168 protein-coding genes, 1 tRNA gene and 16 pseudogenes (2 of these 185 cut by a window edge) are annotated in these 230,686 nt (G+C 42.0%); 102 read left to right on the top strand and 83 right to left on the bottom strand.

Annotation, left to right across the window (positions count from 1 at the left end; all coding sequences use genetic code 11):
* A protein-coding gene (locus AC6IZ0_RS03045; RefSeq protein WP_497725041.1) for a heavy metal translocating P-type ATPase crosses the window boundary here: on the bottom strand, positions 1 to 727 show its start. It extends 1,550 nt beyond the left edge of the window; only the first 727 of its 2,277 coding nucleotides appear in the window; its start codon is at positions 725 to 727; the stop codon falls past the left edge of the window.
* A 152-nt stretch (positions 728 to 879) separates the two neighbouring features.
* Positions 880 to 1,074 (bottom strand): heavy-metal-associated domain-containing protein, encoded by a 195-nt coding sequence (locus tag AC6IZ0_RS03040; RefSeq protein WP_271732155.1) that lies wholly within the window; start codon positions 1,072 to 1,074, stop codon positions 880 to 882.
* Between the two features lie 1,832 nt (positions 1,075 to 2,906).
* Here AC6IZ0_RS03040 and AC6IZ0_RS03035 point away from each other — a divergent pair.
* Positions 2,907 to 2,980 (top strand) — tRNA-Val (locus tag AC6IZ0_RS03035).
* An 88-nt stretch (positions 2,981 to 3,068) separates the two neighbouring features.
* Here AC6IZ0_RS03035 and AC6IZ0_RS03030 read toward each other — a convergent pair.
* From AC6IZ0_RS03030 to AC6IZ0_RS03015, 4 genes are all read right to left on the bottom strand, one after another.
* A complete protein-coding gene (locus tag AC6IZ0_RS03030; protein WP_497725040.1) occupies positions 3,069 to 3,422 on the bottom strand; it encodes a type I restriction enzyme subunit R domain-containing protein in 354 nt (117 codons plus the stop codon).
* 228 nt (positions 3,423 to 3,650) lie between these two features.
* Entirely contained in the window at positions 3,651 to 4,073 is a 423-nt protein-coding gene (locus AC6IZ0_RS03025; RefSeq protein ID WP_497725038.1) for a type II toxin-antitoxin system VapC family toxin, read from the bottom strand.
* Entirely contained in the window at positions 4,070 to 4,321 is a 252-nt protein-coding gene (locus AC6IZ0_RS03020) for a DUF2281 domain-containing protein (protein WP_271763442.1), read from the bottom strand. The genes AC6IZ0_RS03025 and AC6IZ0_RS03020 overlap by 4 nt, the downstream gene beginning before the upstream one ends.
* A 39-nt stretch (positions 4,322 to 4,360) precedes the next feature.
* On the bottom strand, positions 4,361 to 4,945 hold the full coding sequence (locus tag AC6IZ0_RS03015) for a Uma2 family endonuclease (protein ID WP_497725036.1): 585 nt from the start codon (positions 4,943 to 4,945) through the stop codon (positions 4,361 to 4,363).
* A 403-nt stretch (positions 4,946 to 5,348) separates the two neighbouring features.
* On the opposite strand from AC6IZ0_RS03015, the gene AC6IZ0_RS03010 reads away from it, so the two are divergent.
* The 5 genes and pseudogenes from AC6IZ0_RS03010 to AC6IZ0_RS02990 all read left to right on the top strand — a co-directional run bounded on the left by AC6IZ0_RS03010 (position 5,349) and on the right by AC6IZ0_RS02990 (position 12,327).
* Positions 5,349 to 7,193: a protein kinase domain-containing protein gene (locus AC6IZ0_RS03010; protein WP_497725035.1), complete on the top strand. Its 1,845-nt coding sequence runs from the start codon at positions 5,349 to 5,351 to the stop codon at positions 7,191 to 7,193.
* Positions 7,194 to 7,461: 268 nt separating this feature from the next.
* Entirely contained in the window at positions 7,462 to 9,270 is a 1,809-nt protein-coding gene (locus AC6IZ0_RS03005; protein ID WP_497725034.1) for a WD40 domain-containing protein, read from the top strand.
* A gap of 102 nt (positions 9,271 to 9,372) precedes the next feature.
* Positions 9,373 to 11,529, top strand: coding sequence for a Tex family protein (locus AC6IZ0_RS03000; RefSeq protein WP_497725033.1), 2,157 nt, complete (start codon positions 9,373 to 9,375; stop codon positions 11,527 to 11,529).
* Between the two features lie 158 nt (positions 11,530 to 11,687).
* Positions 11,688 to 12,085 (top strand): annotated as a pseudogene (locus AC6IZ0_RS02995) (phage holin family protein).
* A 50-nt stretch (positions 12,086 to 12,135) separates the two neighbouring features.
* A complete protein-coding gene (locus tag AC6IZ0_RS02990; RefSeq protein WP_497725032.1) occupies positions 12,136 to 12,327 on the top strand; it encodes a YqaE/Pmp3 family membrane protein in 192 nt (63 codons plus the stop codon).
* Between the two features lie 87 nt (positions 12,328 to 12,414).
* On the opposite strand, the gene AC6IZ0_RS02985 is transcribed toward AC6IZ0_RS02990, so the two are convergent.
* A complete protein-coding gene (locus tag AC6IZ0_RS02985; protein WP_497725031.1) occupies positions 12,415 to 13,218 on the bottom strand; it encodes a histidine kinase in 804 nt (267 codons plus the stop codon).
* 364 nt (positions 13,219 to 13,582) lie between these two features.
* Here AC6IZ0_RS02985 and AC6IZ0_RS02980 point away from each other — a divergent pair, with 364 nt between their 5' ends.
* The 3 genes from AC6IZ0_RS02980 to AC6IZ0_RS02970 all read left to right on the top strand — a co-directional run bounded on the left by AC6IZ0_RS02980 (position 13,583) and on the right by AC6IZ0_RS02970 (position 18,756).
* Positions 13,583 to 13,807 carry a hypothetical protein gene (locus tag AC6IZ0_RS02980; RefSeq protein WP_271732156.1) on the top strand — a complete coding sequence of 75 codons (225 nt, stop codon included), beginning with the start codon at positions 13,583 to 13,585 and terminating at the stop codon, positions 13,805 to 13,807.
* A 60-nt stretch (positions 13,808 to 13,867) separates the two neighbouring features.
* Positions 13,868 to 16,489 (top strand): leucine--tRNA ligase, encoded by a 2,622-nt coding sequence (gene leuS / locus AC6IZ0_RS02975; protein WP_497725030.1) that lies wholly within the window; start codon positions 13,868 to 13,870, stop codon positions 16,487 to 16,489.
* Between the two features lie 614 nt (positions 16,490 to 17,103).
* Positions 17,104 to 18,756 carry a GMC oxidoreductase gene (locus AC6IZ0_RS02970; RefSeq protein ID WP_497725028.1) on the top strand — a complete coding sequence of 551 codons (1,653 nt, stop codon included), beginning with the start codon at positions 17,104 to 17,106 and terminating at the stop codon, positions 18,754 to 18,756.
* A gap of 71 nt (positions 18,757 to 18,827) precedes the next feature.
* Here the strand turns inward: AC6IZ0_RS02970 and AC6IZ0_RS02965 are convergent, their stop codons facing one another.
* The 3 genes from AC6IZ0_RS02965 to uvrB form a co-directional block, all read right to left on the bottom strand.
* Positions 18,828 to 19,034 (bottom strand): type II toxin-antitoxin system HicA family toxin, encoded by a 207-nt coding sequence (locus tag AC6IZ0_RS02965; RefSeq protein ID WP_271732149.1) that lies wholly within the window; start codon positions 19,032 to 19,034, stop codon positions 18,828 to 18,830.
* Positions 19,031 to 19,231 (bottom strand): type II toxin-antitoxin system HicB family antitoxin, encoded by a 201-nt coding sequence (locus AC6IZ0_RS02960; protein WP_271732150.1) that lies wholly within the window; start codon positions 19,229 to 19,231, stop codon positions 19,031 to 19,033. Before AC6IZ0_RS02960 ends, AC6IZ0_RS02965 begins: the two co-directional genes overlap by 4 nt.
* 112 nt (positions 19,232 to 19,343) lie before the next feature.
* Positions 19,344 to 21,341, bottom strand: coding sequence for an excinuclease ABC subunit UvrB (gene uvrB / locus AC6IZ0_RS02955; protein WP_497725026.1), 1,998 nt, complete (start codon positions 21,339 to 21,341; stop codon positions 19,344 to 19,346).
* Positions 21,342 to 21,589: 248 nt separating this feature from the next.
* Between uvrB and AC6IZ0_RS02950 the strand changes: the two genes are divergently transcribed.
* The 3 genes from AC6IZ0_RS02950 (at position 21,590) to AC6IZ0_RS02940 (ending at position 23,393) form a co-directional block, all read left to right on the top strand.
* The gene (locus AC6IZ0_RS02950) at positions 21,590 to 22,057 is read left to right on the top strand and encodes a hypothetical protein (RefSeq protein ID WP_497725024.1); all 468 of its coding nucleotides are present in this window, start codon (positions 21,590 to 21,592) and stop codon (positions 22,055 to 22,057) included.
* A 366-nt stretch (positions 22,058 to 22,423) separates the two neighbouring features.
* Positions 22,424 to 22,861: a hypothetical protein gene (locus AC6IZ0_RS02945; RefSeq protein ID WP_271733421.1), complete on the top strand. Its 438-nt coding sequence runs from the start codon at positions 22,424 to 22,426 to the stop codon at positions 22,859 to 22,861.
* A 28-nt stretch (positions 22,862 to 22,889) separates the two neighbouring features.
* Positions 22,890 to 23,393 carry a hypothetical protein gene (locus AC6IZ0_RS02940; RefSeq protein WP_271733422.1) on the top strand — a complete coding sequence of 168 codons (504 nt, stop codon included), beginning with the start codon at positions 22,890 to 22,892 and terminating at the stop codon, positions 23,391 to 23,393.
* Positions 23,394 to 23,582: 189 nt separating this feature from the next.
* Here AC6IZ0_RS02940 and rpe read toward each other — a convergent pair whose 3' ends face one another.
* Positions 23,583 to 24,290 (bottom strand): ribulose-phosphate 3-epimerase, encoded by a 708-nt coding sequence (rpe, locus tag AC6IZ0_RS02935; protein ID WP_271733423.1) that lies wholly within the window; start codon positions 24,288 to 24,290, stop codon positions 23,583 to 23,585.
* 204 nt (positions 24,291 to 24,494) lie between these two features.
* Between rpe and AC6IZ0_RS02930 the strand changes: the two genes are divergently transcribed.
* Both AC6IZ0_RS02930 and tmk read left to right on the top strand, forming a co-directional pair.
* On the top strand, positions 24,495 to 26,105 hold the full coding sequence (locus tag AC6IZ0_RS02930) for a S8 family serine peptidase (protein ID WP_497725022.1): 1,611 nt from the start codon (positions 24,495 to 24,497) through the stop codon (positions 26,103 to 26,105).
* Positions 26,106 to 26,859: 754 nt separating this feature from the next.
* Positions 26,860 to 27,500: pseudogene (gene tmk, locus AC6IZ0_RS02925) on the top strand (dTMP kinase).
* Here tmk and dacB read toward each other — a convergent pair.
* Positions 27,497 to 28,960, bottom strand: a complete 1,464-nt coding sequence (dacB, locus tag AC6IZ0_RS02920) for a D-alanyl-D-alanine carboxypeptidase/D-alanyl-D-alanine endopeptidase (RefSeq protein WP_497725020.1) — start codon at positions 28,958 to 28,960, stop codon at positions 27,497 to 27,499. The pseudogene tmk and the gene dacB sit on opposite strands and share 4 nt — an antisense overlap.
* Positions 28,961 to 29,100: 140 nt before the next feature.
* Positions 29,101 to 30,995, bottom strand: a pseudogene (gene ilvB, locus AC6IZ0_RS02915) (biosynthetic-type acetolactate synthase large subunit).
* Positions 30,996 to 31,189: 194 nt separating this feature from the next.
* On the opposite strand from ilvB, the gene AC6IZ0_RS02910 reads away from it, so the two are divergent.
* The 9 genes from AC6IZ0_RS02910 to AC6IZ0_RS02870 all read left to right on the top strand — a co-directional run bounded on the left by AC6IZ0_RS02910 (position 31,190) and on the right by AC6IZ0_RS02870 (position 63,645).
* Positions 31,190 to 32,026, top strand: coding sequence for an Rpn family recombination-promoting nuclease/putative transposase (locus AC6IZ0_RS02910; RefSeq protein WP_497725018.1), 837 nt, complete (start codon positions 31,190 to 31,192; stop codon positions 32,024 to 32,026).
* Positions 32,027 to 32,109: 83 nt separating this feature from the next.
* On the top strand, positions 32,110 to 32,991 hold the full coding sequence (locus tag AC6IZ0_RS02905; protein ID WP_497725017.1) for an Rpn family recombination-promoting nuclease/putative transposase: 882 nt from the start codon (positions 32,110 to 32,112) through the stop codon (positions 32,989 to 32,991).
* Between the two features lie 83 nt (positions 32,992 to 33,074).
* The gene (locus tag AC6IZ0_RS02900; RefSeq protein WP_497725015.1) at positions 33,075 to 33,920 is read left to right on the top strand and encodes an Rpn family recombination-promoting nuclease/putative transposase; all 846 of its coding nucleotides are present in this window, start codon (positions 33,075 to 33,077) and stop codon (positions 33,918 to 33,920) included.
* Between the two features lie 83 nt (positions 33,921 to 34,003).
* Complete coding sequence (locus AC6IZ0_RS02895) at positions 34,004 to 34,822, top strand: Rpn family recombination-promoting nuclease/putative transposase (RefSeq protein WP_497725014.1); 819 nt, start codon at positions 34,004 to 34,006, stop codon at positions 34,820 to 34,822.
* Between the two features lie 83 nt (positions 34,823 to 34,905).
* Positions 34,906 to 35,742: an Rpn family recombination-promoting nuclease/putative transposase gene (locus tag AC6IZ0_RS02890; protein ID WP_497725013.1), complete on the top strand. Its 837-nt coding sequence runs from the start codon at positions 34,906 to 34,908 to the stop codon at positions 35,740 to 35,742.
* Positions 35,743 to 36,392: 650 nt separating this feature from the next.
* The gene (locus AC6IZ0_RS02885) at positions 36,393 to 38,984 is read left to right on the top strand and encodes a DUF4347 domain-containing protein (RefSeq protein WP_497725011.1); all 2,592 of its coding nucleotides are present in this window, start codon (positions 36,393 to 36,395) and stop codon (positions 38,982 to 38,984) included.
* Positions 38,947 to 57,285, top strand: coding sequence for a LamG-like jellyroll fold domain-containing protein (locus AC6IZ0_RS02880; protein WP_497725009.1), 18,339 nt, complete (start codon positions 38,947 to 38,949; stop codon positions 57,283 to 57,285). Before AC6IZ0_RS02885 ends, AC6IZ0_RS02880 begins: the two co-directional genes overlap by 38 nt.
* A complete protein-coding gene (locus tag AC6IZ0_RS02875) occupies positions 57,269 to 61,927 on the top strand; it encodes a PKD domain-containing protein (protein ID WP_497725008.1) in 4,659 nt (1,552 codons plus the stop codon). Before AC6IZ0_RS02880 ends, AC6IZ0_RS02875 begins: the two co-directional genes overlap by 17 nt.
* A complete protein-coding gene (locus AC6IZ0_RS02870) occupies positions 61,903 to 63,645 on the top strand; it encodes a beta strand repeat-containing protein (protein WP_497725006.1) in 1,743 nt (580 codons plus the stop codon). The genes AC6IZ0_RS02875 and AC6IZ0_RS02870 overlap by 25 nt, the downstream gene beginning before the upstream one ends.
* A gap of 307 nt (positions 63,646 to 63,952) precedes the next feature.
* Here the strand turns inward: AC6IZ0_RS02870 and AC6IZ0_RS02865 are convergent, their stop codons facing one another.
* Positions 63,953 to 65,221: an MFS transporter gene (locus AC6IZ0_RS02865; protein ID WP_271733525.1), complete on the bottom strand. Its 1,269-nt coding sequence runs from the start codon at positions 65,219 to 65,221 to the stop codon at positions 63,953 to 63,955.
* 145 nt (positions 65,222 to 65,366) lie between these two features.
* Positions 65,367 to 65,936 carry a hypothetical protein gene (locus tag AC6IZ0_RS02860; protein WP_497725004.1) on the bottom strand — a complete coding sequence of 190 codons (570 nt, stop codon included), beginning with the start codon at positions 65,934 to 65,936 and terminating at the stop codon, positions 65,367 to 65,369.
* A gap of 376 nt (positions 65,937 to 66,312) precedes the next feature.
* On the opposite strand from AC6IZ0_RS02860, the gene AC6IZ0_RS02855 reads away from it, so the two are divergent.
* Together AC6IZ0_RS02855 and AC6IZ0_RS02850 are read left to right on the top strand one after the other, a co-directional pair.
* Entirely contained in the window at positions 66,313 to 67,431 is a 1,119-nt protein-coding gene (locus AC6IZ0_RS02855; RefSeq protein ID WP_497725002.1) for a ferrochelatase, read from the top strand.
* Between the two features lie 363 nt (positions 67,432 to 67,794).
* On the top strand, positions 67,795 to 68,397 hold the full coding sequence (locus AC6IZ0_RS02850) for a Uma2 family endonuclease (protein ID WP_497725984.1): 603 nt from the start codon (positions 67,795 to 67,797) through the stop codon (positions 68,395 to 68,397).
* Positions 68,398 to 68,581: 184 nt separating this feature from the next.
* On the opposite strand, the gene AC6IZ0_RS02845 is transcribed toward AC6IZ0_RS02850, so the two are convergent.
* The 6 genes from AC6IZ0_RS02845 to AC6IZ0_RS02820 all read right to left on the bottom strand — a co-directional run bounded on the left by AC6IZ0_RS02845 (position 68,582) and on the right by AC6IZ0_RS02820 (position 71,656).
* Positions 68,582 to 68,926, bottom strand: a complete 345-nt coding sequence (locus tag AC6IZ0_RS02845) for a hypothetical protein (protein ID WP_497725001.1) — start codon at positions 68,924 to 68,926, stop codon at positions 68,582 to 68,584.
* A complete protein-coding gene (locus AC6IZ0_RS02840) occupies positions 68,878 to 69,738 on the bottom strand; it encodes a cysteine desulfurase family protein (RefSeq protein WP_497725000.1) in 861 nt (286 codons plus the stop codon). Before AC6IZ0_RS02840 ends, AC6IZ0_RS02845 begins: the two co-directional genes overlap by 49 nt.
* Entirely contained in the window at positions 69,735 to 70,055 is a 321-nt protein-coding gene (locus AC6IZ0_RS02835) for a hypothetical protein (RefSeq protein WP_497724999.1), read from the bottom strand. The genes AC6IZ0_RS02840 and AC6IZ0_RS02835 overlap by 4 nt, the downstream gene beginning before the upstream one ends.
* A complete protein-coding gene (locus AC6IZ0_RS02830) occupies positions 70,055 to 70,672 on the bottom strand; it encodes an HNH endonuclease domain-containing protein (protein ID WP_497724998.1) in 618 nt (205 codons plus the stop codon). The genes AC6IZ0_RS02835 and AC6IZ0_RS02830 overlap by 1 nt, the downstream gene beginning before the upstream one ends.
* Positions 70,673 to 70,727: 55 nt before the next feature.
* The gene (locus AC6IZ0_RS02825) at positions 70,728 to 70,901 is read right to left on the bottom strand and encodes a DUF4007 family protein (RefSeq protein WP_497725983.1); all 174 of its coding nucleotides are present in this window, start codon (positions 70,899 to 70,901) and stop codon (positions 70,728 to 70,730) included.
* Positions 70,902 to 71,110: 209 nt separating this feature from the next.
* Positions 71,111 to 71,656 (bottom strand): NADPH-dependent FMN reductase, encoded by a 546-nt coding sequence (locus AC6IZ0_RS02820; RefSeq protein ID WP_497724997.1) that lies wholly within the window; start codon positions 71,654 to 71,656, stop codon positions 71,111 to 71,113.
* 362 nt (positions 71,657 to 72,018) lie between these two features.
* Between AC6IZ0_RS02820 and ftsH the strand changes: the two genes are divergently transcribed.
* Positions 72,019 to 73,887: an ATP-dependent zinc metalloprotease FtsH gene (ftsH, locus tag AC6IZ0_RS02815; protein ID WP_497724996.1), complete on the top strand. Its 1,869-nt coding sequence runs from the start codon at positions 72,019 to 72,021 to the stop codon at positions 73,885 to 73,887.
* 188 nt (positions 73,888 to 74,075) lie between these two features.
* Positions 74,076 to 74,774, top strand: coding sequence for a BON domain-containing protein (locus tag AC6IZ0_RS02810; RefSeq protein ID WP_271733515.1), 699 nt, complete (start codon positions 74,076 to 74,078; stop codon positions 74,772 to 74,774).
* Between the two features lie 24 nt (positions 74,775 to 74,798).
* On the opposite strand, the gene AC6IZ0_RS02805 is transcribed toward AC6IZ0_RS02810, so the two are convergent.
* Positions 74,799 to 75,209, bottom strand: a complete 411-nt coding sequence (locus tag AC6IZ0_RS02805; protein WP_497724995.1) for a heavy metal-responsive transcriptional regulator — start codon at positions 75,207 to 75,209, stop codon at positions 74,799 to 74,801.
* 263 nt (positions 75,210 to 75,472) lie between these two features.
* On the opposite strand from AC6IZ0_RS02805, the pseudogene AC6IZ0_RS02800 reads away from it, so the two are divergent.
* Positions 75,473 to 76,551: pseudogene (locus tag AC6IZ0_RS02800) on the top strand (aromatic ring-hydroxylating dioxygenase subunit alpha).
* Positions 76,552 to 76,706: 155 nt separating this feature from the next.
* On the opposite strand, the gene AC6IZ0_RS02795 reads toward AC6IZ0_RS02800, so the two are convergent.
* The gene (locus tag AC6IZ0_RS02795; protein WP_497724993.1) at positions 76,707 to 82,268 is read right to left on the bottom strand and encodes a translocation/assembly module TamB domain-containing protein; all 5,562 of its coding nucleotides are present in this window, start codon (positions 82,266 to 82,268) and stop codon (positions 76,707 to 76,709) included.
* 261 nt (positions 82,269 to 82,529) lie between these two features.
* On the opposite strand from AC6IZ0_RS02795, the gene AC6IZ0_RS02790 reads away from it, so the two are divergent.
* From AC6IZ0_RS02790 to AC6IZ0_RS02775, 4 genes are all read left to right on the top strand, one after another.
* Positions 82,530 to 82,967 carry a DUF3110 domain-containing protein gene (locus tag AC6IZ0_RS02790; protein ID WP_271733508.1) on the top strand — a complete coding sequence of 146 codons (438 nt, stop codon included), beginning with the start codon at positions 82,530 to 82,532 and terminating at the stop codon, positions 82,965 to 82,967.
* A 150-nt stretch (positions 82,968 to 83,117) separates the two neighbouring features.
* Positions 83,118 to 84,044, top strand: a complete 927-nt coding sequence (gene murQ, locus AC6IZ0_RS02785) for an N-acetylmuramic acid 6-phosphate etherase (RefSeq protein WP_271733507.1) — start codon at positions 83,118 to 83,120, stop codon at positions 84,042 to 84,044.
* Positions 84,045 to 84,123: 79 nt separating this feature from the next.
* A complete protein-coding gene (locus AC6IZ0_RS02780) occupies positions 84,124 to 84,747 on the top strand; it encodes an exopolysaccharide biosynthesis protein (protein ID WP_497724992.1) in 624 nt (207 codons plus the stop codon).
* 1,397 nt (positions 84,748 to 86,144) lie between these two features.
* Complete coding sequence (locus AC6IZ0_RS02775) at positions 86,145 to 87,122, top strand: ferredoxin family protein (RefSeq protein ID WP_497724990.1); 978 nt, start codon at positions 86,145 to 86,147, stop codon at positions 87,120 to 87,122.
* Positions 87,123 to 87,254: 132 nt separating this feature from the next.
* Here AC6IZ0_RS02775 and AC6IZ0_RS02770 read toward each other — a convergent pair whose 3' ends face one another.
* The 4 genes from AC6IZ0_RS02770 to AC6IZ0_RS02755 form a co-directional block, all read right to left on the bottom strand.
* Positions 87,255 to 89,135 carry an ABC transporter ATP-binding protein gene (locus AC6IZ0_RS02770; protein ID WP_497724989.1) on the bottom strand — a complete coding sequence of 627 codons (1,881 nt, stop codon included), beginning with the start codon at positions 89,133 to 89,135 and terminating at the stop codon, positions 87,255 to 87,257.
* A 195-nt stretch (positions 89,136 to 89,330) separates the two neighbouring features.
* The gene (locus AC6IZ0_RS02765; RefSeq protein WP_497724988.1) at positions 89,331 to 89,582 is read right to left on the bottom strand and encodes a hypothetical protein; all 252 of its coding nucleotides are present in this window, start codon (positions 89,580 to 89,582) and stop codon (positions 89,331 to 89,333) included.
* 71 nt (positions 89,583 to 89,653) lie between these two features.
* Entirely contained in the window at positions 89,654 to 92,794 is a 3,141-nt protein-coding gene (ppc, locus tag AC6IZ0_RS02760; protein WP_497724987.1) for a phosphoenolpyruvate carboxylase, read from the bottom strand.
* Between the two features lie 113 nt (positions 92,795 to 92,907).
* Entirely contained in the window at positions 92,908 to 93,165 is a 258-nt protein-coding gene (locus tag AC6IZ0_RS02755) for a hypothetical protein (RefSeq protein ID WP_271730978.1), read from the bottom strand.
* A gap of 551 nt (positions 93,166 to 93,716) precedes the next feature.
* On the opposite strand from AC6IZ0_RS02755, the gene psbA reads away from it, so the two are divergent.
* A complete protein-coding gene (gene psbA / locus AC6IZ0_RS02750) occupies positions 93,717 to 94,799 on the top strand; it encodes a photosystem II q(b) protein (RefSeq protein WP_497724445.1) in 1,083 nt (360 codons plus the stop codon).
* Between the two features lie 51 nt (positions 94,800 to 94,850).
* Here the strand turns inward: psbA and AC6IZ0_RS02745 are convergent.
* From AC6IZ0_RS02745 to AC6IZ0_RS02730, 4 genes and pseudogenes are all read right to left on the bottom strand, one after another.
* Positions 94,851 to 95,607 (bottom strand): annotated as a pseudogene (locus AC6IZ0_RS02745) (cobalt-precorrin-6A reductase).
* Between the two features lie 52 nt (positions 95,608 to 95,659).
* On the bottom strand, positions 95,660 to 96,667 hold the full coding sequence (gene hemB, locus AC6IZ0_RS02740) for a porphobilinogen synthase (RefSeq protein WP_497724985.1): 1,008 nt from the start codon (positions 96,665 to 96,667) through the stop codon (positions 95,660 to 95,662).
* A 303-nt stretch (positions 96,668 to 96,970) separates the two neighbouring features.
* Positions 96,971 to 99,125 (bottom strand): annotated as a pseudogene (locus tag AC6IZ0_RS02735) (pentapeptide repeat-containing protein).
* A gap of 61 nt (positions 99,126 to 99,186) precedes the next feature.
* A complete protein-coding gene (locus AC6IZ0_RS02730) occupies positions 99,187 to 99,525 on the bottom strand; it encodes a hypothetical protein (RefSeq protein WP_271732062.1) in 339 nt (112 codons plus the stop codon).
* A 246-nt stretch (positions 99,526 to 99,771) separates the two neighbouring features.
* Between AC6IZ0_RS02730 and AC6IZ0_RS02725 the strand changes: the two genes are divergently transcribed.
* The gene (locus tag AC6IZ0_RS02725) at positions 99,772 to 100,209 is read left to right on the top strand and encodes a hypothetical protein (protein WP_497724983.1); all 438 of its coding nucleotides are present in this window, start codon (positions 99,772 to 99,774) and stop codon (positions 100,207 to 100,209) included.
* 30 nt (positions 100,210 to 100,239) lie between these two features.
* On the opposite strand, the gene AC6IZ0_RS02720 is transcribed toward AC6IZ0_RS02725, so the two are convergent.
* On the bottom strand, positions 100,240 to 102,837 hold the full coding sequence (locus AC6IZ0_RS02720) for a PAS domain-containing hybrid sensor histidine kinase/response regulator (RefSeq protein ID WP_497724981.1): 2,598 nt from the start codon (positions 102,835 to 102,837) through the stop codon (positions 100,240 to 100,242).
* Positions 102,838 to 104,142: 1,305 nt separating this feature from the next.
* Between AC6IZ0_RS02720 and AC6IZ0_RS02715 the strand changes: the two genes are divergently transcribed.
* Positions 104,143 to 104,754 carry a GNAT family N-acetyltransferase gene (locus AC6IZ0_RS02715; RefSeq protein ID WP_334310749.1) on the top strand — a complete coding sequence of 204 codons (612 nt, stop codon included), beginning with the start codon at positions 104,143 to 104,145 and terminating at the stop codon, positions 104,752 to 104,754.
* A gap of 726 nt (positions 104,755 to 105,480) precedes the next feature.
* The gene (locus AC6IZ0_RS02710; protein ID WP_271732068.1) at positions 105,481 to 106,032 is read left to right on the top strand and encodes a hypothetical protein; all 552 of its coding nucleotides are present in this window, start codon (positions 105,481 to 105,483) and stop codon (positions 106,030 to 106,032) included.
* Here the strand turns inward: AC6IZ0_RS02710 and AC6IZ0_RS02705 are convergent.
* Positions 106,024 to 107,169 (bottom strand): histidinol-phosphate transaminase, encoded by a 1,146-nt coding sequence (locus AC6IZ0_RS02705; protein WP_497725982.1) that lies wholly within the window; start codon positions 107,167 to 107,169, stop codon positions 106,024 to 106,026. The genes AC6IZ0_RS02710 and AC6IZ0_RS02705 overlap by 9 nt on opposite strands.
* A 44-nt stretch (positions 107,170 to 107,213) precedes the next feature.
* Positions 107,214 to 107,852: a YqiA/YcfP family alpha/beta fold hydrolase gene (locus AC6IZ0_RS02700; RefSeq protein ID WP_497724980.1), complete on the bottom strand. Its 639-nt coding sequence runs from the start codon at positions 107,850 to 107,852 to the stop codon at positions 107,214 to 107,216.
* Positions 107,853 to 107,982: 130 nt separating this feature from the next.
* Between AC6IZ0_RS02700 and AC6IZ0_RS02695 the strand changes: the two genes are divergently transcribed.
* Positions 107,983 to 108,183: a hypothetical protein gene (locus AC6IZ0_RS02695; RefSeq protein WP_497724978.1), complete on the top strand. Its 201-nt coding sequence runs from the start codon at positions 107,983 to 107,985 to the stop codon at positions 108,181 to 108,183.
* A 38-nt stretch (positions 108,184 to 108,221) separates the two neighbouring features.
* On the opposite strand, the gene AC6IZ0_RS02690 is transcribed toward AC6IZ0_RS02695, so the two are convergent.
* The 4 genes from AC6IZ0_RS02690 to AC6IZ0_RS02675 all read right to left on the bottom strand — a co-directional run bounded on the left by AC6IZ0_RS02690 (position 108,222) and on the right by AC6IZ0_RS02675 (position 111,404).
* Positions 108,222 to 108,449, bottom strand: a complete 228-nt coding sequence (locus tag AC6IZ0_RS02690; protein WP_271732055.1) for a hypothetical protein — start codon at positions 108,447 to 108,449, stop codon at positions 108,222 to 108,224.
* Between the two features lie 276 nt (positions 108,450 to 108,725).
* On the bottom strand, positions 108,726 to 109,751 hold the full coding sequence (locus AC6IZ0_RS02685; RefSeq protein WP_497724976.1) for a methyltransferase: 1,026 nt from the start codon (positions 109,749 to 109,751) through the stop codon (positions 108,726 to 108,728).
* A gap of 140 nt (positions 109,752 to 109,891) precedes the next feature.
* Positions 109,892 to 110,809 (bottom strand): polyphosphate kinase 2, encoded by a 918-nt coding sequence (locus tag AC6IZ0_RS02680; RefSeq protein WP_497724975.1) that lies wholly within the window; start codon positions 110,807 to 110,809, stop codon positions 109,892 to 109,894.
* A gap of 25 nt (positions 110,810 to 110,834) precedes the next feature.
* Complete coding sequence (locus AC6IZ0_RS02675) at positions 110,835 to 111,404, bottom strand: hypothetical protein (RefSeq protein ID WP_497724974.1); 570 nt, start codon at positions 111,402 to 111,404, stop codon at positions 110,835 to 110,837.
* Between the two features lie 195 nt (positions 111,405 to 111,599).
* Here AC6IZ0_RS02675 and AC6IZ0_RS02670 point away from each other — a divergent pair, with 195 nt between their 5' ends.
* Positions 111,600 to 112,373, top strand: a complete 774-nt coding sequence (locus AC6IZ0_RS02670; RefSeq protein ID WP_497724973.1) for a GUN4 domain-containing protein — start codon at positions 111,600 to 111,602, stop codon at positions 112,371 to 112,373.
* 183 nt (positions 112,374 to 112,556) lie between these two features.
* Here the strand turns inward: AC6IZ0_RS02670 and mnmG are convergent, their stop codons facing one another.
* Complete coding sequence (gene mnmG / locus AC6IZ0_RS02665) at positions 112,557 to 114,479, bottom strand: tRNA uridine-5-carboxymethylaminomethyl(34) synthesis enzyme MnmG (protein WP_497724972.1); 1,923 nt, start codon at positions 114,477 to 114,479, stop codon at positions 112,557 to 112,559.
* A gap of 237 nt (positions 114,480 to 114,716) precedes the next feature.
* Positions 114,717 to 115,646 (bottom strand): Rpn family recombination-promoting nuclease/putative transposase, encoded by a 930-nt coding sequence (locus AC6IZ0_RS02660; protein ID WP_497724970.1) that lies wholly within the window; start codon positions 115,644 to 115,646, stop codon positions 114,717 to 114,719.
* A gap of 2 nt (positions 115,647 to 115,648) precedes the next feature.
* Here AC6IZ0_RS02660 and AC6IZ0_RS02655 point away from each other — a divergent pair, with 2 nt between their 5' ends.
* The 8 genes from AC6IZ0_RS02655 (at position 115,649) to AC6IZ0_RS02620 (ending at position 126,983) form a co-directional block, all read left to right on the top strand.
* Positions 115,649 to 115,780 (top strand): hypothetical protein, encoded by a 132-nt coding sequence (locus tag AC6IZ0_RS02655; protein ID WP_497724969.1) that lies wholly within the window; start codon positions 115,649 to 115,651, stop codon positions 115,778 to 115,780.
* A gap of 72 nt (positions 115,781 to 115,852) precedes the next feature.
* Positions 115,853 to 116,074 carry a hypothetical protein gene (locus AC6IZ0_RS02650; RefSeq protein WP_497724968.1) on the top strand — a complete coding sequence of 74 codons (222 nt, stop codon included), beginning with the start codon at positions 115,853 to 115,855 and terminating at the stop codon, positions 116,072 to 116,074.
* 112 nt (positions 116,075 to 116,186) lie between these two features.
* Complete coding sequence (locus AC6IZ0_RS02645; RefSeq protein WP_271732046.1) at positions 116,187 to 116,741, top strand: COP23 domain-containing protein; 555 nt, start codon at positions 116,187 to 116,189, stop codon at positions 116,739 to 116,741.
* Between the two features lie 388 nt (positions 116,742 to 117,129).
* Positions 117,130 to 120,642 carry a tetratricopeptide repeat protein gene (locus AC6IZ0_RS02640; RefSeq protein ID WP_497724967.1) on the top strand — a complete coding sequence of 1,171 codons (3,513 nt, stop codon included), beginning with the start codon at positions 117,130 to 117,132 and terminating at the stop codon, positions 120,640 to 120,642.
* A 140-nt stretch (positions 120,643 to 120,782) separates the two neighbouring features.
* Positions 120,783 to 122,234, top strand: coding sequence for a S1 family peptidase (locus AC6IZ0_RS02635; protein WP_497724966.1), 1,452 nt, complete (start codon positions 120,783 to 120,785; stop codon positions 122,232 to 122,234).
* Between the two features lie 26 nt (positions 122,235 to 122,260).
* Positions 122,261 to 125,350 carry a tetratricopeptide repeat protein gene (locus AC6IZ0_RS02630; protein ID WP_497724964.1) on the top strand — a complete coding sequence of 1,030 codons (3,090 nt, stop codon included), beginning with the start codon at positions 122,261 to 122,263 and terminating at the stop codon, positions 125,348 to 125,350.
* Positions 125,351 to 125,950: 600 nt separating this feature from the next.
* Entirely contained in the window at positions 125,951 to 126,376 is a 426-nt protein-coding gene (locus AC6IZ0_RS02625; protein WP_271731171.1) for a hypothetical protein, read from the top strand.
* Positions 126,377 to 126,410: 34 nt separating this feature from the next.
* Positions 126,411 to 126,983, top strand: a complete 573-nt coding sequence (locus tag AC6IZ0_RS02620) for a TIGR04376 family protein (protein WP_497724963.1) — start codon at positions 126,411 to 126,413, stop codon at positions 126,981 to 126,983.
* Between the two features lie 230 nt (positions 126,984 to 127,213).
* Here the strand turns inward: AC6IZ0_RS02620 and acsF are convergent, their stop codons facing one another.
* On the bottom strand, positions 127,214 to 128,290 hold the full coding sequence (acsF, locus tag AC6IZ0_RS02615; RefSeq protein WP_497724962.1) for a magnesium-protoporphyrin IX monomethyl ester (oxidative) cyclase: 1,077 nt from the start codon (positions 128,288 to 128,290) through the stop codon (positions 127,214 to 127,216).
* A 532-nt stretch (positions 128,291 to 128,822) separates the two neighbouring features.
* Here acsF and AC6IZ0_RS02610 point away from each other — a divergent pair.
* Positions 128,823 to 129,320 (top strand): TM2 domain-containing protein, encoded by a 498-nt coding sequence (locus AC6IZ0_RS02610; protein ID WP_497724960.1) that lies wholly within the window; start codon positions 128,823 to 128,825, stop codon positions 129,318 to 129,320.
* Here AC6IZ0_RS02610 and AC6IZ0_RS02605 read toward each other — a convergent pair.
* The 3 genes from AC6IZ0_RS02605 to thrC all read right to left on the bottom strand — a co-directional run bounded on the left by AC6IZ0_RS02605 (position 129,317) and on the right by thrC (position 131,589).
* The gene (locus tag AC6IZ0_RS02605) at positions 129,317 to 129,865 is read right to left on the bottom strand and encodes a DUF2996 domain-containing protein (protein WP_497725981.1); all 549 of its coding nucleotides are present in this window, start codon (positions 129,863 to 129,865) and stop codon (positions 129,317 to 129,319) included. The two genes, AC6IZ0_RS02610 and AC6IZ0_RS02605, sit on opposite strands and share 4 nt — an antisense overlap.
* Before the next feature lie 55 nt (positions 129,866 to 129,920).
* Positions 129,921 to 130,196, bottom strand: a complete 276-nt coding sequence (locus tag AC6IZ0_RS02600; RefSeq protein WP_271731166.1) for a MoaD/ThiS family protein — start codon at positions 130,194 to 130,196, stop codon at positions 129,921 to 129,923.
* Positions 130,197 to 130,284: 88 nt separating this feature from the next.
* The gene (gene thrC, locus AC6IZ0_RS02595) at positions 130,285 to 131,589 is read right to left on the bottom strand and encodes a threonine synthase (RefSeq protein WP_497724958.1); all 1,305 of its coding nucleotides are present in this window, start codon (positions 131,587 to 131,589) and stop codon (positions 130,285 to 130,287) included.
* Between the two features lie 315 nt (positions 131,590 to 131,904).
* On the opposite strand from thrC, the gene AC6IZ0_RS02590 reads away from it, so the two are divergent.
* The 4 genes from AC6IZ0_RS02590 (at position 131,905) to AC6IZ0_RS02575 (ending at position 134,807) form a co-directional block, all read left to right on the top strand.
* Positions 131,905 to 132,348, top strand: coding sequence for a DUF2267 domain-containing protein (locus AC6IZ0_RS02590; protein WP_497724957.1), 444 nt, complete (start codon positions 131,905 to 131,907; stop codon positions 132,346 to 132,348).
* 44 nt (positions 132,349 to 132,392) lie between these two features.
* Positions 132,393 to 132,770, top strand: coding sequence for a DUF2267 domain-containing protein (locus AC6IZ0_RS02585; RefSeq protein WP_271731163.1), 378 nt, complete (start codon positions 132,393 to 132,395; stop codon positions 132,768 to 132,770).
* A 391-nt stretch (positions 132,771 to 133,161) separates the two neighbouring features.
* A complete protein-coding gene (locus tag AC6IZ0_RS02580; protein ID WP_497724955.1) occupies positions 133,162 to 134,070 on the top strand; it encodes a thiamine pyrophosphate-binding protein in 909 nt (302 codons plus the stop codon).
* A 281-nt stretch (positions 134,071 to 134,351) separates the two neighbouring features.
* The gene (locus AC6IZ0_RS02575; protein ID WP_497724953.1) at positions 134,352 to 134,807 is read left to right on the top strand and encodes a thiamine pyrophosphate-dependent enzyme; all 456 of its coding nucleotides are present in this window, start codon (positions 134,352 to 134,354) and stop codon (positions 134,805 to 134,807) included.
* 63 nt (positions 134,808 to 134,870) lie between these two features.
* On the opposite strand, the gene AC6IZ0_RS02570 is transcribed toward AC6IZ0_RS02575, so the two are convergent.
* On the bottom strand, positions 134,871 to 135,497 hold the full coding sequence (locus AC6IZ0_RS02570; RefSeq protein ID WP_497724951.1) for a J domain-containing protein: 627 nt from the start codon (positions 135,495 to 135,497) through the stop codon (positions 134,871 to 134,873).
* 378 nt (positions 135,498 to 135,875) lie between these two features.
* On the opposite strand from AC6IZ0_RS02570, the gene psbP reads away from it, so the two are divergent.
* From psbP to AC6IZ0_RS02530, 8 genes are all read left to right on the top strand, one after another.
* Positions 135,876 to 136,421, top strand: coding sequence for a photosystem II reaction center PsbP (gene psbP / locus AC6IZ0_RS02565; RefSeq protein WP_271731158.1), 546 nt, complete (start codon positions 135,876 to 135,878; stop codon positions 136,419 to 136,421).
* Between the two features lie 133 nt (positions 136,422 to 136,554).
* Complete coding sequence (locus AC6IZ0_RS02560; RefSeq protein WP_497724949.1) at positions 136,555 to 137,148, top strand: Maf family protein; 594 nt, start codon at positions 136,555 to 136,557, stop codon at positions 137,146 to 137,148.
* Between the two features lie 147 nt (positions 137,149 to 137,295).
* Positions 137,296 to 138,033, top strand: coding sequence for a phycocyanobilin:ferredoxin oxidoreductase (locus tag AC6IZ0_RS02555; RefSeq protein ID WP_271731156.1), 738 nt, complete (start codon positions 137,296 to 137,298; stop codon positions 138,031 to 138,033).
* 1,031 nt (positions 138,034 to 139,064) lie between these two features.
* Complete coding sequence (locus tag AC6IZ0_RS02550; RefSeq protein WP_271731155.1) at positions 139,065 to 140,504, top strand: HlyD family efflux transporter periplasmic adaptor subunit; 1,440 nt, start codon at positions 139,065 to 139,067, stop codon at positions 140,502 to 140,504.
* A gap of 107 nt (positions 140,505 to 140,611) precedes the next feature.
* Positions 140,612 to 141,766 carry an ABC transporter permease DevC gene (gene devC, locus AC6IZ0_RS02545; protein ID WP_271731154.1) on the top strand — a complete coding sequence of 385 codons (1,155 nt, stop codon included), beginning with the start codon at positions 140,612 to 140,614 and terminating at the stop codon, positions 141,764 to 141,766.
* 132 nt (positions 141,767 to 141,898) lie between these two features.
* Positions 141,899 to 142,612 carry a DevA family ABC transporter ATP-binding protein gene (locus AC6IZ0_RS02540; protein ID WP_497724947.1) on the top strand — a complete coding sequence of 238 codons (714 nt, stop codon included), beginning with the start codon at positions 141,899 to 141,901 and terminating at the stop codon, positions 142,610 to 142,612.
* Between the two features lie 56 nt (positions 142,613 to 142,668).
* Complete coding sequence (locus AC6IZ0_RS02535) at positions 142,669 to 143,445, top strand: HAD family hydrolase (RefSeq protein WP_497724946.1); 777 nt, start codon at positions 142,669 to 142,671, stop codon at positions 143,443 to 143,445.
* 253 nt (positions 143,446 to 143,698) lie between these two features.
* Positions 143,699 to 144,190 (top strand): hypothetical protein, encoded by a 492-nt coding sequence (locus AC6IZ0_RS02530; RefSeq protein WP_271731150.1) that lies wholly within the window; start codon positions 143,699 to 143,701, stop codon positions 144,188 to 144,190.
* A gap of 26 nt (positions 144,191 to 144,216) precedes the next feature.
* Here AC6IZ0_RS02530 and AC6IZ0_RS02525 read toward each other — a convergent pair whose 3' ends face one another.
* The 3 genes from AC6IZ0_RS02525 to AC6IZ0_RS02515 all read right to left on the bottom strand — a co-directional run bounded on the left by AC6IZ0_RS02525 (position 144,217) and on the right by AC6IZ0_RS02515 (position 145,387).
* The gene (locus AC6IZ0_RS02525; protein ID WP_271731149.1) at positions 144,217 to 144,507 is read right to left on the bottom strand and encodes a TMEM165/GDT1 family protein; all 291 of its coding nucleotides are present in this window, start codon (positions 144,505 to 144,507) and stop codon (positions 144,217 to 144,219) included.
* A 38-nt stretch (positions 144,508 to 144,545) separates the two neighbouring features.
* Positions 144,546 to 144,944 (bottom strand): TMEM165/GDT1 family protein, encoded by a 399-nt coding sequence (locus AC6IZ0_RS02520; RefSeq protein ID WP_271731148.1) that lies wholly within the window; start codon positions 144,942 to 144,944, stop codon positions 144,546 to 144,548.
* Positions 144,945 to 145,036: 92 nt separating this feature from the next.
* Entirely contained in the window at positions 145,037 to 145,387 is a 351-nt protein-coding gene (locus AC6IZ0_RS02515) for a YkgJ family cysteine cluster protein (protein WP_271731147.1), read from the bottom strand.
* Between the two features lie 125 nt (positions 145,388 to 145,512).
* Between AC6IZ0_RS02515 and psb30 the strand changes: the two genes are divergently transcribed.
* A complete protein-coding gene (gene psb30, locus AC6IZ0_RS02510) occupies positions 145,513 to 145,635 on the top strand; it encodes a photosystem II reaction center protein Ycf12/Psb30 (protein ID WP_200987685.1) in 123 nt (40 codons plus the stop codon).
* Positions 145,636 to 145,745: 110 nt separating this feature from the next.
* Here psb30 and recJ read toward each other — a convergent pair whose 3' ends face one another.
* The 4 genes and pseudogenes from recJ to AC6IZ0_RS02490 all read right to left on the bottom strand — a co-directional run bounded on the left by recJ (position 145,746) and on the right by AC6IZ0_RS02490 (position 149,999).
* Positions 145,746 to 147,557 (bottom strand): single-stranded-DNA-specific exonuclease RecJ, encoded by a 1,812-nt coding sequence (gene recJ / locus AC6IZ0_RS02505; RefSeq protein WP_497724943.1) that lies wholly within the window; start codon positions 147,555 to 147,557, stop codon positions 145,746 to 145,748.
* Positions 147,558 to 147,611: 54 nt separating this feature from the next.
* Positions 147,612 to 148,845: pseudogene (gene sbcD / locus AC6IZ0_RS02500) on the bottom strand (exonuclease subunit SbcD).
* Positions 148,846 to 149,151: 306 nt separating this feature from the next.
* A complete protein-coding gene (locus AC6IZ0_RS02495) occupies positions 149,152 to 149,760 on the bottom strand; it encodes a tetratricopeptide repeat protein (protein WP_271731143.1) in 609 nt (202 codons plus the stop codon).
* Between the two features lie 11 nt (positions 149,761 to 149,771).
* The gene (locus tag AC6IZ0_RS02490) at positions 149,772 to 149,999 is read right to left on the bottom strand and encodes a hypothetical protein (protein ID WP_497724941.1); all 228 of its coding nucleotides are present in this window, start codon (positions 149,997 to 149,999) and stop codon (positions 149,772 to 149,774) included.
* 645 nt (positions 150,000 to 150,644) lie between these two features.
* Here AC6IZ0_RS02490 and AC6IZ0_RS02485 point away from each other — a divergent pair.
* The 5 genes and pseudogenes from AC6IZ0_RS02485 to AC6IZ0_RS02465 all read left to right on the top strand — a co-directional run bounded on the left by AC6IZ0_RS02485 (position 150,645) and on the right by AC6IZ0_RS02465 (position 160,583).
* A pseudogene (locus AC6IZ0_RS02485) lies at positions 150,645 to 153,205 on the top strand (proteasome protein).
* A gap of 131 nt (positions 153,206 to 153,336) precedes the next feature.
* Positions 153,337 to 156,722 (top strand): annotated as a pseudogene (locus AC6IZ0_RS02480) (molecular chaperone).
* Between the two features lie 135 nt (positions 156,723 to 156,857).
* Positions 156,858 to 157,966, top strand: a pseudogene (locus tag AC6IZ0_RS02475) (hypothetical protein).
* A gap of 721 nt (positions 157,967 to 158,687) precedes the next feature.
* Positions 158,688 to 159,923: a hypothetical protein gene (locus tag AC6IZ0_RS02470; RefSeq protein ID WP_497724940.1), complete on the top strand. Its 1,236-nt coding sequence runs from the start codon at positions 158,688 to 158,690 to the stop codon at positions 159,921 to 159,923.
* 24 nt (positions 159,924 to 159,947) lie between these two features.
* Positions 159,948 to 160,583 carry a hypothetical protein gene (locus AC6IZ0_RS02465; RefSeq protein WP_497724939.1) on the top strand — a complete coding sequence of 212 codons (636 nt, stop codon included), beginning with the start codon at positions 159,948 to 159,950 and terminating at the stop codon, positions 160,581 to 160,583.
* A 94-nt stretch (positions 160,584 to 160,677) separates the two neighbouring features.
* Here AC6IZ0_RS02465 and AC6IZ0_RS02460 read toward each other — a convergent pair whose 3' ends face one another.
* The gene (locus AC6IZ0_RS02460) at positions 160,678 to 161,403 is read right to left on the bottom strand and encodes a cytochrome b/b6 domain-containing protein (RefSeq protein WP_497724938.1); all 726 of its coding nucleotides are present in this window, start codon (positions 161,401 to 161,403) and stop codon (positions 160,678 to 160,680) included.
* 157 nt (positions 161,404 to 161,560) lie between these two features.
* Between AC6IZ0_RS02460 and der the strand changes: the two genes are divergently transcribed.
* The 9 genes from der to AC6IZ0_RS02415 all read left to right on the top strand — a co-directional run bounded on the left by der (position 161,561) and on the right by AC6IZ0_RS02415 (position 172,733).
* Entirely contained in the window at positions 161,561 to 162,925 is a 1,365-nt protein-coding gene (der, locus tag AC6IZ0_RS02455) for a ribosome biogenesis GTPase Der (RefSeq protein WP_271731136.1), read from the top strand.
* Between the two features lie 89 nt (positions 162,926 to 163,014).
* Positions 163,015 to 163,944, top strand: a complete 930-nt coding sequence (locus AC6IZ0_RS02450) for an energy-coupling factor transporter transmembrane component T family protein (protein WP_271731135.1) — start codon at positions 163,015 to 163,017, stop codon at positions 163,942 to 163,944.
* A gap of 284 nt (positions 163,945 to 164,228) precedes the next feature.
* Positions 164,229 to 164,507 (top strand): transcriptional coactivator PipX, encoded by a 279-nt coding sequence (pipX, locus tag AC6IZ0_RS02445; protein WP_497724937.1) that lies wholly within the window; start codon positions 164,229 to 164,231, stop codon positions 164,505 to 164,507.
* Positions 164,504 to 165,172, top strand: a complete 669-nt coding sequence (locus tag AC6IZ0_RS02440; RefSeq protein WP_497724935.1) for a YggS family pyridoxal phosphate-dependent enzyme — start codon at positions 164,504 to 164,506, stop codon at positions 165,170 to 165,172. The genes pipX and AC6IZ0_RS02440 overlap by 4 nt, the downstream gene beginning before the upstream one ends.
* Before the next feature lie 359 nt (positions 165,173 to 165,531).
* Positions 165,532 to 166,134, top strand: coding sequence for a cell division protein SepF (locus AC6IZ0_RS02435; RefSeq protein ID WP_497724934.1), 603 nt, complete (start codon positions 165,532 to 165,534; stop codon positions 166,132 to 166,134).
* A gap of 112 nt (positions 166,135 to 166,246) precedes the next feature.
* Positions 166,247 to 167,059 carry a pyrroline-5-carboxylate reductase gene (proC, locus tag AC6IZ0_RS02430; protein WP_497724932.1) on the top strand — a complete coding sequence of 271 codons (813 nt, stop codon included), beginning with the start codon at positions 166,247 to 166,249 and terminating at the stop codon, positions 167,057 to 167,059.
* 73 nt (positions 167,060 to 167,132) lie between these two features.
* Positions 167,133 to 169,808, top strand: coding sequence for a DEAD/DEAH box helicase (locus AC6IZ0_RS02425; RefSeq protein ID WP_497724931.1), 2,676 nt, complete (start codon positions 167,133 to 167,135; stop codon positions 169,806 to 169,808).
* 172 nt (positions 169,809 to 169,980) lie between these two features.
* Complete coding sequence (locus AC6IZ0_RS02420; RefSeq protein ID WP_497724930.1) at positions 169,981 to 171,789, top strand: proline--tRNA ligase; 1,809 nt, start codon at positions 169,981 to 169,983, stop codon at positions 171,787 to 171,789.
* A 356-nt stretch (positions 171,790 to 172,145) separates the two neighbouring features.
* Positions 172,146 to 172,733 carry a GerMN domain-containing protein gene (locus AC6IZ0_RS02415; RefSeq protein WP_280792229.1) on the top strand — a complete coding sequence of 196 codons (588 nt, stop codon included), beginning with the start codon at positions 172,146 to 172,148 and terminating at the stop codon, positions 172,731 to 172,733.
* Between the two features lie 429 nt (positions 172,734 to 173,162).
* Here the strand turns inward: AC6IZ0_RS02415 and accB are convergent, their stop codons facing one another.
* Together accB and efp are read right to left on the bottom strand one after the other, a co-directional pair.
* The gene (gene accB / locus AC6IZ0_RS02410; protein ID WP_271731126.1) at positions 173,163 to 173,642 is read right to left on the bottom strand and encodes an acetyl-CoA carboxylase biotin carboxyl carrier protein; all 480 of its coding nucleotides are present in this window, start codon (positions 173,640 to 173,642) and stop codon (positions 173,163 to 173,165) included.
* Positions 173,643 to 173,752: 110 nt separating this feature from the next.
* A complete protein-coding gene (gene efp / locus AC6IZ0_RS02405) occupies positions 173,753 to 174,310 on the bottom strand; it encodes an elongation factor P (protein ID WP_271731125.1) in 558 nt (185 codons plus the stop codon).
* Positions 174,311 to 174,600: 290 nt separating this feature from the next.
* Here efp and AC6IZ0_RS02400 point away from each other — a divergent pair, with 290 nt between their 5' ends.
* On the top strand, positions 174,601 to 175,707 hold the full coding sequence (locus tag AC6IZ0_RS02400) for a peptidylprolyl isomerase (RefSeq protein WP_497724928.1): 1,107 nt from the start codon (positions 174,601 to 174,603) through the stop codon (positions 175,705 to 175,707).
* 78 nt (positions 175,708 to 175,785) lie between these two features.
* A complete protein-coding gene (gene thiL, locus AC6IZ0_RS02395; protein WP_497724927.1) occupies positions 175,786 to 176,796 on the top strand; it encodes a thiamine-phosphate kinase in 1,011 nt (336 codons plus the stop codon).
* A gap of 245 nt (positions 176,797 to 177,041) precedes the next feature.
* Here thiL and AC6IZ0_RS02390 read toward each other — a convergent pair whose 3' ends face one another.
* Entirely contained in the window at positions 177,042 to 178,055 is a 1,014-nt protein-coding gene (locus AC6IZ0_RS02390) for a type I glyceraldehyde-3-phosphate dehydrogenase (RefSeq protein WP_271731122.1), read from the bottom strand.
* 116 nt (positions 178,056 to 178,171) lie between these two features.
* A complete protein-coding gene (gene nadD / locus AC6IZ0_RS02385; RefSeq protein WP_497724925.1) occupies positions 178,172 to 178,798 on the bottom strand; it encodes a nicotinate (nicotinamide) nucleotide adenylyltransferase in 627 nt (208 codons plus the stop codon).
* A gap of 411 nt (positions 178,799 to 179,209) precedes the next feature.
* Between nadD and murC the strand changes: the two genes are divergently transcribed.
* From murC to AC6IZ0_RS02365, 4 genes are all read left to right on the top strand, one after another.
* Positions 179,210 to 180,673 carry a UDP-N-acetylmuramate--L-alanine ligase gene (murC, locus tag AC6IZ0_RS02380; protein WP_497724923.1) on the top strand — a complete coding sequence of 488 codons (1,464 nt, stop codon included), beginning with the start codon at positions 179,210 to 179,212 and terminating at the stop codon, positions 180,671 to 180,673.
* A 119-nt stretch (positions 180,674 to 180,792) separates the two neighbouring features.
* The gene (gene murB / locus AC6IZ0_RS02375) at positions 180,793 to 181,815 is read left to right on the top strand and encodes a UDP-N-acetylmuramate dehydrogenase (RefSeq protein WP_271731118.1); all 1,023 of its coding nucleotides are present in this window, start codon (positions 180,793 to 180,795) and stop codon (positions 181,813 to 181,815) included.
* 93 nt (positions 181,816 to 181,908) lie between these two features.
* Positions 181,909 to 182,259 carry a YbaB/EbfC family nucleoid-associated protein gene (locus tag AC6IZ0_RS02370; RefSeq protein ID WP_271731116.1) on the top strand — a complete coding sequence of 117 codons (351 nt, stop codon included), beginning with the start codon at positions 181,909 to 181,911 and terminating at the stop codon, positions 182,257 to 182,259.
* A 103-nt stretch (positions 182,260 to 182,362) separates the two neighbouring features.
* Complete coding sequence (locus AC6IZ0_RS02365) at positions 182,363 to 182,848, top strand: low molecular weight protein-tyrosine-phosphatase (protein ID WP_271731115.1); 486 nt, start codon at positions 182,363 to 182,365, stop codon at positions 182,846 to 182,848.
* 2 nt (positions 182,849 to 182,850) lie between these two features.
* Here the strand turns inward: AC6IZ0_RS02365 and AC6IZ0_RS02360 are convergent.
* Positions 182,851 to 183,533 (bottom strand): annotated as a pseudogene (locus AC6IZ0_RS02360) (response regulator transcription factor).
* Positions 183,534 to 183,954: 421 nt separating this feature from the next.
* Between AC6IZ0_RS02360 and smpB the strand changes: the two are divergent.
* Positions 183,955 to 184,422 carry an SsrA-binding protein SmpB gene (smpB, locus tag AC6IZ0_RS02355; RefSeq protein ID WP_271731112.1) on the top strand — a complete coding sequence of 156 codons (468 nt, stop codon included), beginning with the start codon at positions 183,955 to 183,957 and terminating at the stop codon, positions 184,420 to 184,422.
* A 133-nt stretch (positions 184,423 to 184,555) separates the two neighbouring features.
* The gene (locus tag AC6IZ0_RS02350) at positions 184,556 to 184,831 is read left to right on the top strand and encodes a WGxxGxxG family protein (protein WP_271731110.1); all 276 of its coding nucleotides are present in this window, start codon (positions 184,556 to 184,558) and stop codon (positions 184,829 to 184,831) included.
* Positions 184,832 to 185,029: 198 nt separating this feature from the next.
* Here AC6IZ0_RS02350 and AC6IZ0_RS02345 read toward each other — a convergent pair whose 3' ends face one another.
* The 3 genes from AC6IZ0_RS02345 to AC6IZ0_RS02335 all read right to left on the bottom strand — a co-directional run bounded on the left by AC6IZ0_RS02345 (position 185,030) and on the right by AC6IZ0_RS02335 (position 188,074).
* On the bottom strand, positions 185,030 to 185,533 hold the full coding sequence (locus tag AC6IZ0_RS02345; RefSeq protein ID WP_497724920.1) for an RNA-guided endonuclease InsQ/TnpB family protein: 504 nt from the start codon (positions 185,531 to 185,533) through the stop codon (positions 185,030 to 185,032).
* Positions 185,534 to 185,904: 371 nt separating this feature from the next.
* Positions 185,905 to 187,332: an IctB family putative bicarbonate transporter gene (locus tag AC6IZ0_RS02340; RefSeq protein ID WP_271731106.1), complete on the bottom strand. Its 1,428-nt coding sequence runs from the start codon at positions 187,330 to 187,332 to the stop codon at positions 185,905 to 185,907.
* A gap of 55 nt (positions 187,333 to 187,387) precedes the next feature.
* Positions 187,388 to 188,074 carry a rhomboid family intramembrane serine protease gene (locus AC6IZ0_RS02335; RefSeq protein ID WP_271731104.1) on the bottom strand — a complete coding sequence of 229 codons (687 nt, stop codon included), beginning with the start codon at positions 188,072 to 188,074 and terminating at the stop codon, positions 187,388 to 187,390.
* Between the two features lie 280 nt (positions 188,075 to 188,354).
* On the opposite strand from AC6IZ0_RS02335, the gene AC6IZ0_RS02330 reads away from it, so the two are divergent.
* Entirely contained in the window at positions 188,355 to 188,714 is a 360-nt protein-coding gene (locus AC6IZ0_RS02330; protein WP_271731102.1) for a VOC family protein, read from the top strand.
* Positions 188,711 to 190,004: pseudogene (locus AC6IZ0_RS02325) on the top strand (recombinase family protein). Before AC6IZ0_RS02330 ends, AC6IZ0_RS02325 begins: the two are co-directional and overlap by 4 nt.
* Here the strand turns inward: AC6IZ0_RS02325 and AC6IZ0_RS02320 are convergent.
* Complete coding sequence (locus AC6IZ0_RS02320; RefSeq protein ID WP_497724918.1) at positions 189,994 to 191,145, bottom strand: hypothetical protein; 1,152 nt, start codon at positions 191,143 to 191,145, stop codon at positions 189,994 to 189,996. The pseudogene AC6IZ0_RS02325 and the gene AC6IZ0_RS02320 overlap by 11 nt on opposite strands.
* A 20-nt stretch (positions 191,146 to 191,165) precedes the next feature.
* Positions 191,166 to 191,570, bottom strand: coding sequence for a hypothetical protein (locus tag AC6IZ0_RS02315; protein ID WP_497724917.1), 405 nt, complete (start codon positions 191,568 to 191,570; stop codon positions 191,166 to 191,168).
* Positions 191,571 to 191,827: 257 nt separating this feature from the next.
* Between AC6IZ0_RS02315 and AC6IZ0_RS02310 the strand changes: the two are divergent.
* Positions 191,828 to 193,150: pseudogene (locus AC6IZ0_RS02310) on the top strand (ArnT family glycosyltransferase); the annotation flags it as partial.
* Positions 193,151 to 193,165: 15 nt separating this feature from the next.
* Here the strand turns inward: AC6IZ0_RS02310 and AC6IZ0_RS02305 are convergent.
* Positions 193,166 to 193,537, bottom strand: a complete 372-nt coding sequence (locus AC6IZ0_RS02305; protein ID WP_271731096.1) for a hypothetical protein — start codon at positions 193,535 to 193,537, stop codon at positions 193,166 to 193,168.
* A gap of 207 nt (positions 193,538 to 193,744) precedes the next feature.
* Positions 193,745 to 194,157: pseudogene (locus AC6IZ0_RS02300) on the bottom strand (AbrB family transcriptional regulator).
* A gap of 393 nt (positions 194,158 to 194,550) precedes the next feature.
* Between AC6IZ0_RS02300 and AC6IZ0_RS02295 the strand changes: the two are divergent.
* The 3 genes from AC6IZ0_RS02295 (at position 194,551) to pyrR (ending at position 196,621) form a co-directional block, all read left to right on the top strand.
* Positions 194,551 to 194,994, top strand: a complete 444-nt coding sequence (locus tag AC6IZ0_RS02295) for an Rrf2 family transcriptional regulator (RefSeq protein WP_271731091.1) — start codon at positions 194,551 to 194,553, stop codon at positions 194,992 to 194,994.
* Between the two features lie 26 nt (positions 194,995 to 195,020).
* Positions 195,021 to 195,992, top strand: coding sequence for an adenosylcobinamide-phosphate synthase CbiB (gene cbiB / locus AC6IZ0_RS02290; RefSeq protein WP_280792220.1), 972 nt, complete (start codon positions 195,021 to 195,023; stop codon positions 195,990 to 195,992).
* A gap of 86 nt (positions 195,993 to 196,078) precedes the next feature.
* The gene (gene pyrR, locus AC6IZ0_RS02285) at positions 196,079 to 196,621 is read left to right on the top strand and encodes a bifunctional pyr operon transcriptional regulator/uracil phosphoribosyltransferase PyrR (protein WP_200987724.1); all 543 of its coding nucleotides are present in this window, start codon (positions 196,079 to 196,081) and stop codon (positions 196,619 to 196,621) included.
* A gap of 49 nt (positions 196,622 to 196,670) precedes the next feature.
* Here the strand turns inward: pyrR and AC6IZ0_RS02280 are convergent.
* The 7 genes and pseudogenes from AC6IZ0_RS02280 to lysA form a co-directional block, all read right to left on the bottom strand.
* Positions 196,671 to 197,823, bottom strand: a pseudogene (locus tag AC6IZ0_RS02280) (alanine--glyoxylate aminotransferase family protein).
* 138 nt (positions 197,824 to 197,961) lie between these two features.
* Positions 197,962 to 198,834: a sulfate ABC transporter permease subunit CysW gene (gene cysW, locus AC6IZ0_RS02275; protein ID WP_280792218.1), complete on the bottom strand. Its 873-nt coding sequence runs from the start codon at positions 198,832 to 198,834 to the stop codon at positions 197,962 to 197,964.
* Entirely contained in the window at positions 198,824 to 199,672 is an 849-nt protein-coding gene (cysT, locus tag AC6IZ0_RS02270; RefSeq protein WP_497724916.1) for a sulfate ABC transporter permease subunit CysT, read from the bottom strand. The genes cysW and cysT overlap by 11 nt, the downstream gene beginning before the upstream one ends.
* 22 nt (positions 199,673 to 199,694) lie before the next feature.
* Positions 199,695 to 200,759, bottom strand: a complete 1,065-nt coding sequence (locus tag AC6IZ0_RS02265; RefSeq protein ID WP_497724914.1) for a sulfate ABC transporter substrate-binding protein — start codon at positions 200,757 to 200,759, stop codon at positions 199,695 to 199,697.
* A 357-nt stretch (positions 200,760 to 201,116) separates the two neighbouring features.
* Entirely contained in the window at positions 201,117 to 201,866 is a 750-nt protein-coding gene (gene uppS / locus AC6IZ0_RS02260) for an undecaprenyl pyrophosphate synthase (protein ID WP_271731080.1), read from the bottom strand.
* A complete protein-coding gene (gene cdaA / locus AC6IZ0_RS02255; protein WP_271731079.1) occupies positions 201,863 to 202,786 on the bottom strand; it encodes a diadenylate cyclase CdaA in 924 nt (307 codons plus the stop codon). The genes uppS and cdaA overlap by 4 nt, the downstream gene beginning before the upstream one ends.
* Positions 202,787 to 202,913: 127 nt before the next feature.
* The gene (lysA, locus tag AC6IZ0_RS02250) at positions 202,914 to 204,356 is read right to left on the bottom strand and encodes a diaminopimelate decarboxylase (RefSeq protein ID WP_497724913.1); all 1,443 of its coding nucleotides are present in this window, start codon (positions 204,354 to 204,356) and stop codon (positions 202,914 to 202,916) included.
* Between the two features lie 186 nt (positions 204,357 to 204,542).
* Here lysA and rimI point away from each other — a divergent pair, with 186 nt between their 5' ends.
* From rimI to yhdJ, 5 genes are all read left to right on the top strand, one after another.
* Positions 204,543 to 205,085 carry a ribosomal protein S18-alanine N-acetyltransferase gene (rimI, locus tag AC6IZ0_RS02245; protein ID WP_271731076.1) on the top strand — a complete coding sequence of 181 codons (543 nt, stop codon included), beginning with the start codon at positions 204,543 to 204,545 and terminating at the stop codon, positions 205,083 to 205,085.
* Between the two features lie 422 nt (positions 205,086 to 205,507).
* The gene (locus tag AC6IZ0_RS02240; RefSeq protein WP_497725980.1) at positions 205,508 to 208,000 is read left to right on the top strand and encodes an ATP-dependent Clp protease ATP-binding subunit; all 2,493 of its coding nucleotides are present in this window, start codon (positions 205,508 to 205,510) and stop codon (positions 207,998 to 208,000) included.
* 200 nt (positions 208,001 to 208,200) lie between these two features.
* A complete protein-coding gene (locus tag AC6IZ0_RS02235) occupies positions 208,201 to 208,458 on the top strand; it encodes a type II toxin-antitoxin system HicA family toxin (protein ID WP_200987732.1) in 258 nt (85 codons plus the stop codon).
* Positions 208,455 to 208,808 (top strand): type II toxin-antitoxin system HicB family antitoxin, encoded by a 354-nt coding sequence (locus AC6IZ0_RS02230; protein WP_271731073.1) that lies wholly within the window; start codon positions 208,455 to 208,457, stop codon positions 208,806 to 208,808. The genes AC6IZ0_RS02235 and AC6IZ0_RS02230 overlap by 4 nt, the downstream gene beginning before the upstream one ends.
* A 177-nt stretch (positions 208,809 to 208,985) precedes the next feature.
* Positions 208,986 to 209,879: an adenine-specific DNA-methyltransferase gene (gene yhdJ, locus AC6IZ0_RS02225; RefSeq protein WP_497724911.1), complete on the top strand. Its 894-nt coding sequence runs from the start codon at positions 208,986 to 208,988 to the stop codon at positions 209,877 to 209,879.
* Positions 209,880 to 210,361: 482 nt separating this feature from the next.
* On the opposite strand, the gene AC6IZ0_RS02220 is transcribed toward yhdJ, so the two are convergent.
* Entirely contained in the window at positions 210,362 to 211,111 is a 750-nt protein-coding gene (locus tag AC6IZ0_RS02220; RefSeq protein ID WP_271731068.1) for a TspO/MBR family protein, read from the bottom strand.
* 406 nt (positions 211,112 to 211,517) lie between these two features.
* Between AC6IZ0_RS02220 and AC6IZ0_RS02215 the strand changes: the two genes are divergently transcribed.
* From AC6IZ0_RS02215 to AC6IZ0_RS02185, 7 genes and pseudogenes are all read left to right on the top strand, one after another.
* Positions 211,518 to 214,871, top strand: coding sequence for a type ISP restriction/modification enzyme (locus AC6IZ0_RS02215; protein ID WP_497724910.1), 3,354 nt, complete (start codon positions 211,518 to 211,520; stop codon positions 214,869 to 214,871).
* Between the two features lie 274 nt (positions 214,872 to 215,145).
* Complete coding sequence (locus tag AC6IZ0_RS02210) at positions 215,146 to 215,409, top strand: ParB N-terminal domain-containing protein (RefSeq protein WP_271731064.1); 264 nt, start codon at positions 215,146 to 215,148, stop codon at positions 215,407 to 215,409.
* A 28-nt stretch (positions 215,410 to 215,437) separates the two neighbouring features.
* Positions 215,438 to 215,929 carry a Dps family protein gene (locus AC6IZ0_RS02205; RefSeq protein ID WP_271731062.1) on the top strand — a complete coding sequence of 164 codons (492 nt, stop codon included), beginning with the start codon at positions 215,438 to 215,440 and terminating at the stop codon, positions 215,927 to 215,929.
* Between the two features lie 86 nt (positions 215,930 to 216,015).
* Positions 216,016 to 216,696 carry a nucleotide exchange factor GrpE gene (gene grpE, locus AC6IZ0_RS02200; protein ID WP_497724908.1) on the top strand — a complete coding sequence of 227 codons (681 nt, stop codon included), beginning with the start codon at positions 216,016 to 216,018 and terminating at the stop codon, positions 216,694 to 216,696.
* A gap of 69 nt (positions 216,697 to 216,765) precedes the next feature.
* Positions 216,766 to 217,071 (top strand): hypothetical protein, encoded by a 306-nt coding sequence (locus AC6IZ0_RS02195; protein ID WP_497724907.1) that lies wholly within the window; start codon positions 216,766 to 216,768, stop codon positions 217,069 to 217,071.
* Positions 217,071 to 217,451: a type II toxin-antitoxin system VapC family toxin gene (locus tag AC6IZ0_RS02190; protein WP_271731055.1), complete on the top strand. Its 381-nt coding sequence runs from the start codon at positions 217,071 to 217,073 to the stop codon at positions 217,449 to 217,451. Before AC6IZ0_RS02195 ends, AC6IZ0_RS02190 begins: the two co-directional genes overlap by 1 nt.
* Positions 217,452 to 217,454: 3 nt before the next feature.
* Positions 217,455 to 217,725 (top strand): annotated as a pseudogene (locus AC6IZ0_RS02185) (IS701 family transposase); the annotation flags it as partial.
* A 169-nt stretch (positions 217,726 to 217,894) separates the two neighbouring features.
* Here AC6IZ0_RS02185 and AC6IZ0_RS02180 read toward each other — a convergent pair.
* The 3 genes from AC6IZ0_RS02180 to lepB all read right to left on the bottom strand — a co-directional run bounded on the left by AC6IZ0_RS02180 (position 217,895) and on the right by lepB (position 221,695).
* Positions 217,895 to 219,631, bottom strand: coding sequence for a R3H domain-containing nucleic acid-binding protein (locus AC6IZ0_RS02180; protein WP_497724905.1), 1,737 nt, complete (start codon positions 219,629 to 219,631; stop codon positions 217,895 to 217,897).
* A 76-nt stretch (positions 219,632 to 219,707) separates the two neighbouring features.
* Positions 219,708 to 220,793 carry a circadian clock protein LdpA gene (ldpA, locus tag AC6IZ0_RS02175; protein WP_497724903.1) on the bottom strand — a complete coding sequence of 362 codons (1,086 nt, stop codon included), beginning with the start codon at positions 220,791 to 220,793 and terminating at the stop codon, positions 219,708 to 219,710.
* 278 nt (positions 220,794 to 221,071) lie between these two features.
* Complete coding sequence (lepB, locus tag AC6IZ0_RS02170) at positions 221,072 to 221,695, bottom strand: signal peptidase I (RefSeq protein ID WP_497724901.1); 624 nt, start codon at positions 221,693 to 221,695, stop codon at positions 221,072 to 221,074.
* Between the two features lie 262 nt (positions 221,696 to 221,957).
* Between lepB and AC6IZ0_RS02165 the strand changes: the two genes are divergently transcribed.
* Positions 221,958 to 223,277 (top strand): dihydroorotase, encoded by a 1,320-nt coding sequence (locus AC6IZ0_RS02165; RefSeq protein ID WP_497724900.1) that lies wholly within the window; start codon positions 221,958 to 221,960, stop codon positions 223,275 to 223,277.
* 107 nt (positions 223,278 to 223,384) lie between these two features.
* On the opposite strand, the gene AC6IZ0_RS02160 is transcribed toward AC6IZ0_RS02165, so the two are convergent.
* The 7 genes from AC6IZ0_RS02160 to AC6IZ0_RS02130 all read right to left on the bottom strand — a co-directional run bounded on the left by AC6IZ0_RS02160 (position 223,385) and on the right by AC6IZ0_RS02130 (position 229,360).
* On the bottom strand, positions 223,385 to 223,540 hold the full coding sequence (locus AC6IZ0_RS02160) for a hypothetical protein (RefSeq protein ID WP_497724898.1): 156 nt from the start codon (positions 223,538 to 223,540) through the stop codon (positions 223,385 to 223,387).
* Between the two features lie 1,350 nt (positions 223,541 to 224,890).
* A complete protein-coding gene (locus AC6IZ0_RS02155) occupies positions 224,891 to 225,142 on the bottom strand; it encodes an acyl carrier protein (RefSeq protein WP_271731046.1) in 252 nt (83 codons plus the stop codon).
* Between the two features lie 50 nt (positions 225,143 to 225,192).
* Positions 225,193 to 226,113, bottom strand: a complete 921-nt coding sequence (locus tag AC6IZ0_RS02150; protein ID WP_497724897.1) for a ketoacyl-ACP synthase III — start codon at positions 226,111 to 226,113, stop codon at positions 225,193 to 225,195.
* A 16-nt stretch (positions 226,114 to 226,129) separates the two neighbouring features.
* Positions 226,130 to 226,759 (bottom strand): hypothetical protein, encoded by a 630-nt coding sequence (locus tag AC6IZ0_RS02145; protein WP_497724896.1) that lies wholly within the window; start codon positions 226,757 to 226,759, stop codon positions 226,130 to 226,132.
* Positions 226,756 to 227,463, bottom strand: coding sequence for an LbetaH domain-containing protein (locus AC6IZ0_RS02140; RefSeq protein ID WP_497724895.1), 708 nt, complete (start codon positions 227,461 to 227,463; stop codon positions 226,756 to 226,758). The genes AC6IZ0_RS02145 and AC6IZ0_RS02140 overlap by 4 nt, the downstream gene beginning before the upstream one ends.
* Positions 227,464 to 227,779: 316 nt before the next feature.
* Positions 227,780 to 228,139, bottom strand: coding sequence for an ATP-grasp domain-containing protein (locus AC6IZ0_RS02135; protein ID WP_271731040.1), 360 nt, complete (start codon positions 228,137 to 228,139; stop codon positions 227,780 to 227,782).
* A gap of 48 nt (positions 228,140 to 228,187) precedes the next feature.
* Positions 228,188 to 229,360 carry a DegT/DnrJ/EryC1/StrS family aminotransferase gene (locus tag AC6IZ0_RS02130; RefSeq protein ID WP_497724893.1) on the bottom strand — a complete coding sequence of 391 codons (1,173 nt, stop codon included), beginning with the start codon at positions 229,358 to 229,360 and terminating at the stop codon, positions 228,188 to 228,190.
* Positions 229,361 to 229,615: 255 nt separating this feature from the next.
* On the opposite strand from AC6IZ0_RS02130, the gene AC6IZ0_RS02125 reads away from it, so the two are divergent.
* On the top strand, positions 229,616 to 230,686 hold the 5' portion of the coding sequence (locus tag AC6IZ0_RS02125; RefSeq protein ID WP_497724892.1) for a hypothetical protein. It continues 684 nt past the right edge of the window; the window shows 1,071 of its 1,755 coding nt (coding positions 1-1,071); the start codon lies at positions 229,616 to 229,618; the stop codon falls past the right edge of the window.

Raw genomic sequence — 230,686 nt, 5'->3', positions numbered from 1 at the left:
CACGGATAACCCTAGCATTTCTGGGTTGTAGTCCCATCAGTTTATGAATAGCTTCCGAGGTTTTTCCCCTAGCGCGATGCTCTAACAACCGTCCCAGCAAAATTAAAGCAATTACGGTTACCGAAACCTCATAATATACATGAGGGATTATACCCTGAGCCGTAAAAAATCCCGAAAACAGAGTCACAAACAAAGAATATAGATATGCAGCACTTGTACCCACTGCCATCAGGGTATCCATTGTTGCTGTATGGTGCTTGAGGGCTTTCCAGCCATTCACATAAAAACCCCAACCACACCAAAACTGTACTGGGGTAGTCAACAGTAACTGTACCCAATAATTATGCAGAAATTCGGGAATAAACCAGAAATTTAACCCTGTCATCATGGGTATGGAACCCACAAAAATGATTATAGCGATCACACCCGCCACAATCACCTTGCGGCTAATTTCCTGTTCCGCGGCTAACTTAATTGCTGTCTGAGTATCATCTTCTCCAGTCAGTATGTCTTCTGAAACCTGGTAAGAAGAGTATCCCGCAGCATCGATAGCGCTTTGGATAATCTTTAAATTAGTACGTGTTCGATCATAATTGATTGTAGCCTGTTCAGCAGCAAAGTTAACATTGCAGTCAATCACCCCTGGAATCAAGCGAATTGCTTGGTCAATGTTGTTTGCGCAGGAAGCGCAACTCATACCCCGGAGTTTAAGCGTGAGAGTATCCATGCTCAGTCAATCACTTTTGCTAGTGTAGCCTATCCAGTCAAAGTTGCATCCAATTGATGAATGCAACTTCATCCGCTCAAACACATTTAGTTTAGATGTGGAAATTACATCAAACGCTTATACCCTAGGCATCTGAGCCGGTATAATCAGTTTTAAGCAGCTGGATAGCCTGCAGCAGCTAAAGCATTCTTAATTGATGCTTCCGATGCTTGAGTTTCTACGCTCACAAATTTGGTTTGGGGGTCAGCCTCAATCGTAGCATTGGCATCAACTGCTTTTACTGCATTAGTAATATTGTTGGCACAAGCAGAACAAGCCATATTGGGAACTGTCAGTTTGAGTGTCATAGGTTTACAGTATGGAATCAAAGAACTATCAAGATTTAGCTTGTATCTGCTGAATATCAGTCGTAAAGCTAATTCAGCCATTGCTAATTTGTGGGGAATCCTCTTTTCATGGCTTTAGGGATGCTTTTGACTGTCATCAGCTATTAAGTTTGGCTTTTATCTTATATCCATCCTAAACTCTCCAGCCAGCTAGAGAGTCTATCATAGTTTACAACTCTTTAAATTCTTTTCCGTCCCCATGTCATGGTATCAATATAATAATGCCATATAATAATGCCATATATTTATTTAGTATTTAATTATACTCAAAATTTCACCGCCAAAATTTCATCTTCCGGCTGATATAAGCTGATATAAATTCTCAGGAAAAAAGGCTTGGACAAGCCAAGCCCTTATGTATACCAAGCATTTACTACACCAATAATAATTTAATAGTTCTATACCTTTAGTTCATCCTCCTAAAGGATGTGTTCAAATAGTCTCAAAGCTGATAAATAAGCAATTATTAATCATAAAAAAAGGTTTGGCTGTGAACCAAACCTTGATTATTGCTGTGCTTAACAACGTACTAACTTACAATTTAAGAAAACTTTTTCTCAACTTCATCTTCCTGCGGCCAGTAGAATATTAGGTTCAATTTATATTTGGCATTTCATTCATATATTAAAAGCACGAAAAAGGCCTGAACTAGAGCCAGACCTTTATATATACCAGGTGTTTACCATATTTAGCCAATTTATATATAAACTGATTATAATTCATCTGCCTTCAAGCAGTATACAAATTATATTAAATATGCTAAATATCATATCTATAAACATGGTATCATTATCCACAATAGATAGGCAGTCATCAAAAAATTACTCATACCCTGGTGAGATGTCATCTATCCCCAACCAACATCTCAAAAGAAAACCCTGGCCTTAACTCCAGGGTAGTTATATGTTTTTCAGGCATTAACGAACTGAATAATAACAGCATAAATAAATTATTTATAATACCTATCGATATATACAAAAAACCGACATTTATGATATAATGCTAAAATCGTTTTTCAATGCACTAAAGCATAAACCCAGAGCTAAATTGAAAACACACAAAAGAGGCTTGAGCATTAGCCAAGCCCACATTCAGCAAGAGTTTACCATGTATTATCACTGTAAATGTACTTTTGTGTAAATTTCATCTATCTATAGGTTAGATATAAGCAATACCATAACTGAAATATATCAGCATAAAAAAGGTTTAGCACTCGGCTAAACCTCCATAGAAAGCAGTTAATCGACACACTAATTTTAATTTAAACCTGCTAATTATTCAGGTCATCTTACTAGGGAATGTGTGCAAATATTTTTTAATATGATATGGGATTACTGCGACAAACATAATGGAGAATTAAAGGTAAATTTTACAGTGGGTCGGTTACCCCTAATTTCTATCCTTTTAAAGCCTCAAATCCTTATATTTACTGTATAAATAGGCTCTAAATTCTAGCCTATGTTGAGAATCTGGTACTTTATTGTAAACTTAGTATATTTATTTACTGTTTAACCAGGAGGATAAATTCAAATATTAGTATAAAAAATCACTTGTAGCATATAAAGCCTTTTTCAGGCTAATGAAGTACACACCAATTCCCTATTACCTATTCCCTGTTCCCTGAAACTAAAAAACTTTGTACCTCACGAGCGTGGGAAATGCTATATCTTGGGAAAAGCCTCCCCGGTTTTAGAGACTGACTAGTGAGCAAAATAAATAAAATAAATAAAATAAATAAAATAATAGTTGCTTTCCTGTAAGATATGTGCTAAGTTAAGTAATCGTGTGGTTAAGGACGTATAGCTCAGTTGGTTAGAGCGCTACGTTGACATCGTAGAGGTCACTGGTTCGAATCCAGTTACGTCCATAGTTAATGAAAATATCCCGGAGATCATATGAGCGTAGCTCATAGCCGGGTTAAATTCTCAAAGGCGCATATTCAGAAGATATTACCCTCAGCAATACCGTGTGATTACTGGTATTTCCCAGGGGCGATCGCCTGTTTTGAGAACTGTTTTACTCTTCCTCGTCAATCTCACCAATAGCGTCATCAAACTTGTTGATAATTTCCAATAATTCCGTTTAGAAATATCTTTGTAGTAGGCATAGAAAGCCTGACTATCTCTAGCGGAATGCTGGGTTTTATACATCTGGTTATAGTCCGCAATAAATTCGTTTAATTTGTTGCAGCTATGACTGCGGTTACTGGTATCGGTTTGGTTGGTAACTTGACATTGATTTTGACACCAATGCTCAATGTTGATAAATTCTAGGTAAAAGGTTGTACCATCCTCGCGGTTGAGTTCCATTTTATCCCGGAGGCGTTTAGCGCGATCGAATACGTTACCTTTATCTAGGTGGTTGAGGATGGTTTTAAATTCGGTGTCGCTGAGTTGGATACCGTTATATTATTCCAGTTGGGTTTTCAGGTTGGCTTTGAGGTCTTCAGCGTTGCCAATGGTGACAGGTTCATAGCCTAATGTGGTTAGGCGTTCAATTAACTGTTGTTCTAATTCAGCTTCAGATTGAGTTATAGCTTAATTCTCGTTAGGCATAATGACGGAAATTGGTTGGTTGCGCTGCTTTCGATAAATGGTAAAGTCACTATCTAGGGTTAGAATTTGGCTATCTTCGTACATTTCGCTCATTCTGACTAAACAGGCATCAGCTAGAGAAATTGGTACTGAAGCATAGCGTTTCATTAGGTTTTCTATGGCTTCAATTTCTTGGTTGAGGATAAAAGGGATAATGATATGACCTTGTTGAATCAGTTTTAGAATAGTTTCTTGTCCATTATGAATCCTTTGGGCGAGGAAACAGGCTTCTGTAATTACGGCCTCATTAGTTAAGATAGGGGTGCTGATTTGAGCGAGTTGGGAAACTGCCCAAGGGTGAAATTTATCTTTGGGCATCAGGTAAGCAATTAAAACTCCTGTATCTAAAATTGTGGTTCTAGTCATGATTGGCCAAATTTTTCTAGATACTGAGGATTATGGGAAAGGTCTTCAAGATTGCTGTCAAGACAACCGATAAATTCTTTAGTCGCTGCTGCGAAGGATGTTTTGGGGGTTTCTGTTGCAGTGGGTGTTTGCTGATCAGGGGTTTGACTTGATTGAAATTCCAGAAATTCTACAAATTCAATCACTTTTTTTTGTTGTTCGGGGGGGAGTTGTTGGATTTTTTGAATGGCTATTTCTAGGGTGAGCATATTGGTTAATGGATAGTAGGTAATTTGGTAATACTTCTATTATTCCCCATTCTCTGATTCAAGATTTAAACCGCGATAGATTTGTTCAAGGGGAAAGTTAAGATTAATGCTTTTAAGTTGGATGGTGTCACCTGGTTTGTAGTTGATAATTAACCAGTCTCCAGCCTCGTTTTTATGATAAAGGTCAATTTCCATGCTGGTGGAACTGACTAGCAGATAATCTATTAAGGCTGGATTATTTTTATACATTCTAAATTTACCACCTCTGTCATAAGCTTCGGTAGTTTTTGATAAAACTTCAACTATTAAGCAGGGGTAGGTAATATATTGGGTATTGGTTTTGTCCCGTTCGTCGCAGGTGACGCTAACATCTGGGTAGGTGTAGTTATTAGTACCTAAAATATTAACTTTGAGGTCTGAGTTACCTGTTATGCAACTACTAGCGTCTAAATGGGTATCAAACATAGTCGTAAATCTAATAGCAATGCGGCTATGATTGACGCTACCGCCACTCATGGCGTAAACTTGGCCGTTGATATATTCGTGTTTTTCTAGTTGCTGTTCTTCCCATGCAAAGTATTCTTCGGGGGTGAGGTGGGGGGTGTTTTCTTTAGCTGCAATCATTTTTTTGATAATTGGTAATGGGTAATACTTTTATTTTATTTGTTCTATCTATGCCCTTATAGCATTTCCCATGCTCGTGAGGTACAATTTTTTTTAGTTTGAGGGAACAGGGAACAGGGAACAGGGAATAGGGAATAGGGAATTGGTGTGTACTTCATGAGCCTGAAAAAGGCTATATAATAAATAATATCAATTTAATTTTTGTAGGTTGGGTTGAGGAACGAAACCCAACATTTACCAGCATTTGTTAGGTTTCACTTCGTTCAACCCAACTACTCAATACTATGTATCATCTGTGTAAACATGGGTAACCGCACTCAAAACAGCAAAGATGTATAATTATTTATATATTTTCTTGTATAATTTTTCTTAGCCATAAATAACCAGCCCATGGTGTGAATCTATGCGTCAATGTCTTAACCCGGAGTGTCTCCACCTTAACCTGGATACTTGCCAATATTGCCAAAAGTGTGGTAACAAGTTACTCCTACGAGAAAGGTATAGCCCCCAGTCAATTTTAGGACAAGGGGGTTTTGGTCGGACATTTCTAGCCATTGACGAAGATAAACCCTCAAAACCCTATTGTGTCATTAAGCAATTCCTCCCCCAAGCCCAAGGAACAGACAGTATAGAAAAGGCTTCCCAATTATTTGCACAAGAAGCAGAACGTTTAGAACAACTGGGTAAACATCCCCAAATTCCCGAATTAATGGCTTATTTCACCGCCGATAATCGTCAATATTTGGTTCAGGAGTTTGTCAAAGGGGAAACCCTACAAGCGGAATTAGATCAAACCGGGGTGTTTGCAGAACAGCAAATACGAGGATTATTAATAGAACTGTTGCAGATATTAAAGTTTGTCCACAGTCAGCAGGTAATTCACAGAGATATTAAACCAGAGAATATCATTCGCCGCAGTAGTGACAACAAGTTATTTTTAGTAGACTTTGGCGCTGCGAAGGTGGTACAAACCAAACAACGCACAGCTACAGGGACAATTATCGGGTCAGCGGAATATTGCGCCCCTGAGCAGTCTATGGGGAGAGCCTTATTTATCAGTGATTTATATAGTTTAGGTGTCACCTGTCTGCATTTATTAACAGGAGTTAGCCCCTTTAATTTATATGATCCGATGAATGCAGAATGGGTATGGCGAGATTTCTTGAATGGGAATGTTGTTAGCGATGAGTTGGGTAAGATTTTAGAAAAGTTAGCAAATCCTGTACCCAAGCTGCGTTATCAGTCTGTGGAAGAGGTGATGAATGTTTTGAGTCCTGTTTTTTCCCCTGTCCCTTCCAGGAAAAGGGAAAACCCACCACCTCATACCCCCTGTCTACACACAACCCTCACCGGACATTCTGGCTCGGTTTATAGTGTAGCATTTAGCCCCGATGGTCAAACCCTAGCTAGTGGGAGTCATGACAAGACTATCAAACTCTGGGATGTCAAGACAGGTAAGCTCCGTTACACCCTCACCGGACATTCTGGCTCGGTTAGGTCTGTAGGATTTAGCCCGGATGGTCAAACCCTAGCTAGTGGGAGTCATGACAAGACTATCAAACTCTGGGATGTCAAGACGGGTAACCTCCGCGACACCCTCAGTGGACATTCTGGCTCGGTTTATAGTGTAGGATTTAGCCCGGATGGTCAAACCCTAGCTAGTGGGAGTTATGACAAGACTATCAAACTCTGGGATATGAATACAGCTAACCTCCTCATCTACTTTATGGGTCGCAACCTACACACCCTCACCGGACATTTTAACTGGGTTTATTCTGTAGCATTCAACCCAGATGGTCAAACCTTGGCTAGTGGGGGTGATGACAAGACTATCGAACTGTGGGATGTGAGGACAGGTAAGGTTCGCCACACCCTCACTGGACATTCTGACTGGGTTTCTTCTGTAGCATTTAGCCCGGATGGTCAAACCCTAGCTAGTGGGGGTGATGACAAGACTATCAAACTCTGGGATGTGACCACAGGTAAGGTTCGCCGCACCCTCAGCGGACATTCTGACTGGGTGAGGTCTGTAGCATTTAGCCCGGATGGTCAAACCCTAGCTAGTGGGAGTTATGACAAGACTATCAAACTGTGGGATGTGAATACAGGTAACCTCCGCCGCACTCTCAGCGGACATTCTGACTGGGTGAGGTCTGTAGGATTCAGCCCGGATGGTCAAACCCTAGCTAGTGGGAGTTATGACAAGACTATCAAACTGTGGCGGTTACAGCGCATTTTATCTGAGTGAGGTACACAAGGGCGGGCAGGATGCCCACCCCACAAGATTTATGATATTAAGGTATGTACTTTATTTACTTGAAAAGTGCTGTAAGGTAGCAGTGAATCAAAGTTCACCCACGAATTCACAACCACGACTTTTGTGTTTGCTGTCAAACTATGTATCATCTGTGTAAACATGGGTAACCGCACTCAAAACAGCAAAGATGTATAATTATTTATATATTTTTTTGTATAATTTTTCTTAGCCATAAATAACCAGCCCATGGTGTGAATCTATGCGTCAATGTCTTAACCCGGAGTGTCTCCACCTTAACCTGGATACTTGCCAATATTGCCAAAAGTGTGGTAACAAGTTACTCCTACGAGAAAGGTATAGCCCCCAGTCAATTTTAGGACAAGGGGGTTTTGGTCGGACATTTCTAGCCATTGACGAAGATAAACCCTCAAAACCCTATTGTGTCATTAAGCAATTCCTCCCCCAAGCCCAGGGGACAGACAGTATAGAAAAGGCTTCCCAATTATTTGCACAAGAAGCAGAACGTTTAGAACAACTGGGTAAACATCCCCAAATTCCCGAATTAATGGCTTATTTCACCGCCGATCATCGTCAATATTTGGTTCAGGAGTTTGTCAAAGGGGAAACCCTACAAGGTGAATTAGATCAAACCGGGGTGTTTGCAGAACAGCAAATAGGAGGACTATTAATAGAACTGTTGCAGATATTAAAGTTTGTCCACAGTCAGCAGGTAATTCACAGAGATATTAAACCAGAGAATATCATTCGCCGCAGTAGTGACAACAAGTTATTTTTAGTAGACTTTGGCGCTGCGAAGGTGGTACAAACCAAACAACGCACAGCTACAGGGACAATTATCGGGTCAGCGGAATATTGCGCCCCTGAGCAGTCTATGGGGAAAGCCATATTTATCAGTGATTTATATAGTTTAGGTGTCACCTGTCTGCATTTATTAACAGGAGTTAGCCCCTTTAATTTATATGATCCGATGAATGCAGAATGGGTATGGCGAGATTTCTTGAATGGGAATGTTGTTAGTGATGAGTTGGGTAAGATTTTAGAAAAGTTAGCAAATCCTGTACCCAAGCTGCGTTATCAGTCTGTGGAAGAGGTGATGACTGTTTTGAGTCCTGTTTTTTACCCTAACTCTGGAAGGGGAGAGGGAAGAACCCCACCACCTCATACCCCCTGTCTACACACAACCCTCACCGGTCATTCTCACTGGGTTTTGTCTGTAGGATTCAGCCCCGATGGTCAAACCCTAGCTAGTGGGAGTCATGACAACACTATCAAACTCTGGGATGTGAAGACAGGTAAGCTCCGTTACAACATCAGAGGACATTCTGGCTCGGTTAGGTCTGTAGGATTTAGCCCGGATGGTCAAACCCTAGCTAGTGGGAGTGGGGACAGGACTATTAAACTGTGGGATGTAAAGACGGGTAAGCTCCGCGACACCCTCAGTGGTCATTCTAACGGGGTTTTGTCTGTAGGATTCAGCCCGGATGGTCAAACCCTAGCTAGTGGGAGTTATGACAAAACTATCAAACTGTGGGATGTGCAGACAGGTAAGGTTCGCCACACCCTCACCGGTCATTCTGGCTCGGTTTTGTCTGTAGCATTCAACCCAGATGGTCAAACCCTAGCTAGTGGGAGTTATGACAACACTATCAAACTGTGGGATGTGCAGACAGGTAAGGTTCGCCACACCCTCACCGGTCATTCTGGCTCGGTTTCTTCTGTAGCATTTAGCCCGGATGGTCAAACCCTAGCTAGTGGGAGTTATGACAAAACTATCAAACTGTGGGATGTGCAGACAGGTAAGGTTCGCCACACCCTCACCGGTCATTCTAACTCGGTTAGGTCTGTAGGATTTAGCCCGGATGGTCAAACCCTAGCTAGTGGGAGTTATGACAAGACTATCAAACTGTGGGATGTGAGGACAGGTAAGCTGTCTCACACCCTCACTGGACATTCTGACTGGGTGAGGTCTGTAGGATTTAGCCCGGATGGTCAAACCCTAGCTAGTGGGAGTTATGACAAGACTATGAAAATTTGGCCGTTAAGGTAATATTAACATCTCCAAAAAATAAATATGCGTTGTCAAACATTGTTGCGCGCAGATATCTATTACATTTTTAGGAGGAGCAACATTTCTTAAGTTAAACACCTTATGCTGAATATTCCTCAACTACTGGCGACTGAATTAAACCTCAAACCTGAACAAATCGAAAACGCCTTGGAACTGTTAGCAGAAGGTGCTACTGTTCCTTTTATCGCACGTTACCGCAAGGAGCGCACTGGGGAAATGAACGAGGTGCAACTGCGGGACTTGTTTGATCGCTATGCTTATTTAACAGAGTTAGCAGAACGCAAGGGGGTAATTCTCAATGCGATCGCCCAACAAGGTAAACTCACAGAAGAACTCAAAGCCAAAATTACATCCTGCTTACAAAAAACCGAATTAGAGGATTTATACCTACCCTATCGACCAAAAAGGCGCACCCGTGCTACCATTGCCAGGGAAAGGGGTTTAGAACCTTTAGCCCAGTTGATTAAATCTCTCAATGTCCCTCAAAGTCCCACAGCACCACTAGAAACAGCAGCTATGCAGTATGTTTCTCAGACTCAGGAAGTAAACACACCACAGGAAGCACTCAAGGGCGCAGCTGACATTTTAGCGGAAGAGGTGGCAGAAAAAGCGGAGTTAAGGGCATATCTGCGTGATTATTTTCTGGAGAAAGGGGTATTTATCTCTCAGATCAAGAAAGATTATCCCGAAGGTACAACCAAGTTTGAGATGTACCGCAACTATCAGATGGGGGTAAAAAATATTGCCCCCCATAACCTCCTGGCTTTGTGTCGCGGTGAAGCGGAGGGAATCTTAAATTATGAAATTGCTTTTGATGAAGATATTGTACTCAAGTATCTAGAAGCAAGGGAAATTAAAACCAAAAATCCCACAATTCGGGAATTTTATCAAGCCATGGTCAAAGACGCATTTAATCGGCTGATGAAAACCTCCATTATGGGTGAGGTGATTTCCCAGAAAAAAACCTACGCAGATATAGAATCAATTCAAACCTTTGAAGCCAACCTGCGAGAGTTACTGTTATCAGCACCCGCAGGAATGAAACCCACACTGGCGATTGACCCAGGTTTTAGAACCGGGTGTAAAGTTGTGGTACTTGACGAAACAGGAAAATTTTTAGCCTATCAAGCGGTGTTTCCTCACCAAGGGTCAGCACAACGGGACAAAGCAGCACAAACTCTCAAAAATTTAATTACACAATATCAAATCAGGTTAATTGCGATCGGTAACGGTACAGCTTCCCGGGAAACCGATGAGTTTGTGAACCAGGTTTTACAACATATAGACCCCAAACCCATTAAAGTCATCGTCAATGAATCGGGAGCATCAATATATTCTGCCAGTAAAGTGGCATTAGAAGAGTTTCCCGATTTAGATATTACCGTGCGCGGTGCTATTAGTATCGGTCGCCGATTACAGGACCCCCTGGCGGAACTAGTAAAAATTGACCCTAAATCTATCGGTGTGGGACAATATCAACATGATGTTGATCAAAAGTTGCTGAAAAAGAAACTTGATGAGACTGTGGAAAGTTGCGTTAATTATGTGGGGGTAGACCTAAACACCGCGTCTAAGGAATTGTTAACTTTTGTTTCGGGAATTACAGCCACAGTAGCCAATAACATCGTCACCTATCGCAACGAGCATGGAGCCTTTAAGAACCGCAGACAATTGTTAAAGGTGGCGAAGTTGGGACCCAAGGCGTTTGAACAAGCTGCGGGTTTTCTGCGGATTCGTGGCGGTGATAACCCTTTAGATAATACCGCAGTCCATCCCGAAAGTTACTCTGTGGTGCTGGCGATCGCCGCTGATTTGGATATATCCTTAAATCAGATTACAGAAATTGCAGCCAAGCTGAAAAAAACCAACCTCAAGAAATACGTCACCGACGGCATTGGGGAACCTACACTCAGGGATATAATCAGGGAACTAGAGAAACCAGGTAGAGACCCCCGCGCCGAATTTAAATACGCCACCTTTAGAGAAGGAATTACAGAAATTAGTCATTTACAGGTAGGGATGGAATTAGAAGGAATAGTTACCAATGTGGCTAACTTTGGCGCTTTTGTGGATATTGGCGTACATCAAGATGGTTTAGTGCATATTTCCCAACTAGCTGATAGATTTGTCGATGATATCCAGAAAGTTGTTAAAGTGGGACAAGTTGTGAAGGTGCGGGTATTGGAAGTTAACGAAAAGTTGCACCGTATTAGTTTATCGATGAAAGCTGTTAAGTAATAAAGCCATTATTTTAGTGTCTTTGTAGACTACAAAGACACTCTCACCCTAATGGTATAAACATAATCCCTCTTATTCAAGATGGAAAATATAAGTATTGATCTGAAAATAAAACCAGGAATCGTCAAGAATCCATCTGTTATTTTTAGGTAAAAACAATGTGGGGAACACTTTTAACGGTCATAGCCACAGCCTTGAGCTTGTTAATTGTCGATTTAGTTGTACCGGGTGTAAATCTTGCTAATTTTCCAGCAGCTATGATTGCTGGTTTAGTCATTGGTTTGATCAACAGTTCCATTAAACCAGTCCTTGCTGCTTTATCTTTACCCCTTAACTTCCTCACCTTCGGAGCATTTTCCCTAGTAGTTAACGGTTTTTGTTTCTTGTTAGCTGCGGTGGTGGTTCCGGGGTTCGCAGTCCGGGGAGTTCTCGCCTTTTTTCTGGTCCGGTAATTTTATCTTTTGCTAATACCTTCATTAACAAGTATTTGGCTGAAAGATATCCTGTTTTAAGCAGTAGTGATGTTAATAGCCAAGGCGAATTACCCTCCAGATAAGCATCCTACACAATTTGCACAAAAACCTCATTAAATAAAATCGCCAAATCATGAAAATCGGTCGCTTACTTTTAGGTTTATTCCTTCCTCCTTTAGGTGTGTTTCTCACAGTTGGCGTTGGTCCAACTTTGTTAATTAACATTTTACTCACACTTTTAGGCTGGCTTCCCGGTAGCATCCATGCAGTTTGGGTAATTGCTAAACATGAAGAACAAATAAACGAACAAGGACGTAGTTATTAAATTAAAATGAGCGTCTCCATTTAAAGAGGGTGGTAATTAACCACCCTGATTTCTTGGCTGATGAATTTCTCTCAACATTTGTCAAGACTACTTACGAGTTAGTTCCTCCTGTTTATTATCAGTAGGTGTCTCATCTTTAAAAATCTCAGCAGTAGATAGTAACAACTCCCGTAAAGTTTGTTTAATTTGACGCTCCTTTCTGGCCATAGCAGCGCCAGCTTCCCCTAGTTTATCTTCTAGGTGCGATCGCTGTTCCTCCACTTGTGTCGCCATAGCCTCAGCTTGGGGACGAGCCTGATCATACCAATGTTTTGCCTCATCTAGATAATCCTTAACCTCACCATCCCGGCCGCCATAACGCGCAGCCAAATTCGCCCGGACAATAGCTAATTGAGCTTGCAATTGCGCATAACGTTTCTTAAGTAAAGCTACCTCCTCACTATCTTTAATGGTATTAATAGCAGAAGCGATCGCATTTTTAGTATCCTCAGTTTTATCCTTGCTAGTCTCTGCAATTTCCGTTAAAATGTCATCAACTTCTTGCTGAATTTGTTCCTCTTCACTATCCAATTGTGCTTGTAGCTTCTTAACTTCTCCCTGAGTTTTTACAATCGCCTCATGTCGTTTGCTATTAACCCCTTCCAAAGCCCCCTCAATGCAAGCTGTGACATCTTCCTTAATTTCTTCCCCCCTGTGTTGAAAGTTTTCCACCACAGCAGAAACCGCATCTTTTACCAGATAACGAATATCACTAGAACCAGCTTTCAGTTCCGAACTAAGCTGAGAAACAGCAGATTTAACAATTTCCCGAATCCGCTGAGTTCTTAACTGTCCAGTTTCTTTCACCTGTTGCAAATCGATAGTAATTTGCTCCTTAACATTCTTCGACATTTTTAACCTTTCCTATTTAAATAACAAAGATGAAAGACACAAACAACATCCTCTATGTGCATTATGGTAGATAGTTATAAAAATAAACACATCCCAAAGATAGAAAATCCTGATAATTTACGACTAAAGCATCTCATACCTAATAGATAAGTAAGTGGGCATTAAAATTTGTCGTTATGACAAGGGAACAGGGAACGGGGAACAGAGAAGAGGTTTTGCGACACTTTACTCTTCGTTACATACTGCGGTTTTTTTCTGTTCACCTACTTACCCCCAGAATCAAATCTGCGTAACGGTAAACCTCAAAAATATGTACCACCCATGTGAGATAATAAGTATTAATAGCTAGTAAATGAGAGAAATTATGTGGCGGGTAAATGTAACTTGTTCCGGTGACGCTTGGAAACAACACGGCGCTAACTTCAAAAGCATATCAGACAAATATCAAGGCGAATGTATTTCTTCTAAAAAAATGCCAGATGGTACAAGAATCATGGCATATAAAATAGAAGATGTCAGCGATGCAGAAGCTTTTCAAGAAGAGTGTACCAACTTTGCCGGGTTTACAGCTGACTTTGAAGCCCTGTAACATTCCCCAGCATCTATAATATTGAAGCAAACACGATTATAGTCCCGTAGGAGAATTTTGGTGGATTCCCGATATAACCCAGCAGACATTGAGGAAAAATGGCAACAAACATGGGCAGAACTTGGCCTAGATAAGACATCTGCAAATACTAAAGTGCCAAAATTCTACGCCCTTTCCATGTTCCCCTATCCATCGGGCAGCCTCCACATGGGTCATGTCCGTAATTATACTATTACCGATGTAATTGCACGCCTCAAGGGAATGCAAGGATATAGGGTACTCCACCCCATGGGTTGGGACGCTTTTGGTTTACCAGCAGAAAACGCCGCCATTGACCGGGGAGTACCACCAGCCCAGTGGACTTATCAAAACATTGCCCAAATGCGGCAGCAATTAAAGCGTCTGGGTTTGTCTATCGACTGGGACAGCGAAGTTGCTACTTGTTCACCAGACTATTATAAGTGGACACAGTGGATTTTCTTGCAGTTCTGGCAAGCCGGGTTAGCATATCAAAAAGAAGCAGCAGTAAACTGGGACCCCGTAGACCAAACTGTGGTAGCTAACGAGCAAGTAGATAACGAAGGTCGTTCTTGGCGCAGTGGGGCAAAAGTTGAGCGAAAACTATTACGCCAGTGGTTTTTAAAGATTACCGACTACGCCGAAGAATTACTCAACGATTTAGATAAATTAACCGGTTGGCCCGAACGGGTCAAGTTAATGCAAGCTAATTGGATTGGTAAGTCTACAGGCGCTTATTTAGAATTTCCCGTAGTGGGAAAGGATGAAAAGGTGGCTGTCTACACCACACGCCCAGATACAGTTTATGGTGTCAGCTATGTAGTATTAGCTCCCGAACACCCTTTAACCCGTGTGGTCACCACCCCAGAGCAAAAACCAGCTGTAGAAGCATTTATTCAAGAAGTTTCCCAGCAAAGCGAGTTAGAACGCACCGCTGAAGACAAACCCAAGCGCGGTATCCCCACTGGTGGCCAAGTCATCAACCCTTTTACCGGGGAACAAGTACCCATTTGGATCGCCGATTATGTACTGTATGAATATGGTACCGGGGCAGTTATGGGTGTACCTGCTCATGATGTGCGAGATTTTAAATTTGCCCGTGTTTATAATTTACCCATTGAGTTTGTCATTGCTTCCCCCGATGATGTGGCAGATTTTGACTTAACGCCCACATCACCCACAGATGAAATCACCAAAGTTATTAATATTGAATACAATCAGGCATATACTGAGCCAGGAATTTTAATTAATTCCGGGTCTTTCACCGGTATGAATTCCACAGATGCCAAAGAGGCAATCATTAAATATGCTGAGTCAGAAAATTTTGGTAAACTGCGAATACAATACCGCCTGCGAGATTGGTTAATTTCCCGACAACGCTACTGGGGCGCACCTATACCAGTGATTCACTGTCCCAATTGTGGCATAGTACCAGTCCCCGATGAGGATTTGCCCGTCAGGTTACCAGAAGAGGTGGAATTAACCGGGCGTGGGGGTTCACCTTTGACTCAGTTGGAAAGCTGGGTCAATGTTCCCTGTCCTAGTTGCGGTACTCCCGCTCGCCGAGAAACCGATACCATGGATACCTTTATTGATTCTTCTTGGTATTTCCTACGCTATCCCGATGCTCAGAATACAGAACAAGTTTTTGACCCCGCTAAAACTAATGACTGGATGCCTGTAGACCAGTATGTTGGTGGTATTGAACACGCTATTTTACACTTGTTATATTCCCGGTTCTTTACTAAGGTGCTGCGGGATAGAGGTTTACTTAACTTTGATGAACCCTTCGCCCGGTTGTTGACTCAGGGTATGGTACAGGGTTTAACTTATATGAACCCCAATAAGAGCGGTAAAGATAAATGGGTTCCCTCTCATTTAGTCAACCCAGCAGACCCCCGCGACCCCCAAACAGGTGAACCATTACAACGCCTCTATGCCACTATGTCTAAGTCTAAGGGTAATGGTGTAGCACCGGAAGATGTGATTAGTAAGTATGGTGTGGATACGGCGCGGATGTTTATCCTGTTCAAAGCACCCCCAGAAAAAGATTTGGAGTGGGACGAAGCAGATGTAGAAGGACAATTTCGCTTTTTAAATCGGGTCTGGCGCTTGGTCACAGATTATGCTACCGCTGGGGTATGCAGGAAAAAGCCAGAACTTTCTGATTTAACTAAGCCAGAAAAGGAATTACGTCGCGCTATTCACACCGCTATTCAAGAGGTGACGGAAGATTTACAAGATGAATATCAATTCAATACCGCTGTTTCGGAACTGATGAAGTTAAGTAATGCTCTCACTGATGCTGAGTGCAAAAATTCCCCTATTTATGCTGAGGGAGTTCAAACTTTAGTGCTCATGTTAGCTCCTTTTGCCCCCCACATTGCTGAGGAATTGTGGCAGTCCTTGGGTAATACTGGTTCTATCCACACTCAAACTTGGCCATCTTTTGACCCCGGAGCTTTGGTAGCTGAGGAAATTACTTTGGTAATTCAGATTAACGGTAAAAAACGGGCTGATATTCCCGTCCCCGCACAAGCTGATAAAGCGGAGTTGGAAAAATACGCCCGTGAGTCGGAAGTTGTGCAGCGTTACACTGAGGGTAAGGAAATTAAAAAGGTGATTGTGGTTCCTGGAAAGTTGGTGAATTTTGTAGTTGTTTAATAATCTAGTCTGTTAGGTGGGTTAGGGTTGACTTAACCCACTATTTATCTCTTTATCCCTGAAATTGTATCAGTTGCTCGTTAGTCTCCCGCTAGTCACCACCACATCGGGATAAAAGTATTTTTTCCATGGTTATATCTGTAGCTTGATATCTACAATATACACTTCACAAGAGCCACCAGTTAGAGCATCCTCTAAGGGTTTCGAAGAAGTTGAGAAATGTGATTATGGTTGCGTGTACCATCACTTATGTAACTTTCTCACCCTAATATTATTAGCGTTTATAGCCTTTTTCAGGCTCATCAAGTACACACCAATTCCCTATTCCCTATTCCCTATTCCCTATTCCCTATTCCCTATTCCCTGTTCCCTGTTCCCTGTTCCCTGTTCCCTGTTCCCTCAAACTAAAAAAAATGTACCTCACGAGCATGGGAAATGCTATATATTGACAGGGTTACCCAATTTTAACCGGAAAAATTAATAATATTTAAACGTTGCACATTCTCTAAAGTTGTGCCATATTCAATCTGATTCAATAAAGGAAACAATGAAAAAAATCCTTCAGATGACCTTTTTGAAAAAGACATATTTTGATTAGAGATACTTATCTAAAAATGTTAATCGACGCACGCAAATTACCCCAAGATGAAACTCTGGAAACTGAAGTTTGTATTGTTGGAGCTGAACCAGCAGGTATTACTTTAGCGCGTGAATTAGCCCGAACAGATTTTCGGGTGATTTTATTAGAAACTGGTGGATTAAATTTTGATCGTCATGCTCAATCACTGACTTTAGGTGAAAGTGTTAATAATCATTTTGACACCTTAGAAAGTCAGCGTTGTTTTCAGTTCGGAGGTACGGCTAACTTTTGGAAAATTCGCCTAGGTAATAATGTCATTGGTGTTAGGTATGCACCATTAGATAAAATAGACTTTGAAAAGCGCGATTGGCTACCTTACAGTGGTTGGCCTTTTGATAAATCTCATCTTGATCCTTTTTATAAACGCGCTCATCAACTTTGCCAACTGGGAACTTTTAGTTATGATGCTCAGGACTGGGAAGAAGCTCAAACTCCTTGTTTGCCATTTTCTGGGAATGTAACTACTAATATGTTTCAGTTTGGCCCTCGTGCTGTATTTACCCATGATTCCCGTGAAGTAATTCAGCAAGCCAGAAATATTACCACATATCTCAATGCTAGCCTAGTGGAAATTGAGACAGATGAAACAGCCACAAATGTAACTCGTTTAAGGGTGGCTTGTTTATCTGGCAAAGAATTTTGGGTACGTGCCAAATTTACTATACTAGCAACAGGTGGTATAGAAGCGGCACGTTTATTATTACTATCAAATAAAGTGCAAACAACTGGGTTAGGTAATCAAAATGATCTAGTAGGGAGATTCTTTATGGATCATTCTTTAGTTCATGGTGGTAAATTAATTCCTAATAATCCACAGATTTTTCACAAAACAGCTTTATATGATTTACGGCGGGTTAATAACATTCCAGTCATGGGTAAGTTAACTTTGACAGAAGAATGTATGCACCATCAACAATTACTAAATGTTAGTACATTAATGTTTCCTATTCCCAAACTACATCAGTTAAAAGCTGCAAATTCCCTGAAAACATTGCTGTTATCAATACATAAACCACAAGTACGTCAAGATATTCTCAAACACTTAAAAAATATTGTTTTTGGTCTTGACTATATTTTACCTGCTGCTTACGGAGCAATTATCAAGCAGGAACCTTTTATTCCTAGTTTGGCTTGGAGTGGTTGGTCTTATATTCCAGATAAAGAAAGACGATTTGCCGGTTTTACCCTTCTACAAATAGCTGAACAAGTCCCCGACCCTGACAATCGTATAACACTGACTGGCGATCGCGATCGCCTCGGTCGTCAACGAGTCAAGTTACACTGGCGTTGGAATGAAATTGATATTGAACACATCAATAGAACCCAAGATATTTTACAACAAGAAATTGCTCTGGCTGGCATTGGTGAGTTACAAATTGAACGAGATGGCAATTTACCAAAATTAATCCATCCTGGTTTACATCATCACATGGGAACAACAAGGATGCATGATGACCCCAAACAGGGTGTTGTTGATAGAAATTGCCAAGTCCATGGTATTTCTAACCTATTCATCGCCAGTAGCTCTGTGTTTCCTACAGGAGGTTTTGCTAATCCTACACTTACCATTGTTGCTTTAGCCATGAGGTTAGCTGACCATATCAAGAATATTATGGCAGTAAATTAATTGCTTCCCAGCATTTTATCCCGTAAATGTTTAATGCGATACCTAAAATTTATTCTTTGTGATTATTGCTACTACAAATCTTTCTCACTAATTCCAGCATCCTTCAAAATGCTTTTTAAAGTTCCTTTTGGCAAATCACGATTACTATGAACTGGAATGGAAAGGATGACTTCAAGATCCTTTTTTCCATAAATGTAATGGCTACCAGTAATTCGTTTTAGCTCCCAGCCATATCGTTCCACAACCTTGCAAAGTTCCTTACCTGAAACAGATTTCATAGAGATAGCTCAACCAATTGCTTTTCTGCTTCACTCGCCTCTCGGTCACTAGCAACATCTAACCAACCTTGAACAGCATCTTCAAGCATTTCTAGTAGATGTTCGTAGCTGTCTCCCCAAGTGTGACAACCAGGTAAAGCAGGTACAGAACCGCACCAAACACCATCTTCCTGCCAAATTAATACTTTAATTTTCATAACCAGTACTCAAAATATTGTCATGCCTACATTTTAGTATTACGGGCGGGTTTACTAGTATGTTGACTTCCCCCCTTGTCTTCGGGGTCTTGCCTTCACCCATAAGTAAAACTTAACTTCCCAGCATTTTATCCCGTAAATGTTTAATGCGATCGCGCAATTTTGCCGCCTGTTCAAATTCCAATTTCTTGGCTGCTGCTTTCATCTGTTCTTCTAACTTCCCAATCAACTCTGGAATCTGTTCTAGTGGTAATTCATCTATATGTTCATCTACCACTTTTAAATCATTACCATTCAACCGCCGAGAAACTTCTAAAAATGATAAAATGGCATTACTTGACCTTTTAACAATAGATTGGGGTGTAATACCGTGCATCTGGTTATATGCAATTTGAATACCCCGCCTCCTGTCTGTTTCATCAATGGCTTTAACCATACTATCTGTGAGACGGTCAGCGTATAAAATCGCCTGTCCCCGGACGTGACGCGCTGCTCTACCAATAGTTTGAATTAAAGAACGTTCAGCCCGTAAAAAGCCCTCTTTATCAGCATCCATAATTGCAACTAAGGAAACCTCCGGTAAATCCAAACCTTCCCGCAGCAAGTTTACCCCCACCAAAACATCAAAATTACCCCCGCGCAAATCTTGTAAAATCTCTATCCGCTCAATAGAATTAATCTCTGAATGCAAATAGCGCACCCGGATACTTTGCTCCTGGAGATACTCGGTCAAATCCTCCGCCATTTTTTTAGTTAAGGTGGTAATTAACACCCTTTCTTGGCGTTCTACCCTCTCTTTAATTTCCCCTAATAAATCATCAACTTGTCCTGCTGTGGGGCGTACAAAAATTTCCGGATCAACTACCCCAGTCGGTCTAATTACTTGTTCAGCAATATGACCCTGAGATACTTCTAACTCCCAATTTCCTGGGGTGGCGGAAACAAAAATACATTGATTCACTTTTTGCCAAAATTCTTCCGCTTGTAACGGTCGGTTATCAGCAGCACTAGGAAGACGAAACCCATGGTCAATTAACACTTTTTTCCTAGCTTGGTCACCGTTATACATACCCCGAAGTTGTGGTACTGTAACGTGTGATTCATCTATGACTAATAACCAATCTTTAGGAAAATAATCAATTAAACATTCTGGGGGTTCCCCCGCCTTTCTTCCCGCTAAGTGACGCGAATAGTTCTCAACCCCGTTACAATAACCTACTTGTTGCAACATTTCCAGGTCATAGCGTGTACGCTGGTCTATGCGTTGTGCTTCTAAGAGTTTCCCCCCCTGTTCTAATTCGGCTTTGTGCTGCTTTAACTCCGCCGCAATATCATCACAAGCTGCTTCTAGGCGTTCTTCTGGGGTGACAAAGTGACGCGCTGGGTAAATATTCACAGTCTCTAAACTGCGGATAATTTCACCGGTCACCGGGTCAATATATCTAATAGCGTCGATTTCATCCCCAAAGAATTCTACCCGAATAATTCTATCTTCATAGGCTGGGCCAATTTCTAAGACATCCCCCCGGACGCGAAAACGTCCCCGACTCATTTCTACATCGTTACGACTATACTGTACTGATGCTAAATCGCGTAAAATTTGCCGCTGGTTTACTTCCATACCTATGCGCAAGGGAATGGCAGCTTTCAGATATTCTGCGGGAATACCTAAACCGTAGATACAGCTAATGGAAGCCACTACAATTACATCACGCCTTTCAAAGAGCGATCGCGTGGCGGAGTGGCGCAACATATCGATTTCATCATTAATCGAAGATGTTTTTTCAATATAGGTATCTGTAACGGGAATATAGGCCTCTGGTTGGTAATAATCGTAGTAGCTGACAAAATACTCCACCGCGTTATTAGGAAAAAATTCCCGCAATTCGTTACACAGTTGTGCTGCCAGGGTTTTATTATGGGCTAGTAGTAAGGTGGGCTTACCCACTTTTTCAATCACTGCGGCTATGGAAAAGGTCTTACCTGTACCTGTAGCCCCTAGTAAAGTTTGGTAACGGTTACCAGCTGCAATACTGGCGCTCAGTTGGGCGATCGCCCGTGGTTGATCTCCTGTGGGAATAAATGGAGCTTGAAGACAAAATCCTGTCATAAAATACCATATCTGATGTTAACCGCACTGTTTATGCCCTGCTGAACTGAGAACATAAAAGTAATAAATAGCAATACTATTTTACAAAAATTTACAATTTAATCACAATTTAAATTTACTTATGTATCACTTTAAAAGATACTAATATCATTACTAGGTTATTTCAGGTTACACTCTTGATGAGTAGGGAAAAATCATTTTTCCTTAATTATTGTAAAATCCAGTTAATAAACTAGAGGTATCCGTTTATGAGTATTAGTAGCACTGGGGAAGAAACCGATGCTCAACAACAGGATACCAAGCTTAAGGGAGAAAAGACAGTGGCAGTTGAAAACAAGCAGGATAATAATTTGAATACGGATAACGTCGAAAAAGGCTCCGATGTACCAGCACACAAAGACGAAGGTAAACTGGCTATTGCGGGAGTACGCCCCATAGGAAGCAGTGAGCTACAAATTGCTGGAACAGTTAAAATTTCTGGAATCCGTCCTATTGGCATCAGTACATTGGCTATAGCTGATACAGTGAATATTATGGGTATTCGTCCCATCGCTGCTCAGACATTTCAAGTTGTTGACACCATCAACCTGTCTGGTATTCGTCCCATTGCTGCAAGTACATTAGTAATTGCCAATAATTACACTTCTTTTGGTAATCGTCCAACAGCATCAAATCTGATTGATGACGCCCCTGTGCTCATGGGTTTCCTAGATTAGTTCTCAAACTAATTGCAATTAACACCACTTTCCGGTTATTGGAGATAACCGGTTTTTTTGTTTTTTTAATCTAGAAAAATCTTAAGGGATAAACTTACTTTTGTCCTCAATCTTTTTATACATATATCTAATATAACCTATGGCAGAAGATGGTAGTCGAAACCTGCAACTAGATTATAAAGATAATTAAAAATACTTGGCAGTGTCATGGCGAATCCCAATGATTTTTAGTTGATTTTTTTAGTGTAATTTCAGTGGAATTTAAATAGAACCTAGAGCAATTTTTATGAGGGAGAATTATACCAGGGAGTTAATTAATCACTAATCACGGCTGCTTTGTCAATATTTGACTATTAGAGGTAAACAATGAATCTGCTGGAGCAGGGTCGCAAAATTGCGATCGCTTTCATATTAGTTTTAGTGTTAACAATAACTACCGCTTGCGGTGGCCCTACTGTCACAGAAACTGACCGCACTGCTACCCCACCTATTGGTAGTAACCAAACTTATGCACAGTTAGAAAGAGGTAATACCCCAACTGGACAAAGTTTTGGTGACTGGGTTGTACAAACATCTCAGGGATTAATTCAGGATGCTTATGTCAGAGATAATAATCAGCTTGGTGTAGTTATTTCCCCTCAAGTCAAACCCCAGGAAGTGCAACCTTTAGCAAAATCTTTAGTTCAAGGTTTTCGGAAAAACTTCCCCGATCAAAACTTAACTGTTTTTGTCTATGGCCCAGATAAGCGTTTAATTTTGACCACACAGTATAACAGGGCGACCAATCAAATTCAGTATAGCTAATTAAATCATTAAATCAGGAGTAAGTCAGGTGACAAGTAGCGAAGATTACAGAAAACAAATTCTCAAAGATTTGTCTGAAGGAAATGTAGAATCTCTTGATGATGTTTCCTATGATAACTTTGATGATTTTGCCCAGCGGACTACACCTAACCAACGTCGTCAGCTGTTTGGTAAGTCTATCAATACCCAAACAATCCCTTCTAGCCAAATGGAGCCAGAATTACAACAGGCGATCGCCCAAATCAAACCCAATGAACGGGATGATGTCGCTAGAGAGTTTTTTAAAGAATTTAAATCTAGAGGTTTAGACGACAAACGGTTAGAACAACAGTTAAATCTTTCCACTCGTAACCCCAACCGCATGACTGCTGATGATGTGAGTAAAATTGCATCCTTCGCCTATCACAACCACCCTGATATTTTCCGCGACGTGTTAGCCGAACAACCGGCTATTATGAAGTTTCTTAGTAATCCCATTGTCGCCGGACTCATTGGTATTGCTGCGGCTAAGTGGTTGGGTGGTCGCAAATAATATAGCATTTACCATGCTCGTGAGGTACAATTTTTTTTAGTTTGAGGGAACAGGGAACAGGGAACACCGGAACAGGGAACAGGGAATAGGGAATAGGGAATAGGGAATTGGTGTGTACTTCATGAGCCTGAAAAAGGCAATAAAATCTCCCAAATTCAATTCGGGAGATGTAATTCACATCACGTAAAGTTAAACCTTTGCCAATTGTGGCTCAGGACGCTTACTGTTACGAATAGATGACACAGCTTCGGCGTAATCACTGGCTTTAAATACAGCTGAACCAGCCACAATAGCATTGGCTCCCGCTTCCAAAACTTGCCAAGTATTATTAGCCTTCAGTCCCCCATCTACCTCAATCCAGGGGTCAAGACCACGTTCATCACAAATTTGGCGCAATTTGCGAATTTTAGGTAATACAGTGGGGATAAAGCTTTGACCACCAAAGCCGGGGTTAACGCTCATGATTAGTACCAAATCACACAGGTCTAGAACATTTTCAATTAGCTCTAGAGGCGTTCCTGGGTTCAGTACAACTCCTGCTTGCTTCCCTAGTTCTCTGATTTGTCCCAAAGTCCGGTGCAGGTGGGGTGAAGCATTATGCTCACAATGGACAGAAATAATATCAGCCCCTGCTTTGGCAAAATCTTCCACATATTTCTCCGGTTCCACAATCATCAAGTGGACATCCAGGGGTTTGGTTGTTACCGGGCGAATCGCCTCCACAACCAGAGGACCTATGGTAATGTTAGGTACAAAGCGACCGTCCATGACATCAACATGAATCCAATCGGCGCCAGCAGCATCTACAGCCCTAATTTCGTCGCCCAGACGACTAAAATCGGCTGATAAGATGGATGGAGATATCACAATGGGCTTTTGAGATGGTTTTTGGGTCATGGTTCGTGGGTTTTAAAGCGTTCTCTTCTGTAAGCATTTTAACAAAATTTGACCAAACGCTTATAGATTAATTTCGTTCCACGCTGTGAATTCTGGACTATAAATAATATATTCGACAATTACTAAACAGGGACGCTCAGAAAAGTTTATTGGGTTCAATAGTCACAAAGAGTTAATCAGCATTAAGTTAATCAGTATTAAACAATGGGCAGAAAACTAAGGTGGATGATTTGGGGACTGAGTGCTTCTTTTGTGAGTGCGCCTGTACTGGCTTCAGCTTTACAAAGCACTTTAAGCTCTCATGGCATTGATGCCCTGAAATTACATAAACCTCCTTATAATCTACTTGGGCGCAAAATTGCTATTGGTCAGGTTGAAATTGGACGTCCTGGTATATTTGGCTGGGATAAAGCCGTGTCTGAAAATTCTGCCGTATCATTAGCAGGAGTATTTTTACGCGATTCCCCAGCGAAGTCTAACACTGGTGTTGACTCCCACGCCTACAATGTTGCGGGGGTAATGGTTAGTCAAGACAAAGCTCTACCAGGAGTAGCGCCACAGGCGCAATTATATTCTTCTGGGGTGGGTTCCACTAGAAATATGGGACAGCCAGAACAGTGCTTAACAGCACAACACATCGCCCAGCAAAATGGCCAGGATGTCCGCGCTATTAATTTTAGTTTTGGTGAACCTCTAGCCCGTGATCCCCGTCCTGATGCTGTTTTAGATGGTAACGCCTTACTAACTTTATGTCTTGACTGGTCTAGTCGTGTTCATAATGTTTTGTATGCCATCGCCGGTAATCAAGGCAGAGGAGGAATTTCTATTCCTACAGATAACTTTAATGGGATTAACGTTGCCTTTTCATCTGCCAGGAGGGGTATTTTTAATAAGGTTGATGTTTCCAATCTGGTAGCTGGTAACCAGGGATCTAGCAATCGGTTAGCTGGTAAGGAGTTTAATATTGATGGTCGTGCTTCTATCGGTTTGGTAGCTCCGGGAAGCAATATTCCCATCTTGAATCCAGATGGTAGGTTAAATAAGGTTACAGGTACAAGTTTTGCGGCTCCCCAGGTAACAGCTAGTGTAGCTTTGTTGCAGGAATTGGGTGACCGACAAATACGCGCAAAAAAATCTAATTGGACTATTGATGCTCGCCGTCACGAGGTTATGAAAGCTGTATTATTAAATTCAGCCGATAAAATTCAAGATCAGGGTAATGGCTTACATCTGGGTATGACTCGGACTCTGATTGATAAACAAAATCAAAATTGGCTGGATTCCGACGCTTATGATGATCCTCAAATTCCTTTAGATCCTCAAATGGGAACCGGTCATTTAAATACTTTTCGCGCTTATCAGCAATTTAGCGCCGGTCAATGGCCACCATCAAGTACAGTACCTGCTGTTGGTTGGGATTATGGCTCTGTGGATGGGGGAGATACTGTTGATTACCCACTGGGAAGACCTTTAAGACAAAGCAGCTTTGTGAGTATTACTCTGAGTTGGAATCGCTTGGTGGAACTCAATGATACTAATAAAAACAATAAATATGATGTGGGTGAAAGTTTTCGCGATCGCGGTTTGAATAATCTTGACCTCTATTTAATCCCAGGGGATGGTGAAAAAAATCTCAATGCTGGTGTTATTTGCGCCTCAGTCAGTGAAATTGACAGTGTAGAGCATATTTTTTGCCCAGTCCCCACTACTGGTAATTATAAAATCCGTGTCCACTTTCGTGAACGGTTCCATCAAGCCACCCAACCCTATGCTTTAGCTTGGTGGACTGTTCCCACATCTCACCCCCGCAGATAGGGAACCCTGTAATTTTAGTAATTTTATGCGATCGCGGGTAAGATCCCCGACTTCTTACATAATTGGCATAATCTCATATAACTTATCCAGAAGTCGGGGATCTGTGTGACTCAATAAGCTCTCGGACTTCTTAAATAATTGGCATAATCTTGTATAACTTATCCAGAAGTCGGGGATCTGTGTAACTCAATAATCTCCCGGTTAATTTTATGCGATCGCGAGTAAGATCCCCGACTTCTTAGATAATTGGCATAATCTTGTATAACTTGTCCAGAAGTCGGGGATATGTGTAAATCAAGTACACACCTTAATATCATAAATCTTGTGGGGTGGGCATCTTGCCCGCCCTACTGTACCTCACTTATATGAAATCTGCTGTATCTAGTGCTCTACGGGGCGGGTAGACTCAGTTATACCCCCCACCACACTTCTAATTGACAGGGGTGTGGGTGATGAGGTTAACAAAGTTTTATCAACAAAATGTTGCATTTTATCCTAGAAGAGTTACTATTAATATAGTGCAAGGAGTGGTACCAATTCGCTCAAGGTTTGTTCCAAGTAATCCTGGAAATGCTCGGCTTACAGTAGCATTGCAGTCTTTTAGTTAGGTATCAAACAAGTCGAATGGTATTAACTTTGACAAAAAGGCAACTGCTAGCAGTTGCCTTTTTGTGTGTAAAAAATTTAGGCAAAACTTTCCTGGTCCCTTGTCAGTTAGCCTTGGTCTCCAGTATTTTAAACTGATATAAAAACTATGACTGGTAAATTAATTATATTTGAAGGAGTAGAAGGCTGCGGCAAAACTAGCCAGATGCAGCTTTGCGCCCAATGGTTGGAGAGTCTGGGTATTCCTGTACTCATGACTCGTGAACCGGGGGAACCGAGTTAGGCCTACATCTGCGCCGGATTTTACTCAAAAACCCAGAAAATCTACCCATCTCTCAGGTAACTGAATTATTATTATATGCCGCCGATCGCTCCCAACACGTTGCACAAGAACTTAAACCACATCTAGCAGCAGGAAAATATATACTGTGCGATCGCTACACCCACTCTACCACCACCTACCAAGGTTATGGTCGGGGTTTAAACATCAACTTAATTAATCAACTCAACCATATTGCCACAGATGGTTTAGTAAGTGACTTAACCATCTGGCTAGATGTTGATGTGGAAGTGGGACTAGCTCGTAAACAAGCAGCAACGGGGGGACTAGACCGCATTGAGCAAGAAACAATAGCCTTTCATCAGCGTGTTCAGCAAGGATACGCAGATTTAGCCGCACTCTATCCCTCTGAAATTGTCCGGGTAGATGGTAGTTTAACTCCACAAGCAGTGCAACAAGTAATTCAGAAAATATTACGCCAAAGGCTGCAACTGTTAAATTGCACTTAACAAGGCTGTAACTGTGTTAATAAAAGGACAATTTCATCTATGGATTGGCGGACAACTCTAGCCGGTTGTTCATAATGATTGACAATAATACTAAAAGCCAAAGGCTGATAATTCGGACTATTCACATATCCTGATAGAGACACCACCCCAGTCATTGTACCTGTTTTTGCCTGGACAATTCCCACAGCGGGAGTGTCCCGCAGGCGATTTCTTAAAGTACCGCTCACCCCCGCTACAGGTAGGGAAGCGCGAAATATTCCTGCTAGTGGTGATTTGTCCATGGCCTGTAAAGTCTGTACCAAGGCTTGGGGACTAATTAAGTTTTTGCGCGATAATCCAGAAGCATCTACTAGTATATAACTACTAGGGTCTACTCCTAACTGAGTTAAACTATTCTTGACAACTGTTAAACCTGCATCGGCCGTAGTTTGATGATTTTCTCCCGGTTGTTTAATTGCTAAAGACCTGAGTAACGCTTCAGCATACAAGTTATTACTATTGACATTTGTCTCTATTAATAGTTCAGACAAGGGGGGAGACTCCACTGCTGCTAGTTCCTTTTGGTTTTGACTACCAGTACCGTGAGATATATCTTGTACAAAAATTCCTTCCTTAACCAAAGTCTGGCGGAAGTGACGCAGGAAATGCTCAACGGGATTAAAAACTGCGATCGCCCTGATGTTAGGGGTGGAATTTACAGCCATCTGTCCTTGAATGTGCAATACTGGACCGTGTAAGCTGCGGTTGACTCTGAGAAATCCCGATTCATTTTTTTGAGTAGTCACAGAATTATTTTCTACTCGCCACATAAATGCATCCGCTGGTTCATTCCACTTGAGTTGTAATGGTTTACCGACGGTTTGGGGCGAAACTTGAAATACAGAAGCATTTTGATTGAGAATTAAACTGCTGACTGGTGCGCCATAATCAGCTGCTAAGTCTTCCCATTCCCAACTGGGATTGACAATATCCCCTTGAAAATAACTATCATCAGCAATCAACTGGTTGACTTGAGTAATACCCTGCTGGCGTAACTGCTGGGCTAATTTCTGCAACTGGGGAATCTTTAAACTGGGGTCTCCCCTACCGAAGACACGCAAAACACCCTCCCCATCTTCATAAACGGAGGTACGAATACGAAAATTACCACCTAACTCTTGTAATGCGGCCGCTGTTATCAGTAATTTGGTGTTGGAGGCCGGGGTAAAGTATTTCTCACCATCTCGCTGATAAAGTGTTTGTTGATCAGCCATATTTTTCACGATAATTCCCCACCGCACCCGGCTAAATTCAGGCCTGTTGGTTATGGTTTCTACCTCTGACTGGAGTTGGGTAGAACAAATTGTTTTCCCGGTGGGTGTGGTTGGTGCTTGTATCTGTGCTGTCGCTGTTTGGGGGGTGATGGCAATTTGGCTACTCAGAAATAACAGCAGCAAGCCAATGGTAATTTTTTTAGACATAAATGTAATTTGTAATTCTTAAGTTTCTGTGACAAAAAAGCAGAGGATTGGTTCCTCTGCGTATAAATACCGTTAATTTTCCCTTTCCCCTAATATTAGGTTATGTGGATGGTCAAACCTCTGTAGTGCAGTCCTGCTCCTTATAATTTGGTTCCACATTCAGAGCAGAATTTATGAGCGGCGTGATTTGTTGTCCCGCAATTGCTACAAGTAATTGGTTCTACTCTGGCTTTGGCTGGTTGCATAGGTAAACCAATCATTTGAGCGTTGCTTTTCCCAGGGGCTACCATGGGGTAGCAGTTTTCATCTTTGGTGACTTGGACATCAACCACCACCGGGCCATCATGTGCCAGCATTTCGGCGATCGCATCTTTTAATTGATCACGACTACGAATTACCATGCCCTTAATCCCATAGGCTTTGGTCAAATACTCAATATCCGGCATTCCTACTTCCATATTAGAGCATGAGTAGCGCTCACCATAAAAGGCTTGTTGCCACTGGCGCACCATTCCCTGCCCAACCGTTATTTAAAATAACTGTCTTGACATTAATCCCATATTGTGCTAGCGTCCCCAGTTCTTGTAAACACATCTGGAAACTAGCATCACCACTAATACAGATAACTTCTTCATCGGGAAATGCGACCTTTGCACCCATAGCCGCCGGGACCCCAAAACCCATGGTTCCCAAACCCGCGCTAGAAATCCAGCGTCTGGGTCCATTCTTGAGGAATTGCGCCGCCCACATTTGATGTTGACCTACATCTGTAGTGTAAAAAGCGTTGGGGGCTTGGCGACCAACTTCTACAATTACCTCTTGAGGAGAAAGGCTGTCGGGATACTGAGGTACTTGTAAGGGGTAGTCTTGTCGCCAACGGTTAATTAAATTTAACCATTCTTGGTTTTTATGTGGTATGTGCTTGATTCCCCCTTCCTGACAGCGACGCAACAGGTCTACCAAAACATGGCGCACATCCCCCACGATTGGCACTTCCGGGACTCTATTTTTACCTACTTCTGCCGGGTCGATGTCGATGTGAATTACTTTGGCATGGGAAGCAAATTCATCCAACTTACCTGTAACACGGTCGTCAAATCTAGCACCAACGCAGATTAATAAATCGCAATCTGTCACTGCAAAGTTAGCGTAAGCTGTACCGTGCATCCCTAACATTCCCACAGACAGGGGATGATGTTCATCGAATGCACCGATACCCATTAAGGTTGTAGTCACCGGGATATTAAATAGTTCGGCTAGTTCCTTAACTTCTGCGTGTGCGTTAGATGCGATCGCCCCACCACCCACATATAATAAAGGGCGGTGACTGTTACGAATTAACTGAATTGCGGCGTTGATTTGTCTGGGATTCCCCTTAACCGTAGGACGATAGCCGCGTAATTTCAGACTTCCCGGTTCCACTGGTACATAGTCACATTCTTCTAAAGCCACATCTTTAGGCACATCAATCAAAACAGGACCCGGTCGTCCCGTGCTAGCGATGTGGAACGCTTCCGCCACAATTCGCGCCATGTTTTTCGGGTCACGCACTACATAGGAGTGTTTGACTATTGGTAGGGTAATTCCATAAATATCGGTTTCTTGAAATGCATCCGTACCAATAGCAGCCCGTGGCACTTGTCCTGTAACTACAATCATGGGAATCGAGTCCATATAGGCTGTAGCAATGCCTGTGACTAAATTCGTTGCCCCAGGTCCAGAAGTGCCAAAGCATACTCCCACCTTTCCAGTAGCACGGGCATAGCCGTCGGCAGCGTGGGCGGCACCTTGTTCGTGTCGTACTAAAATGTGCTTAATAGCACCGGTGGATTCTACTTTGTAAAGGTCATCGTAAATTGGGAGGATTGCCCCACCAGGATAACCAAAAATGTATTCAACTTCATGGCGCAAAAGACTGTCAAGCAGTGCAAAACCACCAGTTACACGCTTGGACGCGTACGACTGGCGATTGACCAGACTGATTGTGATTTTCGGTTTGTGGGAGACTAGTTAAGGATGGCAAGCGCACGGTCACGGTCAAACCTCAGACGATAGCTAAGTTAACGCGTAAATTCTGTATTTAGTATTCCATTTTAATGTAAAACTTGAATTTAAACTGTCCAGAAAAAGATAAAGTTTGACATATAGCAAGAATTCCTGACATTAAACCACCGGTGAACACCACTTTTAACTAAAAATATCATAAAATATCATAGCCATATATTACCCATGTCCTTTGACAATCTCTGCAAGCTACTATCAGAAAAACACCCCCAAAGGTTCGCCAGTTGGGTATTAGGGACACCGCAAGGGGATGTCACAATTCTCAAAACCGAATTAAGCATAGAACCCATCCGCGCCGATTATGTCACCTTTTTACAACTGCAAGGCAGGATTCTACATTTAGAATTTCAAACCAAATTAGAATCCACACCACCCCTACCACTACGAATGTTAGACTATTGGGTAAGGTTGTATCGCTTGTATCGTTTACCAGTGACACAAGTGGTAGTATTACTACTTCCTCCCCTGGATGAGGGAGAAATCACTACAGCCTTTAACGTGGAAACTACCCGTCATGAATATCGTCTAATTCGGATGTGGGAACAAAACCCAGAAATCTTTCTCCAAGACCCTGCATTGTTACCACTAGCACCATTAACAGCGACCAACCAACCCCAAACCTTGCTGACGGAAATTGTCTCACGAATTAACGCACTGGAGACAACTCAGCGCCCTGAAATTTCGGCTTACACCCAAATTTTAGCCGGGTTAAAATTTAAGAAGGATTTAATTAGAAGACTATTTCGGGAGGGTATGATGCGCGAGTCAGTAATTTACCAAGAAATTCTCGAAGAAGGGGAACAAATAGGGGAACTGCGAGGAGAACAGCGAGGAGAACGACGTTTAGTTATACGTCTACTCACTCGCAGGGTGGGAGAATTACCCCCAGATATAGGCGCACAATTGGCAAATTTATCATTGGAAGAATTAGAAAATCTCGGTGAGGCTTTATTAGACTTTACCAGTTTGTTAGATTTGCAGTCCTGGTTAGGTAATAAGTAGAAACTAAACCCCAGAATACCTGGTATTTTGGGGTATCATCACTTATGTATCCTCATGGTTAATCAAACAACCATTTATTACCCATGTCCTTTGACAATCTCTGCAAGCTACTATCAGAAAAACACCCCCAAAGGTTCGCCAGTTGGGTATTAGGGACACCGCAAGGGGATGTCACAATTCTCAAAACCGAATTAAGCATAGAACCCATCCGCGCCGATTATGTCACCTTTTTACAACTGCAAGGCAGGATTCTACATTTAGAATTTCAAACCAAATTAGAATCCACACCACCCCTACCACTGCGAATGTTAGACTATTGGGTAAGGTTGTATCGCTTGTATCGTTTACCAGTGACACAAGTAGTAGTATTACTGCTTCCTCCCCTGGATGAGGGAGAAATCACTACAGCCTTTAACGTGGAAACTACCCGTCATGAATATCGTCTAATTCGGATGTGGGAACAAAACCCAGAAATCTTTCTCCAAGACCCTGCATTGTTACCACTAGCACCATTAACAGCGACCAACCAACCCCAAACCTTGCTGACGGAAATTGTCTCACGGATTAACGCACTGGAGACAACTCAGCGCCCTGAAATTTCGGCTTACACCCAAATTTTAGCCGGGTTAAAATTTAAGAAGGATTTAATTAGAAGACTATTTCGGGAGGGTATGATGCGGGAGTCAGTAATTTACCAAGAAATTCTCGAACAAGGAGAACAAATAGGCGAACTGCGAGGGAAACAAATAGGAGAACAAATAGGGGAACTGCGAGGGAAACAGCAAGGGGAACTGCGAGAACGACGTTTACTTGTACGTCAACTCACTCGCAGGGTGGGAGAATTACCCCCAGATATAGGCGCACAATTAGCAAATTTATCATTGGAAGAATTAGAAAATCTCGGTGAGGCTTTATTAGACTTTACCAGTTTGTTAGATTTGCAGTCCTGGTTAGGTAATAAGTAGAAAATAAACCCCAAAATAACCGGTATTTTGGGGTATCATCACTTATGTATCCTCATGGTTAATCAAACAACCATATATTACCCATGTCCTTTGACAATCTCTGCAAGCTACTATCAGAAAAACACCCCCAAAGGTTCGCCAGTTGGGTATTAGGGACACCGCAAGGGGATGTCACAATTCTCAAAACCGAATTAAGCATAGAACCCATCCGCGCCGATTATGTCACCTTTTTACAACTGCAAGGCAGGATTCTACATTTAGAATTTCAAACCAAATTAGAATCCACACCACCCCTACCACTACGAATGTTAGACTATTGGGTAAGGTTGTATCGCTTGTATCGTTTACCAGTGACACAAGTGGTAGTATTACTGCTTCCTCCCCTGGATGAGGGAGAAATCACTACAGCCTTTAACGTGGAAACTACCCGTCATGAATATCGTCTAATTCGGATGTGGGAACAAAACCCAGAAATCTTTCTCCAAGACCCTGCATTGTTACCACTAGCACCATTAACAGCGACCACCCAACCCCAAACCTTGCTGACAGAAATTGTCTCACGAATTAACGCACTGGAGACAACCCAGCGCCCTGAAATTTCTGCTTACACCCAAATTTTAGCCGGGTTAAAATTTAAGAAGGATTTAATTAGAAGACTATTTCGGGAGGGTATGATGCGGGAGTCAGTAATTTACCAAGAAATTCTCGAAGAAGGAGAACAAATAGGGGAACAGCGAGGGAAACAGCAAGGAGAACAAAGGGAAAGACGTTTACTTATACGTCAACTTACACGCAGGGTGGGAGAATTACCCCCGGATATAGGCGCACAATTGGCAAATTTATCATTGGAAGAATTAGAAAATCTCGGTGAGGCTTTATTAGACTTTACCAGTTTGTTAGATTTGCAGTCCTGGTTAGGTAATAAGTAGAAAATAAACCCCAAAATAACCGGTATTTTGGGGTATCATCACTTATGTATCCTCATGGTTAATCAAACAACCATATATTACCCATGTCCTTTGACAATCTCTGCAAGCTACTATCAGAAAAACACCCCCAAAGGTTCGCCAGTTGGGTATTAGGGACACCGCAAGGGGATGTCACAATTCTCAAAACCGAATTAAGCATAGAACCCATCCGCGCCGATTATGTCACCTTTTTACAACTGCAAGGCAGGATTCTACATTTAGAATTTCAAACCTTAGAATCCACACCACCCCTACCACTACGAATGTTAGACTATTGGGTAAGGTTGTATCGCTTGTATCGTTTACCAGTGACACAAGTGGTAGTATTACTACTTCCTCCCCTGGATGAGGGGGAAATCACTACAGCCTTTAACGTGGAAACTACCCGTCATGAATATCGTCTAATTCGGATGTGGGAACAAAACCCAGAAATCTTCCTCCAAGACCCTGCATTGTTACCAATAGCACCATTAACAGCGACCACCCAACCCCAAACCTTGCTGACAGAAATTGTCTCACGAATTAACGCACTGGAGACAACCCAGCGCCCTGAAATTTCGGCTTACACCCAAATTTTAGCCGGGTTAAAATTTAAGAAGGATTTAATTAGAAGACTATTTCGGGAGGGTATGATGCGGGAGTCAGTAATTTACCAAGAAATTCTCGAAGAAGGAGAACAAATAGGCGAACAGCGAGAACGAAGTTTAGTTGTACGTCAACTTACACGCAGGGTGGGAGAACTACCCCCAGATATAGGCGCACAATTGGCAAATTTATCATTGGAAGAATTAGAAAATCTCGGTGAGGCTTTATTAGACTTTACCAGTTTGTTAGATTTGCAGTCCTGGTTAGGTAATAAGTAGAAAATAAACCCCAAAATAACCGGTATTTTGGGGTATCATCACTTATGTATCCTCATGGTTAATCAAACAACCATATATTACCCATGTCCTTTGACAATCTCTGCAAGCTACTATCAGAAAAACACCCCCAAAGGTTCGCCAGTTGGGTATTAGGGACACCGCAAGGGGATGTCACAATTCTCAAAACCGAATTAAGCATAGAACCCATCCGCGCCGATTATGTCACCTTTTTACAACTGCAAGGCAGGATTCTACATTTAGAATTTCAAACCAAATTAGAATCCACACCACCCCTACCACTACGAATGTTAGACTATTGGGTAAGGTTGTATCGCTTGTATCGTTTACCAGTGACACAAGTAGTAGTATTACTGCTTCCTCCCCAAGATGAGGGCGAAATTACTACAGCCTTTAACGTGGAAACTACCCGTCATGAATATCGTCTGATTCGGATGTGGGAACAAAACCCAGAAATCTTTCTCCAAGACCCAGCATTGTTACCACTAGCACCATTAACAGCGACCAACCAACCCCAAACCTTGCTGACGGAAATTGTCTCACGAATTAACGCACTGGAGACAACTCAGCGCCCTGAAATTTCGGCTTACACCCAAATTTTAGCCGGGTTAAAATTTAAGAAGGATTTAATTAGAAGACTATTTCGGGAGGGTATGATGCGGGAGTCAGTAATTTACCAAGAAATTCTCGAAGAAGGGGAACAAATAGGGGAACTGCGAGGAGAACAGCGAGGAGAACGACGTTTAGTTATACGTCAACTTACACGCAGGGTGGGAGAACTACCCCCAGATATAGGCGCACAATTGGCAAATTTATCATTGGAAGAATTAGAAAATCTCGGTGAGGCTTTATTAGACTTTACCAGTTTGTTAGATTTGCAGTCCTGGTTAGGTAATAAGTAGAAAATAAACCCCAGAATACGAGGTATTTTGGGGTTTCATCATTTATGTATTCTCACGGTTAATCAAAAGGCCATCTATTACCCATGTCCTTTGATAATCGGACATTTGGCATACTCACCGACCTAGAAGGTTGGTGATTTTTGAGGGTTCACTGCAACTTGCTACCGAAGTAGGGTTACAGTCGCTCCTCGCCCATTTAAAGTCGTGCCGATGCCCTATGCCGACTATTTTACATTCTACTGTACTGCACGCTAAATAGCAAGAGCTATGACAGACGAAAGCCGTCTTTCTAGGATGTTACTCTGTATCCCACTCCTTTGGTCACGGTTGTCAAAACCGAATTAACGTGAGTTGGATGGAACTAAAAAATGGTACGGGGTAGAGCAGGCAAATCTTTTGGGTAGATGTCAAATGGACTACGGTAACAATTTAGCATTTTTATGTGTTTTTTTTGACATTGCTTTAATTAATCGTAATGATCGGTTTTCTGATGCCCAGTGAAGCAAATTCATGTATAGCTAGCTTTTTGCGCTTTCCTATCCGTCCAACTCACGTTAACAATTAAGTTATACATTAAGTTTTATAACGTATAGTAATTAGCTCCTAATTTGGTGATATTTCCAAAATATACAAACTTCTTGGGTAAAACCATGAATAATCAGTCTTTTAATTCCGACTTCCCGCACAGTGCCGATGTTTTCCCTGGTTCTGACGTTATTGGTGCAGATTATTCGCCACAGCAGGATAATTTCCCAGGACAACTCAGCCCCATGGGGTCAGAATTGCAGTGGATGGATGAAGTTAAGTTAGTAGAAACTAGTGATTTTCAGTTCCCCGACTGGGATGCTTTTCCGTCTCAAGAGGATGGCAGAGATTTACTCACAGGATTGGTGCCTCAAGAGGGTGTGGGCGGGGATAGTTTGACTGGGTTGCCCAAAACAGAGATTATCTTTGTGGATCAGGCAGTGCCGGATTATCAAAGTTTCTTGACTGGATTAGGTCATCATGTAGAAACTGTTGTCCTTGACGGTTCCCAAGATGGTATCTCCCAAATGAGTGCGGTTTTGGCTCAACGTCAAGGCATTGAGGCGGTTCATGTTGTTTCCCATGGTGCTGAGGGTTCCATCAGTTTGGGTAATACTGTCTTAACACAGGCTACTTTGGCACAGTATCAGTCTCAGTTGCAGGATTGGAGTCTCTCCTTAACACCAACAGCAGATATACTGCTTTATGGGTGTGATGTGGCTGCGGGGATTGGCATTGAGTTAGTGGCGGAGTTAGCTCACTTGACGGGGGCTGATGTTGCGGCTTCTGATGATTTCACTGGTAATGCCCTGTTGGGTGGTGATTGGCATCTGGAAGTACAGACAGGAGCCATAGAGTCTAGTTTGCCCTGGCAGGAGAGTATTAATGATTATCAGTATTTATTACAATTACAAACCATCGAAGACAAGGATAAAGCATGGGATAATAACGATTTGATACGACCATCACAAGTCACTTTTGCACCAGTTGAGGGGAAATTAACTGTATCTTATTTTCAACAACTCCTTACAGTGGATAATAAAAACCGGGGATTGAGTATTAGTACTGAACAGTTAACCAATTTAACTGGAAATAATGATCTAAGCTCAGAGATAATATTTCGATCAACTGCGGGGGATCAGACTTTTAGCATAAATGCACAGGGTATTGAAGTAGTCAACAATAAACATAGATTTGCGGTTGCAGATATCTACAATTTCATCGGTGAATCTCAAAATAACAACACCCTGAATATACCTCCGGATGGTACGGTTCTGATTAGTGGAATAAATGAAGTTAAAGTCGAATTGAACGATAAACAATTTACTTTTAAAAATATTAAGAACCTCACTGGTAGCAATGGCGATGATACATTCATTTTTTCACAAACAGGAAAGTTAGATGGTGTTTTAAATGGTGGTGGTGGTAACAACACAATTCAATATGCTGGAAATCAGCCACAAACTATTACTTTTACAGGTGATAAACAAGGGACTGCTAGTAACCTAGTGGGTAACGGCGTGGGTAAAGGCTTTCAGAATATCAGCAACATAACTGGGGGAAGTCGAAGTGAGACTATAAGTTTTAAATTAGATCCAGATTCTGTGTTTGATTCTAATATTCAATATACTTTTAACGGTAATTCTGGTAATGACACTTTAAATGGTAATTCTGGTAATGACACTTTAAATGGTAATTCTGGTAATGACACTTTAAATGGTAATTCTGGTAATGACACTTTAACTGGTGGTGTTGGTAATGACACTCTAAATGGTGGTGATGGTAATGACACTCTAAATGGTGGTGCTGAAAATGACACATATATTTTTAAGAATAATTGGGGTCAAGATACGGTTGTAGAAGAACCTAATCAAGGCCAGGATACCCTGGACTTTACGGGAGTAAATCAAAATTTAAATTTTGATATCAATAATAATAACATCTTAGGTTTTACAGTTACATCTGGTAACAATACAGTTACATCTGGTAACAATCAAGTAAACGGTCAAAATCAACCTGTTACTAATGTTGAAATAATAAGAGGTGGACAAGGTACTAATACGTATACTATACGTAATATTCTAAGTAATAGTAATAGAGATGCCATTACGCTGAGGATAAAAAATCCAGAAATCCAAAATAGAGAACAAAATCAATCAATACTTGATTTAAGCAATATTAATACAGAGATAAATATTGCTATTCAGAATGGGAGCAGCAATAATGCGAATAGCAATAAGGTCATACTTTGGAACACGGAAATTACGGGAATTAGAGCAATAACTGCTGAGAACATTACCAGAATTATTGGTGGGAGGATAACAAATAATTATTACTTCGAGCCACAAGGTAATAATCAATATTTACCTGTAATTATTGAAAATCCTCCAAATCTACCAAATCCTACAAACAATTTTGATTATGACAAATATCCAACGGGTGTTCAGGTTAATTTAGGAGACCAGCCAGCACCCATAATATCCTCAGTCAAAACAGAACCCTTACTATCTGAAAGTCCGTATTTTATTCTTGATGTCTCACTACCAGATGGCGTAGACCAATTTACTTTAAAATCCAAAGACCAAGTAGAGTTTAGACGTGGTCAAACAATGGATAGATATAAAGCAACAATAGCCGGAGCATTCGGAATAAGCGGTAATTTTAGCGAGATAAAGACCAGTGGCAACGAGACCATGGAGGATCACGATTCCCCGTAACGCCTCCGCTAATGAATTCATACCTGACTATGAATTGAAATTTCTAAGTACCATCAATATAACTCCACTTGATAACGGATCCCAAGAAGTATCCCATAACGGGACTGCCGGTAAGTTTAAATTAACCTATAGGAACAATAATGGATCAACCTCTGACACCGCAGAGATAGACTACAATGTTAATCAATCATCTTTACAAGCAGAACTGAGAAAGATTGAGGGATTGGAGCGAGTAGCAGTACAGGAACATGGTGACAACGGTTACGCCTGGATAATCTCCAATATACCCGAAGGTGGTAGCTTTTCAATTACTGCCTTCAAGATAACTGAACCTGATAACAGATCCCAAACAGTATCCTATAACGGGAATTCCGGTAAGTTTAAATTAACCTATAGGAACAATGATGGATTACGCTCTGACACCGCAGAGATAGACTACAATGTTAATCAATCATCTTTACAAGCAGAACTGAGAAAGATTAACGGATTGGCGGGAGTAGCAGTACAGACACATGGTGACAACGGTTACGCCTGGACAATCTCCAATATACCCGAAGGTGGTAGCTTTTCAATTGTTGATAATGATAATAATGTCTTCTCTACAGAGCTAAAAAGTCCTATTCAACATGCTCTTCCCTCCCAATGGCGGGTTACTCGTCCCGAATCTGTAGAGGGTCAAAATGCGAGGATAGTATTAACTAGGAATAATCATAATCCTACTATTGCTCAACTCGGTCAAAATCCTAATTATAATAATGAAATAACAAATCAAATTCTAACCAGCCTAGGCAATAATCAATATCAGGTCAGCGTTACGGGGTTAGGAAGTATAACTAAGCCGTGGATCATCACAATTAGTCCTCTTGCTCAGGATGGTGCACAGATAACAGACGTTAAATTTGAGGTTGTCGATCAGCAAGGCAATGTTATCTCTATCCCTGCCAGTTCTGCGACGGGAACCACCAGTCCTATTCCTAGTATTCAAAAAATTATTGGCAGTCCAAATAATGACATTCTAGATGGTGGTGCTGGTAATGACATTCTAGATGGTGGTGATGGTATTGACATTCTAGATGGTGGTGCTGCTAATGACACTTTAAATGGTGGTGATGGTAATGACATTCTAAATGGTGGTGCTAATAATGACACTTTAAATGGTGGTGCTAATAATGACACTCTAGATGGTGGTGCTAATAATGACACTCTAGATGGTGGTGCTGATAATGACACTTTAAATGGTGGTGCTGGTAATGACACTTTAAATGGTGGTGATGGTAAAGACAAATATGTCTTTACCAGTGGTTGGGGTCATGATCAGGTAACTGAACAAAAGAGAGACGTAAACACTTTAAATTTCTCTGGTGTCGTTGATGACAATAAATTCGCCTATATTCTCAGTGATGGCAAATTAATAGCTGGTGATTATGATAGCAACAGAAATATAGACGAATACTTAAAAACTGCTCAGGCCAGCCTCAAGGGTTGGAAGAGTTCTTCAGGTAGTGTTAGTCTTAAAGTCGAACCCAAAGGGGGAGCACCACAAGAGGAACAACAACCAGACAACTTGTTGTTTAAAAACTCAGTGTCCGTCGGTTCAGACAGCTTCAAAAATATCTCCGGCATTGTTGCTGCTGATGTAGATAGTCATTTCCTATTTGGTAATAACTGGGGAGTGCAGGGGAATAGGTATTTAGGGGTCTTGGACAGATTCCTCCCATTCGGAAATGACCTGGTGACAGCGCGTGTGAATCGTAACCAAAGGTTAGAGATTGATACTAGGCATATGTTCGCCAACCGTGAGTTGGTAATTGATTTTCGGCAAGTAACCAAAGAATTGCAGTTTGTTTTTGAATATGTTGATGGTCATGTGCAACTCACTGTTAAACGCACTGCCAATGCAGAAATTCCAGTTTACGGACCTAGCTTCCTAACTATTGATTTCAGTGAAATTGTCTTTACCCATGTGGGAGAAAGAACCACTATTTATGGTGGACGTAATGCCAATACTTTTACCATGGATGCTAGTGTTCAAAAAAGTGGTCAAGAGTTTAAGGGTAAATTAATAGGTGGTGAAGGCAATCGTTTAGGTGGTGAAAATCGTTTAGGTGGTGCAGGCAGTGGTGGTTTTGTAAATTCCATAGCAAGTATAGTCTTTGACGGGGAGATTACACTTACAAATCTTTTGAAGCGAGCGGACTCTTTGGCTAGTTTAGACTTTTTGCCTAACCTCAGTGTAGTTAATACAATTGATATCAGTGGAGTTAATACAATTGATATCAGTGGAGTTAAGAATTTTGGGAGGGCGTTGGGTTCAATAGGCTCTTTAGGCACTATTGGTCCAGGTACGATCGCGGGATTAGGATTGCTGGCGGGGTATGGGATAGGTCAGACAACAGGTGGAATTAATTCTGGAACTGGTGGTGGTGTTGGTGTTGGTGTTGGTGTTGGTGTTGGTGCTGGTATTGGTATTGGTGCTCTTGCCAGTAAAATAAATATACTGGAGAAACTAGAGGTACTAACTACTCTAACTAATCCTCGATTACCAGGATTATCAGTTGGCAAATTTCAAAATATTGACAATATCAACTTTGGCAGGGGTGTAAATATTTTAGTTGGAACTGATATTATGAACCCCCTAGCCGGTGACGATTGGAACTCTAGGACGTGGACTTTTATTGATGGTCTTTTGAAGGGGTGGGGTGGTAATCAGTTTTCAATTGGTAATCCTATTAGTTTGTCTTGGCCCAAGTCCAAAACAGATATTGTCAAAAGCATTGTTTCCTCCATAAGTTCACAATTGAATTTTGGCGTTCATGCTTTAATCGGACTGACAGGTGGAGATACATATAAATTTAAAGGGCCGTGGGGAGGTGCTGCCATTCTTGAAATTCCCGATCCTTATAAAGTTCTGGGAGGAGATACCCTTGATTTCTCGGCTCTTAGGGGGAATGTTAACATTCAGGTTACAAATGGTGGAGGCATCACTAATACAGTAATAGTTGAGGCAGAGAATTTTATCCCAGGTCTGACTGGAACATTGGGAACAAACTTAGGACCAATAACCAATAGTTATCTTTTTGCCAATGACATTGAAAACATTATTGGTAGCAGAGGGACAACTACGATTAAATTTATAGGCAGTCCAGAAGGACTACTAGGGGAAAATCTGTTAGGTGGATATGTCAATGCCGGACCTGGTGGCAGTATAGTTTTAGACTATTCAGAATTTGATGGGGATGGAGTCAAGGCCGATATTGGTGCTGGACCTAATATCCAAACTTTCCCAGGATTGCCCGCGGCAGGCTTACCGGTTTTAGCTTATCAGTATGGTACAGCTCAATCTGTTTCTGGCAGTGGACGGTCCGAGTTCATTGACATAATTAATAACCTGGCTACAGCTTTTGGCGGGTCTAGTCCTATTAGCTCTACTGATCCGTTGTTGTGGTTTCAAACTGCTGTCGCCGCCGTCAGTACAATTGTTGGTAGTAAAGGAAATGATAACCTTATAGGGAAAGACTCAACAGATTTGATCTCTATATGGCAGTCGGATGAAAAAGATGACGATGACATTATTCAAAAACAAATTAAGGAATTGGCAGCTGACACGTTTATTTTGGGTCAAGGGGGCTATGACACCGTTGACGGGTTGGGTGGAGAAGATACTGTTATCTTTAGGGATGATACTCAGGGCTTGGTGATTGATTTATCTCAAGGGATAGCAAAGGATATAAATGCTACCGGTACTGAAGATAAGCATACATTAAGAAATATTGAAAATATTGGTGGTGGACAGGGCAACGATATTTTAATTGGTGATATTAAACCAAATAAATTCATTTTCAATGATGATAATTGGGGCGGCAATGATATAGTATATGCCGGCGAGAAGGATATCATAGATTTTAGTGGCTTTAGTGGCAAAATAACAGTAAAAGGTACTCAAGAAAAATCCGAGTACACAGCAACAGTAAACGTAAATGGAGAAGATAAAACAGTAAAATTAACTGTCTACGGTAAGTTTGAAAAAGTCCAAGGAAACCCGGAGAACTTCACAAACAATGCGGGCGTGACTATTAAGGACAAGGAAAGTAATTTTAAACTTACCACAGCGTTGGTAGCAGGCGGTCAGCTTCTGGTGGCGGGAAATACTTCATCTGATAGCGGTAACGTGGGGTTATCCATAGGGAAGGAAACAAATGCCATTACCTACAATCAGCTGAACCCCATTATTGAGGAGGCTATCCAGCGCTGGAACGCATCACCCCTGGCTCAAAATAATCCCCTGAATTTAAACAAGGATGTCACCTTTATTTTGACGGACTTACCGGAAGGTGTCCTGGGGAGAACCACGGGTAATATAGTGTATATAGATACCAATGCATCGGGTATAGGTTGGTTCCTAGATTCTACCCCTACAGAAGACAGTGAATTTAGTGGTAATAGTAGTAATAATTTATTAAGGGCAAATCTGGATAGTCCAGCCTACGGCAGTTTTGACCTCCTAACAGTGGTGATGCACGAAATCGGTCATGTTTTGGGATTACCAGATATTGAAGGGGATACCACACAGTTAATGAATATTTACCTCAGCACTGGGATGAGGGGAACAATTCCTGAGTGGGAAGTGAGTAACCCCATAGGGCTGAGTTCAGTAAATGGTAATGTGCAAGGAGCCCAACAGTCCGATGAGGAAAAACTGTTAAGCGGTTTAAATAGCTTTGCTGATTGGGCTGCCAACTATGGTGATATCCTACAGGAAAAAATAGTTGGACCAGTGGGACAAATTCCCTTCATAGACTCAGTGCTAGATAGTCTGTGGTCTGCTACAGGAGAAACATTTACTGATAAAATCAGCATCGCAGTGAGGGATGAAATTGCTGATATCTTTAACAGCAAGGAAGAAGTCAGCACCGCAGACTTATACGCCTTAGATGTCATCAGTCCCACGGTTTCCAACGAACTGAAAGAATTTAAAGCCAGTTTGGCAATAGCGGATTTTGAGCAAGATGTAAAGCTGGATTTCTCCAATTCCTTCTTAAAGGATTTAGGCTTTGACCTGCCTATTAATGTGCAACAGTCAACACCCATTATCTTAAGCGGAGACTTAAACTTTGAATTTGTCTTTGGTTTAGATAGTAGTGGTAAATTCTACATTCAAGATCCCACCCTGCGGGGAGATTTGCAACTGGATCATGATGAACTGTTTGATTTATCCCTAAATATTGGACCATTCGGTATTGGCATTGACGATGGCAATATTTCATTTAATACTGGCATTTCCCTAGGGGCGGAAGGTCGTCACTATGTAGAAGACTTGAACGGGTTAGTCTTAGGCTCTCCTAAACTAAACCCCGATAGTACCTACGCAATTGATTTACCCATTAAACTCATGGGAGCTTTAGCCGGGTTAAACAACGAAGAAAATCCAGCCCGCATCCGCGCTTCCTTTAATACAGAGGCTAATCCCTTACCCCCTGGTGATGATGTTACCCTGGGCGGCTTCTTTAGTACTATTCCCATGTTCAGTAGCGTGGAAAATCTCACAGAACTGGTGTCAATGAAGGAGATTTCCTTAGATGCCTTACTGGAAGGATTGAAGTCCACCTTGTTACAAATTGGGGGCGGGACAGAAACTGAGATTAAGAATGATCAGGGGGAAGTGATTGGGTATGAATACACCTACTCAGAGGATGCAATCCTACATGAAAAAATCCCAGTAATTGACAAGAGCGCCGCTCAAATACTCGGTTCTGGCTCCACGGATATCATTACCACCATTGTTCAAGCGGTGAATACGGTTCAACAAGGTTTGAGTGATGTCCAAAACCTAGAAATAGACTTGAATCAAAAAATTAGTGAGGCTCTAAATCTAGGATTATCCTTCAACCCTGCGGAGGTAAGTGCTGCCTATAAGAGCCTGACTGCCGTTGACTTTGACCTAGATGGCCAATCCACTGATGGGGATTTAGCCATTGCCTTAGCACGCAGAGACTCTGCTGATGACTTTCAAACCATCAGTGATGACCGAAATGTGGTGGCAGCCTATGATCGATTAGCTGAGTATGGTCTAGATCGCAATGCCACCGATAATGATATTAATGCTGTAGGTGTCAACCCCGATGAATTGGCATCCTTCAAGAGCGATCGCGATTTTGTCGCCAGTGATGAAACCTTATCTTCAGCCCTCGCCTGGTTACAGCAGGCGGGTTTAAGCAGTACTGCCACAGATGCAGAAATCGAAGCTTCATTTGATTTATCTGTAGAGAGTGATATGTACTCCATGGTGTTAGACTTCGTAAAAGGCAACCTGGAGGGAATGGAGGAACTCCAAACAGAACTGGGAGAACTGTATGATATTGCCCTGAAGGCAGCAGAAGGGGTGTTGAGTCAGTTAGGGTTAAGTGCAGACTCTACTGAGGAGGATGTGTCGGGCGCACTAGATCAGAGCAGTTTAATTGAAGAGGCTAAAGCCCATCGGGATGCATTATTAGGGGCAAGTCAAGAGTGGAAAGATGCCCTCAGTCGCCTAGAAGCTAAAGGTATCAGTGCCAATGCCACTGATGACAGTTTATTGGCTGCCCTGAGTGATGCAGAACTAACAACTGGACTACGACAAGATCGGGATTTACTGCAAATTAACTTTGTCTTGACTGAGGAAGAAGCCAGTGTTGCCGTTGAGCGTCTGAGAGCGAAAAATTTAACAGCCGACTCCACTGATGCAGATATCGCCCTGACTTTAATTGATCAGGTAAACCTAGAGGAATTAATTAGCGATCGCAACATTCTCGCCCAGTTTGACAGCGAAAAAATCATCGGTATAGCCTACAGAAACTCCTCCTTCACATTTGAATTAAATATTCAAGGCATAGATGTAGAAACCCAGCAAGCCTTTAACCTGAATCTCCAAGATTTAGTCAACTATGAAGGAGTGCCGGAAGCTGTCAAATCTTTAGTAGGGAGCGCCACCAATTTAGGCTTTGATGCCGGAGCCTCCGGGGAAGTGTATATTGATGCCGTGGGTTCCCTGTACCTAGGCTTAGATTTTGACCTCACGGATATTCTAGATCCAGAACTGTATGTCCACGACACCACTAACTTTAACTTTGACATTGTAGTTAAAACCCTACAACCCTTAGACTTTAACGTTGCCCTAGATATCGGCTTACAGGAGCCTGTGGGCTTCTGGGTCAAAGATGGCCTAGTTAATATTGATTTAGTGGCAGACTTAAAACTAGCTGACAGTCCAGAGGATCGCTACCTACTCAAAGACCTCAACTCCTCTAATACCGACTTTGAAGCAGACGGTTTTGTAGATATCCAATTGCCATTATACTTCCCCACTGCTAACTACCCCATGGGAGGAACCACAGACGACACTGATTTTGATGGCATTGCGGATAACGTACTGGCATTAGATGCCGTCTTTGAACCCGGCGGTATGTCCCAAATCAAAACCTCCGTACCCGACCTAGTTTCCACCGCCGATTTATTTGCCCTACTCAACGATCCAGAAAACATTATCAAGGGGCTAGAATTCCTATTTGATACTCTACACGACGGAGTACAAGCCGCCGCCAACGTACCTATTCCCCTGATTGGTGATAAATTAGGTAGTAATATTACCTTCTTCCAAGATGTTAAAAACGACCTCTTAGGCACTGCCCAAGCCCCCACCAGTTTCCGTCGCCAGTTACAGTCACCAAAATTAACCATTGAAACCCTGACAGAGGGTGATGATCAGACTAAAGAAGTACAGACAATCTACAGAGATGACATTAGTGGCACCTTCCAACTGGCATGGAATAACAAATCTACAATACTAATTAACACTAGTGCCACTGCCCGTGACCTAGAAAACATACTTGATCAGATCACCAACGTTACTGTTACTGGGGCAGGAACCGCACAAAACCCATGGCAAGTTACCTTTGAGCAATTGGGTAATCAAGCCCCCATCAAACAAGACAAAACAACCACAGTAGAAATCATCCAAGAGGGACTCTACGGTGTTTTAGGGGATTATTTAAAGGATGATTTAACCGATATCAATAAGGATGGGGTAATCAACGCCCTAGATGTGCCCTTATCCTTAAATAAAGACACCATTACCTTTAACCTACCCCTATCGGGAAGTCTGGGGAAATTTAGCCTACCCATTGACTTTGATGCCTCCATTCCCGGCTTAGGACTACAAATTGATCCAGGTTCTAAAATCAACATTGATTTGTTGTATACAGCTAACTTTGGCTTTGGTTTTAGTACCAAGGATGGGTTCTTTGTGGATACCACTGGCGCGGTAGAAAAGGGTCCCACTGGCGCATTAGTAAACACCGGGGAAGAATTTGCCATCCAACTCAATGCTACCCTGAGCAATGAATTTAGTGCCGTAGCCACCCTGGGATTCCTGCAGGTGAAAATTGAGGAAATTGATGAGGGTTCATCTCAAGATAATGATACGCGTAACAGTGGTTTCTATGGAAGTCTGGGGCTGGATATCAGAGATACCGATGGTAACGATAACGGTAGATTGAAAATTACCCAGATTGGTAAAATCAGAGAGACTTTAGTGGGAACATTACGGGCAGAGGCAGACATTGACCTAGCCGCCACTGTCATGGTTCCCACCAGTAACACCGTCAGCCTACCGAGGATTACCACCAACATCCGTTATGATCAGGTGTTTGTCAATGCCAGTACTGCTGCCACAGATACTAACACCTTTGGCGGCTCCCCCATTGTAGTATTTGAAGATGTCAAACTAGATTTAGGTACTTTCCTCGCAGGGTTAGCAGGGCCAATTGTGGATAATATCACACCCTTCATTAACCCAGTGGTGGATGTGGCTAAATTCCTCACCAAGCCCATCAATTTAGGCATCGATGATTTAAGGATTTTAGATTTAGCCCGCATCAAACTCCCTTCCGCTAAGTTCCAGGCTGTGGAGAAAGCCCTAAATGCCATCATCCAGTTTGGAGACTTTGTAAATACAGTCAATGCGGCAAAAACCGAAAGTATCATCATTGATTTTGGTGACTTTACCCTGAGTAACTCTCTACTCAAAGATAAGCAAAGTACAGTAGATAGTAGTGTAGCAGGGAAGCAAGCACCCAACTTACAAGACCAAACCAAAACATCAACTAAAGCCTCCAACTTTACTAAGCAAATCGGCACTACTAAAGGCTCCATTGAGTTCCCACTCCTCACTAATCCCGCTTCCATACTAGGGTTGTTAACCGGTAGAGATGCGACCCTATTCCGCTATCAAATGCCGAATTTAGACCTGAACTTTGGGTATACTCAATCTTTCCCGGTATTCCCTGGTTTAAATGCCTTCCTTAGTGGTAGTGTTTCAGCCGCAACAGATTTTAGCTTCGGTTTTGATTCTTCCGGCATCAGAAAATGGGCCGAAGAGGAAGAGTTTTCTCTATCAGGGGTTCCCCGCATCCTGGAAGGGTTCTATGTTGAAGATTGGGATAGTAATAATTTTGATAAACCTGAGGTTACATTAGGTCTAACAATTCAGGCGGGGACATCCCTGGGGCTGAGTGGATTGGTGGAAGCAGGAATATCGGGAGGTGTGTCGGCAGCCATTAACTTCAACCTCAATGATATCAAGGAGCAGAACAGGAATAGCCCCAACTTTGGACTTGAAGATGGCAAATTATTCATTGATGAAATTTATGAGCGCCTCTCCCAAAGTCCATTAGCCTTGTTTGATTCTGAAGGAGAACTGCGGGTATTCTTAGAAGCCTTCCTATGGGTAGGAATTAGGATTTTTGGGTGGGAAAAAACACTGTATGAAAAACGCCAACGTTTTGTTGATCAGGTATTAGCTTCCTATAACTATAGTTTCCCCGATCCTATTCCTGCCACTGCCGGTGATTTACAAAACGGCGTGCTGACACTGCGTTATTTACCTTCGGGTGCCACCAGTCAGCCCACGGATACCCCAGTGGTATATGATGTGTCCCTGCTCCAGCGAGATGTGGATATCTATAAAGCTGGTGAGTGGATTAGAGTTAGGGGTAATAATATTACCGAATACTTTAAACTGGCAGATGTCAGTCAAATTCGGGCGATCGGTACTAGTCAAAATGACACCTATACAGTCAGTGGGTTAAAAGATAAAAACATCACCATTGATATTGATGCTGGCAGTGGTGATGACAAGATTATGATCACTGACATCACTGGCAATGTCACTATTAGGGGTCAACAGGGTAATGACCTGATCTTAGGGGATAATATTGACGGCAATATCACCATTGAAGCCGGGGATGGTAATGACACTGTTGATATCCTTTATAAAAATCTTACTTACAAGAGTGCAAATCCCTCTATCTCCGTCAAGGGCGGTGCCGGCAATGATAGAATTACAGTTACTGGACCAGAAACACGGGCAACTATCACCCCCACTATCACCCTAGAGGGAGAAAGTGGCAATGATATCATCATCGGTAGCACTGGCGATGACAATATTAAAGGTGGAGATGGTAACGATATCCTCATCGGCAATCAAGGTAATGACACCATTGATGGCGGTGCAGGTGATGATAATATCCAGGGCAATGAGGATAATGACATCCTGACCGGCGGTGATGGGAAGGACTGGATCGACGGTGGTGCGGGTAATGATGAGATTAATGGTGGCGAAGGTAATGATATTTTGCTGGGCGGAACTGGTGATGATGTAATTCGCGCCGGTGGCGGTGATGATTACCTAGCAGGAGGTGTGGGTAATGATCAACTGTATGGAGAAGCAGGCAGAGATACCTTAGAATGGGTTGAGGGTACTGATGTTTTAGATGGCGGTGATGGTCAGGAAGATACCATTAATTTCTCAGGCTTCACCCGGGATGAACAGAACAATATCGTGGACACTAGCACACCCGATATGGTCACCCTCAGCGCCTCCGGTGTAGATATAGCAGTTAATTGGAATCGCAATAATTTGATTGTCACCAATTTGATTGTCACCGGTGTGGAAGGGGTCAACATCGACACTGGCAAAGGGGCAGATGAGATTATAATTAATAATCTCAGTGGTACATCTGTGAGAAATGTAGATTTGTCCAGTGGCATTAGTCAACAGGTAGTTACACAACGCCGTGCTGTCTGGGTTGATACAGATAACGATAATCTTCTGGATACACTAGATAAATATAAAGAAGATACCATTGTCACCTTCAAAGAATGGATGGAAATCAAGGTAGATAACCAAGGCAGAAAATATACTTTGGTTCCCTTCCAAAAATGGGTTGATTTAGAAGCTGAAAATAATCCTTGGACTGTCCTAGAGGAAACAGAGGATATCCTCAAAGTTCTCACATCTGAGGGTAAAGAAGAAATTTGGCAGATTTTATACAAAGAACCAGAGGGAACACCAGGCAGTCGTCGTTTAGTTCTCCAGGATGCAAGTTATGAAATCATCGAGGAAACAGAAGAAACTCTTCAAGTTCGTAATTCTCAAGACACCGAAGAAACTTGGTTAATTTTAGATCAGGATGCCAGTGGTCGCCGTTTGGTGTTGCGCGATGTCCAGTACCGGGAAGGTGATGTTAAGGAAGAGTTATTTAATGTTTTTGTCAAGGAACCTGATAACTCATCAGATAAAATCACCATCTTAGGTGGTGAAAATGGGGATGTCTTCAGACTCTCCACCCCAAGAGAAAAAGATGCGGATACAGACAAAACTATCAATATTCTCCGCATTGAACAGGAGGCTGGGTTAAACTTTAATATCACTTACCTGGGTAGTCCTAATGTTAATAAAGCCCCGGATACAGTAATTGTGGACGGCGCAGGTGGTAACGATACCATTAATGCCAGTGAAATCACTACCTTATTAACCACAGACTTACGTTTGTTGGGTGGTGAAGGTGATGATATTCTCATAGGTTCCCAGTTTGCAGAAACTATCATTGGTGGACTCGGAGCAGATACCATTACCGGTGGTGAAGGTGTGGATAGATTCCAACATAGAGACCACTCAGTAAATGAAGATCGTAAGATAGATACCCTGAAGGAGGAGCGTAATACTGATTTCTTCTTGAATGCTGACCAACTGCACATTGGTATAGTCAATGCTAATGGTACTTTAGGTGTCGGTGAAACGGAAAATATCCAGGATATCTTTGAAAGAATAGAACTGACCGGTGGTGATCGTCAAAACACTTTCTGGGTGGGCAACCACTTGCCACAAGTAGTATTAGATGGTAAGAATGTAGGCGATCGCTATAATATCCAGTTATCCGATACTACCTCTGGTGTTGATAGTCAAATCTGGATTCAAGATACTGGCAATGACGGCACTACAGATAGTGTTGTGATTCAAGGGACATTTGCCAGCGAGCTATTTGGATTTAGAACCGATGCCCAAGGCGCGTTTATTGAATATATCGTTGGGGGTGACAGCAATGGGGATAAAATCTATTACGATTTTGAATCACAATCGAAATTATCCATTGTTGGTGGACCTGGGGATGATGTCTTCCTCTCAGAATTTGTGGCTGGTAATCGGAATTTTGGTTTAGCTAATGGTGGGTTTACCCAGGTGACACTCACCGGCGGTATGGGAGAAGATAGCCTCAGACTAGACATTAAAGAAAACCCAAGGGATATAGACACCAGTAGCTTGTTAGATGATGATCAGCTAATTCTAGAAAGTGTCGAAAAACTCAGCGCAGATATCAGCAACTACAGTGATCCTGTGGAGTGGAAATTGCAGGAAGACCAATTAATAGGTAATGGTCAGGAATTATTATTCATTAATAATTTCACACACATCGATTTTCTGGGCGGGAAAGATGATCAGGATGAACTGATTATTGAGGAATTAGCCCTACGCTCTGCCATAACTATTGATGGTAATCATGTCACCGTCGCCTCAGGGGAAAACATTCTCAGTCAGGCGCAATTCAACAATTCCGCTTCTAACGATGACTTTGCCAATAGTATTACCGTCAATGGCTCCAGTGTTGCTTTGAACGGCATTAATATAGAATTTACGGGGGAAACAGGAGAACCTACACATACCTCAGGCGGCACGATTAATTCTGCTTGGTGGCGTTGGACAGCACCATCTGCCGATACAGTCACTATAGACACCCATGGCAGTGACTTTGATACTCTTCTGGCAGTGTTTACTGGTGATGCCGTGAATGCCCTGAGTTTAGTGGCTGCAAATGATAATCTGAGAAACTCTAAAACCAGTGAAGTTACCTTTACTCCCATACCTGGAACTACTTACCACATAGCAGTTGATGGCTCAGGGGATGCCACAGGCAATATCAACTTGAATCTTGTGCAAATACCATCTCCCATTATTGGTAATTCCTATAATTCTATTACCGCCCATGATGTGGAGATACAAGGGGACTATGCATATATAGCTAATGATGTCGGACTGCAGATCATTAATATTAGTGACCCATCCCAACCTACTCTGACAGTTAATTATTATACTTTCAATGCCCGTGATGTGGAAGTATCCGGTAACTATGCCTACCTCATTGATCAAGGTGGGAATAATGGACAAATAGGACTACAAATCATTGACATTAGAAATCCTTCTCAGCCCATACTTACAGGTACAGGTAATTTTAGTTTCACTAGTTTTACAGATGTGGAAGTGGTGGGCAACTATGCTTATATACTTTCTGATTCCGGAGTGGAAATTCTGGATATTACCCGTCCCTATAACGTCAAAGAAATAGGAGAAATAGGTTGGTACGATTCTGGGAGTATTTACGATTCTGGGAGTATTCAGGATATACAAGTAGTAGATAATTATGCTTATCTGATTAATGATGCCGGATTGCAGGTCATCGACATCAGCAATCCGGCTGAACCTACCCGGGTCGGGGGTTATAATACCACTGCATCCCGTGTACAAGTAGTGGGTGACTACGCATACATAAGTAATGATGCGAGATTACAAGTCATTAATATTAGTGATCCCACTGATTTGCAAGTTAAGGCGACCTATGAAACTGCTTTTCCCATCAATGTTGTCAAAGTAATGGGGGACTACGCCTATATAAGGGGTGATTTACAACTGGAAGTTATTAATATTAGGGATCTTGACAACCTCCAGTTGATCGCTGTTTATGAAACTCCCACATCGGCAGCAGGTGATATAGAAGTCGTGGGTAACTACGGTTATATTGTTGGTGATTTGGGATTACAAATCCTCGATGTGACTAACACCTCTAACCCAGTCCTGTTGAGCAGTCACTATACCCCAGTTACAGCCTATGATGTCAAGGTAAGAGACAATTACACATACATCGTCAGTGATTTGGGACTACAAATCGTTGATGTAAATAATCCCTCTCAACCCTCCTTCGCAGGCAGTCATAGAACCTTTAGTAGGGAGTCTTTAGAAGTATCAGCCGGAAATTACGCAAATTATTATACCGACGTTAAGGTACTAAACGGTTATGCTTATGTAGGTTATGATGCCGGACTACAAATTATCCAGATTGATGATTCTATTCCCTCACAGCCCAAAATTAAGGTGGATTATCAGACTTCCAGTCAGGTGTATGATGTGGAAGTAGTGGGAAGTGACTTTGGATTTTCTGCTTATGCTTATCTAGTTTCTGAGTCCGGACTGGAAATCATCGATATTAGTACTCCCACTAAGCCTATTTCCCTCAGCCAACTTACTTATGACCCGAGTGATCGAAATAATCAAAATAATATTTATTATTTCGGCGCTAGAGATGTGGAAGTATCCGGTAACTATGCCTATCTGCTTACTAGTTCGGGACTAAACGTGATCGATATTAGCAATCCCTCTAATCCTCTACGAGTCGGAGGTTATGATACTTTCGGATCTAGTTCTGGTAGTCTGGAAATAGTAGATACTTACGCCTACATCAGTGATAATGCTGTCATCCAAAAATTTGATATTAGTAATCCGTCCAATCCTTGGTTGGTAATGTCTTATCCCACTATGTCTGCCACTGAATTGGAAGTGGTAGGGGATTATGCTTATCATGTGAATAATTTTGGTTCACAATTATCAGTTGTGAATCTAGCTAATACAGACCCATATCTACCTCCAACGGATCCATACCCGCCTCTATTCCCCCCAACGGATCCATACCAAAATCCAGATTCAGATTTTGATTATAGTTTCTATCATGATGTGGAAGTAGCGGGTACATATGCCTATATGGCCGGTTCATCAGGACTCAAAATTGTCGATATCAGTGATCCTAACCGACCCAAAACTATCGGTAAATATAATACCAATGGACTGGAGGCGCGTGATGTTTATGTGGCTAACGATATAACGACCAACTATGCTTATTTAGCCGTCGGTGCAGAACTCCAGATTATAGACATCAGCGATCGCTCTAATCCCTATCGTGTCACAGAATTTACATCTGCACCTGATGCCACTCCTAATTATGCCTACTATGATGTGGAGTTTGTAGATAACTATGCTTACCTGGTCGGTGACGCTGGACTGCAAATCATAGACATCAGCGATCGCTCTGCTCCCCAGTTGATGGGAAGTTATTCCAGTGATTCTCGTTCGGCGAATAACCTAGAAATAGTAGGTAATTCCGGCTATCTTTCTAACACTTCTTATTGGGGGCCAGAACTAGAGGTAATAGGTATAGAAAATGTTTCTAACATTGTACGTACAGGTTCAGTTTCTACCCCAGTTACCAAAGACTTAGATGTATTAAATAATTATGCTTATTTAGCTACTGATACAAGACTGGAAATTAGAAGTATCTCTAACCTGAACAATATTTCAGGTGATCGCAATGTGCCCGGCGGATTTGACCATGTACAGGTGGTGGGAGACTACGCTTATGTGGCTGATGATGCCACACTGGAGATTATCAACATCAGCAATCCCTCTAATCCCACATTAACAGGAACCTATAGTACATCTAGCAAGATTTCTAACATTAACGTAGCGGGAGATTACGTATATATAAGTACTGAGGCGGGATTGGAAAGCATCTATGTTGCTGACCGAAGCAAACCCACTTTCACGGGAGCTTATTCTACTTCTGGTGAAGCCATGAGCTTAGAAATAATTGATGACTATGCTTATGTGGCTGTTTCTTGGGGATTGGAAATTATTGATGTACATCAATCAACCGTAGCGATCGCTGCTACCGACTCTGTACAAGGGGAAGGTAATTCAGGTAACAAAGCCTTTACCTTCACCGTGGCTCGTTCCGGTAGCACTAAAGGTAGAAGTACAGTTGACTGGACTGTTACCCGCACAGGAGCCAACCCTGCTGATGCCTCAGACTTTGGCGGGGAATTCCCATCGGGAATACTTACCTTTATCCCTGGGGAAACCTCCAAGGTAATTACAGTTAACATCACGGGTGATACTCATTTTGAACCTGATGAAAATTTTGCCGTCACCCTATCCAATCCCAGTCATGGTGTAGCCATCACCACCGATATTGCCATAGGCACAATCATCAATGACGATCTACCAAGAATTACCTTAACACCTACCGCTTCCCAAGAAATACGTTTCAATACTGATACTCTCCAAATTAGCGGACTCTCAGAAACAGTACCATATACCACTTCGTTAATTAGTAATAACACCATTGCCCAGTTCCAATTTACCGGAGATTTAGTAATTCCCGATGGGGTGAAAGTCACAGCCCAAGGTAGTCGTCCCCTGTCCATCTTTGTCACCAATAATGTCGAGATTGGTGCAAATGTCACCTTTGATGTGTCCGCTAATGGTGTAACAGCAGGGGCTGCTGGTGGTGCGGGCACTGCTGGTGGTGCGGGCACTGCTGGTGGTGCGGGCACTGCTGGTGGTGCTGGTGGTAACGGCGGCGGTGGTGGTGCGGGCGGTGCTCCTACTACTAGTGGAAATAGTGGCGATGCTGGTAGTGCTGGTAGTGGTGGTGCTGGCGGTGGTAACGGCGGCGGTGCGGGCAGTTATAGGAATGATGGTGGCAATGGTGGCAATGGTACTAATGGTAACAATGGCGCTAATGGTGGCAATGGCGCTAATGGTAACAATGGAATTGGTGGAACAAATAACAAATTTGATTTGACCATATCTGGTGGTGCTGGTGGTACTGGTGGTACTGGTGGTATTGGTGGTGGCGGCGGTGCTGGTGGTGCCGGCGGTGGTGGTGGCGGCGGCGGCGGCGGCGCCGGCGGTACTGCTGCATCGTGGTTTTGGTATGGTGGTAATGGCGGTGCTGGTGGTAAGGGAGGTAATGGTGGTGCTGGTGGTACTGGCGGTGCCGGTGGTGCTGGTGGTGCTGGTGGTGCCGGTGGTGGAGCTTTTGAAATTGTCGCTCAAGGCAAAATCTCTGCAAAGGATGGCACACAACTCAAATCCCTAGGAGGTGATGGTAATAGGGGTAATAATGGCTCCGCTGGCACCAGTGGTAGTAGTGGTGCTGGTGGTGCTGGTGGTGCTGGTGGTGACAATAACAATGGAAACGGCTACCTGGGAGGTACTGGAGGCTCTGGAGGTGCTGGAGGTACTGGAGGTACCGGTGGTACCGGTGGTACTGGTGGTGCCGGTGGTGGCGGCGCTGGGGGCACAGTCAAGCTCATGGCATCGGTTCTGGACGTTGACAACGCCTCCGTCAACATATATGGCGGTTTTAGCCCTGGAGGAAATCACGGTGGACCCGGACGACTGATTTTAGGAGGTAACACCGTTGACAATAATGGTCAATTAGTAGGTACTCCCGATACCAGAGGACTGTTGTTTGATGGTGGGGATTATGTTCAAATTAACCTAAATGAACCGGAAACAGAAATTACCCATGAGTTGTGGTTCAAAACTACCTCGGCTAACGGTGGATTATTTTCCGTGGTCTCTGGTAATCTTTCAGGTGGTCATGATCGCCATATATATCTTAAGGACGGCAACATCTTTGTTCGTGTTTGGAACAACGAAGTTATCGGAACTACAGGGTTAACTTTGGCAGATGGACGATGGCACCATGTGGCTCATGTTATTGGTTCCTCGGGACAAAAAGTTTATATTGATGGTGAGTTAAAGGTTTCCGGTTCTAAAGTTAGGTCAGATTTTAATTGGCAAGATCAGGTGATTATCGGTTATTCCGCCGATTCTACCGATTCTACTTACTTTAATGGTAGTATTGACGAGGTGCGCCTGTGGAGCGTTGCCCGTACCGGGGCACAAATCAAAGCCGACTATCAAGCGCAATTGAATGCTGGAAATTTAGGTAATCAGACAGGTTTAATTGCCCATCTTGATTTTGATCAAATTACAGGATTGACGGCAACAGATATTAGTGGGCAAGGGAAATAATGGTCAGATTGTAGGAGCTATACAACCTGTAGGAGCTATACAACCTGTTTACATTACCAGTGAAAAACTGCAAGCCAATCTGTATACCACAGGTGGTGCCATCACAACCTTCCCTAACTTCAGTTCCTTAACTCCCATAGCTTCTCAAACCACAGGGGTAGTTCAACAAAGTAATACAACTCAACCCTTTTCAGGGTTTAACCTCCAAAATCCCCCCGTAGATAACTTTGCTGTATTGTGGACGGGTAAAATTGAACTCATTAACACTGGCAATAACCAGAATGAGACAGTTACTTTCTTCCTGAGCAGTGATGACGGCTCTAGGCTGTATATCAACAACCAATTGGTAGTTGATCATGGGGGGTTACATGGATTTTCAGAAAAATCAGGACAAATAGCTTTAAGTCCTGGTATTCATGATATTCGCGTGGAGCTATTTGAACATACTGGTTCCGCTGGTATTCAGCTTGACTATCAAATTCCCGGTCAACCACGTCAACTACTGAGTACTGCTCCCATCCAAAAATTCGACGGCGTCCGGGCTAGTAATCCCTTCATTACGGATAATACCGTAGCAACTCCCTTCATAGCTGATCTCATTGGCGGTGCCAATGTCCATGGGTTACTGGATTTAAGCATCGCAGATTTAGGCATAGCCGGGGATATTCCCGATGATGCCTTAGCCGCTATTTACCGTGTGGATATAGCTCCCGGTAAGTACAACGTCAACTACTTTGATGTAGACAGTAATGTGGACTTTGATATGCTGCTGTTTATCAATGTCTCCGGGGAGAATATCTTTAACCCGCAATTGGGCATAGATTTAAATCAAACCAATCAAGACTTCTTAAAACCCTTATTAGCCGGAGGCACACCCCTCACCCGACTAGGTGATGGACAAATTTGGGCGACTCTGATTCCCGATGATGATAGTATTTTGATTAATGCTGCCTTGAATTACCCCAGGTTAGTGAATACCATATCTGGTCAAAACCTCAAGGATGGTGAAGCTGTATATATTCGCCCCACAGGACTAACTGATATTACCATCAGTCCCGACGGCAAACATCTCTACGGTGTCAACCAACTCAATGCCCTTGTGGTCGTCAATACCAGCAATATAACTCAAGAACAAATCTTCCAAGATGGCACTGTGCAAATAGAGGGCTTGGATGAGTCAACAGCAGTGACAATTAGCGCCGATGGTAATTATGTTTATCTAGCAGGAGCCACCGAGGAAGCCATCAGCGTATTTAACCGTGATGCCAACACTGGTAAACTCACCATCAACCCAGAAGCTTCCTGGAGAGGCACCGGTACCCAAACCATTACCACCCTAACTACAGGTGTCAATCACCAGGTATTTGCAGGGGTTTCCCCCATTAATAATTCTGATAATTCAGGACAAGCAGGGGTATTGCTCTTCCACCATGACCCAGTAACTGGTAAACTAACTCTTCAACAGCCTGCCTTCCTCACTGACAGCCTCAAAGAAGTCACAGCCATTGAATTAAGTCCAGACGGTAGCAAAGTATATGCCATCAGTCGTCAAGATAATCAATTAGTAGTTCTCAATGCCACGGATCTCCAGGAAGTGCAACGGCTAACCAGGGCAGATGTCACAGTTCGGAACGTCATGAGGGGAATTAGTGATCTTGCAGTCACTGATAAGTTCATCTATACCTTGAGCGCCCACACTGGTACTCTGGCTGTATTTCCACTGGATGCTGAAGGCAAACTTGTCATAGATACCACAACGCAGACTTACCAACCCATCCAAATCCTGCGGGATGGCACATCAGGCATCAGGGGCTTTAAGGGAGCAGCAGATTTAACCATTACTAGCACTGATAATCGACAATTCCTATATGTCACCAGCGGCGAGATCAATACCCTACCCGGACTGGAGATTGACAAGAATACTGGTAGACTGCAACTACTGCAAATAGTTCGTAACAGAAGTTTAACCGCCGCCACTGATATTGTGGCTAATGATGGGGATGCCTATGTTTCTGCTGTTGTATCCACAAACCCCCTGGCTCCACCCCTAGCTAATGACTTTGGTATTACCAAGTTTAATTTTGTCCCAGATGCACAACCGCAAAAATTCATTGTCACCTTTGACAAACTGCAAACCCTCACCATTAATACTGGTAGTCAGGGTGACTTGGTTGAACAGAAAAATGCCCCTACAGTCCAGAATTTAAACATTAACACCGGAGAAGGTTTCAATACTATTGATTTAGTCGAACCTAAGGGTAATGTATCTATCTCCTCTCTGGGTGATGGCGATTTCATTAATGTACGTAATGGTGAAAATGTCACTAACCTGACTATTAATAGTGGTGCGGGGGCGGATAACATCAAAATTTCAGGTGTTATTGCCAAAGGTGGTAACATTGATGCAGGGATAGGGGAAAACCAACTGACAATTGTTAATACCAAAGGTATTGAAACTATCACCGCTGGTTTTAACCAAAATGCCATCACCCTGGCTGGAGTCGATGGAACCACAGTTAACCTAGGGGATGGAGGGAATAGGATCAACCTCATCGCCAGTACTATCAAATCTCATGTAGCTGTTAATACTGGCTCAGGAGATAACGAAATATTCCTCGACAGTGCCAATGACAATGATACCTTTACGGTTAACACAGGAAGTGGTAGCGATAAGTTCCGAGTCAACGGCGAAAATATCAAAGCCGGAGCCAATGTAATTTTAAACGGCGATAGCGGAGACAATCTACTGGAATTTAGAGCAGATGGTAATGAGATTGATAATCTGATTAATAATCTGATTGGTAGCATCAAAGTCAGAGGGGAAAACTATGGCGCAGTTAGTTATGAAAAGATTCGGTTAGGCTTAGGCATACCACAATTAAACACCCAAACCGGGGCTAGGAGCCTCACAGCCAGTAGTACACCATCAGTCAACGTGATGATTGACAGAGTAGAACCCATTTCTGAAGGTGATCCTTTGAAGTTAGAAGCTAATATTAAGGGAGATATCACCCAAATCAGGTTTGTGGAATTACTCTTGGACGATGTTCTGATTACCACCATTGATATCAGCCAACTCCCCGCAGCAAATAATGGACAACAAGAAATTGATGGTGTCACCGTAACTCTGCTAGAGGAGGGAGCTAATTCCTATAATTTGATTGCGGAGGTCAAAGACTGGTTTACCCTGTATGATTTGGGTTTTGGTGACAATGGCTTTTATAATTTGACCGTGAGAGCCACTGATACTAATGAAGAGACTATCCTGGAAGATATCATTCTGTTAACTATCAACAATAGTGCTCCCAAAAACTTAGTCATTAATGCCAGTCAACTAGAAATTAATCAGGGAGATACCATAGAGTTTCAAGGTGACTTTATCGATTTTGGCGATGATGCCCACACTTATATTTGGGACTTTGGCGATGGTACAAGAATTGAGAATATATTCAAGATTAACCACACCTACACCAAAAATGGTATCTATCCAGTGACTTTTACTGTCACTGATGATGATGGAGGGCGAGCATCCTTAAGTACTGAGGTGACTGTGAATAATCTTCCTCCGCAGATATCCATAGAAAATAACACCATCATCACAAAAGAAGGTGATGCAGTAGTTAACAGTGGCACTTGGAGTGATATAGATAATGATATAGTCACTCTAAGTGCTTCTGTGGGTACAGTGACTGTTAATGAAGATGGTACCTGGATTTGGAATTTTAACAGCACTGATGGACCTGATGAAAGTCAAACCGTCACCATCACTGCTACTGATAGCGATAACGCCACCACCGAAACTACCTTTAACCTCACGGTGGAAAATGTCGCCCCACAAATAGGCGTGAATAATAACACTATTACTGTTTCCGAAGGGGTAATAGCAGTTAACAGCGGTACTTGGAGTGACGCTGGTAATGATGCAGTCACCCTAACTGCTTCTGTGGGTACTGTCACAACCAATGATGGTACTTGGAGTTGGAATTTTAACAGCACTGATGGACCTGATGAAAGTCAAACCGTCACCATCACTGCTACTGATAGCGATCGCGCCACTTCTGTGACTACCTTTAACCTCACGGTGGAAAATGTCGCCCCACAAATAAGCGTGAATAATAACAGTATCACTGTTTCCGAAGGTGACACACCGGTTAACGGTGGTACTTGGATTGATGCGGGTAAAGATATAGTCACCCTAACTGCTTCTGTGGGTACTGTCACAGTTAATGAAGATGGCACTTGGAGTTGGAATTTTGACAGCACTGATGGACAAAATGGGACTCAAACCGTCACCATCACTGCTACTGATAGCGATCGCGCCACCTCCGAGAGTAGATTTAACCTCACGGTGGAAAATGTGGCACCCAATATTGTCAATCTGACAGTTCCCACCAGCTTAAATGAGGGAGAGGAAGCCAGTTTTAGCGCCTTAGCCACTGATGTAGATAACGAATTAGATTATGTTTGGGATTTTGCTGCTGGTAATAATACAAGTTCTAATCAGAAGTTAAAGGGTGCCGATGTCAAATATACTTACCCCAATAATGGCATTTATCAGGCATCCCTAACCGTAACAGATAGTGATGGGACATCCTTACCGAGCAATTCAATATTGTGGTGTCCAATGTCGCCCCACAAATAGGCGTGAATAATAACAGTATCACTGTTTACAAAGGTGACACGGCGGTTAACAGCGGTACTTGGAGTGATGCGGGTAATGATGCAGTCACCCTAACTGCTTCTGTGGGTACTGTCACAGCTAATCAAGATGGTACTTGGAGTTGGAATTTTGACAGTACTGATGGACCTGATGAAAGTCAAACCGTCACCATCACTGCTACTGACAGCGATCGCGCCAGTTCTGTAACTACCTTTAACCTCACGGTGGAAAATGTCGCCCCAGAAATAAGCGTGAATAATAACAGTATTACTGTTTCCGAAGGGGTAACAGCAGTTAACAGCGGTATTTGGAGTGATAGAGGCAATGATACCGTCACCCTAACTGCTTCTCTAGGTACAGTGACTGTTAATCAAGATGGTACTTGGAGTTGGAATTTTAACAGTATTGATAGTCCAAATGAAAGTCAAACCGTCACCATCACTGCTACTGACAGCGATAACGCCACTTCTGTGACTACCTTTAACCTCACGGTGGAAAATGTCGCCCCAGAAATAAGCGTGAATAATAACAGGATTACTGTTTCCGAAGGGGTAACAGCAGTTAACAGCGGTATTTGGAGTGATAGAGGTAATGATATAGTCACCCTAACTGCTTCTGTGGGTGCAATCACAGCTAATCAAGATGGTACTTGGAGTTGGAATTTTAACAGCACTAATGGACCTGATGAAAGTCAAACCGTCACCATCACTGCTACTGACAGCGATAACGCCACTTCTGTGACTACCTTTAACCTCACGGTGGAAAATGTCGCCCCAGAAATAAGCGTGAATAATAACAGTATTACTGTTTCCGAAGGGGTAACAGCAGTTAACAGCGGTATTTGGAGTGATAGAGGTAATGATACCGTCACTCTAACTGCTTCTGTGGGTGCAATCACAGCTAATCAAGATGGTACTTGGAGTTGGAATTTTAACAGCACTAATGGACCTGATGAAAGTCAAACCGTTACCATCACTGCTACGGATAGCGATCGCGCCACTTCTGTGACTACCTTTAACCTCACGGTGGAAAATGTCGCCCCAGAAATAAGCGTGAATAATAACAGTATTACTGTTTCCAAAGGTGAGACAGCAGTTAACAGTGGTACTTGGAGTGATAGAGGTAATGATACCGTCACTCTAACTGCTTCTGTGGGTGCAATCACAACCAATCAAGATGGTACTTGGAGTTGGAATTTTAACAGCACTAATGGACCTGATGAAAGTCAAACCGTTACCATCACTGCTACGGATAGCGATCGCGCCAGTTCTGTGACTACCTTTGTAACAACAGTAAGTGGACTCGCCGCCGATATTGATGGTAATGGTAAGGTGACCGGTGCTGATTTATTGTTGATCGACCAATATCTGCTGTTACGGAATAATCCTAACGTCGATGCGATTCTGCAAAGTTCCTTTAATCTGTTTAGCACTGAAACTGTGGGAGCCACAAACACCACAGGTACAGCTTTGAGAAGTGCGATCGCGAATGGGGTCAACAAATTAGCCTTTGACGTTGATGGTAATGGTCAAGTGACAGGAGGGGATATTTTCTTAATTCGTCAAGCATTGTTACTCAAGAATAATCCTAACGTCAATGCCATTCTAGAAACTACCTTTAATCTGTTTACCAGTGAACTCACAGGACCGAGAAACACGGGAGCCAAAATTAATGCTTTTATCTCTAGTTTGCTGGGGTGAATAAGTAACTGTTGACGGTTGACGGTTGACGGTTGACCGTTGACCGTTGACAGCGGCTAAATTTATTGGTTGATTTATTTATCATTTTGGCGATCGCCTATTTGTTGACCCTTGACCGTTGACGGTGGGTAATTTTTTGGGTGGGTTCAATTAACGTGACGTGAGTTCGATGGAACTAAAAAATGGTATGAGGTACAGCAGGTAAATCTTTTGGGTAGATATCAATGGCAGGTTTTTTAGGCAGATAAAAGTTAAGCAAATTCATATATAGCCAGCTTTTTGCGCTTTCTTATCCCTCAAACTCACGTTAAATTACATCTTGTAGCACTCCGCGGGTGTTTTTCCATGCCCAAATACCAACACCTGCAACTATAATACTCATTGCCACCAAAACAATTCTTAAGCCGAGCATATCTGTTAAAGGGCCAGTAATTGCCAGGGGTGCAGATAAGGCAATATTAACGATATGATTTTGAAAGCCAAATACTTTTCCGTGCATGGGGGGTGGTGTGCGCTGTTGAATTAAAGTTTGCATCGGTACGCCAATTAATGCAGCACCTACACCCAAAAAGGCACTTAGTCCTAGAGCGAGAATGAGATTATGGGTGAAAGTGAACACCCCTAAAACCAGGGACATCATTAAAAATCCCATTAGGGGTAAGGGTTTGTGATGCAATTTATCGCCCCAATGACCTAAAATTGCTGCACCAAATACCATACCTACACCCGCAGCAGCTAAGAAAAAGCCAAATTGTTTATCCTTTAAACCAAAGTCGGCGGCTAATCTAATGGTTAATACCATTAATGCGGCAAAGACACAATATAAAGTTGTGAGTTGCAGCATGGCGTTTAATATTAAAGGATTTTTTGTGAGATAGCCTAAACCTGCTTTGAAGTCAGCCCAAGGATTAATTACACTGGTGCTTTCATTACCCGATAATCTGCTTTCGGCTCCGAAGTTAATCAGCTGTACGGCTAATCCTGATAATAGGTATAGTACACCGACGACAATTTCTTGACCATACCTGGCTCCTAACCAATCTTTGGCTAAAGTTAATATTGGCTCTCCAATAGCAAAACCCACAATTAAAGATCCCATCATGGTGGTGCTGTACACCGCATTGGCCGCCATAAAATTCTCTCTTCGCACTAAAACCGGGATAGCAGCTTGTTGAGCGGGAGTGAAAAATTGGGCTAAGGTGGAAACACCAAAAGTCAGCAACAATAACATGAAAAAGTCTCTTGGTAAAAATGCAATGAATAGCATTAATACAGTTTGAATATAATTAGAGACGGTTAAAACCAGCTTTTTAGAGAAGCGGTCAACAAAGATACCACCCGCAGAACCGAACAAAATCGCCGGTAATGTAAAGGCTAGCATCAAAATTGAGTACATGGAGTTTTGGGCTAACCCGGTCGGCGGTTGGTAATTCTCCAGCAGCGCCACCATTAACACAAAAAATATTTTATCTCCTAACTGGGAGAACAGCTGCCCAATCCACAGGAGCATAAAACCACGATTTTTTAGCAGGGCGCTAAATCCGTTATTGACAGCAGCTGGTTCAGTGGGAAACATTATAAATACTGGGAATTTACTACTGGAACTGAGATGGGGGAATAAGCTATATTTTCTTTGCTTCTCCTCATTTCCTGGTGTTGATATTTATTATTTGGGAATTTTCAATTTTGAGTTGTTTAGTTTTCACTCATGTTGATTGATTCTATTGTTCATAGCGTTTGATTAGTAAATGTAAAAATTCCGCTGGAGTCAGGGGAACTGGGGGTTGAGAGGCTTTTACAGATGAATGTATCCACCAACCTTTTACTGTTTGAGGCGCGCGCCACATCGATAAATGGTTTACTGCTGGATCTGCGTAAAAGTTATCATGTCTACCACCCGATAATGAAGAACTCCAATGGGTAAAATAATCATGACTCATGCGATGTATCGGAAAGTTACCCCATAGTGGGACTCCCCAGCCATCTATAGCAATAAAGGCCTTAATATTACCACCTAACAATTGCCAGGAACAGGCCGCCCCTATGGCTCCCACCACACCGGCACTAAAGCTAATGAATGTTACTGGTGATTTTAAATCATTCCGTAAGCGATCGCCTAAAAATTGCAGAATGTGAACTGATGATAAAACTAATAACCCATCACCGGGAAAAACCAGGATTTTACCGCTGTTTTGTGGTTTGCAGCTATCAGGGGCTGAAAACAAGCATTCTGATATAAAGTTTTCTGTCAATCCCGGCTCATGGATTCCAGGGCAAATAATTATACTCATTTCTCTTCAGTCATAATTGGCTGTCCATGATTTCTCATAGATTTTTGTACTTTATCACACTCTTGACTAAGTAACAGCAACTAGACAACTCCCCACATGAATTTACTAAGTTAGTTGATGTTACCTTGATGATATCTGAAAACAGCCCTCTAAACTAAATTCTCATGTGGAATCCAGCTTGATCAAACAACTATTTTTACTACTCAGTAAATAGTAATAACCCTTATATGCCTTTTGATATATTATTGTTAACTCCATGATCAACCTATCCCCCTGGATGGGATAATAAACTACTAATTAGCGGATCAATAGAGTTATTCCCTAAGTGAATGGCTCTCAAACCGAGTTTATATAGATTTATATTGAGGAACTGATTATGGTGGCCACACCAGAAAAACAGCAACACACTCACGAGGAATTACCAAGAAAAGACCGGGTAGCCGTCTTACTTATGGGCTACGGTGAGGTAGAAAGCTATGAAGATTTTGCTAACTATAACGAACAAGCCTTAAATCTACTAACTGCAAAATTTGCACCAGTACCAACCTGGATTTATCCGCCCTTAGCAAAGCTATTGGCCTTATTTGACGGCCACGAGTGGGGACACACCCACCATGATTTTATTTCCCCACACAATGCCATTTTTGAACAGCAACGGGCTGGAATTGAAAAGAATTTGCAGGCTAAGTGGGGGGATAGTATCCAAGTTTTCAAGGCTTTTAACTTTTGCGCCCCCTTCTTACCTCACCAAGTTTTAGCAGAAATTCACAATCAAGGTTTTGAGAAACTCCTCATTTACCCTTTATTAGTTGTTGATTCCATCTTTACTAGTGGTATTGCAGTTGAGCAGGTTAACAATGCTTTGTCCACTGTTGCTCAGTCAGAAGAACACTGGGTGAAAGGACTGCGCTACATCCCCTCATTTTATAATGAAGCGGACTATATTGATTTGATGGCTAAACTGGTTGAGGAAAAGATTTCCTCTGACTTGGGTACAGCTTATTTACCTTCTCAAATTGGTATAGTGTTAATGAATCATGGCTGTCCCCACAAGGCTAAAGGGTTCACTTCTGGAATTACTGAAAGTCAAGCCCTATATGATTTAGTGCGGGATAAGTTAATTAACCGTTATCCTTTGATTTCTGTGGGTTGGCTAAACCACGATACGCCTTTAATTGAATGGACTTTACCTAATGCGGAGCAAGCTGCTAGTAATTTGATTCAATTGGGCGCAAAAGCAGTTATCTTTATGCCTATTGGTTTTGCCACAGAAAACCATGAGACTCTCTTAGATGTACATCACATTATTCACGCATTGGCGAAAAAGTATGCTAATGTGAGTTATGTGCAGATGGCTTGTGTTAACGATAATCCAGAGTTTTTGGCAATGGCGGCGGAATGGGCGAATGATCATATTGCTGAGTTAATGAATCAGGAAGCTATGGCGGTTAATCCCCAGTTGGCGGGAAGTCACCATCATCATCATCATCATTAGACTGGGAAACTTAATCCCCCCCTCCTGTGCAAGCTACGATATACACACAAGTAAAAAATTGTAGGTTGGGTTGAGGTTTTGGGAAACCCAACATCATTAGAAGTAGGTTGGGTTGCGCTGCGCTTAACCCAACCTACTTCTAATGAACTTTTTTAAGCTTGTCAGTCCAGTACGTTGCGCTACGCGACAACACACCCTACATAAATGGAGTAATTCAATCATTTGTGTGTACACCGTAGTTCCTTGCGGAAGAGAGGTTTTCCAGATACCTGAACCCATAGCTCAAGTTTCGTTGTTATTCTGAAGGTAACTAGAAAATTTGAATGCAACCGTCTTCGTAAGCAACAGTTTCAGGATGGAATGATGACACAACCTAACTTAACCCCGTCCATTGCTGTCAATATCCCAAATACACTCACACTTCAAGTTTCTTATGAGCAATTCGTTGATTTGGCACTCGCTAACCGAGATTTACAATTAGAAAGAACTGCTACGGGGGAGTTAATTATTATGCCACCTACCGGCAGTGATACTGGCAACAAAAACCTAGATATAGAAGGGCAGCTTTGGCTGTGGAACCGTCAAAATAAACTGGGTAAAGTTTTTGATTCTTCCACAGGTTTTCGTCTTCCCAATGGTGCTAATCGCTCTCCTGATGCAGCTTGGGTAGATAAACAAAGATGGGATGATCTGACTTTAGAACAGCAAGAAACTTTTGCGCCAATTTGTCCTGATTTTGTGCTGGAATTACGTTCTAAAACTGACTCTCTAGAAAAGTTGCAAGCTAAGATGAGAGAATATATAGAAAATGGTGCTGGTTTGGGTTGGTTGATTGACCGCAAAAATCAACGAGTGGAAATTTATCGTCGTGGTAAAAATGTGGAAGTTTTAGATCATCCTGTTAGTTTATCAGGGGAAGATGTTTTACCTGGATTTGTGTTGGATTTAACTGAGGTTTGGAGTTAAAATTACATGAAGACTTTCACGGCAATAATTTAGAGAGATTCACAGAAAAATCTTTATGTCGGTTATGTACATGGATTTCCTGGGGCGCATTCTCAAGGTGAAACTTTGGATGAATTACAGCAAAATTTACGTGAAGTAATTGAGATGCTGCTTGAAGATACTGAACTGATTTTTGAGAGAGAGTTTAAAGAAGTTGCTGAATTTTATTGACTGCGTTGATAATCAGAGAGGATGTTTTTTCTATTTCGGCTTTGGTGGTAAATTTACCAATACCAATTCTTAACGCTCCTTCAATCAGATTTTCTGCAAAATTCATCGCTTGTAAAACGTGAGATGGTGCAACAACACCCGATGAACAAACCGCACCTGTAGAAATGGCTAATTGATGGCTAACTCTCGCAATAATCGCACTATTAGGAATATTCGGGATAGAAATATGTAAGTTACCTGATAAACGGTGGTTTAAGTCTCCGTTAATTACTAAATCAGATATTTGTGATTGTAGCAAGTTTTGGAGTTGGTTTCGCAAAAGTGCGATCGCAATAAATCTTTTTCCATCTCCAAGCGTCTCCAGTGACAAGCTTCACCTAAACCAACGATTCCGGGGACGTTGAGCGTACCTGATCTGATTCCTTGTTGATGTCCACCACCATATATAATAGGTTGCAGGTGTTCACCTTTTTTGACGACTAATGCACCAACTCCTTTGGGCGCATAAAGTTTGTGTCCAGAAATCGCTAGATAGGTAATACCCCAGTCTTGAAAGTTGATGGGAATTTTACCCACTGCTTGGGAAGCATCACAGAGAAAAGGAATATTGTAGGAAGATGCGATCGCCCCAATTTTTGCAGTAGGATAAATTGTACCCACTTCATTATTAGCAGCCATCACACAGAGTAGTGAAGCACCATCAGCGCAGACTTTTTCCAGATGTTCTAAATCAATTTGAGCTTGTTGATTGACTTTTAACCAAACTATTTCAACTAACTTTTTTTTACCTAATGCAGCACAAGTATCTAAAACCGCCTTGTGTTCCACAGGGGAAACAATGATTTTGCATGGGTGATTTTGTTGGGAAACATATCCTTGAATGGCTAAATTAATGCTTTCTGTTGCACCAGAAGTAAAAATAATCTCCTTGGGGGAAGCATTGATTAATTCGGCTATTTGTTGACGGGTTTGTTTAACAACTTGTGCTGCTTCATCTCCATATATATGATCTACACTATTAGCATTACCAAAGGCATTAGTCATATAATACATGACTTTTTCGGCTACTCTCAAATCAACGGGAGTAGTTGCATGATAATCAAGGTAAATTATCTTTTCTTGTGTAGTCATTTTTTGAGGATTTTAAACGCAAAGGTACGCAAAGGTAACGCGGAGGTACGCAGAGTTTTTTTTGAAATAAAGCCAATACTCTTTTGAGCGGCGTTGTTGTATACTTTGGCTAATCCTGCTACTATTAAATCATCTTCAGCCTGTTCTAAATCTAAATCATGGCTACCCAAGAAGCGGTAAGTTGAGATGGTGCGATCGCCTATACAGTCCCATGCTTTTTGAAATTCTGTAACCGCTTGTTGACAAAGTTCTTCACTATATGCAAACCAAATTACTAGAGTCGGTTCATTATTTCTCAGCGTAAACCCAATTAGCACTAAAACCCTGAATAGTTGCTAAAGAACTTAATGGTTGGATAGTTTTTTTCGTAAGCATTAGTTAGAATTTCCAAATTTAATAAATCATTGGCTTGATTAACTTTCAATTCTGCAACAAAAGATTCAACATCATTTAACCATTTACTCTGAGAAACTTTTTGATGATAAATATCTAAGCCTAAATATTGCAACTTAACAAAATTAGAAAAATATTTTTCAGATGGTATATTATTAGATTTAGAAGAATTAACAGATTTTGTAGTTGGAATTAAATTCCATAGTTGATCATGAGCAACAAATGACCAAGGCAAATAATGATCTAATGAGATTTCATCCTTATTTAATTGAACTTGAGAATAAATACATTTAATATCCTGATGATCTAAAATAGTTTTCCAATATTTAGTTTGATTTGCTAAAGAATCTCTTTGTTGTGGCATAAATAATTTATTAACCACATTGGGAATACTAGGGTTTTGTTGCTGCATATAATTTAACCATTCCCAAGATACCCAACCCCTAACTATTGTGTAATTTTCTTCTAAATATTCTACCCAATCTGGATGTAAAATAATGGCGTTACAATCTTGCTGGTCTTCAGCGTTAAAGCAATACAAAGGCTTTTTTATATCAAATTGATTCTTAGCTAAATTAATAATAGCTGGGTTAACATCATAATCTTTTAATCCTCACGTTTTTTGTCAGTTTAAAAGCCATACCTGGACTACCTTCATTATAAAGTAAACTAGAAATATTAATGGTATTGCCGCCGTAATTTACCCGACTCGCATACTCCAAACAAGCAGCAACTATAATTTCTGCTGGTAAATTTGTTTTATTACCAATTTTAAACTGATAATTTTTACCAAAAGTACGAATTAAACCAAGTTCATTTAATTTATTTAGTAAAAAGTTTATTTAAATTTAAATGCTATTAAATAGCTAATTTTCTAGATATTTGCTTAAATTCAGTGAAAATCACGAACCCAAATAATATAAAAACCCCCGACTTCTCAAAGAAATCGGGGATCTGAGCCTCTCGGTGTTGACGATATCTAATCAACTCCTCGTAACTTACGAGTATTATCAACTAAACTCTGGGCAAATTGGTCAAATCTTTCCGAGAGCTTTTCATCTAATAGCTTACCTTCGGGACTAAAAGCACCCCAGGCTTTGCCAATAGCAATTTGTTCTGGTATCACCCAGCCATGTACCCCTCGGATAATCAAGCGTAGGTCATTAAGTGCATTGCTATTAGCCTGACCTCCCAAGACGCTAATCATCCCGGTCACTTTACCAGAGAGTTCATCAAAACTCATCAAATCCAGAGTATTTTTTAAAACACCACTCAGACCGCCATGATATTCCGGTGTGGCTAAAATCAAGCCATCAGCCCCAGTTACAGTATCACGTAACCTTTGCACGTCGGGATATTGGGAATAATCTTTTCCCCCATGACAAAATGGTAAATTTAACTGGCGCAAATCTAAAACTTCCACCTCAGCGCCCAAGGCTTCTGCCCGTTGTGCTGCTACTTGTAAAGCCTTCTGGGTGTAGGAATCAGGTCTTAAACTACCACCAATACCAACTATACTTACCATAATTCACCCATAAAGTCAAGATATTAATATAACACCACCATATAGTAAAGGCGGAGTCATTACGATTATGTTTATTTTATATATTACATATTTATATTTCTCTCGTCAAATGCCACAGAATCGGCCTGAACCACCATAGGAGTATATCTGAGGAATTAATACCCATCTGTCTGGGCTGCTAGGCGGGGAATTATGGGCAAATATTCCATACCCGGGCAAAGAAACTAGAGTTAGTGGGTTAAGCTTAGTCTAGAAGTTAGACTAGATAATAAAATAATAATTTCTGGTTAGAGTAATTTTTGCCGAAAACATAGGCATAAATTCAGGGCGCAGCTAATGCCACTAGACAAAGGGTAATTATTATGGAAAATGTCGGGAAAAAGTCATTGAGAAAACAGCGTACAGCTGCCTTAGTCGCCAGTTTACTGATGTTACCAGGTATTTTTATGGGTACTCCCGCCTGGGGGCAAAAAGCCGAGGGCGACTCCCTGACTTATGGTCAGTTAATTAATAAGTCTAAACAAGGGGAAGTAAAAAAAGTAGAGCTGGACGAAACCGAACAGATAGCCAAGGTTTATCTCAAGGGACAAGCTCCTGATGCACCACCAATAAGAGTCAGGCTGTTAGCAAAAAACACTGAGTTAATTAACACACTCATAGAACAAGACGTAGATTTTGGTCAGGTTTCCTCTGCTAACAGCAGGTTAGCTGTGGGACTGTTAATTAACCTCATGTGGATTTTACCACTGGTGGCTTTAATGTTATTATTCCTCCGACGCTCCGCCAATGCTTCTAATCAAGCCATGAATTTTGGCAAGTCTCGCGCTCGCTTTCAAATGGAAGCAAAAACTGGTGTCAAGTTTGATGATGTGGCTGGGGTGGAAGAAGCCAAGGAAGAACTAGCAGAAGTGGTGACCTTCCTCAAGCAACCAGAAAGATTTACTGCTGTAGGTGCGCGCATTCCCAAAGGAGTTTTATTAGTCGGCCCTCCGGGTACTGGTAAAACTTTGCTAGCAAAAGCGATCGCCGGGGAAGCTAGTGTACCTTTCTTTAGTATTTCCGGGTCAGAATTTGTAGAGATGTTTGTGGGGGTAGGTGCGTCCCGCGTCCGGGACTTATTTAAAAAAGCTAAGGAAAACGCCCCCTGCTTAATATTTATCGATGAAATCGATGCAGTGGGACGACAGCGGGGGACAGGTATCGGTGGCGGTAACGACGAGAGGGAACAAACTCTCAACCAACTGCTCACCGAAATGGATGGTTTTGAAGGTAACACAGGTATTATTATTATTGCTGCGACTAACCGCCCTGATGTCTTAGATGCAGCATTGCTCAGACCCGGACGCTTTGACCGACAAGTGATGGTTGACGCTCCAGACCTCAAAGGACGTGCGGAAATTTTGCAAGTCCACTCACGCAATAAAAAGATTGACTCTAGTGTATCCTTAGATGCGATCGCGCGGCGAACTCCTGGTTTTACTGGTGCAGATTTAGCCAACTTACTCAATGAAGCAGCCATTCTCACTGCTAGAAGACGCAAAGAAGCGATTACCATTCTAGAAATAGATAATGCCATAGATAGAGTCGTAGCAGGTATGGAAGGTACGGCCTTAGTCGATAGCAAAAACAAGCGCCTCATAGCCTACCATGAAGTGGGACACGCCCTAATCGGCACACTACTTAAAGACCATGACCCAGTCCAGAAAGTCACACTCATTCCCCGGGGTCAAGCACTAGGACTAACTTGGTTTACACCCAACGAAGAACAGGGGTTAATTTCCCGCTCTCAAATCAAAGCCAAAATTACCGCTACATTGGGGGGTGGCGCAGCCGAAGAAATTGTTTTCGGTCAGCCAGAAGTAACAACAGGTGCAAGTAATGATTTGCAACAAGTTACAACAATGGCCAGACAAATGGTAACACGGTTTGGGATGTCTGATTTAGGATTATTGTCCTTAGAAAATCAAAGCAGTGAAGTCTTCTTGGGGCGCGACTGGATGAGTAAATCAGAGTATTCTGAAAAAATTGCCGCCAAAATTGATTCTCAAGTCCGGGAAATTGTCAACAGTTCCTACCTACAAGCAAAACAACTATTACAAGATCACCGCGAAGTTTTGGAATATTTAGTTGATTTATTGTTAGACCAGGAAACTATTGAGGGTCAATTCTTCCGAGAAATCGTCACCCAATATACCAAAGTCACCGATGAAACACTAGTTGTATCTTACTAAGTACACATTCAGCTCGCCCACGCGGGCTGAATATTGTTTCACCCCCCCCATAAATTCCGCATCCTACCTAGGTATATAAATCAAAATTTTCAATACATCTCCCAGGAGAGAGGAAAAGCAAATCTAATTAATATTAGAGTCAGTTAAGGTTGCTGCGCTGAGAAAACAGCAATTAAAGGGGTGTAATTATGACTATAGCCATAGATGAAGAACTCCAAGCTAAAGTTGTAGAAAAACTGCATTGGGACGACCGTGTAAATGCGGCAGATGTCGGTGTAACTGTTGATCATACCAAAGTCACCCTACGGGGAACAGTACCTAGTTATCGAGCCAAAAGCATAGCAGAACAAGATACAAAAGAAATACCGGGAATATCGGAGGTAATTAATCATTTACAAGTGCAGTATCCTAGTACAATTCCTGTTCCCATAGATGAAGAAATCGCATCCAATGTAGCCAACGCTCTTAGTTGGGATCCAGATATTGATGCTAACAAAATTGATGTGAGCGTTATCGGTGGGTTACTAACTTTGCGGGGGACAGTAGACGCTTATTGGAAAAAATTTCAGGCGCAAGACATAGCATACGCCATTACCGGAGTAATTGATATTATCAATGAACTAGCTGTTGTCCCCACTAAGAGACCAGAAGATGAAGAAATTGCCAGAACTATTGAGAATGCTTTAGAACGCAACACCTTTGTTGAAGCTGAAGATGTCAATGTCGTAGTCGAAAATGGTAGAGTTACCCTCACCGGCTTTGTTCCCAATTGGGGAGCGTGGAGAGCAGCACACAACGCAGCTACCTATACTAAAGGAGTAGTGAAGGTGGTTGATGGTTTGGCTATTCGTTACCTAGAAGATCAAGAATTTTTGGGTGAAGATTAACCTGTACATCTACTTCCCATACTGTTATTGGATAATTGGGCAAATTTTATCCTCTTGCTGATCTGGTTTATGGTGCCATCCAGCCAGTAACTCCCCAATTTGTCCACGTAAAGTCAATAACTGAGCAATTTGGCTATCAATCCGGGACAGTTTTTCTACTAACTTTTCTTGAATTTCGCCACAGGGGGGTTCTCCTTGGTCATAAACAGCTAGAATATCGCCAATTTCTTCCAGACTTAGACCTAAACTTTGGGCTCTTTTAATGAAAGCTAACCGGTTGAGCACATCTAGGGAAAATTGGCGAAAACCTCCCTCTGTGCGTCCTGATGATTTGATTAAGCCTAAACTTTCGTAATAGCGAATTGTTCTGATGGCAATTCCACTCAGACTTGTTACCTGACCAATTAAAAACAGTTTTTTATCCTGATGTAACACGGTAGAGTTTACCCATTCTCCTGCTAACTATAACATCCTTCAGGACTAGGTACAAGATTCGGGTATCTATCTAGTAATTATTTTATATTTAATTAACAAAAAAATAACAATTTTATTCCCTCGCTTCAATGTGATATCAACAGAAGACTTATCTTGATTAATTTACTGGTACAACTATGTTTCTCGGTACTGAAATTAACCGTTTTTCCCAGATGCTCATGTTATTTCTAGATTAACCGCTTCACTTCAAGCGAAACTAGAACATGAATGTTAAGCAGAACCTGATTTCAACCCATAAACCGAGAATTTTTAATCATCCTGAACGTTTTGTTGAGGGATGGTACTGGGTGATACCATCAAAAAAACTGCGGGTCAAAGAGGTAAAGCCTGTCAAAGTTTTGGGTAGAGAATTGGCGATTTACCGTGGTAAAGATAAAAGAGCAGTAATCGTTGATGCTTACTGTCCCCACATGGGCGCTCACCTGGCTCAAGGGAAGGTTGAGGGTAATGAACTGCGCTGTTTTTTCCATCATTGGCAGTTTGATGAACAAGGATTCTGTGTTAATATTCCCTGTTTAGATCAGCCTATTGCCGTCAGGTTAAAAACTGGCCAACCGCTGAGAAATATGGCATGATTTGGGTTTGGACTGGAGACATACCCAAACAACCTTTACCCTTTGTTCCAGAGTTAGAAAACAAGGAATGTGATGTGGCTTTTGGTAATGATTTCTTGGTTAACTCTCACCCTAACGCGGTGATGATTAATCCTATTGATGCCCAACATTTTAATACAGTTCACAAACTAGCATCAAAAATTAATTTTGACAACCAAGAAATTAATCAAAATGCTATTATCTTCAGCAATACAATATCTATCGCTAAAAGTTCAATTTTATTCCGGCTGATTCGTCCTTTGTGTAAAAATATTGTCCAGAATATCTGCTATTGGTATGGTAGCACTAACATTGTGACAGTGCGGACGAATTTATTCCAAGTTCACATTATGGTGGCTCTACGCCTCTTGGAAGGGAGCAAATCTGAAGGTAAAGTTATACTGATTAGTCAGAAACGTGGGGATATTTCCGGTTGGTTATATAATCGCGTCTTGCTGTGGCTGACTAAAATTGCAGCTAGATATTGGATTAAAGATTATCTAAAAATTTTTCAAACCATTAATTTTGATTTGAAAACTCCCATCAAAGCAGACCATTCAATTATACAATTTGTTAACCATCTGGAACAACAAAAACCCCTGATGTTAAAGACTTGGCAATTAGCGCGATCGCACCGTGAGATCAGAGAACCCCCTGCAACGTGGCGCGATAGCAAATCTAATGATTAGTATAGGCAAATTTCTATAAAAATGAAGTGGCAGAGCCACTTCAATAATTCCCAGGTAGAACCTAAATATGAGTATAACAACTATCCCCAGGAGAAATCGTATAAATTAACACTAAATTTTTCACAATTTTTTCTTTTTTTCCCCTTGGAGTCAGTTCAAAATCGCGTTTGAAACTCCACTACAGCACGACTGTCATCCTCTAAATTAGTGGAAGCACGTAGACGAAATTGGTTACTAATTCGATAGTTTATACCCCACTGTGAAGGATCTTTGGCGGTCAAAATTTTAATATTGGAAACAGAAACCTTAGGAGAAATGTCAATACCAGCCTCTGCTGCCAATTCCAAGGTAGAATTGTTTCTTCCGGCTTCGGGATTCTGAGAAAGAATAGTCGGAAATATACGCAGTTCACTTAAGCCAAAAGCACTACCAAGCTCGTTAAAAGCTGACTGCAAATTGCTAAATACCGCAGATCCGGCAATATTAATCAGGCCTAAAGTAGTATCTCTACCTCCCTGACCACTGATCGACCCACCCCCCAACAAAGCGACAATTTCAGTTTGCGATCGCGATGGGCTGCTTGTCAGTTCCAGGACTTCATTTAATTGACTGGCAAAACCTTGGACATTGGCCTCAACTTGAACACTCTCTAAAGCTGCTAACCCCAAACCATTAGGGCGTGTGAAATCACTACTCTGAACTAGGTCTAGTACCTTAGTGACTAACCTCACATCTAATTCTGGGTCAAGGGGTTGACTACCTCTAAAGGTGGCTGTATGTTGGTAACCACGAGCCAGGTTAAACTGTGTAGTAAACAAATTCACCTGACCTTCTTCTAACCTAATAGTCCCATCGGGTATTGGTTTAGTAAAGGAACCGTTCACCGTTAAGTCACCTGAAGCCGTAAAGCTCAGAAGAGGTGGATTAATAATTGCGACATTTTTACCGAGTTCCAGAGCTAAATTATTAAATATAACCCCTGGACTGAGAGTAGGTTCTTGGAGAGAGGATGACCATTTCCGGGTAGAAGCTTTTGCAGCTTTACTATTTTTAGCATCTGGTGGGTTAGCAGCAGCTAATAAAACCTCACCGTTGAATAGATTCACTTGACCGCCAATTTCCGGGTTGAGAGCCGAACCAGTAATCTGTAAATTGCCACTAGCACCTCCTTGGTACAAGCCATCCAGATTCAAAACTAACTCACCAATATTAACAGTCAGGGGATTCTCCAAATTCGGTTGTGCATTGTTGAAAATGGGAATTTCTCCGGATGCTACGACTTTACCTCGGCTGAACTGACCTTCGAGGTTTTCTACTAAAATGCGGTCAAAATCAAACAGTACTTTTCCGGTAACACCTTTGACTTTTTCCGGTAGTAAATCAGAGGCAAAAGTAGCATTCTTTACCGAAGCAATACCATTTACTATTGGCTTTTCAAGAGTACCGCGCACTGCAATATCTACGTCTCCCTCGCCCCCTTCAAACACCGCCTGATTAGTCAACAGGTTTAATATTGCTAATCCCTCATTTCTCACCTGAACATCCAGACTAATTTGATTGTTATCTGGTAAGACTGAGGCAAAAGGTAACTGATAGGGGATACTGGCAGTAATATTAATTGGCTGGCTTTCCACAATAGAAACAGTGCTGCCAAAGTTGAAGCGTCCATCAGCATAACTGAAACTGGCTCTAGCTGACTCCACCGAAACCCCATTTAATGTTCCTTCTGTAACTTCCAAATCCCCTTTGGTTTGCGGATTAGCAATGCTCCCGGCTAACGCAGCACTACCATTGAGATTACCTGAAACACCAATTATTGGGAGCTTGAGGAAATTATTTACTAACTGTACCGGAAAATTCCTTACCCGTAATTGACCTGATTGATCATCACCGCCAATATTACCTGTAAAAGACAAAAGGCTATTGTCTACAGAAATTCGTAATGGTCTTAATTGCAAAATACCATTTTGGAAATTACCTTGGGCAATGATGTTGTCAAAACTATAAAAACGACTGGTTGCTTTTTTACCCCAGGTAAAATTTTCACCCTTCAAATTAAATTCTACTGATAAACCCCCGGGGTTGGTAGTATCTAAAGCCATCTCCCCCTCAAAAATTCCTTTTAAATCAGCCAAATCTGGTATAGGACTAGATTTGAGGCGTTCTTCAGCTTGTGCTGTCAACTCGGAATCGATTTTATCAAAGTGTTCCAGTTGGTTTAATAAAGGAGTCGTTTGACTTAATCCCCTGTGTTGAGTTGTCAAATCTCTAGCCGTACCATAGGTAGAGGGGATAACAGCACCCCCTTGTAAATCTGGTAATTCCAATATTTTCGCTACCGTGAGCACATCTTGAATATCACCCTGGGTGACATTCAACTTACCTTGGAGTTGGGGACCTTGGGGAGTTTGAGCAAAATTGCCCTGCATAGCATAACGACTCTGGCCTTTGACCAGTTCGCTGCTGATCACTGTAGCCTCACCATCACTATAGCGGAATTCCAACCCTAGTCGATCGCCCTTAATCCAGCCAACTTGTGGAGATACCACTGCTAAATTCCCTCTAGCTGTCAAAGTCTGTTGATTCAGAAGTAAATCCCCAGTCAACACCCCCCTCACCGTACCAGGACCTAGGCGCAGATTTGGCGATGGTCTCAAATTTAAAATGTCTAAAGGAAAGTTAGCCACCTTAACAGCCAAATCATCTCCTTGTGCTTCACCTGTAGCTAAGGACTGTTCCCGCTTAACTAAAAACCGTTGGGGGCGATTTTGAGCATCTAAGCTTAAGGCAATCCTATCTCTATTTCCCGTCAAATCTAAACTCAAACCTCCACCCCTAGCTGACTGAATATTTCCAGTTAACAAAGGTTCAAAAGCGACATTTTGTACAACCAAATCTCGTAAACCCACCTTTCCTGTCACATTAGGTAAAGGTAAATTCCCAGTGATTTGTCCTTGAAAATCCAGATTTCCCGCCACAGCCAATTGATTAGGCAGACTCATGGGTAAATCTTCTAGGTGATAATTTTCCGCCTGTACTTGGAGATTTAACTCAGTAATTTTCGGTATACCAGGCATTTGAGCATTAGTAAATATATCACCACTGATATTTAACCCAGTAGCAGTAGCTTGTTGAATAGCCAGCTTTTCACCAGTCCAAGTTACTGCCGCACTCAAAGGTCTTTCAATAGCAGGGAGACCGCGAGACAATTCCACCTGTCCCGACCCGCGCACATCAGCTAAAGTTGTAGACCCCAAGATACCGGACACCTCGAACTTACCAGCCAAATCACCGCGTAACTGGTCATTGAACCGATTTAATTCCACCCCAGCCGCATCAAATTGCACCTGATAGCCACCGTTAGCTACTTGGATATTAGCAGCCCTAATCTTACCCCCTGCAACATTTAACTGTCCTTCACCCTGTGCCTGAATGGTTGCTAGTCCAAAGGAATAAACAGACCCGGCTACATTTAATTGACCAGTTAATTCTCCCTGGAATTGAGGTGGTACTGCTAGCAACTGTTGCAAAGGCAGATTAGTAGTTTGCAGTTTTGCTCGATATAAACCATTAGCTAATTGAATCTTAGAAGCTGTTATAGTGGCACCGGGGAGACTCAGCCGCCCCTGACCAGTGCCACGTAAAGTGTTGAGTGCAAAGTTCTCTGTGTTACCTACTATTTGAAACTTACCCGCCAAGGAGCCATCCAAGGACGGGGGAGATTCTTTGAAGATGTCCGCTAGTCTCACACCATTAGCAACTAGTTGAGCGGAAAACTCTTGGTTTTGCAACTGGACATCGGAAACTGCAATTGTGCCCCCAGCAATGTTAATTCTGGCATCCTCGGTGCGAATAGTGGCAATTTGAAATGGTTCTACACTGCCTTTGAGGATCACACGACCATTAAACGCTGCGCCGGTCAAAGAGATATTTTGCAGTTGATTTTCATCTACAAAAGGTTTCAAGCCGACACTGGCCGCTTGCATATCCCCTCGCCAAAGCCCATTGGCAAAATTACCAGAACCTCGCACCATACCACCTGCCACATTTAAGAGTACATTGCGAAAGACGACAGTACCATCTGGGGCGAGAATGGTTTCACCGCTCGCAGGATAGGTGGCTTCATTGGCTCGCCATTTCACTAGAGTTTGCAAATTATCAGCAGCACCACTCAATTGGGCTGTGGCGGAAACAGTACCAAGAAATAATGTTTTCTTGGAGGGTAGTATTGTTTGATAAAGTTGTGCCATTACCTCCGGTGCAGCGCGAAGCGCAATCGCATCCCCGGAAATATTCTCAGCTGCAAAATTAAAATCTAATTGGGGTGTTGTTCCTAATGTAATTTCGCCAAATCCCTTTATTTTTCCACCAACTGCGGGTTCTGCCTGAATATTTCTCAAGCTAACTAAATTATTATGTGGAATAAATTCAAATTTAGTAGTAATATAATTAAAATCTATTTTATCAAGGGCGGTTTTGGCAGTGGATACTGACCCTGAGAGGACTGGTTTAGTTATGGGGCCAACTAGTTGCAAGTCAGCTTGTAACTGTCCCCTTACATCTACTGGCACTTTGATGTTGAGACTTTCTTGAGCATGGGACACACTGACAGTATTGACACGCCCTGTTAATTTAAAGCCTGTATCCAGGTCAATGATTCCTGTAGCTACTAGAGGAATTTTGCTGTAGTTACCAGCAACATTATCTAGTTTTATCTGCCTCCCTTGGAAGCGGATCAGCCCTTGGGTATTGAGAAAAGGTTGCGGTGTCTTGGGAATTTGCATTGTTACCCCTTGCAAGTGGGCAGAGCCGTCTAACACTAGCTTCCCTGGAATGCCACGCTGGGGCTGGTCTGGGGTGAGTTGAATCTGCAAGTTGCCATTAACTTTACCTGTTTGTAAGTCAAAAGGTAATTTGATCAGGTCGGTAATTTGATCTGCAGATAAATCTTGCGATCGCAGTTGTAATTTAGATGCTAATGTTTGGGGAATCACCTCTCCTTGAATAGCAACACTCCCCCCACTATCCGCTTCACCCCTAAGTTGAAACTTAATCAGTTGGTTTTTTTCTAAGAGTTGGGCAGTGCCATTAATTTGTGAAAATCCTACAGGAGTAATAGAAAATTTCTCAGTCTGATCTTGGACTTGATCATCTGCCGGTTGGGGTTTCAATACCAACTGGCCATTGCGAAACCGGAGTTTGTCTAAATCAGTTTTAATCAAACCTGCTTGACGAGGCGGCGAAATTTTAGTAGTAATCCAGCGCCCTTGATCATCTTGTTCAATGTAAATATTGGGGTTAACTAGGGTGACATCTAGCTGAAGTTGACGCTGAAAAATTAATTGCCACGGGTTAAAACCCACTTCCACAGCATCCACTACAGCTTGGTCTGGGTCTGTGGGTGTAGGAGGGATGCTAGATGCACCAAATTGTAACCCTGTCAAGGAAAAACCTGTAACTTCTCCCAAGTTGACTGGACGGTTGAGTGTGTTGGTGATGCTGGTTGCGGCTAAGGGTGTTAATTCTTTGTGGAGGAAATGCTGCAACCGCCATATACCACCCCCTGTTAACAAGGTCATTGGCACTAGCAACAGTCCGCTCAGGACAATGCTACCGCGACTCCAAGCGCCCAACCACAAACGCCTGGGGTGAGTCTTGTGGCGTTTCTTGTGAGGGGATGAATGGGAATGATCATTTTGATGGGGAGATTTACTCATTATGGTTTTGCTGATAGGGGAGCATGGCCTTAGCCATTGGCTGGATGTACCCGGTGACTAATGAAATAAATTCTTATCATTGGGGGCGTGGTGTTAGCCATCGCCTCTTCCAGGATACAAAACCTATTTTTCATTTGGGGAATGGGATTGGCACCCCCCCATATCAACAATCTGAATAAATTTAATCTTATAGCTGTCTGTTTTTCAGATGCACCGCTGAAACCTTTAATAATATTAGGTAGATTCCTAAACACAAGATAGATGATTACGCCCATGCGTGTTTTTGTATTAATTTTCAATGTTAACACCGAAAATGAAGGCATTCACTCAATTCGGGTGGCTGATGCTTCCGCGTCCCATTCCCGAGGTGTACGCAATAAAATTTTGATGTTTGAGTCAGAAGATGATGCTCTGCGCTTTGCTTTATTACTGGAAGCTCAGGATTTCCCTACCCCGACGGTGGAAATGCTCGATGCTGAGGAAATTAAGGATTTTTGTGAAAGTGCTGGTTATGAATGGGAAATTATTCCGGCTAACAGTGATTTAATCATACCCCCAGAAATTAACTTGGATCATACTGACTGGCAACTGTCGGATGCTAGTGAGGACTACCGTTCTCAGCAAGTCCCACCAGCAGCACCAGAAATGTCTGATTCTGAACTAGAAAAAATCCGTCGTCAATTAGAAGGATTATTGTGAGTTAATTGGGGAATGGGGGAAGAAAGGTTTCAATATAGCATTTCCCATGCTCGTGAGGTACAATTTTTTTTAGTTTGAGGGAACAGGGAATTGGTGTGTACTTCATGAGACTGAAAAAGGCTTTAATACAATTTATACAAGATGTCGGCCATGTCAAATTTACAGGAACGCAGCTATCTATTAACTGAGCAGGTAAATCCTCATAGTCTTAACTTAGACCAGCTTAATTCTATTGAGTTGGTGGATTTGTTTAATCGGGAAGATGAAAAGGCCCTGGCGGCAGTGGCGGCTGCTCAAGTTCAATTGGCTCAAGCCATTGATTTAACCGCAGAACGTTTGAGTCAGGGAGGACGTTTATTTTATGTGGGGGCAGGAACTAGTGGCAGGTTAGGTGTGTTAGATGCTGCTGAATGTCCACCTACTTTTTGTACCCCCCCAGAGTTGGTACAGGGTATTATTGCCGGTGGTGCTGGTGCATTGGTGCGCAGTTCTGAAGATTTAGAAGACCGTAGCGAAGATGGTGAGGCGGCTATTGCTCAACGACAGGTGACTCAACTAGATGTAGTAGTGGGTATTACTGCCGGGGGAACTACTCCTTTTGTTCATGGAGCGCTCAATGCAGCCCGTCAACGTGGTTCTCGCACTATTTTCATGGCTTGTGTACCTACAGAACAGGTGCGCATTGATGCTGATGTTGATATTCGCTTATTAACTGGTCCGGAAATCCTGGCTGGTTCAACTCGTTTAAAGGCTGGTACCGCGACAAAGTTAGCCTTAAATATCCTATCTACTGGGGTGATGGTGAAGCTGGGTAAAGTTTATGGTAATCGCATGGTGGATGTGGCAGTAACTAACCACAAGTTACGCGATCGCGCTCTACGAATGTTACAAGACTTAACAGGTTTAAGTCGCGAAGCTGCCGGTTTTTTACTCGAACGTAGTGGGAAGTGGGTTAAGCTAGCGTTACTCATGCACTGGACTGGTTTGGAAAAGGAGGCTGGCGATCGCTTACTCGCACAACACCAAGGTAATCTCAGGCTGGCTGTTACTAGTTACAACAATCACAAACAACATTGAGAGATTCTCACTGTTTTTGCCGAAAGTACCTCCATCTATTTGATTTATTTGATTCAAATTCACTCAGATTTGCTCATCTATGGCTAGACTATCCCAAGAGTTACAACGCTATTTTTTTGATGATCACCAATCCCCTGAAGTGACCTTGGCAGAAATTCTGCTCCTAGCCAAAGAGCGAGTTTTTGGGTTTTTACTGGTGATTCTGTCCCTTCCTTCGGCTTTACCTGTTCCTGCGCCTGGTTACTCCATTCCTTTCGGTATCCTGATTTTTTTGCTGGCTGTACAGCTAATTATAGGGGCGAAAATCCCCTGGTTACCCCCCAAAATGATGAATTATCCCATAAAACTAACAACAGTCCAGAAATTTTTACAAGCAGGAAATCCTTGGCTCCAAAGGATTGAATCCATCTCCCGTCCGCGTTTGACTTATATTTGTACCACTCTACCAGGTAAAATCACTATTGGTAGTGCGATCGCCTTGATGGCAATTTCCATGATGATTCCGGTTCCGGGAACCAATACTCTCCCCGCGATGGGAGTTTTTGTCACTAGCTTTGGTTTGCTCGAAGATGACGGAGCAATTACCTTAGGTGGTTTAATCATGTGTCTTTTCGGCGCAATTTTGACTATTTCAATTTTGAGCGCTCTAATTTGGGGTGGTTCTAGTCTTCTGGACTTAGTTAAAACTTGGCTGGGCCGTTAAAACAGGAAAAATATTACTAAAGTCCTATGAGATCGGACGAATGAATGTATATAATACTGCCATAACTTCCTTCTGCATTAACGGTTAAATTGGTCAAAAAAATGGCTCTACCGTACTTGTTATGCTAATTTAACAACTGGTTCGAGGGAACAGGGAACAGGGAACACACCGAACAGAGATTAAGAAGGAATATTCAGGCATTTTCTTCAATAACCAACATTATTTCCCTTATACGGTAAGCCTTTTCGGATTTTATCAAAACAATTTAGCATATTAGGTACTGAAGAACCAAAAAAATTAACTATTGTAGGGTGCGTTACGGATTTCATAGTAACGCATCATCATTGCGCCTTTGGTGGTTGAATAGCTACCAACATTGTTTACCTGGGAATTGAAACAAAATTGCGACATTAGCTTGAACTAACTGTCAAAAACTCCCTCATATATAGCTTTTCCCATGCTCGTGAGGTACAATTTTTTTTAGTTTGAGGGAATAGGGAATAGGGAATTGGTGTGTACTTCATGAGACTGAAAAAGGCTTTATAACTATCTGATAATTTATGTACTGATTGAATATTAGAATAATCTATGTATAAGATTGAAAGTTCCGATAGTTATAATGTTTGGTTTGGCTTGAATTACAACTCGATCAGGTATAATTGGATTAATGAATAAAAAATCAAGAATCAAACAAGATTGCCAACAGCAAAAAATACGGGCTTTTTGCCGTTATTACACTTAAAATCAGGTCTTTAGTTGAAAAAAAATGTGAATATATCTCAAGGATAAAGAAAATCAAACCCATGTATCACAAATCATCCTGATATTGGTTTTGAATGCAACCAACGCTGATATTTTATCTTTTTTTAGAAAATTATTGAGAATATTTAGCAATATAGGTTAAGATTTTGATATATTAAAAGCAAGTAGTCTCATGGAATCCGGGAATAGGTGGGTATTTTTTCTGGATAAAAACAGGCAAACAACAGGCAAACAACAGGATTTTTATGGCTACGCCACGCCAGCTATGGGTTTCAAGCCTTTTCCAGCCTTGATATATATCAAGTATTGCGCTGGGAGTCAGTATGGCTAGGCTACGCAAGCTACCAGGTAAACTCAGCAAGTAGAATCTTTTGAACCAGCTAATAAAAAACAATACAAAATGAATTTGAAGGTTGCTGTAATATCTCTCCGGGGGTGAGTGAACTTTAATCTAGAGACTTTGTTAACCAGAAAGAAGTTTATTAAAAATGATGCTATAAAGTGCCTACCTGCTTGTTACTAGTAAATGCAGATTATTCTCGTTTATTGCTCAGGGTTGAAGCATCGTAGCCAAAATTACATGAGTTTTTTCTCATAATCTTCTGTTCATACAATTCACTAATGAGTAAATTTCGATGAATACTTTTTTTTGTTCTGATCATGCACGAGAAGTCGGAGAAGATATTATTGGTAGTGCTACAAATTATCAAACATATATTTTAGTTGAATGTCCTCAACCCTGGACTTATGAGGCTTTTCAATCTAAATGGGTACCAAATAATTTACAGGTTCTAGTAGAGGAAGTCCGCTGTGCTAGATTACCCGTAAGGTTTCTTTTAATTGCGAATAATTATTCCCATAAAGTGGACTACACCACCCTTTTGATTTATCAAAAACAAGAGGGTATGAGTCATGGATACCAAAAATACGAGTTTAAACTACCACATATTGAACAAGTAGCGGGGGTGGTAAAACAATATTTATGGGGAAAAATATCCGACTATGAAATAGATACAGGTATAACTAGAGATATTTTAGTCTGTACCCACGGTAGCCATGATCAATGTTGCGCTAGATATGGTAGTCCTTTTTATTTCCAAGCTAAGGCGACTGTTACGGATTTGGAATTGGATCATGTCAGGATTTGGAAATCTAGCCATTTTGGTGGACATCGATTTGCACCAACAGCAATAGATTTACCAGATGGTAGATATTATGGTGTTCTCAATCAGGAATCCCTGAGGTCAATTTTAACTCGTACAGGTGATATAGAATCTCTCAGGAAGGTATATAGAGGCTGGGGAGTTCTACCTAGTGCGCTACAAATCTTAGAAAGAGAACTGATGTTATATCACGGGTGGGATTGGTTTAATTATCAAGTAGGGGGGAAAATTATTCAGCAGAGTTTAGATAACAATACAATTTTAGCCGAGTTAAGTTTTGAGGACTCACATGGTTCTCTATTTATTTACGAGGCGAAACTTGTCAAAGACAAAACAAGAACACTGGAAATCAAGGGTTCTTGTAATGCCAAAGAAAATTCTGTATTTGTCAAATATGCTGTAGATAGTATGAGAATTGTATGTAATAAAGTTGCAACTTTGAGTAATTAAGGCTTGCTGATTTACAAAAATCATGAGGTTGTTATCTACCAAACAGCTAGTAAAAATAAGCTCTCAATCATGGCAAATTTTCAACAACAAAACTCAGGGTTTAACAAACCACACTTTTATAGGAAACACCAGTTAAGAACCGAGCATTTGCAAATTATGTAACGTAGCATATAGTCCACCAGCTTGTAACAATTCCTCATGGCTTCCTGCTTCGACTAATTCACCTCGCTGCAACACAAAAATTCGATTTACATTGCGAATTGTGGACAGTCGGTGAGCGATAATAATTGCGGTACGCCTCACTAAAAGTTGGTTTAATGCCTCTTGGACTAAGGTTTCTGTATTCACGTCTAAACTAGCGGTGATTTCATCCAAAACTAGAATTTGTGGGTTACGAATTGCGGCACGTGCGAAGGCTAAAAGTTGCTTTTGACCACTAGAAATATTTGTGCCTCGTTGCCGCAGTTTAGTATCATACCCTTGGGGTAATTGTTCAATAAACTCAGCAATATTGGTTTTACTGGCGGCTTGTTTAATTTCTTCAAGGGGATAATAGTCGCCTAAAGTGATGTTACTTTTAACGTCACCAGCAAACAAAAAGCCTTCTTGCAAAATTACTGCCATATAGCGTCGCAAGTCCGCCTGTGCTAGCTCCCGAATATCTACGCCATCTAGTAAAATGCGCCCTTGGGTTGGTTCATAAAGACGGCACAATAGCCGAATAACTGAAGTTTTTCCCGCACCTGTCGGACCGACTAATGCGACTTTTTCGCCGGGATGAATTACGAAACTTAAGTTTTTAATTACATAATCATCGTCTTTGTAAGCAAACCAGACATTTTCAAAACGAATTTCTCCCAATTGTACAGGAGTTTCAAAATCTTGGTGTTCTATCTTACCAACTATTTCATCTATATAACCAAAAGTTGAATCAAATATAGAAAAGCGAGGATGACTAGTATCGCGGATTTCTATGGGTTCATCTAAAATGTTGATAATGCGTTCAATGGCGGTAAAACCAGCTTGGATGACGGTAAATTTTTCGGCAAAATCTCTTAAAGGGTCAAATAGTCGCTGGGCATATAAGATAAATGCTGCTAAAATTCCGAAGGTGAGGAAGTCACCTAAGAGCAACCAACCACCTAACAACAGAACCCCAGCGATCGCCATTAGTGCTATCCATTCTAAAGTTGCTGAAACAGCGGAATCATAAAAAATGGTTTTATCTATTTCCTGGATGTAACGTTGATTTGTGTGGCGAAATAATTCGGCATTAAATTTTTCTCGTCGGAACAACTGAACTACATTAATACCAACTATATTTTCTTGTAACTGAGAATTTAAACTAGAAAGTTCTTCCCTTACCTTATAATTGGCTTGGCGGTACTTTTGCTGAAAGTAAATAATTAACCAAGTAATGGGTAGGAGTATCAGCAACAGCAAGCAAGCAAGTTTCCACTCAATGGAAAACATAATAGCGATGATCACCAGCATACTGAATACATTGGAGACAATACCGATGGCACCGGTGGAAAAGACATCCCCTAATACTTCCACATCGCTGGTGAGTCGAGTAATTAATTTACCTACGGGTGTACGGTCAAAAAAACGTACTGCTAAAGATGTGACATGGTGAAATAAATCCTGGCGTATTGCGGCTGTGATGTTTTGTCCCAGCTTTTGTAGTATATAACCCTGAATGCCAATTAATACCAGTCGGATGGCGATCGCTATAAGTATTAATATTAGTAGAATATTTAACCCTTCCCTCAAGGGGAGATTCCTGAGTAACTCATAGGTACTTGGTTCATTGCGAATCAGAGAAATCACCTGTCCAATCAACAGTGGTTGCACTGCGTTGGCTAATGCAATGGGTACAAGTAGGACTATTGCCAGTGTCAGCAGTTTTCCATGGCGACGAGCATAGGGCAATAGACGTAAAAATAACCGCCAGTCATTGTTATTTGAGCGGTTGTTCCCGTGGGATTTGTTTACAGATTGGTAATTGCTCATATTCACACTCCCACGGCTAAAAGCACATGGGATTCTTGCTTCATCTAGCCAACTTACTTAGAGGAGTTTCTTCCCATTCGCAGAGTCCACAAGCTTGATATTCCCTATGCCCCACATTACTATTTTATTTTACAATAATGTTTAGATAAAATCAATACTAAGTTGATCTTTGTCATCCTATTTCGGGTAGAAAGTCTAACTTTCTGTGCGTGTCATCGAACCGGCGATGAAGGCTCCCAAAACCGTACCCATCCATAATCCAGTTGTACTACCTTGCCATGTTGCTCCTGGTGTTACCCAAACATTACACATGACTTTTAAGCCCCAAGACTGGTTTTGACAGTTCTGGTTATGTAGCATTGATGTCATGTGTCCACCGATGTAAGCACCCAAAAGACCTAGTGTCACAGCTAAGAATGTGCAAGTTAAAAATCTATTTTTCATCATGATTAATGCTAGTTCTAGCAATGGTGGGTTACGCTACCCTAACCCACCCTACAGTTTTTGGTGTTCTTTGATCAACCTGTATTTCTCATCCCGGCGGCAATACCATTAATAGTTAACAGTGCGCCTCTGAGTAACTCACCTTTGCTGTACCTAGAATTAATCACACCAGATGTACTAGTTAGATTACGTGATTCACGCAAGCGTTTGAGTAGGGAAACTTGGATGAAACCTAAAGGTAAAATCGTACCATTACGTAACTGTACTGAACGCTGCAAGACAGGATCGCCATCCAAGAGCCGAGTATGTCCAGTGATTTTCAGCACTAAATCTCTAGTGAGATAGAATTCGTTGGCAATTTGCTCGAATACTTTTTCTAGTCTGGCTTTATCTTCAGGATTAGCTAATTCTTCCACGTAGTGATGGGCCATTTGCATATCTACTTTGGCCAGGGTCATTTCTGCTTTGGAAATCACCATTTTGAAGAAAGGCCACTTGAGATAAAAGTAGCGTAGTAATTTCAGATGTTCTTCGGGTTCTTCATTGAGGAATCCCTGTAAAGCTGTACCAATACCATACCAAGAAGGCAATAAGAAACGGGTTTGTGTCCAGCTAAATACCCAGGGAATGGCGCGTAAACTGCTGAGGTCTTTTTTTCCTGATGGTCGCCGCGCTGGACGGGAGCTAATTTGTAACTGGCTAATTTCTTCAATGGGGGTAACTTGGTGGAAAAAGTCGATAAAATCCGGTTGCTCGTAAATCAACTGGCGGTAATGTTGACGCGATCGCCCGGCTAATTCTTCCATAATCTCATTCCAAGGTTCGATATCATCAAACCCTGTTCGTAGTAAACTAGCTTCAATTACCGCAGTGGTAATAGTTTCCAAGTTGTACATAGCTAAGTCTAGCAAGGAGTATTTAGAAGCTAATACTTCCCCCTGTTCAGTAATCTTAATGCGCCCATTGATACTGAGTCCCGGTTGAGCCAAAATCGCCTCGTAAGCTGGTCCCCCTCCCCTTCCCACGGAACCACCCCGCCCGTGGAAAATTCGCAAATTTACACCGTATCCTTCAGCAATTTTCTGGAGTGATTTTTGAGCTTTATGAATTTCCCAATTACTACTTAAAAAACCAGAATCTTTATTGCTGTCAGAATACCCCAGCATGACTTCCTGTAAATTGGGAGTCAGGGGGGAAGCTGTGGTGGGGATGGGTAATGATGAGCCGTTTTCTTGACTAGCTTTAACTGCTTCATAGCCACCGGCTAATAAAGCTCGATATAATGGCAATTCAAATAACTGTCGCATGACGCTTCTGGAGCGTTGTAAGTCTTCGACTGTCTCGAATAAGGGGACAACTTGAATGGTTCCCACGGCGATGGCGGGGTCAAACAGTCGGGATTCTTTGGCTAATAGTAACACTTCCAAGACATCGCTCACTTGCCGACACATACTGATAATGTATGTTTGGCAGATGTTGACACCAAACTCTTGCTGTAGCGATCGCAATATCCGGAAAGTTTCAATGACATCGTTAGTTTTTGCCGAAAATGGCAATTCTGACGGAATTAGCGGCCTGCGGGTTTGTAGTTCCCCTGTGAGCCAAGCAACTCGCTGTTCTTCGGATAGTTCGTTATAGGGTTGGGGTAGTATTTGCAGATATTCCAGAATCTCATTTAAAGCATCAGAATGTCTGGTGGATTCTTGGCGGATATCCAACTGAGTTAAGTTAAAGTCAAAAATTTCTACTTGACAGATGAGAGTTTCTAATTCCCCACAGCTTAAACCAGTTTCGGTTAAATTACGTGCAATTAACCGCAATTCTGCTAAAAACTCTGACCCGGAACGATACATGGGGGCTTCTTCTCCTAGGACTCCCCCACTCAGGTTATGGTCAAGTTTCACGCCTATACTGGGTGATATTTCTCGGTTATACAAAGATAAATTGCGATCGCGAGTATTTTCCAACCGTCTGAGCACATAAGCCAGCTTTAACCGATAAGGTTCTTGGCGATATCGCAAAGCCAGTGCATCGTACACATCACTTAACTGGGACTGGTCTATCTCCAAAGATTCGAGCAAGTCTGGTAAGACATCGCTCCAGTGCATTGACACACTCAATAATTCAATCAGCTGTTTCACTGATTTAATATATCTTTCCAAAACCATTTGGCGCTGATAACAAGCTGTTTGCCAAGTGATTTCTGGTGTTACCGATGGGTTACCATCTCGATCTGAACCCACCCAAGAACCAAAAGAGCAGAAGTTTTTATGGGGCGGTTCTAGCCAATTAAAAGTCTTACCCAATGCATATTTTAACCGCTTATACAGTTGAGGAATGCCATCAAATAACACCTCTTGGAAGTAGTGTAAGGCATAATCTACTTCATCGAGTACCGTCGGTTTAAACTGGTGCAGTTCATCTGTGCGCCACCACAGGCGAATTTCTTCGAGTAATTGTTCTCGCAAATCCGCCCCTTCCCACGGATATCCGCCTACTGTCCCTTCATTGCGATTTTCTACCGCATCTAGTTTTTGCAGCAGGTTGACTACCCGCCTTTGCTTATCGCGGATGGTGTGACGAACTATTTCAGTTGGGTGGGCCGTGAACACTAAACGCACATCCAACTGTGAAATCAGGCGTTGAATTTGCTGGGGTGGCACATTTAGCCTAAATAAATGGGGAAACAAAGTAGCAAATGTACCTTTTTGTTTATCGGTTGATTTATTTACCCAAGTTGTTGTAGAGAATAGACTAATTGTCTGTGTACAAATTTCTTTTTCTTGGTTAATAATCAAGGCATCATCTTCTTGATGGTTAGAAGAATAGGCAGTGTTGGATAAAGTCCCTTCCTGAACTGTTTCTCCTTCCCCTGGTGAATAGCGAGTTAATTGCTGCCGCTGTTCATATTCCTGCTCTATGATGTTAATCAACTGGAAATACAACGCAAAAGCCCGAGCGGCTCGAATCGCCTCATTGATATTCAGTTGTTCAATCAACTTCACAGCAGATGCGGCCTGGTCATTTGTGGCTTGTCCTTCCGGCGAACATAAGCCCCGCAATTGTCGCAATAGTTCCACCATTGTTTGACCACATTCCTGTCGGAGTACTGATTCCCACAATTCTTCTACCACTTGCAACCGATGGCGCAAAAATAACTCTGAGGTAGGGTAAAAATTTACCCCTTGAGACAAACTGTATAAAATAGAACTCATAATTACTGCTCTTGTCAAGCTGATTACTGTTTACATCCTATAGACTTACATCCCATAGACGAAATTAATTCTCAGGGAAAAACCTTGAGGATTTTAGCTTCTAAATATATTTTTTAATCTGTTTGTCTACCTCTGGTGCTTGTATCCCAACTGTTGTTAACTGGAAAAGGGAGAATTGGCAGGCGATCGCCGCGAAACAATTCTTCACTAGCTTCGCCTATAGATTCTAGGGCTTTCACTGTGGCTTTTTCTGCGGTGAGGAGCAGTAGTACAGACGCTGTACCTATTTGTAAAAGAAAAGATGGGGGAATGCTCAACAAAGGCAGATTAAATCCGATATTCTCTGAAGATTTTTGGTTAGTAGAAGTCATTGCTAATTCTTAGTTGTTGGCTGATTGACACTCCCCTACCTCTAATGGTAGGTCTAGTTGCACCACGTGAGTAGGATTCAAGATTAATTAAATAGTCCCTGTCCTCCCTCGGTTTTGATGCTTTCGATTTTTCCATTCTCGGCGTAGTTTCTGAAGGTCTTTAGGTCTAATCCTAATCTATTCTACTGCTTCTCTTAGTGGTATCTGAGCATTTGTGGTGATATAGCATTTCCCATGCTCGTGAAATACAAAGTTTTTTAGTTTTTTGCAAACAGGTATTAAGGAACAAATTTTTGTGTACTTCATTAAGCATGAAAAAGACTTGATCATATGTGTGTGTATGTTATCGGATTTGGGCAGCCCACAAAGTAACAAAAATGTTAGGGAGGGGGTTGATTGATCAAGGTATTGATAAGTAAATCTAATACTTGCAGCTAATTAAATCAGAAAATTTATATTTCACTAAAAGTAAATACATGTTAAGTTTATTAGAACGGACGGATAAAAAAACCGTCTAATTGGTTACAAAAATACATTGCAATCATAAACAAATGACCACAACCTTACAACAGCGCCAAAGCGCCAACGTATGGGATCGCTTCTGCGAGTGGATCACCAGCACCGATAACCGGATTTACATCGGTTGGTTCGGCGTACTCATGATCCCCACCCTCCTAGCTGCTACCACCTGCTTCATCATCGCCTTCATCGCTGCTCCTCCTGTAGACATCGATGGGATCCGCGAACCAGTAGCTGGCTCCTTAATCTACGGAAACAACATCATCTCTGGTGCTGTTGTTCCTTCCTCCAACGCCATCGGCTTACACTTCTACCCAATCTGGGAAGCAGCTTCCTTAGATGAGTGGTTGTACAACGGTCGTCCTTACCAGTTGGTAATTTTCCACTTCCTGATTGGTTGCGCTTGCTACCTAGGTCGTCAGTGGGAACTATCTTACCGCTTGGGTATGCGTCCTTGGATCTGTGTAGCTTACTCTGCGCCTTTGGCATCTGCTACCGCAGTATTCTTGATCTACCCCATCGGTCAAGGTTCTTTCTCTGATGGTATGCCTTTAGGTATTTCTGGAACCTTCAACTTCATGATCGTGTTCCAAGCAGAACACAACATCTTGATGCACCCCTTCCATATGTTGGGTGTAGCTGGTGTATTTGGTGGTTCTTTGTTCTCTGCAATGCACGGTTCTTTGGTAACTTCCTCCTTGGTACGTGAAACAACCGAAACCGAATCTCAAAACTACGGTTACAAGTTCGGTCAAGAAGAAGAAACCTACAACATTGTAGCTGCTCACGGTTACTTCGGTCGCTTAATCTTCCAATACGCTTCCTTCAACAACAGCCGTTCACTACACTTCTTCTTAGCTGCTTGGCCTGTAATCGGTATCTGGTTCACCGCTTTGGGTGTAAGCACCATGGCGTTCAACTTGAACGGTTTCAACTTCAACCAATCAGTAATTGATTCTCAAGGTCGCGTTATCGCTACCTGGGCTGATGTGATCAACCGCGCTAACCTGGGTATGGAAGTAATGCACGAGCGTAACGCTCACAACTTCCCCTTAGACTTGGCTGCTGGTGAAGTTGCTCCTGTTGCTTTGACTGCTCCTGCAATCAACGGCTAATCATAAAGTTTAGCTGAATCATAAACGCCTCTCAGAAATGAGGGGCGTTTTTTATTGGGAATGTGGGCGTTTTCCCAATAAAGAATATAGCCACAACAAAGCTTGCTCTATATCTGTAACTTGCTCCCCTGGGGGTGGAGGGGGACGCTTGACCATTATCACAGGGAGGTTTAACTCCCTTGCTGCGACAAGTTTGGCATAAGTGGCCTCACCACCACTATTTTTACTGACAATGGTATCAATTTGATGGTGAATTAGCATTTCTCTTTCATTATGCAGGTGAAAAGGTCCGCGATCGCACAACAGTTTTCCCGGAGGTACTAAAGCATTGGCTTCTGGAGGGTCAATCATCCGCATGAGAAACCAAAGCTGCAAATGGGCAAAAGCTCCGATTTCTTGCCTCCCAATGCTTAAAAAAACCCGTTTTGATTGATTTTCTACTACTGTAGCCGCAGCTTTTATACTATCAACTTCAATCCAGCGATCGCCATTAACTTGTTGCCAAGGTGGGCGGATTAACTTTAAACGGGGTATATTGACTGCAATGGCTGCTTCAGAGGCATTTGAGGCAATTTGAGTCGCAAAGGGATGAGTAGCATCAATCAATACATCAATTTTCATCTGATGCAGATAATTAACTAGTCCAGTCACACCACCAAAACCCCCAATGCGCAAATCCCCCAATGGTAATGAGGGTTGACGGGTGCGACCGGACTAGAGATGTGATAGCCTCAATTCCCTGGATATTGGCAACTTTCGCCGCCAATTCTGCTGCTTCTCCGGTTCCACCAAGAATCAAAACTCTCATTATTTAAACGAACCACAAAGACACAGAGACACCAAGAACTTGTAGGAGGTAGTTAAGACAACATTAAGGCTACTTCTTTGGCAAAATAAGTCAAGATTAAATCAGCACCGGCTCGTTTCATGCTGGTTAAAGTTTCCAAAATGATTTTTTTCTCATCAATCCAACCCATACGCGCCGCCGCTTTAATCATGGCGTATTCACCACTGACGTTATATGCTGCTACAGGTAGATGTGTGGCGTTGCGGACTTGATGGATGATATCCAGATAAGCCAGGGCTGGTTTCACCATCACCATATCTGCTCCCTCGGCGATGTCTAATTCTATTTCCTTCAAAGCTTCCCTGGTGTTAGCTGGGTCCATTTGATAAGTTTTTTTATCACCAAATTTCGGTGCAGAATCTAAAGCATCCCGGAAAGGTCCATAATAGGCAGAAGCATACTTAGCTGAGTATGCCAAAATGCCCACATCAATGTAACCTGCTGCATCTAAAGCCTGACGAATCGCGCCGACTCTACCATCCATCATGTCTGAAGGTGCGACAAAACTGGCCCCGGCTACTGCTTGGGAAACTGCCATTTTTACCAAGACTTCCACAGTGGGGTCATTTAAGATGTTACCCTCTTCATCAATTAAACCATCATGGCCATGACTGGTGAAGGGGTCTAAGGCCACATCAGTCATGATAATAATGTCTGGAACTGCTTGTTTGATAGCTTTGACAGTTCTCTGTACTAGTCCATTTGAATTATAGCTTTCAGTACCAAGATTATCTTTTTTATCTTCGGGAATTACGGGAAAAAGAGCGATGGCATTGATTCCCAAATCATAAACTTGCTGTACTTCTTTTAACAATAAATCTAAGGAATAGCGATAACAATCAGGCATAGAAGCAATTTCTACTTTTTGCCCTTCTCCCTCGGTGACAAACATGGGATAGATTAAGTCATTAACACTCAGAGTAGTTTCCCTGACCATTCGTCGTAAAGATTCAGTCCGGCGCAGACGACGAGGACGGTAACGAAGTAAATCCGTGGGATGAGAAGAATTGATTGATGGCATAATCAGCAAATAGATAATAATCAAGAAGACAGACTGAAAACCCTGGAGACAGGGTCTAGGGATGAAAGCCGTATGAGGTGTTTACCCCTGATTCATTTAGTGTTACATTAATTATACCAGGTGGGGGTAATCAACCTGTGACAATCGATGTCGCCTCAGTTGAGCGGCATATTAACCTTACAGTAAAGTGATAGTATTGCCGGGAAGTGTGTATCCCCAAAGTTAGCCCTTGTGGAAACAGCCACATCCGGCTGAGATACCGCCAAGAGTTTAATTGTAGAGGCGGGTATGGTTACCGAAATCCTACGGACAACTGGAATGGAAACCGCCTTGGCCACAAATGTAAGCTATTTGGTTACGATCTAAATTTTTGGCTTGAGAGAAATCAACACCTTTGACCACAGCAGAAATTGAGCCTAAATCTGGCGTTTGGACAAATGTATCTGTGGGATTTTGTTTGACGGGAGCCAGAACTGTTCCTAGAAAATCAGCACCGGTGACATTTGCTCCCCGTAAATCCACAAAACTCAGGTCAGCATTTTGCAAGTTAGCATTTTCTAACCTAGCTTTGCGTAATACCGCACCAGTAAGGCGAGTGGCGCTGAGGTTAGCATTACTGAGATTAGCGTTATCTAAATAGGCTCCCGATAAATCTGCTCCTCGCCAATCAGTATTAGTTAGGTTAGCATGGGATAAATTAGTACCCATGGCAATCACCCGACTTAAACGAGCTCCATATAAATTAGCTCCGTGAAATTTGGCATCACCGATGTCAGCACCAGTTAAGCTGGCTTTCTCTAGTAATGCACCCTGCAAATTCGCTCCTACTAGCTGGGTGCTACTAAGATCAGCACCTATTAAACGTGCATGAGATAAATTAGCCTTATTGAGAATAGCACCGCTTAAATCACTCCGATTCATAATCACCCGACTGAGATTAGCATCGGTGAAATTAGCTTGTTTCATTTGAGCCAGGCTTAAATTCGCGATCGCATCGTCGTAAGTGTCCCAGTGTCCATCCTCACCCCGTCCCCTAAAGATACTACCTTTAAAACTGGCTTGGTTCAGATTTGCAGACTTCCAATTGATTCCCGACAAATCAACCTGATCTAAGACTAACTGGAAAATTGAACTTTCCCTAGCACCCCTTGAACCCAATTCGGCCTTGCTGAGATCAACATTTGCGGTTTTAGCGCTATTGACCCTGAGAATTTTGTTGATTGTCTCCTGGTTAATATGTAACTGCTGTTGTCGCAATTCCCACCCTGGGGATATGCTACCCATAGACTTTAATTCAGCTGCTAAAAACTGATTTTTGTTTTTTAATTCCGGGATAGCCTGGAGTCCAACACTGACTAAAGCTTCTTGAATTTTATTTAGGAGGATGGGGTTGGTTTCTTCAACCAGCATATCTGTGAGAAATTGCCTCGCCTGGTGGTTATTAAGGCTACCCATTGCTAGAATTAGACTTTGGCGATCTTCCGTGGTCGCACCAGAATCAGGACCGAATTTTTGTACAATTGCCAGGAACTTTTCGCTATTGATTTGCTGAGTCTCCCGCCAATTTTGTTGGCTTTGGAGATAAACTTGGGTAGAGACTAAAATTCCTAGCACCGCTATCATACTGCCCAGGGCTGCGCCAAATAAAATCAGGTTGGGGTTTTGTCGCATCCTTTGCCAGAGGTTAGCGATATTTGTAGTTTCCCCAGTGAGGGTTGACATGGATACAGGAGCTAGTTCCTGTTCTGATTGGGCTACCTGGGGTTGCTCCCCTTGCTCCCAAGAGTGCAAAGGATGAGTAGTATCTGTAGTATCTATTGTATATGTCCCTGCTAACCAGTCATGAAATGCCCGACGACCTCGACGTGATGATAAGGCCATCCCTTCACCGAGCACCATCAAGACAGCCAAAAATGTGAACAATCCTAAATTGGGAAAGGCAAAACTGTAACGCCACAGAATATAGGCAATAGAAACAGGTATGGCTCGACCGACCAACTCCTTCGCGCGCCACAGCTGTTGCTAAACCCACCGGTTTACCTACCTCGTTGACAACACGCACACCAAATTTGCGCTTGGGAATAGTACTACCTGTTTTTCCCAGTAAATATAATTGCCACCATGAAAGGGTTATAGGAGATAATAAGGCTATGATCCACAAAAAATTACTGGGGGCGGCGACATTGGGAATACCATAGCTCACAGGTAGAGCCAAAGGTCGAGCGATCGCTCTTTGAGTGACTACCAATACTGGGTGGAGTGGTACTCGGTTAAAGTCATTTCTAGAATTGGCATAGACACCCAGCCCAAAGGGAACTAGTCCACTCGTAAGTACCAGAGTGATTTCCGTAGCCCATGCAGCCAAACGCCTGGCTGTGAATGGCAAGAAATGGGGTTTTTCAAATTGGTTTGACTCTTTAGATTGACTAGTATTTTTCCTCACAATTGGGGTCACCATTGCGTAATTCCTTTGAATTTATGTTGAAAATATGGATCGGGGCAGTTGAATGAGACTATTGCTATTTTTGGGAGTTACCAGATACAAAAAATTTGTATCCAAGATACACCAAGAAACCCAATAGTGCCACACTGATCACTGATGCAACTAGTCTGAGCAATGCTTGTAGTATTGCCAATCCCAATAGCACCGCCAGACCCCCAACTATTACCTTGGTTATCCCGTTCAAATTCTTAAACCAAAGCTGTAATTTTGCTAAACGAGATTTCCAGTTAACAAATGCTGGCGGGAATGTTTCTGTATTTTTTGCTCGCTGTCCAATATCTACAGATGTAGAATTGATTTGTGCCTCTAGATTTTCGAGGCGACGCTGCAAGTCTTCTTCAGGTTGGTGATTCATCTGGAGTTCTCAGCTGCAATCTAGTCACTAGTTTCACATCAAACTTAGCAAATCCTGGAAATGATCAAATCAAACAGGAACATAGACGGACTCACAGCGTCACTTAGGGTAGGTGTTGATTGTTGCTACCTGATGACTTAAAACCCAGCAAACCCTCATGTGGTAAGAAACTCTCGCTACCAGTGCAGTTTTAGCGGTGAGATGATCAATATGTCAAATCAGAAATAGTCGGGAGGATTAATCATTATGAATAATTTGAGGCTATTGATAGTTGTTTTGGTAGCTTTGGTCACGAGTTTGTCCTTGACTCAGGCTCGGGGTGAAGTACCACGGTTGCAAATTCAAACCAATATCGGGTCAGTACCGCTGATTTTAAATGGCATTTCTGGGGGAGTAATTAGCACTAATTGCGGCAACATTGCTCAAAAGCCCAATCAAATTCTCCAGTTAACAGAACCACTTCCTTACTTACGGGTAACCGTTGACAGTCCTGGACAGCCAACAATACTGATTGACGAACCTGGCGGCCGTTTTTGTGTGATGCCAGATAATTACTCAGAAACTAAGCCAGAAATTACTGGTTATTGGCAGGCAGGAGAATACTCCCTATACGTAGGTGACATATCCCAAAATCAGTATAAATATACAATCTCAATTTCTCAAGATAAAAAGTCGAATAAGTAGTTGATATCAGCCACAAAAGTTGATTTTCAGCTAGCTTTTATGGAGTAGATGGTGGAGGCTATTTAATAAATCTTTGGCTGTGTAGGGCTTAGAAACAACTAAATCCACATCAGTATGAGCTGGATGTGCCAAGGGGACTGTGGTGTCAAGTCCGCTACAAGCAATAATTTTTACCCGTGGGTTAATTTTTCGCAAAGTGCGGATGGCCGTATTTCCATCCATTTCTGGCATCATGATATCCATTAAAACGGCGCTGATGTCCTGTGTGTACTGAGCATAAAGTGCGATCGCCTCAATGCCATTAGTAGCGGTGAGAGTTCTATAATTGTATTTCTCCAGAACAATTTTAGCAATCTCCCGAATTTGTGCCTCATCATCCACAAATAAAATTAGTTCTCCCTGACCGGGAAATATATCTAAATTATTTAGATCAAGAGATTGGGCTACTTCCACCGCCGGCAAAAACAGATGAAATTCACTGCCTTGAGCAACCTTGCTACATACATTGATAAACCCACGGTGGTTTTTGATAATTCCCAGGACTGTTGAAAGCCCCAAACCTGTACCTTTGCCGATATCTTTGGTGGTGAAAAATGGATCAAAAATTCTCTCTAAAATTTCCGGTGCTATCCCCATTCCCGTATCGGCAACCGTAACTACCACATAATTGCCTACTTTGGCATCAAGATTCATTTGGGCATAGGCTTGATCAATAAACATATTTTTTGTAGAGATGGTGAGGGTACCACCTGCTGGCATAGCATCACGGGCATTAACCACGAGATTCATTAGCACCTGATGCAGTTGAGTGGCGTCTCCGCAGACAGCCCACAGATCTTCTGGTATAGTGACGGCAAATTCAATAGATTTGGGAAATGTTTGTTTGGCTATGTAGCTAATTTCCGAAATCAGATGCTTGAGTTGAACTATCGTGCGCTCTCCCTTAAATCCTCGCGCAAATGACAAGACTTGTTTGACTAAGGCAGCACCGCGTTTGCTGTTGCTTTCAATAATAGGTAGTAGCTGTTGGTAATGCTCCTTGTCTTGAGAGCATCTGACCTGTAGCAGTTGTGATGCTGCCAAAATTGGCGTTAAAATGTTATTCAGGTCGTGAGCAATTCCACTGGCTAAAGTACCAAGGCTTTCCAAACGTTGAGCACGGAAAAACTGCTCTTCGAGTTGTTTCTTTTCTGTGATGTCAGTGTCAACACAAAGAATAGATTTCGGTTGTCCTGCTGCATCATACATCAGCGTCCAGCGGCTAGCTACGACAATTTTTTGCCCTGATTTCGTCAATTTAGTCATTTCCCCCTGCCATGAACCAGATGCAATCACAGCCGTGAGTGATGTTTCCAGTGCCAGGTAATTTTTGTTGTTAAACAGATCCTGGAGGTCTTTACCTAAAACCTCTTGTGCGTCCCAACCATATATATGTTCTGCACCTTGATTCCAGAATAATACTTTACGGTGCAAATCTATGACTAAAATTGCATCCGTGGCAATATCAAGTAAGGCTGCCTGCTCCCTAATTTTCTCTTCGGCTCGTTTACGCCCTGTAATATCTCTGCCAACCCCCTGCAGTTCCAAGACCTCTCCCCCTTGATTGCGAATTGCGACAATATTCCATTGCAGCCAGCGCATACTATTAACTGTCAACAGACGACACTCACTGGTGATTGAGTCATGGGGTGAAGATATCAAACTGCTGATATTTTCTCTGATTTGAGGGAAGTCGTCGGGATGGAAAAACTCACATACCGATTGACCAAGTAATTCCTGCAACTGCTTACCCAATGCTTGGTAAGCTACTTTGTTAGCAAAGCTGACCCTTCCCTGTAAATCTATACGGATAATCAGGTCGGTTTGAGTTTCCACCAGCTGGCGATACAGTTTCTCGCTTTGCCGCAATGACTCTTCGGCGCGTTGACGTTGAGTAACTTCCTGTTGTAAAAGCTGGTTAAATACGAGAAGTTGGTTAGTGCGTTCCACTACCAGATGTTCTAAGTCTTTGCTTTCCTCATATAATGCCGCTTCTGCTTGTTTGCGATCGCTAATGTCAAAAAGCAACCAGCGCCAACCGACAGGATTACCCTGTAGGTCATAGATTGCACTATATGTAACAGTAGCCGGAAAAGATAGACCCCCCTGTGGCTGAAGGTAAATTTCCCAGTTTTTTCGCTGTTGCAAGGTCTGTAGTTCTGTGATCAGTTTCTCTGGTTCTTGTTCAGCAATAAACAAAACTAATGGTTTGCCCATCAAATAATTTTGTTCCACAGACAGCAAGGTGGCGGCTGCTTGGTTAGCTTCTTGAATCACACCTGTGACATCGGTGACTAAATATGGGTGGGGAGCGCAGTCAAATAAATCTTGATAACGTTGACGCTCTAATTCGGTGATTTCAAGAGCAATTGCCATTTCTTGATTTTGTTGACGCAGCCCTTGTACAACTACTTGGAGTTGTTCTAGGGTTTGCCGAAGTTCTTTATTCCCTTCCATGACTTCGGCTGTTTGTAAGTCCGACCATTTTTTAAAGTGATTGTCAGTTTGGCTGCGCATTACTTCTGGTAGCTGATTTACTTTCTGTATCTTTGGCAGTGAGACTTCCACAAAGATCACCATTTCGTTCATAGGTCTTACTAATTGCCTCTGTTCACCTCAAAACAGGAGATGGCTAATTTACTGCTGGGGCAATATTCACAAGTCTCTTCTGATTGGGATTCGGAACCACTATCACCAACCAAGGAAATATTGGGAAACTTGTTTGTCGCTAGAGGTTATGGAGTTGAACCGGCTATAAATCAGATAATTGAATAGGAAAATGCTTGGATAAAAAAAGTCTGTACTTGCTATAGCCTAAATGATATACAACTTGGGATGTTGAACAATTTTTTTGTAGTTCTCAAGTCTATTGTATTCTTGAATTCGCCATAGATGATCTTTTTTTAAAAGAGATTACACTCAAGAGATTACACCAATTGATGGTATGACCATGGAGGGGTGACACCACCCAAGTCAAAGATTTAAGGTATGGTAATCATAAAAAATGTATTCATTACTACTATTATTTTGGAGCAGGATAATTGCCGTAATGTCTGTATGGAGAGAATTTTTAGCTGAATTGTGTAATTAAAGATTGATTGCCAAAGGTTTAATTGATACTTTTATGTTTTTTTTTAATTAGCCATGCTATGTAATTACCAAATCCTAATTTCATATTGTCCCCATTCCCTCTACCCAAAGCACTACCACCTTGAGGAGATTTCCTGTACTTTTCTCACCTAACTTCTACACTTGGCAATATCACAAATAAGTAATGGCAGGTATAGCAAAATTCAAATGATTTTGGCAGTTTGTTATCTCCTAAACGCCCTGCTTGTTGCTATAATCGGCAAACATCGCCCAGATGCATATCTGCATTACCATTTTATCTTTTAAAGCTAGACTTTATTCATTTTTTCCTTGGCTATAGCCAAGGGCTGCTGCAAGCAGAGCGCTAAAAAATGCCGGTTTTGCTGCATAATGCGATCGCACTCAACAAGTTAGGTAGTTTATGCATCTTCACCAGAAACCCTGACTACAAAACAAAAAATATAATTTTGTTTGAGACCTGGCTCAGTCCCATGATCAAAAAATCCCGTTACCAAAATTGTTACGAGTGTTCTGCCACTTTGGCATTACTTTATGATGGTACTTAGTTAAGCTCCTCACACTACACCACAAGCCGTACAACATCATGTTGTATGGCTTTTTATTTAAATAAGCGATATTAAGTTACAATTTCAATGCTAAATCACTTATTGAGGTTAGTATTGAAATCTAACACAGCTTGCCGAGTATTTTAGCCAGAAGCCTACAGTGTCCACTAGGTCAGTGTAGGAGTATGTCACTATATTCGAGAATATTTCGTTTAATTAAATCCATACTAAACTTGCCTTGACATCCTGGTTTTTTGATCCTTACCACCAAGAGCCGGTCATATCTCCTGCGGAACAAGCTTCCTGGCAGTTCCAAATCCGTGTGGCCACAGCTGATGATTTGACTAGTATTGCTCACATCATTGCCGAAAGCTTTCACGGACATGATGGTTTCTGGGGATGGGCTTTTCCCCTGGTACGTTTGGGTATTTACGAAGACCTCAAACATCGCTTATCATCTCCTGCACCCCATCATGTTTGTTTGGTTGCTATTGAGACTACTAATACCGCCTGTCATCACTTAGTAGGGACTGTGGAATTGGGTGTGCGTTTGAGTGATTCTTGGGTAAGGACAGGTAGAAGTTTTCCTTATCTGTCAAATTTAGCGGTTCACCCCAAATATCGTAGACATGGTATTGCTTCAGGACTTCTGATTAAGTGTGAAAAATTCGCTCACGAGTGGGGATTTGATGACTTATACCTCCATGTCTTGGAAAATAACCATCAAGCACAGCAACTTTATTTCAAACTGGGATATAAGCTGCATAAATCAGAATCTAATTGGAATAGATTTCCCATCAGGCGTTCCCGGCAAATACTTTTACACAAACATCTGAGGATTGAATGTTGATTAAACTATCCGAATCAATTTACATATTGAGTAGTATATATAGCATTTACCATGCTCGTGAGGTACATTTTTTTTTAGTTTGAGGGAACAAAGGAATAGGGAATAGGGAATAGGTGTGTACTTCATTAGCCTGAAAAAGGCTATAATACTAGTAAATTGAGAAATGTAATCTCTGGTATTAGCTTTTATTTAATACTGAATTGGTGATATGGTTAATATTGAAGCTATTCCGCCAAGAATAAAATAATACTCATTTGCTCAACTAATCTCTGGGTAATTGCATAAAATTTAGGTAAGCAACTTTGGTCTGATTAGTATTTACATTTAAGGGTCAAAACTGCCAACAAGGCATAATTATATGTCATCTAAATTTGAGGGCATAGGTAAATAGGTGGTTAGTAAATATCAAAGATAGATTGTGATGGAAAAGTCTTACAATCAGACTTAACAGACATTTTCAAAGATTATAATAACTTTGTATTTAGTAATTTACCTTTACCAAAACTTTAATAAAAATAGCTTGGTTGACGCGACAAATGCGAGTAAATCTCATAGAATATCATTAACTATCTAATAATCAAATTACCCGTTGAGTTCTACTTACATGAACCAGGAAACTTTTTTGATGAAAAATTTTTCCTCAACTATTAAAAATCTGATTTGATTTTACCCAAGTTAGGGGTGGAAGTGCATAATACTACCAAATTATCTGCAAGTTCGAGAAAAATGGATAGCGAGAGTCACCGACGCTATCAAGCTGCTATGGTATCAAGTTACTACCCTAATACTATTCTCTTAGACCATCCTGTGATGACAGATGGAGCTAAGGAGTCATATGGAGCGGATATCCTGACACTGCTGCACAGTGAGAAGATTTTTGTTGTTAATAGTCGTAGGCGTAATGGTTTAATACTGTTTAAAGGCTATCATGCAGAATTTGCGGGGCCGGGTGCGGCTGTTGGGGGAAATTATGATCATGATTGTGAAATGGTATTACTCGTAGGTAATTTGTCCTTAGTAACTCCTGAATCTTATGAGGAGCGTCAGAAGGCTTATTTAATTAGGCGACAATGGACTAGGTTAATCAAGCAAATTACAGAGACCCCGCGTCCAGAGCAGCGAGTTCGGAAAATTATCGATCAATTTGAACAATATTTTTCACCATCAATTGTGGCGGAAATGCCTGATATTGTCTTTGCGCTTTTAGTAGGGGTGTTGCCAAGAACGGTAGGAATAGTACGCCGTTTCGGCAACGAGTTGGATGAGGCTTTAATGTAGAATTGCCAAAGCAGCTTGTATTCTCTCTAAGGTACGGGTGTTTTCTGCGGGTGAGCCGATAGTAATGCGCAGTCCTCCGTTAATTTCGCGGACAAGGGTACCGGAAGTTTTGAGTTTTTGGTGAAGAGTTGTTAAAGTCAGGTTTTGATTTTCAGGGTTATTTCCTTGAAGACGGAGGAAGATAAAGTTAGCTGCACTTTTGATTATTTGTAATCTGGGATGTTGAGATAAAACTTCTATAAGTTTGTCTCGTTCATGCAAAGTTGGGGAAATTGACTCTAGCAAAAGTTGTTTATTTTCCATAGCAGCTAATGCGCCAGCAATTGAGAAGCTAGGAAGATTATAGGGTAAGCGGACTTTTTCTAAGATAGCGATCGCCTGTGGATGACCCACACAATAACCCACACGCAGGGCTGCTAACCGAAAGGCTTTGGAAAAAGTACGTAAAATTACCCAGTTAGGATGTTGTGGTAATTCACTAACTAGGGTAGTTTGGCTAAATTCAAAATAAGCTTCATCAATGACTACCAGAATCTGCTCATCTAAACTTCTTAACCATGACAACTCTGCCCCAGTCAAACAGTTACCGGTGGGAGAATTGGGATGTACCACAAAAACCACGCGAATGGGGGGAGCTTGAGTTTCTTCTAGGGCAGATTGGGCAGCTTTTAAGTCAATTTCAAAATTATCGGGGTTTCTGTCTACTGTCACCACGGGAATGCCTAAAGTTTTGGCTAAAATTCCATACATGGAGAAAGTGGGATGAGGGACTAAAATTGAGCCTTCGCCCCCCAGACAGGTGGCGATTAATAATGAGCGAATTAGTTCGTCGGAACCGTTACCTAGAGAAATATTAGCAGCAGTAAATATAGAAGGGGACAGGGAAGCAGATTCATTAACGTATTGCGCGATCGCCTGTTTGAGGTTCTCATGTCCACCGTCAGGATAACGATTTGTTTCAATTACTTGCTCATAGGTCAAAGCCAGCTTTTGTTTTAACTGGGGGGGTAAATCATAGGGGCTTTCGTTGGTATCCAGCCGATCCAACTGGGGGGCTACTCCGGCGGCGGTATCACTGCTGGGGTGAGGTTTATAGGCGGTGAATTGGGCTAAATCTGACCGGATAAAACTCAGCATAATTTTAGTCATTAATAATTAGTCAGGACTTCATATTTTACACCTCAAGGGAACTGGCAGAATTGGTAGATTGCTGCCCAAATTTTTGCCATGACATTACCTAGGGCGTGGTCGCTGTCTAGTTCTATTAATTCTACCCAAGGACGCGATCGCGCAAATTCCCGACTGGCTGTGATGGGAATCACTTCATCTTGTTGACCATGGAAGATCAGGGTTGGTACAGGGCGATGTAATATTGTTTCTTTGTACCGGGCTGCATCTATGACAAAATTATAACTTAAGGGGAGCGATCGCCCTTCCCCATAGTGGTGAATCATCAGATATTGTTCTTGTTCCCAGCGCTGTACTTCTTGATTCCCCAGTTGAGGTAACCAATGGGATAAAAACCCAAAAGCTGGTGCTAACAAAACTAGGCGTTGCACTTGTGAATATTGCTGTGCTAGATGAGCACTGGTCAGACCGCCCAAACTAGAACCAATTAAAGTTACCGGGGTAGAATCATCAGGGAATTGGGCTGCAACTTGGGTAATCCGGCGGGTGATAGTTAATTGGGAAAAATCCCCCGCATTCAAATCGGGGATTTTCAGCTTGATGTCAATTTCTGCAAAGCGATCGCTCATATCCTGGGCTTTAGCAGATTTGGGGCTAGAAGCAAAACCGTGTAGGTATATGTAGTTATTCACAACGGTTAACTCATATAAAGGTAAGCCCTCCGATAGAGGAATAAATCAATCATCATCACATTTTAGATAGAGCAATTACTAGTTGTGAATTGCCTAGAATCGGCTTATGTTAAATCAGCAGGATGTAATTATGTCCGAACAACAAAAACAAAAATCTGATCATCAAGAAACCACTCCCAGTGCTTCTGGTGGCTACCAAACCCCCATTCAAGCAGATATTCGCAAAACCGGAACTGCGGCTAAAAGTGAGGCTAAACCCACAGCTGAACCTGAAGCACCGGGAGAGGATAGTGTTGCTGGTAGTCCCAATCAAGGGACTGAATCGCGCTAACTGCTGGGAATTGTTGTATTTCGATTCCCACAGGGATATTAAATTACAGCTGCTTCGCGTTGACAGTCAAAAACCACCATAAACGCAGCATTAGGTGTTGTCTGGGTCAAGTGCTGCATATAACCTTCTGCATCGGAACGACTGCGGAAGCGAGCCACAATTTCCCTTTGTGTATCAGGAGCTAAACGAGCGATCGCCCAAGAATTGAGACGTGCTTTGTAGCCAGTTGCTGGAGTTGCTGCTTTTTCTTCAGTATTGTGGGGCATAGTTTATTTTAATTGCGTGAATTGTTGTGAGGAAATTGACTGAGATCGTGCCAGGGGTGGGCTAATAGATTTTTTTATGTTCTGCCACCTTATTATTACATTATTCCGAGATTGTCAAGAGTGCTGGCTGCCTTTTAGACCTAATTAGGTAGAATTTTATTTTATACCGGACTACCAATATAAAATACTGTCAGTGGTATATCTTGTATCCATTCCTACGAACCCCCGACAGTCAAGGTAAATATAATAATCTGCGACCATCTAAATACTAAATCTTTATTTACACCCTTCAATCACACAAATATCCTCAGCAGTGCGGATAACCTGAGTTAATTTCAAACCCGCTTGAGCAAATAATTGGTGAAATTCACTTTGGGTTCTTTCTTTTCCTCCAGGACACATCACCAACATATTTAAATCTAACATTTTGGCTGCTCCTGGAATATTACCAGGTTCAACAATCATTTCTAAAACCAAGATTTTACTATGCTCATCCATAGCATTTCTACAGTTTTGGAGAATTGTCAATGCTCGTTCATCATCCCAGTCATGAAGAATGTGTTTTAAAAGATACGCGTCTCCTCCCTGTGGAACCGATGTAAAAAAATCGCCACTGAGCATTTGACAACGTTCAAGAATACCATGTTTTACCAAAGTAGGTTCAGCATGGGAAATGACATATTCTTCATCAAACAAAATACCTTGTAGATGGGGGTATTTTTGTAAAAATGTTCCCAACATTTCCCCATATCCTCCCCCTATGTCAACTAGGGTTTTAAATTGGGAAAAATCATATACATCTAATATGGCTTTTTCTTCCACAAAAGAGAAAGAGTTCATGCACTGCTCAAATATCTCTGCATCTTGGGGATGGGATTTAAAGTAATCAAATACTCCCATACCAAAAGCATGATCAAATGCTGGTTTCCCGGTTTTGACACTATAGAGGAAATTTCCCCAAGGTTGATAATGAGGTGGTTCCCCGAACATCACAGCTGTAGCTTTAAGTGATTGAGGATGATCACTACATAAATATTCTGCTAAGGGAGTGAGGATAAATTGTTCAGGTTCTGTTTCCTGGAAAATACCGATACTGGCTAAAGCTCTCATCATGCGGTACAATGAGTCAGGATTACTATCAGTATTTTCCGCCAGTTGTTGACAGGATTGAGAACCTGGTTTCAGGAGATCCGCAATCCCCAATTTAGCGGCGGTGTAGATAGCTTGAGATACCCAATAACCGGAAATCATTTGTGATAATTGGGTATGGGGAGAAATTTGAGGTATCACAGGTTCGCTCATTGTTTTATCTAAATTGTTTAAGTAGATTTTCGGATCCTATCATGGATGATTAACCAAACATATATAAAATATAAAATCTTAGGTAAAAAGTAGTAATGGCTTTTATACTGGTATAGGCTAAATCATCAGGGTGCTAGATGTTAGCTTTTACTGTGGTGACGGCGCTTTAATTCTGTCTCAATAGCTTGGACTACAGTTTCAATTACCTTGACGCGGGCATAATATTTGTCATTAGCAGCGACAATTGTCCAAGGAGCGTTGGGGGTGCTGGTGCGGTGAATGGCTTGATTTACTGCTACATAGTAATCATTCCACTTTTCCCGATTCCGCCAGTCTTCATCGGTAAGCTTGTACTGCTTAAAAGGGTCATTTTTACGAGATGTAAACCGCTCAAGTTGTTCTTCTGGGCTAATGTGTAGCCATAACTTAACTAAAACATAGCCAGCAGTGGTTAACTGAGCCTCAAACTCATTAATTTCGCGGTAGGCTCTGCGCCACTCGATTTCCGAAGCAAAACCTTCTACGCGCTCCACTAATACCCGACCATACCAAGAGCGGTCAAAAATGCCAATTATCCCAGATGTGGGTAATCGTCGCCAAAATCGCCAGAGGTAATGATGAACTTTCTCGTCATCTGTGGGCGCTGGGAAGGGATGAACAAAGTAACTACGCGGATCGAGAATATCTGTGAGGCGTTTAATTGCGCCGCCTTTACCTGCTGCATCCCAACCTTCAAATATTACCAGTACAGGAATTTGATGTTTATAGATGCTTAATTGTAACTTGCGTAGTTTTACTTGCTCCTGGAGTAATTTTTCTTGGTATTCTGGTTCGGGAAGACTTAAGCTTAAATCGACTTGTGCGAGTAAGTCTAACTCGGTGGGTTCTAACTGGGTTTGTGGTGGTAAAGTGGGGGTGGGAAGCTGAATTTTTAGCCTATCCAATGCAGATGTTAAAGTTGCCGCTAGCTGGGTAAGTACTTTCACCTGCGCCCAGCGCTCAGAGTCTGCTTCTACCAGAGTCCAAGGGGCAAAACCTGTACTAGTTTGTACTAGCATCTCTTCTGCATAGCTGGTGTAGCGGTCATAGTATTTTTCCTGCTTCCAGTCTTCTTTGCGGACTGCGCCAAGCAGTTAATTCATCTTTAGCATATTCTTTTAAACGACTTTTCAATTCTTTACGGCTTAGATGTAACCAAAATTTAGCGATCGCAGTCCCATCATCCACCATTTGGCGCTCAAAGGCGTTAATTTGTGCCATCAGGGTAGGTACTGTGGGAACTTGATTAATTCCGACCCGCTCTAACAGACGTTCTTCGAGAACATGAGTATACCAACTGTGATAGAAAAAGCTAATTTTACCTTGGGCGGGTATTTTTTCCCAAAATCGCCAGAGGAAGGGATATTTACGTTCTTCTACAGTGGGTGGCCAGATAGGATGTACCTGAAATCCCCGTGGATCCATGTAAGAAACCATTTGCTTTACTAGTCTACCCTTACCAGAAGCAGCCCACCCCTCCAATACCACAATTACAGGTAACTTTTTATTCCAACAGGCATTTTGCAACTCTCGCAGTTGATACATTAGCCTGTCAATTTCTGACCTATAGATGGTTTTGTCTAAGGAAACTGTTAAATCTAGTGTATCTAGCATAGCATTGGTTTATCTATGTATTAGCATATTATGGCATACAGTAGATATTAGTAGTTGTAAATAAAATTTTACCCTCCCCGCAGCCGGAGACTGAAAAGATCAAAAAATTCCCCAACCATAGATAAAAATCACACTTGTTCTTTTTACCCCAAGAACATTCATAATTATGACTAGATGTAAGTCCCAATATTCACTATGAACAATCAACCCGGAGAATATGATGCTGTCCTTGGTGGTCACAGTCCCAGTCCTGAGTTTGCAGTAGTTTTAGGTGGTCTTGAAGGGGTGATATTCCGGTATAGTGACCCTGACCCCCTGGTGAGAATTGCCGCACTTGCACAAGCTTTGAATTATAGTGAAGCAGGTTTAGATATATTAGTTCAGGCTTTAAATGATCAGTCGCCACAAGTACAAAATGCTGCTTATTCCTTGTTGCAGTCTCGCACAGAAGCCAAGGTAAAACAAGCCCTGAGTATATTTGAAGATGGATCATTAAAGTCAGCTATCGGGGTGGACTATAAGAATCTGCGTGACCTACTTCTGCATAAAAGGTGGAGAGACGCAGATGATGAGACTAGACGCTTAATGTTAGGGGTGGCGAAACGGGAAAAAGAAGGTTGGTTAAACCATGAGAGTATTGATAATTTTCCCTGTGAAGACTTGGGTATGATAGACCAATTATGGGTGAAATACAGTCATGGACGCTTTGGGTTTTCTGTACAGAAACGCATTTATCAAAGCATTTATCAAAGTTTGGGAGGAAAGAAACAATGGGATTATGATATTTGGAGAGCCTTCGGGGAAGAAATAGGATGGAGGAAAGGAGGAAGTTGGTTATACTACATTGATATTATTTTTGACCTCACAGCAGTAGAAGGCCATCTTCCAGTTTACGAGTGTTGGTTTGGGGAGAAAGAACTGGTTTGGGGGGTGAATTTCTTTTCTCACGTTGGTAGTTGTCAACTTTAAAGCCAACATTGTATCAAAGTCTGTTGAATTAAACGACGTTGAAACCCATCACAGAGTCCTATAACTCTGCCATGATGGGGTTATCATTCCTCAACCCCACCTAGTATTATTACAAGTATTTACCCTCAAGTTATCTGGTTTATAAGTTACTTTAATTACCGATCGCACTAGAATCACCTGGAATTAAGCTGAAGCGGTCAACTCTGACTGAGTTTTAGTTTTACGTAACTCCAAATATATTAACAAGGCGTTAATATCTGCGGGATTTACGCCCCCTGTCCGTGCTGCTTGACCGATGGTTAGGGGTTTGACACGGGTAAGTTTTTCCCGCGCTTCTTTAGAAAGGGTATCAATTGTGTTATAATCTAAGTCTGCGGGTAGCTGACGGTTAGCCTGACGGGTAATCTGTTCAATTTGATGTTGTTGTCTAGCCAGATAACCAGAATACTTGATATCAATCTCTGCGCCTTCTTTTTCCCCTTGGTTGAGGGTGGGGTTTCCCAGTCCGTAACGTTCCAGGTCAATGTAATGAAATCCTGGACGACGGAGTAAATCAGCTAGGGTGATAGAACCTTTAATAGCTTGTTGGGATGCGGAGGCGATCGCCTGACCGATGGGGTCATGTTCCTTAATTCTGGTATTATATAAACGGTCTTTTTCTTGACTAATCTGCGTTTGTTTACTGGTGAACAACTCCCAACGGCGATCGTCAATTAAACCGATTTCCCTTCCTAAAGGTGTTAAACGTTGGTCAGCATTATCGGACCGCAACAATAACCGATACTCAGAGCGACTAGTGAGCATCCGGTAAGGTTCCCGTAAATCTTTAGTACACAAATCATCAAGCAAAGTACCAAGGTAACTATGTTCACGGGGGAAAACAATCATCTGTTTACCCTGAACCAACCGTGCTGCATTAATACCCGCTACAATTCCTTGAGCTGCGGCCTCTTCATAACCCGTAGTACCGTTAATTTGTCCCGCGCAGAATAAACCATTAATTTTCTTAGTCATCAGTGTAGGATAACACTGAGTAGCGGGTAAATAGTCATACTCCACAGCATAAGCCGGACGCAACATAGTACAATTTTCCAACCCCGGCAGAGTGCGTAACATTTGCAACTGCAGATTTTCCGGTAACCCCGTAGAAAACCCTTGAATATATAATTCTGGGATGTCCCGACCTTCCGGTTCAATAAAGATTTGGTGGCTTTCCTTATCAGCAAAGCGGACTATTTTATCTTCAATACTGGGACAGTAGCGAGGTCCCTTAGCTTCCACCCAACCACCATAAACCGGTGATAGATGTAAATTTTCCCGAATTAAACGATGAGTATCTGCATTAGTCCGGGTGATGTAACAGGGAACTTGTTCCCGTTCCACCCACACATCCGGGTCAAAACTAAACCAGCGTACCTCCTCATCTCCTGGTTGGATAGTCATCTTAGTATAGTCCACCGATCGCTTATCTACCCGTGCGGGCGTACCCGTTTTCAGCCTACCGGTTTCAAAACCCAAGCGGTTGAGAGTTTGGGTCAAACCCTCAGCGGCAAACTCGCCAGCTCGTCCAGCGGCCATAGACCTATTACCTACCCAGATTTTACCACCCAAAAACGTCCCAGTTGTCAAAATCACCGCTTGACATTGAAACCCCACACCAAAATAAGTTTCAACCCCAATCACCTCATCATTAGCACCCAAAACCAAATCCGTAACCATCCCCTCCCGGATAGTCAGATTTTCTTGGTTTTCCACAACACCCTTCATCACCGCCGCATATTCCCGCTTATCACTTTGAGCGCGTAAAGCCCACACCGCCGGACCCCGTGAAGAATTGAGGATGCGCTTTTGTAAATAAGTACGGTCTGCAACCTTGCCAATTTCCCCCCCCAAAGCATCCACCTCATGGGTCAACTGAGACTTAGCCGGGCCACCCACCGCCGGGTTACAGGGTTGCCAAGCTATTTTATCTAAATTGAGTGTCAGTAGCAAAGTCCGACAACCCAGACGAGCCGCAGCCAGAGCCGCTTCACAACCGGAGTGACCCGCACCCACCACAATAACATCAAAAGCATCTTGGAATTCAACGGAATTGTGCATGGTCATACTTACACAGATTAGCAGATTAACAGTTACTACAACTGATTGTAACCCAACCACAACACCCTCAAACACAAATCACAAACAAACCTCTGCGTACCTTTGCGCCCACCTTTGCGCCCCTTTGCGTTTAACAACAGATGAGGCGATCGCTATTCCATATACCCCATTCCTTTGTCAGGGTGGGGGTGGAAACCCAATCAGAACACCTACGCCGGGCGATCGCCCTGCTAGAGTCAACCGTCAAGAAAGCTGTTCTAACCAAGTTTGTAACTGTTGCACATCTCTAAGGTCTAGTAACTCTTCTGCTAAACTCTCTAGTTGCTCTACTGGTAGCATTTGAATTTGCTGTTTTACTGTATCATCCAAGGTTCCTAAGCGACGCTGTAACTGACGTAGAACCAATTGGGTTTCCCCTTCCAGTCGTCCTTCCAGTCGTCCTTCCAGTCGTCCCTGTTGTAATCCCTGTTGTAATCCCTGTTGTAATCCTTGTTTTTCCCCCTGCTGTAATCCCTCTTTGAGTATTTCCTGATACCATGGTGATTCTCTTAATACCGTCATATCCCACCTCATGATTTGTTGAACTAAGGGAATATCTAATACAAAACTAGCAAAAAATGATAATAGCGGTTCTAGGTCTTGCAGTTGCTCATCCTGTCTGAGTTCTCTCACCGCTTGGCGTAATTTATCCTCCCTGTTTCCACCCTGCAAAATCGGTACAAATGGCAATAGGGTTGATATTTTCTGCTCAAATACTAGATTAACATCCACTTCCCACAAGTTAATCACCTGGTAATCTTGATGAGCAGTTATCCCTAATATCTCTGATTCGTAACGTTGGGGGATGGTTTGTTTACTACTTGGGGGGAGAATGTTGATTAGGACTGGATAGACCCTTAACCCATAACGTTCTTCTGCCAAAGCTGTATAAGCCCGTATCCTTTGGGGCATTTTCTGATTGTATCGTAACTGTAATTCGTTGAGGAGTAAAAATTCCCCTATTTCTGGCGATAAAACTTTCAATAAAACATCACTTTCCCGCTCTATCCACTGAAATTCTGTGTTGAGGATGTCTTGTACTTGTAAGTCACTGCGCTGGGTAATCCATTCTACCCAAGTGTTGGGTGCAAGACTGATTAATCTTTTCCCCCCTATATCTGCTTTTTTCGCCACTGTTGGTTATCATTTATGGGTTATATGTAAGTATATTTGTTTTGTGTCAATGGCGATCGCTGCGCAGCGGTGTTAAAGGCGATAGCGAAGCGCTGCTGCAAGCAGATCGCTCTGGGGTTAAAAACCCAGTTTGATGCTACACGGGGAGCCTGGGGTTAGAAACCCCCGTCTCAAAGCTAAAGTCAGATAAATCTGACTAGAAGATTATGTATTTAATTATCTTGACAAGATGCGATAGCGAAGCGCTGCTGCAAGCAGTTCGCTATTCCATATACCCCATCCCTTGGTCAGGTTGGGCGTGGGGTCAAACCCAATCAGAACACCTACACAGGGCGATCTGCAGTCAACAGTCAACCGTCAACAGTCAACCGTCAACCCTCAACAACAATCATATTACTGCCAAAACCCAGAGATATTTTCTTAATTAGTGGTAATTTAACCAAAAACCTTGGGAACAATGTAAAATATACATACGTCACAGGTTTATGTATTTCCACCTGGACGGTTAAGTAATCTCCCCATCTATTTAAACTTAAAACCATGCATCTACCAAAACTAACTAGCGCTGTAGCCTTAACAGCACTGACATTTACCCTCAGTACTACCCCTGCTTCGAGTCAAAATATACCCAATCAAATCAGCTTTGTTTGTCGCTCAATTGCTAGCCGCAGCGGCGGACTGCGGACAGTTCCCGCCACCGTGGCGTTTATACCTGAAGCAAAACAACACCGGAGAATCATTGCTTGGGAATCGGACTCGTTCCCCAACACCGGGTGGACACCCAGAAAACGCTGTGAAGAAATAAGTCAAAAATTCCAAAAATTTTACAATCAAGGTCAGTTAACATACATGACCCACGGTAGAATTAGGGGGTCAGGAGTGATCTGCGCCCCTAAATTCGGTGGAACCTGTGATAGTGAGAATCAATTATTTACAGTCAAACCCGGAAGTGACCCTGAAAAAGTTTTAGCCGAACTCACCCAAATTGCCAAAGGTCAAACTGCGCCGGTGTGGCAAACCGCTGATAATAACCAGAGGTACTTAAATTTCGGTCTTTATTTAGAAAATGCTTCACTAGCGGATGTAACCGAATAGGTGACAGATTAAGCTCCCCGACTTCTTAGATGATCACAGGTAATCTAGGATAATTTAGCTAGAAGTCGGGGATCTGTGGGGCGATAGCGAAGCGCTGCTGCAAGCAGATCGCCACCCAGAGGAACCGGGGGTTAGAAACCCCCGTCTGAAAGCTAAAGTCAGATAAATCTGACTAGAAAATCATGTGTTTGATTATCTTGAGCTACAAGTCGGGGATCTGGGAGGGGTGCAAGATCCCCGACTTCTTAGATCATTAGAGGTAGTCTGGGATAATTTAGTTTCAGAAGTCGGGGAGCTGTTGCGTACCTTTGCGTACCTTTGCGCCCACCTTTGCGCCCCTTTGCGTTTAACAACAGATATAATAAATACACCCGAATCCCAAGCATCCATGAAACGCCACCTCGCCATTATTACGTGTATATTCCTCCTACCCCTTCCCGTCCTAGGGGAAATCACCCACAGCAAAACCTCAAAACCCCCCATAGCAGATAAATGTCAACTGACAGCAGAAGAAAACCCAGAAAGCGGAGAATATTCCGACAGACAACTACAACAGCTTGTTAGACAAATCACAGTCAAAGTCAGGGGAGAACGTGACGTAGCATCGGGGACAATTTTAGCCAAAGCTAAAACAGGTAACTCTTACTTAGTGGTAACTAACTCCCATGTAGTCAAGAGAATTGACCCCAAAAGCCTGAATATTCAAACACCAGATGGTAAAACTCATCCAGTCAAACTACTTGATACTAACTTTGGTCAATTAGACCTAGCTATCTTAGAATTTACCTCAAATCAGCAATATTGCTTACCACGAGGAATTACTAACTCTGATATTTATATAGATACCCCAGTCATGGCGGGGGGATACCCCACTACAGAAAATAATATAGTATTTAGACCAGGAACAGTTAAAAAAATTATCTCCCAGCCAAGTTTACAAGAGGGTTATGAAATTGGCTACGACAGCGACATTGAGCAGGGGATGAGCGGGGGTGCTATCCTCAGCGCCTACGGGTATTTACTAGGAATTAATGGTATGAGTCAATACCCTATATTAAATCTAGGTTATGTCCGTGCTAATGGACAAGAACCGACAGCAGCAGAAATTCAAGAATGGCGTAAGTATAGTTGGGGAATCCCTGTGAGTGGGGTGTTAGCTCAGGTAAAACCAGAGGTGTTAGCTGCTTATGGTTTACCCCAACCCCGCACGGGTTATGTTGTCCCGGAAGCACCATTAACAGGGTGGTTAGGGGAATTAGAGGAAAAAGCTAAACAAATTACTGTCAGGATTGATAGTACTAGTCAAAGTAATGGTTCAGGTGTAATTATTGCTAGGGAAGGAAATAGTTACACAGTCCTGACTGCAGCCCATGTGGTGTGTGAGAAGATAGAAATAGAGGGAGGGGGAAAATGTCACCCCTATACTTACACCATTGTCACCGCAGATGGTCAAACACATCCGGTAGAACCTGGTAGTATTCAATATAATGAAGGGGTGGATTTAGCAGTAGTTAAGTTTAGGAGTAACCAAACTTATGCAGTTGCTACCTTAGCTAAATATCCGACCCAAGATAATCAATATATGTTAACAGCGGGGTATCCCAGACTGGGGACAAGTTCACCCTGGCGGTTGACATTAGGGCAAACTTGGAGTAGGGAAACGGGGTTATTAAGAACTACCCTGTCAAGTTCCCGAACTAACAACGACCCCGGAGCGCAATTATTACAAGCTTTGGGTCAAGCTGCGGGATCTGTAGACGGGGGATACGAATTAGTTTACAGGAGTATTACCCTGGGTGGGATGAGTGGGGGTCCGGTGTTGGATACCCAAGGGCGAGTAATTGGGATTCATGGGTTAGCGGAGGGAGTGACAAATATTGATGGCCGTCCGATACAGATAGGTAATAGTTTAGGGATTCCCATTAATACCTTTTTAGCTATAGCACCGAGATGGAACACCACACCGCAACGGGTGGAAGATACACGACCACGGGAGTTAACAGAGGGGGAAAAGAAATCTATTGAAAATACTATTCTCTCAATTCCAGTTCCCCAGGGGAATGCTGAGGCTCGTTTGTGGATTGAACGGGGGAATCAATTGTGGCGGTTAGGTCGCTATGATGAAGCGGTACAGGCTTTTGAGCGGGCGATCGCCCAAAAACCAGAGTTGATTCATTTGGCTTATTATGGTCAGGGTTTGGCTTTACGCGGGAGTAAACAATTCCAAGCAGCAGCAGCAGCGTTAGAATTGGCGGTAAAGGCTAACCCTAAATTTGTCCCAGCTTGGTATAATCTGAGTAGAGTTTATGGGGAACCTCTGAGTTTACTCTATGGGGTACAGCAACTGGATAGGGCGCTGGATGCTATCAATCAGGCGATTAAGCTTGAGCCTGGTAATCCTAATTTCTATAATCAGAAGTCTGTGGTGTTGTTAGATTTAAAGAGGTATGCAGAGGCTGAGTCGGCGATAAATCAGGCGATTAAACTCAGTCCCCGTCCTGCTTTTTACACCAATCGCGCTATTCTTTACCGTGACCAAGAAAAATGGGATTTAGCTCTGGCTGATTTAAATCAAGCTATTAGGATTGATCCTAATTATGCTAATGCTTACATCAATCGCGGTATTGTTTACCGTGACCAGAAAAAATGGGATTTAGCTCTGGCTGATCATAACAAAGCCATTGAACTTAATCCTAATAATGCTCTATCTTACATGTTGCGCGGTAGTGTTTACCATAACCAGCAGAAATGGGATTTAGCTTTGGCTGATTATAACAAAGCTATTGCAATTGATCCTAATGATGCTAATGCTTACATGGGTCGCGGTGGTTTTTACCTTAACCAGCAAAAATGGGATTTAGCAGTGGCTGATTATAACAAAGCCATTGAACTTAATCCTAATTATGCTTTCGCTTACATCGGTCGCGGTCTTGTTTACACTCTCCAGAAAAAATGGGATTTAGCTCTGGCTGATTTCAACCAGGCCATTGCGATTGATCCTAATGATGCTCTAGCTTACACCAGTCGCGGTATTGTTTACGCTGACCTACAAAAATGGGATTTAGCCCTGGCTGATTATAACAAAGCTATTGCAATTGATCGTAATTATGCTAATGCTTACATCAGTCGCGGTAATGTTTACCTTAACCAGCAAAAATGGGATTTAGCCCTGGCTGATTATAACAAAGCTATTGCAATTGATCGTAATTATGCTAATGCTTACATCAGTCGCGGTAATGTTTACCTTAACCAGCAAAAATGGGATTTAGCCCTAGCTGATTATAACAAAGCTATTGCAATTGATCCTAATTCTGCTCCAGGTTACCTCAGTCGCGGTTTTTTTTACCGTGAGTTGAAAGAATGGGATTTAGCTATAGCTGATTTGAACAAAGCCATTGAACTTACTCCTGATTTTCTTTTAGCTGACTTTCGTGTTTTAGCTTACACCGTACGCAGTGAGACTTACCGTCAGTTGAAAAAATGGGATTTAGCATTGGCTGATTCTAGCAAAGTCATTGAACTTAATCCTGATGATGCTCAAGCTTACTACAATCGCGGTGTTGTTTACCGTAACCTGCAAAAATGGGATTTAGCTGTGGCTGATTACACCCAAGCTATTGCGATTAATCCTAATTTAGCTCAAGCTTACGCCAGTCGCGGTATTGTTTACGCTGACCTGCAAAAATGGGATTTAGCTGTGGCTGATTACACCCAAGCTATTGCGATTAATCCTAATTTAGCTCAAGCTTACGCCAGTCGCGGTATTGTTTACTATAACCTAGGAGACATCAACAAAGCCAGGGAAAACTTCCAAAGAGCAGCGGAATTATTCCTCACTCAAGGTCGTACCGCTGAATATGAACAAGTAATTACGATTATTACGCTTTTAAACTCACTATAGCTGCAAGATCCCCGACTTCTTAGATCATTAGAGGTAGTCTGGGATAATTTAGTTTCAGAAGTCGGGGAGCTGTTGCGTAACTTTGCGCCCCTTTGCGTTGAACAACAGATATAATAAATACACCCGAATCCCAAGCATCCATGAAACGCCACCTCGCCATTATTACCTGTATATTCCTCCTACCCCTTCCCGTCCTAGGGGAAATCACCCACAGCAAAACCTCAAAACCCCCCATAGCAGATAAATGTCAACTGACAGCAGAAGAAAACCCAGAAAGCGGAGAATATTCCGACAGACAACTACAACAGCTTGTTAGACAAATCACAGTCAAAGTCAGGGGAGAACGTGACGTAGCATCGGGGACAATTTTAGCCAAAGCTCAAACAGGTAACTCTTACTTAGTGGTAACTAACTCCCATGTAGTCAAGAGAATTAACCCCAAAAACCTGAATATTCAAACACCAGATGGTAAAATTCATCCAGTTAAACTACTGGATACTAACTTTGGTCAATTAGACCTAGCCATCTTAGAATTTACCTCAAATCAGCAATATTGCTTACCACGAGGAATTACTAACTCTGATATTTATATAGATACCCCAGTCATGGCGGGGGGATACCCCACTACAGAGAATAATATAGTATTTAGACCAGGAACAGTTAAAAAAATTATCTCCCAACCAAGTTTACAAGAGGGTTATGAAATTGGCTACGACAGCGACATTGAGCAGGGGATGAGCGGGGGTGCTATCCTCAGCGCCTACGGGTATTTACTAGGAATTAATGGTATGAGTCAATACCCTATATTAAATCTAGGTTATGTCCGTGCTAATGGACAAGAACCGACAGCAGCAGAAATTCAAGAATGGCGTAAGTATAGTTGGGGAATCCCTGTGAGTGGGGTGTTAGCTCAGGTAAAACCAGAGGTGTTAGCTGCTTATGGTTTACCCCAACCCCGCACAGGTTATGTTGTCCCGGAAGCACCATTAACAGGGTGGTTAGGGAAGTTAGAGGAGCAAGCTAAACAAATTACTGTCAGGATTGATAGTAGTAGTCAAAGTAATGGTTCAGGTGTAATTATTGCTAGGGAAGGAAATAGTTACACAGTCCTGACTGCAGCCCATGTGGTGTGTGAGAAGATAGAAATAGAGGGAGGGGGAAAATGTCACCCCTATACTTACACCATTGTCACCGCAGATGGTCAAACACATCCGGTAGAACCTGGTAGTATTCAATATAATGAAGGGGTGGATTTAGCAGTAGTTAAGTTTAGGAGTAACCAAACTTATGCAGTTGCTACCTTAGCTAAATATCCGACCCAAGATAATCAATATATGTTAACAGCGGGGTATCCCAGACTGGGGACAAGTTCACCCTGGCGGTTGACATTAGGGCAAACTTGGAGTAGGGAAACGGGGTTATTAAGAACTACCCTGTCAAGTTCCCGAACTAACAACGACCCCGGAGCGCAATTATTACAAGCTTTGGGTCAAGCTGCGGGATCTGTAGACGGGGGATACGAATTAGTTTACAGGAGTATTACCCTGGGTGGGATGAGTGGGGGTCCGGTGTTGGATACCCAAGGGCAGTAATTGGGATTCATGGGTTAGCGGAGGGAGTGACAAATATTGATGGCCGTCCGATACAGATAGGTAATAGTTTAGGGATTCCCATTAATACCTTTTTAGCTATAGCACCGAGATGGAATACCACACCGCAACGGGTGGAAGATACACGACCACGGGAGTTAACAGAGGGGGAAAAGAAATCTATTGAAAATACTATTCTCTCAATTCCAGTTCCCCAGGGGAATGCTGAGGCTCGTTTGTGGATTGAACGGGGGAATCAATTGTGGCGGTTAGGTCGCTATGATGAAGCGGTACAGGCTTTTGAGCGGGCGATCGCCCAAAAACCAGCGTTTATTGATTTGGCTTATTATGGTCAGGGTTTGGCTTTACGCGGGAGTAAACAATTCAAAGCAGCAGCAGCAGCGTTAGAATTGGCGGTAAAGGCTAACCCTAAATTTGTCCCAGCTTGGTATAATCTGAGTAGAGTTTATGGGGAACCTCTGAGTTTACTCTATGGGGTACAGCAACTGGATAGGGCGCTGGATGCTATCAATCAGGCGATTAAGCTGGAACCTGGTAATCCTAATTGGTATCATCAGAAGTCATTTGTGTTGTTAGATTTAAAGAGGTATGCAGAGGCTGAGTTGGCGATCAATCAGGCGATTAAAATCAGTCCCCGTCCTGCTTTTTACACCAATCGCGGTATTCTTTACCATGACCAAGAAAAATGGGATTCAGCTCTGGCTGATTTCAATCAAGCTATTGCGATTGATCCTAATTATGCTTTAGGTTACATCCGGCGCGGTATTCTTTACAAGAACCAGTCAAAATGGGATTTGGCTTTGGCTGATTTCAACAAAGCCATTGTGATTAATCCTGATTATCCTCTAGCTTACATGAATCGCGGTAATTTTTACCTTGACCAGCAAAAATGGGATTTAGCTCTGGCTGATTTCAACCAGGCCATTGCGATTGATCCTAATGATGCTCTAGCTTACATAAATCGCGGTGTTTTTTACATTATCCTGCAAAAATGGGATTTAGCTCTGGCTGATTCCACCAAAGTCATTGAACTTAATCCTAATGATGCTCTAGCTTACACCGGTCGCGGTCTTGTTTACCTTATCCTGCGAAAATGGGATTTAGCCATAGCTGATTATAACAAAGCTATTGAACTTAATCCTAATTATGCTAATGCTTACCACAATCGCGGTAATGTTTACGCTGACCTACAAAAATGGGATTTAGCTGTGGCTGATTATAACAAAGCTATTGCAATTGATCGTAATTATGCTAATGCTTACATCAGTCGCGGTCATGTTTACACTCAACAGAAAAAATGGGATTTAGCCCTGGCTGATTTGAACAAAGCTATTGAACTTAATCCTAATGGTTCTTTCGCTTACAGCAGTCGTGGTAATTTTTACACTCAACAATCAAAATGGGATTTAGCCCTGGCTGATTATAACAAAGCTATTGAACTTAATCCTAATGATGCTAGTGCTTATACCTTTCGCGGTGGTGTTTACCGTAACCAGCAGAAATGGGATTTAGCTCTGGCTGATTATAACAAAGCTATTGAACTTAATCCTAATGATGCTAGTGCTTACACCTTTCGCGGTGGTGTTTACCGTAACCAGCAGAAATGGGATTTAGCTCTGGCTGATTATAACAAAGCTATTGAACTTAATCCTAATCATGCTTTTGCCTACACCAGTCGCGGTGGTGTTTACCTTAACCTGCAAAAATGGGATTTAGCCATAGCTGATTACACCAAAGTCATTGAACTTAATCCTAATGATGCTTTTGCCTACACCAGTCGCGGTATTCTTTACTTTGAACAATCAAAATGGGATTTAGCTCTGGCTGATTATAGCAAAGCTATTGAACTTAATCCTAATGATTCTGGTGCCTACACCAATCGCGGTGTTGTTTACCGTAACCAGGAAAAATGGGATTTAGCTCTGGCTGATTATAACAAAGTTATTGAACTTAATCCTAATGATGCTTTTGCCTACACCTTTCGCGGTAATGTTTACCGTAACCAGGAAAAATGGGATTTAGCTCTGGCTGATTATAACAAAGTTATTGAACTTAATCCTAATGATGCTTTTGCCTACACCTTTCGCGGTAATGTTTACCGTAACCAGGAAAAATGGGATTTAGCTCTGGCTGATTATAACAAAGTTATTGAACTTAATCCTAATGATGTTTTCGCTTACATTTGGCTCGGTATTGTTTACACTCAACAGTCAAAATGGGATTTAGCTGTGGCTGATTATAATAAAGCTATTGAACTTAATCCTAATTATGCTCTAGCTTACATCTTGCGCGGTCTTGTTTACGCTCAACAGCAGAAATGGGATTTAGCTCTGGCTGATTATAATAAAGCCATTGCGATTAATCCTGATTTAGCTCTAGCTTACAACAATCGCGGTCTTGTTTACGCTGACCAGCAAAAATGGGATTTAGCTGTTGCTGATTATAATAAAGTCATTGAACTTAATCCTGATGATGCTAGTGCTTACCTCAATCGCGGTTTTGTTTACATTCAACAGTCAAAATGGGATTTAGCTCTGGCTGATTATAACAAAGCTATTGCGATTAATCCTAATAATGCTTTTGCTTACAACAATCGCGGTAATGTTTACCGTAACCAGCAGAAATGGGATTTAGCTCTGGCTGATTATAACAAAGCTATTGAACTTAATCCTAATTATGCTGATGCTTACACCAATCGCGGTTTTGTTTACCACTCACAACAAGACTATACAGCAGCTTTAGCGGAATACAATCAAGCCTTGAGCAAAGATAAAAACAACTTACCAGCCATTAATAACATAGGCTTCATTAAATATGAACAGGGAGATAAAACCACCGCTATTAAACAATGGGAAGAAGCAATACAACTTAACAATAAATTTGCAGAACCTATACTAGCCTTAGCTGTGGCTTTATATACCCAAGGACAACAAGAAAAAGCCTATGAGTTAGCCGCAACAGCTTTAAACCTAGACAAAACCTTTGCTGATGTGGAAGTTTTGAGAAAGAATCTTTGGGGGGATAAAATTATCAGCGATGCTCAGAAGTTGTTATCTACCCCCACAATCAAAAATCTGTTATCCCAAATCAAGGAATAGTCCATGGTTATTGTGCATCTGTGGGAGGGGTGCAAGATCCCGACTTCTCTCCCAAATATTCAATAACTCCCTAGGTTATGGAAGAAGTCGGGGATCTGTGGGGGATCTGTGGGGCGATAGCGAAGCGCTGCTGCAAGCAGATCGCCACCCAGAGGAACCGGGGGTTAGAAACCCCGGTCTGAAAGCTAAAGTCAGATAAATCTGACTAGAAAATCATGTGTTTGATTATCTTGAGCTACAAGTCGGGTATCTGTGGGGCGATCGCTACCCAGAGGAACCGGGGGTTAGAAACCCCGGTCTGAAAGCTAAAGTCAGATAAATCTGACTAGAAAATCATGTGTTTGATTATCTTGAGACTAGTTAAAGGCGATAGCGAAGCGCTGCTGCAAGCAGATCGCTCTGACGGTATCTGGGAGGGGTGCAAGATCCCCGACTTGTCTCCCAAATATTCAATAAGTCCCTAGGTTATGGAAGAAGTCGGGGATCTGTGGGAGGGGTGCAAGATCCCCATTTCTTAGATCATTAGAGATAGTCTGGGATAACTTAGCTAGAAGTCGGGGATCTGTGGGGTATAATTTAGCCAAACCCATTAAAAAATATATGAATTCAACCCCAACTAATCATAGTCACCAGGAAACCATCAACCCAGACCTTACACCTTTAGAATCTTGGGCTTTTGTTGTTCATGACAATAACGTTACCATTGGAGGGCATACTTTTTTATGTATTGATGGTCAACACCTGAAGGACTACAAAAACAAGGGCGTATCTACTAGCAAGATTGTTGATGGTAGACTAGTGTTACAAGTCCTCAAAGGACCTGATGAGAAAAGGGCTAGAACCTTACTCTCTGTAGTCGGTGAACTCACCCCAGAAAACAAGGTAATTAAACTGGATAGACCTAAGAAAATGGTGGAAGTGCATGACCCTGTAAGTTATGCTGCTTACTTACAAGCTAACCCCCAAGAGTTTACCAATGTAGTCCGTATGATTACCGGCTTTATCATCCACACAAATCTAGAATAAAATAGATACATTCACAACTTCTGGAGTTTTTACCGTGGGCTTATTTGATGATTTGAGTCGGTTTCTAGAAGACCGTTTAGAAGAATTCTTGCGTAATAATCCCCATCTGGAATTAGAAGCGCTGTTAGAACAGTTGCGACAGCAAGAAGAAGATACTTTAAAACTGATTGCAGATTTAAAATTACAAGAAAAGCGATCGCAAGATCAAATCCTATCCACCGCCCAAGAAATTCAGCGTTGGCACATCCGGGTACAAAAAGCCCAAAATGCAGGTAGACCGGATTTAGCCGCAGCAGCACAAGCAAGGGAAGCCGCCCTATTACGGGAAGGTAACCAGCGCTGGGGACAAATGCAGGGGTTAAAAGAACGCATCACCCAATCTCAAGAACTACTGCGGAAAATTCAAGCCCGCCGTCAGGAGGTACAAGCCAAAGCCACAGAAGCCCGAACAGCCCGCGATCAAAGCCAGCAGCATTTAAAAAACGACGGCTGGTGGAATTATACTAGTAATTATACCACAGGATTCGACGATTTAGAAGAAAAGTTTCGCCGTTGGGAAATTGAAGACGAGTTAAAAACAATGAAAGATAATTTAAAAAATCCATAATTATCAGCGGTTGGGGATAGAACCTTGCCAAGTAATTGTTTGCTTTGTAGAATGTTACCCTAAGAAGCTTCTTATTAAAACCTTGAGCAATCACGGTATACCTCGCTGGTATCACTACGTGATGACGTTTTTTTCTAAATTTCATCTCATCGAATCATAAAAAAGTGGTTCTGTAGATCACAAAACCACAAAATCACAAAAATTTCCCAAACAAAAATTAATTATCTCACCTAACGAACTGCACCATGGGTAGAAACAGTATCAATAGGTTTCATTAAGTACAAACGCAAAAACTGCCACCCATGAGAGATATAAATGGGCAGTTTTTGGAAGAATTGTAAGAATTTGGGCGTTTTAGAGTTAGCGATCGCAGTTAATTTTTCATTATTCTGGATACACACATCTAAACGCTGATAAAATTCTGGGTTATCTACATCCAGCATCAGGGGGAAGACTCGACCCGCATTTTCATTAGTCTTTTTAATCACATAGATGTCGTATTCTCTGGCATCCAGACCAATAGAGGCATAAAAGTCTTTACGCTGAATGTCATTCAGATACATAGTAGCAAATACTGACAACAAGAAAAAGCGGCTCCACAGTTTGGCTTTCCAGTCGTTCAACATTTGCGGCTGGGATCTCATAATAGCGTCAAAGAAATCCCCATGACGGTTTTCATCTTGACACCAGTTTTCAAAGAACCGGAAGATTGGGTAGATTCTATCTTCAGGATTTGCTTCTAAATGACGATAAATAGTGATATAACGCCAATAACCAATTTTTTCTGAAAGATAAGTAGCGTAGAATATGAATTTTGGCTTAAAAAAGGTATAAGCGCGGCTCTTAGTCAAAAAGCCCAAATCTAGGGACAGATTGAAGTCTGACATAGCTTTGTTCAAAAACCCTGCATGACGAGCTTCATCTCGCGACATGAGGTTAAAACACTCAGCTAATACGGGGCTTTTTCCCTTTAAACGGCGACCCAGTTCTTTGTACAGTAAAAATCCCGAAAATTCTGCTGTACAAGAACGTTCTAGGAATTCCACGAATAATCGGCGAGTTTCCCCGTCAATATGCTCCCAGGACTGCTCAAACTCTCCATCTCTCACGAAGTGATGGCGGTTGTAGTCAGCACGGAACTCTTCTAGGATGGCTTGTAACTCGTCTTCATTAACCGAGATGTCCATCTTAGCCATCTCATCAAAGTCGGTGGTGTAAAAACGGGGTGTTAATAGGGTTTCTTTAGCCGGGACTTTTACCCCTGGACGGATTTCTTCAAAGCCTGGTTTTTTGAGGGAATCTACCATGTTTTAATTGCTCTTTTGTCTTTAGGATCTTGATTACAAAGCCTATACCAATTTTTTGGTGAAAGTGAGAATACATCTGGGTGTCCAGACGATTATATCTGTTACACAGTCTGAGTCAATTGGTATCGGGGTCATGCTCTCGCAAGGCGCAGGAGACCAGAATAGTTTATTTGTATAAAGTTCAGTCTACCAATATGCAGCCTAAAATTTAGTATATAAAAAGTTAAGAGTTGCAACAATATTTGCTGCTGGGGGGAACTAATCATCAGCAATTGGTGGTCAAATCAATTAATATTCTCTATCCTGGTGAATGAGTTTGTTAGACTGTTGTGAGGATAGCACACAGATATGATCATTAGACAAATCTCTGTAATTCAATTAATGCTAGTTATTTGTATTACATTATAGTTAAGTATTAATATTTAATGTATCCCCTGTATATCAATGGTTGGATTGAATCAGACCCTGAAATTACCCCGGCTAACCTGGAAGTAAATCAACATCAAATCTCATCTCAAGGGTGGAAAATAAGATGAATCCTGAAAAAAATCAGCATAATGACCGTCTTCTTGTCTCTTATATCTTGAGTGCAGCCTTGGTTTTTGGCTTAGGAGGATTGCATCGTTTATACAACGGTAAAATCGGAACCGGTCTGTTGTGGCTGTTTACTGGGGGTGTATTTGGTGTAGGGCAATTTGTAGATTTGTTCCTCATCCCCAATATGGTTAATGACTATGAACAGAATCTCAGAGCTAAAGCGGGTTTATCTCCCCTGGGTGTACCTATGAATCAACAGGCGATCGCCTCTCAAGTCCATCACCCCACTGGTGAGCAATTAATGATTGCACTGCTTCACGCCGCAGAAGCTAAGGGTGGTACTTTGACCGTTACTCAAGGCGTAAGTGCTACAGGTGCAGGCTTTGCAGAAGTAGAAGCTACCCTGAAGGAAATGTTAACATCAGGCTATGTCAGAATAGGTAACAACCCCACTACTGGAGTTGTCACCTACTACTTTGACGAGCTCAACTAATTTCTACCTAGCCACTTTTGACCGTTTAAACGCTGCACTAAACCAAATACCAAAAGGTCTAATGTAATTTTGCGCTCATCAATTAGGAATGACTCCAGTGTGCTGGGTTTTTTACCTTCGTTACAGGAAAATCCCTTTTTGCCAGTGATGCTTTCCTCTGGGAAGTATACATTAAACTGACGCTGGCCATTTTGCCAACTACCGATAACTTGCCAACACTCTTCGGCTGACTGAAACCCCGCGACGGGAAGTTTCTGTTTAGCAAAGGACAGCTGTAAGTCCTGTACACCTTGCTCGGCGATCGCTTTTTGCAAAGTTGGTAAGTAGTGCTGCTCCATAAACTCCACAAATGGCTTATCTTCCACAGCTGGGGGTTTTTCCTTTTTCGCTGCCGCAGCGGGTTTTGCGGCTTTGGGGGCTACTTCTCCGCCTTGATTTTGATTCTTTTCTTCTGCCATTGCTCTGGTCAATCCTTTGTTTAGCTTGGGGAGCGATCGCTCGGTTTTTCGTGGTCGGTTAACTTCATTTTGACATAGGACAGCCAGGCGATCGCTGTCAACTCAACCTGCTATGCACCCCCAATGACTAGTCACTAGCTAATCAACCACCAGCTACCGCTGGGACAATACTTACCTCATCCCCATCTTTCAGGGGTGTATTTATCCCATCTAAAAACCGGATATCTTCACTATTAACATAGAAATTGAGGAACCGTCGCGCCTGTCCTTTCTCATCGCACAACCGGGATTTTATCCCTGGACAGTTTTCTTCTAGAGAATCGAACAGCTCGGACACATTACTACCAGTGCAAGTCAGGGTAGCTTGGTTATTAGTAAATTTTTGTAGGGCTGTGGGAACTAAAACTGTAACAGCCATAGAACTAAAAATTTCCGAGTGAATAATAAAGTTAAGAGTGTAGCTAGGAATTGAAAGTGAGAAAAAACCCTTAACTCACAACTTCTAACTAAACTAGAACTTGTTGCCATTCCAAGCGGTCAAGTGTACGAGAGCGCTCTAAGGCACGTTCAAAACTATCAAGTTTGGCATCAATTGTCAAAGGTTCACCGACGTAACCTTGAACTGCTTCTTGGGTTTTTAATCCATTACCGGTAATGTAAACCACAGTAGTTTCATCTGGGTCAATCTTGCCAGCTTCGACTAATTTTTTCAGCACAGCCACGGTTGTTCCGCCTGCTGTTTCTGTGAAAATACCTTCAGTTTCTGCTAATAGCTTGATGCCTTCAATAATTTCTGCATCATTAACCGATTCTATATTACCGCCAGTCTTTTGGGCAATTTCTACAGCATAAATCCCATCTGCTGGGTTACCAATGGCGATGGATTTAGCAATCGTATTCGGTTTTACCGGTTTAATAAAGTCGCGACCTTCTTTGAAGGCTTCGGCGATGGGTGAGCAACCTTCCGCTTGAGCGCCACTAAAGCGGACATTCTTACCTTCTACTAAACCGACCTCTACGAACTCTTGGAAACCTTTATAAATTTTTGTAAACAAAGAACCAGAAGCTAGGGGCGCAACAATGTGATCTGGTAGTTCCCAGCCTAATTGTTCTGCTACTTCAAAGCCGAGAGTCTTGGAACCTTCAGAATAGTAAGGACGTAAATTGATATTGACAAAACCCCAACCGTGTGTATTGGCAACTTCCGAGCAGAGACGATTTACCTGATCGTAGTTCCCCTTAACTGCCATCAATGTAGGACTGTAGATTAAGCTACCTAGGACTTTACCAGCTTCTAAATCGGCAGGGATGAATACACAACAATCTAAACCAGCATAAGCAGCGATCGCAGCTGTAGAATTTGCCAAGTTACCAGTGCTAGCACAGGACACAGTACTAAAACCCAATTCCCGCGCCCGGTTCAGAGCCACCGACACCACCCGATCCTTAAAGCTCAGGGTGGGCATATTTACAGCATCATTTTTAATATAAAGTTTATTCAGACCCAGGCGACGAGCCAACCTGTGGGAACGTACCAGGGGAGTCATACCTGTTCCCACATCTATAACATTGTCAGTTGCGACAGGCAAAAAGGGACGGTAGCGCCAAATAGAGTTAGGTCCAGCAGCGATTTTTTCACGGGTCACACTCAGCCGCAACTCACTGTAGTCATACTTAACTTCCAGTGGACCAAAGCATAACTCACAAACATGACTGGCTTTAAGTTCGTATTCCGCACCACATTCTTTACACTTTAAAGCTTTTAAAGTCGAGGTTGTTGATTGGGTATCTTTGGTGATTGCCTGAGTCATAAATGAAGCCTTCCCTGTTTTGTCAGTCAACTGTGAGTTGATGCTAACACGACACAAAATACCCGTCAAACATACCCGATAAAAATAGTCGGGTATAATGGTGTAATTTAAATCACAGTATTTTTTAACAGGGAAAAAATCCCTGAGATAGAGCCGTAAATCAGGAATGACACCCCATTAGTCAGAGGAGAAAGAATTGCTCACTGATTAGGATGGACTAAAGGACATAAAAAGCCTTGAAATCCAATAGAGTCGGGACTTGTGCCCTAAATCCCCACCCTTGCCAAATCAAGGCACTTGACAGGAGCCATCAATATGACAATCACAGGACTGGATATCTTTGATACGACAGTTCAAACTACAATTCCTTGGGTCAATGACCTGTGTAATAAACTAGGCTGGGAAAGTAAACACCAGGTCTTTCAAGCCTTGCGTTCCACATTGCACGCTCTGCGCGATCGCCTAACTGTACCAGAAGCAGCACATTTAGGAGCGCAGTTACCCATCCTCCTAGGGGGGTTTTATTACGAAAACTGGCGACCCGGAGCCACCCCCACCAAAGAAAGGAATAAAGAAGCATTTTTACAGCATATCCGTGATGACTTCCGCAGAACCGAACCAGACATAGATGCAGAAAGTGTAGTCCGTGCCGTATTCCAGCTACTAGCTGAACGGATCACCAGAGGCGAAATTGACGATGTGATTAATATGATGTCCCCAGCATTACGAGAACTCTGGCCTGAAGAAGTCCGAGTTTAATTGATTTACCAAAGAATTATTATACAAATTCAACGAGGGACACAATGGAATATGAACAATTTCTCGATGCTGCGGGTAAACTCTCCTTCATCCCAGATAGAGAAACAGCTGATGCAGCCGTCAAAGCAGTTCTGGGAATTTTAGCCAGCAAACTAGACGAAGAACAAGCACACCAACTCACCGACAACCTTCCTGAGCCTCTTAACTATCAAAGACTACACTCCCACCAAGTCAGAAAGCTGCCTATTTCCGCTGATGAGTATATTGCTGTGATTTGCGAACAATTCAAATTAGATGATATTCAAGCTAGTGAGCTAATTCAGGAAACTTTGCGAGTCACCAAAGAAGCTGTCAAAGACAAAATCCAGGAATTAACATCCCGCCTACCTGCTGACTGGAGCGCCTTAATTGAAGCCGCTTAGGAATACTGCATAAAATACACAACCTCACTCCCAAGACTCTAATCACAGGTAAACAGGGGTGAGGTAAAAAACTTTTCTTCACCTACCCTCAACTCCCACAAGTGTAAAACCTTAGCGCCATGAGATAGGGGTTTTAACCTCCGGCTCCTTTCTGGGCTGAAATATCCAGCAAAAAACTCTGGATTGTCAATATGATAATTTTGTGACTATATATACAATATATTCTACTTATATGAGATATAGATATTAATTGTAAAAATATTGTGATATATGCATCCTGCCCCCACTGGGGTAACTCAATCAAATCAAATATCCTGTATAATATATAGGCTGTTTCTCTAAGTAGAAATGGGCATAAATAATATTAATGATTAACTAATTTCCTACTACCATGACCACAGTTAGTGAATATTTATTTCATCGATTACACAGCCTCGGTGTTCAACATATATTTGGCGTGCCAGGAGATTATGTTTTAGACTTGATGGATGTTTTAACCCAAACTCCTATAAATTTAATTTGTAACTGTAATGAACTCAATGCCGGTTATGCAGCAGATGCCTACGCACGGGTTAAAGGTTTAGGTGCTGTTTGTATTACCTACGGTGTGGGTGGCTTTAGCTTAGTTAATGCGGTAGTTGGCGCTTATGCGGAAAGGGTTCCTCTGGTAGTCATTAGTGGTGCGCCTAACAGTTCGGTGAAGAAAACTAACTTGCTTCTACACCACACCACGGGAGACTATAACCTGCAACTGTCCATTATGGAAAAAATCACAGTTGCTGCTGTCAGTCTGACTATAGCCAGTCAAGCCGCAAATCAAATTGACCAAGCTCTGGCGGCTTGTCTCCACTACAAACGACCTGTTTATATTGAAATTCCCCTGGATTTAGTACATCAACCTTGCCATGTTCCCCAGGGTAAGCTCTATTCTTCATTGAAGTTAACAACCCCAGAAACATTACCAGAAGCTTTAGAAGAAGCCGTAGAAGAAGCAGTAGAATTATTGAACAAAGCACACCACCCCGTAATTTTAGCCGGTGTGGAGTTTCATAGATTTAATCTGGAAAAGCAACTGTTGCAACTTTTAGCAACTACTGGTTACCCGGTAGCTACAACCATGCTGGGTAAATCTTGCATTTCTGAGATGCACCCCCAATTTATTGGCAATTATGTAGGTGCTTTGAGTCGAGATAATGTGCGTCAACGCATCGAAACCGCTGACTGTGTATTGTGTCTGGGTGCAATTATGTCTGATATGAATTTGGGCATATATACAGCTGACCTGATGTCCACAAGTTAATTAATGCTAACTCAGAGAAGGTCAAGATTAAGCATCATTTTTACCAACCTGTTTATCTGGGAGATTTCATTGATGGTTTAATTAACAAGCTACACAAAAAAGATGCTCAAACTTTAGACTTTACCCCTGCTGCGGATGTCATCGCCACCAGTTTTACACCCCAACCTGAAAACAAACTGACTAATGGGCGGTTTTATGAACGCATCAACCATTTTCTAGAAGATGCTTGTATTGTTATTTCTGATACTGGAGATGCAATTATCTCTACAATGGATTTATTAATGCCTGAAGAGACAGATTTTATTGGCCAAGCCTTTTATTTATCGATTGGTTATTCTATCCCTGCTTGTTTGGGTGCCGCTATGGCCGATCGCGATCGCCGCCCAATAGTTTTTGTGGGAGATGGAGCTTTTCAAATGACTGCTCAAGAACTATCCACCATTATCCGCCATCGGCTGAACCCGATTATTTTCCTCATTAATAATGATGGTTATACCATTGAGCGCGTCATTAAAGATGGCCTTTATAATGATATCCAACCATGGAAGTATCATCAAATACCACAAATATTTGGCGAAAGTTGGAGTTGTGAAGTGTCTACAGAAGGAGAATTAGAGATAGCTTTAGCTCAAGCCAAGGTGAATACCGAATGTGTTTCTTTAATTGAAATTCACCTAGACAGGTTTGATTGTTCCCCAGGACTAATGCGGCTAGGTGAAGCTATGAGTAAAAAATGATAAATGTCACTCTGTCATAACAGTGTAATTACTGAATTATCTGCCATAAATCCACATAGGGGATTAAAAACAGAGCTGCTCTAATTTTTGGAAGTCTTGTTGGACTTCCCGCCAGAGAGTCTGATTATTATGATCTGTATTCAGAGCTTTTTTGAGATAAATTCTCGCTTTTAACAATTGATTTTGGGACATTAAAACCCGTCCCCAGATTTGATAAGCGACGGCTTGCCATTGGCGAACTTCTTTATCTGTGGGTAACCGTGCTGCTAAAGCTTCCACTAGGGCGATCGCTTGGGAAAATCTTTTTTCCTTGAGAAATCGTTGCAGCTGCTCATAAGTCTTCCACTTCAGGCGCTGTTCTATTTCGGCAATATTAGGCGGCTTTGCTCTTGGGGGCTTTTCTAATCTAACGCTTGTGGTGGGCGGTTTTTGGGCAGGTCTGGATTTGATATGATTACGCCCGGACTCAGAAGAATTACTTGACGGTGGGGAGATATCCTCAGCAGGAACTACCGTTAAGAGGAACTTGTAAGCTTCTGTTAAGGCAATAAACTTATCTTTAGTTTTGATGTCATTGGGATTAACATCGGGATGATATTGCTGTGCCAATCGTCTGTAAGACGCTTTGATGTCAGCCAAAGAGGCTCCTGACTTTAAACCCAAGAAATTGTAGCAATTTTCAAGATCCATCGTGATCTATCAGCTATTAGCTTCCAATCTTAAAATTCTCACTATAGCATTTCCCATGATCGTGAGGTACATTTTTTTTAGTTTGAGGGAACAGGGAATTGGTGTGTACTTCATGAGCCTGAAAAAGGCTATATAAACACTAATTATAGATTTATTAGTTCATATTGGGCTGTTTTCCCGGAATTTTAACCCCTGGAGTTAACCCCAGGGTCTTTAGTCATCACGAGCCGTAAAATTAGCATGAGTGCCTCCATGTATCCTAAACTGAGTTAAAGATTAAGGTGTGAGTCTCATAGCTCCCCCAAACCCCCTGACAAAGATAAAAACCAGAAATCAGGCTTGTCTGATTTTTTCCCCCGACTACAGGAATCTTAACAAATGTGGAAAAGAATTGTATTTATTTTGCTATTAGTTTTGAGTATCAGCCTCAGTAATCCTGGTGTAGCTGCCGCAGCCGGACTGAAAAGTTTTGTAGACTCTTATGATGGTTATGAGTTTTTATACCCTAATGGCTGGTTACAAGTTAAAGTTGACAATGGCCCTGATGTAGTGTTCCACGATTTGATAGAAATATCTGAAAATGTTTCTGTAGTTATTAGCCCGGTTCCTGATGATCAAGATTTGACCGAACTGGGAACACCCACAGAAATAGGATACAAATTAGGAAAAGCGGTTCTTGCTCCCCCAGAGTCTGGTCGTTCGGCGGAATTAGTCAACGCTTTGCAACGAGAATCTAATGGGAAAACATACTATATTCTAGAGTATGAGGTAAAACTTCCTAATCTGGAAGACAGACATAATGTCGCCAGTGTTGCTGTCAGCCGTGGTAAATTGTTTACCTTTAATGCATCAATTCCCGAAAGGCGTTGGCAGAGGGTTAAAGGCTTGATGGCAAATGTTGTAAATTCTTTCTCGGTGTATTAACAAGGTAATTTCTCCCCTGGACTAAATACAACTGACTATAGTATGGGGAGCTGTAATACACGCAAGTCATGCTCCCCGCCAGCATTTCTTTTAGTTTCTGTGGTTTTGACTGCCATATTTTAGCAAAAGTCTTATGACAACACCTCAATTTGTACTCGCTTCAGCTTCCCAAGTCCGCCACCGCTTGCTGCAAACTGTTGGGATGAAAGTGATAGTTAGACCTAGTGATTTTGATGAGTCGCAAATTCAAGTCAATGAACCAGCAGAATTAGTCCAACTTCTCGCACAACGCAAGGCGGAAACTGTAGTTCCACAGTTTGAATCAGCTTTGATTATGGGTTGTGATTCGGTTTTGGCTGTGGATGGTAAAATTTATGGTAAGCCAGCCGATGATGCTGAAGCTATGGCCCGTTGGCAATTAATGCAAGGTAAATTCGGCGACCTGTATACTGGTCATGTGTTAATTGACCTCTACCAACATCGGACTTTAGTTAGGTGTCAGGTAACAAGAGTATATTTCGCTAAAATGAGCGATCGCACAATTCAAGCCTATGTCGCTACAGGAGAACCTCTCAGGTGTGCGGGGGCTTTCGCCCTGGAGGGGTTTGGTAGTTTATTCGTGGAAAAAATCGCCGGTTGTCACAGCAATGTCATTGGACTGAGTTTACCTCTGCTGCGGCAGATGCTAGAAGATTTGGGATACGAAGTTACTGATTTCTGGCATTAACCGCTGCTAAATTAAAATTTTGTGCCTCCCTGGACTGGTGCGTCTGGGGGAGAAACCAAAAAATACTGGCTCAAATTCCCAGAACCCAAGTGTGACAGCAGAAGGTAGACTGACAATTAACCCTAGGATTGAATTTGCTCAAAAAAAATGTCATTTACTCCTACTACTTCGCTGCGAGAACAACAACATCCCTTAATTCATCAACTAGCGGATTGTATTGAGGCTGTTTGGCATAAACACTTAGAACTATCACCTTACCAATTACCTGCTGAACTGGGTTATGTAGAAGGTAGATTAGAAGGCGAAAAACTAATCATAGAAAATCGCTGTTATCAAACAACTCAATTCCGCAAAATGCACTTAGAACTAGCAAGGGTGGGAACTATGCTAGATATTTTGCATTGTGTAATGTTTCCCCGTCCAGAATATGACTTACCAATGTTTGGTTGTGACTTAGTTGGGGGTCGAGGTCAAATTAGTGCGGCGATCGCAGACCTATCTCCCGTAGACTTAAAAGGTAAGTTACCAGAATCATACAATACCAAACTAACAGCACTCACAGATGTGAAGTTTTCCCAACCCCGTCAATTACCCGAGTGGGGTCATATATTCTCGGAATTTTGCATTTTTGTTCGTCCTGTTTCCCCAGGAGAAGAGAAAATGTTTCTGTCTCGTGTCCAAGACCTTTTAGAGATTCATTGTACCCAAGCCATAGATTCCAGTCCAGTTTCACCAGAAAAATCACTGCAAATCCTAGCAGGACAACGGGAATACTGCACCCAACAGCAACAAAACGATAAAACCCGCCGGGTACTAGAAAAAGCCTTTGGTTCAGACTGGGCCGAAAATTATATGACCACAGTCTTATTTGACTTACAAGAATAGTTATTCTAGCAGAGGGGAGATACTATGTCAAGTGTTGTTAATCTCCCCATCTGTAGGTTCCGTTACCTTTTCTCATAACTGATGAATGTAGAATTTATGCAAAGAAACTTGAATGGAGTTAGACAAAAGTAGCAAAGTCTAGAAATATTCGCCATATCAAGGAACAGGTAAAAAACCTACTAATTAGTTGAAAGAAAATTTAAGGAAACCGTAATGTTAGGAATTGTGTTTTTGATATATCTTGGTAGCAGATCATTGACTAACATTTTTGAATCAAGGTGTGCCTAATTAACCTGTATATATAGCCTTGGTTTGTGAGCCTGTGGTATTGGTGTTTATGGTGGAATCAAGGGCAATGGCTGGCAATAATCATCGCTTATTCCCAAAAATTCACAGAGAATTGGTATTAAAAAATGCTCACTTTGTTAGCAGAAAATTTCTTTGATAAACTGTGAGTATAGGGGCGAAAAAGCCAAAAAATAGGGATATTTTCCGGGTAAATAGGCGATGGCGAATTTCATTTAATAAATTTATACCAGGCTGCAATCATCCTGAGAGTTGGCAGATGTAACTTGCAATAACACTGCATCATGTTAGACATATCTAGGGTTGAGGGTGCATCAGATAGGAGATTTTTAGCAATTATCAGCGTGCTAGTGAGTAAAAACTATGGGATTGAATTTACAGCACTTTTATTTTTGTTGATAGCATTTCCCATGGTCGTGAGGTACAAAGTTTTTTAGTTTCAGGGAACACCGGAACAAATTGGTGTGTATTTCATTAGCCTGAAAAAGGCTGGAAGTAAATGAACTACACATCTTAATACCATCAATATTTTCGATTAGGCATCTTCCCTACCCTGGGTAGCTCATGCACATGAAATGGGCTGTCATCCCAATTTGAAAAAAGAGTGTAATGCATAGAAACCGAGAAACAAAACATAGGTAAAGTCTCACGCATCTTCAGGTATAGCAACCGCTGATTCGGTTTTTTTATTTCTATAAGCACAATTCAACAAACAGGCAACAACCATGTCAAGGGTGACTGAGAAGCCAAGCTCAACAGAGCTGCTACTGGAATCGGAACAACCTAAGATTTGGTGGGGTATTGCTGTAGCCTTACCAATTCTCATCGCTGCTGGGCTACTAACTACAGCTAAAGTGGAGCAGCTAAAAAAACTAGGCTCCTCTGTACCCATCAAGCCAATGACTAACAGCATTAGCGCTGTGGGGCGTTTAGAACCAAAAGGACAGGTTTTAAAACTCTCTGCGCCTGCAGCTGGATTGCAATCTTCCTCACGGGTGCGGCAGATCTTTGTGAGAGAAGGTGAGCGGGTAAGAAAAGGTCAAATGGTGGCAATTTTAGACAACCATGACACCCAACTAGCAGCAGTGGAGGAAGCAAAAGCCAGACTGCAAGAAGCGCGGGCTAATTTAGCCCAAGTCAGAGTTGGCTCCCCCAGAGATCTGGAAGCTCAAACAGCAGTGATTGCTCGTTTACAAGCTGAGTTAAACGGAGAAAGCGATGCTCAACAAGCGATGATTGCTCGCATAGCAGCCCAGTTGAGTGGAGAAAAACTGGCTCTACAAGCAACAGTGAATCGTCTAGAAGCTGAACTGAGAGGACAACAAGACAGTTTAAGAGCAAGTATCCAACGCATTCAAGCTGAACAGCGCAATGCTGCGGTTGATGCTTCCAGATATGAGATGTTATACCGTGAAGGTGCTATTTCCCAGCAGGAGAGGGATAGAAGAACATTGGCTGCGGTAACTTCCAATCAGCAAGTTATTGAAACCCAAGCTACCCTGCGACAGGTAGAGGCGACTTTACGACAACAACTGGCTGAGGCCAGAGCCAACCAGGTAAAAACTATCACCACCTTGCAACAGCAGCTGGTGGAAGCCAAAGTCAACCGCGATAAAACCATCATGGCTTTGCAAAGTCAAATTGACGAACAAAAAGCCAGACTCAGGAGAATTCAAGAATTCGGCCCTACTGATGTTCAAAGGGGAGAAGCTCAAGTTAGTAATGCTCTGGCTAATCTCAAAAGAGCAGAAGCAGAACTGAAATTAAGTTATGTTCAAGCGCCCATTGCTGGAGAGATTTTAGCAGTGCATACAAAATCAGGAGAAGCTATCAGCGCCAATGGTATTGCTGAGATAGGAGAAACTAATGAGATGACTGTTGTTGCTGAGGTCTCAGAAGACAGTATTGCTCAAGTGCGGATAGGTCAAACTGCTAGTATCACCAGCGAAAATGGAGCATTTATTGGGGAATTAAAAGGAACTGTCACAGAAATTGGCAGAAAAATCGGCAAAAAAGACATCTTGAGTACAGACCCGGTAGCAGATGTAGACGCTAGAGTTGTGGAAGTGAGAATTTCCCTGACTCCAGAACATAGTGAGCGAGTTTCTGGTTTTACCAATGCTAAAGTAATTACCCAAATTAATAAAGGAATCAGTTCTGATTGAGCATTAACACCAATGCGAAAAGAAGAATTTAACCTATCAAAGATTTCAGGTTTTTGCTGGAATCTTCCCATCCCTAATTCCTTGAACAGCTTTCTTAATTAAGCATAATGGCTCGTAAAATACCCCTGTCTTGGCTGCAACTGACCAGAGACAAAAGTCGCCTAGCTGTCGCTTTGGCAGGAATTGCCTTTGCTGATATTTTGATGTTTATGCAAATTGGTTTCCGGGATGCTCTCTATTATAGTAATGTGCGGTTACATAGTAGCTTAAATGGGGACATTGTTTTAATTAACCAACAATCTAATGCTTTATTAGCCATGGAACAATTTTCTCAAAGAAGATTGTATAAAGCCTTAGAATTACAAGCGGTAGAGTCGGTGCATCCGATATATTTGGATTATACAACCTGGAGGAATCCTATTACAGGTCGTCCTCGGAGTATTCTCATATTTGGCATGAATCCAGAATCTAATCTGTTTGATTTACCTGGTGTTCAAAGTCACTTGGAGCAATTGAAACAGCCTGATGTAGTTTTATTTGACCGTTCTTCGCGGGAGGAATATGGCCCCATTGCTTCCCAATTCAAGGGAGGAAATACTTTAATCGCCGAAGTACAAAGAAGACGAGTTAAAGTAGGTGGATTATTTACTTTAGGTACATCTTTTGGGGCAGATGGTAATTTAATTACCAGTGATGTTAATTTTCTGCGGATATTTAGAAACCGCCAAAGAGGATTGATTGATATTGGTCTGATTAGATTAAGAGCAGGACAAAATCCTAATGTTGTCGCTCAACAATTGCGTAATCATTTACCTCAAGATGTTAATGTCTTAACGAAACAAGAGTTTATTGATTTTGAGCGCAATTACTGGGCAACTAGTACTGCTATTGGATTTATATTCAGTTTAGGTACGATAATGGGCTTCATTGTCGGTACTGTAATTGTTTATCAAATCCTTTATACTGAGGTTTCCGATCATTTGTCAGAATATGCAACTTTAAAGGCAATAGGTTATACACAGAAATACTTGTTGATGGTCATACTCCAAGAAGCATTTTTATTAGCTTGTTTAGGATATGCTCCAGGATGGATTTTTGCTATGTTCCTCTACTCTAGGGCTAGAGAAGCTACACTACTACCCATCTTTATGAGTTATAGTCGGGCAATAACTGTGTTAATCTTAACTATACTTATGTGTTTTATCTCTGGTGCGATCGCTGTACGTAAATTACGTTCTGCTGATCCAGCAGACATCTTTTAATTTCAAAATAAATCGAAATTCTCGATCTAGATGCAGAATTTCGATTTATAATTGGTACTTGATATATATTCAGTATTTACAGGCACTACAGTTCTGAGACGGAAATCCTAACACCTACTCACCCACCTAAATATGAGACAAGAACCTGTAATTGCTATAAAAAATCTCAATCACTACTATGGCAAAGGCGCGCTCAGGAAACAAATTTTATTCGACATTAACCTAGAGATTTACCCTGGGGAAATTGTGATTATGACTGGTCCATCAGGTTCAGGTAAAACAACCTTACTAAGCTTGATTGGTGGTTTGCGGTCTGTACAACAGGGAAGCCTCAAGTTTTTAGATGTAGAAATGTCTGGCGCTAGTCAAAATCAACTAGTAAAAATTCGCCGTAATATCGGTTATATTTTTCAAGCTCACAATTTGTTGGGTTTCTTAAGTGCTAGACAAAATGTACAGATGGCGGTGGAATTGAGTGATCATGTCACTCCCCATGAGGCAATTTCTAAGTCAGAAGCTATGCTGAGTGCAGTGGGTTTAAAGGACAAAGTGAGTTACTACCCAGAGAGCCTTTCTGGAGGACAAAAACAAAGAATAGCGATCGCCCGGGCTCTTGTCAATAATCCTCCATTGGTGCTAGCAGACGAACCAACGGCGGCTTTAGACAAACAATCAGGACGGGATGTGGTGGAAATCATGCAGGGTCTGGCTAAAGAACAAGGAACTTCTATCTTGCTAGTGACTCATGATAACCGCATCTTAGATATAGCCGATCGCATTGTGGAAATGGAAGATGGTCTTTTAGCTCGTGATTCTCCAACAGTAATTAACAGTGACAAGCATTAATTTGGTTTCCATCAGCTGTATGATAGTTATTTTTTACCGCTGATGGAAAACGCACTATGTATAGTCGGCTCAAACCACTGTCTGAGGCTTCATTCACTAATATTGCCCTTGTTGCTACAGATATGGATGGTACTCTCACTCAAGGAGGCAAATTTTCCACTACAATACTGCAAGCTTTAGAAAAGCTAGCCTCAGCGGACGTAAAAGTATTAATTGTGACTGGGCGTTCCGCAGGATGGATGAGTGGAGTAAGCCACTTGATGCCTGTTATCGGTGCGATCGCCGAAAACGGTGGTTTATTTTATCCATCTGGGAAGGAGGAACCAGTAACCTTAACAGCCATTCAGGACTTAAAAGCCCATCGCCACAGTTTAGCTGTCACTTTTGAGTTCTTAAAAACAATCTTTCCTCAAATTGAGGAATCAGCGGACAATCGTTTCCGGGTCACAGATTGGACTTTTAACATCGGGGCTTTGACTCCAGAGGAATTACAAAGACTGGGTAATCTTTGTCAACAAATGGGCTGGGGATTTACTTATAGTACTGTGCAGTGTCACATTAAACCTCAAGAACAAGATAAAGCTATAGGATTATTGCAAGTTTTGCAAGCATACTTACCTGAAATTTCACCCAAGCAAGTGGTCACTGTTGGTGATAGTCCCAATGATCAAAGTTTATTCAATCAAAGTCAGTTTCCTATTTCCGTGGGTGTAGCCAATGTCATGCAATATGCACACCAGCTAGAACATCAACCTAGTTATATTACCCAGTCTGCTGAAGGAGAAGGATTTTGCGAATTATGTAATTATATCTTACATAGGAAGGCAACTTAGTTTGATCCATTACGGTAAATTAAGCTGCGGGTATTTTCCCCGACTTGAGTGTAGGTTACGGGGAGAAACTAATAAACAATTGAATTTTTGTTGTATTAACAAAAATTCATATTATTTATTAATACGACAAAAAGATAAAAATCATTACTTTTTGAAGTTATCAAGCTATTTGTAACAGATAATTTATAACTGTAGTGAGAACTACTTTTTCAGTTAAACTCTGAAAATAGAAGGACAGCAATTATTATTTTTTATGAATACCATATCTACAGTTGAATTCAAGCGCCCAACTTGGGAAACGGCTATCATCTTGGCTTTGGGCTTTTGGTTGAGTTCTAGTCTAGTTCTAGACTGGGTAATCATGCCTAGCCTCTACCTTTCTGGTATGATGAGTCAAACAGACTTTGCCACAGCAGGTTATGCGATTTTTTGGAACTTTAATCGCATGGAATTATTATCGGCTGCTGTAGTATTAACTGGCGTACTGGCTTTGAGTCAAGCCAAATCGCGCTGGAATCCTAGGGTGATTGTATTTGCGGTCATGTTACTTGCTGTCACCTTAGTGGATACCTATTTCTTGACTCCGCAAATGTGCGCTGTGGGTGTTAATCTCAACTTGTTTGCCACAACTGCCACAATTCCAGGGGAAATGAATTTACTACACGGTGGTTATTTTTTCCTAGAAATGCTCAAAGTATTAGCTGCAGGAGCACTTTTAAAGGGCTACTGGCAACAGCAAGTTTAGTAGGTTCTGTGTAATCTGAAATTGCCTTATTCAGCATCGGTTGAGGCTTCGCTAAACAATAGCAAACGCGCAGCCAGAACTGCAAACCCTACAGCCGCGATCGCCTTTAATAAGCGCGTCGGTAATAATTCCGCCACAGCGCCCCCGGCTATTGCTCCCAAAAAGCTGGTGAGCAATAGCGCGCCAGCAGTACCAAAAAATACCGCTTGCCGAGATTGGGAACGCCCAGAAAGTGCGATCGCAGCTAATTGACTTTTATCACCTAATTCTGAGAGAAATACAGTAATAAAGCTCAGTCCTAAAAGATGCCAGTCCATAAGTTTGTGGATAGTTAGAGAGTGGGGGGGTGAGTTAGTTAATTATGAAATACATCCCAAAACAGCATGACAGAAATCAGCAATAACATCATCCCGGCTGATTTTTCTACCACTTTGGGACTGAGGCGATTAGCAATCCAACCCCCTAAAAGCACGCCTAATAGACTAGTAGTAATTAGGGCTACTCCAGCACCAATAAAAACTACCCAGGGCGCATGAGATTCTGCACTCATTAATAAGGTGGATAGCTGGGTTTTATCTCCAATTTCTGCCAAAAATATAGTCAGGAAGGTAGTAGCAAAAGTTGCCACCACCGACTCCTGCTGTTTGGGACTATCTGTAACTACAGTTAGGTCAGATGAATCCCTGTCTTTGATTTCTGGCTGGTTGTCAGTCTCAGCAGTGACAGAATTTATCGGTACAGAGTCAAGTTTCACGGGCGGTAGTTTTCTGAAGGTCTTTCATAATTCTCTCATCTTCTCAGATGATCTTGATAAATTGCAAGGCCATTGCAGAAAGTGACATAAATTCAGAATCCCACGGCTTGATTAAACCGGATAATTTCCAGACTGCGATCGCCATAGACTCCCTCTATTTGCTCACGACAGCAGTCAATAGCAAAATCATTGAGTTCTTCGGGTTCAATTCCATACATATCCTCAAATATATCTGCCTCTACACGGCAAAAACGGGGACGATTGGCATATATACTGCATTCTCGGCTGTCATGGTCAAAGTTAACGCACCATCCCCCCTCGCCCACCATACTCAGGTATAGCTCTAATTCTGCCGGTGTAAGATACTCCTCTAAATCTGGACGATCTGCGGGTTCAAGATTACAGCAGGCGCCACATTGTTTCACACATTGCCAGTTTGCCATTTTATGGACTTTCCTATAGTTTTGTTAAGTAAATTAAATGTAACAGCCCCAAGCCAGATATGATAAATTGCGAGTTTTGCAATTGAGTGACTGTGTTTTTCAAAAGTTAAGGGGATCAGGGAAAAATGTTTGACGCTTTGAGCAGTATCAATTGGGAAGTTATCTTCCAGTTAGTTTCTGTAGGACTAATCCTCATTGCTGGTCCGGTGGTAATCTTTGTACTGGCATTTCGCAACGGCGACCTGTAGGACTGTGATATCCGGAGTTATCAGTTTTGAAACTTATAACTCCGAAATCATGACCACCAGAGGCTGAAAGACAGCTTGGATAAGCTTTTCATACCTTGGTTGAGCTCATCCTAAGCTGACGATGGTCTGACACCGACTAACTCCAACTCAATGGTAGTAGTACCATTAAAGTAATTTTCTCGTAACTTGTAGGCAATATCTAATCGTGGCGGTAGGGGGAAGTAGTCTCCCCACCTCCAGGCGATCGCTTTGATTTTATACTCTTGATGATTAATAGTTTGACCGAGTGTTAATTTAATGTGACCTTTACCAACAATTTGCTGGGAAATCACTTGTACATTCCCTGTCGAGAATAAGGGGTCTGGGTTTTCCATACCACAAGGATGAAGAGCATTTAGTTCTTGGTAGAGCTGCTGATTGATTTGACTCAGGTCAACTTCAGCATCAATTTTAACTAGTGGCTTGAGGTGGTGTAGTTCTAGACAGTGATTAGCAAACTCAGATAATCGTGATCGCAATAAGTCTAAATTATCTGCTGCCAAAGAAAAACCCCCGGCTGCCTTATGTCCGCCAAACTTACCCAGTAAACCCTGACAATATTGTAACGCTTCAAACACATGAAACTCAGGAATACCACGAGCGGAACCGCGAATATGTCCACCAGCTTCATAAGTGCCAATAAACACAGGCACACCGTAGCGCTCCACCAAGCGAGAGGCGACAATACCAATTACACCATGATGCCAATCAGGTTGTACAACCACTAATACCCGGTATTTGGGGAGAGTAGAAACAAACCACTCCTCTACATAAGCGATCGCTTGTTGTTCAATTACCTCGCACATCTGCTGACGACTAGTGTTAGTTAGCTCACACTGCTGCGCACATTCTAAGGCTACCGTCATATCATCGGTAGTTAGTAATGAAATCACCGTCTGAGGGTCACCAATACGACCAATAGCATTAATTCGTGGTCCCAAGCGAAAGCCGATATCTTCTGGTTTTAAAGATTTAGAAGAAGTATTTCCCCCTGGGAATAGTTCCCCTTGTCCCTCTTCCCTGACCTGTAAACCAGCCACCTGAATTAGGGCTTTAATCCCTGGTAAATTAGACTGAGGTAAATGTTTTAATCCACGTTTTACCCAGCGACGATTTACACCTATTAAAGGTGCTAAATCAGCGATTGTACCTAGAGTAAATAAAGCTAACATCGGCTGCACTAAGCCTTTAATCGCTCCCAACCGTTGCCCTAGAGATACTGCTAAAATATAAGCAACACCCACACCCGCCACACCCCGATAAGGTGAAGACTCTGCAATTAGTTTCGGGTTGAGGATGGCGTTAGCTGGAGGTAATTTAGGGGGGATGTCGTGGTGGTCGGTGACAATCACATTCATACCAAGTTCTCTGGCTCTGGTTATGGGTTCATAAGCGGAAATCCCATTATCCACAGTCAGAATTAGGTTTATACCTTCATCGTGAAACTCTTCAACAATGCGTTGATTAATCCCATAACCATCACGCATCCGACTAGGGATGGCGTAATTCACATCAGCCCCAAAACTCCGCAGACTACGCAACAGTAAAGCCGTGCTAGTCATACCATCGGCATCATAGTCACCACAGATGGATATTTTACCATGGGATGCGATCGCTTGCTGCAATAAATCCAAACTAATCGACAAGTCAGGAAATTCTTCTAAAGGCGAAGGTAAATTTAAGGACTCAGGATTTAAGAACCCTTGTGCTGCTTCTGGGGTAGTAATGCCACGATTAATTAGTATTTGGGCGATAATAGGTGCAACATTAGTTACCCCCGCCAGACTAGCGGCGCATTCTGGTTGCTGGCGATAAATTTGCCAACGCTGAGGTGGTAAGCGCTGTTGAGATATGGTTGATTTTGGTAAGGCTTCCTCTAGCACAATTATTCAAGCATTCTTTTCTCATTATTAAAGCACACAGCGATCGCCCCGGCATTAAAAGACTACCACATCATCAGCGAGTAAATTTTCTGCTGCTTCCAACATAGATGCAGCAATATCCTTTAAATCTTCACGATTATTTAGGTAAGTTTGCAAGGCCGACCTGGGGTCAATACTGCTACTAGCGGTTAATTCTGGAATTCTCGGACGCGCCAATTGGCTGACTAATTCTGCTTTAATTGTGTAATTGTGAGCTAAACTTAAAGCTCCATGAATAGCCGCAGTATCAATGACATCCATCTGTTCCGAGCGGATTTGATAAATTAACCGCACCACAGCATCTTCAATATTATATTTAGCGATCGCCTTGATTAAAGCAGCTTGAGGATCATCTGCTTGTGATATATCCACCTCAATAGTGCGGAAACTCCGCACAGGTAAAGGGCAAAATTCCCAATTAGCTCTTCCCCGCTCCAACTCTATAATTACATAGCCCTTATCTTCTTTTTCCTCACTAAAATCGACCCGTTCAATACTTCCCGGATAAATGACAGGTGGGTTATTAGACTTATTTAAATTCTGGTGACAGTGAACATGTCCTGAAACCCACGTAATCAAAACAAGGTCGCGTCAGTAAAGATAGGGGTAAAGTAAAACCCTTCCCCACCGCTAAAAGGCGTTCAGCGCCCAAAGTAGCATTATCAGCCATCAAATGAGCCAAAAGCACAGTAGGAACATCAGGGTCAAGGCGGCGAATTTCTCCCTCCAAAACCACTTGTAGACGTTGTGTTAACATTTCGTTTACCTCAGCCAAAGAAGCATTTTTAGTTTCCTGACGGGTCATCAACGTAGAACGAGTCAGCCAAGGTAAAGTAATCACCTGCACCTTACCACTAGGGGTATTAATACAGTGAGTGGTTAAAGTATCACCCACCAAAAACCCCCGCACCCCTAAAGTGCGATAAATATTTAAACTTGCGCCTCCGGTTCCTTGAGAATGTTGGTCATGGTTCCCCACCAACAGCACTGTAGGAATATCTGCATCAACCAGGCGGCGAAACTGACTTGCAAAGGCTTCTTGTACATATGGCGGTGGGGTAGCATCCGGGAACGCATCACCGCCAAATAAGACTAGATCTACCGGGTCTTGTAGCGCCCGGTCAATACATCGGGATAAAGTCTTGACAAAATCCTCTAACCGTGTATTTAGTCCTGTGTCTGGATTCATGCGCCCATGGGAGAAACCGCTCCCCATGTGGATATCCGCAAGATGCAAGATTTTAATCATCTTTGTCAAGTGTCATAGTCATCACACCGTTGGTTAATTTCAATATTAAGATGCCATTAATTAACCAGTGCCTGCAACTGATTTGCTTTGATTATTCATATTTGATTCTGATATGGCTGCAATAATTATACATTGTTTTGCAGCGCCAGCGATCGCTATAAACTTTTATAAGTTGCATAACAATTGCTAATGCGATCGCCAGGAATCAATCAATTTTTGTATAGAGTAATATAAATATCTTTACAAATCCAGTCAAGAGCAACAATTCCCCTCACTCTAGTTGCAATCACTCACGTCATCCTGTGTTTATCGCAACTTCTGATGTACACAAGCTAGATACCACATATAATCATCAATCTTGTTACTAACCGCTTGATTAATATATTGCTGTGCTAACTCCAGTTGCTTTTCCGCCTGAAAATATAATCCCACATAGAGATAACTGTAAAATTTAGTACGCTTATCTGCGTTTTTACCCAATTGAATTAAAACATTGGGAGAACAGCGCCCCGCATACAAATCATATACCCGCCGCATCACCAATCGCGGGTCATTTTTTACTTCTAATAAACACTCACGCGCCGCGGTGACACCATCAGCTTCAGCAGTACAAAGATAGCGCCAAACCGTTTCTTCCACATCTTGAAAATTCACAGTTAAATCTGTCTCAAACTGTTTAGCGCCTTCTGCAAATCTACCAGCATAATAATATGCTAGTCCCCTTTGCCACAAATATGGTGTTAACCGGGGATCAAGTTTTTCTGCTATGTCAAAATCAGCAATAGAAGCATTAATATTTACTAGCTGAAAATGAACCATACCCCTCTGTACATAGGCTTGAGGCTCATGGGGATGGTTGGCGATCACATCATCCCAACGCCTCAGTTTTTGTTCTAGCATATTATTGGAATTCATGATTCTAACATTTAATCATCCAATAAACTCATTAATGCTGTAATTTCCGGGTTCTCTGAATCGGATAATTCTTGCTGTAACTCTAATATTTGATTTTGTAATACTTCAGATGTATACAGCAGATTAGATGTTTTAGCAAGTCTTAATTGACTTTCTTTAATTCTAATTTTCCTCAATAGTTCATTTACCGCATCAACTGCGTTATAATCTTCATACATCATCCTTTTACACCCATTCAACTATCAATCTATTAACTGCCGACAGAAGAAATATATATAGCACCCTCTAACTTATTCAAGCATACATCTGAATATGATACAGCAAATTGTAGGTAAAAACGTAATATATAAATGTATAAATGGTAAAATTCTTCTGACGCCAGTATCCTGTCCCCTATTGGCATACCCCACAAGAAGATGAAATATGATGAAATATACTGTCAATGTGGCTGCGTAGACACTCCCCCCCCACTACAATAACCGTAACTTTTGGCTCATCCTTACCCAGACATCACCCGGAAGGACTTGTTTAATTCTTACTACAACTCATATTGTGTAATATAAAACAGCCGCTGAGAGTATAAACATCATGGGCGCAAATCTCATGGAACACCTGCGATAGATATTCGTTCATAGAAGTCAGTAATTTCATAGTTGTGAATATTCCCTCAATAATATTTATTCTGCTGATATTTTTTTTATTTTTAACTGTTTAAATAAGCATCCGGTTAAGAATTGTTTAACTCAGTAGAATTAATCCATGCACAGTATTAAATAATCTGGTACTCAGGAAAAATATGATGATAACTTTTATCAATATCTGCCATTTAGATTGTTTTATGTTATAAAGCTCACAGAAATTGATGCGACATGGAAAGAATTTCTATGGAAATGGAACAATTAGATTGTTTTAAAGCATACGGACAATTTATCTTGGAAAAACTAGACTCAGTACCCCAATACCCTTCTAAACAAGAAGATTGGATACCCACTAGGCTAGATGATTGTCTTGTGCGCCTCCGAGAAGCTGCACAGAAAACTGTAGAACTTGCCACATCTCCAGTTAGAATTGGGGTCATGGGAGAATTCAGCAGCGGTAAAACTTTGCTTTTAGGTAGCTTGATTGGATATGCTGACGCTTTGCCAATTAGTGAGAACCCAACTACAGGTAATGTCACAGCCATCCATATTGTACCACAATCAGGCTTTGTCACTACTCAGGCTAATAATTATACGGTAGAGTATCTTTCTCATCAAGGGGTGAATGAGTGCCTGCAATTCATGTTGCAGGAAGCAAGTCGCCGCAGTGCTGCATCTGGACTACCGCCTATACCCCTGTCAACATTAAAGACTGGCAAAGATATTATTAACTGGTGCGAAGAAGCATGGAACAGTAGCAAAAATTTAGAATTACGTTATTTATTACGAGAGTTGGTATTATTCCTTCGCACTTATCAAGCATATGGCCAAGCAATGTGTGGTATCCACTATCAAATTGATGGTAACATCGCCCGTGAAGGGCTACAGCTACCTGAACAGCCATTAGCTATCCAAACTCTTCGGTTTGAGGACTTACCCTCATCTCATATTCGATTACCCAGCCCACCCCAGAACCTCACAACTAAATTATTACATAACAGCTTCTCACTCATCCACCGTGTCAACATTGAAGTGAAAATATCACGGGAAATCTGGGATTTTAGCGGTGCTTCCCAATTTATTCTCTTAGACTTCCCTGGGTTAGGTGCTGCTAATTCTGGAGCTAGGGATACCTTTTTATCACTGCGGGAACTAGCAGAAGTACAGACAATTTTAATCCTTTTAAATGGGAAAACCCCTGGTAGCGATCGCGCCAATAAAATCTTTACTATGATGCAGCAGCAACGCCCAGGACAAGACCTCAAAGATTTAATTTTGGTGGGGGTGGGTCGTTTTGATCAGTTACCTTTAGATAGTCAAGGTCATGAAAGAGAACTTGACCAATTCATCACAGATACTGAACCTGTAAAAGAAGACGATGTTTTAAGTAAATTGAAAGTTCTGCAAACAACCCTTGATGCTGCTAGTGCATTCATCATTGAACAAGAACGGATGGTTTTGTTATCCCCACTACTAGGACTGGCTAGTTGGCAAAACGTTCTAGTAAAGTTAAAGCAGGTTCACCGGAATTTCTCACTAACTTAGATTATCCAGATTATCTGGAACGGTCTAGGCGATCGCAACAAAAATGGCAACTATTAAGCACACGTCTGCTAGAATCTGATCGGCGGAGCCATTTAGGTAGACAACTGAGTTACTTCGCCCAAGATGGTGGTATTGCCAAACTACGCGAATTAATTCAAAATCATGTAGCCAATCACGGAGTAAAACAACTGTATGAAGATACTCATAGGGCAGCTGATAATTTAATGCTACAACAAGAATACCTCAATAATATTATTACCGAAATCCACGAGCAAGGTATTCCCACATCCGATACTCACAACCTCATTGAGTTGCGATCTGCTATTGAAAGTTTAGATAAAACCTATCGCAACTTTCAAAAAGATTTAGGTAAAGAACCACTCAAAGACCGGTGGGGAAATATCGTCAGTGATGTAGTTAAAGACGAACTCACATTTAAAATACTCAACTGGAACGAGTGGACATTACTATTTAACAAAGCCAACAATGGTAATATCACCATTGCGGAATTTAAAGGGGCAGCGGGTAAACTATTTGACAGAGGTAATAGAGTTAATAGCAGCCTACCTACAAAGAGTGAAGATTTTTATGCAGCTTTTGTGAAAACTGTCAAGGAATTAGAAGAATTTGCCCGAGAGCGCATTCATCAAGCATTAGCCGACTTATTAAATAAATTATCCCAGCAGATAGCCCCACAGCGGGATTATTTGCAGACTAATCTCAATCCAGAAATGGAACAAGATATTGAAACAGAATTTGGTATAGAAGAAGCCGATATTTTTTACAAGTTGCTGTTAGGATGTGACCCTAATCACTGGCTAGAAGCAATTATCGCCGAAATTAATAGCAAAGAACAATCAATTTCACCCCAAATCATATTCCCCTTAGCCCGTAGAGATGAAAAACACAATATTGGTCAAATCTTTGACTGGTCTCCTGAAAAAAGTCCAGACTTACCCAGAACAGGTAATCACCAACTTTTTGTATTGCGACTACGAGATGAAATCATTACAACTGCTAGCCTGCATCTGGTGCAATATGTCAGCCAAGTCAATCAGCAGATAAATGCTGAACTAGAAGGTATTTTAGATCAAATTATTCCCAGCATGCAAAATATTTCTAAAAAAGAGGCTTTACTCAGATATATTGCGGCAGAAAGCTCCCCAGCTAAAGTTAATATTCCCCATTGGTTGCAGATTCTCGCAGAAGTTGCCACAATTTCTTATCAAGAGGATAATTTTCTAGTTACAAAAAATTCTTGATTGTTTAGGGTTCAAAGCCTTAATTGTTTACTATTTTCGATATTTCTAGTTAGTTCGGTACATTTTCGGTAACTTTAACCACAGATACTAGATTTTAATTGGCAATTTATTATTAATTTCAGGAGAAATAAATGCCTGTAGAGATTCGGCTCGCACCTAATTTTCAAGTGCATATTAAAGAAAAAGAATATTTGGAACTACCCACCATCCAACTGCTAGCAGCAGGGGATAATGTCCCTCACATTGCTAGAATTAATTGCATTGTCACCGGTACGCCGGAGGAATTAGCATTACAAATTAAAAAAGCATATAAACCATTTGATTCTGTAACTCCTAAAATTTCCCAAATCGGGCAATTAGAGCAATATCCTTGTAAGTTAACTCGCCCTTTTCGAGAACCAATTAATTGTACTTTGTCCGTAAGTGTTGAGTATTTCGATTCTGACGCTTTAGGAGATCCCGTACTTTCTGAACCCCGGGAAACTGAAGCTTCATGTTATCTCTGGTCACCATTAATGGATGATGAAGAAATCATTGAGGCCGAAGCCGTGACCATCCCCATAGAAACCAGTTCCTATATTGAAAACCAACCACAAAAAAGATTTCCCGGATGGTTAGCATTGGATTTTGGTACATCCAACTCTACAGTCACACTCTTTGATCCCATTGAGGTTCCCATCGCCGAAATTTTACCCAGGGAACAAGAAATCAGGTTACGCCATCGCATGGCCGAGTGGTTGAGTTCCCCCCATCGGTAGCTTTACCCGATGTCAACCCCCATGACTGGGAGAAATTTATTGCTGATGTGAGCAAAAACCTAGAAATGGAACCCTATAATCTAGCATCAGTTTTTGAAACTGACCAAAAAGAGCGATTCTTAGAAGCAATTCGCCAAATAGAGTTATGTCTAGGTAACAGCGAGAAATTCCGGCGGGCCGCTAGCAAAAAACTTTACCAAATATACCATGAAGTTTTTCGTGTACCTACTTTAGAATCGCAAAACTTAATCCCCGTCGTCTTAGATATTAATCGCCGTGATACAGAAATACCCAGCGAATTGGAAATCTTTACCTTGACAGATTTACAACTACGCATGGGTAGAGAAGCCAGGGATAACAGAAAAAAAGCCATCGCCCAAGGTAGCAGCGTCTCTTTAAAAGAAATTATCAGCAGATTTCACCACTCACCCAAGCGCTACTTTGGACAAGATCGCACTTTCCCAGTGATTTTAAATACTCAGCAAGAAATAATTCATGTTAACCAACTTATCCAAGCAGCTTGGGCCCATTTAATCGATTTAACCGAAGATTACCGCCAACGCGCTAGGCGCAAGTTTTCTGATGGAGATTTCGTTACAGCTGTTGTAACTTACCCTACTGTCGCCCCGCCATTAGTCCGTAAGGAAGTTAAAGAATTAGTGGAACAGTTGGGTATTGATGATGTCCAAACCGCCTATGATGAGGCTGTTTCAGTGGCAATCTTCTTTTTATGGCGAGAATTTGGTGGTAATCTCAATATTGGCATTGAATCATTTAAAACCCGTTGTCGTCAAGTCGAAAACAAATGGTCGCAAAATGTCCTCGTCTTGGATATCGGGGGGGGAACCACAGACTTAGCTTTGATTGAATTGACTTTAGATGATAATACCCCAACCTTTGCAGACTATGAAGATAGAGGATTAGGAGGACGTTACTATAAACTTACTCCCAAACTGTTAGGCTCATCAGGGCATTTACAGTTGGGCGGTGAATTAATTACCCTGCGAATATTTAGATTATTAAAAGTAGCGATCGCAGACTTTTTGTTAACAGCAATAACTACAGGGGACATCGAAAGCGAAAAGCTAGAAGATTTAATTAACACAGAATTAAATGAGCGTTTTATTGAAGAAGGAAAATTTAAAAGTGGCAGTTTATTAAAATGTATAGATAAAGAAAACCCTGATGGTGATGCTGCTTATAAAGATGCCCTAGATACTGCCGAGAAAGTATTACCCACGAGATGGCAACAAGTACCCCAGCGGCTACAAACCTTTTATACTCTCTGGGAGCATGCTGAATCAGCTAAACTCAAACTGGGGCAAAAATCAGAGCATCATCTTTTAACTTTCACTATTTCCGAAACTCACATTTGTGAACTTCTCACTCAAAGTGGAATTAAATTTCAAGTCAGAACCCCTGATAATATTGGCGTTATCATCGACAGCGAACAATTTGAACGCGCCGCCGCTTCCACTATTAAGGAGGGAATTGGTATCGCTAAAGGACTCATGGAAAGTCGCCTGGGTTTCCATGGGCAAAATATAGATGCTTGGAATACTCATAAAGTTGACTGGTTGATTTTATCTGGTAAAACTTGCAACCTGGAATTAGTACAGCGCTACATCTACGAAGAATTTAGTAAATCCCCTTACTTCGTCTGGAACCCAGAAAGAATTACCTTTGTCTTGGAATTTACAAAACTCGCTACCTCCGCCGGTGCTTGCTACGCTGAGAAACTCCGCCGACTGAGATTTGACCCCGAAGAGTCTAAGGAATTGTTGCGCAAAGGAGCAAATCAGTTAGAAATAGACGTGAAAAATCTCTTTTATTATCTACCTTGTAACTTCAAACGCAAAACCCAAAGCAACGAACTTTTAACCATATTCAAAGCTGGACAGGAACTTTATCAAATCAGTCCCACAGAAACAGCCGCCAAAGTACGCACAGAATGGCAAGGGACACAATTAATTAATATTATTTACCGCCAAGACTACGAGGAGGGAGACTTACGACTGTGGGGGAGCTTTGACGGTAAAAACCTGATGCAAAAACTAGGAATGTCAGAAACTGAGTTTCTTAAAAAAATCAAAGTTCAATTTGAAATTGACCAGACTCTAGAATTTAGGGTTTTACTTTGTCAAGGGAACCCCCATTATTTAATTGACCTTCCTGGTATTGATGTGGGTGCTGCACTATTAGCAGCTTCCGAAACAGCAGCCCTATTTGCTGATGGTAAGTTAAAGTGGAATATTGCCTTAGAAAGTCCCAAGCACAACTTAAATGATGGTGATATTGCAGTCAATGTGATTGAGTCAGCAACTGTTGACCAGCCCAACGCCTATCATTTAGTTTTTGAAGCAGGAAAAGATAATAGTCAATTTTTGCGAGAATTTCACTATGTCCATCATGGGGAACAGCAGTCACAAACCGGTTTAGTCAGTCACCCTTTACCTCCCTTTCCCCAAAGCCGTCAGCACACATTTTATATTTATCAAACAGATACCACCACTAACACCAAAAAATGGATCCGCATCGGTGCATTAAGTAAACCAGATGTCGCCACCAATTACCCTTGTAAATATTACGTGACTCTAGATAACAAAGGTTTTCTGAGAATACACGCAGGGGAGGTTCCCTATTGGACCTCCACTAGTCAAGAATGTCTTAAACAGCCAGGATGTGTTTATCAGGCCGAATTAGAACTACAACCTAACGAAGTGGATAAGGAACGCGACCCTTTTTGTGGTGTACATTAAACTTCCTCGGTTGAGTAGGTACTTTGACGGGAGCATCTGAGTTTGATAATATTTCACCTCTTGCTCCCTCTGCTTGATAACCAGAGGGTTGGGGTGGGGTTTGAAACGCTATCATCAGTTTTAGTATTAATACTCATGCAGCAATTACGCCAGTTATTAGCAATACAAGGGTCAGAGTTGGCTAAATTACTTAAATGTAGTTTACGTGGACTAGAGGCGACTTTAACTCAAGCTATCTCAGAATTTCCCCTCGACCCCGGTACTCAAATATGTGAGGAGTTATTACGGGAAATCACCGCGTTATTGCAACCACCGCCAGATTCTCCCCCAGAAGATGCGATCGCCATGATATTGCTCCCAACTGAGTTAAAATTGACTCATCTGCGGTCGGTTTTTAATGCTGATGCCGAACTAAAGTTATATTTAGGTACTGCTGAACTACAAAGCCAAACCGATGCTGACCTATGGAACGAAATTCACCGCCAACTGCTGCGAGTTCCGGAAAATATCGCCACAGCTTGGCGATCGCGCGTCTTAGATTTAGCTGAACAAGTAGGCGCACTACCAGATAATTTACACGTTGCTGAACTTCCTTTTAGCCGTGATCAAATAATTTATCCCGGACTGAAGGGGAGTGTAACAGCGCCGGGGTTATCTTTATCTGAGAAAGCCTTATTAAATACGGGAGTTAATCCAACTGACCAATATGGTAATTTATACTGTATCGCTGGCTTTGTGCAGCTGTTCCTGAGATTTACTGAAATAGACCCAGACTTACATCATGCTTTAAAGACTGTGTTTACCTTTGATATTATGCCCTTGCACTCCCAGCCAGAACAACGCACTCAATATATAAATACTTTAAGCGATCGCTGGCAGCGTTTGCAACAAGCCGAGTCAAATTCTGATGAGTTGTTAAGTCTGCGTGCCTGGATAGATATAGATGAGGCCATACACTCCTTAGTATTTGTCCCACCCGCAGAGCGTTATTCCTGGTGGGGTAATTTACAGCAAGAATCACGACGGATTTTAAAAAAAAGGCTCAAACGGCGGTGAATATGGGTTATGATGTGCGGATTCGGCAGTTATCTGGACTTTATGCCGATGTCTGTTCTTTCTCTAAAGATGACCTCCAACTCAACTGTGGCGGTGTTCCAGGGGAAGTGTTAACTTGTCTGCGGGTATATGCGAGCATTAATCAAGAAGAAACCCCAGGAAGGGTTATATTTCGCTCTTTGCGTTAGTCTTCTATTTTTTACCCTTACAGTTCCCCCCAGAAAGCTTTTCCTACTAAGGCGTTGAATAGGGTATTACTTTTTTCGTTCTCAAAAGCAAAAAACCTCACTAAGAGGATGTTTTAAAAGTTATGATTAGTGTATCGAATATTATTTGACCCCACCCTAACCCTCCCCTTGTAAGGGGAGGGGACTGGATTTGATTTTTTTTTGTGTGTTCGCCAATCCTTCCCAATCCTTCCCAATCCTTCTTAATCCTTCGGTGTGTTCCCTGTTCCCTGTTCCCTGATCCGGTGTTCCCTAAGATAAAAATTACCTGTTTAATACTTTCCAAACATCCTCTAATACTAGACCCGCTTTTAGGCGTAGGGAGTGTCAAAACCCCATACAGATGACAAGGGTTATATAAATTTACTTTGAACAAAAAATAAAGATTAATCTAACATTTTTCATCTAAATAAATTACAAATTTATCTGTGTTAGTCTGTCTAAATCTATGAACCTGTAGCTTATCTACTAAACGCGACGCTAACGCTCAGGGCTGGTTCATCATGTCTTTGTGATCACAAACAAAGCAATATGCTGTAAATATCTCACCAATATTGTGATGTATAAGATACAAAAAACCAGCCATAGTAATGACATCTGTAAATTTATTAGACTTGACTATGTTTTTTGTAACTTAGGGACAGTCTTACTAAGTTGTCTTCTGATTTTGACCGCTATTACCATGAAGTCTGTATCTGCTGCGGATAATGCACAGAAGAATATGATTTTACCAAATCAAATAAATCAGGTTTATTCTAGGGAAAATAGCCATAAATCATCAATATACCCAGGTAACAAGAAGTCATATATCACCGTCACTGAAAGATTATTAACATCAAGAAAAAGTAATAATCCTGTTAAATTACACACAAGTAACAGTGAGGATTTAGCTGTTAACATTGAACTTGAAAAAATCAGGAATTATTCTGTTGCTCATCTGGGTTTTTCATCTAAGAATGTACTAAACAGCAAAATAAACACCAGTCAAATTTTATTGACATCCCACCACAATAATATTGATGGAGAATCACCAGAAGAAATCCCACAGCCAACTAATTTAGTTAATTTACTGTCGCAAAAACAACCGGAATTGAGCACAGATGTAGAACTTTCATCACCTGAGGAGGATATCCCTAGCAATAGTGATACATTACGCCAAGAACTATTAATTGATCCCATCATCAACACCCAAGAAAGCATCATCAAAACTGAACCGCCAAGGGCTTTCCCTGGTTCAACAGCTGGTACTCCTTCTGGTTATGGTGCAAGTGGTGGTCAAGTCTATGTTGGTGTTGGTTTACTTTTCCCTTTAGAGGAAGATTCCGATGGCTTTCGAGATGGCTCTTACTCCGCTGGTTTTGGGTTAGGAGATCCGTTGAAATCTGTAGGGTTGGAAGTTAATGTTAACTTTGCTAGTTCCGGGGGTACTTACTTTAAAGGTGGAGAGTTTGATGTGGGGACTAGCGGCTATATGGGGTTAAAACTCCACAAATACTTACGTAACCGTACATCTGTAGCCGTGGGTTGGTCAAATGCTCTCAAATGGGGAGAATCTTCCGATAATAAAGACACTATTTATGGAGTCGTTACTAGGGCGTTTCTACTGCAACCAGATAACCCACATCATCAATTACCTTTGACTATTTCTGTGGGTTTTGGTAACGGCGGTTTTCGTTCTCTAGGCGCAAGAGCCGCGGGGGGAAATAATGCTAATATTTTCGGGAGTCTAGGTTTAAGAGTCATACCTGAAGCATCCCTAGTCAGTAGCTGGACGGGAAATCGTGTGAATGTAGGTACCTCTATTGCTCCTTTCAGAAATAGACCTATAGTTATCAATGCTATTCTGACAGACATTAGTCGTAATTTTGATACTGGCTTAGGTTTTGCGCTGAGTGCAGGGTACAGTTTCAAGTTTTAAGCAATTTCATCAATCATAAAAATCATGAAGAAACAAACATTCTTGCTAAATTTGGCGGTAGCATTGGCTTGTTTTACTTATCTGGCGGCTGCGCCTCATAGAGCCTATGCTGGTAAGGAGATTGTACCGGGTAGTTCTCCAGATTCTGCCTCTTTAATTGGAGATAAGGAGATTGTACCGGGAACTGGTATAGATTCTACTTCCTCAATGGGTGATATTGTACCGGCAACCGGGGTTAATGTTCAAGTTGTTAATGATGGTAATTTTTCGGCGGGAGTTTTGAGGGTCTCCCCGGAAGTTCAGAATGATTTAAATGCAGTTCTCGATCATCTACTCAGTACAAGTCTGGCTAAAAATACGCCCTCTGATTCCATTGAATATATCTTACAGGGTGGAGATAATGTAGATCAGGTCAAATCTTCTATAGTGAGTTTAGAAGTGTCACCATCACCAGTAACATCACTGGTAAATGCTTTAAGTGAACTGACAGGACCAGACCAAAATGTGGATATTAATAAGTTTAATGATGCTCTGACTGCATATAATCAAATTGTGCAGGAAAGTAGCCCCGTAGTTCTGCAAGCATTGGCGAAAAACCCAAGTTTTACCGCCGTTAATCATCTGCTGAGTCAGTTAAGAGTTGCTCTCAATCAAAAGTAAAATTTTAGACATGGTTATTTACCTTCCTCTGGCTTTAGTCAGAGGATTCTTTGGCGAATCTGCTCAATAGTAAATATTTTTTCGATAATATTTATTATTCACCAGAGAAAAACAGTGGCAACACAAATGCCGCTATAATTCCAAGCAACACAACACCCTCAATAATTCTCAGGGAAAAATTACTCTGTATTAACTGGTTAATTTGGTTACTGAAATTATTAGTGGTAAAATTACGCAACCAACTACGCAAACGACTATACCAGTTTTTCGGACTATCTCCTGGGCGGAATTTCCATGACCACATTGATAGTAACAATGGCGCACCACCTACTTTAGCAGACATCAAAAGATGAATCGCTAAAGAACAAACCATAATTACCCAAGTTATCAGATGGCAGTAATACCATAAGTGATCAAGTTCTCTTGTAGGTAGCCATTCCTCTTTCATCATTCTGCCAGATATTACCGCCAAAACCGAGGACAGCAACATCAGAGTATTGATAATGCGTTGTGAACTTACCCACCAAATGGGTTTACCAACCTGTGTTAAATTTTGTATGGAGTCGGGTTGTAATAGCCGCCTTTGTCCCGCATGAAAGCTATAAAGTACAAAAGCTGGTAATAACAGTAAAAAGAATAAAGCTACAGTTCCATGAATATCTTGAATTGGATCAATTCTAGGAATGAGGACTTGGCCAAATCTGCCATCGAATGTATTGTAAACTAGGAAGCCAGTAATGATGGAAGTAATGACTAAAATTCCATTAATACCATGGAGAACTCGCAACAACAAAGGTTGATAAGGGGCAGAACGACTCATAGATAATGCCAAGCTGTTTATGGTAGAATTATAAGCTTATTACTCGGTAGTTATGACTCAAAACACTACATCAGCCTCGATAAACTACATTATAACTTAAAATGGTTACAATAAATAAATGATATAATAGCCTATTACTCTCACTCACCCTGGTTTTATGGGACTGCCAATTGTTGCTATTATCGGTCGCCCGAATGTGGGCAAGTCTACCCTGGTTAATCGTCTCGCCGGGGAGCAAACGGCGATTGTCCACGATGAACCGGGTGTAACACGCGATCGCACTTATATGCCATCTTACTGGCGCGATCGGGATTTTATCGTTGTAGATACAGGGGGCTTAGTATTTAACGATGATACGGAATTTCTGCCCCTAATTCGCCAACAGGCACTCACCGCGCTCTCACAAGCCAGTGCGGCAATTTTTGTTGTAGACGGTCAAACTGGGCTGACAGGTTCAGATCAAGAAATTGCTACATGGTTACGTCAGCAACCAGTACCGGCGTTACTGGCTGTGAACAAATGTGAATCCCCAGAACAAGGCGCAATTCAAGCATCTGAATTTTGGTCTTTAGGCTTGGGGGAACCTTTTCCTATCTCGGCAATTCATGGTAGTGGTACTGGGGAACTACTCGATGAGTTAATTACTCACATCCCCATGGTCACGGAAGTAGAAGAAACTAACGAGATTAAGGTGGCGATTATCGGCCGACCCAATGTGGGTAAATCCAGTTTATTAAATGCTTTTGTGGGTGAAGAAAGATCAATTGTTAGCCCTATTTCCGGCACAACCCGCGATGCTATTGATACCGTGGTTGAACGCAATGGGCAAATTTATCGCTTGATTGACACCGCCGGCATTCGCAGAAAAAAACAAATAGAATACGGTACAGAGTTCTTTAGTATTAACCGTGCTTTTAAGGCCATTCGCCGCGCCGATGTGGTTTTATTAGTGGTTGATGCTTTAGATGGAGTCACAGACCAAGACCAAAAATTAGCCGGGCGGATTATAGACGAGGGTCGAGCTTGTATAATTGTCGTGAACAAATGGGATGCCATCGAAAAAGATTCATACACCATTTACGACTACGAAAAGAGTCTGGAAGCCCGGTTACATTTTACAGAATGGGCAGAAACCATTTTTGTTAGTGCTTCCACAGGACAACGGGTAAATAAGATTTTAGACTTGGTGAATGAAGCTGCTGAGTCACACAAACGCCGTGTAACTACCTCTGTAATTAACGAAGTCCTCACAGATGCTGTAAGTTGGCATTCACCCCCGGCTACACGTGGCGGTCGTCAAGGTAAAATCTATTATGGGACTCAAGTGGCGGTGCAACCACCAACTATCGCCCTATTCGTCAACGAAGCTAAACGCTTTAATGACAATTACCGCCGCTACATTGAACGGCAATTCCGCCAACAATTAGGATTTAAAGGTACACCTATCCGGTTAATTTGGCGCAGTAAAAAAGTCCGAGAGATGGAACTAGGTAGCGTCAACAGAGCAACTCGTGTCAAATAAGTTTAACATCTTCTCAGGGTTATATTTCGCCTATGTCAGGCCAAAATAGTCAATATCAAGCCTGACTCTCTACTACTTAGCACTGATAAATGGACTTATTGCGATCGCTACCCCTTGGACTGTACCTAGAACAGCCGCAAACTTGGCTACACAAACTCGATGCACGGGTGAAAATTGCTTGGTTGATGAGTTTTCTCACTAGCTACACCTTTGCTAATAACGAGTGGCGAATACTACTAGTTGCACTGTTAATTATTTTGACTGTAATGGCCAGAATACCCCAGCGAGTCTGGAAACAGCAAATGGTATGGCTGTTAACATTGTCTGTGTTTGTCTTTGGGATTATTAGTATTAGTCCCGATGGTCTGGGTGTAAGGTATCAGCAGCGTTTACCCGCTAGCGAACAGATATTAATTCCTCCAGGAAGTACCAGTAATAACGCCGAGATTGTTTCAGTACCAACACGGGAAAACAAAAACTACAGCTACATTCTATTTCATCAAGGGCCGGTTAAGGTAACTCGTCGCTCAATTGATTTGGCTATTAGAGTCAGTACAATTATATTTACTGTGATTTATAGCAGTAACCTGTATCTGCTGACAACCGCACCCGAAGAAATCACCACTGCTATAGAAAGTTTAATGCAGCCCTTGGCAAGGTTGAAAGTGCCGGTAACTGAAATTACCCTCACCTTAACTTTGTCGTTGCGATTTATCCCCCTAGTTCTGGAAGAGGTGCAAAATTTAATTCGCTCTGTGATGACTAGGGCGATTAATTGGAAAAAACTGGGCTGGAAAAGAGCAGCTCAGGTTTGGATGATTGTAGCACAGAGACTGTTAAAAAATCTCCTGCTACGAGCCGAACAAATGGCTAACGCTATGATGGTAAGGGGGTTTACTAGTCCTAGTGAGCATCAAGTCAAATGGCATGAATTACGTCTGAGGGCTAGAGATTGGCTGGCGATCGCTATGCTTACCCTATTTTGGGTTGCTAGGCTAGTTATAGGAAATATGGCTTAGTCGCTGATCCTCTGAGCTATTTTGTGCCACAGGCGAATAATTATGGCAATATGGAAAGAGACTAAAGTAATTACCTTAGTGGTTTGTTGTGCATTTCTACTTTCCTGTTACCAACCTCATCTGCCAATTACACACAGGACGCAGGTTTTGATAACTGCCATTCAAAGGCCAGAATCACTAATTTTCTTATAAGCTCACGAAAGATGCTGGCAAAAGGGGTGTATTATCTTGTGAACATTTGTACTGAACTACGAAGAGATATATACTCCCAACTTGACTGTTAAATGAATCCAGAAAACTTAGAAACCTACATCAATCATCCAACTTGGGGTTTGCTTTATCGGATCTGTATGGTCGATGACAACCAGGATCTATTCACTACACTTTATGCCCAACGTTTATTTTTTGTGGTGTCCAACGATATTAAAGGTCTCAAATTTCAGTCCATAGGACGTACTGAAGCCCGAATGTTGTTGGAAAATCGCTTGCGTACTCTGCGTCGCAGTGGTCGATCCCAGGAGTACGATCAACTTCAGAGTGTTTTCCAGCGCACATTCCAATGACCAGTTCCATGAGCGAACGTATTACTAACATTTGTGGTTCACTACCTGCTTCAGTGCGATTGGTGGCTGTGAGTAAGACATTTCCCCCTGAAGCAATTCGCGCTGCTTATCATGCCGGAATTCGTAATTTTGCCGAGAACCGCATCCAAGAAGCAGCCAGTAAACAAGCCCAGTTACAAGACTTATCGGATATTACATGGCACTTTATTGGCAGTTTGCAAAGCAATAAAGCTAAAAAAGCCATGGAATTATTTGACTGGATTCACTCAGTGGATAGTTTAAAACTGGCAGTGCGTTTAAATCAATTGGTAGCACAGTTAGGAGTCAGTCCTCAGGTTTGCCTACAAGTGAAAATCCTCCCTGACCCTAATAAGTCAGGTTGGAGCGTTCCCCAACTACTAGCCGACTTACCGGCTCTGAACAAATGTGAGGATTTACAAATTCAGGGTTTAATGACAATTCCCCCTTTAGGATTGAATGAAGCGGAAACAATGGATGTATTTAACAGTACATATAAATTAGCTAAAGAAATCGAGCAGCAAAACTGGTCGCACCTAAAAATGCGGGAAGTTTCCATGGGTATGTCGGGGGACTACCAACTGGCAGTACAGGCTGGGGCAACTATGGTAAGATTAGGTACTATCTTATTTGGTGAGAGAAGTTAGGATATGAACCATTAATTTTTTGCTTCTGGTATTAATATTACTAGGGATAAAATACACAGATATGTTCATCCCTGGTTATGTATGAGCATACAAAAAATAAAATTCAGTCAAGATGAGTAGCAAAAAAATCCGGGAAAGAAAATTTTTACCCGGAACAATAATTACGCTGTAATCTTGACGCGTTATTTTGTGTAAGTTAATCTACAGGCGTTCCCTCAAATTTCAATTGACTAACCCTATTTGCAATAAAAGCTATAAACGGCAAGAAAATTATTCAATCTTAGCTGTGTACTGAGCTACTATGGCTACATTAATTACTGGCCAAATCAATAAGGGTAACTTTTATCAGGAGCATAAAAATGAATAACATTTTTACTAAACTTCGAGACTTTGTAGGTCTCAATGAACAGGTGGAATACGAATATTACGAAGAGGAACCGGAAACAGATCCTGGTCGCTACCAGAACCTGTATCAAGAGGAAAATCCCCAAGCACCACCACCAGCACAGGCTAGTGTTCAAAATCGACACTGGCAGGAACCCATGACTACAATGGGTAATGATATAGCCTCAGGATCGAAGCCTACCATGGGGAATGTGATTAACATGCCAGGAGCAATTAACGGAATTTCAGAAGTGTTAGTACTTGAGCCTCGAACATTTGAAGAAATGTCCGAAGCTATTAAAGCACTCAGAGAGCGTAAGTCAGTTGTTTTAAACTTGACGATCATGGATCCTGATCAAGCACAACGAGCTGTAGATTTCGTAGCTGGGGGAACCTACGCCCTGGACGGACATCAAGAGCGCATTGGAGAAAGTATCTTTTTGTTTACCCCCAGTTGTGTGCAAGTTAGTACCCCGGGGACAGTTCTGCATGAAGTACCACAAGCGCCCCCTCGTCCTTCACGTCCCTCAAATACTTCTAGTCAATGGGGTACAGACCTTAACAGAATGGTGCAATGAAGTTCCATTAGTTCAACTCAAATTTTTGATGATTGTAGGAGCAGGTTTAACCAAAATGGTATTATGCCATCAATGAAGGGTTTAAATCTGCTCTGATTGACTATATAACTTAATGACTATTAAATTGGGCTTAATTGGTGGCGGAGTAATGGGAGAAGCGCTATTATCCCGCTTGATTGACCGGGGAATCTATCAACCATCGGAAGTGATGGTCAGTGAACCCCAAACGACACGCCAAAATTATTTAAGGCAAACATATAATGTAAATGTAACTACAGATAATTGTGTTGTATTCACGGAAGCGAGAGAAGTAGTATTATTAGCGGTAAAGCCCCAGGTGTTCAGTGCGATCGCTCAAGAATTAGCAGATGTCCTGACTACAAAAATATCGCCCCTGGTAATTTCGATTTTGGCAGGAGTGTCTTTAAGCCAACTAGAATCAGCATTCCCTGAACTACCAGTAATTAGAGCTATGCCCAACACCCCCGCCACAGTGGGGGAGGGAATTACAGCTTTGTGTTTAGGAGCATATACTAATGGTAAGCATCACAAACTAGCACAGCAAGTTTTTTCGGCAGTGGGGCAAGTGGTAGATGTATCAGAAATGCTCATGGATGCAGTGACAGGACTGTCTGGTAGTGGTCCGGCTTACGTAGCTTTAATGGTGGAATCATTGGCTGATGGAGGAGTAGCCGCAGGTTTACCCAGGGGTCTGGCTAATCAGCTGGCTGTGCAAACTGTATTGGGCACAGCAAAACTCCTCCAAGAACACAAAATCCACCCCGGAGAACTCAAAGACAGGGTAACCAGTCCCGGTGGAACCACTATTGCTGGTATTGCCCAACTGGAAAGGGCAGGATTTCGCTCGGCTTTAATTGAAGCAGTTAAAGCGTCGGCACTGCGATCGCAAGAGTTGGGGAAGTGAGGAAAAATCGCCTCATGACCAAGGGCAAATACCCGTTAATATAGTAAAAAAGTCCGGTTGCAAATTTGATTGAGTGAATTATCCCGCACCATCTCCAGAACTAGACTTAGGGTTAATATTTCCCTTTGCACTGGATCAGTTCCAAAAAGATGCGATCGCGTCCCTAAATTCTGGACGCTCCGTAGTCGTATGTGCCCCTACAGGTTCGGGCAAAACGTTAGTTGGGGAATATGCCATCTATAGGGCCTTATCCCGGGGTAAGCGTGTATTTTACACCACGCCCCTGAAAGCTCTGTCCAATCAAAAATTACGTGATTTTCGTGAGGAATTTGGCTATGAGTTGGTGGGATTGTTAACTGGAGATAATTCCATTAACAGGGATGCACCAATTCTGGTGATGACCACAGAAATCTTCCGCAATATGCTCTATGGCACACCCATAGGGCAGGTGGGCATTTCCCTAGTAGACGTTGAGGCCGTAGTGCTAGATGAGTGTCACTACATGAATGACCGCCAGCGGGGGACAGTTTGGGAAGAATCCATCATCTACTGTCCTCGTGAAATTCAGCTAGTAGCCCTCTCCGCAACTGTTGCCAACAGCGATCAACTCACTGACTGGTTAAATCGCGTTCACGGTCCGACAGACCTGATTTATTCGGATTTTCGTCCCGTTCCCCTAGAATTTTACTACTGCAATCCCAAGGGGCTGTTTCCTCTGCTCAATGAAAGTAAAACTAAAATTAACCCCCGTCTGGCCAATAGAGGCAAAAGAAAACAACAAGACAGGGGCAGAACCGGCAGACCAGAAGCACCGGGGATAGCTTACACCCTCAGTCAGCTACAGCAAAGGGATATGCTCCCGGCGATTTACTTTATATTCAGTCGTCGCGGATGTGATCAGGCGGTGGCAGAAGTTGGTGATTTATGGCTAGTCAATAATGATGAGTCGCAAATATTACGGCGGCAAATTGATGATTTTTTAACCCGAAATCCTGATGCTGGGCGTTCTGGACAAATTGCCCCTCTATACAGAGGTATTGCTGCTCACCATGCCGGAATTTTACCTGCGTGGAAAGGACTAGTAGAGGAACTATTTCAGCAGGGGCTAATTAAAGTAGTATTTGCTACGGAAACCCTGGCAGCAGGGATCAATATGCCAGCCCGGACAACAGTAATTTCTACCCTTTCCAAACGTACTGATTCTGGACATCGCCTACTAAACGCTTCTGAATTCCTCCAGATGGCAGGACGGGCAGGTCGCCGAGGCATGGATCTACAAGGTCATGTAGTTACAGTACAAACCCCCTTTGAAGGCTCAAAAGAAGCGGCGTATTTAGCTACATCTAAACCAGACCCCCTGGTGAGTCAGTTTACACCTAGCTATGGTATGGTACTAAACTTGCTGCAAATCCACACACTTGAACAAGCCAGGGAACTGATAGAACGCAGCTTTGGGCAGTACATGGCAACACTGCATTTAAGACCAGAGTATGAAGAAATTGCCTCGCTACAAACCCAATTAGCCGAACTCAAAGCACAAATCGCCACGGTTAATGAACATGAACTAGCAGTTTATCAGAAATTGCGGCAACGTTTGAAAGTCGAACGCCAGTTATTGACAACACTGCAAGAACAAGCTCTAGAAAGTCGCCAAGAAGAATTTGTGATGATGTTGAGCTTTGCAGTGACAGGAACTCTGTTGAGTCTCAAGGGGAAAGACGTAGATGTGTCTATACCTATAACAGCGGTCTTAGTGGGAAAAACACCTAGTGCTGCTTCAGAAGCTCCTTACTTGGTGTGTTTAGGACAAGATAATCGCTGGTATGTAGTCACAACTGCCGATGTAATCGATTTGTATGCTGAGTTGCCACGGGTGGATGTACCAGAGCAGATCGTACCACCCCCAGATTTACAGTTAAAACCGGGGAAATCACTTCGCGGTAATCACGAAACATTTGCGATCGCTCAACGTATTCCTCAAGTACAAGCCTCATTGTATATGTCCCCAGAAGTAGTAGCACAACTGGGTCGCGTTACCGCAGTCCAAGAGGAATTAGAAGCTAATCCCATCCATAAATCTGGCAATGTCAGCAAGATTTTTAAACGCCGCGCTCGTTATGTGGAATTAGAAGCCGAACTCGAAGAATTACAATTACAAGTCGCGCAACACTCACAACACCATTGGGAAGAATTTGTTAATTTAATTTCTATTTTGGAATACTTTGAGTGTTTAGATAACTTAGTCCCCACACAGTTAGGACAAATTGCTGCCGCCATTCGCGGAGAAAATGAATTATGGCTGGGTTTGGTGTTCGCTAGTGGTCAATTGGACAATTTAGATCCCCACCATCTAGCCGCCGCAGTTGCAGCTTTAGTCATCGAACCCCCCCGCCCAGATAGTAGAGTTCACTTTGAACTTAGTAACGAAGTCGTAGAAGCTTTGGCAACACTGCGGGGAATTCGCCGCAAAATATTTCAACTGCAAAGGCGGTACAATGTCGCTTTGCCCATCTGGTTGGAATTTGAATTAATTGCCATAGTAGAACAGTGGTCTCTGGGGAAACAGTGGACAGAACTCTGTGAGAATACTACTTTGGATGAAGGCGATGTCGTGAGAATTTTACGCCGGACTTTAGATTTATTATCCCAGATCCCCCATGTTCCCCATTTGTCTAAAGATTTCCAGCGTAATGCTTATCGGGCGATGCAATTAATTGATAGGTTCCCAGTTAATGAGGCGGCTGATTAATTACAGCGCATTTCATCGATGTCAGGTATACCAGGGCGGGCACCATGCTCACCCCACAAGAGTTTTAAGATTCATATACTACCTAATCTCCTGCCAAAATCCTATATGTTTATGGCAAACTTCAGATGTAATTAATTTTAAACACTAGCAATTTTTCAAAAGGAAAATAACGATGCGACTATCAAAAATGTTATTTGTTACACTCAGGGATGATCCGGCTGATGCTGAGATTCCTAGCCATAAACTATTACTGCGGGCGGGTTATATTCGTCGTATCGGTAGCGGTATTTATACGTATTTGCCGTTAATGTGGCGGGTATTACAAAAGGTTTCCCAAATTGTCCGGGAGGAAATGAACGCCACTGGAGCACAAGAATGTCTCTTACCCCAGTTACAACCGGCTGAGTTGTGGCAGGAGTCGGGACGCTGGGATACTTACACTAAGGCTGAGGGGATTATGTTTTCCCTGGTTGACCGCCGTGAACAACAGTTGGGATTAGGGCCGACTCATGAGGAAGTGATCACGACTATTGCTCGTGATATGATTCGCTCCTATCGTCAATTACCTTTACATTTATACCAAATTCAAACTAAATTCCGCGATGAGATTCGCCCCCGGTTTGGGTTGATGCGGGGGCGGGAATTTATTATGAAGGATGGTTATTCTTTCCATGTGGATGAGGTCAGTCTTAAGGAAACCTACCAAGATATGTATCAGGCCTATAGCAATATGCTCCGCCGTTCTGGTTTAGCATTCCGGGCTGTAGAAGCTGACTCTGGGGCTATTGGCGGTTCTGGTTCTACAGAATTTATGGTGTTGGCGGATGCTGGAGAGGATGAAGTTCTTTACACTCCAGATGGTAAATATGCCGCTAATGTGGAAAAGGCGGTTTCTTTAGCTGTGGATGCGGTAATCTCTCCGTTTACAACCTATGAGAAACGGGAAACACCAGGAACACAGACTATTGAGCAAGTATGTCAACTGCTCAATTGTTCTCCTACTCAAGTTGTGAAAAATGTCCTTTACCAAACTGTTTATGACAATGGTGTGACTGTATTGTTTTTGGTGAGTATCCGCGGTGACCAAGAAGTGAATGAGGTGAAGTTGCAGAATGAATTGACTAAACTTGCTTCTAACTATGGTGCTAAGGCTATTATTAGCTTGGATGTACCCAATGCCGAAATGCAGCAAACATGGGCGGCTAAATCTTTACCTTTAGGTTATATTGCCCCTAATCTGGGAGATGATTATATTGCGGCTCGTAAGGATTTACATCCTCAGTTTGTCCGGTTAGTTGATAAAACGGCCGTCGATTTAAAAAACTTTGTTACAGGTGCTAATGAATCAGGTTATCACGTTGTTGGTGCTAATTGGGGAGAACAATTTGAGTTACCTAGTTTAGTGGTAGATATACGTAAGGCTAGACCGGGCGATCGCGCTGTTCATGACCCTAATCAAATTCTTCAAACCGCTAGAGGGATTGAAGTAGGACATATTTTTCAATTGGGTACTAAGTACTCCCAAGCTATGGGAGCAATGTATACGAACGAACAAGGGGAAGAAAACCCCCTATTTATGGGCTGTTATGGTGTGGGTGTATCACGACTAGCACAATCGGCTGTAGAACAATCCTATGATAAAGATGGGATTATTTGGCCAGTAGCGATCGCACCTTATCATGCAATTGTCACAATTCCTAACGTTAAAGACGCTCAACAGGTGGAAGTAGCCGAAAAACTGTACACTGAACTTAACAAAGCTGGTGTGGAAACATTACTTGATGACCGGGATGAACGGGCTGGAGTAAAATTTAAAGATGCCGATTTAATTGGTATACCCTACAGAATAGTTACAGGTCGGGCTATTAACAATGGCAAAGTAGAAGTAGTGAAACGCGCCACCCATGAAACTCAAGAAATAGCCATCGAGGAAGTAGTTAATACTCTGGAACAGTGGGTTAATGAGGCATTAGCAGTATAATATACATCCTTGCCGGGGCAGGTATCTTGCCTGCGATTGTATCTATGACCAATAATCAAAGGTTAAGCCCGCCCCCGGTTTGAGAATGGAGGTTACCCGTGGACAGGTTAGCTAAAATTAAAGCTGAAATCAAGTTACTATAGGTGCAGGATGACTTGCTGAAATACCCTCACCCTGGGGATTTTTAATTTCCGTTCCGAAATTGTCTTCAAATTAGCAAAATATCAAGTCAATAGAATTCAGACAAATCAAGCCTTCTTGAGATTTCAAGAAACTCCCACTCATGGATATCGTCTTTTATCAGGCTGCTCTTGTGAACCACACTATCTCAGTCTCCTGTCAGGAACCTTTTAAATATGAACAACCAACAAGGATCTAAACGTATTTCTTCTGGTGTAATTGCAGCAGTCTCAGCAGCAGTTGTATTAGTGGGTGGTGGTGTAGCTTGGCTTGCTTCTAATCAGCCTCCTACACCAATCGGACCATCTCAAACTATTACGCCAAGAGATCCTGTGCAAGGGCAAACACCTCATGTTTACTGGCTTAAACCAAGGGATACAGGGTTGGATTTGGTTCCCCAACCGGTGGAAATAGCTGCTACGCAACCCAACCAAGTTTTAGAAAGAGCCTTCCAAGCTTTATTGGCCGGACCAACAGAAGGGACAGATTCTACAACCATCCCCCCAGAAACCAAGTTGCTGGGGCTGAAAATGGAGAATGGTGAGGTTCATGTTAATTTATCTGAAGATTTTACTAAAGGTGGCGGTTCAACATCGATGGTCGGTCGCATTGGACAAGTTATTTATACAGCCACAACACTAGATCCAAATGCGAAAGTATACATTGAGGTCGAGGGAGAACAGTTGGAGTTTTTAGGTGGGGAGGGTGTGGAAGTGTTGCAGCCATTGACTCGTCAAAGCTTTGAGCAAAACTATCCGCTTTAATCCCCTCCTGCAAAGGTCCAATGTGTACACACAAGTCTAAAACTTTTGATTTGGGTACGGTGTGTTATGGACTTTAGTCCTAACGCACCGAAAATTCAGGATGGTACGTTGCGCTACGCGACAACACACCCTCCAAAAAAGCTACTCAGTTTAAATCAATACATACGGCACTTTTCAAGTAAATAAAGTACACAGCTGAATATCATAAATCTTGTGGGGTGGGCATCGGTGCCCGCCCTTTTGTACCTAACTCAGATGAAAGGCGCTGTAAAAGACTTTATTAGTGGGGTTTGACCTCACCCCCAGCCCCTCTCCTTGCCAAGCAGAGGGGTAGAACCTTTGAGTTCTCGCTTTTTGGGCTGGTGTGTACGCGGCAGAAAAGGTAGGGGATCTCACTCTTGCGTGATTGATATCTTGATAAATTAATACCTAATCGGGGTTAATTCGCATCAAAACTTGGCCATATTCCACCGGTTCGCCATTTTGCAGCAGAATCTCCATGATTTGTCCGGATACTTCTGCCTCAATTTCATTCATCAGTTTCATCGCTTCAATGATACAGACTGTTTGACCGCTACGGACGCGATCGCCCACTTTCACAAAAGGTGCTTCACCTGGTGCGGGAGCGCTATAAAAGGTTCCTACCATGGGGGAAGGAACTTCTACTAGTCTTTTATCAATCAGTGATGGGGGATTTGCTGGTAACTGCACAGTAGAAGCAGTGGCAGTATTATCCAAAACACGACTTGTTCCCACCTCGACGATCTGATTTGGCGATTCGGTAAGTTTCTCTCGCTCTGATTTGCGTACTGTTAGTTCAAAGTCATCGCTTTTAAGTGTTACTTCTGCAATGTCTGTTTGGGCGATAGTTGCCAGTAGTTGGCGGATTTCATTAAATTCCAATGGCACAGTTTTTATTACCTCGACCTAACCGTAAGTCAAAATTATCAATGTGGCAGGGATTTAATCCCTATATATAGGGACTGAAATCAAAATTGCTTGGTGGTCACAAAGTCAACTTATTCCCTGCCTAAGTATTTATCTTCACGGGTATCAATTTTGATACGCTCACCCTGAGCAACAAACAATGGCACCATGATGATTGCTCCTGTTTCCAGAGTAGCTGGCTTAGTTCCACCTGTAGCCGTATCACCCTTGATACCTGGATCGGTTTGGACAATTTCCAAGACCACAGAGTTGGGTAATTCCACCTCTAGAACTTGCTCCCCCCAACGAACAACGTTAACTTCCATACCTTCTTTCAGGTACTTGACGCGATCGCCTATTTGCGCTGCGCTCAATCTGCTTTCCTCGTAGGTTTCCATATCCATAAAGACGAACTCATCGCCCTCTTTATAGGTATGCTGCATCGTGCTTTTTTCCAAATTGGCTTGTGGTACAGTTTCCCCGGCGCGGAATGTTCTTTCTAGCACCTTGCCAGTTTGGACACTCTTGAGAGTTGTACGTACAAAGGCAGAACCTTTGCCTGGTTTAACGTGGAGAAATTCTACTACTCGCCATACAGACCCATCCAAGACAATTGATACACCGGGTCGAAAGTCGTTACTAGAGATCATGAAGCTTTAAGTTTTGGAAGACAATCGGCATTTATTGTACCCTTCAAGAGTCGTAATTAGTAGTTAATCATCAAGTAATTAGTCAATTCATTCAGGTATGGTGAGTCAGCGCGGTCTTTTTGGTTGGCAGCAACAAGCAACTCACAAACCCTACAGGAAAGACTAGACCGTGATAGATAATTTTCGCCCCGATCCTAAATTCCCTCATTACTCAGCACTCGTACTGTGGGAAGATGATTGATGGGTTAAGCCCAGCCAACAATGTGATGTTGCATTTGAGTTATTCCATCATGTTTAACATATTAAAATCCTGGCTGAAAAACAGCCTAATGGGAATATTGTTAATAACAATATTTTTAGGCATAAATACAGCTACCTGGACTCCTCCTAGTCACGCAGCCCTGCCATCTGGAAATGCCATTACTGAAGGCAAGGCTTTATTAAGGTATGCACTCCCGATAGAGAATAAACCAGTCCGGCGACTGCAAGCCAGTTTAGAGGATATCTCTACCCAACTGCGGGCAAATCGGCGATGGGGTGCTATCTCTAGCGACCTGAAAACAGCGTCACGGATTCTCGATAGACCTAACCAAATCCTAGCAAGCGTTCCCGAAGAACGCCAACCTCAAGCCGAAGCTTGGATTAACCAGTTAAAATCTGGGGTCGATTCACTCCAAGCAGCGGTACAACTTAAAGATAAACAACAAGTTCTAGAAGGTAGAAATAAACTCCTCGATGTAGTCACCCAGTTAGAAGAATCAATGGTGACTGCATTCCCCTTTGAAGTACCTGCTGAGTATAGTAACCTGCCTCAACTCAAAGGTCGGGCTACAGTGGCTGTTAAAACTAACAAAGGTGACTTGACTGTGGTGGTAGACGGTTATAGCGCCCCCGTCACAGCTGGTAACTTTGTGGATTTAGTGCAACGAGGTTTTTATGACGGTTTAGAATTTACCCGTTCAGAAGAGTCTTACGTGCTGCAAACCGGAGATCCACCAGGAAAAGAATTAGGTTTCATTGATCCGAAAACTGGCAAATACCGCCCTATTCCTTTAGAAATATTAGTGGAAGGCGAGAAAGAACCCACTTATGGCATTACTCTTGAAGAAGCCGGGCGTTATCTCGATATGCCAGTTCTGCCTTTTTCTTCCTTTGGCGCATTGGCAATGGCTCGCCCAGAAGGTGAAGTAAATGGAGGTTCTTCTCAATTTTTCTTCTTTTTGTTTGAGCCAGAACTCACTCCTGCCGGACGAAACCTCTTAGACGGTCGCTATGCGGTTTTTGGCTATCTTATTGATGGTAAGGAAATTTTGGATAAGCTCAAAGAAGGTGACAAAATTGAATCGGCAACTGTGATTCAAGGAATAGAAAACTTGGTTCAGCCGTCAGCCGCCTAGAAAGGTAGAGATTCCTAAATAAATACGAAAGTTTGGGGAGTTTTTAATTATACTCCTCTTTTATTTGACTAATCACTAATGACTCAAATTAAAGATATTGGCGAACAAGGTATTTTAGAGAAATTGCAGCGTTTCTGCCCCCCAGGAATGATTGGGGATGATGCCGCTGTCCTTTTAACCTCACCAGAAAAATCTTTAGTAGTCACAACAGATGTGCTGGTGGATGGTGTGCATTTTAGTGATGTCACCACATCCCCAGAAGATGCTGGTTGGCGGGCTGTGGCTGCTAATTTATCCGATTTGGCAGCAATGGGGGCCACTCCCATGGGCATTACCATCGGTTTGGCGCTACCAGGGGAGGTGATGGTGAGTTGGGTTGAGCGCTTATATCAAGGAATGACAGAATGCCTCCAGAAATACAATACCGTCATTGTTGGCGGTGACATCGTGCGATCGCCCGTCACCACCATAGCCATTACTGCCTTTGGTCAAGTTCATCCCCAAAGGATTATCCGACGTTCTGCGGCGCAAGTGGGTGATGCGATCATGGTCACTGGTGTTCATGGAGCATCCCAAGCCGGCTTACAATTGCTCTTACATCCCGAATTGAGGCAAAACCTCACCGATGCAGAACAAAGGACACTAATCACAGTACACCAGCGCCCACAACCCAGATTAGATGTTTTACCCATACTCTGGCAAATTCTCGAATCCTATTCCCCATCCCACCACCCCCCTATAGCCGGTATGGACAGCAGCGACGGCTTGGCAGATGCCATTTTGCAAATTTGCCGCGCCAGTGGTGTTGGCGCTATCCTACAAAGCAGCCTAATCACCTTACCAGGTAGTTTTCAGCATTGGCTGACACCAGAAAAAGCTCTAGAATATGCCCTTTACGGCGGTGAAGACTTTGAATTAGTGCTGTGCCTACCAGAAGTTATTGCCAATCACTTGGTGACAACACTCGGTGAAAGCGCCGCCATAGTGGGAACTATTACCACAGGTTCCCAAGTAGTCCTACAAGATAAAGAGCAAAAAAAACGCGAAAAATTACAAATTTTCCGCGCATTTCAACATTTTACCCATTGACACTCTCACCGTTGTGCCTTTGGCTGTAACAGGAGATTCTTGCCTTAGAGGTTTGTCTGGCTTCCAGTTATCTTTGTTTTGAAAACCCCACCAGACTCACCTCCACAAGCATCTATTTAACGTCCACTGGCTGTCCAACAGCAGACAACAAAAAACTAGTTATTTATCGTTTCTTTCCTATCGCAAGATCTGTTGCTCTTGCTTCAGTTACAGATGATTTCAAAGTCATCACTAATTACTAATGACTAAACCCACTTTTGGGCTACCAGTTCTGCTAAATCTAGAACTCTTTGGCTGTAACCCCACTCATTGTCGTACCAAGCCATCACCTTCACCATATCATTACCCATGACTAAAGTCAAGTTGGCATCGACAATCGAAGATGCATCAGTACCTTGATAATCTGAAGAGACCAATTGTAGTTCGCTGTAGTCCAAAATGCCCTTGAGTGGACCTTCAGAAGCCTCCTTGAGAGCTTGATTCACTTCTTCAGTAATAGTACGTTTTTCAACTTGAACTACGAAATCTACCATTGAAACGTTAGGAGTTGGTACCCGCAAAGCCACACCATTAAGTTTACCTTTGAGGTCTGGGATTACTAGTGCTACTGCTTTTGCTGCACCAGTGGAGGTGGGAACAATGTTAATAGCTGCAGCCCGTGCGCGTCGTAAATCCCGGTGAGAAGCGTCTAGCAAACGCTGGTCGCCGGTGTAGCTGTGGGTGGTGGTCATCGTACCTTTGATGATCCCGAATTTGTCGTTTAATACCTTGGCTATCGGAGCCAAGCAGTTGGTAGTACAGCTGGCGTTACTAATGATGTTGTGCTGGTTGTGGTCATATTCGTGATGATTCACTCCCATGACAAAAGTACCATCCTCGTTTTTACCAGGTGCGGTGATCAGAACTTTTTTCGCTCCAGCATTCATGTGCTTTTGCGCTCCCTCTCGGCTGGTAAATACGCCTGTTGCTTCGATAATCAGATCAATTCCCCACTCTTTCCAAGGTAAGTTTTCTGGGTTGCGATCTGATACGCATTTAATAGTCTTACCATTAACGATGATGGAGTTGTCATCGGCTGTAATATCAGCATTCTTTAACTTCCCAAGCATTGAGTCATACTTGAGGAGATGAGCATTAGTTCTAGGGTCTGATGTGTCATTGACAGCAACAAGCTCAATGTTGCTATTTTCTCTGCCTACCCAGCAGCGTGCAAAGTTACGTCCGATGCGCCCAAAACCATTGATTGCGACTCTAATCACAGTGTCTTACCCTCTGTATTTATGCCTATAAATTGATATCTTTGACCCCAATCATATCGCAAAGGGGGGAGTATTAATAACCATAAATTTTCAGATCGATCAAAAAAACACATATTTTATTCAGATTTATCTGAGTAGAGGTTGTGAGTATTAATGTAGGATCTGACGGATTCCGGGACTAAATAACCAATTGACAGGCTTTCCCGGCAAAGTCTCCGAATCAGACTTGAGGAAATTCCTATTAAAGGTATGTCCAATAGTTGCCAGCGAATAGTTAGCGACTGCTGTGTGAGTTGTTGCTCCACTTGCTTGCATATCAGCTCGCTTTGATCTGTCGTCTCACCACCTAGCTGTCGGGGAGCGATTAACCAATCACACATTTGTACTAGTTCCCGTCCACGATACCAACGGGGTAAAGTTTGAAATGTATCCAAACCCGTAATCCAGTACCAGTGAGTATCTGCATAACAACTAGATAAGTCCATGAAGGTATTGATGGCATAGGAGGTTCCAGAGCGTTTTGCCTCGATGGAGGAGACGGTAAATGCTGAGTTTCCTCTTGTGGCTAATTTCAACATTTCCCAGCGATTTTTAAACAAAGCCACTTTTTTATGGGGTGGGTTTAGTGATGGTACCCAAATCACCTTTGACAGAGGTACTTGATATAAAGTTGTTTTGGCTACGAGTAAATGTCCCCAATGAACTGGGTCAAATGTGCCACCAAAGATTCCGATGTGCTGCATTCAGTCATACCTAAACTTGATTCCATATCGCCAGATGATAATACAAATATACTATCTGGCTCAAGCTGACTGGAGAAGTTTCATGGAAAATTTCTCAATTTAAAACTATTTCCACTATTAATAATGTATGACTGTAGCCAACATCACTCAAGAACTGAGTAAAAGGTATTGCGAAATACAATATTTTCTGTCCCGATGCGGCATCAACTCTCAGAATAATCTTAATAACAGTTCCGAAATAGCCAAAACGTTCAAGAAAGGTAAAATCATTCTCAATCAGCAAAAAAACAGAGGAAAATAATCTGAATATCAGGTATAAACAAAATGCAAGTGCAGTTAGTCTAAAAATCAAATTCCTGGTATGATACGCGTGTCATTTGTGATTATGGTGTGGTGTCAGAGGACTCATCAATGAATAATTATGTAGATTTTAGCGGCCGACCATTTCATTTCATTGGAATTGGTGGCATCGGTATGTCTGCCCTAGCATACATTCTGGCCAAGCGTCAAATGCCAGTATCAGGTTCTGACCTTCGTCCGAGTCATATTACGTGCAAGTTGGAGTCGATCGGAACACATATTTTTGGCAGACAGGAGGCTAGTAATCTCGAGTTCTTTCGATCTCGTGAATCAGCTCATAAAGTAATATTAAACTCACCAGAAATATTAGCCGTAGGTAGTAACTCAACACTGCCTCAAGTTGTTTGTTCAACGGCAATTAATGCCAACAATTTGGAATACAAAGCAGCACTGGAATTAGGATGTCCAATTTTGCATCGTTCAGATGTACTAGCAGCCTTGATTTCAGACTACTATAGCATCGCAGTTGCAGGAACCCACGGTAAAACTACTACCAGTAGCATGATTGGCTATATGCTCTTACAAGCTGGTTTAGACCCCACAATTCTGGTGGGTGGTGAGGTTGACGCTTGGGAAGGAAATGCACGATTAGGGGAAAGCAAGTATTTGGTAGCTGAGGCAGATGAATCTGATGGTTCCCTGGTGAAACACAGTCCCGAAATTGGCATTATTACTAATATTGAACTTGATCATCCTGACCACTATGAGACCTTAGAAGAAGTAGTTAGCATCTTCCAAAAATTTGCCTCTAGTTGTAAAATCCTTATAGGTTGTATTGATTGTGATACGGTACGCCATCGTTTCCAACCGACAATTAGCTACAGCCTCAATCCAGAAACAGATGCTGATTATACTGCTACTAATATTGATTATCGCGCTGATGGTACCACAGCCCTGGTTTGGGAGAAAGGCAAACCCTTGGGAGTATTGAATTTGCGTTTGCTCAGTCGGCATAATCTCAGCAATGCCCTGTCGGCAGTAGCTGTTGGTCGAGCCTTGGGTTTAGAGTTTGGCACAATTGCCAAGAGCATTGCCACTTTTGCAGGTGCTAGAAGACGCTTCGAGTTGCGCGGAGAAGTTGGCGGTATTACCTTTATCGATGACTATGCCCACCACCCCAGTGAAATTCGCGCTACTCTTGCTGCAGCACGTCTCCAGTCCAGACCAGGGCAAAGAGTAGTTGCTATTTTTCAACCCCATCGCTACAGTCGCACACTCACCTTCTTAGAAGAATTTGCTGAGTCTTTCGCCCATGCTGATTTAGTTATACTTACAGATATTTACAGTGCTGGCGAACCTAATTTAGGGCAAATTAGCGGTGAACAACTTGCAGTAGCAATAGCCAAACAGCATCCACAGGTGCTTTATGAACCTCATTTACCCTTAATGAGTGAATTCTTGGTACAAACCCTGCGTCCCGGAGATTTAGCACTATTTCTAGGTGCTGGGAATTTAAATCAGGTCATCCCTGAAGTAATTACTACACTTTGTGAACCTGTTACAGCCACATCCTAGATGAGGAAGAACAATTACGGTGGACACTGAGTTACCCCAAGGTTTTTTCCTCTGGCAATGATTCTATTGCCGTATTTTTACGGCATTTAAATGTAAAAATTTCACAAATTTATCTCAAGATGAAAATCTCCCAGGCACTTGGAAATGTCTGCACAGTTTTTGACTCAATTACAGAGAAGCAGGAAAGACAAGATTTAGGTGATAGTAAAATAATTTACTTAAAAGATACGGATTGCGCTATTAAGTCACAAGTTTCTTTATCTGCATTTACTTCTTATAGAGTAGGGGGAGCGGCAGAATGGTACGTTGCTCCTCGTAATTTAGAAGCACTACAGGCTAGTGTTGAGTATGCTAAAACACAAGATTTAGGCGTAATAGTACTGGGTGCAGGTTCCAACCTATTGGTGAGCGATCGCGGTTTACCGGGTTTAGTAATTTCTACTCGTCATCTGCGCCATAGTCACTTTGATCCCCAAACAGGTCAATTAACTGTGGCGGCGGGAGAATCAATTCCCAATCTGGCATGGGAAGCAGCAAAATTAGGTTGGGAAGGATTAGAGTGGGCTGTTGGTATCCCCGGTACAGTTGGGGGTGCTGTGGTCATGAATGCCGGGGCCCATCATAGCTGCATTGCAGATATGTTAGTGAGTGCTCAGGTACTTTTACCCGATGGTACCTTAGAAACTCTGACGGCGGACCAGATAGGTTACAGCTATCGAACTTCATCACTGCAAAATCGTGAATCTTCTACAGGGAACCCTTGCCAACGCATTGTTACCCAAGCCACCTTTCAACTCCAACCAGGTATCGATCCAGCACGAGTTTTGCAAGTAACAAAGGAACACAAAAAACATCGACTAAATACCCAACCCTACAATTTCCCTAGCTGTGGCAGTGTCTTCCGTAATCCTACACCTTATGCTGCTGGTTGGTTAATTGAACAAACAGGTTTAAAAGGACACCAAATTGGCGGAGCGCAAGTAGCACTATTACACGCTAATTTCATCGTCAATCGTGGTGGGGCTAAGGCCAGCGATATTTTCTGTCTGATTCGTCATATTCAACAGCAAGTACAAGAACATTGGTCAATTTGCTTAGAGCCAGAAGTAAAAATGATCGGTGAGTTTCAGGTGGCTGCTTAGGGGAATAAAGATTAGTAATAAAACAGGCAAGCTACCGACCCCATCTATAATGAAATTTGGTTTAATATTAAACGCACGCTGGGAAAATCAGTTATGACAGGAAAAGGACAGGGATTCGGTTTTGGTGGTCTAGGAAAAATGAAAGAACTCGCCGACGCTTTCAAAAAGGCGCAGCAAGTTCAAGAAGGCGCCAGACAGCTTCAAGAACAATTGGAGCAAATGGAGATTGAGGGAGAGTCCGGCGGTGGACTCGTGAAGGTAATTGTCAGTGGTAACCAAGAACCCAGACGGGTGGAAATTGCCCCAGAGGCCCTAGCACAGGGTGCAGAATTACTTTCTGACCTCGTAACAGTCGCCATGAAAGATGCCTATAGCAAGTCCACCGCAACAATGCGCGAACAAATGGAAGTCTTGACCAGCGGTCTGGAACTCCCTAATTTTTAATCGTTAGCTGTAGAGACGCCATGGGTTGCGTCTCTACACTCAAAAACCATTAAACTAGTGTCTGTAGATTTTTGACCCTGGAGGGTTGCTAAGTAGAATTTTTATGCCTTATAAGCTGCTGTTTGTTTGCCTGGGGAATATCTGTCGCTCCCCATCGGCAGAAAATATTATGAATCATCTTATTGACCAGTCTGGATTGAGCGATCGCATCCTCTGCGACTCTGCTGGTACATCCAGTTATCACATTGGTAGTCCGCCAGATAGACGCATGAGTGCGGCTGCTAGTGCAAAGTTAGGAATTAAACTGCGTGGTCACGCGCGGCAATTTCAAAAATTAGACTTTCAGGAATTTGATATGATATTGGCAATGGATCAAGAGAACTATGAGAATATCCTGGCTCTTGACCCCAGTGGGCAGTATGACCATAAAGTTTACTTAATGTGTAAGTTCTGCTCTCGCTATACCCTCAAGGAAGTTCCAGACCCTTACTATGGTGGAGTGGAAGGCTTCCATCAAGTGATTGATTTACTTGTGGATGCTTGTGAAGGTCTACTCACATACATTACCAGTCAGCAAGTAGAAAGCTAAATCTATTCAACCAAGCCATGGGTAATAGCAAAGCGCACTAGCTCCGCTCGGTTGCTGGTTTCAGTTTTTCTTAATAAACTGCTAACATACTTTTCTACAGTTCTCGGGCTCAAGTGTAGTTCACCTCCTATATCAGCATTAGATAAACCATGAGTCAACAGTTCCAAAACTTCTTGTTCTCTGGGGGTCAAGGATAGGAACTGATGGGATTCCCCAATACCGTCCATAGAGAATTTGGCATTGTCACCTCTTTGGAAGGTATGAAATTGCCTAAATTCTCTTTATAAGACCGGCGGTATTCAGATCGAATAATTTGCGATCGCTCTAAAAGATTACGAATTGCTGCTGCTAACTCCTCGAGTTCAAATGGCTTAGGTAAATACAAATCGCAGCCAGACTGGTAGCCAAGAATTCTTTCCTGGGTTTTAGTGCGTGCTGTTAATAAAATTACAGGTAATAACCGGAATGTCGGTTGCTGCCGTACCCGACGCACCAGTTCATAGCCGTTTATTCGTGGCATAATAATATCAGTAACAATCAAATCAGGATGGTAATTCTCTACCATTCCCAAAGCTTCTTGACCGTCATTCGCCGTCACTACGGAGTAGCCAGACAGTTCAAGATAATCACTAATGGATAGACGAGTGCCCGGGTCGTCATCCACAACAAGAATAGTCAAGGGCATGGACAATACACCCCTAGCATTTTTTAACTCAGATTAACGGATTTATCCGAGGTACATCAGTGAACGCAAGCAGAAATAGTATTCTTATGTTTCATAGTATGACACGATTACCAGCTCTTGAGTCTCTTATTTTTGATTTATGAGGAAAACCTTAAATACTGAGTCAGTATTGCCAAATTACAACCAAGTTCGATTTGGAATGCTGAAAGGCTATAGGTAGCTTTTTAACTCTTAACAATAAACCAACCATCTACAGATAATACTCGCTATAGTGTAAATTAATATTTACTCTCCTCTAACTTTTAATTGACAATTGAAAAAAGTTAAATTAAAAGAATATGGACTAACGCTGATATGAATATCACACTTACAGCCAATCCAAACATTTTTCCAGCACATTTAAGTACAAAAAAGTTTTTCAATGAGCGAAAAGAGCGAAAGCTACAAAGTTATTAGTGACAACCGTCAAGCCCGTTATTTGTATGAAATCCTAGAAACCTTTGAAGCGGGAGTTGAGTTGACAGGAACAGAAGTTAAATCAATTCGAGCCGGTAGAGTTAATCTCCAAGATGGTTATGCGTTGATTCGTGATGGCGAAGCATGGCTAATCAACGTCCATATTTCTCCTTACAACGCTAGTGGTCAATATTTTAATCATGAGCCGCGTCGTACCCGCAAGCTGTTACTACATCGGCAAGAAATTCGTAAGTTAATTGGGAAGGTGGAACAGCAAGGTTTAACACTAGTGCCATTAAAAATGTACCTCAAACGAGGCTGGGTAAAAGTGAGTATAGCCCTTGGTAAAGGTAAAAAAATCCATGACAAACGTGAATCCCTCAAAAAACGGCAAGATCAACGTGATATGCAACGAGCGATGAAAAATTATTAAGCTTCATTGACCTCTCTATATATCCTCAGTGTGAGTTTAGAGAAAGCCGAGTTTATGGCTACGGATTGATTGGGTGAGTTATGGGAATCGATAAACTAGTGGGTAAAGTTGGAAGGGATGAGAGATTTTCACCATGACACCTATTTTGACCAAAGCAGTTGGTGCTGGCTTTCTCACTTTGAGTATGGCAATATTACCTTTAACTCTACCTGTAAATGCCCAAGTTACTGAACCGAGAGTTGAGACTACACCCAGAACAACAGTTTACGAACGCCAGGATTTTGATTGGGGTTGGTTAGGATTAATTGGTCTATTTGGTTTGGCTGGTTTAGCTGGTAGAAAAAGTGGCGGGGAACCTACTGCTTATCGTGAACCCACTGCTCCTAGTACTACAACATATAGGGACTAAGCCTTGATACTTTCCCGGCTGAAGCTGCGGATATTGTTGGTTCAACGAGTCCACTTAGATTAGACTCCTTGCGACATCTAACCCAGAGGAGGTTCTCTCTTAATCACGTTACTTTGGGGAAGCCCTCCCCTAGCTGGATGATTCCTAATTTTGTTGGACTTAATACTGTTCGTGCAACTTTTAAGCTAATCAAAGCGATTAAACTAGATTAACTACGGCATCCGTCAATTCTGACTCCTCAGAAAGCACGATAGAATCATGGGTCACGGTGAAGGCAGTTGCTTGCAAAGCACGCAATAAAATATTGCGTGCGCCATTTACATCGCGAGAAATCTGTATTCCGCAATGTGGACATTTAAAAACTTTGTTTCCACCTAATTTATGGTGAACATGACCGCAGTTACCACAGGTTTTTGATGTATATGATTCGTTACAAAGAACGACTATTACACCTTTTCTTTGTGCAGCTTGCTTGAGATGTCGCTCAAATTTGTAATGGGAAAGAGTCAGCATTTGCCGTACAGACTTACTGTTGATTTTGCGTTTCTTCCCGTTACGTCTTTTAATCACCATTTGACTAGAATCAAAGGTTGGTAAGTAAATTACTTTGTAGGAATTAACAAGCAAGTTAACAGCTTTGTTATGCAAATCTTTAATTAAATTCTCAATTCTTTCTCTTACACGATTAGCAGCAATACGCATCTTTCTACGTTGACGGCATCTTGTTTTGGTAGATTTTACCTATTCGCAGCGGAAGGGAGTAGAACTATGGAATAGAAACCCATATCTACACTTGTCAAGTTGCAGATTGCCGTTAGGCAGTTAGATTTTTATACAGGTTCTTTACCGTTCGGTGTTGATATCAATATATCACAAAATTACTCAGGCGTAAACGCATTAAACAGCCTTCTCCCAAGGGGAGACGCTGCGCGAACATCCATTGCCTAAAGTACAGAATATGGCTGCATCCGCCTGTTCCTCAAGGATTTTCGGCATTTTGGTTATAAAACTTCACAATTACTTCGCCACGGTGAGTTCATTTGTGGCTCCTGAATTCTGCTGTTGATTGGACTTTAGCTTGGTCTGGGTTTTCCGTGAGTTGAAGTCACATTTTGACTGTGGTCTTCAGGTATGGGTGTCCAGTAACTAGCAATTATAGCCACCATTAACCACCAAAGCGTATTGACTTCAGGACGAAACCAAATAGTATCTACAGTCCCATGAGCTAGCATCCCCGTTACAGTAGCCAATGCTCCCATCAACCAAAATCCCTCTACACTCCTAGATTGCCGCAATCGTCGCACTTGTACAAATGCTTTATTAAACGTCACAATCATCAGCCATAAGAAACAGCCTAAACCCGCCAAACCAGTTTCTACAGCCACCTCTAAAAAAACAGAATAGGCACTTAAAGCCGTATAACGAGGACGTTGGTAGAGTGGATAAACTTGATTAAAAGAGTTATGACCGGGGCCAATCCCAATCATGGGGCGATCGCGAATCATCTCAAACACAGCATCCCAAACATTTCTACGAAAATTATTACTGCTATCTTGACGACCCGAAAAAATACTTAAAACTCTCAGGCGCACTGGCTCGACAAATATCACTGCTAGCAACAGTAACCCAATCATACCTCCCAGAATTATCGGCAGTGACCAAGTACGCCAAAAAGGAGGCATTTCCACACTCCACCAGTAAACTAGTAAGGCCATGGCAGTCAGTACAGCCACTACTAGACCAATCCAGCCACCACGACTAAAAGTGAGAACTAAACAAGCAGCATTAGCTGTAAACATAGTTAATGCTAAAGCTTTCTTGATCCTGCTATCCCAAGCAAAAATTGCTACTAGGCTTAAAGCTACCGCCGGTACAAGATATCCAGCCAATAAATTGGGGTTACCTAAATAACTATAAACCCTAGTTGTCTGAGCTAGAGGAGATTCTGGGTCTACCCAAGTTGCTAGTGATCGAGCTTTGAAAAACCACTGCCGCAACCCGTATATACTTACTACTAAAGATATATGTAAATACAGGATAATTATCCAAGACCGCACACGAGGCGATCGCAACACCCTAGCACACAGGGCAAACAGCAGTAGATAAAGTGTTAATACTACCAAATCTTTAAACGCTGCTTGCTTGACTGGTGATAACGCTGTAGAGACTAGAGCAATTGCCCAGTAAAGTAACACCAGCAGATGAATGGGGGTAAATAACGGCGTATTTGCCGGTGCTGATTCATCAGATAAGGTCAACAACAGCCAAAATCCGACACAAGCTAATAGTAACAGTCCGACTAAGCTACTGGATACAAAAGGGGCAAGAGCATATAGCAAGCTAAGGAAAACTACTGCGATGCTGTCTCCCCACTGCATCAAAATGCTACTTTGCCGCCAAGAGTGTAATAACCCCACCAAATAGCGGCGTAAGTAGCTTGTTTCCAGATATTCTTTGATTGGTAAATCAGATAAAGTAAATCGTTGCCAGAGTAAATTCATTATGGGTTAACAACAAAATATTAATTTTCAACAGGGAGGGATTGGGGGAGGGGTGTCAACTAGCGCCCGTGCCGTCATGTCGAAATAACCCGAATAACGGAGCCAGAATAATCCCAAAAGCAAAGCCGCCAATGTGTGCCCAGTAAGCAACTCCGCCTGTTTCCACACTCATATTAGCAGCGGCTTGCAGACTGGCTAGACCGGATATCACATTCTGGATGACAAAAATCCCTATGAGAATAATTGCCGGTATCCTGATGGTAGTGACAAAAAAACCGAGAAAAGCTAAGGTTAAAATTCTCGATTGCGGAAACCGCATCACGTATGCACCCAGAATCCCAGCGATCGCACCACTAGCGCCTAAAGAAGGAATGGTAGAATTCATACTGATAAACCACTGACATAAGGCTGCTAAAGCACCGCACGACAAATAAAAAATTAGATACTTGAAGTGTCCCATACGGTCTTCAACATTGTTACCAAAGACCCAGAGAAATACCATATTTGAGAGCAGATGCCACCAACCACCGTGTAAAAATTGTGATGTAAATAGAGCTGTCCACTCTTGGGAAAAATTAGTGGTTAACTGTTGTGGTATGACGGCGTACATCCCGAAAAATTGCTCTAGCTCTTGACCTGATAGACTGAGTTCATGAAGAAAGACAACAATATTCAAACCAATCAACCCGTAAGTTAAATACGGAGTGGTTCGCGCGGGGTTTTCATCATAGAGAGGAAACACAGGTGTTTTTCCTAATTATTATCGGTTAATTGCAATATAGCCTGTCTTGCCATAGCAAATTGCTCAACAGTATGAATTAGGCGATGATGTCTCGCCCCCATAATAATAAATAGTTTGTCGTGGAAAGCAAAGATTTCTACCAGCAGGTATGGCTACGCCACGCCACCTATTAAAGATAAGCTCAATTACCAACTATAAACCAAATCCCGCATCATAGATAATAGATGGGGGTAAAATTCTCACTACAAACTTTGATTATTACTTGATGAGTAGATAGACAATGCAGATTATCCAGTCTCTCCATACAGCAATTCTCGTGACTGACTTAGAAAAAGCGGAAAATTTTTATGGAACAATATTGGGATTGTCCAAAATCGAGCGATCCTTAAAGTATCCCGGTGTATGGTATCAGGTGGGGAACTATCAACTTCATCTCATAGTTGCAAATACTGTCCCTACCGATAAACCTAATCAAAAATGGGGACGCAATCCTCATATAGCCTTTTGTGTAGCTGATTTGGATCATGCTCAACAGGAATTACTCCATCACAACTATCCCATTCAAGTTAGTGCTTCGGGTCGCGCTGCTTTGTTCACTCAAGACCCGGATGGGAATATCATCGAACTGAGTCAGCAATGAAAATTATTGCTTATGCTTACAGTAACCCCCTGTTAGAATCTTCTCCTCATCCCCATGATTGGGGGTGGGAGGTTGATTCTATATATGAAGATTTGGGTCAGAGATCGCAGTTGCAAAAATTAATCACAGACTGTAAAACTCAACCAGCAGATTATCTCCTCATCCGTAGTTTAGGGGAATTGGGGGATACTTTGGAGGAAGTGAGCGATCGCTTGCATGAACTCGAAGCAATGGGGATCATGATTATTGCTACGGAACAACCCTATACTTCCCAAAGTTCGCGTGTAGACTCGGATTTGTGGAAATTGCTTCAGGAAATCGCAAATCAGCAGCATAGCCGCCGTATCCGCCAAGGACACGCATCTAATCGTCTACAAACCCTCACCTCCTCCGGGTAAAGCTCCCTATGGCTATCGTCGTAGTAAAGAAAAATATACTATTGACCGCAGTACAGCAACTGTAGTTAAAGATTTTTTTGAACACTTTTTACTTTACGGTTCCCTACGGGGTGCAGTTGGTTATTTAGCCAAGAAATATGGTAAGAAAATTTCTGTTACTACAGGGAGACGCTGGCTAACTAATCCCGTTTATCGCGGTGATACAGCTTATCACCATCATCAAATTATTTCTGATACCCATATCCCCATTATTTCTAGGGAAGAAGGGGCTCAAGTTGACCGCATCTTACGCCGCAACAGTCGTTTACCTTCTCGAACCGCCAGCGCACCCCGTTCTTTAGCTGGTTTAGTTATTTGTGGTGAGTGTCAGTCACATACAACAGTTACCCGCGTCACCGGGCGCAACCAAGATAAAGAGTATCTTTATTTACGTCCTATTAGCTGTAAGCGACGGACTAAATGTCGGGCGATCGCCTACCATGACGTATTACAGCATACTATTAAAATTATTTGCCGTGACTTAGCTCTGGCTGTGGACGGAATGGACTTTCCCCAATTGGATAATATTAAGAATAGTCTGGTACAAGCGATCGCAAATCAGCAACAAATACTCCAGCAGTTACCAGCTTTAGTGGAAACGGGGATTTTGGATGACGAAACAGCCAAGTTAAGGGCTTACAAACTGCGCACTGGAATTTCTCAACTCCAAGCAAAACTAGCAACACTTCCCCCAGTCAACTTGCGTTCTGTTGCTCAAGCTGTTTCCATTCCCCAATTTTGGTTAGACTTATCAGAAGCAGAAAGGAGGTTTTACTTTCGAGAATTTATCAAACAAATTCAAATTATTCGCCACGATCAAGACTGGGAGTTACGCCTAATTTTTATTTTTTAGCAGCAGATGTATTTGCTTTACCTGTATTGCGCACATTTATAAATTTACCCAGCAAATCAAACCAAAATGGTGCACCCATGGCAATTGCAATTCCACTTACAAACCAACCGAAAATCATAGTTAAAAATTTCTTGATGGAGAAATAACCCTGTTTACTAGGCTCCCAGTCAAGTTGTTGTTTTAAATTCATAGCACTCCAACCAATAGGTAAGACAATTTCTGCTAATACATCTTCAGTTTGTTTTTTGACTTCTGCTAAATTTCCAGATGCATTAAGATTATTATTCTTCACTATTTGCCCAGCGTTATTCACAATAGCAATCCTGACAGCAGAATCTTTTGATAGTCTGTTTACAATATGAAATGCATCAGCATTTGCAATGACTGCCATGCTAAAGCCAATTAAAAGTGCTACTCCTTTAGCATTTCGTTTGTATACTCCGGCAGATCGCTCCATTGATTGATTAAATGTCTGTTCTAGTTCTTGCTGTAATATATAAATTGCTTCTTGTGTATTTTGAGCTTTTGTTTCGGCACGCTTTGCTAAACTAGCCATATTCTTAATTACAGATTGCGGCAGTTTTGCCCTCAACTTTTCAAATGTTTTATCGGCTTCAATATTTTGGTTTTTAAATTCATTTAGTAATCCTTGGTGAACCTCACTACCTATATTGATTAACTGCACAACTTCATTAATATGAGGTCTTAAACCTTTGAGGGAAATAGTTTTTTCAAGCTCGTTAAACATATCCCCTCGGAGGAATCTCAGTTTTTGTAAGGCTTTTCCGGCGAAAAACTCATCTGGCATATCTTCCTGAAAAATATATATGTATTTATCTAAACTTTGTGCCATGCGATTCATGGTAATCAGCAAGTCAGCTTTTTGTTTACAGAAATCATCAATAATTTCGGTAAAGCTTTTCTCAACTAATTCTGTAAATTCTTGGTAGATATTAACTGAAAATTGCGTTATGTGGTCATCTATACTATTTACTTGTGTGTGAAACTTCAATAAAATATTTTGGATCTCATGTAACTGTTCATCTTTAAAATTTATCAGTCTTGATTCAGTTAACTTATGAACTAGTTCTGGTATACCTAATGTTTCTATGAGGGTCGTAGCAAAAGTATCCGCTGCCATATAAGAAGGGGCGCTGTGCTTTATAAGATGTGATTGGTTATTGTTATCTTTGATATTCCCTTTTTGGTATTGTACATATCCAAAAAAACTTTTCTTTTTTTTCCTCCAGATAGGGGAAGTTGTCCCAGAAGAGATGATAATAACCAAGTAAACCGCCGAGGTAAATTTGAAATACCTTTTGATTCTTGGTTGATAGCTTTAATCAAGGGATGGTTATATAATTCATTAACAAAGTTAATGATCCTATCATCATCTGAATCTTCTGCATCACCTGCTACAAGAATTTCAATGGATTTCTTTAGATGCACTGCCCGCCATTGTAAAACCGTAGAGATCATTTCCTGAATTTCGGAAGCTAGCAAACTGAAAATTAAGTAGATAAAAATTAAACCAATTGTTATATCTAAAATAAAAGCTAAACTCATTGACAATTTCCTCAACAGATAGTTAGCATACTCATCTTGCTAATATTTGTATCATTTCTACCAGCTAATTATTGTTAAATAAATTAAAGAACACTCAACTGAATTTCTCGAAAAATTATTTATGCACAGGGAAAATTGAGGTAACCTGAGAATTTAGGAATTATTCAAAATAGATATTCTGACTGATGGGTAACATTAGAGATGTATTCAGGTCTGGTGTGTAATCAAAACAGTAAGTAAAATCATGAGCAGAGAATATGCAAGAAAGAAGTTTTGTTTCGGACTATCTAGAAAAACAGCATCGCACGGTTAATCAATGGATTGATTGGGCATGGCTCATGGTATTACTGTTGGCCGCAGTCTTACTGTTTAGTATTAATCTGGGAGGATTATCCTTACGAGATGGGGATGAGGCTACTGTGGCGCAGGTTGCCAAGGAAATCTGGAGTGCTCCCCCGGGTTCCATGAGATGGCTCTATCCTACCTTACTAGGTGAACCCTATTATAACAAACCACCTTTGATACATTTGTTGATTGCTTGGGCTTATTCTTTGGGAGGCGTGAATGAATGGACTACACGCTTACCCGGCTCAATTTTGACAGCATTTTCTGTGCCATGGCTCTATTCTCTGAGTCGGGAGATATTTCGTCAACGTTGGGTAGCTATTTATAGCTCCTTGATTTATCTGACAATGCTCCCCGTAGTCCGTTATGGCAGATTGGCTATTTTAGATGGAGCGGTGGTAACCTTTTTTATCATCATGATTTGGTGCCTATTGCGATCGCGGCGGGATTTGCGTTACTGTCTTGGTATTGGAATTGCACTGGGATTAATTTGCTTCACTCAGGGGCTATTAGGCATATTACTGGGTGCGATCGCCATTGTCTTTCTATTTTGGGATACACCCAGATTGCTCACCAGTTTCTACTTCTGGATAGGAATCACCATTGGCATATTACCTGTGGCTGCTTGGTATAGTATGCAACTGTTGCACTATGGTTACAGTTTTGCTTCTGTTGTCCTGGTCAATCAATCATTAACCCCCATCAACACAGGCATTAACAGACATAATGCTCCACCCTGGTACTATGTCATGGAAATTCTCAAATGGACATGGCCCTGGTTAATTTTTTTGCCCCAAACTGCGCGCTTAATTTGGACAAATCTTAACCTTAGCTGGGCGAAACTCTTACTGGTATGGAGTATCGTCTATTTATTGATCATATCCTTTATGAGTATAAAACCACCTGAGTACTTATTAACCATTTACCCCAGTCTAGCCTTAGCTTTTGGCGCTGAGTTAGCAGAAATAGAAAATCTTCCTGTAGCATCATCCTATCCCCGTCTTTGGATAACCAGTTTGTCAATACTAGCTGTAGTGGCTTCTGCTGCTAGTATTTACTTCAGTGCCGGCACAGTAGAGAAAACAGATTTACAGCTGATTTTTGCAGCTGTGGCTCTGACCATGACTTTAGCTGCTATTTTAGCAGAACGAGGTAATGGGGAATTCCTGAAAATTTTACTTTGGGGAAGTTATATTTCTCTACTGCTATTAATGAAATCAAACTACTGGGCTTGGTAATCAGAAAATTGATTAATCTTGTTCTGGAATTTTCTCAGTGGTAGGAAGTTGCCCTTCATAGCTGGTATTTTGCTGCGTCATCGTGATCATAGTCAAGAAAATAGCCAGACCAACAGCCAACCCTAAGACAGGACGCTTGTTGAGAATAAAATCTCGTGTAATTCTAGCTAAAGGGCTACTTTGACGACGTAGAGACGAACAAAGCATTATTTGTTTAAGTATAAACGGATCACGGACATAATGGCCACTGCGACAGACTACTAGCCTTTGCTGACAATAAGGACAGCTAAACAAGCCCACATGAGACTGGGCTATTCTGTGCTTAGGATTTCTTTGACAAATTGGGCAACTAATATAATCCTTATCAAAGGTGTGTATATTCATCTACCTCCTCCGCTTAGTCCATTTACTAGCTCTATCTTAATGGAGCAAGAGGACTCCGGTTATAGTTCCATACTTAACCGGAGGTGAATTGCAACCACCTTATAACTAACGCGACAGCCTTTCATCTCTGCTCAGAGTAAATCATTAGTATTTGTCTAATGGTCAGTAGTCACTAGAAAAAATCAACAACTGACAACTGACAATTGATTATGCTGTAATCTCTATGGCTTCCATGTCTTCGGCAGCATCTGCATCTAGCTGTTTCAGACGAATATGTTTTTTCCCCAGTGTGATGAGAAACTCATCTCCTGGTTTGAGATTCATCTGTTTTGTATAAGCTGAACCTATAAGTAAATTACCATTTGATTGCACGCTAATTCTATAGCTAGCACTGCGCCCGCCACGTCCATTCGCACTGGGTGAACTGTCTAACTGAATGCCTTCCGCATCAATGAGGGCATCAAAAATTTCATCATATTCACACGCTCTATACCATTTTTGGTAATGGTATAGTAGCCGCACTGCTTGGCTTTTTCTTCTTTGCTCAGGGTTTCTAGCTCTTTAACTTTTTTGAGCAGTTCTTCACCCATTAGGGGTTCTATTTTTTTCAGTTTAGGCATCAACTTAGATGAAAAATGAATGGTTGGAGTAGTTGAATTGGATTTATTTTAGCTGACATCGAGCTAGTAGGAACAAAATCCTTGAGTTTTTATCTCAGCTTTCATAAGTATATTACACTCATAGATGAAATTGTTGCACAATTACCAACATTGTCAAGGGAATCTATTCTTTGGAATGCTCTTAACTATATCTAGTTTGTGAAGACTAGTAGATTATATTTGTTTAAGTTTCCTAAAGCCAGTCTCAAGGCTTATTTACTTAAATCCCTTGCTCATGAGAACAAAAGATGATATAGAAAACTGCTCATTTAATCCTGAGCATTAGTAATTATTCACCGGTCAGCGGTGAAGACAAAAGAACTGATAACTCATAAATAAACAAAACTCGTGACCATGAAACTAACTACCAAAGGACATTACAGTGTCAAGGCATTACTAGATTTAAGTTTACAGCCAGGTTATGGACCAGCACCAGTCAGAGCGATCGCACTTCGCCAAGATATCCCCGCGCCTTACCTTGAGAAGTTACTAATAGAAATGCGCCGGGCTGGATTAGTGAAATCAATTCGGGGTAGCATTGGTGGATACCAACTAGCATTAAAGCCGGCACAAATTTCTATAGGTCAAATTTTAGAGTCAGTTGGTGAAAATATGACTCGTTTACCACATCAGACCCCAAGCGCAGCCCAAACTGAAGATTGGGTAACATTCACTCTTTGGCAAAGACTCAACCAAAAGCTCAAAGAGGCTTTATACAGTATTACTCTGGCGGATCTTTATTATGATGCGCGTAGTTGGCAAGCTTCTCTTGGGGAAGAAGCTAGTTTTGTCGTTTAGTAATTGGTGATTCGCCTTCATATATAATGACATCATCTGTTATTTTGTTTCTTGCTGCACTATTAGATTACTTAATTGGCGATCCTTGGGGTTGGCCTCATCCAGTCCAAGTTATGGGGTGGGTAATTTCTCCCCTGACTAAATTTTTTCTCAAGGTCTGTCACAATTCTCTCGCTCAACGGATAGCTGGAATTATCTTAGCCATAACCTTAATAATTGGTAGCGGCTGTTTGGGTTGGTTAATAATTCAAACTGCCAAATGGCTCCATCCATTATGGGGAAATGTCTTAGAAACCATTATTTTAGCTAGTTGTTTTGCTTTGAAAAGTCTTCGGACTGCAGCACAGGAGGTTTTAAAACCATTAACAGCAGGAGATTTAGACTCAGCCCGTTATATTTTAAGTAATTATGTCGGTAGAGATTCACAACATCTCTCAGAACCAGAAATTTTGCGCGCTGTGTTAGAAACTGTCACAGAAAATGCTACAGATGGAGTTATGGCTCCACTTTTTTATGCCATTGTGGGCGCTTGTGTGCCGGGTGTGGGTTTAATTCCTCTGGCTTTGGCATACAAAGCTAGCAGTACCCTTGATTCCATGGTAGGTTATCGCCAAGCACCCTATACTTATATAGGGTGGTTTAGTGCCAGGCTAGAGGATTACTTAACTTGGCTACCTTGTCGCTTAACGGTGATTACTTTGGCTCTACTATCAGGTAAACCCTTATATGTTTGGCGAATATGTTGCCGCGATGCGGTAAAAGATCCCAGTCCTAACTCAGGCTGGAGCGAGTGTGCTTATGCTGCTATTTTGGGTGTGCAAATGGGCGGTACCAATTGGTATGGGGGAGTACCTCAACAAAAACCCCTCTTAGGAGATGTCATTCATCCCATTACCCCAACCGTAATTCACAATGCCTTATTGCTGACTCGATATTCTTTTTTGTTATGGTTATGCGTAGCGATCGCTATACCCCTAATTGCTAATACACTTAACTAATATGGATGAAATAGGGCATGGGGAGATTTTTTTCCCATAGCCTTGTACATGAGCGATTAGTGGCCTCTCTACCCATTCCCTAAACTATGTCTGCCAAAGTAGTTGAAATTCTTTCATCAGAAGACCTGCGTCGTACATTAACTCGCCTAGCGTCTCAGATTGTGGAAAAGTCCCGTGATTTATCCCAACTGGTACTCCTTGGTATTTATACCAGAGGGGCGCTCTTAGCAGAATTATTGGCACGTCAGATTGAGACACTCGAAGGTGTCAGCGTGGCAGTGGGAGCATTAGATATTACATTCTACCGAGATGATCTTGATAAAATTGGGTTAAGGACTCCGGCAAAAAGCAACATCCCTTTTGACCTCACAGGGAAGACAGTTGTGTTAGTAGATGATGTGATTTTTAAAGGTCGCACAGTTCGCGCCGCTTTGAATGCAGTGACTGAGTATGGTAGACCCGAAGTGATCCGCTTGGCTGTTTTAGTAGACAGGGGTCATAGAGAAGTACCAATTCACCCAGATTTTATTGGTAAGCAACTACCTACCGCCAAAGAAGAAATAGTAAAAGTTTACTTACAAGATTGGGATGGCAAAGATGCAGTTGAGTTGATGGCAGCAAATAACTAGAAATCCTGCCAGTAGCAATTGGTACCCAGTTATCAATGGTGTTCACCCCCTAAGTTGTTGGCAAAACTTGCCGTAATGCCCCTAAAAGTCGGTCAACGCTTTCTGGACGACTATTAAAACCCATTAGTCCCACCCGCCAAACTTGACCGGCTAGTTCACCTAGACCACCGCCAATCTCAATGTTATGTTCATTGAGTAACTGCCGAGCGATCGCTTTACCATCTACTCCCGTAGGAATACGCACAGTAGTCAAAGTTGGTAACCGATACTCCTTCTCAACGTGCATAGTTAATCCTAAATCTTCTAAGCCTTCCCAGAGATACTCGGCATTTTCTTGATGACGCTGCCAACAATTAGCTAATCCCTCTTCTGCCACTAAACGCAGTGCTTCCCGCAAGCCATAATACAGACTAATCGGTGCTGTGTGGTGATAGGTGCGTTCATTCCCCCAATATTTACCCAATAATGACATATCTAAATACCAGTTTGTCACCTTTGTAGAGCGCTGCTGCAATTTGTCCACAGCACGAGAGCTCATAGTAAAAGGTGAAGCACCCGGAGAACAACCCAATCCTTTTTGACTACAACTATAAGCTAAGTCAACTCCCCAGGCATCCAAAAATATAGGCACACCGCCCAGACTGGTCACCGTATCTACCAACAGCAAAGTCCCAAATTCACGACATACCTCAGCCACTCCTTCTAAAGGTTGACGTGCTCCGGTAGATGTTTCAGCGTGAACCAAAGCCAGAATTGCCGGACGATGTTGTTCTACAGCCATGCGGATTTCATCAAGGCTGAAAACTTGCCCCCAAGGCTTAGTAATAGTGCGCACATCCGCACCATATCGCCCAGCCATATCCACAAGGCGATTACCGAAGTAACCAGCTACACCAATCAAAACTACATCACCTGGTGCTGTAGCATTGGCGATGGTTGCTTCCATTGCCGCTGAACCAGTACCACTAACTGCTATGGTGTGGTGGTTTTCTGTCTGCCATACGTACCGGAGTAGAGATTGAATCTCATCCATCAGTTCCAGAAAAGCCGGGTCAAGATGCCCCACCAGTGAGTGATTCATAGCTTGAAGAACAGCGGGATGGGCATTGGATCGAGCCTGGACCGAATAGCAGACGCAATGGAATTTCTAGAGGTTTAAGTTGTAAGTGCTGACTGTTGTTAATTGAAATCATGGCTATCATAATTTATTTTCGCTGATACTTTGTTACTAATATTTGCCAATAAATAAATAGATAAGTTAAAAAGCCAAATTACCTTTTAACCAAGGCTCGACGGTACTGAGCCAAAATCATTGAAAAACCAGAAACTTCACAGCATTACTAACTGTTCTCTTGATCTTTTATCCGGATGCGACGCTCAAACAGCTCCTTAATGAGCAGCGTTGCACCAGCAAGCCCAGCTAAAACCACCGAAGCTGCAAAAGCACTTTGGGAATCGTAATTGCGGTAAGCCCCTTCCACATACAGAGTCAGAGTTTGGGTACGGCCAATTAAATTACTAGAGACGACAGCAATAGCACCATATTCTCCCATAGCGCGAGCCGTGGTAAGAATAATACCATAGAACAATCCCCAGCGAATAGAAGGTAATGTCACCCGCCAGAAAGTCTGCCATTCACCAGCCCCCAAGGTTTTGGCAGCTTCTTCTTCTTGAGTTCCCACTTCTTCCAAAATAGGGATGACTTCACGAGCCACAAAAGGCATACCCCCCATCATAGTTGCCAGAGCAATACCGGGGAAGGAAAAGATAATCTTGATGTCCAGAGACTGTAGCACAGATCCAAGTAGCCCATTGCGTCCGTAGAGGGAAACCAACATTAAACCTGTGACAATGGGGGAAATTGAAAATGGCAAGTCAATAATACTGAGTAACAAAGTGCGCCCTCGAAACCGCCGGCGGGCGATTACCCAAGCTGCACACAAACCAAAAATTACATTTAGTGGTACAGCTACTGCCACAGCCATGGCTGTGAGGCGCAAAGCCTGAGTAAAATCCGGGTCGATAAGAGTGGCGAAAAACGGGGCGATACCCCGGCTAAAGGCTCCAATGAATACATAAAGGGTCGGGAGAAGTAACACCAGCGCTAAATAAGTGATTACTGCGGCAATCAAAGCAAATTTACCCCACTCTCTATCCTTCTGGGAGTTGACCAATCTTGGTAAAGACTGGCTAGATTTAGGTTCAACCGTCATAACTTTGCCTCCAAGCTTGCAGTAAGTTGACCATCAGCAACAGTACCAAGGAAATCAGCAGTAACACCGTACCAATCGCGGTAGCCCCGGCTATGTCGTTTTGTTCCAGGCGTTGGAATACTAAAATGGGGGCAATTAAGTCTTGATAGGGAATATTAGCGGCAATCAAAACCACCGAGCCATATTCTCCCACTGCCCTAGCAAAAGCTTGGGTTGTACCCGTGAGGATAGCAGGTATAAGTGGTGGTAGCACCACCCGCCAACAAGTTTCCCAGCGGGAAGCCCCCAGAGACCAGGCAGCTTCTTCGATAGTATAATCTAGCTCTTGCAGTACAGGCTGAACGCTACGAACGACAAAAGGCACAGAAATAAACACCATTGCCACCGCTACCCCCAAGCGAGTAAAGGAGACTCTGATGCCCAAGGGGGAGAGAAATGAGCCAATCCAGCCCTGCTCACTGTAAACAGTAGCTAGAGTAATACCTGCAACTGCTGTGGGTAGGGCAAAGGGCAGGTCAATGACGGCATCTAAAACCCGTTTAAAGGGGAAATCATAGCGCACCAGCACCCATGCAGTAGCGGTACCAGCAACGCAGTTAATAGCAGCGGCCAAGAAGGCAGTACCAAACGTGATGGTGTAGGTTGACAGGGCAACGGGATCGGTAGCTAGCCGCCAGAATTCCCCCGGTGAAAGGGTTGCAGCCCGCAGCATCAAGGCGGCTACAGGTAACAGCAGGACTACGGATAGATAGGTAATGGTGATGTCCCAGGGCAAAGAAAACCGCTTCAGCTTTTGCAGGGCGAGGGGGAAGGTGGACTGTGAGTTGGAAACTGTCATGGCTTCAGGATAGAACTTAGCCCTAAGGTCGGGCAATATTGGCTTGGATATCGTCAAAGATTGCACCATCGGCAAAGAATTTCGGGCTGACTTGGCTCCAACCGCCAAAATCCTCGATGGTGAACAGGTTTGAGATTTGGGGATAAGTATCGGCAAATTCCGCGACTACTTCTGGTACTACTGGTCGGAAGCCTACTTTGGCAAATTCCCGCTGGGCTGCGGGGGTAAAGAGAAACTGTACAAAGGCTTCTGCTACTTCCCGGTTACCTCGCTGATCAACATAGCTATCAACTACGGCAATGGGATTATCAATGGAGATATTAATGTCGGGAACTATGTAGGGTAAATTCTGTCCCTGTTGTTTAGCTAAGATGAGTTCGTTCTCATAGTTGATCAATACATCTCCCTGTTTTTGGGCGAAAAAAGCATCAGTAGCTTCACGGGCATCTCTGGGTAGAACGGGCACGTTAGCATAAACCTTAGTCACAAAGTCTTGGGCTTGTTCTTCAGTGCCGCCTGTTTGGGTCACTCTTCCCCACAAAGCCATGTAATTCCAACGAGCGCCACCAGATGTTTTGGGGTTAGCAGTAATCACACTGACATCATCCCTGGCTAAGTCTTCCCAGTCTTGAATATTTTTGGGGTTGCCTTCCCGGGTAACTATAACCCCTACGGAACGGTAGGCAATGCCGTCGCCGTTGGGTGTCTTTTTCTCCCAGCCTGGTTTAATTAGCCCGGCTTCCTGGAGTTGCTGAGTGTCTGCTGATAGTGCTAGGGCGACAATATCCGCTTCTAAACCGTCAATGACGGCGCGGGTTTGGGAGCCTGACCCGCCGTAGCTCTGGCCAAAGGTGACTATCTCTCCGGTTTTTTCTCGCCAGTATTCAACAAATAGGGGAATAATCTTTTTGTACGCAGCACGGGTGACAGCGTAGCTCACTAGAGTTAGTTCTTTTCTGCCGGTGTTAGCACTATTACTAGGAGAGCAAGCGGCGATCGCACTACTTAAACACACTACTATTAAAAATAGCGCAATATATCTTTTTAAAGGCTGCCTTTGCCATCGATTCCAATTATGCACCCACATACCGGTTTGAGACTCCTAAATTTCTCTGTGTCAGGGAGTAATGTAGCATTTTTTACCCCTTCTCTGCTCTCTTAATTTAATCTATCAAGTTACAGTATTTTGATATTAGTTATAAATCATACACATATTACCATGGAATAGCAAGACAATCTCCAAAATCCCAATCAAGAATATGGTGATTAGCCATGTTTTTCCTCTGTGTTCCCTGTGCCTGTGGGGTTCGTGATTAAAAACTATTAAAAACTTAAGTGTTCGGGCATTTATAGCAATGGACAGGGCGCTGGGGACATGATAAAATTACCAAACCATTTCGGAGTAAGTATTTTTACTTTTTAATTTTGCTATAATCTCCTTAACCTAAACCTTTCCAAACCTCCGATCTCGTTGCTGGTAGGCAAACAAAGCGCGGTGAAACTCAGTGCGGTCAAAATCTGGCCACAGAGCATCAGTAATATAAATTTCCCCGTAAGCCATTTGCCAAAGCAGAAAATTAGAAAGTCGCATTTCGCCACTGGTGCGGATTAATAAATCCGGGTCAGTAATTCCTGCTGTGTAGAGGTGAGCCTCAAACAACTGTTCATCAATTTGATCAGGTTTAAGGACACCTTGCTGTACCTTTTGGGCGATCGCCCGGCAGGCTTGTAAAATTTCCTGGCGTCCCCCATAATTAGTAGCTACAGTAAACCGAATACCGCGATTATTGCGAGTTTCTGCCATTGAGCGGGAGATTTCAGCTTGCAGCGATGGAGGTAGAGCATCCAAATTCCCGACAAACTGGATTTGAACATTCTCCTGGAGCATTTCCCGAAGTTCTTGGCGGAGAACCCTTTGAAACAAAGTCATCAAAAAATCTACCTCTTCCTGGGGTCTTTTCCAGTTTTCGGTAGAAAAAGCATAAGCCGTTAGTGCCTGAATCCCCCAGTCTTTGCAACAGCGCAACAAATCCTTGAGCGCATCCACTCCGCGCTTATGTCCCATAATTCTGGGTAGACCTTGACGTTTAGCCCATCGACCATTGCCATCCATAATCACTGCGACGTGCTTTGGCAGTAGTTCTCGTTTTAAGTCAGAAGGTAAAAATTGCAGTTGAGTTTGTTGTGCTGTCATTTTTTATTTCGAGAAGCGGTCGATGGTAATCCAAGTAAACCTGAAATTATTACTATTGCTTTACTACCTATCTGACGACCCCAACCTAAGAGACTAGGAGCAACAGCTTCCCGGTCTACAGTGGTTGATAATCGAGCCTCTAAGGACTCCTTGAGTGTCCTAATCGTCAGTGGTCTATTGAGAGTTCCTCGTTCCGCTAAGGAAATAGAACCCGTTTCTTCTGATACAACCACACAGATACAATTTTCTACCCGCTCAGTGATCCCCATGGCTGCCCGGTGGCGTGTTCCCAACTGGCGGGAGGCCGTGCGTCCCGAAAGTGGTAGAATTATACCAGATGATACAATACGCGAGCCACGGATTAAGGTTGCCCCATCGTGGAGTAAAGTTTTCGGCTGAAAAATAGTCTGTATAAGTTCCTTAGAAACATCAGCATTTAGCTTAACTCCAGGGACAGAAAAATCCCGCTCGTGAATTGGACCTGTGGTTTCCAAAATCAGCAAAGCCCCTATGCGGTTTTTTGAAAGTTCTTTGACCGCATCAACAATTTCATCAATTACACTATCAGAGTTGGGGATGGTTAAACTGGATGGTTTAAATAACTGCTGAAATTCACCGCGTCCCACCTGCTCCAAAAATCGGCGAAATTCAGACTGGAGAGCCACAGCCATTGCTACAGCGCAGCCAATCACTAACTTTTCCAAAACAAAATTGAGCAGAGGGAAACCCATTCTGCCACTGAGTACTGAAGCTAGCATTAAGATAATAAAACCCCGCACCATCCACAGTGTTCGGCGCTCACTAATAATAACTAGTATCATGTAGGTCAGCGCTAACACCAACAAGATATCCAGAGTCCCAAGCAGCAAGGACTGCGACCATCCCAGGTTTGTCAGCCATTGCTTCCACCAATCTCTCATGACATCTGGATTACTCTTTGTTATCCCTCAATATTCTGTCATTTTGCTGTTATTTTCATGCCCCAAAGGTTAACCCTTGAGGAAACAGCAAGTGTTGAGTCATTAGCTATTAGTGATATTTTCCTAGCTAGTGACTATACAAACCGGTTATTAGTTCTGCACGTTGAAACCTGTCTGGTAGACAATCTTGTCGAATCAAGTCGTGATAACTTTCGCGCCGCAAAATTAAATTTGCTTCCCCATTGGCTACTACAACGGCAGCCGGGCGGGGTAAGCGATTATAGTTTGATGACATACTGTAATTGTACGCACCAGTCCCCATGATTACGAGTATATCCCCTGGTTGAGTTTCCGGCAGTTGGGCATTTTTAATCAGAATATCCCCTGATTCACAATGCTTACCAGCTATTGTCACTGTTTGGGTGAGGGGAGCAGACATCTTGTTAGCGACTACTGCTCGATAAACTGACTGGTAAGTAATGGGTCGGGGATTATCAGACATCCCACCGTCAACTGTCACGTAGGTACGAATGTCGGGCACAACCTTTGATGATCCCATAGTATAGGCTGTGACGCACGCTGTGGCAATCAGCGATCGCCCTGGTTCACATAACAATTTTGGCAAAGGGAGATTTTCGGCAGTACAAGCTGCTTGTATAACTTCACAAATCGCCTTTACCCATTCTGTAATACTGGGGGGATCATCAGATTCAGTGTACCTAATTCCTAAACCACCGCCCACATTTAATTCTGTGACGCTTAAACCATAATTTGCCGCCTTTTTTAACCACTGCACCATGACAGCAGCCAAATCTCGATGGGGTTGGCGTTCAAAAATTTGGGAACCAATGTGAGCATGTAACCCAACGCAGTTTAAAGAAGGTTGCTGACTGACAAAGGTAAATACTTCGTCCAAATCATTAGGGTCAAAGCCAAATTTACTATCTAAATGTCCCGTGCGAATGTATTCGTGGGTATGGCATTCAATTCCTGGGGTTAACCGCAACATCACCCGGATGGGGGTGGATGTCCCCGGTGCTGGTTCTGCCATCTTTACCAAGGTATGCAGTTCTTGCCAGTTATCTGCCACAATGGTGCTACCAGACTCTATAGCTAAAAGCAGTTCTTCATGAGATTTATTATTGCCATGGAGGTAGAGTTTCTCCGGGTTCACACCGGCACTTATAGCTGTATATAATTCCCCTCCCGAAACTACATCTATACCTAATCCTTCCGATGCTGCGATCGCGCAAACTGCTAAACAGTTCCAGGCTTTGGATGCGTATAGTACCTGAGATTCACCCTGGTAATATTTTTTAAATGTATCTCGATATTGCTGACAAGCTAAACGCAGGGTTTCTTCATCTAAAATATACAAAGGTGAACCAAACTGCTCCACCAGGGTTTTGACATCACACCCACCAATTTCTAGGATGTCCTGACTGTTAAGTTTGGCGGTAACTGGTAAAAGTTCCTGGTTGGGGGAAACATTGATGTTTTCACGTCCTTGAATTTGAGGTAAATATTGACTACCAGCATATTGAACGCCAGTGGGGTGAGTGGATACCATAGTTTTTATAAATTGTCCTTGCTCAAAGTTGAAATTTTTTTGGGCGTGCGGGTCATTCAGCGTCCCGATTTTCAGTTTAACCAAAATAGCGTGGAAACAGGAGATATGCCTAGGTTCAGTTGACGGCGCTTTTTTCCCCTCAAGGATGTTTCAATCTTCATATTTATTTACCCATTCGCCATTAACGTGATCTTATTAGACTTAAAACTGAAATCCCTGACTTTAAATGATCTAACTGCCATCCTGGAACTAGATCAAGCCTGTTTTGGCGGTCTGTGGACTATGGATGGCTATCAACGAGAGTTAAACAGTCCTAACAGTGTATTATTAGGTTTATTTTCCCCGGTTTATGGGTCAAAACTGCTAGGAATGGGGTGCTTTTGGGCAATCTTAGAAGAAGCACACATTACAATTTTGGCAATTCATCCCCAATATCACCGTCAAGGTTTGGGACAGGCTTTACTGTATTCTCTACTTCAAACCGCAAGCGATCGCGGACTGGAGCGAGCCACCCTGGAAGTCCGCGCTTCTAATTTGGCGGCCATATCCTTATATGAAAAATTTGGCTTTAAGATAGCCGGACGGCGGCGGGGTTATTACCAGGATAATGGAGAGGATGCTAAGGTGTTGTGGCTGTCAGATTTACAATCTCCGCAAGCAGAAACTTTGGAGAATTGGCATACTACTGTGGTCTATGGGTTAAGGAAATCTTTTTGGCAAATGCGTTGACTCATGGGTGATTATGCCTAGCTAAACCCGGATGAGGATCACATTAGGGAGAAAAAATTCATGTTTTTGCTGCTATGTACTATTAAAATATTTAATCAATAATTTTTTTAAATTTAAAATAAATTATTAGTCCAGCATATTCTTGAATAGAGACTGATAAGTATGTTATAAGTCTATATTTGGAAATAGTTAAATAAAAGCCTAAGCATAGCGGCTTGCTGGATAGTTGTAAAGCAGGGAAACACTAGTAAAATCAAGCCCCTAAGTATAGCAACCATAAAAAAAGTAATAAAAAACTAACAATTAAGCCAGGATGTGGGGCGAAATTTTTTCGTGGCCTATAATCTTTATACAGGCATCCAAAAGCAGAGCCTGTGCTAAAATCAGCATACCGGCACGACGCAGGTGATGGGAAAAATGCCATGTTTGAACGCTTCACAGAAAAAGCCATTAAGGTAATCATGCTGGCCCAAGAAGAGGCCCGCCGCTTAGGTCACAACTTCGTGGGAACCGAACAGATCCTCCTAGGTCTGATTGGGGAAGGTACGGGAGTTGCGGCTAAAGTGTTGAAATCAATGGGTGTCAATCTCAAAGATGCCCGGATTGAGGTAGAAAAAATCATAGGCCGGGGTTCGGGCTTTGTGGCCGTGGAAATTCCGTTTACGCCACGGGCAAAGCGTGTACTAGAGCTATCCTTGGAAGAAGCGCGCCAATTAGGGCATAACTACATTGGCACCGAGCATCTGCTGTTGGGCCTGATCCGGGAAGGGGAAGGTGTAGCAGCCAGGGTGCTAGAAAACCTAGGGGTAGATTTATCTAAGGTACGAACCCAAGTGATCCGAATGCTCGGAGAAACAGCAGAGGTTTCAGCCACAGGGCGATCGGGACGCACCAAAACTCCCACCTTGGATGAGTTTGGCTCGAATTTAACCCAAATGGCGACGGACAACAAGCTAGACCCAGTTGTAGGACGCGCTAAAGAAATTGAGCGTGTGATCCAAATTTTGGGGCGCCGGACTAAAAATAATCCAGTATTAATCGGTGAACCAGGGGTAGGGAAAACAGCGATCGCCGAAGGTCTAGCATCCCGCATAGCTAACAGGGATGTTCCCGACATCCTAGAAGATAAGCGGGTGGTAACCCTAGATATCGGCTTGCTAGTAGCAGGTACCAAGTACCGGGGTGAGTTTGAAGAACGCCTCAAGAAAATCATGGATGAAATCCGCTCGGCGGGTAATGTCATCCTGGTAATTGACGAGGTACACACTCTCATCGGTGCTGGTGCTGCAGAAGGGGCTATTGATGCAGCTAATATCCTCAAGCCGGCTTTGGCTAGGGGTGAGTTACAGTGTATTGGCGCTACGACTTTAGATGAGTACCGCAAGCACATTGAGCGAGATGCAGCTCTAGAGCGACGCTTCCAACCGGTGATGGTGGGAGAACCTTCTGTAGATGAAACCATTGAAATCCTGCACGGGTTGCGCGAACGCTATGAGCAACACCACAAGCTGAAAATCTCTGATGAGGCTTTGGTGGCGGCAGCAAAATTATCTGACCGTTACATTAGCGATCGCTATCTACCAGATAAGGCTATCGATTTAATTGACGAGGCTGGTTCTAGGGTACGTTTAATGAACTCCCAATTACCACCCGCAGCTAAAGAGTTAGACAAAGAACTACGGCAAATCTTAAAAGAAAAAGACGAAGCTGTCCGCTCCCAAGACTTTGACAAAGCTGGGGAACTGCGCGATCGCGAAATGGAAATCAAAGCCGAAATTCGCGCCATCGCCCAAGGTAAAACTAATACCTCTACCGGCCCAAGTGATAGCGCCCGGATCCCAGCCGTTGAGCCTGTAGTCGGCGAAGAGGACATTGCTCACATTGTGGCTTCCTGGACTGGCGTACCAGTGAACAAGCTTACGGAATCAGAATCCGAAAAGCTGCTGCACATGGAAGATACCTTACATCAGCGGTTAATCGGTCAAGAAGATGCGGTGAAAGCTGTTTCCCGCGCCATTCGCCGCGCTCGTGTCGGTTTGAAGAATCCTAACCGACCCATCGCTAGTTTTGTCTTCTCCGGTCCAACTGGGGTAGGTAAAACTGAGTTGGCTAAGTCCTTGGCTTCCTACTTCTTCGGTTCTGAAGAAGCAATGATTCGCCTGGATATGTCGGAATACATGGAACGCCACACCGTTAGTAAGTTGATTGGTTCGCCTCCTGGTTATGTTGGTTACAACGAAGGCGGTCAGTTAACTGAAGCTGTGCGTCGCCGACCCTATACTGTGGTGCTATTCGACGAAATCGAAAAAGCTCACCCCGATGTCTTCAATATGCTGCTGCAAATTCTCGAAGACGGTCGGTTAACAGATGCGAAAGGTCGCACGGTGGACTTTAAGAACACTTTGTTAATTCTGACTTCTAACATAGGTTCTAAGGTAATTGAAAAAGGCGGCGGCGGTATCGGCTTTGAATTCGCTGATGATGCGACGGAGACTCAATACAACCGCATTCGCTCTCTGGTGAATGAAGAACTCAAGCAGTACTTCCGTCCTGAATTCCTCAACCGTCTGGATGAAATTATCGTCTTCCGTCAATTGAGTAAGGCTGAGGTGACGGAAATCGCCGAAATCATGCTCAAGGAAGTATTTGGTCGTCTGACTGAAAAGGGTATCACTTTAGAGGTGAGCGATCGCTTTAAGGACAGACTAATTCAAGAGGGTTACAGTCCCAGCTACGGCGCTAGGCCATTACGTCGAGCTATCATGCGCTTATTAGAAGATAGCCTAGCTGAAGAAATTCTCTCTGGTCGCATTAAGGATGGTGATACAGCCTTAGTTGATGTTGACGAGAGTGGTAACGTTCAAGTTAGTGCTGGACAGCGCCGCGAGTTATTAACTCAGGGTGTTGATTCCTAGTTAGAAACTATAAAAGTTAAATCAGCGGTGGGGAATTTTGGTTCTCTACCGTTTTTTTTGTGAAGCACCAGGTACAAGAGAAAGAAAGGAGGGTTTTGTGGTAACCTAATTTCGGATCAGGTATATGGAATAATGTAACTAATTCTAGTTGCAAAATTTTTCTGAGGACAGATAATGGAAGTAAGCAGTCGGGAGTTCTCATGACCCGCAGGGAGAAATTAATTAAGCGGTTTCTTAGTATTCCCAAAGATTTCACCTGGGAGGAGTTAGTTACTTTGCTTTCGGGGTTTGGGTTTGAGGAGGTCAGCACGACGGGAAAAACGGGAGGTTCTCGGCGGCGTTTTCTCAATGATGGCGGAGTGATTATTACTTTACATGAACCCCATCCTCAAAATATTCTGAAACGATATCAGATTGAACAGATTATCAAGATTCTCCAAGGGGAAGAATTGCTATGAATAACATGATGCAATACAAGGATTATTTCGGGTCGATTCACTATAGTGATGATGATAAAATCTTCTACGGACAAGTGGAACATATCCGCAGTTTAATCAGTTTTGAAGGGGAAGATGTGGCTAGTCTCAGGGCTAGTTTTGAGGAAGCAATTGATGATTATTTGGCTCTGTGTGCAGAAAAAGGGATTGAGCCTGAGAAGCCGTTTAAGGGTAGTTTTAATGTGCGTGTAGGTAGCCAACTTCATCGTCAAGCGGCTTTATTTGCTCAACAACGGGGGGTGAATCTCAATAAGTTGGTGACGGATGCACTAGAATGTTATCTGAAAGGGGAATCGTTGGAAAATGCTTGAGGAATTGCGGATTTGAAGTACCAAAAAACAAAATTAAGTATCGTCTAACCATGATTTTACGTTTTGATACTATTAGTTGTGATATTGAAGTATGGATTGATCCGATGTGATCACCTCCATATATTCTTTTATTGCTTTTATGTTGATGGAAATATGGTAAACTTGTCAAGGATAATTATGATTGAACGCTACGGAAATCAACAACATACCATTTTTCATGGTGATACTATCAGCACCTTATCAAAATATATTCATGCAGATTCCGTAGATTTAATTTTTATTGATCCTCCCTATAACATAGGTAAGCAATTTAGCAATTTCCATGATAAATGGGAATCAGAAGCAGAATATTTAAATTGGTCATATCAATGGCTTGATCAGTGTATTCGCATTCTCAAACCAAATGGGACAATTTATCTCATGACCAGCACCCAAGCAATGCCTTATTTTGACATTTACCTGAGAAAAAAGTTAACTATTCTCAGTCGCATCATATGGCATTATGATAGCTCTGGAGTACAAGCTACAAAATACTTTGGTTCAATGTATGAACCCATTCTCCATTGCGTCAAAAATAAAAACAATTATATTTTTAATAGTGATAATATTAAAATTGCCGCCAAAACAGGCGCAGAACGTAAATTAATAGATTACAGAAAACCTGTACCTACTCCTTATAATACGGAAAAAGTCCCCGGTAATGCTTGGTATTTTCCCCGTGTGAGATATCGCATGGCGGAATATGAAAACCATCCTTCACAAAAACCAGAGTCATTACTAGAGAGAATTATTTTAGCAAGTAGTCATGAGGGAAGTTTAATACTTGATCCCTTTGCTGGTACTTTTACAACTGCTGCGGTAGCTAAACGGTTAGGGAGAAAATCTATCAGTATTGAACTACAGGAAGAATATCTCAAAATTGGTTTGAGACGGGTTTTAGAATTAATAGAGTATAAAGGAGAGCAACTTTTACCACCTGAGAAAAATCATCAGGTTAAAAATAAAAATGGTCAAGAATTAAATTTGGATGTGATAGAAAGGAATATTTTTGAGCAGAATACTACAACATAATTTTACACTCATTATCAAGAAAATTATCAAATATTTTAATTATTCAGTTAAGAGGTAGAGAATAATTTTTCCCTACCTGTTTTCAGGTATCTTGAATCCACTACTCAAAAATAAAGTGAGATTGTCCCTTGTTTTCCCAGGTAAATTTTAATGATTTAGGGTTTGCAACAGGAAGTCTTTTCGTGGGGGTAGGGAACAGGGAACAGGGAACAGGGAACAGTTTCAGCTATCTGTCATCCCTAAATTTTCTGATTTATTTAACCCAAAATGTACACTTTTGATGGTAGAGCCTTCAAAAACCCTGCACCTGTTTTCTTTTTTAGCAACCTCAAACCTTTGATTTACAGCGCATTTCATCTGAGTAGGTACAAAAGGGCGGGCAGGATGCCCACCCCACAAGATTTATGATATTAAGGTGTGTACTTTATTTACTTGAAAAGTGCTGTATATAGGTTTTACATTTATTATTCAGCCAGCCCTATTTATTTCTCCCCAGATGCAAGCTTTAAGGGATACAATGGCTCTGATCCGTTTAATTGCCAAATTCTCCACACTAGTACAGCAGCTACAGTTAACCAAACACAGGAAAATGATAAAATCATCCCTGCTAAAGGATTAGTTTCCCAATAAATTGCTGTCACCACCAGCGCAGACAACCAAGGACCTAAAATCACCACCGGAACAGCAGCGCCTAATCTCCGTTCTACGGTAAAAATTGTATTCCAAGTATCCCCTAAAGCTAGATGTACCACAAACAGAATTAAAGGTAATACCAAAAATTGGTGATTCATTGTTTGCCAAACTAATACAGAGGAAATCACCCGCAAAACTGCTATGATCATCCAAACGATGGGAAATGCTAAAGGTGGGGGAGACCATCTGGGTCTAATTACTTGGTCATAGGTGGTACGAGAACGAGTATTATCTAAAAGGGAAAAAATCCGGGAACGGATACTTAAGACGGCAAAAAATAATGCAGTTAATGCAGTGCTAACCCAACTGGGGAAACCGGAATTATGATCAATGAATATGATTAATTTTTCCATTCCCAGCAACACAAGAATCATCACTGCTATTTGTAGGATAGTCCCTAGTTTATAAACTAAAACTGCGTTGATATCTAGTTCTTGTGTGGTCGCTTTTGAGGTGTTAGGGGGGTTTTGTTTACCAGGTTTGACCCCCATAACTGTGTTGACAAATTTTTCTAGTATTCCCGTTTTGGCTTGGTTCATAATCAAGAGATGGTGAGTAGTTGGTAAGTATTAACAATAATTAATTATATGATCATCTAATGTTAATGCACTACCAGCATAATCAAGAATGGCAAGAATTACAGACAGGAGACTTGATTATTAGTTCTTCTGTCCCTAGACGGGGTAATATTTGGCTGACTAATTTTGATCCACAATATCATATATGTTGTGGGGTGGGCATCCTGTCCGCCCTAGTGTACCTAACTCAGATGACAGGGGCTGTAAAACTTACAAGCACAAATATTATACAATTATTTTTATTAAAAAGTAATATAAGTATTAATTTTTTTGTATATTTTTCTATGAATCACCAATCATTATAAAATACATATGAAATGTATTGATACATAATCTATGTATCAATAATTGTTATTTATTTATGAATATGGCGAAAAATAATCAGAGTCAATTTTTATCTAATCTTCAAGCTTACGCAAAGGAATTAACTAATAAATTCTCACTTTCTTCTGTCTCTTTTGGTGCCGAAGATCAACTGAAATCACCTATAGAAAATTTGTTAAAATCATCAGCAAATATTCTGAATTTATCTATTGTAGTAGTTACTGAGGTACAAGAAAAGCTACTTTCAGGAAGACCAGATATGGGAATAACAATTAATGGTGTTTTAATTGGACATATTGAACTAAAAGCACCGAGAAAAGGGGCAGATACTAGCAGATTTAAGGGCGATGATAAGCAACAATGGGAAAAGTTTAAAAATCTTCCCAATTTAATTTATACAGATGGCAATAATTGGGGACTGTATCGCACAGGTGAAAAGGTCGGAAAGATCATTAAATTTTCAGGAGATATTACTTGCAAGGGTACATCAGCTATTAGTTCTCAAAATGCTAATGATTTACTAATATTATTGCGAGATTTTTTCAATTGGCATCCAATTGTTCCTTCTACGCCAAAAGCTTTAGCAGAAATGCTTGCGCCTATTTGTCGTTTGTTAAGAACAAATGTTTTAAATGCTCTGGAGAATCCTGAATCTAATTTAAGTCAAGTAGCTAAAGATTGGCGACATTATTTGTTTCCTGATGGAGATAATCAACAATTTGCAGATGCTTATGCTCAAACCTTAACCTATGCACTTTTATTGGCGAGGTTTTCCGGTGCTGATGATCTATCTTTACCACAAGCTGTTAAAACTATTAGAACTGGCCATAATTTACTAGCTGATGCTTTAAAAATCTTAGGTGATGAAGTAGCACGTGAACAAATAGAAGTTTCTGTAAGTCTATTAGAAAGAATAATTGCAGCTATTGATATTACGGCAATAAATGAAAATGATTCTGAAGACCCATGGTTATATTTTTATGAGGATTTTTTGGCTCAATATGATCCAAAGATGAGAAAAGAAAGAGGAGTTTATTATACTCCTATTCCTGTTATTAAAACACAAGTAAGATTAGTAGCTGAATTACTAGGAGAGCATTTTGATGCTGAATTTTCCTTTGTAGATGATAAAGTTATTACTTTAGATCCTGCTTGTGGTACAGGAACTTATATTTTAACAGCTATTAAACATGGACTAGATCAAATTAGTAATTTAAGAGGAAAAGGAATGAGAGTTTCTGCTGCTACCAATGCAGCAGCAAATATTCACGCTTTTGAAATCTTAGTTGGCCCTTATGCTGTTGCTCATTTACGTCTCACTCAACAAATTTTAAGTGAAGGTGGTACTTTACCTGAAAATGGTGTTCATGTTTATTTGAGTGATACTTTAGAATCTCCCTATGCTGAATTAAGTGGTAATTTACCTTTAATTTACAAATCTTTAGGTCAAGAATATAAACGCGCTCAAAAAATTAAACAAAATACACCGGTGATGGTTTGCTTAGGAAATCCACCTTATAACCGTCAAACAATTGATGAAGATGATTTAATTAATCAAAAAAGAAAGGGTGGATGGGTCAGATTTGCAGATGATGAGCAAAAGGTAGATGAAAATCGGCAATTAATTAAAAAACGTCCTATTTTAGAGGATTTTCTAGAACCATTAACAGAAATGGGTTATGGTGTTCATGCTAAAAATTTATATAATGACTATGTTTATTTTTGGCGATGGGCTTTGTGGAAAGTATTTGAAGCTAACACAGAAAATCAAGCCGGAATTATCAGTTTTATTACAGCTTCTTCCTATTTGCGTGGCCCTGGATTTGCGGGAATGCGTAAGGTGATGCGTCAAACGTTTGATGAACTGTGGATTATTGATTTGGAAGGTGATAATCTAGGGGCAAGAAAAACAGATAATGTGTTTGCAATTCAAACTCCTGTGGCTATTGCTATTGGGGTTTGTTACAACCAACCTCAACCTGAAGTTGCTGCTAAAGTTCATTTTAGCAGAATTGATGGTACAACTCAAGAAAAACTAGCATTTTTAGATGATATTGACTCTTTTAAAGATTTACAATGGCGTGAATGTCCTAATAATTGGACTGATTTATTTTTACCTGTTAGTGATACAGATTATTGGAATTGGGCAAAGTTAACTGATTTATTTCCTTGGCAAGAAAATGGTATTCAATTTAAAAGAAAATGGACTATTGGTGAAAATAAGGAAGTTTTACATAAACGTTGGGAAACTTTGATTAATGCTAGTAAATCGCCAGGGATACAGAAAAAACTGTTTAAAGAAACAGATGCTAGAAAAATTACTAAACAATATAAATCATTAGAAGATGGAACACTATTACCTCCTATTACCAACTTATTACCAAAAACTCCTCTTGTAGAACCAATTCGTTATGCTTATCGCAGTTTTGATCGCCAGTGGGCTTTATTAGATAATAGATTGTGCGATCGCCCTAGACCCAATTTACGACGTTCTCACAGTGATCAGCAGGTTTATATGACAAGTTTATTAACTAATGTTATAGGTGAAGGTTCTGCTGCTGTTGTTACTGCTTTAATTCCTGATTTACATCATTTTCGTGGTTCTTTTGGGGGTAAAAATATTATTCCTCTGTGGAGAAATTCGCAAGGTAATCAACCTAATATTACGACTGGAGTTTTAGAAGTTATTAGTAATATACTCAATTGCAATATTTCACCACAAGATTTTTTTGCTTATTGTTATGCTATACTAGCAACTCCCAAATATGTCAAAGAATTTTGGCATGAACTAGAAACACCTGGACCAAGGATTCCCATTACTAAAAATAGGGATTTATTTATCAAAGTAGTGGAAATAGGACGCACTTTAGTTTGGTTACATACCTATGGTGAAAGGTTTGTTCCCAGTGGTAAAAAACCAGGTAAAATTCCTATTGGTAAAGTTCGTTGTCAAGTAGGAATACCCAATACAGTCAATGATTATCCCACAGAATTTTCTTATGATGTGGGTATACAAGAATTAAAAGTTGGTAGAGGTGTATTTGAAAATGTCCGCCCAGAAGTTTATAATTTTAGTGTTTCAGGTTTAGAAGTTGTCAAGTCCTGGTTAGCTTATAGGATGAGAGACGGTGCTGGTAAAAAGTCCTCACCTTTGGATGATATTCGTCCTCAAGCTTGGCAATTTGATGGTGAATTGCTTGATTTACTGTGGGTTTTAGATGCTACTGTAGATTTATATCCTAGTTTATCTTCCTTATTTGAGGAAGTGATTAACAGTGAATTATTTGCAGCTACGGAGTTTCCACAACCAACAGAGTTAGAAAAGTCCAACTCTTTAGAAGTGGAGACAGAGTTACCAATTTTCAATATACAAGAAATAGATGCAGAAGGTGAGTAAGCACTTACAGCGGACTTCATCTAAGTGGGTAGGGTAGAGCGGGGCAGGATGCCCACCCCACAATAGTTATACAATTAATATCTGTATTTTATCTAGGTATAAACTGCTATAACTAAATTCTCAGAAGCTCGAAAATTTAACGATATTGCTGGTGTCAAGGCGATCGCCTACTTGACGGTAAGTAGTTATTTAATATACATTTACAATTTTTTACTCAACTTAATTGTAAATCAAACTCATAACGACTATGATTAAGGCAGGAGAGCAAAGAAGGATGATGAGAGTTGAAGAAATCCCCTTAAATCAAATCAAACGCCCTTTACCCCGTGTCAACGACCCTGATAAAGTCCAAGCCTTAATGGAGTCTATTGCAGCGATCGGACAACAGGAACCCATCGATGTCCTAGAAGTGGACGGACAGTATTATGGTTTTTCCGGTTGTCACCGTTATGAAGCTTGTCAGCGCTTAGGTAAAGCAACAATCAAGGCGAGAGTCCGTAAAGCTACACCTAGGGTACTCAAGATGCACTTAGCATAATCGGATAGAAGTAAACAGGAGAAAAAATATGTCATCTCAAGCAACAGCTAAAAATGTCAATATCGGTATTGACGACGCGAGTAGAGCGAAAATTGCCGAGGGGTTATCTCGTTTATTGGCTGACACTTATACACTGTATCTCAAAACCCATAACTTTCATTGGAACGTTACAGGTCCAATGTTCCAAACCTTACATTTAATGTTTGAGACACAGTATACAGAACTCGCTTTAGCAGTAGATTTAATTGCAGAAAGGATTAGAGCTTTGGGATACCCAGCACCGGGAACCTACAGCGAATATGCTAAACTCAGTTCAATTGCGGAAACTGCGGGGGTTCCTAAAGCTAAGGAAATGATTAGCTTGCTGGTGGAAGGACAAGAAGCGGTAGTCAGAACTGCACGCTCTATTTTTCCTGTATTGGAAGAGGTGAACGACGAACCCACCGCCGACTTATTAACTCAACGGATGCAAGTTCATGAGAAGACCGCTTGGATGTTGAGAAGTTTACTGGAAGAATAACCTAAAAAATATTTACATGAAACTTTTGTGGGGTGGGCATCCTGCCCGCCCATGGTATATAAGTTAAATATGTCACCGCTTAACCAATGAGCAATCACACCCAAAAGCTGCAAAATTTGATGCAGCGTGTAAATATCCCTAGTTTTAAAGCCTTAAGTCGTGATGCTGGGGTTTCAGAACGGCAAATTTTACGACTGCGACAAGGGAAATTAACACAGATGCGGGTGGATGTGCTGCTGAAGTTATCCCAAGTGCTGAAGATTTCATTGGCTGAATTAATAGAGACTTTTTCACCGGTGACTACTCAGGATGACCCACCCGGTAGCCAAACGGAGATAGAAGCATTAAGAACAGAGTACCAGCGATCGCAACAGCAATTAGAACAACAGCGAGAAATGTTAATACAGGAGTTCCAGCAGTCGAGTTTACAACTACTGGAATCTTTATTATTACAATGGCCCACAGTAGCCTATAAAGCTGAGGAAAATCCCCAGCTAGCTGCAATTAAAATTGTCCCTTTGGTGCAGAAACCCTTAGAAAGACTGTTACAGGAGTGGGGAATAGAGGCGATGGCCCCAGTGGGAGCAGAGGTAGCATATAATCCCCAAATGCACGAATTAATCGAAGGGACAGCAGAACCAGGCGCAACAGTGAGAGTACGTTACACAGGCTATGTACAAGGCGAAAAGCTACTTTATCGAGCTAAAGTCAGTTACGTGGGCTTTCTTACTTTTCAGACATCCTCTGAGAATTGTGTTCCCAGCTAGAGGCTAAGAAACGAGATTGTCAAACCGGATTGCTATATAATACTTGTAGTGAGTAGGACACAAATAAAAATGTCAGAAAAAACTTTTGATATTGCTTACTTATCTGAAAATTTACTTGATTTATTATCAGATATTCAAAATCATGTGGAAATTACTCTAACTCGTCAGGGCGTTCCTTGGGCAAAAGTTTTACCTCTTGAGCCAGAAGACTCTACAGTTGAAAAAGCGGGTTTAAATCATGGCTCAATGGCGATCAATGGTGAAGAAGTCTTAGAACCAAGAGTTCCAGGTTTTTGGCAAGGACAAGTTAAGATTTCTGAGGATTTTGATGATACTTTGGAAGAGGTGATTGCTGCTTTTTATGGTGAAGAATAATGAGTTTTTTGTTAGATACTCATATCCTGTTATGGTTCTTAGAAAATGATTCTAAGTTGTCAACTCAGGTACGAGAAGTAATTATTAATCCTAAAAATATAATTTTTGTTAGTGCTATTAGTGCTTGGGAAATTTCGATTAAACAGTCTTTAGGAAAGTTAATAGCTCCTAATAATTTAGAGGAAGCTTTGCGTTTTAGTCGCTTAGAGGTTTTAGCGATGAAATTGGCACATGCAATAAAGGTTGCTGATTTGCCAATGCATCATAAAGATCCTTTTGATAGAATGTTAATTGCTCAGGCTTTGGTAGAAGGTCTAACAATAATTACGGTAGACCATAAGTTTAAATTGTATGATGTTCCGTTATTAATAATTGCATAACAGGGGTTTAGATTTAATCTTGTCTTGGCAGATAGTTTATATGGTGAAAGTGGTAAAAATTTTGTAAGTGTCCTCAATGAATTAAATCTTAATTTTCTGGTAGCGATTCGCTCAAATCACAGATAATGGGGAATTACAGACTCGGAAGTAAAATACTCTGATTGGCAAAGATTCAAGCGTGTATTCTCAGATTTAAGTTACGAAAATAGATATATTAGAGAGAGAGATAATATGTGGGAAAAAATCAGAAATTAGATATTGGCAAATAACGACAATTATCTGACGGTTGTTTTCAACTTCAAATGCTTGTCAATAATCTAACTCCTTCAATTTTTCAAAACTGCAATATCCCGTATTTCCACTTTTCCTCTCCTTAGAGTGACAAAAGAGGGTTAATAGGGGATGAGGAAAGTAGGGTAATTTTCCCCATCCCCAGTTTTGAATTAAGCGGGATAAATCCGTAACCGCCGATTTGGTTCTTCCCCAAAACTATCAGACTTGAGTCGATAATGTTCTACCAACTCATGCTGCATCTTGCGTACCTTAGAAGAACGGGGTAATAACTCCACAGGCTGTCCTTTAGGAATGACAATCTGCTCCACAGCCAGTCTAGCTTCTTCTAGGGCATCCACCTCATCATCAGTGCCACTGTGTAAAAACAGTTGTAGTTCTAGCTCATCGGTCATTTCCGGATCTTCCATGTTCAACAACCGCCGCAAACCACGGGTAATCTGGGGAATTGTACTAGCCTTAATCATGTGAATTGGCACATGACGGGCTTTAGCCATTTGCCTGAGTTTGGCCTGGTTTTTCACGTGCGATCGCAGTGCTAAAACTGCATCAGATGTGTCAATGTCTTTAGTCAAAATCACTGGCAGATTTAATACACCAATCACCTGTTCTAGTTGGTGACGACTGACACCATAGGGATAAATATGTAGTGGTAAATCTTCACCATTGGGGCCGGTGTATCTACTGGTCTTGACATCAAAACTCTCAGAATAGTTAAAAGACTCATCTAGCAAGCGGTCAAACTCAGTAGGTGCACTTACCCGCTCCCGTTCTAAAGACAGGGGAGGTAGTGCTACCATTTGTCCTGATGAACGCCAGCCATTAGTTGGTCGCACTGGTGGCAAAGATTCCTCTGTGCTGGGAAACTCCCCACCCAGACCTTTAACCAGGGATAACTGCCGCGTAATGGACACCTTCCCCTGGTCATCTACGGTTCTGGTTTGTGGGCTAGGCTGACGACCTCTCAGGAGAGTATCTACAGTATCAGCTACACTTTCATGTATTACCCAGCGCTGCCGTTCTAACATTTCCACAGCAATTTCAAAAGTCGGGGGGGCTTTGCGCTCCAGAACCGTTTTTTGACTACCCCGCCTTCTGGCTTCGTCATCCCCTAAAGTCACAGCCTGAATACCGCCAACTAAATCAGAAAGGGTCGGGTTTTTAATCAGGTTGGCAATTTGATTACCGTGAGCAGTACCAACTAACTGTACACCCCGTTCCGCAATGGTACGAGCCGCTAAGGCTTCTAATTCCGTACCAATTTCATCAATGACGATCACTTCTGGCATATGGTTTTCCACTGCCTCAATCATCACCTGATGCTGTAGTTCCGGTTGTGCTACCTGCATCCGTCTAGCCCGACCAATAGCCGGGTGCGGCACGTCACCATCCCCAGCAATTTCGTTAGAGGTGTCAATAATTACTACGCGCTTACGTAAATCATCCGCCAAAACCCGGGCAATTTCTCTTAAAGCCGTGGTTTTACCCACACCTGGTCGCCCCAGCATCAGAATTGATTTACCAGTTTCCACTAAATCGCGGATCATGCCAATAGTGCCGAATATTGCCCGACCCACACGACAGGTCAAGCCAATAATTTTACCACTGCGGTTACGGATAGCACTGATACGGTGTAAAGTTAGCTCAATTCCGGCTCGGTTATCTCCGCTAAAAATTCCCACGCGCTGAATACAATCGTCGATTTGTGCTTGAGTCACCGGTGTTTCGCTCAGATACTCAGCTTGATGAGGAAAGCGAACCTCTGGACAACGACCAAGATCCAAGACTACTTCTACTAAATTATCTCGTTGGGGATGACTCTCTAGAACTTTCTGCAGGTCTTGGGGTAAAATGTCTAATAACTTTTGAAGGTCTTCTTTAATCGTCATGCTTTCTATGGTGACCTTTTGAGAGATAACGTTTACACTGAAGGCGGCCAAAGTGAAGGAGGAGTTATAGCTCCTGCTATGACTTGATCTGGGAAACTAGGGAATGGGCAAGCTTGACTGCTCGCCAGAGTAATTCGGGTTCTTCTTCCAGGCGCGGTTTGGCCTTAACACTGGTTTGACTCACCTCCTGATTCTCTAACTGTTCGAGCACTGGTGACAGCAGCACACGGGCGTAGCTACCGTAAGCGATGCCAGAAACATGAGCACTGTTGAGAGATTTCAATAGCCCCATTGCTTTTAACTTAGCAACTGTGTAGCTATTAGTGCCACCTGCTAATTGGACATACCCCGGTAAGTTAGCTGTCAAAACTTTCTGCCCTAATTTCACCGTTGCTAAGGTGGTGCCATCCCCAATATCACCACTCATAGGGCGGCCGTCTGTCTGCCAAATTAAGGCACCAGATAAGGGTGTGATTATTTCAGTAATTTCTCGGAGGTAGTCAATTATTCCCTCCCCTTCTGGGCAGCTAATGGCTACTAATTGCAGTTGGTCAGCCCATGGTGCAATTGTTTGCCATAGTTGCCTAAATTCTGCCAAATTTCCGACTTTTGTATGAATTTCTAAGGCATCTACTAACCTGGAAATCACTAATGGTGCGATCGCTGTGCCACTCGATATATAGGATTTTGTATAAATTTTATCATATGGGCAAATGGGTAGGCAACGTCCACAGCCGTAACACTTTTGGGATTCAACCCCCGAAAATTCACTTATACTCTTAAATACGATGGCTTGTGCTGGGCAAATAGTTTCACAGGGTCTAGGGCAATCTGGGGGACAGTCACTAGAGTTAAACTCGGCTTTACGAAAATGGGGATCTTCGCCATCGTTCAAGCTCACCATCAAAAAAGGTACATTGCCCTGATAGCTATAACCCCTCAGTTGTGCATCCTTGACCAAACTTTTGGCTACTTGTAACCCTTCTTGGGCTGCTGCGATCACAGCAGGGTCAGCAGCCACATCTATACAGTCAGCACCCGCCAATGTATAGGCTAATGTTAAACTTCTGACGGCCGGCAAATGTTGGTAGCTGGCTCCGCAGATCAGTTTGAACCAGTTTCCTGCTTTCAAGGATTGTAAAGGGGCTAACAAATCAGTCACATTTCTATTATGCTGTTATCAAACTAAAAATAGTAGTCTCGAATATATAAAAAAGTCTTGATTTTCTGAATCTTGAGTTCTTAGTAGTTAGAGTCTCATTGTGTGAATAGTCTGTCAAGCCTCTATAGATAGATATTTGGCTGTGACTATTTGATTTTTTGCATAAATTCATACCTCCTGGTATTCATTGCTGCTGAACAAGAATGAACGCCAGGAATTGAGCGCAATTCCCCATCCGGGGGGTTTGACTGTAATTGAATCTAGGCATACAATAGCGGCTAATTCAGTCCCCCAATATTATTTAGCGGCCAAAAACGGAGTACGGCACGACCGATAATATTCTCCCGGGGAACAACACCCCAGCAGCGGCTGTCATAGCTACTGTTGCGATTATCACCTAGAACTAGGTATGAGTCAGGGGGTATGGTTTGCGGTTGTGCTAAGTATGCTTGCTGGGCGACTGATGTACAAACATCAATTTCTGTGCGCTGCTCGGAGGACAGGTAGCTAAGTTCCTTCAGGGGTTGATTATTAATGTACACTTGCCCATCCTTAAGTTGTACCTTTTCTCCTGGTAGGGCTACTATACGTTTAATAAACGCGTCTTTGTATTGTTCGTTTTGTAGTGTTTGTGTGGGAGAAAAGACGACAATATCTCCGCGCTGTGGTCGAGAAAACCTATATTTCAATTTATCGACAATTATCTTGTCTGCCTTCCACTGGTCGGGAGTACCATTGAGTGTAGGCTCCATAGAGCCAGAAGGAATCCAGCGAGCTTCGGCTACAAAGGTACGAATGCCTAGAGCTAGCACAATGCTTAATACAACTGTTCTAGCTAGTTCGGCAAACCACGAATTATCAGATTGTTGAGCGGAGTTGTTATCAGACACTTGATTTTGCATGAAATTACTGAAAATTTGGCAGGAGGACAGTAATTAACTCGTTGGCGGAGAATATATTCTTTAATCTTAACGAGTAAATTCTGTTTTCTGAGTCGAAGTGATCATTGATCATAAAAGCTTGAAGCCATTAAAAATTAAGTTTTTGTGCTTTGGGATGCCAAAGGTAGTCAGGATATGTAAAAATACATCCCAATCAGGGAAATTAACTGGCAATCAAGTTCATCCTAAAAGCACGAGTATCTGTTCAAATCCTATTAACCTCATGTCATCTCCATATAGTTTACTAATTCGCGGCGCTAATATTATTCTCCCCAATGGTGAGTCAATGGTGGGGGATGTGCTAACGCGCGATCGCCAAATAGTTGAAGTTGCGCCCCAGATTTCCACCACCGCACCAACTACAGAAATTGACGCTCAAGGGTTAACTTTGTTGCCGGGAGTTATTGACCCCCAGGTGCATTTCCGGGAACCAGGCCTAGAATATAAGGAAGACTTGTTTACAGCCAGTTGTGCCTGTGCCAAAGGTGGTGTAACTTCCTTTTTGGAAATGCCCAACACCCGCCCGCTGACTACCACTCAGCAAGCTTTAGATGATAAGTTGCAACGTGCAGCCAGTAAGTGCGTGGTTAATTATGGCTTTTTTATTGGCGCTACCCCTGAAAATCTGCCAGATTTACTTTTGGCAACGCCGACACCGGGAATTAAAGTTTTTATGGGGTCGATGCATGGTCAGTTACTGATGGATCAAGAAGAGGCTCTAGATGCTATATTTGCCCGAGGCGATCGCCTAATCGCTGTTCATGCGGAAGACCAAGCGAGAATTAACCAACGTCGTCAGGAATTTGCGGGTATTCATGATCCAGCGGTTCACTCTCAGATTCAAGATAATCAAGCGGCACTTTTAGCCACTCAATTAGCCTTAAAACTTTCTCGTAAATATCAACGCCGTCTGCATATCCTCCATATGTCCACGGCGGAGGAAGCTGAGTTACTGCGTCAGGATAAACCAAGTTGGGTGACAGCAGAGGTAACACCACAGCATTTAGTATTAAATACTAGTGCTTATGATACAATTGGCACTTTAGCCCAGATGAATCCACCTTTGCGATCGCCCCACGATAATGAGGTACTGTGGCAAGCTCTGCGCGACGGTGTGATTGATTTTATTGCTACAGACCACGCCCCCCACACCTTGGCAGAAAAGGCTCAAGAATACCCCAATACCCCCTCTGGAATGCCGGGGGTAGAAACTTCTCTACCAGTGATGTTAACTGCGGCTCAGGAAGGTCGCTGTACTGTGTCTCAAGTGGTTAATTGGATGTCTCACGCGGTGGCGGTGGCCTATGGTATCCCCAATAAAGGGGCGATCGCTCCTGGTTACGATGCGGATTTAGTTCTAGTAGATTTAAACACCTATCATCCTGTACGCCGGGAGGAACTGTTAACTAAGTGTGGTTGGAGTCCCTTTGAGGGCTGGAACCTCACAGGATGGCCTGTAACCACTATCGTCGGCGGTGAAATTGTTTATGACCAAGGTAAGGTAAATACACAAGTACGGGGACAAGCTTTAAGCTTTATTTGATACTCCCCACGGCTAGAAGCCGGGGGATTCTTGCTTTACGGGGACTCCAATGAATTTACCCTCTGCAAGCATCTTCAAGACGATTTTTAGGACTGCGACTGAAGTCCCTAGCGCACTACACCCCGATAGTTAGAAACTAGGGGTACTGTGCGCTTTTTTGGTAGGGGATACTCACTTAAAACTGGCTTTAAAGCCTTTTTCAGGCTAATTAAGTACATACCAGTTTGTTCCCCATTCCCCATTCCCCATTCCCTATTCCCCATTCCCCATTCCTTCGGTGTTCCCTGTTCCGGTGTTCCCTGTTCCCTATTCCCTATTTCCTCAAACTAAAAAACTTTGTAACTCACGATCATGGGAAATGCTTTATGTCAATATATAATCTGATGTTTATAGCTATTTTCACCTACATAGATTTATAAGTATAACTTCTGATAAAAATCATTTAAATAAATTAATCTCATTCATCTACTATCAGTAACTGTTGCTCTGTAAATCCCGAATCCCACCGGGGAATACTACTGACAAGGATAAGTTGAGGATATATATTTTAAATATGAGTTTTTGTGTGGAAACTATCCGGATTTTGGATTTAAACCACGTATTCAATAACTAGGGTTAAGTAAACAGGCATTTTTTTCAAAACTATGTTTGATACATATAAAAATTTTGTATTCATTTAATTGAACGTCTGAAAACTTAATTCTGATATTTCTGATTATTTTTGATTTTCTTCCTTAACTTTGCTGACTAACTTAATACTAGGGAGCAAATCGGAACAAGACCAGATGAATCAGCATCCTATAACACAAACTTAATCACTATTTACCGGGACAATCAAAACAATGAAGCAATAGGAATAACAGTAGTAGCAGCAGATAAAAAAACAGGGTAACTACTAAAAACTGCTGGTAAGTTCACAGATATTGCTAATCAAAGCAATCTCGTCGGATGGTTTGAGTTAGTTGACATACCTGTAGTTCTATATTATCTGCGAGAATAGGTAACCCTAGTTAACCGCAGTGAATAGCTACTAGATGTCAATCATCACCGGTTTAAATGTTGAGGAATATTTAATTGATTTTGGAATCATGAAAACAACAATGATAACTGTAAGTTTTGCTGATGAGCGTGGTAGTGGTAGATAGCGCCATTGATTTGTCAAAATTCATGCATTTAGTATGAATATTCCACAAGCAAGGTTATTAGGAAAATGCTGCACCTTGACAACTGTCAGTGTTAATACTTTAACCTTTTCTCAAATTGATAACCTTAGTTTCACTACTCAGGCGATTTTTCGCTTGAGCTTTTGTGCTGAGATAAGTTTCTCTGTTTTGAGAAAAGATTTCTCAACTTCTATAATATCCTGTTTTCTGGGTGCAATTCGTTTGATCGGAGAACCAGCATAAATTGTGAAAGATTGACAATTTTTATTCACCAGGCTTAAAGCACCAATTGCTACACCTTCCTCAATAATTACTCCGGGTAAAATAAATGAAACGCACTGGTATGGATAACGATTACATGATTCGAGTTCTCAAAGGATGTTTCATTGACCTACATTAGATTCCTCTCAGCCCTTATGTCAAGCCTAATTAAGATGCTCTTACTCTGTATCAACAATTGGGGATTGTTTGATTAATATAATCGGAAATCATCGTAAAAGTGTTCAAATCATCAAAGTCCTCATCAGGTATTTTAATCTCGTATTTTTCCTCCAATAACATAAAGATATTCATTTTGTCTAGAGAATCAACCCCCTGTTGACTTAGTGGCACATCTGCAAATATTTGTTGTTGTGGTTTAATGGTACTTAAATCCAACTCTCGAACAATCTCGATAATATCTTGGGCAGTACAGTAACTCATAAATTCTCCTCAAAAATCACTAGATTAAACTAGATTAAAATTATATTATACTATATACGCATCAGCACATTAGTAGCCCATGACAAACCTACACCAAATCCACTAATCAAGATTTTTTTCACATGATTTTTATCGATAAAATCAGATAAGATGATGGGTATGGAAGAAGAAACTGTATTTCCATACTCATGGGCAAAGAAAGGGACTTTTTCTGCCGCTATCCCTAACCGCTGGCGGATGGAATCCACAATAAATTTACTCCCCTGGTGTAGAATAAACATATCAATATCTTCTATGTTAACCCTATTCAAACTTAATGCTTTTTTAACATCTTGAGGAATGTTCTGCACACAAAAATTATAAACAGCCCTGCCATTCATGACTAAATTACCATTCTCGGTTTTTAATTCCTGAGCACCTTTGCCTAAAGTGTTATTTGTACTGACTCCTATGCTCAAAACTGGCTCGTGGGATAATAAGGTTACAGTAGCCGCATCACCAAATAGTAGAGATGTATTTTTATCATCGGGGTTAATGATTTTAGAATAAGGATCACAAGTAAATAATAACCCTCTATAATATCCTTGTGATTCCATCAGGGCTTTAAGTATAGTTAGCCCATACACATAGCCCGAACACCCCAAGGATATATCAAAGCAAGCACAAGTGGGAGGGGCGTTGATATATCCGTGTATTTTCCCTGCAATATGAGGAATATTTTCGCCGGGAGTTTGAGTAACAACGCTGATGCAGTCAATTTCATTACTATTAATCGTAACTTTTTTTAAAAGCTCTGTGTAAGCCTGGGTACACAAATCAAAGGTTGTTTCTGATGGCGAGGCAATAGCAACCTGTCTCACTCCTAATTTATTTTCTATAAAAGAGGAATCTAAACTAAATTTTTCCAGGTAATTATAATTGCTATGTCTATTTGGGGGAATATAATAAGCAACTTCTTCTATACCAATCATAGGTTTGTTAATTGCATCAGGTGTTACTTGGGCTAAGGGAAAAACAAATATAACCGCACTCGGTATCATCTAAAATGATAGCACTTTTGGTTAACCTTGTACCTAAACAGGTTTTTAACATAATTTTCATGGTGTCAAAATATATATCTTTTAGAGGTTTTTCGGTAAAAATTTCCGTGAATAACCATTTCCCAGGATTTTGGTAAAAATACTCCATATGTAAGCTTTTATTAGCGGCGACAACTATTTCTATGGGAGTATAGGGAAAATCTGGGATAGAAGCAAAAGCAACTGTTTTGTGATCTAAATCAAAGACACATTCGGTGATAATTGCTTCTTCGTTAAACGCAATCCGATTTTGTACTTCTGCTTCCCTTTCTATCAATTCACATCTATATTTAACATCATTAATTTCAAAGCTAAATACCGCTTTGGCACTAGTATGATGTGAGTGAAACACGGCGCGCAGGGGGTGTTGAGCAAAATTTCTAAATACTAGTTTAGTTTTACTCATTAGATGAAAATCAGTAATACCAGTAAATTCCATAATCCCATTACATAGAGCATTATACACATCTGAACTCTGTAAATAATTGCGTGTGCCTTTGAAGGGAATTTCTATATCAAAATCCGGTATAATGATCATCCTTTGCTTTCCTTTAAATATTTAGTAGTATGTTGGCGGTGATTGTAGGCAAAGTTGCCCGAAATAACCTCTCCCTCCTTCACATTACTAATGACAACACTGCCCATCATGATTTGAGCATTTTTAGCCACATGGCAACCATGAGTAATGCTAGATGAAGCCCAGATTTTTACTCCGTCTTCAATACGAGCCACACCCGCAATGACACAATTACCAGCAATAAAACATTGATTACCAACATAGGCATCATGGCCAATATTTGTCATGATGCCTATATAAGTGTTATTACCAATAGTTGTGGGTTCTGGAAACACGGAACGGACAATTACTGAGTTCGCTAAAATATTTGTATGATTACCAATGACCACACTGCCCGCATGATGTACTCTCAAAGCAGTACCATCAGTATCCCAAAGTGGCATTAATCCATCTGTACCAATCACCGTACCAGCTGCAATATAAGTTCCTTTCCCAATCACCACATTATCCCCGATAATCACCTGGGGTTCAATGACTACACCATCATCAATCAAGGACTTAGGAGAAATAAGGGCTGTGGGATGTATTTGACATAAATTTCCCCTGCCAAATTCCATCACCGGCGATAACAGCCCTTGGCTTTGGAGATGATTGTAAAGACGATAATATTCTAACCTGGGAGTGTCACTAATAACACAGGAAATGGGACATCTTTCGGCAAACACCCTGGTTGTAATTATGGCTGAAACATAAGGATTCTGTACCGCTTGCTGGAAAAACTTTTCATTTTCACAATAGACTAAAGCTCCTTCATCTTCAGCATCGGGTTTATTAAGATGGGAAAAATCGCCATCTTTAATAATTCTTTGGTCGGGAAAAGCTGAGATAGTGATAATTGATTATCCGGCACTCTTATGGGCATTACTGTTAATATCTCCTAGACTTTAATCCTTGTTACCTGGTTTCTTTTTTTTAAGTTTAATAAAATTATAAAAATTTAATAATTGTGTATACTCCGGTTATCAACTTATTTCTTAGCTTCTAATGGCAAAAAACATTTCTCTGGAATAAAGGGGGCGGTAATAAGGTTTTAACTGGAATTTGATTTTTACACCAGTAAAGCACTTCTAATTCTGGAATGATAATTGCAGCATCAATTTTTTCCTCAGCACAAATTGAGGTCATGATATTATGATATTCAGGATTACTACAGAAAGGAACTCTATATATACGATCATAAAGTCCTTCATATAATCCATATGGATTTTCGCAAATATCAGTACCAATAATTCGCACATTATTGAATATTGAACTCTTTTTTAAACTTCTTACTACGGATCGAGAAGTAACGCCACAAGCTCCTGTAATTAGAATTTTTGTATTTAATAAATTTTTAACCATTTCATTTTTTATATCAAAATATCTTAAACTGAGATTAGAGTTTATGAGTTATTTGCTTGATTTACTAGTTAAGTAGATAATCTGACATATTTTTCCTATATCCTCCTCAGAAATCGCTGTCCCCGTGGGTAAAACCAACACCCTCTGACCTAACTTCTCAGTCTCAGGTAACAACAAACCCGCATGGGGGAAATAAGAGCGATAGGGTTCCATACGGTGACAACCGGGGTAAAAATAGCGCCTCGCAATCACATTCTCAGCATGGAGAATCTTGATTAACATATCCCGACTAACTTGGGCTTCCTCCTCGTCTATCTCCAAGACAATATACTGATAGTTATGCTTTTCAGCCTGATTCACAGGAAACAAGGACACCCCAGCAATACCAGCTAAACCTTCTTGATAACACTCATAGTTGCGGCGGTTAACCTCAATAAACTCCTCCATACTTTCTAGGGAAGTTAACCCCATAGCGGCGGATACCTCCGACATTTTACCATTAGTACCTAAATAGATGACATTATCAAAACCAGAAAAGCCAAAGTTTTTCATTAACCGCAGCTTCTGATTTAACTCATCATCATTGGTAACAATTGCACCCCCTTCAAAGGTATTCATAAACTTGGTCGCATGGAAGCTAAACACCTCCGCGCTGCCAAAGTTACCAATCATTTTACCACCGTGTGAACACCCAAAAGCATGGGAAGCATCAAACATCAGCTTGAGATCATGTTTCTCGGCAATTTCCGCCAGCATTTCCACATGACAAGGCTGTCCCCAAACATGGACACCAATAATACCTGATGTGCGGGGTGTAATTAAAGACTCCACCCGCCAGGGGTTAATAGTATGGGTTTGGGGGTCAATATCACAAAAAACCGGGGTAATTTCTTGCCATTGTAAAGCGTGGGCTGTGGCAATAAAAGTAAAAGAGGGAATAATGACCTCACCCTGCAACTCCAGGGCGCGAATTACCAACTCTAGGGCAATAGTACCATTGCAAACAGCAATACAATGTTTAACCCCCAGGTAGTCAGCTAGGCGCTGCTCAAATTCCTGTACAAACACACCGTTATTGGATAGCCAACGGCGATCTAACAGGTCATTAATGCGAGCTAACAGGCGGTCTTTGTTACCAATATTGGGGCGACCGACATAGAGTTTTTCTTTAAATTTCGGTTCCCCGCCGAAAAAAGCCAGGTCAGAGAGTTGATTTAACATTGTTATATTATTACATACTTTTTTATACCATTTTTTGATAACATCACCATAGGATGTATACAAATAAGCCACCCGCCTGCGGTGGCTCCCGTTCTACGGTGTACAGGGAGTAAACAGACTTGGCAGAAGTATAACGCTTTACGCTGTGACTTTTTTATATTACACTGTAAGCCGTCGGATGTAAATAGCTTCAGTGCTTTTATAAAAGGGGTCTTTCCTCTTCTGAATATACAGCAAATGAAAAATCTGAGAAATATGAAAAAGCCTAAAAATAACAATCAAGTTTTGCCCTCATCTCCAGCCAAGACCAATAAAGACAACAGCACCATCACTCAACCCCAGGAAAATGCCCTACCCGGCTTTAATATCACGGAATTTGAAAAATTGTGCTTCTCCAAAACCGACTCTGATGTGGCAAAAGCCCTGGATATGTTAAGAGACTTGCTGATGAATATGTCACAAGGCTCTGGCTTGCTCCATGGCGACATTCAGGGAGTCACCATGGACACGGATAATGAACTACCCCACGATGCCACCCTTGAGCATTGCTACACCCGCATAGCTAACGCCATCGGCGCTCTCTTCCTGCATCCCCAACTCAATGAAATTAGCTACCCGGCATTTAAATTATTCATGATGTTGCATAGCTGGCTATCCCGGATCTTTCAAGCCAGTTCCTATCATAATGCTGACCACATTATTGCCGCCTTCAACACTACCAGCGGCGAGAAAAAAATCACCTTCAACGGTAACGATTTCCGCAAAGTCCTGTTGCTCTATAACCTGGAATCCGGCATCAAAATTGATACTATTTTACAGTTTTGGCCATCGGATCCCTTTGGGGTAACTAGCCTAATGATTGCCTTACTCTCCTCACCCTTTTGCGGTTCCAAACGCGCCCACGAAAAAAAACAAATCCTCCTGCGGGAACTTCCTAAGCGGCTGCTGCAAATTCAGGATCCCCAAGAACTCCCCCTCCCCATACTCTTCGCCCATACCTATATGAATTGCAGTTATGCTGAGGGACTCAACAAAGAAGATATTAAAAAAACCATTCACCAATTAGCCAGGCAGATTCTCGCTTCCCATGAAGTAGAGGATTTTACCCCAGGGGAATTACAGCAATCGGTCCCTAAACCCGGCAACCTCCCCACTTTGGTAGTGATGCACGAGTGGATGCACTGCAAATCTGCCATGTATCGCTGTTATGCCCCTGCAATCAAAAGTTTGAAAAAGCACTTTAATGTCATTGGGGTAGGGCGACTATATCAAATTGATGAAGTGGGGATGGGGCTGTTTGACCGTCACGTTGCCCTATCTGCCGAC

This window comes from Anabaenopsis sp. NIES-4685, assembly GCF_059725405.1.
This window is presented reverse-complemented; position numbering and strand designations above follow the sequence as displayed.

What these genes read in the sequence shown, in the direction of transcription:
- AC6IZ0_RS02435 (WP_497724934.1), top strand. Translation starts at nt 165,532, where the DNA reads ATGAATAACATTTTTACTAAACTTCGAGACTTTGTAGGTCTCAATGAA.
- AC6IZ0_RS03020 (WP_271763442.1), bottom strand. Translation starts at nt 4,321, where the DNA reads ATGCTCACCCTAGAAATAGCCATTCAAAAAATCCAACAACTCCCCCCC.
- dacB (WP_497725020.1), bottom strand. Translation starts at nt 28,960, where the DNA reads ATGTCTAAAAAAATTACCATTGGCTTGCTGCTGTTATTTCTGAGTAGC.
- AC6IZ0_RS02905 (WP_497725017.1), top strand. Translation starts at nt 32,110, where the DNA reads ATGTCCTTTGACAATCTCTGCAAGCTACTATCAGAAAAACACCCCCAA.
- AC6IZ0_RS02495 (WP_271731143.1), bottom strand. Translation starts at nt 149,760, where the DNA reads ATGAATTCCAATAATATGCTAGAACAAAAACTGAGGCGTTGGGATGAT.
- AC6IZ0_RS02900 (WP_497725015.1), top strand. Translation starts at nt 33,075, where the DNA reads ATGTCCTTTGACAATCTCTGCAAGCTACTATCAGAAAAACACCCCCAA.
- AC6IZ0_RS02315 (WP_497724917.1), bottom strand. Translation starts at nt 191,570, where the DNA reads ATGAGTTTAGCTTTTATTTTAGATATAACAATTGGTTTAATTTTTATC.
- AC6IZ0_RS02235 (WP_200987732.1), top strand. Translation starts at nt 208,201, where the DNA reads ATGACCCGCAGGGAGAAATTAATTAAGCGGTTTCTTAGTATTCCCAAA.
- AC6IZ0_RS02345 (WP_497724920.1), bottom strand. Translation starts at nt 185,533, where the DNA reads ATGCGTATTGCTGCTAATCGTGTAAGAGAAAGAATTGAGAATTTAATT.
- AC6IZ0_RS02150 (WP_497724897.1), bottom strand. Translation starts at nt 226,113, where the DNA reads ATGATTGGTATAGAAGAAGTTGCTTATTATATTCCCCCAAATAGACAT.
- AC6IZ0_RS02585 (WP_271731163.1), top strand. Translation starts at nt 132,393, where the DNA reads ATGGAATATGAACAATTTCTCGATGCTGCGGGTAAACTCTCCTTCATC.
- AC6IZ0_RS02775 (WP_497724990.1), top strand. Translation starts at nt 86,145, where the DNA reads ATGAATACTTTTTTTTGTTCTGATCATGCACGAGAAGTCGGAGAAGAT.
- murB (WP_271731118.1), top strand. Translation starts at nt 180,793, where the DNA reads ATGAAAATCTCCCAGGCACTTGGAAATGTCTGCACAGTTTTTGACTCA.
- AC6IZ0_RS02850 (WP_497725984.1), top strand. Translation starts at nt 67,795, where the DNA reads ATGACACAACCTAACTTAACCCCGTCCATTGCTGTCAATATCCCAAAT.
- AC6IZ0_RS02305 (WP_271731096.1), bottom strand. Translation starts at nt 193,537, where the DNA reads ATGAATATACACACCTTTGATAAGGATTATATTAGTTGCCCAATTTGT.
- thiL (WP_497724927.1), top strand. Translation starts at nt 175,786, where the DNA reads ATGACTCAAATTAAAGATATTGGCGAACAAGGTATTTTAGAGAAATTG.
- psbP (WP_271731158.1), top strand. Translation starts at nt 135,876, where the DNA reads ATGTGGAAAAGAATTGTATTTATTTTGCTATTAGTTTTGAGTATCAGC.
- AC6IZ0_RS02540 (WP_497724947.1), top strand. Translation starts at nt 141,899, where the DNA reads ATGAGACAAGAACCTGTAATTGCTATAAAAAATCTCAATCACTACTAT.
- cysW (WP_280792218.1), bottom strand. Translation starts at nt 198,834, where the DNA reads ATGACGGTTGAACCTAAATCTAGCCAGTCTTTACCAAGATTGGTCAAC.
- AC6IZ0_RS02265 (WP_497724914.1), bottom strand. Translation starts at nt 200,759, where the DNA reads ATGTGGGTGCATAATTGGAATCGATGGCAAAGGCAGCCTTTAAAAAGA.
- AC6IZ0_RS02965 (WP_271732149.1), bottom strand. Translation starts at nt 19,034, where the DNA reads ATGAAATCTGTTTCAGGTAAGGAACTTTGCAAGGTTGTGGAACGATAT.
- AC6IZ0_RS02710 (WP_271732068.1), top strand. Translation starts at nt 105,481, where the DNA reads ATGGATAGCGAGAGTCACCGACGCTATCAAGCTGCTATGGTATCAAGT.
- lepB (WP_497724901.1), bottom strand. Translation starts at nt 221,695, where the DNA reads ATGCAAAATCAAGTGTCTGATAACAACTCCGCTCAACAATCTGATAAT.
- mnmG (WP_497724972.1), bottom strand. Translation starts at nt 114,479, where the DNA reads ATGACCATGCACAATTCCGTTGAATTCCAAGATGCTTTTGATGTTATT.
- AC6IZ0_RS03025 (WP_497725038.1), bottom strand. Translation starts at nt 4,073, where the DNA reads ATGACTAGAACCACAATTTTAGATACAGGAGTTTTAATTGCTTACCTG.
- AC6IZ0_RS03030 (WP_497725040.1), bottom strand. Translation starts at nt 3,422, where the DNA reads ATGGAACTCAACCGCGAGGATGGTACAACCTTTTACCTAGAATTTATC.
- AC6IZ0_RS03005 (WP_497725034.1), top strand. Translation starts at nt 7,462, where the DNA reads ATGCGTCAATGTCTTAACCCGGAGTGTCTCCACCTTAACCTGGATACT.
- AC6IZ0_RS02790 (WP_271733508.1), top strand. Translation starts at nt 82,530, where the DNA reads ATGATTACGCCCATGCGTGTTTTTGTATTAATTTTCAATGTTAACACC.
- AC6IZ0_RS02535 (WP_497724946.1), top strand. Translation starts at nt 142,669, where the DNA reads ATGTATAGTCGGCTCAAACCACTGTCTGAGGCTTCATTCACTAATATT.
- AC6IZ0_RS02340 (WP_271731106.1), bottom strand. Translation starts at nt 187,332, where the DNA reads ATGAATTTACTCTGGCAACGATTTACTTTATCTGATTTACCAATCAAA.
- AC6IZ0_RS02515 (WP_271731147.1), bottom strand. Translation starts at nt 145,387, where the DNA reads ATGGCAAACTGGCAATGTGTGAAACAATGTGGCGCCTGCTGTAATCTT.
- AC6IZ0_RS02695 (WP_497724978.1), top strand. Translation starts at nt 107,983, where the DNA reads ATGTCCGAACAACAAAAACAAAAATCTGATCATCAAGAAACCACTCCC.
- thrC (WP_497724958.1), bottom strand. Translation starts at nt 131,589, where the DNA reads ATGACTCAGGCAATCACCAAAGATACCCAATCAACAACCTCGACTTTA.
- AC6IZ0_RS02350 (WP_271731110.1), top strand. Translation starts at nt 184,556, where the DNA reads ATGACACCTATTTTGACCAAAGCAGTTGGTGCTGGCTTTCTCACTTTG.
- AC6IZ0_RS02470 (WP_497724940.1), top strand. Translation starts at nt 158,688, where the DNA reads ATGAAGTCTGTATCTGCTGCGGATAATGCACAGAAGAATATGATTTTA.
- lysA (WP_497724913.1), bottom strand. Translation starts at nt 204,356, where the DNA reads ATGGTATCCACTCACCCCACTGGCGTTCAATATGCTGGTAGTCAATAT.
- AC6IZ0_RS02465 (WP_497724939.1), top strand. Translation starts at nt 159,948, where the DNA reads ATGAAGAAACAAACATTCTTGCTAAATTTGGCGGTAGCATTGGCTTGT.
- AC6IZ0_RS02180 (WP_497724905.1), bottom strand. Translation starts at nt 219,631, where the DNA reads ATGACGATTAAAGAAGACCTTCAAAAGTTATTAGACATTTTACCCCAA.
- AC6IZ0_RS02765 (WP_497724988.1), bottom strand. Translation starts at nt 89,582, where the DNA reads ATGATGAAAAATAGATTTTTAACTTGCACATTCTTAGCTGTGACACTA.
- smpB (WP_271731112.1), top strand. Translation starts at nt 183,955, where the DNA reads ATGAGCGAAAAGAGCGAAAGCTACAAAGTTATTAGTGACAACCGTCAA.
- uvrB (WP_497725026.1), bottom strand. Translation starts at nt 21,341, where the DNA reads ATGACAGGATTTTGTCTTCAAGCTCCATTTATTCCCACAGGAGATCAA.
- AC6IZ0_RS02770 (WP_497724989.1), bottom strand. Translation starts at nt 89,135, where the DNA reads ATGAGCAATTACCAATCTGTAAACAAATCCCACGGGAACAACCGCTCA.
- acsF (WP_497724962.1), bottom strand. Translation starts at nt 128,290, where the DNA reads ATGGTAGATTCCCTCAAAAAACCAGGCTTTGAAGAAATCCGTCCAGGG.
- AC6IZ0_RS02635 (WP_497724966.1), top strand. Translation starts at nt 120,783, where the DNA reads ATGAAACGCCACCTCGCCATTATTACCTGTATATTCCTCCTACCCCTT.
- AC6IZ0_RS02155 (WP_271731046.1), bottom strand. Translation starts at nt 225,142, where the DNA reads ATGAGTTACTGTACTGCCCAAGATATTATCGAGATTGTTCGAGAGTTG.
- AC6IZ0_RS02780 (WP_497724992.1), top strand. Translation starts at nt 84,124, where the DNA reads ATGGCTAGACTATCCCAAGAGTTACAACGCTATTTTTTTGATGATCAC.
- AC6IZ0_RS02685 (WP_497724976.1), bottom strand. Translation starts at nt 109,751, where the DNA reads ATGAGCGAACCTGTGATACCTCAAATTTCTCCCCATACCCAATTATCA.
- AC6IZ0_RS02205 (WP_271731062.1), top strand. Translation starts at nt 215,438, where the DNA reads ATGTCATCTCAAGCAACAGCTAAAAATGTCAATATCGGTATTGACGAC.
- AC6IZ0_RS02795 (WP_497724993.1), bottom strand. Translation starts at nt 82,268, where the DNA reads ATGAGTAAATCTCCCCATCAAAATGATCATTCCCATTCATCCCCTCAC.
- AC6IZ0_RS02885 (WP_497725011.1), top strand. Translation starts at nt 36,393, where the DNA reads ATGAATAATCAGTCTTTTAATTCCGACTTCCCGCACAGTGCCGATGTT.
- AC6IZ0_RS02590 (WP_497724957.1), top strand. Translation starts at nt 131,905, where the DNA reads ATGACAATCACAGGACTGGATATCTTTGATACGACAGTTCAAACTACA.
- pipX (WP_497724937.1), top strand. Translation starts at nt 164,229, where the DNA reads ATGAATCCAGAAAACTTAGAAACCTACATCAATCATCCAACTTGGGGT.
- AC6IZ0_RS02400 (WP_497724928.1), top strand. Translation starts at nt 174,601, where the DNA reads ATGTTTAACATATTAAAATCCTGGCTGAAAAACAGCCTAATGGGAATA.
- AC6IZ0_RS02755 (WP_271730978.1), bottom strand. Translation starts at nt 93,165, where the DNA reads ATGACTTCTACTAACCAAAAATCTTCAGAGAATATCGGATTTAATCTG.
- AC6IZ0_RS03015 (WP_497725036.1), bottom strand. Translation starts at nt 4,945, where the DNA reads ATGATTGCAGCTAAAGAAAACACCCCCCACCTCACCCCCGAAGAATAC.
- AC6IZ0_RS02840 (WP_497725000.1), bottom strand. Translation starts at nt 69,738, where the DNA reads ATGACTACACAAGAAAAGATAATTTACCTTGATTATCATGCAACTACT.
- AC6IZ0_RS02985 (WP_497725031.1), bottom strand. Translation starts at nt 13,218, where the DNA reads ATGTCGAAGAATGTTAAGGAGCAAATTACTATCGATTTGCAACAGGTG.
- cdaA (WP_271731079.1), bottom strand. Translation starts at nt 202,786, where the DNA reads ATGAGAGATTGGTGGAAGCAATGGCTGACAAACCTGGGATGGTCGCAG.
- AC6IZ0_RS02950 (WP_497725024.1), top strand. Translation starts at nt 21,590, where the DNA reads ATGAGTATTAGTAGCACTGGGGAAGAAACCGATGCTCAACAACAGGAT.
- cbiB (WP_280792220.1), top strand. Translation starts at nt 195,021, where the DNA reads ATGACATCATCTGTTATTTTGTTTCTTGCTGCACTATTAGATTACTTA.
- AC6IZ0_RS02970 (WP_497725028.1), top strand. Translation starts at nt 17,104, where the DNA reads ATGTTAATCGACGCACGCAAATTACCCCAAGATGAAACTCTGGAAACT.
- AC6IZ0_RS02990 (WP_497725032.1), top strand. Translation starts at nt 12,136, where the DNA reads ATGAAAATCGGTCGCTTACTTTTAGGTTTATTCCTTCCTCCTTTAGGT.
- uppS (WP_271731080.1), bottom strand. Translation starts at nt 201,866, where the DNA reads ATGACAGCACAACAAACTCAACTGCAATTTTTACCTTCTGACTTAAAA.
- AC6IZ0_RS02460 (WP_497724938.1), bottom strand. Translation starts at nt 161,403, where the DNA reads ATGAGTCGTTCTGCCCCTTATCAACCTTTGTTGTTGCGAGTTCTCCAT.
- AC6IZ0_RS02370 (WP_271731116.1), top strand. Translation starts at nt 181,909, where the DNA reads ATGACAGGAAAAGGACAGGGATTCGGTTTTGGTGGTCTAGGAAAAATG.
- AC6IZ0_RS02210 (WP_271731064.1), top strand. Translation starts at nt 215,146, where the DNA reads ATGATGAGAGTTGAAGAAATCCCCTTAAATCAAATCAAACGCCCTTTA.
- AC6IZ0_RS02725 (WP_497724983.1), top strand. Translation starts at nt 99,772, where the DNA reads ATGAATAATTTGAGGCTATTGATAGTTGTTTTGGTAGCTTTGGTCACG.
- AC6IZ0_RS02550 (WP_271731155.1), top strand. Translation starts at nt 139,065, where the DNA reads ATGTCAAGGGTGACTGAGAAGCCAAGCTCAACAGAGCTGCTACTGGAA.
- AC6IZ0_RS02625 (WP_271731171.1), top strand. Translation starts at nt 125,951, where the DNA reads ATGAATTCAACCCCAACTAATCATAGTCACCAGGAAACCATCAACCCA.
- AC6IZ0_RS02945 (WP_271733421.1), top strand. Translation starts at nt 22,424, where the DNA reads ATGAATCTGCTGGAGCAGGGTCGCAAAATTGCGATCGCTTTCATATTA.
- AC6IZ0_RS02295 (WP_271731091.1), top strand. Translation starts at nt 194,551, where the DNA reads ATGAAACTAACTACCAAAGGACATTACAGTGTCAAGGCATTACTAGAT.
- AC6IZ0_RS02215 (WP_497724910.1), top strand. Translation starts at nt 211,518, where the DNA reads ATGGCGAAAAATAATCAGAGTCAATTTTTATCTAATCTTCAAGCTTAC.
- AC6IZ0_RS02165 (WP_497724900.1), top strand. Translation starts at nt 221,958, where the DNA reads ATGTCATCTCCATATAGTTTACTAATTCGCGGCGCTAATATTATTCTC.
- hemB (WP_497724985.1), bottom strand. Translation starts at nt 96,667, where the DNA reads ATGCCATCAATCAATTCTTCTCATCCCACGGATTTACTTCGTTACCGT.
- grpE (WP_497724908.1), top strand. Translation starts at nt 216,016, where the DNA reads ATGAGCAATCACACCCAAAAGCTGCAAAATTTGATGCAGCGTGTAAAT.
- AC6IZ0_RS02675 (WP_497724974.1), bottom strand. Translation starts at nt 111,404, where the DNA reads ATGCTAGATACACTAGATTTAACAGTTTCCTTAGACAAAACCATCTAT.
- nadD (WP_497724925.1), bottom strand. Translation starts at nt 178,798, where the DNA reads ATGCAGCACATCGGAATCTTTGGTGGCACATTTGACCCAGTTCATTGG.
- AC6IZ0_RS02600 (WP_271731166.1), bottom strand. Translation starts at nt 130,196, where the DNA reads ATGGCTGTTACAGTTTTAGTTCCCACAGCCCTACAAAAATTTACTAAT.
- AC6IZ0_RS02810 (WP_271733515.1), top strand. Translation starts at nt 74,076, where the DNA reads ATGACTATAGCCATAGATGAAGAACTCCAAGCTAAAGTTGTAGAAAAA.
- AC6IZ0_RS02135 (WP_271731040.1), bottom strand. Translation starts at nt 228,139, where the DNA reads ATGGTTAAAAATTTATTAAATACAAAAATTCTAATTACAGGAGCTTGT.
- AC6IZ0_RS02910 (WP_497725018.1), top strand. Translation starts at nt 31,190, where the DNA reads ATGTCCTTTGACAATCTCTGCAAGCTACTATCAGAAAAACACCCCCAA.
- psbA (WP_497724445.1), top strand. Translation starts at nt 93,717, where the DNA reads ATGACCACAACCTTACAACAGCGCCAAAGCGCCAACGTATGGGATCGC.
- AC6IZ0_RS02145 (WP_497724896.1), bottom strand. Translation starts at nt 226,759, where the DNA reads ATGATCATTATACCGGATTTTGATATAGAAATTCCCTTCAAAGGCACA.
- AC6IZ0_RS02640 (WP_497724967.1), top strand. Translation starts at nt 117,130, where the DNA reads ATGAAACGCCACCTCGCCATTATTACGTGTATATTCCTCCTACCCCTT.
- AC6IZ0_RS02705 (WP_497725982.1), bottom strand. Translation starts at nt 107,169, where the DNA reads ATGCTGAGTTTTATCCGGTCAGATTTAGCCCAATTCACCGCCTATAAA.
- AC6IZ0_RS02190 (WP_271731055.1), top strand. Translation starts at nt 217,071, where the DNA reads ATGAGTTTTTTGTTAGATACTCATATCCTGTTATGGTTCTTAGAAAAT.
- AC6IZ0_RS02450 (WP_271731135.1), top strand. Translation starts at nt 163,015, where the DNA reads ATGGACTTATTGCGATCGCTACCCCTTGGACTGTACCTAGAACAGCCG.
- AC6IZ0_RS02610 (WP_497724960.1), top strand. Translation starts at nt 128,823, where the DNA reads ATGAATCCTGAAAAAAATCAGCATAATGACCGTCTTCTTGTCTCTTAT.
- AC6IZ0_RS02555 (WP_271731156.1), top strand. Translation starts at nt 137,296, where the DNA reads ATGTCATTTACTCCTACTACTTCGCTGCGAGAACAACAACATCCCTTA.
- AC6IZ0_RS02575 (WP_497724953.1), top strand. Translation starts at nt 134,352, where the DNA reads ATGCCTGAAGAGACAGATTTTATTGGCCAAGCCTTTTATTTATCGATT.
- AC6IZ0_RS02860 (WP_497725004.1), bottom strand. Translation starts at nt 65,936, where the DNA reads ATGAGTATAATTATTTGCCCTGGAATCCATGAGCCGGGATTGACAGAA.
- AC6IZ0_RS02130 (WP_497724893.1), bottom strand. Translation starts at nt 229,360, where the DNA reads ATGTTAAATCAACTCTCTGACCTGGCTTTTTTCGGCGGGGAACCGAAA.
- AC6IZ0_RS02895 (WP_497725014.1), top strand. Translation starts at nt 34,004, where the DNA reads ATGTCCTTTGACAATCTCTGCAAGCTACTATCAGAAAAACACCCCCAA.
- AC6IZ0_RS02195 (WP_497724907.1), top strand. Translation starts at nt 216,766, where the DNA reads ATGTCAGAAAAAACTTTTGATATTGCTTACTTATCTGAAAATTTACTT.
- AC6IZ0_RS02820 (WP_497724997.1), bottom strand. Translation starts at nt 71,656, where the DNA reads ATGGTAAGTATAGTTGGTATTGGTGGTAGTTTAAGACCTGATTCCTAC.
- AC6IZ0_RS02560 (WP_497724949.1), top strand. Translation starts at nt 136,555, where the DNA reads ATGACAACACCTCAATTTGTACTCGCTTCAGCTTCCCAAGTCCGCCAC.
- AC6IZ0_RS02530 (WP_271731150.1), top strand. Translation starts at nt 143,699, where the DNA reads ATGAATACCATATCTACAGTTGAATTCAAGCGCCCAACTTGGGAAACG.
- AC6IZ0_RS03040 (WP_271732155.1), bottom strand. Translation starts at nt 1,074, where the DNA reads ATGACACTCAAACTGACAGTTCCCAATATGGCTTGTTCTGCTTGTGCC.
- AC6IZ0_RS02855 (WP_497725002.1), top strand. Translation starts at nt 66,313, where the DNA reads ATGGTGGCCACACCAGAAAAACAGCAACACACTCACGAGGAATTACCA.
- AC6IZ0_RS02240 (WP_497725980.1), top strand. Translation starts at nt 205,508, where the DNA reads ATGTTTGAACGCTTCACAGAAAAAGCCATTAAGGTAATCATGCTGGCC.
- devC (WP_271731154.1), top strand. Translation starts at nt 140,612, where the DNA reads ATGGCTCGTAAAATACCCCTGTCTTGGCTGCAACTGACCAGAGACAAA.
- AC6IZ0_RS02415 (WP_280792229.1), top strand. Translation starts at nt 172,146, where the DNA reads ATGAACAACCAACAAGGATCTAAACGTATTTCTTCTGGTGTAATTGCA.
- AC6IZ0_RS02580 (WP_497724955.1), top strand. Translation starts at nt 133,162, where the DNA reads ATGACCACAGTTAGTGAATATTTATTTCATCGATTACACAGCCTCGGT.
- AC6IZ0_RS02890 (WP_497725013.1), top strand. Translation starts at nt 34,906, where the DNA reads ATGTCCTTTGACAATCTCTGCAAGCTACTATCAGAAAAACACCCCCAA.
- AC6IZ0_RS02865 (WP_271733525.1), bottom strand. Translation starts at nt 65,221, where the DNA reads ATGTTTCCCACTGAACCAGCTGCTGTCAATAACGGATTTAGCGCCCTG.
- AC6IZ0_RS02220 (WP_271731068.1), bottom strand. Translation starts at nt 211,111, where the DNA reads ATGAACCAAGCCAAAACGGGAATACTAGAAAAATTTGTCAACACAGTT.
- ppc (WP_497724987.1), bottom strand. Translation starts at nt 92,794, where the DNA reads ATGAGTTCTATTTTATACAGTTTGTCTCAAGGGGTAAATTTTTACCCT.
- ftsH (WP_497724996.1), top strand. Translation starts at nt 72,019, where the DNA reads ATGGAAAATGTCGGGAAAAAGTCATTGAGAAAACAGCGTACAGCTGCC.
- AC6IZ0_RS02525 (WP_271731149.1), bottom strand. Translation starts at nt 144,507, where the DNA reads ATGGACTGGCATCTTTTAGGACTGAGCTTTATTACTGTATTTCTCTCA.
- efp (WP_271731125.1), bottom strand. Translation starts at nt 174,310, where the DNA reads ATGATCTCTAGTAACGACTTTCGACCCGGTGTATCAATTGTCTTGGAT.
- AC6IZ0_RS03000 (WP_497725033.1), top strand. Translation starts at nt 9,373, where the DNA reads ATGCTGAATATTCCTCAACTACTGGCGACTGAATTAAACCTCAAACCT.
- AC6IZ0_RS02365 (WP_271731115.1), top strand. Translation starts at nt 182,363, where the DNA reads ATGCCTTATAAGCTGCTGTTTGTTTGCCTGGGGAATATCTGTCGCTCC.
- AC6IZ0_RS02160 (WP_497724898.1), bottom strand. Translation starts at nt 223,540, where the DNA reads ATGGGGAATAGGGAATGGGGAATGGGGAATGGGGAACAAACTGGTATG.
- AC6IZ0_RS02645 (WP_271732046.1), top strand. Translation starts at nt 116,187, where the DNA reads ATGCATCTACCAAAACTAACTAGCGCTGTAGCCTTAACAGCACTGACA.
- AC6IZ0_RS02690 (WP_271732055.1), bottom strand. Translation starts at nt 108,449, where the DNA reads ATGCCCCACAATACTGAAGAAAAAGCAGCAACTCCAGCAACTGGCTAC.
- AC6IZ0_RS02720 (WP_497724981.1), bottom strand. Translation starts at nt 102,837, where the DNA reads ATGAACGAAATGGTGATCTTTGTGGAAGTCTCACTGCCAAAGATACAG.
- murQ (WP_271733507.1), top strand. Translation starts at nt 83,118, where the DNA reads ATGTCAAATTTACAGGAACGCAGCTATCTATTAACTGAGCAGGTAAAT.
- AC6IZ0_RS02420 (WP_497724930.1), top strand. Translation starts at nt 169,981, where the DNA reads ATGCGACTATCAAAAATGTTATTTGTTACACTCAGGGATGATCCGGCT.
- AC6IZ0_RS02330 (WP_271731102.1), top strand. Translation starts at nt 188,355, where the DNA reads ATGCAGATTATCCAGTCTCTCCATACAGCAATTCTCGTGACTGACTTA.
- cysT (WP_497724916.1), bottom strand. Translation starts at nt 199,672, where the DNA reads ATGACAGTTTCCAACTCACAGTCCACCTTCCCCCTCGCCCTGCAAAAG.
- AC6IZ0_RS02650 (WP_497724968.1), top strand. Translation starts at nt 115,853, where the DNA reads ATGTATTTAATTATCTTGACAAGATGCGATAGCGAAGCGCTGCTGCAA.
- proC (WP_497724932.1), top strand. Translation starts at nt 166,247, where the DNA reads ATGACTATTAAATTGGGCTTAATTGGTGGCGGAGTAATGGGAGAAGCG.
- AC6IZ0_RS02440 (WP_497724935.1), top strand. Translation starts at nt 164,504, where the DNA reads ATGACCAGTTCCATGAGCGAACGTATTACTAACATTTGTGGTTCACTA.
- AC6IZ0_RS02930 (WP_497725022.1), top strand. Translation starts at nt 24,495, where the DNA reads ATGGGCAGAAAACTAAGGTGGATGATTTGGGGACTGAGTGCTTCTTTT.
- pyrR (WP_200987724.1), top strand. Translation starts at nt 196,079, where the DNA reads ATGTCTGCCAAAGTAGTTGAAATTCTTTCATCAGAAGACCTGCGTCGT.
- der (WP_271731136.1), top strand. Translation starts at nt 161,561, where the DNA reads ATGGGACTGCCAATTGTTGCTATTATCGGTCGCCCGAATGTGGGCAAG.
- AC6IZ0_RS02320 (WP_497724918.1), bottom strand. Translation starts at nt 191,145, where the DNA reads ATGGCAGCGGATACTTTTGCTACGACCCTCATAGAAACATTAGGTATA.
- AC6IZ0_RS02730 (WP_271732062.1), bottom strand. Translation starts at nt 99,525, where the DNA reads ATGAATCACCAACCTGAAGAAGACTTGCAGCGTCGCCTCGAAAATCTA.
- rpe (WP_271733423.1), bottom strand. Translation starts at nt 24,290, where the DNA reads ATGACCCAAAAACCATCTCAAAAGCCCATTGTGATATCTCCATCCATC.
- yhdJ (WP_497724911.1), top strand. Translation starts at nt 208,986, where the DNA reads ATGATTGAACGCTACGGAAATCAACAACATACCATTTTTCATGGTGAT.
- AC6IZ0_RS02570 (WP_497724951.1), bottom strand. Translation starts at nt 135,497, where the DNA reads ATGGATCTTGAAAATTGCTACAATTTCTTGGGTTTAAAGTCAGGAGCC.
- AC6IZ0_RS02980 (WP_271732156.1), top strand. Translation starts at nt 13,583, where the DNA reads ATGTGGCGGGTAAATGTAACTTGTTCCGGTGACGCTTGGAAACAACAC.
- AC6IZ0_RS02680 (WP_497724975.1), bottom strand. Translation starts at nt 110,809, where the DNA reads ATGCTAGTACAAACTAGTACAGGTTTTGCCCCTTGGACTCTGGTAGAA.
- murC (WP_497724923.1), top strand. Translation starts at nt 179,210, where the DNA reads ATGAATAATTATGTAGATTTTAGCGGCCGACCATTTCATTTCATTGGA.
- psb30 (WP_200987685.1), top strand. Translation starts at nt 145,513, where the DNA reads ATGTTTGACGCTTTGAGCAGTATCAATTGGGAAGTTATCTTCCAGTTA.
- AC6IZ0_RS02670 (WP_497724973.1), top strand. Translation starts at nt 111,600, where the DNA reads ATGAACAATCAACCCGGAGAATATGATGCTGTCCTTGGTGGTCACAGT.
- AC6IZ0_RS03010 (WP_497725035.1), top strand. Translation starts at nt 5,349, where the DNA reads ATGCGTCAATGTCTTAACCCGGAGTGTCTCCACCTTAACCTGGATACT.
- AC6IZ0_RS02960 (WP_271732150.1), bottom strand. Translation starts at nt 19,231, where the DNA reads ATGAAAATTAAAGTATTAATTTGGCAGGAAGATGGTGTTTGGTGCGGT.
- AC6IZ0_RS02230 (WP_271731073.1), top strand. Translation starts at nt 208,455, where the DNA reads ATGAATAACATGATGCAATACAAGGATTATTTCGGGTCGATTCACTAT.